Annotated in this window: 195 protein-coding genes, 1 tRNA gene and 3 pseudogenes (1 of these 199 only partly in view); 119 read left to right on the top strand and 80 right to left on the bottom strand. The window is 63.3% G+C overall.

Annotation, left to right across the window (positions count from 1 at the left end; genetic code table 11):
- On the bottom strand, positions 1-656 hold the start of the coding sequence (locus tag ACSQ20_RS13470; RefSeq protein ID WP_436020709.1) for a hypothetical protein. The gene continues 1,033 nt to the left of window position 1, outside the view; 656 of the gene's 1,689 nt are visible here — the first part of the coding sequence; the start codon lies at positions 654-656; the stop codon falls past the left edge of the window.
- A gap of 295 nt (positions 657-951) precedes the next feature.
- A complete protein-coding gene (locus ACSQ20_RS13465) occupies positions 952-3,069 on the bottom strand; it encodes a 3-hydroxyacyl-CoA dehydrogenase NAD-binding domain-containing protein (protein WP_436020707.1) in 2,118 nt (705 codons plus the stop codon).
- A 128-nt stretch (positions 3,070-3,197) separates the two neighbouring features.
- On the opposite strand from ACSQ20_RS13465, the gene ACSQ20_RS13460 reads away from it, so the two are divergent.
- Positions 3,198-4,142, top strand: coding sequence for a LysR family transcriptional regulator (locus tag ACSQ20_RS13460; RefSeq protein WP_436020705.1), 945 nt, complete (start codon positions 3,198-3,200; stop codon positions 4,140-4,142).
- Between the two features lie 66 nt (positions 4,143-4,208).
- Here ACSQ20_RS13460 and ACSQ20_RS13455 read toward each other — a convergent pair whose 3' ends face one another.
- Both ACSQ20_RS13455 and ACSQ20_RS13450 read right to left on the bottom strand, forming a co-directional pair.
- Entirely contained in the window at positions 4,209-4,394 is a 186-nt protein-coding gene (locus tag ACSQ20_RS13455) for a CsbD family protein (protein WP_436020703.1), read from the bottom strand.
- Positions 4,395-4,480: 86 nt separating this feature from the next.
- Positions 4,481-7,597, bottom strand: a complete 3,117-nt coding sequence (locus ACSQ20_RS13450; protein WP_436020701.1) for a transglycosylase domain-containing protein — start codon at positions 7,595-7,597, stop codon at positions 4,481-4,483.
- A gap of 645 nt (positions 7,598-8,242) precedes the next feature.
- On the opposite strand from ACSQ20_RS13450, the gene ACSQ20_RS13445 reads away from it, so the two are divergent.
- Positions 8,243-8,956, top strand: coding sequence for an autoinducer binding domain-containing protein (locus tag ACSQ20_RS13445; protein ID WP_436020699.1), 714 nt, complete (start codon positions 8,243-8,245; stop codon positions 8,954-8,956).
- A gap of 30 nt (positions 8,957-8,986) precedes the next feature.
- On the opposite strand, the gene ACSQ20_RS13440 is transcribed toward ACSQ20_RS13445, so the two are convergent.
- Positions 8,987-9,715, bottom strand: a complete 729-nt coding sequence (locus tag ACSQ20_RS13440; RefSeq protein WP_436020697.1) for an ABC transporter ATP-binding protein — start codon at positions 9,713-9,715, stop codon at positions 8,987-8,989.
- Between the two features lie 163 nt (positions 9,716-9,878).
- On the opposite strand from ACSQ20_RS13440, the gene ACSQ20_RS13435 reads away from it, so the two are divergent.
- Both ACSQ20_RS13435 and ACSQ20_RS13430 read left to right on the top strand, forming a co-directional pair.
- Entirely contained in the window at positions 9,879-10,940 is a 1,062-nt protein-coding gene (locus ACSQ20_RS13435) for an alpha/beta hydrolase family protein (RefSeq protein WP_436020695.1), read from the top strand.
- Complete coding sequence (locus tag ACSQ20_RS13430) at positions 10,937-11,746, top strand: 4'-phosphopantetheinyl transferase family protein (protein ID WP_436020693.1); 810 nt, start codon at positions 10,937-10,939, stop codon at positions 11,744-11,746. The genes ACSQ20_RS13435 and ACSQ20_RS13430 overlap by 4 nt, the downstream gene beginning before the upstream one ends.
- A gap of 50 nt (positions 11,747-11,796) precedes the next feature.
- Here ACSQ20_RS13430 and ACSQ20_RS13425 read toward each other — a convergent pair whose 3' ends face one another.
- Positions 11,797-11,967 carry a hypothetical protein gene (locus tag ACSQ20_RS13425; protein WP_436020691.1) on the bottom strand — a complete coding sequence of 57 codons (171 nt, stop codon included), beginning with the start codon at positions 11,965-11,967 and terminating at the stop codon, positions 11,797-11,799.
- A 524-nt stretch (positions 11,968-12,491) separates the two neighbouring features.
- On the opposite strand from ACSQ20_RS13425, the gene hutH reads away from it, so the two are divergent.
- The 8 genes from hutH (at position 12,492) to ACSQ20_RS13385 (ending at position 21,088) form a co-directional block, all read left to right on the top strand.
- Positions 12,492-14,048 carry a histidine ammonia-lyase gene (gene hutH / locus ACSQ20_RS13420; RefSeq protein ID WP_436020689.1) on the top strand — a complete coding sequence of 519 codons (1,557 nt, stop codon included), beginning with the start codon at positions 12,492-12,494 and terminating at the stop codon, positions 14,046-14,048.
- The gene (gene hutC, locus ACSQ20_RS13415) at positions 14,045-14,740 is read left to right on the top strand and encodes a histidine utilization repressor (RefSeq protein ID WP_436020687.1); all 696 of its coding nucleotides are present in this window, start codon (positions 14,045-14,047) and stop codon (positions 14,738-14,740) included. The genes hutH and hutC overlap by 4 nt, the downstream gene beginning before the upstream one ends.
- A gap of 74 nt (positions 14,741-14,814) precedes the next feature.
- Positions 14,815-16,503, top strand: coding sequence for a urocanate hydratase (hutU, locus tag ACSQ20_RS13410; protein WP_436020685.1), 1,689 nt, complete (start codon positions 14,815-14,817; stop codon positions 16,501-16,503).
- A gap of 5 nt (positions 16,504-16,508) precedes the next feature.
- Positions 16,509-17,141: a HutD/Ves family protein gene (locus ACSQ20_RS13405; protein WP_436020683.1), complete on the top strand. Its 633-nt coding sequence runs from the start codon at positions 16,509-16,511 to the stop codon at positions 17,139-17,141.
- Between the two features lie 43 nt (positions 17,142-17,184).
- The gene (gene hutI, locus ACSQ20_RS13400; protein WP_436020681.1) at positions 17,185-18,456 is read left to right on the top strand and encodes an imidazolonepropionase; all 1,272 of its coding nucleotides are present in this window, start codon (positions 17,185-17,187) and stop codon (positions 18,454-18,456) included.
- Positions 18,453-19,865 (top strand): formimidoylglutamate deiminase, encoded by a 1,413-nt coding sequence (locus ACSQ20_RS13395; RefSeq protein ID WP_436020679.1) that lies wholly within the window; start codon positions 18,453-18,455, stop codon positions 19,863-19,865. The genes hutI and ACSQ20_RS13395 overlap by 4 nt, the downstream gene beginning before the upstream one ends.
- Positions 19,866-19,901: 36 nt before the next feature.
- Entirely contained in the window at positions 19,902-20,717 is an 816-nt protein-coding gene (hutG, locus tag ACSQ20_RS13390; RefSeq protein WP_436020677.1) for an N-formylglutamate deformylase, read from the top strand.
- A gap of 65 nt (positions 20,718-20,782) precedes the next feature.
- A complete protein-coding gene (locus ACSQ20_RS13385; protein WP_436020675.1) occupies positions 20,783-21,088 on the top strand; it encodes a HigA family addiction module antitoxin in 306 nt (101 codons plus the stop codon).
- A gap of 17 nt (positions 21,089-21,105) precedes the next feature.
- Here the strand turns inward: ACSQ20_RS13385 and ACSQ20_RS13380 are convergent, their stop codons facing one another.
- Positions 21,106-21,957: a LysR substrate-binding domain-containing protein gene (locus tag ACSQ20_RS13380; RefSeq protein ID WP_436020673.1), complete on the bottom strand. Its 852-nt coding sequence runs from the start codon at positions 21,955-21,957 to the stop codon at positions 21,106-21,108.
- Between the two features lie 124 nt (positions 21,958-22,081).
- Between ACSQ20_RS13380 and ACSQ20_RS13375 the strand changes: the two genes are divergently transcribed.
- On the top strand, positions 22,082-23,302 hold the full coding sequence (locus ACSQ20_RS13375) for an aminotransferase class I/II-fold pyridoxal phosphate-dependent enzyme (RefSeq protein ID WP_436020671.1): 1,221 nt from the start codon (positions 22,082-22,084) through the stop codon (positions 23,300-23,302).
- Between the two features lie 383 nt (positions 23,303-23,685).
- On the opposite strand, the gene ACSQ20_RS13370 is transcribed toward ACSQ20_RS13375, so the two are convergent.
- From ACSQ20_RS13370 to ACSQ20_RS13360, 3 genes and pseudogenes are all read right to left on the bottom strand, one after another.
- Entirely contained in the window at positions 23,686-24,276 is a 591-nt protein-coding gene (locus tag ACSQ20_RS13370; protein WP_436020669.1) for a hypothetical protein, read from the bottom strand.
- A 245-nt stretch (positions 24,277-24,521) separates the two neighbouring features.
- Positions 24,522-24,653, bottom strand: a pseudogene (locus tag ACSQ20_RS13365) (IS3 family transposase); the annotation flags it as partial.
- A 174-nt stretch (positions 24,654-24,827) separates the two neighbouring features.
- Positions 24,828-25,397: a hypothetical protein gene (locus ACSQ20_RS13360; protein ID WP_436020667.1), complete on the bottom strand. Its 570-nt coding sequence runs from the start codon at positions 25,395-25,397 to the stop codon at positions 24,828-24,830.
- Positions 25,398-25,508: 111 nt separating this feature from the next.
- Between ACSQ20_RS13360 and ACSQ20_RS13355 the strand changes: the two genes are divergently transcribed.
- Genes ACSQ20_RS13355 through ACSQ20_RS13340 form a run of 4 tightly spaced genes read left to right on the top strand, consistent with a single transcriptional unit; the run spans position 25,509 to position 29,976 of the window.
- On the top strand, positions 25,509-26,402 hold the full coding sequence (locus tag ACSQ20_RS13355) for a helix-turn-helix domain-containing protein (protein WP_436020665.1): 894 nt from the start codon (positions 25,509-25,511) through the stop codon (positions 26,400-26,402).
- A 27-nt stretch (positions 26,403-26,429) separates the two neighbouring features.
- Positions 26,430-28,355: a DUF3857 domain-containing protein gene (locus tag ACSQ20_RS13350; RefSeq protein ID WP_436023093.1), complete on the top strand. Its 1,926-nt coding sequence runs from the start codon at positions 26,430-26,432 to the stop codon at positions 28,353-28,355.
- A gap of 9 nt (positions 28,356-28,364) precedes the next feature.
- The gene (locus ACSQ20_RS13345; RefSeq protein WP_436020663.1) at positions 28,365-29,012 is read left to right on the top strand and encodes a helix-turn-helix transcriptional regulator; all 648 of its coding nucleotides are present in this window, start codon (positions 28,365-28,367) and stop codon (positions 29,010-29,012) included.
- 7 nt (positions 29,013-29,019) lie between these two features.
- Complete coding sequence (locus ACSQ20_RS13340) at positions 29,020-29,976, top strand: threo-3-hydroxy-L-aspartate ammonia-lyase (protein WP_436020661.1); 957 nt, start codon at positions 29,020-29,022, stop codon at positions 29,974-29,976.
- Between the two features lie 21 nt (positions 29,977-29,997).
- Here ACSQ20_RS13340 and ACSQ20_RS13335 read toward each other — a convergent pair whose 3' ends face one another.
- Both ACSQ20_RS13335 and ACSQ20_RS13330 read right to left on the bottom strand, forming a co-directional pair.
- Positions 29,998-30,852 (bottom strand): cytochrome c oxidase assembly protein, encoded by an 855-nt coding sequence (locus ACSQ20_RS13335; RefSeq protein WP_436020659.1) that lies wholly within the window; start codon positions 30,850-30,852, stop codon positions 29,998-30,000.
- Positions 30,853-30,999: 147 nt separating this feature from the next.
- Complete coding sequence (locus ACSQ20_RS13330; RefSeq protein ID WP_436020657.1) at positions 31,000-32,085, bottom strand: zinc-binding dehydrogenase; 1,086 nt, start codon at positions 32,083-32,085, stop codon at positions 31,000-31,002.
- A gap of 111 nt (positions 32,086-32,196) precedes the next feature.
- Between ACSQ20_RS13330 and ACSQ20_RS13325 the strand changes: the two genes are divergently transcribed.
- A complete protein-coding gene (locus tag ACSQ20_RS13325; RefSeq protein ID WP_436020655.1) occupies positions 32,197-33,024 on the top strand; it encodes a helix-turn-helix transcriptional regulator in 828 nt (275 codons plus the stop codon).
- A gap of 32 nt (positions 33,025-33,056) precedes the next feature.
- On the opposite strand, the gene ACSQ20_RS13320 is transcribed toward ACSQ20_RS13325, so the two are convergent.
- Both ACSQ20_RS13320 and ACSQ20_RS13315 read right to left on the bottom strand, forming a co-directional pair.
- Positions 33,057-34,064, bottom strand: a complete 1,008-nt coding sequence (locus tag ACSQ20_RS13320) for an alpha/beta fold hydrolase (protein WP_436020653.1) — start codon at positions 34,062-34,064, stop codon at positions 33,057-33,059.
- 15 nt (positions 34,065-34,079) lie between these two features.
- Complete coding sequence (locus ACSQ20_RS13315) at positions 34,080-34,622, bottom strand: thioredoxin family protein (RefSeq protein WP_436020651.1); 543 nt, start codon at positions 34,620-34,622, stop codon at positions 34,080-34,082.
- A gap of 193 nt (positions 34,623-34,815) precedes the next feature.
- Between ACSQ20_RS13315 and ACSQ20_RS13310 the strand changes: the two genes are divergently transcribed.
- From ACSQ20_RS13310 to ACSQ20_RS13300, 3 genes are read left to right on the top strand one after another with little or no spacing between them, the layout of a single operon-like run.
- On the top strand, positions 34,816-35,196 hold the full coding sequence (locus ACSQ20_RS13310) for a GFA family protein (RefSeq protein WP_436020649.1): 381 nt from the start codon (positions 34,816-34,818) through the stop codon (positions 35,194-35,196).
- Positions 35,197-35,211: 15 nt separating this feature from the next.
- The gene (locus ACSQ20_RS13305; RefSeq protein WP_436023091.1) at positions 35,212-35,952 is read left to right on the top strand and encodes a response regulator; all 741 of its coding nucleotides are present in this window, start codon (positions 35,212-35,214) and stop codon (positions 35,950-35,952) included.
- A complete protein-coding gene (locus tag ACSQ20_RS13300; RefSeq protein ID WP_436020647.1) occupies positions 35,949-37,268 on the top strand; it encodes an ATP-binding protein in 1,320 nt (439 codons plus the stop codon). The genes ACSQ20_RS13305 and ACSQ20_RS13300 overlap by 4 nt, the downstream gene beginning before the upstream one ends.
- 45 nt (positions 37,269-37,313) lie before the next feature.
- On the opposite strand, the gene ACSQ20_RS13295 is transcribed toward ACSQ20_RS13300, so the two are convergent.
- From ACSQ20_RS13295 to ACSQ20_RS13280, 4 genes are all read right to left on the bottom strand, one after another.
- Entirely contained in the window at positions 37,314-38,849 is a 1,536-nt protein-coding gene (locus ACSQ20_RS13295) for an MFS transporter (protein ID WP_436023089.1), read from the bottom strand.
- A 126-nt stretch (positions 38,850-38,975) separates the two neighbouring features.
- Positions 38,976-39,389: a GFA family protein gene (locus ACSQ20_RS13290; protein WP_436020645.1), complete on the bottom strand. Its 414-nt coding sequence runs from the start codon at positions 39,387-39,389 to the stop codon at positions 38,976-38,978.
- Positions 39,390-39,402: 13 nt separating this feature from the next.
- Positions 39,403-39,885: an SRPBCC family protein gene (locus ACSQ20_RS13285; RefSeq protein ID WP_436020643.1), complete on the bottom strand. Its 483-nt coding sequence runs from the start codon at positions 39,883-39,885 to the stop codon at positions 39,403-39,405.
- Positions 39,882-40,208 carry an ArsR/SmtB family transcription factor gene (locus ACSQ20_RS13280; RefSeq protein WP_436020641.1) on the bottom strand — a complete coding sequence of 109 codons (327 nt, stop codon included), beginning with the start codon at positions 40,206-40,208 and terminating at the stop codon, positions 39,882-39,884. Before ACSQ20_RS13280 ends, ACSQ20_RS13285 begins: the two co-directional genes overlap by 4 nt.
- A 176-nt stretch (positions 40,209-40,384) precedes the next feature.
- Here ACSQ20_RS13280 and ACSQ20_RS13275 point away from each other — a divergent pair, with 176 nt between their 5' ends.
- Positions 40,385-41,245 (top strand): helix-turn-helix transcriptional regulator, encoded by an 861-nt coding sequence (locus tag ACSQ20_RS13275; RefSeq protein ID WP_436020639.1) that lies wholly within the window; start codon positions 40,385-40,387, stop codon positions 41,243-41,245.
- 80 nt (positions 41,246-41,325) lie between these two features.
- Positions 41,326-41,703: a cupin domain-containing protein gene (locus tag ACSQ20_RS13270; protein ID WP_436020637.1), complete on the top strand. Its 378-nt coding sequence runs from the start codon at positions 41,326-41,328 to the stop codon at positions 41,701-41,703.
- A gap of 28 nt (positions 41,704-41,731) precedes the next feature.
- On the opposite strand, the gene ACSQ20_RS13265 is transcribed toward ACSQ20_RS13270, so the two are convergent.
- Together ACSQ20_RS13265 and ACSQ20_RS13260 are read right to left on the bottom strand one after the other, a co-directional pair.
- The gene (locus tag ACSQ20_RS13265) at positions 41,732-42,385 is read right to left on the bottom strand and encodes a glutathione S-transferase family protein (protein ID WP_436020635.1); all 654 of its coding nucleotides are present in this window, start codon (positions 42,383-42,385) and stop codon (positions 41,732-41,734) included.
- Positions 42,386-42,514: 129 nt separating this feature from the next.
- Positions 42,515-43,672, bottom strand: a complete 1,158-nt coding sequence (locus ACSQ20_RS13260; RefSeq protein ID WP_436020633.1) for a pyridoxal phosphate-dependent aminotransferase — start codon at positions 43,670-43,672, stop codon at positions 42,515-42,517.
- 43 nt (positions 43,673-43,715) lie between these two features.
- On the opposite strand from ACSQ20_RS13260, the gene ACSQ20_RS13255 reads away from it, so the two are divergent.
- Together ACSQ20_RS13255 and ACSQ20_RS13250 are read left to right on the top strand one after the other, a co-directional pair.
- On the top strand, positions 43,716-44,357 hold the full coding sequence (locus ACSQ20_RS13255; RefSeq protein ID WP_436020631.1) for a GntR family transcriptional regulator: 642 nt from the start codon (positions 43,716-43,718) through the stop codon (positions 44,355-44,357).
- A complete protein-coding gene (locus tag ACSQ20_RS13250) occupies positions 44,354-45,298 on the top strand; it encodes a LysR substrate-binding domain-containing protein (RefSeq protein WP_436020629.1) in 945 nt (314 codons plus the stop codon). Before ACSQ20_RS13255 ends, ACSQ20_RS13250 begins: the two co-directional genes overlap by 4 nt.
- Before the next feature lie 32 nt (positions 45,299-45,330).
- Here ACSQ20_RS13250 and ACSQ20_RS13245 read toward each other — a convergent pair whose 3' ends face one another.
- Together ACSQ20_RS13245 and ACSQ20_RS13240 are read right to left on the bottom strand one after the other, a co-directional pair.
- The gene (locus ACSQ20_RS13245; protein ID WP_436020627.1) at positions 45,331-46,719 is read right to left on the bottom strand and encodes a hypothetical protein; all 1,389 of its coding nucleotides are present in this window, start codon (positions 46,717-46,719) and stop codon (positions 45,331-45,333) included.
- Positions 46,707-47,222: a hypothetical protein gene (locus ACSQ20_RS13240; RefSeq protein WP_436020625.1), complete on the bottom strand. Its 516-nt coding sequence runs from the start codon at positions 47,220-47,222 to the stop codon at positions 46,707-46,709. Before ACSQ20_RS13240 ends, ACSQ20_RS13245 begins: the two co-directional genes overlap by 13 nt.
- A gap of 476 nt (positions 47,223-47,698) precedes the next feature.
- Between ACSQ20_RS13240 and ACSQ20_RS13235 the strand changes: the two genes are divergently transcribed.
- The gene (locus ACSQ20_RS13235; protein ID WP_436020623.1) at positions 47,699-49,183 is read left to right on the top strand and encodes a coproporphyrinogen-III oxidase family protein; all 1,485 of its coding nucleotides are present in this window, start codon (positions 47,699-47,701) and stop codon (positions 49,181-49,183) included.
- A 15-nt stretch (positions 49,184-49,198) separates the two neighbouring features.
- Entirely contained in the window at positions 49,199-50,077 is an 879-nt protein-coding gene (locus ACSQ20_RS13230; protein WP_436020621.1) for an alpha/beta fold hydrolase, read from the top strand.
- A gap of 79 nt (positions 50,078-50,156) precedes the next feature.
- Here ACSQ20_RS13230 and ACSQ20_RS13225 read toward each other — a convergent pair whose 3' ends face one another.
- Both ACSQ20_RS13225 and ACSQ20_RS13220 read right to left on the bottom strand, forming a co-directional pair.
- A complete protein-coding gene (locus tag ACSQ20_RS13225; protein WP_436020619.1) occupies positions 50,157-51,305 on the bottom strand; it encodes a branched-chain amino acid ABC transporter substrate-binding protein in 1,149 nt (382 codons plus the stop codon).
- A gap of 305 nt (positions 51,306-51,610) precedes the next feature.
- Positions 51,611-52,084 (bottom strand): cupredoxin domain-containing protein, encoded by a 474-nt coding sequence (locus ACSQ20_RS13220; RefSeq protein ID WP_436020617.1) that lies wholly within the window; start codon positions 52,082-52,084, stop codon positions 51,611-51,613.
- Positions 52,085-52,400: 316 nt separating this feature from the next.
- Here ACSQ20_RS13220 and ACSQ20_RS13215 point away from each other — a divergent pair, with 316 nt between their 5' ends.
- A complete protein-coding gene (locus tag ACSQ20_RS13215) occupies positions 52,401-54,203 on the top strand; it encodes a methyl-accepting chemotaxis protein (RefSeq protein WP_436020615.1) in 1,803 nt (600 codons plus the stop codon).
- Between the two features lie 26 nt (positions 54,204-54,229).
- Here ACSQ20_RS13215 and pdxY read toward each other — a convergent pair whose 3' ends face one another.
- Positions 54,230-55,081: a pyridoxal kinase PdxY gene (pdxY, locus tag ACSQ20_RS13210; RefSeq protein ID WP_436020613.1), complete on the bottom strand. Its 852-nt coding sequence runs from the start codon at positions 55,079-55,081 to the stop codon at positions 54,230-54,232.
- A gap of 339 nt (positions 55,082-55,420) precedes the next feature.
- Between pdxY and hpnI the strand changes: the two genes are divergently transcribed.
- The 14 genes from hpnI (at position 55,421) to astE (ending at position 71,485) form a co-directional block, all read left to right on the top strand.
- The gene (gene hpnI / locus ACSQ20_RS13205) at positions 55,421-56,797 is read left to right on the top strand and encodes a bacteriohopanetetrol glucosamine biosynthesis glycosyltransferase HpnI (RefSeq protein WP_436020611.1); all 1,377 of its coding nucleotides are present in this window, start codon (positions 55,421-55,423) and stop codon (positions 56,795-56,797) included.
- Positions 56,798-56,880: 83 nt separating this feature from the next.
- Complete coding sequence (gene hpnJ / locus ACSQ20_RS13200; protein WP_436020609.1) at positions 56,881-58,302, top strand: hopanoid biosynthesis associated radical SAM protein HpnJ; 1,422 nt, start codon at positions 56,881-56,883, stop codon at positions 58,300-58,302.
- Positions 58,303-58,313: 11 nt separating this feature from the next.
- A complete protein-coding gene (gene hpnK / locus ACSQ20_RS13195) occupies positions 58,314-59,201 on the top strand; it encodes a hopanoid biosynthesis-associated protein HpnK (RefSeq protein ID WP_436023088.1) in 888 nt (295 codons plus the stop codon).
- Positions 59,198-60,295 (top strand): lysylphosphatidylglycerol synthase domain-containing protein, encoded by a 1,098-nt coding sequence (locus ACSQ20_RS13190; RefSeq protein WP_436020607.1) that lies wholly within the window; start codon positions 59,198-59,200, stop codon positions 60,293-60,295. The genes hpnK and ACSQ20_RS13190 overlap by 4 nt, the downstream gene beginning before the upstream one ends.
- 386 nt (positions 60,296-60,681) lie before the next feature.
- Complete coding sequence (locus ACSQ20_RS13185) at positions 60,682-61,371, top strand: ABC transporter permease (protein ID WP_436020605.1); 690 nt, start codon at positions 60,682-60,684, stop codon at positions 61,369-61,371.
- Positions 61,368-62,081, top strand: a complete 714-nt coding sequence (locus tag ACSQ20_RS13180; RefSeq protein ID WP_436020603.1) for an ABC transporter permease — start codon at positions 61,368-61,370, stop codon at positions 62,079-62,081. Before ACSQ20_RS13185 ends, ACSQ20_RS13180 begins: the two co-directional genes overlap by 4 nt.
- A gap of 19 nt (positions 62,082-62,100) precedes the next feature.
- A complete protein-coding gene (locus ACSQ20_RS13175; protein WP_436020601.1) occupies positions 62,101-62,895 on the top strand; it encodes an ABC transporter ATP-binding protein in 795 nt (264 codons plus the stop codon).
- A 55-nt stretch (positions 62,896-62,950) separates the two neighbouring features.
- Complete coding sequence (locus ACSQ20_RS13170) at positions 62,951-63,937, top strand: GlxA family transcriptional regulator (protein WP_436023086.1); 987 nt, start codon at positions 62,951-62,953, stop codon at positions 63,935-63,937.
- A gap of 96 nt (positions 63,938-64,033) precedes the next feature.
- Complete coding sequence (locus tag ACSQ20_RS13165) at positions 64,034-65,269, top strand: aspartate aminotransferase family protein (protein ID WP_436020599.1); 1,236 nt, start codon at positions 64,034-64,036, stop codon at positions 65,267-65,269.
- Between the two features lie 45 nt (positions 65,270-65,314).
- The gene (gene aruF, locus ACSQ20_RS13160) at positions 65,315-66,496 is read left to right on the top strand and encodes an arginine/ornithine succinyltransferase subunit alpha (RefSeq protein ID WP_436023084.1); all 1,182 of its coding nucleotides are present in this window, start codon (positions 65,315-65,317) and stop codon (positions 66,494-66,496) included.
- Complete coding sequence (astA, locus tag ACSQ20_RS13155; protein WP_436020597.1) at positions 66,493-67,533, top strand: arginine N-succinyltransferase; 1,041 nt, start codon at positions 66,493-66,495, stop codon at positions 67,531-67,533. The genes aruF and astA overlap by 4 nt, the downstream gene beginning before the upstream one ends.
- A 12-nt stretch (positions 67,534-67,545) precedes the next feature.
- Positions 67,546-69,027, top strand: a complete 1,482-nt coding sequence (gene astD, locus ACSQ20_RS13150; protein ID WP_436020595.1) for a succinylglutamate-semialdehyde dehydrogenase — start codon at positions 67,546-67,548, stop codon at positions 69,025-69,027.
- A 51-nt stretch (positions 69,028-69,078) separates the two neighbouring features.
- Positions 69,079-70,419: an N-succinylarginine dihydrolase gene (astB, locus tag ACSQ20_RS13145; protein ID WP_436023082.1), complete on the top strand. Its 1,341-nt coding sequence runs from the start codon at positions 69,079-69,081 to the stop codon at positions 70,417-70,419.
- On the top strand, positions 70,403-71,485 hold the full coding sequence (astE, locus tag ACSQ20_RS13140; protein WP_436020593.1) for a succinylglutamate desuccinylase: 1,083 nt from the start codon (positions 70,403-70,405) through the stop codon (positions 71,483-71,485). The genes astB and astE overlap by 17 nt, the downstream gene beginning before the upstream one ends.
- 17 nt (positions 71,486-71,502) lie before the next feature.
- Here astE and gstA read toward each other — a convergent pair whose 3' ends face one another.
- Both gstA and ACSQ20_RS13130 read right to left on the bottom strand, forming a co-directional pair.
- Complete coding sequence (gene gstA, locus ACSQ20_RS13135; RefSeq protein ID WP_436020591.1) at positions 71,503-72,120, bottom strand: glutathione transferase GstA; 618 nt, start codon at positions 72,118-72,120, stop codon at positions 71,503-71,505.
- 150 nt (positions 72,121-72,270) lie between these two features.
- The gene (locus ACSQ20_RS13130) at positions 72,271-72,984 is read right to left on the bottom strand and encodes a hypothetical protein (protein ID WP_436020589.1); all 714 of its coding nucleotides are present in this window, start codon (positions 72,982-72,984) and stop codon (positions 72,271-72,273) included.
- Between the two features lie 269 nt (positions 72,985-73,253).
- On the opposite strand from ACSQ20_RS13130, the gene ACSQ20_RS13125 reads away from it, so the two are divergent.
- A complete protein-coding gene (locus ACSQ20_RS13125; RefSeq protein ID WP_436020587.1) occupies positions 73,254-73,508 on the top strand; it encodes a hypothetical protein in 255 nt (84 codons plus the stop codon).
- A gap of 40 nt (positions 73,509-73,548) precedes the next feature.
- Here ACSQ20_RS13125 and ACSQ20_RS13120 read toward each other — a convergent pair whose 3' ends face one another.
- Complete coding sequence (locus ACSQ20_RS13120) at positions 73,549-74,391, bottom strand: LysR family transcriptional regulator (protein ID WP_436020585.1); 843 nt, start codon at positions 74,389-74,391, stop codon at positions 73,549-73,551.
- 131 nt (positions 74,392-74,522) lie between these two features.
- Between ACSQ20_RS13120 and ACSQ20_RS13115 the strand changes: the two genes are divergently transcribed.
- The 5 genes and pseudogenes from ACSQ20_RS13115 to ACSQ20_RS13095 all read left to right on the top strand — a co-directional run bounded on the left by ACSQ20_RS13115 (position 74,523) and on the right by ACSQ20_RS13095 (position 79,911).
- A complete protein-coding gene (locus tag ACSQ20_RS13115; protein ID WP_436020583.1) occupies positions 74,523-75,158 on the top strand; it encodes an FMN-dependent NADH-azoreductase in 636 nt (211 codons plus the stop codon).
- Between the two features lie 55 nt (positions 75,159-75,213).
- Positions 75,214-76,110: an autoinducer binding domain-containing protein gene (locus tag ACSQ20_RS13110; protein ID WP_436020581.1), complete on the top strand. Its 897-nt coding sequence runs from the start codon at positions 75,214-75,216 to the stop codon at positions 76,108-76,110.
- 259 nt (positions 76,111-76,369) lie between these two features.
- Positions 76,370-77,905 carry an IS1182 family transposase gene (locus ACSQ20_RS13105; RefSeq protein WP_436020579.1) on the top strand — a complete coding sequence of 512 codons (1,536 nt, stop codon included), beginning with the start codon at positions 76,370-76,372 and terminating at the stop codon, positions 77,903-77,905.
- A 117-nt stretch (positions 77,906-78,022) separates the two neighbouring features.
- Positions 78,023-78,454 (top strand): annotated as a pseudogene (locus ACSQ20_RS13100) (transporter substrate-binding domain-containing protein); the annotation flags it as partial.
- A 137-nt stretch (positions 78,455-78,591) separates the two neighbouring features.
- The gene (locus ACSQ20_RS13095; RefSeq protein WP_436020577.1) at positions 78,592-79,911 is read left to right on the top strand and encodes an EAL and HDOD domain-containing protein; all 1,320 of its coding nucleotides are present in this window, start codon (positions 78,592-78,594) and stop codon (positions 79,909-79,911) included.
- A 48-nt stretch (positions 79,912-79,959) separates the two neighbouring features.
- On the opposite strand, the gene ACSQ20_RS13090 is transcribed toward ACSQ20_RS13095, so the two are convergent.
- Positions 79,960-81,414: an HDOD domain-containing protein gene (locus ACSQ20_RS13090; RefSeq protein ID WP_436020575.1), complete on the bottom strand. Its 1,455-nt coding sequence runs from the start codon at positions 81,412-81,414 to the stop codon at positions 79,960-79,962.
- A 78-nt stretch (positions 81,415-81,492) separates the two neighbouring features.
- A complete protein-coding gene (locus tag ACSQ20_RS13085) occupies positions 81,493-83,340 on the bottom strand; it encodes a putative bifunctional diguanylate cyclase/phosphodiesterase (protein WP_436020573.1) in 1,848 nt (615 codons plus the stop codon).
- A 330-nt stretch (positions 83,341-83,670) separates the two neighbouring features.
- Between ACSQ20_RS13085 and ACSQ20_RS13080 the strand changes: the two genes are divergently transcribed.
- Complete coding sequence (locus ACSQ20_RS13080) at positions 83,671-84,981, top strand: EAL and HDOD domain-containing protein (RefSeq protein WP_436020571.1); 1,311 nt, start codon at positions 83,671-83,673, stop codon at positions 84,979-84,981.
- Between the two features lie 65 nt (positions 84,982-85,046).
- A pseudogene (locus ACSQ20_RS13075) lies at positions 85,047-85,678 on the top strand (peroxiredoxin).
- Here ACSQ20_RS13075 and ACSQ20_RS13070 read toward each other — a convergent pair.
- The 8 genes from ACSQ20_RS13070 to ACSQ20_RS13035 form a co-directional block, all read right to left on the bottom strand.
- Positions 85,672-86,187 carry a hypothetical protein gene (locus tag ACSQ20_RS13070; protein WP_436020568.1) on the bottom strand — a complete coding sequence of 172 codons (516 nt, stop codon included), beginning with the start codon at positions 86,185-86,187 and terminating at the stop codon, positions 85,672-85,674. The pseudogene ACSQ20_RS13075 and the gene ACSQ20_RS13070 sit on opposite strands and share 7 nt — an antisense overlap.
- 27 nt (positions 86,188-86,214) lie before the next feature.
- Complete coding sequence (locus ACSQ20_RS13065; RefSeq protein WP_436020566.1) at positions 86,215-86,661, bottom strand: hypothetical protein; 447 nt, start codon at positions 86,659-86,661, stop codon at positions 86,215-86,217.
- A 120-nt stretch (positions 86,662-86,781) separates the two neighbouring features.
- Positions 86,782-87,705, bottom strand: a complete 924-nt coding sequence (locus tag ACSQ20_RS13060; protein ID WP_436020564.1) for a hypothetical protein — start codon at positions 87,703-87,705, stop codon at positions 86,782-86,784.
- Positions 87,706-87,774: 69 nt separating this feature from the next.
- The gene (locus ACSQ20_RS13055; RefSeq protein WP_436020562.1) at positions 87,775-91,074 is read right to left on the bottom strand and encodes an efflux RND transporter permease subunit; all 3,300 of its coding nucleotides are present in this window, start codon (positions 91,072-91,074) and stop codon (positions 87,775-87,777) included.
- A gap of 22 nt (positions 91,075-91,096) precedes the next feature.
- On the bottom strand, positions 91,097-94,249 hold the full coding sequence (locus ACSQ20_RS13050) for an MdtB/MuxB family multidrug efflux RND transporter permease subunit (RefSeq protein ID WP_436020560.1): 3,153 nt from the start codon (positions 94,247-94,249) through the stop codon (positions 91,097-91,099).
- Between the two features lie 12 nt (positions 94,250-94,261).
- Complete coding sequence (locus tag ACSQ20_RS13045; protein WP_436020558.1) at positions 94,262-95,626, bottom strand: MdtA/MuxA family multidrug efflux RND transporter periplasmic adaptor subunit; 1,365 nt, start codon at positions 95,624-95,626, stop codon at positions 94,262-94,264.
- A 314-nt stretch (positions 95,627-95,940) separates the two neighbouring features.
- Positions 95,941-96,777: an IclR family transcriptional regulator gene (locus ACSQ20_RS13040; RefSeq protein WP_436020556.1), complete on the bottom strand. Its 837-nt coding sequence runs from the start codon at positions 96,775-96,777 to the stop codon at positions 95,941-95,943.
- 364 nt (positions 96,778-97,141) lie between these two features.
- Positions 97,142-98,494 carry an MFS transporter gene (locus tag ACSQ20_RS13035; protein ID WP_436020554.1) on the bottom strand — a complete coding sequence of 451 codons (1,353 nt, stop codon included), beginning with the start codon at positions 98,492-98,494 and terminating at the stop codon, positions 97,142-97,144.
- A 249-nt stretch (positions 98,495-98,743) separates the two neighbouring features.
- Here ACSQ20_RS13035 and ACSQ20_RS13030 point away from each other — a divergent pair, with 249 nt between their 5' ends.
- The 5 genes from ACSQ20_RS13030 (at position 98,744) to ACSQ20_RS13010 (ending at position 104,249) form a co-directional block, all read left to right on the top strand.
- Complete coding sequence (locus ACSQ20_RS13030; RefSeq protein ID WP_436020552.1) at positions 98,744-99,673, top strand: ABC transporter ATP-binding protein; 930 nt, start codon at positions 98,744-98,746, stop codon at positions 99,671-99,673.
- Positions 99,670-100,431 (top strand): ABC transporter permease, encoded by a 762-nt coding sequence (locus ACSQ20_RS13025; protein WP_436020550.1) that lies wholly within the window; start codon positions 99,670-99,672, stop codon positions 100,429-100,431. Before ACSQ20_RS13030 ends, ACSQ20_RS13025 begins: the two co-directional genes overlap by 4 nt.
- A 103-nt stretch (positions 100,432-100,534) precedes the next feature.
- Entirely contained in the window at positions 100,535-102,133 is a 1,599-nt protein-coding gene (locus ACSQ20_RS13020; protein ID WP_436020548.1) for a sensor histidine kinase, read from the top strand.
- Between the two features lie 17 nt (positions 102,134-102,150).
- Entirely contained in the window at positions 102,151-102,615 is a 465-nt protein-coding gene (locus tag ACSQ20_RS13015) for a response regulator (RefSeq protein WP_436020546.1), read from the top strand.
- The gene (locus tag ACSQ20_RS13010; protein WP_436020544.1) at positions 102,612-104,249 is read left to right on the top strand and encodes a response regulator; all 1,638 of its coding nucleotides are present in this window, start codon (positions 102,612-102,614) and stop codon (positions 104,247-104,249) included. Before ACSQ20_RS13015 ends, ACSQ20_RS13010 begins: the two co-directional genes overlap by 4 nt.
- 23 nt (positions 104,250-104,272) lie before the next feature.
- On the opposite strand, the gene ACSQ20_RS13005 is transcribed toward ACSQ20_RS13010, so the two are convergent.
- Entirely contained in the window at positions 104,273-104,854 is a 582-nt protein-coding gene (locus ACSQ20_RS13005) for a DJ-1/PfpI family protein (RefSeq protein WP_436020542.1), read from the bottom strand.
- Between the two features lie 164 nt (positions 104,855-105,018).
- Here ACSQ20_RS13005 and ACSQ20_RS13000 point away from each other — a divergent pair, with 164 nt between their 5' ends.
- Both ACSQ20_RS13000 and ACSQ20_RS12995 read left to right on the top strand, forming a co-directional pair.
- A complete protein-coding gene (locus ACSQ20_RS13000; RefSeq protein WP_436020540.1) occupies positions 105,019-105,471 on the top strand; it encodes an Rrf2 family transcriptional regulator in 453 nt (150 codons plus the stop codon).
- A gap of 68 nt (positions 105,472-105,539) precedes the next feature.
- Complete coding sequence (locus ACSQ20_RS12995; protein ID WP_436020538.1) at positions 105,540-106,184, top strand: NAD(P)-dependent oxidoreductase; 645 nt, start codon at positions 105,540-105,542, stop codon at positions 106,182-106,184.
- A 13-nt stretch (positions 106,185-106,197) separates the two neighbouring features.
- Here the strand turns inward: ACSQ20_RS12995 and ACSQ20_RS12990 are convergent, their stop codons facing one another.
- A complete protein-coding gene (locus ACSQ20_RS12990) occupies positions 106,198-106,848 on the bottom strand; it encodes a cysteine dioxygenase (protein ID WP_436020536.1) in 651 nt (216 codons plus the stop codon).
- A 225-nt stretch (positions 106,849-107,073) separates the two neighbouring features.
- Here ACSQ20_RS12990 and ACSQ20_RS12985 point away from each other — a divergent pair, with 225 nt between their 5' ends.
- Positions 107,074-107,265, top strand: a complete 192-nt coding sequence (locus ACSQ20_RS12985) for a hypothetical protein (protein ID WP_436020534.1) — start codon at positions 107,074-107,076, stop codon at positions 107,263-107,265.
- A gap of 49 nt (positions 107,266-107,314) precedes the next feature.
- On the opposite strand, the gene ACSQ20_RS12980 is transcribed toward ACSQ20_RS12985, so the two are convergent.
- Positions 107,315-109,579 carry an FUSC family protein gene (locus ACSQ20_RS12980; RefSeq protein WP_436020532.1) on the bottom strand — a complete coding sequence of 755 codons (2,265 nt, stop codon included), beginning with the start codon at positions 109,577-109,579 and terminating at the stop codon, positions 107,315-107,317.
- A gap of 194 nt (positions 109,580-109,773) precedes the next feature.
- On the opposite strand from ACSQ20_RS12980, the gene recC reads away from it, so the two are divergent.
- From recC to arfB, 4 genes are all read left to right on the top strand, one after another.
- Positions 109,774-113,250 carry an exodeoxyribonuclease V subunit gamma gene (gene recC / locus ACSQ20_RS12975; protein WP_436020530.1) on the top strand — a complete coding sequence of 1,159 codons (3,477 nt, stop codon included), beginning with the start codon at positions 109,774-109,776 and terminating at the stop codon, positions 113,248-113,250.
- Entirely contained in the window at positions 113,247-117,071 is a 3,825-nt protein-coding gene (recB, locus tag ACSQ20_RS12970) for an exodeoxyribonuclease V subunit beta (RefSeq protein WP_436020528.1), read from the top strand. Before recC ends, recB begins: the two co-directional genes overlap by 4 nt.
- A complete protein-coding gene (locus ACSQ20_RS12965; protein WP_436020526.1) occupies positions 117,068-119,191 on the top strand; it encodes an AAA family ATPase in 2,124 nt (707 codons plus the stop codon). The genes recB and ACSQ20_RS12965 overlap by 4 nt, the downstream gene beginning before the upstream one ends.
- A gap of 126 nt (positions 119,192-119,317) precedes the next feature.
- The gene (gene arfB / locus ACSQ20_RS12960) at positions 119,318-119,722 is read left to right on the top strand and encodes an alternative ribosome rescue aminoacyl-tRNA hydrolase ArfB (protein ID WP_436020524.1); all 405 of its coding nucleotides are present in this window, start codon (positions 119,318-119,320) and stop codon (positions 119,720-119,722) included.
- Between the two features lie 18 nt (positions 119,723-119,740).
- Here arfB and ACSQ20_RS12955 read toward each other — a convergent pair whose 3' ends face one another.
- The 3 genes from ACSQ20_RS12955 to thiC form a co-directional block, all read right to left on the bottom strand.
- Complete coding sequence (locus ACSQ20_RS12955; RefSeq protein WP_436020522.1) at positions 119,741-121,021, bottom strand: sensor domain-containing phosphodiesterase; 1,281 nt, start codon at positions 121,019-121,021, stop codon at positions 119,741-119,743.
- A 380-nt stretch (positions 121,022-121,401) separates the two neighbouring features.
- Complete coding sequence (locus ACSQ20_RS12950) at positions 121,402-122,331, bottom strand: DMT family transporter (protein WP_436020520.1); 930 nt, start codon at positions 122,329-122,331, stop codon at positions 121,402-121,404.
- 209 nt (positions 122,332-122,540) lie between these two features.
- Positions 122,541-124,472: a phosphomethylpyrimidine synthase ThiC gene (gene thiC / locus ACSQ20_RS12945; protein ID WP_436020518.1), complete on the bottom strand. Its 1,932-nt coding sequence runs from the start codon at positions 124,470-124,472 to the stop codon at positions 122,541-122,543.
- 523 nt (positions 124,473-124,995) lie between these two features.
- On the opposite strand from thiC, the gene ACSQ20_RS12940 reads away from it, so the two are divergent.
- Positions 124,996-125,913 carry an EamA family transporter gene (locus ACSQ20_RS12940; protein WP_436020516.1) on the top strand — a complete coding sequence of 306 codons (918 nt, stop codon included), beginning with the start codon at positions 124,996-124,998 and terminating at the stop codon, positions 125,911-125,913.
- Between the two features lie 177 nt (positions 125,914-126,090).
- Here the strand turns inward: ACSQ20_RS12940 and ACSQ20_RS12935 are convergent, their stop codons facing one another.
- The 7 genes from ACSQ20_RS12935 to ACSQ20_RS12905 form a co-directional block, all read right to left on the bottom strand.
- Positions 126,091-127,305: an MFS transporter gene (locus tag ACSQ20_RS12935; RefSeq protein WP_436020514.1), complete on the bottom strand. Its 1,215-nt coding sequence runs from the start codon at positions 127,303-127,305 to the stop codon at positions 126,091-126,093.
- The gene (locus ACSQ20_RS12930; protein ID WP_436020511.1) at positions 127,302-128,129 is read right to left on the bottom strand and encodes a phosphodiesterase; all 828 of its coding nucleotides are present in this window, start codon (positions 128,127-128,129) and stop codon (positions 127,302-127,304) included. The genes ACSQ20_RS12935 and ACSQ20_RS12930 overlap by 4 nt, the downstream gene beginning before the upstream one ends.
- Before the next feature lie 48 nt (positions 128,130-128,177).
- Entirely contained in the window at positions 128,178-129,248 is a 1,071-nt protein-coding gene (locus ACSQ20_RS12925) for an ABC transporter ATP-binding protein (protein WP_436020509.1), read from the bottom strand.
- Between the two features lie 25 nt (positions 129,249-129,273).
- Complete coding sequence (locus tag ACSQ20_RS12920; protein ID WP_436023080.1) at positions 129,274-130,122, bottom strand: ABC transporter permease; 849 nt, start codon at positions 130,120-130,122, stop codon at positions 129,274-129,276.
- A 53-nt stretch (positions 130,123-130,175) separates the two neighbouring features.
- Positions 130,176-131,000, bottom strand: a complete 825-nt coding sequence (locus ACSQ20_RS12915; protein WP_436020507.1) for an ABC transporter permease — start codon at positions 130,998-131,000, stop codon at positions 130,176-130,178.
- 58 nt (positions 131,001-131,058) lie between these two features.
- A complete protein-coding gene (locus ACSQ20_RS12910; RefSeq protein ID WP_436020505.1) occupies positions 131,059-132,105 on the bottom strand; it encodes an ABC transporter substrate-binding protein in 1,047 nt (348 codons plus the stop codon).
- 160 nt (positions 132,106-132,265) lie between these two features.
- Entirely contained in the window at positions 132,266-133,309 is a 1,044-nt protein-coding gene (locus tag ACSQ20_RS12905) for a substrate-binding domain-containing protein (RefSeq protein WP_436020503.1), read from the bottom strand.
- A gap of 251 nt (positions 133,310-133,560) precedes the next feature.
- Between ACSQ20_RS12905 and ACSQ20_RS12900 the strand changes: the two genes are divergently transcribed.
- The 5 genes from ACSQ20_RS12900 to ACSQ20_RS12880 all read left to right on the top strand — a co-directional run bounded on the left by ACSQ20_RS12900 (position 133,561) and on the right by ACSQ20_RS12880 (position 136,068).
- Complete coding sequence (locus tag ACSQ20_RS12900; RefSeq protein WP_436020501.1) at positions 133,561-134,391, top strand: undecaprenyl-diphosphate phosphatase; 831 nt, start codon at positions 133,561-133,563, stop codon at positions 134,389-134,391.
- Positions 134,392-134,470: 79 nt separating this feature from the next.
- A tRNA-Arg gene (locus tag ACSQ20_RS12895) sits at positions 134,471-134,545 on the top strand.
- Positions 134,546-135,078: 533 nt separating this feature from the next.
- Complete coding sequence (locus tag ACSQ20_RS12890; RefSeq protein ID WP_436020499.1) at positions 135,079-135,237, top strand: hypothetical protein; 159 nt, start codon at positions 135,079-135,081, stop codon at positions 135,235-135,237.
- 264 nt (positions 135,238-135,501) lie between these two features.
- Positions 135,502-135,681: a hypothetical protein gene (locus tag ACSQ20_RS12885; RefSeq protein ID WP_436020497.1), complete on the top strand. Its 180-nt coding sequence runs from the start codon at positions 135,502-135,504 to the stop codon at positions 135,679-135,681.
- The gene (locus ACSQ20_RS12880; RefSeq protein WP_436020495.1) at positions 135,682-136,068 is read left to right on the top strand and encodes a type II toxin-antitoxin system death-on-curing family toxin; all 387 of its coding nucleotides are present in this window, start codon (positions 135,682-135,684) and stop codon (positions 136,066-136,068) included. It begins immediately after the preceding gene.
- Between the two features lie 284 nt (positions 136,069-136,352).
- On the opposite strand, the gene ACSQ20_RS12875 is transcribed toward ACSQ20_RS12880, so the two are convergent.
- Positions 136,353-136,622 (bottom strand): transposase, encoded by a 270-nt coding sequence (locus ACSQ20_RS12875; protein ID WP_436023078.1) that lies wholly within the window; start codon positions 136,620-136,622, stop codon positions 136,353-136,355.
- Positions 136,623-137,028: 406 nt separating this feature from the next.
- Between ACSQ20_RS12875 and ACSQ20_RS12870 the strand changes: the two genes are divergently transcribed.
- From ACSQ20_RS12870 to ACSQ20_RS12770, 21 genes are all read left to right on the top strand, one after another.
- Positions 137,029-137,694, top strand: a complete 666-nt coding sequence (locus ACSQ20_RS12870) for a response regulator (RefSeq protein WP_436020493.1) — start codon at positions 137,029-137,031, stop codon at positions 137,692-137,694.
- An 18-nt stretch (positions 137,695-137,712) separates the two neighbouring features.
- On the top strand, positions 137,713-140,844 hold the full coding sequence (locus ACSQ20_RS12865; RefSeq protein ID WP_436020491.1) for an ATP-binding protein: 3,132 nt from the start codon (positions 137,713-137,715) through the stop codon (positions 140,842-140,844).
- On the top strand, positions 140,828-141,211 hold the full coding sequence (locus tag ACSQ20_RS12860; protein ID WP_436020489.1) for a hypothetical protein: 384 nt from the start codon (positions 140,828-140,830) through the stop codon (positions 141,209-141,211). The genes ACSQ20_RS12865 and ACSQ20_RS12860 overlap by 17 nt, the downstream gene beginning before the upstream one ends.
- Positions 141,212-141,323: 112 nt before the next feature.
- Positions 141,324-145,169 carry a PipA/GogA/GtgA family type III secretion system effector gene (locus ACSQ20_RS12855; RefSeq protein ID WP_436020487.1) on the top strand — a complete coding sequence of 1,282 codons (3,846 nt, stop codon included), beginning with the start codon at positions 141,324-141,326 and terminating at the stop codon, positions 145,167-145,169.
- Between the two features lie 95 nt (positions 145,170-145,264).
- On the top strand, positions 145,265-146,395 hold the full coding sequence (locus ACSQ20_RS12850; protein ID WP_436020485.1) for an anthrax toxin-like adenylyl cyclase domain-containing protein: 1,131 nt from the start codon (positions 145,265-145,267) through the stop codon (positions 146,393-146,395).
- A gap of 158 nt (positions 146,396-146,553) precedes the next feature.
- On the top strand, positions 146,554-147,579 hold the full coding sequence (gene tssA / locus ACSQ20_RS12845) for a type VI secretion system protein TssA (RefSeq protein WP_436020483.1): 1,026 nt from the start codon (positions 146,554-146,556) through the stop codon (positions 147,577-147,579).
- Positions 147,580-147,623: 44 nt separating this feature from the next.
- The gene (gene tssB / locus ACSQ20_RS12840) at positions 147,624-148,151 is read left to right on the top strand and encodes a type VI secretion system contractile sheath small subunit (RefSeq protein ID WP_436020481.1); all 528 of its coding nucleotides are present in this window, start codon (positions 147,624-147,626) and stop codon (positions 148,149-148,151) included.
- A gap of 25 nt (positions 148,152-148,176) precedes the next feature.
- The gene (gene tssC, locus ACSQ20_RS12835; RefSeq protein ID WP_436020479.1) at positions 148,177-149,691 is read left to right on the top strand and encodes a type VI secretion system contractile sheath large subunit; all 1,515 of its coding nucleotides are present in this window, start codon (positions 148,177-148,179) and stop codon (positions 149,689-149,691) included.
- A 102-nt stretch (positions 149,692-149,793) separates the two neighbouring features.
- Positions 149,794-150,285, top strand: coding sequence for a type VI secretion system tube protein Hcp (locus ACSQ20_RS12830; RefSeq protein ID WP_436020477.1), 492 nt, complete (start codon positions 149,794-149,796; stop codon positions 150,283-150,285).
- A gap of 163 nt (positions 150,286-150,448) precedes the next feature.
- A complete protein-coding gene (gene tssE / locus ACSQ20_RS12825) occupies positions 150,449-150,964 on the top strand; it encodes a type VI secretion system baseplate subunit TssE (RefSeq protein WP_436020475.1) in 516 nt (171 codons plus the stop codon).
- Positions 150,961-152,874, top strand: coding sequence for a type VI secretion system baseplate subunit TssF (gene tssF, locus ACSQ20_RS12820; RefSeq protein WP_436020473.1), 1,914 nt, complete (start codon positions 150,961-150,963; stop codon positions 152,872-152,874). The genes tssE and tssF overlap by 4 nt, the downstream gene beginning before the upstream one ends.
- Positions 152,859-153,905 (top strand): type VI secretion system baseplate subunit TssG, encoded by a 1,047-nt coding sequence (gene tssG / locus ACSQ20_RS12815; RefSeq protein WP_436020471.1) that lies wholly within the window; start codon positions 152,859-152,861, stop codon positions 153,903-153,905. Before tssF ends, tssG begins: the two co-directional genes overlap by 16 nt.
- A gap of 16 nt (positions 153,906-153,921) precedes the next feature.
- Positions 153,922-156,621 carry a type VI secretion system ATPase TssH gene (gene tssH / locus ACSQ20_RS12810; protein ID WP_436020469.1) on the top strand — a complete coding sequence of 900 codons (2,700 nt, stop codon included), beginning with the start codon at positions 153,922-153,924 and terminating at the stop codon, positions 156,619-156,621.
- 53 nt (positions 156,622-156,674) lie between these two features.
- Positions 156,675-157,064, top strand: coding sequence for a DUF4280 domain-containing protein (locus ACSQ20_RS12805; RefSeq protein WP_436020467.1), 390 nt, complete (start codon positions 156,675-156,677; stop codon positions 157,062-157,064).
- Between the two features lie 33 nt (positions 157,065-157,097).
- Positions 157,098-159,065: a type VI secretion system Vgr family protein gene (locus ACSQ20_RS12800; protein WP_436020465.1), complete on the top strand. Its 1,968-nt coding sequence runs from the start codon at positions 157,098-157,100 to the stop codon at positions 159,063-159,065.
- A 39-nt stretch (positions 159,066-159,104) separates the two neighbouring features.
- Positions 159,105-159,395 carry a hypothetical protein gene (locus ACSQ20_RS12795; protein ID WP_436020463.1) on the top strand — a complete coding sequence of 97 codons (291 nt, stop codon included), beginning with the start codon at positions 159,105-159,107 and terminating at the stop codon, positions 159,393-159,395.
- Positions 159,388-159,942 (top strand): type VI secretion system lipoprotein TssJ, encoded by a 555-nt coding sequence (gene tssJ, locus ACSQ20_RS12790; RefSeq protein ID WP_436020461.1) that lies wholly within the window; start codon positions 159,388-159,390, stop codon positions 159,940-159,942. Before ACSQ20_RS12795 ends, tssJ begins: the two co-directional genes overlap by 8 nt.
- Before the next feature lie 68 nt (positions 159,943-160,010).
- Positions 160,011-161,351, top strand: coding sequence for a type VI secretion system baseplate subunit TssK (gene tssK, locus ACSQ20_RS12785; RefSeq protein WP_436020459.1), 1,341 nt, complete (start codon positions 160,011-160,013; stop codon positions 161,349-161,351).
- Positions 161,333-162,622 carry a type IVB secretion system protein IcmH/DotU gene (gene icmH, locus ACSQ20_RS12780; protein WP_436020457.1) on the top strand — a complete coding sequence of 430 codons (1,290 nt, stop codon included), beginning with the start codon at positions 161,333-161,335 and terminating at the stop codon, positions 162,620-162,622. The genes tssK and icmH overlap by 19 nt, the downstream gene beginning before the upstream one ends.
- A gap of 49 nt (positions 162,623-162,671) precedes the next feature.
- A complete protein-coding gene (gene tssM, locus ACSQ20_RS12775; RefSeq protein ID WP_436020455.1) occupies positions 162,672-166,178 on the top strand; it encodes a type VI secretion system membrane subunit TssM in 3,507 nt (1,168 codons plus the stop codon).
- 37 nt (positions 166,179-166,215) lie between these two features.
- The gene (locus ACSQ20_RS12770; protein WP_436020453.1) at positions 166,216-168,285 is read left to right on the top strand and encodes an FHIPEP family type III secretion protein; all 2,070 of its coding nucleotides are present in this window, start codon (positions 166,216-166,218) and stop codon (positions 168,283-168,285) included.
- 7 nt (positions 168,286-168,292) lie between these two features.
- On the opposite strand, the gene ACSQ20_RS12765 is transcribed toward ACSQ20_RS12770, so the two are convergent.
- The 12 genes from ACSQ20_RS12765 to ACSQ20_RS12710 form a co-directional block, all read right to left on the bottom strand.
- Entirely contained in the window at positions 168,293-169,402 is a 1,110-nt protein-coding gene (locus tag ACSQ20_RS12765; protein ID WP_436020451.1) for an EscU/YscU/HrcU family type III secretion system export apparatus switch protein, read from the bottom strand.
- Positions 169,399-170,238 carry a type III secretion system export apparatus subunit SctT gene (gene sctT, locus ACSQ20_RS12760; RefSeq protein ID WP_436020449.1) on the bottom strand — a complete coding sequence of 280 codons (840 nt, stop codon included), beginning with the start codon at positions 170,236-170,238 and terminating at the stop codon, positions 169,399-169,401. The genes ACSQ20_RS12765 and sctT overlap by 4 nt, the downstream gene beginning before the upstream one ends.
- A complete protein-coding gene (locus tag ACSQ20_RS12755) occupies positions 170,238-170,501 on the bottom strand; it encodes a flagellar biosynthetic protein FliQ (RefSeq protein WP_436020447.1) in 264 nt (87 codons plus the stop codon). Before ACSQ20_RS12755 ends, sctT begins: the two co-directional genes overlap by 1 nt.
- 5 nt (positions 170,502-170,506) lie before the next feature.
- Entirely contained in the window at positions 170,507-171,175 is a 669-nt protein-coding gene (gene sctR, locus ACSQ20_RS12750) for a type III secretion system export apparatus subunit SctR (protein WP_436020445.1), read from the bottom strand.
- Complete coding sequence (gene sctQ, locus ACSQ20_RS12745; protein ID WP_436020443.1) at positions 171,172-172,260, bottom strand: type III secretion system cytoplasmic ring protein SctQ; 1,089 nt, start codon at positions 172,258-172,260, stop codon at positions 171,172-171,174. The genes sctR and sctQ overlap by 4 nt, the downstream gene beginning before the upstream one ends.
- Complete coding sequence (locus ACSQ20_RS12740; RefSeq protein WP_436020441.1) at positions 172,218-172,583, bottom strand: hypothetical protein; 366 nt, start codon at positions 172,581-172,583, stop codon at positions 172,218-172,220. The genes sctQ and ACSQ20_RS12740 overlap by 43 nt, the downstream gene beginning before the upstream one ends.
- On the bottom strand, positions 172,573-173,025 hold the full coding sequence (locus ACSQ20_RS12735; protein WP_436020439.1) for a hypothetical protein: 453 nt from the start codon (positions 173,023-173,025) through the stop codon (positions 172,573-172,575). Before ACSQ20_RS12735 ends, ACSQ20_RS12740 begins: the two co-directional genes overlap by 11 nt.
- Positions 173,006-174,382: a FliI/YscN family ATPase gene (locus ACSQ20_RS12730; protein WP_436020437.1), complete on the bottom strand. Its 1,377-nt coding sequence runs from the start codon at positions 174,380-174,382 to the stop codon at positions 173,006-173,008. Before ACSQ20_RS12730 ends, ACSQ20_RS12735 begins: the two co-directional genes overlap by 20 nt.
- Positions 174,376-175,053, bottom strand: coding sequence for an FHA domain-containing protein (locus ACSQ20_RS12725; RefSeq protein WP_436020435.1), 678 nt, complete (start codon positions 175,051-175,053; stop codon positions 174,376-174,378). The genes ACSQ20_RS12730 and ACSQ20_RS12725 overlap by 7 nt, the downstream gene beginning before the upstream one ends.
- A gap of 31 nt (positions 175,054-175,084) precedes the next feature.
- Positions 175,085-176,677, bottom strand: a complete 1,593-nt coding sequence (locus ACSQ20_RS12720) for a secretin N-terminal domain-containing protein (protein WP_436020433.1) — start codon at positions 176,675-176,677, stop codon at positions 175,085-175,087.
- An 11-nt stretch (positions 176,678-176,688) separates the two neighbouring features.
- Positions 176,689-176,895 (bottom strand): hypothetical protein, encoded by a 207-nt coding sequence (locus ACSQ20_RS12715; protein WP_436020431.1) that lies wholly within the window; start codon positions 176,893-176,895, stop codon positions 176,689-176,691.
- Between the two features lie 79 nt (positions 176,896-176,974).
- Positions 176,975-177,517, bottom strand: coding sequence for an RNA polymerase sigma factor (locus ACSQ20_RS12710; protein ID WP_436020429.1), 543 nt, complete (start codon positions 177,515-177,517; stop codon positions 176,975-176,977).
- A gap of 219 nt (positions 177,518-177,736) precedes the next feature.
- On the opposite strand from ACSQ20_RS12710, the gene ACSQ20_RS12705 reads away from it, so the two are divergent.
- From ACSQ20_RS12705 to ACSQ20_RS12670, 8 genes are all read left to right on the top strand, one after another.
- Positions 177,737-178,033 (top strand): hypothetical protein, encoded by a 297-nt coding sequence (locus tag ACSQ20_RS12705; RefSeq protein WP_436020427.1) that lies wholly within the window; start codon positions 177,737-177,739, stop codon positions 178,031-178,033.
- 18 nt (positions 178,034-178,051) lie between these two features.
- Positions 178,052-178,264, top strand: coding sequence for a hypothetical protein (locus ACSQ20_RS12700; RefSeq protein WP_436020425.1), 213 nt, complete (start codon positions 178,052-178,054; stop codon positions 178,262-178,264).
- A 33-nt stretch (positions 178,265-178,297) separates the two neighbouring features.
- Entirely contained in the window at positions 178,298-178,708 is a 411-nt protein-coding gene (locus tag ACSQ20_RS12695; RefSeq protein ID WP_436020423.1) for a hypothetical protein, read from the top strand.
- Complete coding sequence (gene sctJ / locus ACSQ20_RS12690; RefSeq protein ID WP_436020421.1) at positions 178,705-179,499, top strand: type III secretion system inner membrane ring lipoprotein SctJ; 795 nt, start codon at positions 178,705-178,707, stop codon at positions 179,497-179,499. The genes ACSQ20_RS12695 and sctJ overlap by 4 nt, the downstream gene beginning before the upstream one ends.
- Positions 179,480-180,088 carry a hypothetical protein gene (locus tag ACSQ20_RS12685; RefSeq protein ID WP_436020420.1) on the top strand — a complete coding sequence of 203 codons (609 nt, stop codon included), beginning with the start codon at positions 179,480-179,482 and terminating at the stop codon, positions 180,086-180,088. Before sctJ ends, ACSQ20_RS12685 begins: the two co-directional genes overlap by 20 nt.
- A gap of 23 nt (positions 180,089-180,111) precedes the next feature.
- The gene (locus ACSQ20_RS12680; RefSeq protein WP_436020419.1) at positions 180,112-180,687 is read left to right on the top strand and encodes an HrpE/YscL family type III secretion apparatus protein; all 576 of its coding nucleotides are present in this window, start codon (positions 180,112-180,114) and stop codon (positions 180,685-180,687) included.
- Positions 180,688-180,886: 199 nt separating this feature from the next.
- Positions 180,887-181,543, top strand: coding sequence for a response regulator (locus ACSQ20_RS12675; protein WP_436020417.1), 657 nt, complete (start codon positions 180,887-180,889; stop codon positions 181,541-181,543).
- Positions 181,540-184,455 carry an ATP-binding protein gene (locus tag ACSQ20_RS12670; protein WP_436020415.1) on the top strand — a complete coding sequence of 972 codons (2,916 nt, stop codon included), beginning with the start codon at positions 181,540-181,542 and terminating at the stop codon, positions 184,453-184,455. Before ACSQ20_RS12675 ends, ACSQ20_RS12670 begins: the two co-directional genes overlap by 4 nt.
- Before the next feature lie 24 nt (positions 184,456-184,479).
- On the opposite strand, the gene ACSQ20_RS12665 is transcribed toward ACSQ20_RS12670, so the two are convergent.
- A complete protein-coding gene (locus tag ACSQ20_RS12665; RefSeq protein ID WP_436020413.1) occupies positions 184,480-186,066 on the bottom strand; it encodes an acid phosphatase in 1,587 nt (528 codons plus the stop codon).
- Between the two features lie 54 nt (positions 186,067-186,120).
- On the opposite strand from ACSQ20_RS12665, the gene ACSQ20_RS12660 reads away from it, so the two are divergent.
- The 3 genes from ACSQ20_RS12660 to ACSQ20_RS12650 all read left to right on the top strand — a co-directional run bounded on the left by ACSQ20_RS12660 (position 186,121) and on the right by ACSQ20_RS12650 (position 188,832).
- Positions 186,121-187,491: a cytochrome-c peroxidase gene (locus tag ACSQ20_RS12660; RefSeq protein ID WP_436020411.1), complete on the top strand. Its 1,371-nt coding sequence runs from the start codon at positions 186,121-186,123 to the stop codon at positions 187,489-187,491.
- A 143-nt stretch (positions 187,492-187,634) separates the two neighbouring features.
- Entirely contained in the window at positions 187,635-188,366 is a 732-nt protein-coding gene (gene aqpZ / locus ACSQ20_RS12655; RefSeq protein ID WP_436020409.1) for an aquaporin Z, read from the top strand.
- Positions 188,367-188,382: 16 nt separating this feature from the next.
- Positions 188,383-188,832 (top strand): NUDIX hydrolase, encoded by a 450-nt coding sequence (locus ACSQ20_RS12650; protein ID WP_436020407.1) that lies wholly within the window; start codon positions 188,383-188,385, stop codon positions 188,830-188,832.
- Between the two features lie 29 nt (positions 188,833-188,861).
- Here the strand turns inward: ACSQ20_RS12650 and ACSQ20_RS12645 are convergent, their stop codons facing one another.
- Together ACSQ20_RS12645 and ACSQ20_RS12640 are read right to left on the bottom strand one after the other, a co-directional pair.
- Positions 188,862-190,583 carry a glutamine--tRNA ligase/YqeY domain fusion protein gene (locus ACSQ20_RS12645; protein ID WP_436020405.1) on the bottom strand — a complete coding sequence of 574 codons (1,722 nt, stop codon included), beginning with the start codon at positions 190,581-190,583 and terminating at the stop codon, positions 188,862-188,864.
- Positions 190,584-190,694: 111 nt separating this feature from the next.
- The gene (locus tag ACSQ20_RS12640) at positions 190,695-191,366 is read right to left on the bottom strand and encodes an O-methyltransferase (protein ID WP_436020403.1); all 672 of its coding nucleotides are present in this window, start codon (positions 191,364-191,366) and stop codon (positions 190,695-190,697) included.
- Positions 191,367-191,468: 102 nt separating this feature from the next.
- Here ACSQ20_RS12640 and ACSQ20_RS12635 point away from each other — a divergent pair, with 102 nt between their 5' ends.
- On the top strand, positions 191,469-192,026 hold the full coding sequence (locus ACSQ20_RS12635) for an RBBP9/YdeN family alpha/beta hydrolase (protein ID WP_436020401.1): 558 nt from the start codon (positions 191,469-191,471) through the stop codon (positions 192,024-192,026).
- A gap of 399 nt (positions 192,027-192,425) precedes the next feature.
- Complete coding sequence (locus tag ACSQ20_RS12630) at positions 192,426-194,609, top strand: glycosyl hydrolase 108 family protein (RefSeq protein ID WP_436020399.1); 2,184 nt, start codon at positions 192,426-192,428, stop codon at positions 194,607-194,609.
- 495 nt (positions 194,610-195,104) lie between these two features.
- Here ACSQ20_RS12630 and ACSQ20_RS12625 read toward each other — a convergent pair whose 3' ends face one another.
- A complete protein-coding gene (locus tag ACSQ20_RS12625; protein ID WP_436020397.1) occupies positions 195,105-196,325 on the bottom strand; it encodes a CaiB/BaiF CoA transferase family protein in 1,221 nt (406 codons plus the stop codon).
- A 317-nt stretch (positions 196,326-196,642) separates the two neighbouring features.
- On the opposite strand from ACSQ20_RS12625, the gene ACSQ20_RS12620 reads away from it, so the two are divergent.
- Both ACSQ20_RS12620 and alaS read left to right on the top strand, forming a co-directional pair.
- Positions 196,643-197,521 (top strand): hypothetical protein, encoded by an 879-nt coding sequence (locus ACSQ20_RS12620; protein ID WP_436020395.1) that lies wholly within the window; start codon positions 196,643-196,645, stop codon positions 197,519-197,521.
- A 115-nt stretch (positions 197,522-197,636) separates the two neighbouring features.
- The gene (alaS, locus tag ACSQ20_RS12615) at positions 197,637-200,261 is read left to right on the top strand and encodes an alanine--tRNA ligase (RefSeq protein ID WP_436020393.1); all 2,625 of its coding nucleotides are present in this window, start codon (positions 197,637-197,639) and stop codon (positions 200,259-200,261) included.
- Positions 200,262-200,377: 116 nt separating this feature from the next.
- Here the strand turns inward: alaS and ACSQ20_RS12610 are convergent, their stop codons facing one another.
- Complete coding sequence (locus ACSQ20_RS12610; protein ID WP_436023076.1) at positions 200,378-201,340, bottom strand: LysR family transcriptional regulator; 963 nt, start codon at positions 201,338-201,340, stop codon at positions 200,378-200,380.
- A gap of 113 nt (positions 201,341-201,453) precedes the next feature.
- Between ACSQ20_RS12610 and ACSQ20_RS12605 the strand changes: the two genes are divergently transcribed.
- The 8 genes from ACSQ20_RS12605 to ACSQ20_RS12570 all read left to right on the top strand — a co-directional run bounded on the left by ACSQ20_RS12605 (position 201,454) and on the right by ACSQ20_RS12570 (position 208,744).
- The gene (locus tag ACSQ20_RS12605; RefSeq protein WP_436023074.1) at positions 201,454-202,692 is read left to right on the top strand and encodes a YbfB/YjiJ family MFS transporter; all 1,239 of its coding nucleotides are present in this window, start codon (positions 201,454-201,456) and stop codon (positions 202,690-202,692) included.
- Positions 202,693-203,450: 758 nt separating this feature from the next.
- Positions 203,451-203,978 (top strand): NUDIX domain-containing protein, encoded by a 528-nt coding sequence (locus ACSQ20_RS12600; RefSeq protein WP_436020391.1) that lies wholly within the window; start codon positions 203,451-203,453, stop codon positions 203,976-203,978.
- A 3-nt stretch (positions 203,979-203,981) separates the two neighbouring features.
- The gene (locus ACSQ20_RS12595) at positions 203,982-204,464 is read left to right on the top strand and encodes an acyl-CoA thioesterase (protein WP_436020389.1); all 483 of its coding nucleotides are present in this window, start codon (positions 203,982-203,984) and stop codon (positions 204,462-204,464) included.
- A gap of 10 nt (positions 204,465-204,474) precedes the next feature.
- Positions 204,475-205,413 carry a branched-chain amino acid ABC transporter permease gene (locus ACSQ20_RS12590; protein ID WP_436020387.1) on the top strand — a complete coding sequence of 313 codons (939 nt, stop codon included), beginning with the start codon at positions 204,475-204,477 and terminating at the stop codon, positions 205,411-205,413.
- The gene (locus ACSQ20_RS12585; RefSeq protein WP_436023072.1) at positions 205,406-206,683 is read left to right on the top strand and encodes a branched-chain amino acid ABC transporter permease; all 1,278 of its coding nucleotides are present in this window, start codon (positions 205,406-205,408) and stop codon (positions 206,681-206,683) included. Before ACSQ20_RS12590 ends, ACSQ20_RS12585 begins: the two co-directional genes overlap by 8 nt.
- Positions 206,680-207,432, top strand: coding sequence for an ABC transporter ATP-binding protein (locus tag ACSQ20_RS12580; protein WP_436020385.1), 753 nt, complete (start codon positions 206,680-206,682; stop codon positions 207,430-207,432). Before ACSQ20_RS12585 ends, ACSQ20_RS12580 begins: the two co-directional genes overlap by 4 nt.
- Positions 207,433-207,440: 8 nt before the next feature.
- Positions 207,441-208,148, top strand: coding sequence for an ABC transporter ATP-binding protein (locus tag ACSQ20_RS12575; protein WP_436023070.1), 708 nt, complete (start codon positions 207,441-207,443; stop codon positions 208,146-208,148).
- A 185-nt stretch (positions 208,149-208,333) separates the two neighbouring features.
- A complete protein-coding gene (locus ACSQ20_RS12570; protein ID WP_436020383.1) occupies positions 208,334-208,744 on the top strand; it encodes a hypothetical protein in 411 nt (136 codons plus the stop codon).
- A 9-nt stretch (positions 208,745-208,753) separates the two neighbouring features.
- On the opposite strand, the gene iolB is transcribed toward ACSQ20_RS12570, so the two are convergent.
- From iolB to ACSQ20_RS12535, 7 genes are all read right to left on the bottom strand, one after another.
- Positions 208,754-209,554 (bottom strand): 5-deoxy-glucuronate isomerase, encoded by an 801-nt coding sequence (gene iolB / locus ACSQ20_RS12565; protein WP_436020381.1) that lies wholly within the window; start codon positions 209,552-209,554, stop codon positions 208,754-208,756.
- Positions 209,554-210,474, bottom strand: a complete 921-nt coding sequence (iolE, locus tag ACSQ20_RS12560; RefSeq protein ID WP_436020379.1) for a myo-inosose-2 dehydratase — start codon at positions 210,472-210,474, stop codon at positions 209,554-209,556. The genes iolB and iolE overlap by 1 nt, the downstream gene beginning before the upstream one ends.
- Before the next feature lie 55 nt (positions 210,475-210,529).
- The gene (gene iolD / locus ACSQ20_RS12555; RefSeq protein ID WP_436020377.1) at positions 210,530-212,458 is read right to left on the bottom strand and encodes a 3D-(3,5/4)-trihydroxycyclohexane-1,2-dione acylhydrolase (decyclizing); all 1,929 of its coding nucleotides are present in this window, start codon (positions 212,456-212,458) and stop codon (positions 210,530-210,532) included.
- Complete coding sequence (locus ACSQ20_RS12550) at positions 212,458-214,479, bottom strand: bifunctional 5-dehydro-2-deoxygluconokinase/5-dehydro-2-deoxyphosphogluconate aldolase (RefSeq protein ID WP_436020375.1); 2,022 nt, start codon at positions 214,477-214,479, stop codon at positions 212,458-212,460. The genes iolD and ACSQ20_RS12550 overlap by 1 nt, the downstream gene beginning before the upstream one ends.
- Before the next feature lie 48 nt (positions 214,480-214,527).
- Positions 214,528-215,358 (bottom strand): ATP-binding cassette domain-containing protein, encoded by an 831-nt coding sequence (locus tag ACSQ20_RS12545; RefSeq protein ID WP_436020373.1) that lies wholly within the window; start codon positions 215,356-215,358, stop codon positions 214,528-214,530.
- 15 nt (positions 215,359-215,373) lie between these two features.
- Complete coding sequence (locus ACSQ20_RS12540; protein ID WP_436020371.1) at positions 215,374-216,558, bottom strand: ABC transporter permease; 1,185 nt, start codon at positions 216,556-216,558, stop codon at positions 215,374-215,376.
- A gap of 160 nt (positions 216,559-216,718) precedes the next feature.
- On the bottom strand, positions 216,719-217,777 hold the full coding sequence (locus tag ACSQ20_RS12535) for a sugar ABC transporter substrate-binding protein (RefSeq protein ID WP_436020369.1): 1,059 nt from the start codon (positions 217,775-217,777) through the stop codon (positions 216,719-216,721).
- A 218-nt stretch (positions 217,778-217,995) separates the two neighbouring features.
- Here ACSQ20_RS12535 and ACSQ20_RS12530 point away from each other — a divergent pair, with 218 nt between their 5' ends.
- The 4 genes from ACSQ20_RS12530 to ACSQ20_RS12515 all read left to right on the top strand — a co-directional run bounded on the left by ACSQ20_RS12530 (position 217,996) and on the right by ACSQ20_RS12515 (position 221,267).
- Positions 217,996-218,877, top strand: coding sequence for a MurR/RpiR family transcriptional regulator (locus ACSQ20_RS12530; protein WP_436020367.1), 882 nt, complete (start codon positions 217,996-217,998; stop codon positions 218,875-218,877).
- Entirely contained in the window at positions 218,870-219,892 is a 1,023-nt protein-coding gene (iolG, locus tag ACSQ20_RS12525) for an inositol 2-dehydrogenase (protein ID WP_436020365.1), read from the top strand. The genes ACSQ20_RS12530 and iolG overlap by 8 nt, the downstream gene beginning before the upstream one ends.
- A gap of 14 nt (positions 219,893-219,906) precedes the next feature.
- A complete protein-coding gene (locus tag ACSQ20_RS12520; protein ID WP_436020363.1) occupies positions 219,907-220,965 on the top strand; it encodes a Gfo/Idh/MocA family oxidoreductase in 1,059 nt (352 codons plus the stop codon).
- 74 nt (positions 220,966-221,039) lie between these two features.
- The gene (locus ACSQ20_RS12515) at positions 221,040-221,267 is read left to right on the top strand and encodes a sulfurtransferase TusA family protein (RefSeq protein WP_173254743.1); all 228 of its coding nucleotides are present in this window, start codon (positions 221,040-221,042) and stop codon (positions 221,265-221,267) included.
- A gap of 24 nt (positions 221,268-221,291) precedes the next feature.
- Here ACSQ20_RS12515 and ACSQ20_RS12510 read toward each other — a convergent pair whose 3' ends face one another.
- The 4 genes from ACSQ20_RS12510 to ACSQ20_RS12495 form a co-directional block, all read right to left on the bottom strand.
- Positions 221,292-221,735 (bottom strand): lysozyme inhibitor LprI family protein, encoded by a 444-nt coding sequence (locus tag ACSQ20_RS12510; protein WP_436020361.1) that lies wholly within the window; start codon positions 221,733-221,735, stop codon positions 221,292-221,294.
- A complete protein-coding gene (locus tag ACSQ20_RS12505; RefSeq protein ID WP_436020359.1) occupies positions 221,723-222,463 on the bottom strand; it encodes a LysM peptidoglycan-binding domain-containing protein in 741 nt (246 codons plus the stop codon). The genes ACSQ20_RS12510 and ACSQ20_RS12505 overlap by 13 nt, the downstream gene beginning before the upstream one ends.
- Before the next feature lie 606 nt (positions 222,464-223,069).
- Positions 223,070-223,951 (bottom strand): UTP--glucose-1-phosphate uridylyltransferase GalU, encoded by an 882-nt coding sequence (galU, locus tag ACSQ20_RS12500; RefSeq protein WP_436020357.1) that lies wholly within the window; start codon positions 223,949-223,951, stop codon positions 223,070-223,072.
- Between the two features lie 68 nt (positions 223,952-224,019).
- Positions 224,020-226,887, bottom strand: a complete 2,868-nt coding sequence (locus tag ACSQ20_RS12495; protein WP_436020355.1) for a valine--tRNA ligase — start codon at positions 226,885-226,887, stop codon at positions 224,020-224,022.
- A gap of 183 nt (positions 226,888-227,070) precedes the next feature.
- Here ACSQ20_RS12495 and ACSQ20_RS12490 point away from each other — a divergent pair, with 183 nt between their 5' ends.
- The 3 genes from ACSQ20_RS12490 (at position 227,071) to ACSQ20_RS12480 (ending at position 230,598) form a co-directional block, all read left to right on the top strand.
- On the top strand, positions 227,071-229,431 hold the full coding sequence (locus tag ACSQ20_RS12490; protein ID WP_436020353.1) for a UvrD-helicase domain-containing protein: 2,361 nt from the start codon (positions 227,071-227,073) through the stop codon (positions 229,429-229,431).
- 2 nt (positions 229,432-229,433) lie between these two features.
- Positions 229,434-230,246: a 5'-methylthioadenosine/adenosylhomocysteine nucleosidase gene (locus tag ACSQ20_RS12485; protein WP_436020351.1), complete on the top strand. Its 813-nt coding sequence runs from the start codon at positions 229,434-229,436 to the stop codon at positions 230,244-230,246.
- A 211-nt stretch (positions 230,247-230,457) separates the two neighbouring features.
- Entirely contained in the window at positions 230,458-230,598 is a 141-nt protein-coding gene (locus ACSQ20_RS12480; RefSeq protein WP_436020349.1) for a hypothetical protein, read from the top strand.
- Positions 230,599-230,686: the final 88 nt, after the last annotated feature.

Genomic DNA, 230,686 nt, shown 5'->3' with positions numbered 1-230,686 from the left:
AAGCGTCCGGTCACCGTCATGCCGCCCTCGTCGCCGCCCGTTCTCATTGGAATGACTTGTGCGCCCAGGGCCGCCAGTTCTTGCGCGAGGATATTTGCGAAAACACGGTAATGAACGTTGGCTTTCTCGGTGCCGCAGGCGTTGTTGAGTCCGCCGAGGTTCGATACGTCCCACGAGATATAGAACACGTTGTCGCCGGTGCGGTCGGCGTGTTCTTGACCACGCGCGACAACCTCGCCTTTCATTCGGTCGAGGCGGGCATCGAAGGACCGCGTGACATGGTCGCGCGGCGCGAGCGGCGAGAGGTCGATGATTGCCGCCTCGGGCAGGTCAAAAGGTGCTGCACGCGCCGCGAATTTCCTGCGCTCGGCGGCGTCCGGGTCTTCGATGCCACTGCGCGGCGTCGCTCCCTTTCCGTAAAGGGTGGGAGAGGGCGGCTGTTCGACCGGGACCGCGCGCCAGTGAGTCTCGTACTGTTGATTCAGGTGCCGCGTGACAAGCGGACTCTGGATGGTCGGTAGCCCCGCAAGCAACGTGGATGCGGTTGGCGCGGCCTGCGACAAGTAGCTTTTGTCACGGCCGACGTTTGTCGGATCTGCATCTTTGCTGTTCGCCTGTTCCGCTTGCGATTCGCGCTGAACCTTGCCTACACCCATGATAGATGTCCCGAAGACCTCGCGCGCCAAATCGCCGGTGACCCTAAGCGGGCGTCGTGCTGTGGCTAAGCGAATAAAAAATGCGAAAAGCATAGCGTTCGGACTGCGCGGATTGCTCCGGCCACCCGAAAAAACTACGAATATTCCGAAGTGATGCACATTTTTTTGCGTTGAATCATCTCAAAACGCAATGGCGGACGTTAATGCGAAGTTCCGATGGATCGGCCGTTCGCGTCACGCACACGCATGCGCATTACCCCGACTTCCGTCATCGGCATCGGCGTGGACATCGGCATTAGCTCACGCCGCCATTCAAGCTCGAAAAGCCTGCGCCGCGAAGCACCAGTTCGATGATGAGCGGCGAGGGCTGCCAGAAGAGCGGGTCCTCCGCTTCGAACCGGCGCAGGTCGGCCAGGATCTGCTCGAGGCCCACCGTATCGGCATAGTGCATCGGGCCGCCGCGATAGCGCGGGAAACCGTAGCCGTGTACGAGCGCGACATCGACATCGAGCGGGCGCAGCGCGATGCGCTCGCGCACTACATTGGCCGCTTCGTTGATGATCGCGGCCAGAAGACGCCGCACGATCTCGTCGTCGCTAAAGTGGCGCGGCACAATCCCGTGGCGCTCGCGCTCCGCATCGATGATCGACTCCACTTCCGGGTCAGGGCTGCCCACGCGAGCGCCGTCGGCATAGCGGTAAAAGCCGCGTCCCGTCTTTTGCCCGAACCAGCCGCGCTCGCACAGGCGATCGGCGATCTCGACATAGCGCGCGCGCGGGTCGCGCGTCGGCGCTCGGCGCTTGCGCGCGGCCCAGCCGATGTCGCCGCCCGCCAGATCGACGACCTGATAAGGGCCCATCGGGTAGCCGAAATCGCGCATCGCGCGATCGATTTGATAAGGCGATGCGCCGTCTTCCATCAAATAGTCGGCCGCCGTGCGATAGACGGCGAGCAGCCGGTTGCCGATGAACCCGTCGCACACGCCCGCGCGCACCGGCACTTTGCCGAGCCGCTTGGCGAACTCGAATGCGGTCGCGACGACGTCCGGTGCGACGCGTGCCGGGACGACGATTTCGAGCAGCTTCATCACGTGGGCCGGCGAAAAGAAGTGCAGGCCGATCACATCCGATACCCGCGCAGTGCTTGCCGCGATTTCATCGATATCGAGGTAGGACGTGTTGGTGGCGAGTACGGCGCCGGGCTTGGCAACGCGATCCAGTTCGGCGAAGACGGCCTTTTTCACCGCCATATCCTCGAACACGGCCTCGATGACGAGCTCGGCTTGCGAGAGCGCCGCGTAATCGGTACCGCCCGTGAAGCGCGCGAGCGCGGCATCTTTGTGTTGCCCGTTCAGGCGGCCTTTGGCGACGAGCCCTTCGTAGACGCGTTCGATATGACCACGTCCACGCGCGAGCGCCGCTTCGTCGCGCTCGATCATGACGACTGGCAAGCCGGCCTGGAGGATCGCAACGGCGATGCCGGCCCCCATGGTGCCGCCGCCCACCACGCCGACGGAGTTGATCGGGCGGACCTTTGCCGCCTGCGTCTCAGGCGCCTTGGCGGCTTCGCGTTCTGCGAAAAACGCATGGACGAGCCCGCTGCGTTGGGGGCTGTCGAGACATTCGAGGAACGATTTGCGCTCGAAGGCGAGCCCTTCCTCGAAGGGCAGATCCAGTGCGGCTTGGACCGCGTCCACGATCTTTAACGGCGAAAAGAGGCCGCGCGAGCGAGCCGCCGTTTGCTCGCGTGCGGCCTCGACGGCGCGGCGAGCGGCGCTTGCGTCCGCAACGAGCGCGCGCGCGGCGCGCGTGGGGCGGGTGCCGGCGCGGGCGGCAAGCAGTTCGCGCGTATAGGCGAGCCCCTCGCCGAGGACGTCGTCGCTATGGCCCAGGCGGTCGACGAGTCCCAATGCAAGCGCCTCTTGCGCACCGACATGGCGGCCGGAGAGCATCAGGTCGAGCGCCGCGGCGGCGCCGATCAGACGCGGCGCGCGTTGCGTGCCGCCGGCGCCGGGCATCAGGCCCAGTTTCACTTCTGGCAGCCCGAGCTTGGCGAGCGCGACGGCAATGCGGTAGTGCGCGGCAAGCGCGATCTCGAGGCCGCCGCCGAGCGCGGCGCCGTGGATCGCCGCGACGACCGGTTTAGCGCAGGCCTCGATGCGGTTGCACACGGCCGGTAAAGAAGGCGGCGCGGGCGGCTTGCCGAACTCGCGAAGGTCTGCGCCTGCGATGAAATTGCGGCCCGCGCCGACAATCAGCACGGCCGCGACAGCCGCGTTTTCCTCAGCCGAATCGATCGCCGCGGTGAGCTCGCGGCGCACGTCGACGTTGAGAGCGTTCACAGGCGGGTGATCAATCGCGAGCACGAGAATGTTGCCGGCAAGGCTTGAGGTCACGACGGGCGTTGCGTTCATAAGCGGGGCTCGCAGAGGTTCGGCGCGTTGGCTCAGTACGTGATTGTCGAGCGGATAAGCAAAATTGACAATGGAAGGCAACATTGACAGACTGTCAAAATACATTTGACGAGCTTTGCTTTCGATCGATGTCTCTAGACCCCAATTCGCTGTCGCTGCTCGTCGATATTCTCGATGCCGGCAATTTGAGCGAAGCTGCGCGCAGGCTCAAGATGACGCGCGCCAACATGAGCTATCACCTGAATCAATTGGAGCGCACGCTCGGGCTGCAACTGGTGCGGCGCACGACGCGGCGCCTCGAGGCCACGGAGGCGGGGCTGCGGCTCGCTGAGCACGGGCGCGCCATTCGCAACGCACTGCGCGCGGCACAGGAATCGATGGAAACGCTCGGGCGGACCTTGCAAGGACGCGTGCGGCTGTCGGTGCCGAGCGGCTATGGGCAACTTGTGATGGCCGAATGGCTCATCGCGTTCAAGCGGCTGCATCCCGGCATCGTGCTCGATGTCATGTTCGAAAACCGCGTCGAAGATTTGCTGCGCGATGAAGTGGATATTGCTGTGCGTGTGATGTCCGAGCCGCCCCAGAATCTCATCGCACGCGATATGGGCGCCGTGCGCTATGTGGCGTGCGCATCGGCGCAGTACGCGCAAGCACATGGGCTGCCGACCACGCTCGACGCATTGGCTGCGACGCCGCTCGTGACAGCTGCGGTGGTGGGGCGACAATTGCGCGTCGCGGCATATCTCGACAACGAGCGTCAGGAGGTGCTGCTCGAGCCGACGATCGTTTCGGAGAATTTTCTGTTTCTGCGCCAAGCCGTGTTGGCGAGCCTCGGCGTCGGCATCGTGCCCGACTATGTGGTGCAAGCAGATATTCGGCGAGGTGAGGTAGTCACGACGCTCGATGCCTGGCGCTTGAGCATATTTGGCACGCGCATGTACCTGCTTTATATGCCCGATCGCCATCAAACACGTGCGGCCGCTGTGTTCATCGAGTTCGTTCTCGCGCAAGCGGCGAACGCGAACGCGAACGCGAACGAGAACGAGAACGAGAAAGTGAGGCGGTCCCGCTGAACATGCCGGGGCCGCGCTCGAAGAGCGAGCCGGCTCTACCTCAGCCGCCTCGCGAGTCTGCGAAGCCTAGTGAGGAGGATTGCTTTTTTTAACTTGCTCTTTGACGTCGCCGTAGCTCTTGCGGATCTCACCGGCGCCTTGCTGCAGATCGCCCTTCGCTTCGCGGGCGGGATTGTTGGTGGCCTTGCCGACGGCTTCGTTGACCTTGCCCTTGACCTTTTCCGCAGTACCCTTCACTTGATCCTTGTTCATGCGACCCTCCTTTGGATTCGCCGCACGTGCGGCAACAAGGATCCCGCAACATTCGTACCCGGCCGCCCCGGAGCGGGCGCCAGCCTTCAGGACGGACTCGAATCAAGCCGCGCAGCGCCCGCACGGGTGTGCGCAGGCGTCGGTGCGGCGAACAGCGGCGCAAGCACGGGGCTCATCGATTTGAGCAGTTGCACGGCCATCGCACTCGTGTAGGCGTAGCGCGCGGCGTAGGGCTCGTGCGCATAGGCCGTCAACGTGCCGAAAAAGCGATTGTCGATGACGAAGACGAACGTCGCGGTCCGATTGACCTTGCGCGATTCGATGAGCCGCGCGCCGGGAGCGTACACCTCGAAGCGCTGATCGCCGGTGCCCGTCTTGCCGTACACGTCGAGCGCACGGCCATTGGGCAGCGGCAGGCCGCTCGCGAGCCGCGCGCCCGTGCCCCCTTGTACGACATCATGCAAGAGCCGATGCACGACATCGACGATCTCGGGCGAGACGGCCGCATCGTTGCCGGCCGGCACATGGGCGAACTCGGTCTCGTAAGGTGTGCCCGCGGCGAACCTCAGCGAAGTGAGGCTGTGAGGCGGCAGCATCCTGCCATCGTTCGCGATCATGCCGATCAACTGCGCAAGCGCGTCGGGACGGTCGCCCGATGCGCCAACGGCTGCGGCATAGGAGGGCGTCACCGCGTCGAACGGATAGCCGAGCGCACGCCATGCCTTCGTGATTCGGACGTACGCCTCGAGCTCGACCATGTGCCGAATGCGCCGATCCTGCGCGCCGCGGCGCCGTGTTTTGAAAAGCCATGCGTACGACGTGAGCCGCGCATCCTTGCTCGCCGTTTTGAGTTCGCTCTCCGATGCCTTTGGATGCGCGCGCAAGTAGTTCAGCATCCACAACTCGACGGGATGGACGCGCGCGATATAGCCGCGATCATTCAAATTGAATTTGTCCGGCCCGTACTTCGTGTAAAGCGTGTCGAGCGCGTCATCGGAAAGCTTCGCGTTCACTGTGCCCTTCAACGCCGCACGCATGCGCGTGTCGAACCAACTGCGCGGTGCGTCGGGTGCGACGCTGCGAAGCGCAGTGGCGAGCTTGGGCGGCGTCTTGCTGCGCATGCTGCTGATCAACGTATCGAGTGCGGGCTCCGCGGTTTTGCCCTGGTATTTCGTATAGAAACGATGCAGGTAGACAAGGCTCTCCTGATCGGCGAAGCGCGTCAGATAGCGTTCGCGCAATTGTGGATCGTCGAGCCAATGCTGCGATGGGCCGGCCGCCTCGACCATCTCGTAGCGGACGATATCGCGCATGATCCGCACGAATACCAGGTTGACCGAATGCTGGAAGGCGTCGTGAACGGTGAGGATGCGGCCGTTATCCGACTTGTCGAAATTCGTGAAGGATTGCATGCCGCCGCCGGTCGAGAACAGTTCGCCCGGGCTTGCCGAATACTTGCGCGCGACGGCCGCATCGAGCATCGCGGGCAATGAGCGCTCGCTCGTGTGCGAGAGATAGTCGATGGCCCAACGCGTGAGCGCGTCGCTGGGATCGGGCACCACGCGTTTGAGTTCGGCGTTCGACATCGTGCCGTAGCGTGCATGCAGCGCCGACACGATCTGCAAGTAGGTGATCACTGTGCGCAGCTTGGCCGTGGAGCCGAGATTCAGACGGGCGCCGCGGTTGATATCGAATGGCTGATTCACGCTGTCGGTCTGCACGCGTACAAGATTCTGGCCGTCGCGGCGCTCGAACAGTGTGAAGCTGAATGCGATCTTCGACGGATCGTCGCCGGGGCGCAGCATTTCGAACCCGTATAGGCCCGCGGCTTTGGCGCCTTCGATGGTGCTCGCGCGCGCCAGGCGGTCACTGACGTCGGCTTGCACGGCCTTGTTCAATGTCGAGCGGGCGGTCAGGTCGAGGCGGTCGAGGTCATACACGTTCGAGACGCCGAGTGCGCTCATCAACTGTGCGCGCAGCGAGGTAACGGCTTTGCGCGCGACGTACGACGTGGCGGACGGCGGCGGTGCCGCGCGGTGCAGCTCCAACTGCTGCGCAAGCGCGGCATCGCGCAGCTTCGGCGAAATCACGCCGTTTGCCGCGATGACCCGCAAATAGCTGTCGGTCAGCCGCTCGAGCGCAGCGGGATGGCGCACGAGGAAATATGAAGGCGCACGCTGGGCGATCAACAGCGATAACGCCTGCTTGAGGGTCAGCGCTTCATCTGCGAGCGGGTCGGCATCGGCATCGGAATTGGCATCGGCGCGGCGCATGCTCGCTTGTGTGAGAAGCCGGTTCACGTCGGCGAAATCGCGGCCGTACCACGCAGCGAGACCGTCGCCGAGGCCTTCGATCTCTCCTGCGCCCGGCTGTGCGGCGAGTGGCACGGTGTTCAAGTAATGGACGACGACAGCCCGGCGCGCGGCCATCGTTTCTTCGCCGCCGAGGTAGGCGCGCACGGACGCCGACGCGACCTGACGCAGCTTTTCGGGTGGCGTGGCGGTGCGTCCGCCCGGCGAATGACGGAATTTTTCGATCTGTGTGGCGAGTGTGCTGCCGCCTGGTGTCGCCTGATGTCGGTTGACGAGCCGCAGCGCCTGGTCGGAGATCGCCCGCGACAGCCGGCCCCAGTCAACGGCGGGGTTGCGATAGGGCTCGCTTGGATCGAGCAGGTAGCGATCCTCGATGAACGTGAGCGCGCTGACGATGACAGGCGGAATCGAGTCGAAATCGCCATAGGCGAGGGCGGGGTATCGCGCGCTGAATAGCGGCTGGCCGTTCATATCGAACAGCTGCAGGCCGCCTTGGTCTTTTTCGGCGTAGGGCAGGAAAAGGCCGCGATCGGCGATCGAGATCATCGTCGATGAGTCGCGCGCCTGTTGCGTCACGGTGTAGCCACGCGCGGCGAGCCGCTTTTCGAAGTCAGGCAGGCGTGCATAGCCGAGGCGGATGTCGTAAGGGCCGCCCTGGGTCGGAAAGCGGATGCTGTCGCTGGCGCCTGGTGAGACGGAAAAAGAAACGTTGCGATCGAGCCGCGTCAGATAGCGTGCCTGCAGGCGCGAACTCTGCATTTCCAGCGACACGAAATAAGCGAGGACGCCCACCAAGGCCGCCGCTGCCAGCCCGAAAAACCACTTCCATCGCGCGCCCGGTGACAATGTGGCGATGGCGCGGAGCGGCATTCGGGCGAGCGGACGATTCATTTTGGCTCCTCATTCATTCTTAGGTGCCGCGCGTGACGGAGCCTCAAACGCCGCCACTGGGTACTCCTACGGTGTTCGGCCACAATCTGCGCCGGTTGCCGTCGAACACTGCACTAGTAGTTTAATCATGCGGGATGTTCTGCGCACCAGGTGTTGCATTCCGCACGAATCGCCAAGCTGGGCGCGATGTCTTGCAATTAGTAGGAATTAAGTGTTATGCAAACAGGATGCTCGCGCGGGGCGCGCGGCTGCCGTCTGACAAATTCGACGAACGAACTGCCTTTTTAATATTATCGGCACGGTTTGATGAAATCCTTACCGCGCTCTTTTTCAAAGAGTTGAAACCGATTCTTCCGGTAATTCTCGAACGTGGCAGCCGGCAATTCAGGATTAATACCGACCTGTCTGATCTCATACATCGCGCGCACGGTGGAGTAGCATACGGCCGCAGTCCGGTGCGTTTTTTTCACCGCGATAATCAACGTCGAAATAAAGAGCCTTTGGCGCGTTACCTCATTCGAGAGCCATGTCTGTGGTTTGCAGGCGTGGTGAGGCCGCGCCGGGATGTCGATACTTCGGTCGCTTTGTGCGGCCGTTTTATATCGCATACCGTTCGCGCGCCAGCGCGACGACATGGAGGCATAAATGACTAGTTGGGCCGAAGCATTGTTCGATGAATTGAGCGATGCGCATTCCGATCATGAAGTGTTTGGCAAGATCGAAGCGGCAGCGTCAAGCCTGGGCTTCGAGTATTGCGCTTACGGTTTGCGTGCGCCGTGGCCACTATCGAAACCGAAAACCCGCCTCGTCAACAATTATCCCGCGTGGTGGCAAAAGCGCTACGAAGAGGCGGGCTATATCGAAATCGATCCGACCATACGACATACGCGGCGCTCGCAATTGCCGGTTATCTGGAGCGATTCGTTTTTTGCCGACGTGCCGCAGCTGTGGCAAGAGGCGCGCGCCGCGGGCTTGCGCGTGGGCTGGACGCAATCGGCGTTCGACAGTTGCGGGGTGGGCGGCATGCTGACGCTCGCGCGCTCGAGCGAGCCGTTGAGCCCGGCCGAACTCGCGCACAAGGAAACGCGCATGCGTTGGCTCGTCAATACCGCGCACCTTGCGCTCAAGCGTGTGCTGATGCCGACGCTGATGGACGACCCCGTGCGTGGGCTGACCGAGCGCGAGGTCGAGGTGCTCAGGTGGGCGGCCGATGGCAAGACGTCCGGCGAGATATCGAAAATTCTCGTGATCTCGGTCGACACCGTCAATTTCCACGTCAAGAACGCGGTGACGAAGCTCAAGAGCGCCAACAAGACCGAGGCGGCCGTGCGCGCAGCCATGTTGGGGCTGCTGCACTAGCCGGGTTCGTCGGTTTGAGTTAAGGCTCGCTCAGGGTTGGGCTGTACTGCGACGGTGGGTTGACACTTTCTGCGCGTGCACGTGCGCCGGAGCGCCCGGTGCAATCCGCCCTTGTTCGAGCAAATACGCATGCCCGGCGACGCGCATGGCGTCCCGCCCGCTATCGTGCTGTGCCGCGATCAGTACGGCGAGCCCTTGCTCGTTCAACTGCGCAATCAGTTCGACGATGTCCTCCGCGATATCGGGCGGCAGCCCCGCGGTGGGTTCGTCGATCAGCAGCAGCGTCGGACGGAACATCAACGCGCGCGCGATGGCCAGCAGTTGCTGTTCGCCGCCGGACAGCTTGCCGGCACTTTGCGCGGCGAGCGACTTGAGGCGCGGAAAGCGTTCGAAGAGTTGCGAGGCGTCGGCTTCCACGCGCGGGCGATCCGGCTCACGCCACACGCCTGCGAGCAAGTTGTCGCGCACGGACAGATTGCGAAACAGCAGGCGGTTATGCGGCACGAACGCGATGCCGCGTGCGACGATCTCGTTGGCGCGCTTGCGCCTGATTTCTTCGCCCGCGAAACGGATCGAACCGCGCTTCGGACGCAAGATGCCGGCGACGGTCATCAGCAATGTGGTTTTGCCGGCGCCGGGCGGCCCGAGCACGCAAGCAGTCGAGCCTGCGGCGAGCGAGAGCGAGATGTCGTCCAGCACATCGTGTTTTCCGTGTGCGGCGCAGAGCGCTTCGATATGTAACAGCGGCGGGCAGATCAAGCGTCACCTCCAGTCAAGCGCGTCGTTCTTGGGATTCGGCAGCGCGCGGTAGCGGCGATTTCACCCGACGCAACGTTTCTTAACAACTACTAGAAATCGCTGGCTAGCGGCAAAAAAGCGTATCGTCCTCGCATTGGCGTGGGCGCAAGGTAAAGGAGAGTCGATGCGGGAGAGGGAGGAACTCAAGGAACTCGAGATGCCGGCTCGCGCGCAAGCGGCGCCGCTCGAGCCCGCGCCGTTGAGACTCGGCACGCAAGACGGCAGCACGATCGGCGGCTTTATTTGGCGCGGCAGGCAAACGGCGGGTGAGCGCTCGGTCGCGATCGTGAACCCTGCGACTTCCGTGCGCTGCCGTTATTACTTTCGGTTCGCGGCCTACCTTGCCGAGCGCGGCGTCGACGTTATTCTTTACGACTATCGCGGTATAGGCGAATCGCGGCCCGCTCAGCTTGCCGGCTTTCGCGCCACGTGGCTCGACTGGGGCCAGCTCGACTTCGAAGCGGTGTTGCAGTTCGCGCGCGGCGCATTTCCCGGCAGGCCCATCGATGTGGTCGCGCATAGCATCGGAGGCTTCGTGCTCGGGCTCGCCCCGTCCAATCATGTGATCCGGCGCGTGTTCACGATGGGAGCACAGTATGCCTACTGGCGCGACTACGCGGCCCGCGCTCGGCTTGCGATGTGGCTCAAATGGCATGTCGTCATGCCGGCGCTCGGTGCGCTGTTCGGCTACGTGCCCGCGGCGCGGCTTGGCTGGATGGAGGATACGCCACACGGCGTGGCGCTTTCGTGGAGCCGCAGCACGGCGCGCTTCGACGAAGCCTATCGTCGTGGGCCGCTCGCGCTGACCGAACAACAGCGCGCGCGTCACGTCCAGCAGTTCGCGCAATTGCGTGCGCCGCTGTTGGCGTTGAGCGTGACCGACGATCCGTTCGGAACCGTCCCGGCAATCGAACGGCTGCTGGCCTATTTCACCGGCAGCGCGGCCTGCACGCATATGCGATTGGCGCCCGAGCGCATAGGCGTCGATGACATCGGGCATTTCGCGTTCTTTCACCGTCGTTTCGAATCCGCGCTGTGGCCGCTCGCGCTGCAATGGTTGACAAACGGCTCGTTGAGCTCGGACTGGGCCGATACGATTGTTTCGCAGCGCGGCGATGCACTCGCTGCCAATCCTCACTCTGTGCACGACGCAAGCGATTGCGCCGTCTTGCTGGCTCGACCATGAAAGGCGTTCAATTTCGATCGGACCCAACCCGCGCTTACGAGACGGCGCTCGTCGATGTGCCGCGCGCCAATGCGGCCGGCGTCGAAGTGCTGTGCGTCGCGCTCGATCTGAGCGCGCCGCTCGACGCGCCGCAACTGGCCGCACTAGACGAGAGCGAACGCGCGCGTGCCGCGCGCTTCTTGCGTCATGAAGATGCAGTGCGCCATGCCGCGACGCGAGCGGCGTTGCGCGAAGCGCTGGCCGAGCGCCTTGCGCAGCCGGCGCATGCGTTGCAACTGGAACGCGACGAGGCGGGCCGGCCTCGGCTTGCCGGGCCGTTGGCGCAAGCGCTCGATTTCAACGTTTCGCACACAGGGCAATACGCGCTGATCGCGATTTCTGCCACGCGGCGTGTCGGTGTCGATATCGAGCTGCGGCGCGAGGCTTTCGACTGGCGTTCAGTAGCGCGCAGCGTCTTCACGTCGGCCGAGTCCCGCTATGTCGAGTCGCTGCCCGAAGCCTCGCGCCAGGCTGCGTTTTACGACGCTTGGGCCGCCAAGGAGGCGCTCCTCAAAGCGCTGGGCGTGGGCATTGCCATCGCGGGCGGGATGCCCGGGTTCTCGGTACTCGGCCCCGAGCATGGCGAAGGGTGTACGCCACAGGTGCGGGTCGGCGTGCGCGTAGCCGACGCGAATGCCGACGCCGCCCATGCCACTATTCACGCGGCCGAAGGAGTCGAGCGGTTTGACGCCGTCTGGTGCGCGGCGCCGCAGGGCTACGCGGCCTGCGTAGCGTGGTCGCACGTCGTGCGGGCCACCGCCGTTTGAACGCGGCGCCGCGCCGCGCGTGCGGTCGTGCCTGTGCTACCTACCGCTACCTACCTGTTGCCGTTGCCGGACTCATCAGCGGTTGGCGTGTTGCGCACGGCGTCGGCGAAGCGCTCCAGCGCGGCCAGCGAGCCACTTACGCTCACATATTCCTCGTGGCCGATTTTCGCCTCGAGCAGCACGGCCATGCCGGATTCCCTTGCCAATTCAATGAGGTCCATCTGTCGCTGTCCTTGCGTTTTCTTCATGAATGAGTGCATGAATGCGGTCGCTCGTCTTTCCAACTTTTCGTCCCGCCCTCGATTAAGCACACCTCGTACCCGCGACGCCCACGCGTTGGCATCGATGATCGATGCTCCGCGTCGGTGCGGCTTTTCGCATGGGAAGGCCCTGAGCGGGTGCATGAGTCGGCCGTCTGAAGCCGCTTCAAACGCGCCGAATCGGTGCATTCGTCCTACTTGAGGTGGGACCGGGGCCGCCGATTTGCTTATGCGACCGACCCGATCTTATCTAGACAACTATCGACCCAGCGGGTTGACCTAATTTACAGTCGATGAGCGAGGCGTTCGCAGGACATGAGATGGATAAAAACCAAAACCTCATATGGAAAGGGCAAGAAAGCGAAAGAGAAAAGTACGTTGCACCATCGTGGAAATCCCCGACGACGAATTTGTAAAAACGAGTTGTCTATACAAGATGGCGAGACTAGACTGCTACGTCATTGATAGATGCGACAGGATTTTTCATGATGATGCTCACGCCGGGCCACCTGAGCCTCGCACAATTGCGCCGCCTCGCCCGCGAACCCGTGACGCTCGCGCTCGACCCGGCGAGCCATGCCGCCATCGACGCGTGCGCGAACGCCGTGGCCGAAATTGCTGCCGAAGGTGCACCGGCCTATGGAATCAATACCGGGTTCGGCCGTCTTGCCAATACCCATATTCCTCACGATCAGCTCGAACTGCTCCAGCGTAATTTGGTGCTCTCGCATGCGGTTGGCGTAGGCGAGCCGATGCCAGCGCCGGTCGTGCGCCTTTTGATCGCGCTCAAACTATCGAGTCTCGGGCGCGCGCATTCAGGCATCCGGCGCGAAGTGATGGACGCGCTGATCGCCCTTTTCAACGCCGACGTGCTGCCTGTCATTCCCATGAAGGGCTCGGTCGGCGCCTCGGGCGATCTCGCACCGCTGGCGCATTTATCGGCCGCGCTGCTCGGCATCGGCGAAGTACATGTGCGCGGCGAGCGCATCAGCGCTTCGGCAGGCCTCGCGCTTGCCGGGCTCGCGCCGCTCACACTGCAGGCCAAGGAAGGGCTGGCGTTGCTCAACGGCACGCAGGCCTCCACCGCGCTTGCGCTTTACAACCTCTTCGCGATCGAAGATCTTTTTTGCACGGCGCTCGTCTCCGGCGCGCTGTCCGTCGATGCCGCGGCTGGTTCCGTCAAACCGTTCGACGCCCGCATTCATGCGTTGCGGGGCCATCGCGGCCAGATCGATGCGGCCGCCGCGTATCGCGCGATACTCGACGGCTCCGGCATCAACTTGTCGCATCGCGATTGCGGCAAGGTGCAAGATCCGTACAGTTTGCGTTGTCAGCCGCAGGTGATGGGTGCCTGTCTCGACCAGATGCGTCACGCGGCGGGTGTGCTGTTGATCGAAGCGAATGCGGTGTCCGACAACCCGCTGATTTTTCCGGACACGCACGAAGTGCTCTCGGGCGGCAACTTCCACGCGGAGCCGGTGGCGTTTGCCGCCGACAACCTGGCGCTGGCGGCGGCCGAGATCGGCGCGCTTGCCGAGCGTCGCATCGCGTTGCTGATCGATGCGACGCTGTCTGGCCTGCCGCCGTTTCTGGTGAGAGATGGCGGTGTGAACTCCGGCTTCATGATCGCGCATGTGACGGCCGCCGCGCTCGCCTCCGAGAACAAGACGTTGGCCCATCCAGCATCGGTCGATTCGCTGCCGACTTCGGCCAATCAGGAAGATCACGTATCGATGGCGACATTCGCCGCGCGCAAGCTCGCCGATATCGCCGACAACACCGCTCACATTCTCGCGATCGAATTGCTTGCGGCCGCGCAAGGGGTCGACTTGCGCGCGCCGAACCGCACGAGCCCGGCACTGCAGCGCGTGATGGAGGTCGTGCGCGCTGAAGTGCCGCATTACGAACTTGACCGCTACTTCGCCCCCGATATCGCGGCAATCGCGAAGCTCGTGCGAGACGGCGCGATTGGTGCCGCGTGTCCGTTTTCGTTCGAATCCACCGTGCAGGCCGAAGCCGACTGCGAAGCCGCATCGAGATGAATTCCCCCGCGTATCAAGGCATCAAGGACTTCATCCTTGCGCGCATTCATGCGGGCGAATGGGGCGAAGGCGACCAGGTGCCGTCGGAGAACGAGCTTGCTCGCGAATTCAAAGTCGCGCGCATGACGGTCAACCGCGCGTTGCGCGAGTTGACGGCTGAGCAGGTGCTCACGCGCGTGCAGGGGGCGGGTACCTTCGTCGCGCGGCCGAAGTATGAATCCACGCTCGTTGCCATTCGCAGTATTTCCGACGAAATCGCGGCGCGCGGGCATCGTCATCGCGCGAGCGTGCTCGCACTCGGCGCGACCGTGGCCGATGCCGCACTGGCTGAGGAGATCCAAGTGAAAGCGGGCAGCCCGATCTTTCATTCGCGGCTGCTGCATTTCGAAAATGATGAACCGGTGCAGCTCGAAGAGCGTTGGGTGAACCCGGCCACTGCACCCGATTACGCGCTGCAGGATTTCACGCAGATCACGCCGAATCAATATCTCGTGCGGGTGGCGCCGCTTTCGCGCGTCGAGTACCGCATCGAAGCGGCGCGGCCCGAACCCGAGACGCGCGCGCATCTGGCGATGGCAGACGGTGAACCGTGCCTCGTGCTGCATCGGCGTACATGGACGCGCAAGCTCGTGGCCTCCGTCGCCAATCTCTGGCACCCGGGTGAACGCTACCGTTTCACCGGCCATTTCTGAACTTGAACTTGAACTTGAACCTGAACTCGTACCGAACCGAACCCATCGAACGCTAAGCAAGGAGAGCGCCGCTCATGAACGATCAAGAATTCGCCGATCCGCGCTTCGACGCGTCGCGCACGGTGCGTGCGCCGCGCGGGCCGAACAAGACCTGCAAGAGCTGGCTGACCGAAGCGGCTTACCGGATGATCCAGAACAACCTCGACCCTGAAGTGGCCGAGCATCCGCATGCGCTCGTCGTCTATGGCGGGATCGGGCGCGCCGCGCGCAATTGGGCGTCGTTCGATCAGATCCTCGCCTCGCTTAAAACGCTGAACGATGACGAGACGCTGCTGATTCAATCGGGCAAGCCCGTTGGCGTATTTCGCACGCATGTCGATGCACCGCGCGTGTTGTTGGCCAATTCCAATCTCGTGCCGCATTGGGCGACCTGGGATCACTTTCATGAGCTCGATCGCAAGGGCTTGATGATGTACGGGCAGATGACGGCGGGCAGTTGGATCTACATCGGTTCTCAGGGCATCGTGCAAGGCACGTACGAGACGTTTTACGCGGTCGCTAATCAGCACTTCGGCGGCAACGCGAAAGGCCGTTGGATTCTGACGGGGGGGCTCGGCGGCATGGGCGGCGCGCAGCCGCTGGCCGCAACGATGGCGGGCTTTTCGATGATTGCGGTCGAGTGCGATGAAACGCGTATCGATATGCGGTTGAAGACGCGCTATGTCGATCGCAAAGCCAAGACACTCGACGAAGCGCTCTCGATGCTCGAAGCGGCAAAGGCGAGCGGCCAGCCGGTTTCGGTCGGTCTGCTCGGCAATGCCGCCGATGTGTTCGGCGAATGCGTGGCGCGGGGCATCACGCCCGATTGCGTCACGGATCAAACCAGCGCGCACGACCCGATCAACGGCTACCTGCCGCAGGGCTGGACGATCGAGCAATGGCGCGAGGCGCGCCATGCCGATCCGCAAAGCATTGTGACGCCGGCCAAGCAATCGATGGCTGCGCAGGTTCGCTCGATGCTTACGCTGCAAACGCGCGGGGCCGCGACGCTCGACTATGGCAACAACATTCGCCAGATGGCGCAGGACATGGGCGTCGAGAACGCGTTCGATTTTCCGGGGTTCGTGCCGGCCTACATTCGTCCGCTTTTCTGCGAGGGTAAGGGGCCGTTCCGGTGGGTCGCGCTGTCGGGCGACCCGGAGGATATCTACAAGACCGACGCCAAGGTGAAGGAGCTGATCGCCGACGACTCGCACCTGCATCGGTGGCTCGACATGGCGCGCGAGCGCATCGCGTTTCAAGGGCTGCCCGCGCGCATTTGCTGGGCGGGCGTCAAAGATCGCTACCGGCTCGGGCTGGCGTTCAATGAGATGGTCGCGCGCGGCGAACTGAAAGCGCCGATCGTCATCGGCCGCGATCACCTCGATACCGGCTCCGTCGCCAGCCCGAACCGCGAGACCGAAGCCATGCAAGACGGCTCCGACGCCGTGAGCGACTGGCCGCTGCTGAACGCGCTGCTCAATACGGCCGGTGGAGCGACGTGGGTGTCGCTGCATCATGGCGGTGGGGTGGGGATGGGGTTTAGCCAGCATGCGGGCGTTGTGATTGTCTGCGACGGCAGCGAGGCGGCCGCGCGCCGCATCGAGCGCGTACTGTTCAACGACCCGGCGACCGGCGTGATGCGCCATGCCGATGCGGGCTACGCGCTCGCGCAGCGCACCGCGCGCGAAGTCGGCCTGAATTTGCCGATGCTTGGGCGCTGACGAGCATGGCCGCCGTCATGCAAGCATGCGGAGCCTTTGCCGCGACTTCGCTCGCGCGCGGTGCGCAACTCGATGCCACGCCCTGGCGGAACGGCGGCGGCACCACACGGGAGCTCGCCGTTTTTCCGCCGGGCGCCGGCTTCGACGACTTCATCTGGCGCCTGAGCGTGGCCGATATCGAACGCTCGGGGCCGTTTTCCCGTTTTGCGGGTGTCGACCGGACGCTTGTGCTGTTACGCGGCGCCGGCATGCAACTCATCGATCGGCGCGGCGTGTCTCACGCGACGCTGCCCGCGCCCTATACCTACGCTCGCTTTCCGGGCGAACTCGAGTTGCAGGCCGAACTCACGGACGGCCCGACGCGCGACTTCAACCTGATGGTGCGACGCGGCCAGGCATGCAGCGCATGCGAGTTGTGGTACGGCGCGGGTGCCCACGTTCTCGACGCCGACGTTGCGTTGATCTTTTGCGCGCAAGGCACGCTCGACGTGACGATCTCGGGCATCGCACCGATGCGGCTCGATGCGATGGACATGCTGCGCATCGATGCGCCAACGGCTCTGCCGTGCTTGATAGCAGGCGAGGGAACAGCGATCGGCGTTGGCATCTGCGTCGAGCGCGCCGACGACGTTTCGTGATTTGGATACGCGCGTTGGCGCTTGTTTTTCTCGGGTCCTTACGATGAACGATCTGGTCTGGCAGCACCTCGATCTTTGCCCGCACGGCAACCCCGACGAGACGATTGCCGATGCGGCACTTGCCGTGCGCGACGGCACGCTCGCCTGGGTCGGCGCGCGCAGCGAGTTGCCGGCGGCGTTCGTCGCATGGCCGCGCGAGGACCTCGGCGGCGCGTGGGTGACGCCCAGTCTCGTCGATTGCCACACGCATCTGGTATTTGGCGGGCATCGTGCCGACGAGTTCGCGCAGCGGCTCGCGGGCGTCAGCTACGAAGCCATCGCGCGAAGCGGTGGGGGCATCATGTCGAGCGTGCGCGCCACGCGTGCTGCCGACGACGCTTCGCTGCTGCATGCCGCGGGCTCACGGCTTGAAGCGATGATCGCGCAAGGCGTTGGTGCCGTTGAGATCAAATCGGGCTATGGCCTCGATCTGGCCAGCGAGCGCAAGATGCTGCGCGTGGCGCGCGAGTTGGGCCGGGGCTATCCGGTGGCGGTCTATACGACGTTTCTCGGCGCGCATGCATTGCCGCCCGAATTCGCCGGGCGCGCTGATGACTACATCGATGAAGTCTGCGAACGCATGCTGCCGGCGCTCGCCGACGAGGGGCTCGTCGATGCTGTCGACGTGTTTTGCGACCGCATCGGTTTCACATCCGCGCAAAGCGATCGCGTGCTCGAAGCGGCGGTGCGTCGCGGCCTGCCTGTAAAAATGCATGCCGAGCAACTGAGCATGATGGGCGCCGCGGCGCTCGCCGCGCGTTATGGTGCGCTATCGGCCGATCATCTCGAGTATCTGGACGAAGCCGGCGTGGCGGCGATGAAAGCAGCCGGCACAGTCGCGGTGCTGTTGCCCGGGGCCTACTACTTCATTCGCGAAACGCAGTTGCCGCCCATCGATTTGCTGCGCCGTTACGGCGTACCGATCGCGCTTGCCACTGACTGCAACCCCGGCACGGCGCCCGTGACATCGCTCGTTGCCATGCTCGGCATGGCCTGCACGCTTTATCGCTTGACGGTGGCGGAGGTCTTGCAAGGCGTCACCTGTCACGCCGCGCGCGCGCTCGGACAGAGCGCGCGCCATGGTGCGCTCGAGGTTGGACGCCAGGCGGACTTCGTTGCGTGGTCTGTCGATACGCTGGCCGAGCTCGCCTACTGGATCGGCCGTCCGCTCGCGGCGCGCGTCGTACACGCCGGTGTGACCGTCCACACCGAGCGAAGCAGCTTCGATGCGACAGGGCAGCCGCAGCAACAGCGAGACGCCGGGAGCCGCGCATGAGCACGACCGAGGCATTGCATGGCAGCTCGCACGCACTTTTCGCGATGCATGCTTATCTGCCTGATGGCTGGCGGCGCAACGTGCTGTTGCGATGGAACGACGCGGGCGCATTGACGAGCGTGCTCGCCGACGCGATGCCACCGCCAGATGCTGCCCATGCGTCGGGGCCCATCATGCCGGGCATGCCGAACGTCCATTCGCACGCGTTTCAGCGCGCGATGGCCGGCTTGACCGAATATCGGGGCGACGCCCGCGATTCCTTCTGGAGTTGGCGCGATCTGATGTATCGCTTCGCCGCGCGCATCACGCCCGAGATGCTCGATGCGATCGCCTGCTGGCTTTATATCGAGATGCTGAAAGCGGGCTACACGTCGGTCTGCGAGTTTCATTATCTGCACCATGCGCCTGACGGTGCGCCTTACGCGAACCGGGCAGAGTTGGCCGAGCGCGTGACCGATGCGGCGGCGCGCGCGGGCATCGGGCTCACGATGCTGCCGGTGCTCTATCAACACAGCGGCTTCGGTGCGCGCGCGCCGCGCGCGGATCAGTGCCGTTTCGTGAACACGCCCGAGGCGTTGCTCGATCTGCTCGATGCATTGCGCCGCGCGCGGCCCGAACATGGCGGGCTGACCTATGGCGTCGCGCCGCATTCGCTGCGCGCGGTGTCGCCCGAGGGGCTACGTGCGTTGCTCGATGGATTCAGCGCGCGCTTGCCGCATGCGCCGATCCACATTCACATCGCCGAGCAAACGGGCGAGGTCGACGAATGCCTGACCGCCACGGGTGCGCGGCCTGTTGCGTGGCTTTTCGATCATGTCGATGTCGACGAGCGCTGGTGTCTTGTGCACGCCACGCATCTCGATGACGCGGAAACGGCGGCGCTTGCGCGCTCCGCGGCCGTGGCGGGGCTGTGCCCGACGACCGAGGCGAACCTTGGCGACGGCGTGTTCCCGGCGCAAGCGTATCTCGACGGTCACGGACGTATCGGCATCGGCTCGGACAGTCATGTTGCCGTTGATTGGCGAGCGGAACTGCGTCTTGCCGAATACGGTCAGCGCCTCGTGCGGCGCGTGCGCAACGTGCTGGCCAGTGAGCGCCGCAGACAAGTGGGCGAGCGGCTCGTCGATGCCGCGTTGGCTGGTGGCGCGCAGGCGACTGGGCGCGCAACGGGCGCGCTGCGCGCGGGCTGCCGTGCTGACTGGCTCGTGCTCGATGCGTATCATCCGAGTATCGACGGACGCCCGCCTGGGAGTTGGCTTTCCGGCATCGTCTTCGGCGAGCACGGCGAGACGCCGATCAGCGACGTCCATGTGGGAGGGCGCTGCGTGGTCCGGGCGCGCCGGCACGTGGATGAAGCGCAAGCCTATGCAGCCTACCGGGCGGCCGTCGCGGCATTAATGAACGACTGAGCATGCTGGGCGCTGCGCAACGCAACCGAGCCGACCATGAACACATTGACCGAACCAGCAATCTTCGCTTTGCGTCGCGGCAACCTGCCGCTTCTGATTTCGATGCCGCACGTGGGCACGCATATTCCTGGCGACGTCGCGGCCACGATGACCGATGTGGCGAACGCGCTCGACGACTGCGATTGGCACCTCGAACGTCTTTACGCTTTTGCCGCTAGCCGCGGCGCTTCGATGTTGGTGCCGACGCATGCGCGCTATGTGATCGATTTGAACCGGCCGCCCGATAACGCGAATCTCTATCCAGGGCAGGACACGACAGGCTTGCTGCCGGTCGACACGTTCGACAAAACGCCGCTTTACCATCCCGGAGGCGAACCGACGCCGGGCGAAATCGAACGGCGCCGCGCCCGCTACTGGCAACCCTATCACGATGCGTTGGCGCAGGAACTCGCGCGGCTCAAGGCCTTGCATGGCAAGGTGCTGCTGTGGGAGGCACACTCGATTCGCTCGACGGTGCCGCGTTTTTTCGAGGGCCGCCTGCCCGATTTCAACTTCGGCACCGCGAACGGCACGAGTGCCGCTGCGACACTCGCCGACGCGCTGGCGGCGACGGTGTTGCGCCACGGCGGTTATACCGCGGTGGCGAACGGGCGGTTCAAGGGGGGCTATATCACGCGCCAGTACGGCAGGCCGGGCGCCGGGGTACATGCGCTGCAGCTCGAACTGTCGCAGATTACCTACATGCATGAGACACGGCCGTATGCGTACGACGACGAACGCGCCGCGCGCATCGAGCCGCTGCTGGAAACACTGATCGAAGAGGCGCTCGTGCGGGTGGCGGATTCGGCATAGGCCATCGATGACAAGCAGCGATTGTCGCTTGACGATTTGAACGTTCCCCGATAATGTGTCGCCCCATGGCCGATTCCGATTTCAATCATCCTGGGGCGCTGGTGCGCCAGAACTGCCTTGAGCGCTTCAATCTGAGCGTGACCGAGGGGGCCGCCGTTTTGGGCGTGAGCCGGCAGGCGTTGACCAATTTGCTGAGCGGTAAGGCCGGCATTTCACCCGAAATGGCGCTGCGGCTCGACAAAGCGTTCGGCGGGGGCGCGGAGACCTGGTTGCAACGGCAATTGGTCCATGACCTGGCCAAGGCACGCGAGCGGCTCGACGAATTGAACGTGATGTCGATGGCTCAGCAGCGTCAACGCTCGCTGTTCTGAGTGAGGCGCTGCACTACTCACGCGCGCAGCTCGCTCAAAATTTGTCCGGCGAGAAATTCGCATTCCGGGCGCTTGGACCCCGCGCTGCGCGCGAGTACGATTTCGAGCGGCGGCAGTGCCGGCAACCCTTGCGCCCGGCCCAACTGCACCAGGCGTTCGGGCAGCGCGCACCGCGCGATCGGCGCGATAGCCAGCCCGGCCTCGACCATGCTCAGCAAACCCAGCAAGCTCGGGCTTTCATAGGATGTGCGATAGGCGATACGTGCGCGCTTGAGCGCGCGAATGGCGTTGGCGCGGGCCACGCTGCCCGTGGCGAACACGGCGATCGGCAACGGGCGCTCCTTCCATAAGGCGTCGCCGCGCGCGGCACCGGCCCAGACCGTTGGCTCGAGGCGAATGAATTCGCCGCGCACGCCTTTGACGCGTGTCATGCACGCAAGGTCGATCTTGTTTTCCTTCACGAGCGAAACGAGCGCATGGCTCGGCAGCCCGATCACCTGTATTTCCACCTTCGGATAGGTCGCGGAGAACTTGCGCAACACGCCCGGCAACAGTGACGACGCGTAGTCATCGGGCACGCCGATCACGACGCGCCCTTTGACGTCGGGATGTACGAGCGCGGCCCATGCCTCGTCGCGCAAGGCGAGCATACGCCGTGCGTATTCGACTAGCACTTGCCCCTCCTGAGTCGGCACGACGCTACGCGCGCGCCGCACGAAAAGCGATTTGCCGAGCGCCGCTTCGAGCGATTTCACCTGCATGCTGAGCGCCGATTGCGAGCGATGCACGAGCACTGCGCCGCGCACGAAGCTTCCTGCATCGGCCACGGCAACCACCATCGAAAGAACGTCGAGATCGAGTGTTTTCATCGTTAAATGACCCATCAGAAAAGCTGATTGATTGAATCAATATAACGCGTTTGTCTGAATGGACGTCGGTGGGCATACTAAAAATCGGCAAACCCCGAGACCTACTAATCTACCTACCATGCCAATGACGCAATCTGCACGCTACGACGCGTTTGTCGCGAAGCGCGTTTCGATCGACATGACCCGAGGCAAGCCCGCACCCGACCAGCTCGATCTTTCGCAAGCGCTGATCGACGAGGCCGGCACAGCCGGATACCGCTCGCGCGATGGCATCGATTGCCGTAATTACGGGCATTTGCTCGGGCTACCCGAGGCGCGCGAATTGGGCGGAGTGCTGCTCGGGTTGCCGGCATCGCAGGTGGTGGTGGCCGGCAATTCGAGTCTCGAGCTGATGCACGACGCAATGGCGTTCGCCATGTTGTTTGGCGTGCCCGATGGCGAACCGTGGCGCAAGCTTGATGACGTCGCCTTTCTTTGCTCGGTGCCCGGCTACGATCGGCACTTTGCAATTTGCGAAGCGCTCGGCATTCGCATGATCGCGGTGCCGATGCGCGAGGACGGCCCCGATATGGATTTCGTGGCCGCGCAAGCCGCGTCGGACGCTGCGATCAAGGGCATCTGGTGCACGCCGCTTTACAGCAATCCCACCGGGACGATTTATTCGGACGCCGTCATCAACCGATTGGCGTCGATGCCGACTGCCGCGCCCGACTTCCGCGTGTTCTGTGACGATGCGTACCGCTTCCATCATTTGACGGAACGCCGCCATGCGAGCGCCGATGTCGTCGCCGCGTGCGTGGCGGCAGGCCACCCCGAACGTGCATTGGTGTTTGCTTCGCTGTCGAAGGCGACGTTTGCCGGGGGTGGAATCGCTTTTCTCGCCGCGTCGCCGCGCAACATCGATTGGTGGCAGCGTCATTTGTCGGTTCGTACGATTGGGCCGGACAAGCTCAATCAACTCAGACACGTGCGCTTTATACGCGATCAGGCGAATCTCGCGCGGTTGATGGACCGGCACCGCGCGTTGCTGCGTCCGAAGTTCGAAGCGGTGCTGACGACCTTCGATGCACTGCTGGGCGGTGTGCCCGATGTCTGGTGGACCCGGCCCGCAGGCGGCTATTTCATCAGTCTTTACACACCCAAGGGGTTGGCGCGGCGCACCGTCGCGCTGGCGCAGCTTGCCGGCATCGTTTTGACGCCGGCAGGTGCGGCGTTTCCGTATCGTGTCGACCCCGAGGACAGCCATTTGCGCATTGCGCCGAGTTTTCCGACCTTGGCGGAAATCGAACTCGCTGCTGAGGGTATCGCGCTCGCGTTGCTGCGGGCGATTGAAACGCGTGAATAACGCTTTCGTGGAGATGGCGTGCCACAACGCGACAGACGTTGAGCGAAGTCAAAAACGTGACACGCGCTGCCGCAAGCAGTCGGTTTTGATTTTGGGTCTGGAGTAAACCGCTGTCGAAGCTGCTGCAAGTTAGAACTGTGCCGCAGTGGCAACACTTGTTCGAAGGCGCCAAGCGACGCCCGAAGCTCGTCACATTCGCTCGAGCGCGGCAGCTCCACCGGGGTGAAGCAGCTGCTCATCTGCAAATCGGCCTGCAATTCGGCATGAATGCGATAGCGTCGCGAAAAGCGATGCGAAACCCGAGCCTCACGAGCGAAACACTGGCACAGTGAGACGATGAAATCGCGCGGGCAACTCAAAGGCCACTGCCCGACTGCTGGTCGCTATGTGCCGTTTTGCTTACGCCTTGCGTCTAGCCATATTCGCGTATCCGGTGGCAGTCTCAGGGCGCTTCCTCCGAGTTCCTCGTCGACGTTGATCTGGGTGAGCAATTCGCGCGCGGCTGCTTGCTCGCCCTCGGGAAGCGTCCCAATCTGCGCGGACAGCGCGGCGTGAACATTGGCAAGGTCCATCACATGATCACAGAACGCCTTTTCGGGGCAAAGCCAGTAAAAGTCGATTACGCCCCGGGCCGCTTCCGCAGTTTTCTCAAACATAAAAAAGCGACCCCCCGCGTTCATCCTCCCGACTTGGTTCGCCAAGGCGGCGAGCGGTCTGCTACGCAGCTCGGCGTCGATTGAACCCGGGAACGGCGCATCAGGATCGGCCAGTTTGGTGAAGACTTCCTCGATTTTTGAGCGTTGAGCCTTGTCCGGGAGGCGGGGCATCGTGTTGGCGAATTGCGCGATTGCTTCCGCGCGTGCGTACTTCAACCTATCACCCATGGTTTTATCGAATCGACGCACCGCTGAGCTTGTTCGCAAGCCCACCAGGAAGTCTCCCAGCCCTCCCACGATATGTCGCTTCGTCGGCATCGCAGCGTTCGCTGGCGTTCCGGCGCCGGCTTGCTCGGAACCACCAGACGCTGCGCGGCCGGCGTCCCCGCTACCGGACACGAATGGGTTTTTCATGCGAGCTCCGTCAGTTCGACACGTGTAAGCCTGCAATTTGGCATGGACGAGATAGTGCCGGAATGAGCGATGCGAACCCCGCGCTTGACGAGCGAAACAGCGTTGCACCGCACGAATTGATGCGCTTCGAGTTCGAATTGATGCGGTGGCGCTATCGCCGCGGCAGGAGGGATATAGCCCAGCGGTCCCATGAGCCGATGATGGTTGAACCAAGTGACCCATTCCAGCGTCGCCAATTCGACCGACTCACGCGTTTTCCACGGCGCACGACGATGAATGACGAATACCCGCCGTGATGCTCTTGCATCATGCGCACAGCACGTTCGCGGACTTCGAGGTCGCTAAGTGCGAGGCGCCCATTTCTGCGCGCTTACGATCATTCGTCATAAGTGCTGCGAGCAATACGACTGCTGCGGGCGATTGAAACGCCTGACACGTTCGGCGCTTGAACCCCTTCAACGCGCAACACGCGTGGCGAGGAATTCGCCTTCAACCCGCCACGTGTCTCCATCGATATCGAGCGCTTCACCGATCCAATGAAAGCGATCCTGTTCGATTTCGGTAAAGCGCCAGCGCGTTGCCTGTCCGTTGGGGCGCGCGCCCGTTTGAACGATATCGGTGCCCACGCGCCGGCCGATCTGTGTCTCGCGATGATCTCTTGCCGGATTGCACCACTCGATGCGCCACGCTCGTAATTGCGGGTCCCAGTGGCGCAGCGTGATGCCGTACATGTTCATCGCTGGATCTTGCGGAGGCCGCGCGCCGCGTGCAGGCATGATCCAGACGTCGCCGATCGCGCGGCCTTCGAGAATCCAGCTAAAGTGTGTCTCGGCCGTCATGCCCTGGCCGGCCAAATCGACACCGCGATAACGCAACACCTCCAGCGACCAACTGCCGACGAGCCAGCCATAGACGTCATCGGCCTCGTCGATATCGGCCGCGCGGCCCGGCGCGGCCAGCGCGCTCAGAAATGCGTGCGATGCTTCGTTTGACGCATGAAATGGCTCGGATTCGATACGATGCATGAGATTGCTCCTATTCGTTGACTCATTGATTCATTGGCTCATCGTTTGACCGACGCGCTGCCTGGCGGCGCATGTTCTATAACGATGTTATGCAAGCGCCGGAGGCAAATCTTGGTAAAAATTGCGGTCGATCTCGATGTGGCATTGATTCGGCGGCGCGAGGCGGGGGAGCCTTCCGGCACGGCCCCGCGCAGGCTTGCTGCCGGTGGCGGCTGGGAAGCGGCCGACGTGCTATGCACGCACGGCCCGGGCGATGCGCCGTTCGAGGAGCGGCACGCGCGGGTGGTGATTGCGCTTGTCGTGGCCGGCGCGTTCGAATACCGGACGTCGACGGGCCGCGGCCTGATGACGCCCGGCTCGCTGATGCTCGGCAATGCGCACGATTGCTTCGAATGTGGCCACCGGCACCGTGAGGGCGATCGCTGCATCGCCTTCCGTTTTACCCCTGAGTTTTTCGAGCGCACTGCCGCGGACGCCGGTGTCCGCACGCAAGGCGCGCGTTTTCGACTGGCGCGTGTTGCACCGTCGCGCGCGCTCGCACCGTTTGTTGCCAGCGCTTGTGCGCGTGTCGCGCGCGAGAGCACGCAGGGCTGGGACACGTTCGCGTTGGCGTTAGCGGCGCATATGCTGCGTCAGGCGAGTGGGCTGCCCGCGCACGATATGCGCGCTATTCCCGCTGCGATGCTCGCGCGCGTGGTCGATGTGCTCCGCGTGATCGACGACGCGCCCGATGCGGCACTCGACCTCGAACGATTGGCCAGACTGGCGGGCCTGAGCCCTTACCATTTTCTGCGCACGTTCGAACGCGCCACCGGCACCACGCCGCATCAATACATCGTGCGTGCGCGACTAAGGGCCGCGGCGCAACGTCTGGTCGAGCACCCGGCGAAAATCATCGATGTCGCGCTCGAAAGCGGCTTCGACGATGTATCGAACTTCAATCGGGCGTTCCGCGCGGAATTCGGCACGAGCCCCCGCGCCTACCGTGCACGGCTGCTGAGCTGATCGACCGTGACGGTGACTGTGACTTTGATGCGTGGATTAAAACGGAGCGCCGGCCGAATCACTGCGCTTGCTTTCGTCCTGTTCATACTGCTGCCATCGATTGCCGTGCGCGCGCATGCCGAGCAACCGCTGGAGGCCCCGGCGACAATCGAATCCGACGTCCATCGCTTCATCGTCCAGCGCGATGGCACCGTCGAGGAATACGACGACACGACATTGCGCGCGAACACTGCGAGCGGCGTCGATGCCATCGCGCAGCACTACGTCTGGTTTGATAAGGACTCCGAAAAGTTAGTAGTCCTGAAAGCTGAATCGATCGACCCCGAAGGCGGCGTGCATCCGGTGGGGCCTGAGGCCATTCGCGACGTTCAGCAGCCGCGTGCGGCCGGCGCACCGATGTTTGAGGACGGCGTGCTTCGCACGCTGATCTTTCCTGGCGTCGAACCGGGTTGGCGCATCCACGTCGTGTTTCATAAGGTGCGTGCCGTGCCCGTTCAACGGGACATGTTCAGTTACTACGTCGAGCCCACCCGCGAGCCTGTCGAGCATCAATCGCTCGTTTTCGATCTGCCCGCCGACATGCCGCTGGCGGCCGACGCCCGCGGCTACGAGGGCGAGCCGCCCGTTACGGAGGGCGGCCGCACGCGCTATGTGTTCGACTATCGCCATGGCCCTTACCCACCGATCGAGCACGGTGCCGTTGGCTACGCGCAGGATGGCGATCGGCTGATGGTGACCACCGTGTCGAGCTTTGCCGCTTTCGCGAAACGCTATCGCGACGGTGCGCGTGACGCGAGCGCAAGCGACCCGGCGGTCATCGCGCTCGCGCGCACGTTGACCGCCGCGGCGCCGGACGCATCATCGAAAGCGCGCGTGTTGTACGACTGGATGCGCATGAACATTCGCTACGTGGCGCTGTTTGTCGGCGAAACAGCGGCACGGCCGCACCGCGTGATTGACGTGCTGCGCAACCGCTACGGCGATTGCAAGGACCACGTCGCGCTCTTCGCGGCGCTGCTCGCGGCCGTCGGCATTCGCAGCGAGCCCGCGTTGATCGGGCTCGGTGCCGTCTATAACTTGCCTGAGGTGCCCGGCTATGGCGCGAGCGCGATTAATCACGTGATCGTCTGGATTCCCGAGCTCAAGCGGTTTGCCGATACGACGGCAGGCGGCATCGCATTCGGATACTTGCCACCGGGTGTGATGGATCGCCCCGCATTGCTCGTCGACGAAGGGGTGCTGACGCGCACGCCGGCCGTCGAGCCGCGCGAACGGGCCGCGCGTCTGCAGATCGACGTCGACGCCGACGGGGCAGGGCACTACGCTTATCGCGTGGAAGACAGCGGTTGGCCAGCAGAGATCGAGCGCAATGTATTTCGCCGCGCAACGCGCGAGCGCGTGCAGCAAATCGCCTACGAGCGGCTGCGCAACAGCGGCATGCGTGGCACCGCGACGATTGCGACGGACGACGTGCGGCTGACTCAGGGGCCGTTTGCCGTATCGACGACAGGCACGTTCGATCACCTCACGTGGCCTGACGGAATGACGGGGGTCCCCGCCATATCGAGTCTTGCGGGCGGCATTGCGACGCAAGTACAGGACTGGCTCGCGGCGGGGGTACGCACGCAACCGTTCGTCTGCATCGGTGGCCGCTTCGACGAAGCAGGCGAGATTGCATTGCCGGCCACGCTGCGTGTGGCTTTCGTACCAAGCGGGATCACGCTCGACGCCAGCGGCGTGCATTACGTGTCGCACTATGTATTCGATCCCGTTACGCACGTGGTGCAAGTTGAACGATCGTTGCGCGCGACGTTCGGCAAACAAGTTTGCAGTCCTAAGGAATTTGCGGCGATGCGCGGCGCGCTTGAACGGATTGAACGCGACGCGCTCGCGCAGATCATCGTGCAAGGCATGTCGCGATCCGAAATTGACGAAATGTCTAAGGCTAGATAATATGTGTAAATGGCAAATCTGAGGCAAGAGCACAAAACGCTGATCGCGCATTTGAAGCAGATCGCAGGCGCGTTGGGCGAGACGTTCGCGCCGTTTTGCGAAGTCGTCGTGCACGATTTGCGCGATCCCGAACACACGGTCGTTGCGATTCACAACAATCTTTCAGCGCGCGAGTTGGGCGACCCGCCAACGGAAGTTGGGCTGGCCCGCATCGACGATGCGCACTTCCCCGAGATCGTCGCCAACTACGCGAACCGTTTGCCCGACGGCAGGCAGGCAAAAAGCACTTCAATCGGGCTGCGCGATTCGAAAGGCCATTACGTTGCTGCACTGTGCCTGAACATCGACTTGACGCTTTTTAGCGCGCTCGAAAACGTGTTGCATCAGTTTGGCGCGACGAATGCCGGGGCGAACATCAGCGAGTCGCTGGAGGGCGGCGGCGCCAGTGCCCTTCGTGCACGCATCGACGCATTCGCCGCGCGCCTTGCCACCACGCCGCGCGCACTGAAAGCCGAGGACCGCCGTGCGCTGATGCGCGAGCTCAAGGAGTCGGGAAGCATGGAGATACGCCGCGCGATGGAAGTCGCCGCTTTGCATCTCGGCGTCTCGCGCGCAACGGTCTATAACGACGCGAAATTCGATTCACCGAATGGATGATGATCCGATGCTGACACTTCCTGTTTATGCCGACGTTGCCGCGGCGGCCGGGCGCATTGCCACAGTTGCCCATAAGACGCCCGTGCTGCGCTCGCGTACCGTCGACGAAGCAACGGGTGCGCAGGTGTTCTTCAAGTGCGAGAACTTTCAGCGCATGGGTGCGTTCAAGTTTCGCGGTGCGTTCAATGCGCTTTCGCAATTCGATGAACGGCAACGCCAAGCGGGCGTCGTCACGTTTTCCTCGGGCAATCACGCTCAGGCTGTGGCACTGTCCGCGCGGCTGCTCGGCATCCCGGCCACTATCGTCATGCCACTGGATGCGCCGGCCGCGAAGGTCGCGGCAACCAGGGGCTACGGTGCCACTATCGTCACCTACGACCGCTATCGTGAAGACCGTGAGCAAATCGGCCGCGAACTGGCACAACAGCGGGGCCTCACGCTGATTCCGCCTTACGATCATCCGCATGTCATCGCCGGGCAGGGCACTGCGGCGAAAGAACTGATCGAGGAAGTGGGCGAGCTCGATGCACTTTATGTCTGTCTCGGCGGCGGCGGGCTACTGTCCGGCTCCGCGCTCGCGGCGCGTGCGCTTGCGCCCGCGTGCAAGGTCTACGGTGTCGAGCCGGAAGCGGGCAACGACGGGCAGCGCTCGCTGCGTTCAGGCACGCTCGTCAGCATCGACACCCCGGCGACGATCGCCGACGGCGCACAGACGCAGCACCTCGGGCAATACACGTTCGAAATCATTCGCCGCGATGTCGACGACATCGTGACCGCGTCCGATGACGAACTCATCGAATGCATGCGCTTCTTTGCAGAGCGGATGAAGATGGTCGTGGAGCCTACCGGCTGCTTGTCGTTCGCGGCGGCGCGCCGTGCCGACATCGCAGGCAAACGTGTGGGCATCATCGTGAGCGGCGGCAATGTCGATCTGGCGCGCTATGGGGCATGGCTTGCTGGTTGAGCCCGACTTCCGACTTCCGACCTACACCGTTGCGGAGCCGGTGCTCGCGGTAACGGCAACTACATTGCGACGCGGAGCGCTTGCCGATAGCCTCATCATGTGACGCAGCGCCATCATCGCGCCAATCGCCTCGAGCACGGCCGCGGGCACCCACATGATCAGCCCGCCGAGACTTTGATCGAGCACCGGCGGTATCGATGTAAATGCGCGGCCGCAAAGCGTGAAGATCGGATAGAGGTCTTGCGACGAAAACGCGATGATGGCGCCGACCAGAATTTGCGGGGTCATCGTGATCACCGGCGAGAGCACGCGCACGCCGGGCCGCGTGCGGCTAGGCGGGCTGCGGCGGTGATCGAGCAACATCCACCAATAGAGCAGGCCGCTCGCGGCCACCGTCCAATTCATCAGCGTATAGAGACGCCAGTCGAGCATCGCCACGAATTGTACTGACGGAATGAGCCAGAACACGACCGAGACGACGAACGCGAGCGAGATCACGCTCGGGTTGAGCAAGACCGCTGCGGCTATACGCGCGGCTCGCGTGCGCTGTTGACGCCGCAATACGCGGCGCGCGTTGAGCCCGAGGCCGGCGCGCAAGACGTTACCGGGATACGACGACATCAGTACGAGCGGCGCGAGATGGTGCAGTACCAAGTGCTGCAGCCGGTGGATGAAGAATTGATGCTCGGCGTAGTAATCGAGGCGTGTGTGCAGCGCGGCGTAAAACAACACGAGCCCGGTCCAGAACGCGGCTTGTCGTGCAAACGTCACCGGAATGCGGCGCGCGCCGCGCGCATAGAGCAGTGCCGTTGCGACGAAAAGGGCGACGAGTACGGGAGACGGCTCCCATGGTTCGAGCAGACTGATGAAATACATGACGATCGTGATCCGGCGTTCGATGAGCGTTGCGAGCCTCTGCGCGTGCGATATTAACAGGCCTCGCGCGCAGCGGCGGCTCGTGAACGGATGAACGGCGGGCGAACGTCCCGCAGGCGAGACGTTCGAAGGGTCAGCACTACTCGATCAAGTCGATGCGATCGATGAAGGCGTCACAACGGTCAACCGAAACGGGCCGCTGTTATCCGCCGCATGGGCGATGGCTGCGTCGATGTCATCGAGCGCGAACCGCACTGGTTCGAAATGATCGAGCGACAGCATGCCCGACCGAATCAGCGCGGCGAGCCGCGCCGGCGCGTTGCGCGGATACATGAACTGACCGCGCACGGTGATGCAGTTGCGCATCAGGTGGTCGTAGGGCAGCTCGAGCCCCACGCGCAGCCCGCCCATCAGTACCACGGTGCCATGCGCGCGCACTGCCATGGCCGCAGCACGCACCGCTCGCGAATCGGGCAGCGGCGGCAGCAGGTCGAGCACGACGTCGATCGGCGCGCCGGCCGCCGCGCGCATGCGTGCCGTGTTTTCGCTGTCATCTTCTCCGAGCGCCACGGTGACGATGCGGGACCCGAAACGGTGTTCGAGCGCCGCCAGCGCCGCGCGATTGCGGCCCGGTGCCACCACGCGGCTGGCGCCCATCGCGAGCGCGACGGCTACGCCCGCGCTGCCAAAATTCCCGGTGGCGCCGCTGATGAGCGCCGTTTGTCCCGGCTGCAGCCCAGCCGCGAGCAAACCGCCATAGGGCACGAGCAGCGTACTGAGCGCACACCATCGCGCGGCTTGCGCTTCGTCGAGCTCGCCGAGGCGCACGGCGTTTTCGAGCGGCATCAACATACGTTCGGCGAACGAGCCATGCCGAAAATGCGCTTGCAGCCGCTGCGCACCCTCGCTCGGTGCCGTCAACCCTTGCAACATGATGTCGGGCGAGTCGGCATCGTCACGCGAGCGGACGGTCGGATCGCAAAACACCCAGTCGCCGGGCGCGATACGCGTGGCGTCGGGGCCGATCGAGCGAACGCGGCCAATCGCGCCGACGCCCGGGGCGAGCGGCAAGTTCAGCGAATATTGCCGCGCGCCGCTGATGACTTCGTTCATATAGGGCAGCACGCGCGTCGCGATCACATCGACCACAATTTCTCCTGCGCCCGGCTGCGGATCAGGCAACGTCTGGATGACGAGCGGCGAGCCGAACGAATGCATGACAGCGGCTTTCATACGCGTTCCTCTTCGAGGGTTGTGGGATCAGAAGCGCATCATAAGGCAGCCGCGCATCGATATTCAGGGCTGGTATTATCCTGGGATCGAAAAAGCCTACCCAGCGTGCCGATGAGCGCACTGATGAACACGCCGACGCGCAAGCCCGTTCACGCAAGCCGAGCCGAACTGGGCAATTTTTTGCGCGCACGCCGCGAGCGGCTCGAACCCGCCGCGCTTGGTATCGAGACGATACGACGGCGCCGCACATCCGGCTTGCGGCGCGAGGAGGTGGCCGAGCGGGCCGGTATCGGGGTCGACTGGTATATCCGGCTCGAGCAGGGGCGCGATGTCAATCCGTCTTCCGCGACCATCGATGCATTGGCCCGTGCGTTGTGTCTTTCATCGGTCGAGCATGCGCATCTACGGGCGCTCGCGCGCGTGGATCTGCGCGAGCCGTTCGTGCGGGAGACCGTTCCGGACAGCGTGCGCCGCGTCGTGGAGAATCTCGCCCAGCCAGCCTACGTGACAGGCCGTCGATGGGATGTGCTGGCCTGGAACGCGGCGGCCGTCGAGCTGTTCACCGATTTCGGCGCGATGCCGAAAGCCGATCGAAACATCCTGGTCTATGCACTCACCCATCCCGACGCGCGGCGCTTGTTTGGCACGGGCTGGGCGCGCGAGGCGCAGCGGCTGGTCGCGCAATTTCGTGCGGCCCACGACCTCTGGGCGGGCGACCCGGCCTTCGTGAGTTTGCTCGCGCGCTTGTCGAGCGGCTGCCCCGAGTTCGACGGATGGTGGCAAACCCACGACGTCGGCCGCTCGGCCGCGGGCCGCAAGCTGCTTAGACATCCGCGCTTCGGCACGGTCAGTGTCGACTTCGCGACGTTCCAGGCAAATGACGATCCGCGGCTCAAGCTGATGCTCTACAACGTCAAGCGCGCGAGGGCACGGCGTTAGAGTGGCGAACTCACGGCCGTGTCCAAGTGCGATCACAACCGAGTGACATCGACGATCGCATTCGCAAAAGCCTTCGGCGCTTCCTGCGGCAGATTGTGTCCGACGCCGCCGGTGATCGTCCTATGAAGATACTTGCCCGTAAACTTGCGTGCATAGGCGGACGGCTCCGGGTGCGGGGCGCCATTGGCGTCGCCTTCGAGCGTAATGGTCGGTACATCGATCGGCGGCGCAGCGGCCAGGCGCGTCTCGAGGGTGTCGAATTGCGGCTCTCCCTGCGTCAAGCCCAATCGCCAGCGGTAGTTGTGAATCGTGATCGCGACGTGATCGGGGTTCAACAAGGATTGCGCGGAGCGATCGAAAGTAGCGTCGTCGAAATTCCATTTCGGCGAGGCCGTGCGCCAAATGAGCTTGGCGAAATCATGTACGTTCGTTTGATACCCGCGTTGGCCGCGCTCGGTGGCGAAATAAAACTGATACCACCACGCGAGTTCGGCCTGAGGTGGCAACGGCGTGCGATTGGCCTGTTGGCTGCCGATCAGATAGCCGCTCACGGAGACGAGTGCACGACATCGCTGTGGCCACAGCGCGGCGACGATATTCGCCGTTCTCGCGCCCCAGTCGAATCCGCCGATGACGGCCGACGCAATGCCGAGGGCATCCATGAATGCGATGACGTCGGCTGCGAGCGCGGCTTGCTGTGCGTTTCTGGCGGTGTTGCTCGACAGGAATCGTGTAGTGCCATAGCCCCGCAGATGCGGGATCAGCACGCGCATTCCGCTCGACGCCAATAGTGGCGCAACGTCGACGAAACTATGGATGTCGTAGGGCCAGCCATGCAGCAGAACGACCGGCGGCCCGTCGAGCGGGCCGATGTCCGCGTAGCCTATGTCGAGCACGCCTGCATGAACTTGTTTCAGTGCGCCAAATGAGGCGTGCGATTGTGCGAAGGTGTGCTTCGTGAGGCCAAGCTCGATTGCCGCGATTGCCGCAGCGGTTGCACCGAGCAGCTTTCGGCGTCCGGGGTTCGTCATATCAGACAAGATGCGTACTCCTTTTCAGTTGGATGATGTCGGGTTCTTCCCGAGCGCGCGTTGAATCTGCGCTTCGGTTTCGGCGTAACTGCCTTCGCCAAAATGGCGATAGACGACATGCCCGCGCTTGTCGACCAGATAGAACGCGGGCCAATAGCGGTTCTGATAAGCGTTCCAGGTGGCATAGTCGTTGTCTTGGGCCACGGGGTAGCGAAGGCCGAAACGCCGAATGGCCGCCTCAACGTTTTCGGTGCTGCGCTCGAATGGATACTCGGGCGTATGCACGCCGATTACGACGAGCCCCTGGTCCTTGTACTGCTCATGCCAACGTTCCACATACGGCAACGTATGAATACAGTTGATACAGGTATAGGTCCAAAAATCGATCAATACGACTTTCCCGCGCAGCGCGTGTAGCGTAAGCGGTTGGCTGTTCAACCATTTATCGAGGTGGGTGAATTCCGGTGCGAGAGGCGGCGCAACCGGCGCTTCGGCAAAGGTTATGCGGCTCGTGGCAGCAGCGGCGCACAACAGCGATGCGGCGAGCGTTTTCGATGCGTAGGACATGCGGTACCCTCCGGGTTCAGTAGATGAGCGGCGTCTGGGCGAATTGGAACGCCTGCGCGTATCTGGCTTGTGTCTGATGAAGCGCTCGAACGCAATGTTTTGTATCCGCTGCAAAGGCAGATACATTGCGACACAATTCTTGCTCCGCTATGCGTTACAAAGGCACCATCCGTTCATCACCAAGGAGAACCACATGGTTACCAATGTGTTTCATGGGTCCTGCCACTGCGGGGCTGTGAAGTTCACGGTGCGTACCGCCGTCGAGCCCGCTTTGCGATGTAATTGCAGCCTGTGTCGCCGAAAGGGCGCGTTGATGTCCCAGGGCTTTGCGCGCGAAGACCTCACCATCCTGTCAGGCGAGCAAGACCTGACGCTCTATCAATTCAATGCGCGCGTGGCGAAACACTATTTCTGCCGACATTGCGGTATCTATCCGTTTCATCAAACCCGCATGGATCCGACGCGGTGGCGTGTCAACATCGGCTGCCTCGAAGGTGTCGATCCGTACTCGCTCGAAGCATCGGTTGGGGACGGCGCCAGCCTGTCCGTGACTGGCGCCAACGAAATGCCATGAGGTGACGCGTCTATGGTGGATAAGATCGATCATGTTCTGATCGTCGACGACGACCGCGGCATTCGCGAGTTGGTCGGGACGTATCTCGAGAAACAAGGCATGCGGGTGTCGCTTGCAGCCAATGGCCGTGAGATGCGGGCGAGGCTCGATTCGGGCGCGCCGGATCTGATCGTGCTCGATTTGATGCTGCCCGGCGAGGACGGGCTCACGTTATGCCGCGAATTGCGAGCCGGAAAGTTCCACGCGGTGCCGGTTGTCATGTTGACCGCGCGCGACGAGGAAGCGGATCGGATCCTCGGGCTGGAAATGGGCGCTGACGATTACCTGCCCAAGCCGTTCGCCGTGCGTGAGTTGCTGGCGCGGGTTCGCTCGGTATTGCGCCGAACGCGGATGCTGCCGCCCGGCATGCAAATTACCGAAGGCGCACAGATCCTCGCTTTTGGAGATTGGCGGCTCGATACCACAGCGCGTCATTTGCTCGATGGGGACGGTACGATGGTGGCATTGAGCGGTGCCGAATATCGATTGTTGCGCGTGTTTCTCGACCATCCGCAACGCGTGTTGACGCGCGATCAACTGCTCAATTTGACGCAAAGACGGCAGGCCGATCCGTTCGATCGCTCGATCGATCTGCTTGTGAGCCGTTTGCGCCAGCGCTTGCGCGACGTTGCGCGCGAGCCGAGATACATCAAGACGCTGCGCAGCGAAGGTTACGTGTTTTCGGCATCGGTAGCCGTAGTGGGTGACGCGCGATGAAGCGGTGGCGCGCCTGGGGGTGGCCGCGCACCTTGTTCGCAAGGCTCGCGTTGATACTGTGCGTTGGCATTGCGGTCGCACAGGTCCTGTCGTTCTGGCTGACCATGACCGAGCGCGATCAAGCGACGACGAACCTGATGATGGGCTATATCGAGCGCGAAGTCGCGAGCTCGGTTGCGCTGCTCGATCATTTGCGGGCCGATGAACGGGCGCAATGGTTGCCGCGGCTCGCGCGGCGCAGCTATCAGTTCGAGCTGAGCTCCGGCGTGGCAGGTGGCCCTGTTGACGCTCGGCTTTCCGCGCGAATCGAACGGTCGATTGCGCAAGGAGTCGGCCACGCCTATCCCGTTTCGGCGAACGCAGTACCGGGCGATGGCGAGCATTTGCAGGTTCACTTGAGGCTCACCGATGGCACCCCACTGACGATCGATATTCATCCGATGTCGGGGGTGCCGCTTTCGGGTTGGCTACCCGTGGTGCTCGCGTTACAGCTCGCCGTGCTGGCGGGATGCTGCTGGTTTGCGGTGCGGCTTGCCACTCGGCCGCTTCATTTGCTCGCGCGCGCAGCCGATACGCTCGGTCCCGATCTGCGGGCGAGCCGATTGCCGGAGGACGGACCATCGGAGGTTGCACGCGCCGCGCGGGCCTTCAACGCGATGCAAGACCGAATTGCCACTTATACGACCGAGCGCATGCAGATTCTCGCCTCTATCTCGCATGACCTGCAAACGCCGATCACGCGTATGCGCTTGCGCCTCGATGTGATGGACGAACGTGCCGAATCCGGCAAGCTGAGACAGGACCTCGCGGAGATGGAGGCACTCGTGAAAGAAGGCGTGGCCTACGCGCGCACGCTGCACAGCGCGAGTGAGCCAGTCTGCCGCGTCGATCTCGACGCATTGCTCGATAGCCTCGTTTGCGACTATGTCGATGCCGGCAAGGATGTGGCATTTGCGCGTCGGCTAGCCGCGTCGGTTGTGACGCGGCCGCAGGCGCTGCGACGCGTCGTTGGCAACCTCGTCGACAATGCTTTGAAGTTTGCCGGGTCTGCCCAGATCGATGTCGCCATGCGTGCCGATGGCGGCGTGGTGATTTCGGTGTTGGACCGCGGTCCCGGTATTCCCGATGAATTGCTCGACGCGGTGTTCGAGCCGTTTTACCGGCTCGAGACGTCGCGCAACCGAGGCACCGGGGGCACGGGTCTGGGCCTTGCGATCGCGCGGCAACTCGCGCGGGCGATGGATGCGACGCTTGTGTTGAGCAACCGAAACGGCGGCGGATTGGATGCGGCGATCACCTTTGACGCGACGCGCTGAGTAAAGTGAGCTATCGGCGCGTTATCGCGTTCGATCCGTAAGCCTTCAAGCAGACCGATGACCAGGCACCGCCCCCGCTCCGCGGAACCGGATATCAGCAATGCGTCTCACGAGATAGGTCGCGCATAACGCAGCGCAGCCGGCGATCGCAATGCCGATGTGGATGGCATCCACGAGCACGCGGCGTGCGGCGTCGACAATCGCGTGGCCGTTCAGCCCGGCCGCGCGCAACTCGCCGAGCATTGTGTTTCGCAGGCTTTCGTCGACGAGGATGCGTGGGTCCGCGAGACGCGGCAGCCACTGCGACGCGAGTTTTGGGGCAAGCGTTTGCAGTGCGTCGCCGACACCGGACGCATAGCGGTGATTGACGATCGTCGCCAGCATGCTCGTGCCAAGCATGCCGCCTACCATGCGCGTCGATTGCAGCAGCGCGGTCGTGATGCCGAAACGCTCGCGTCCGGCGATTTCCTGAGCAAAGATGTTCAGGTTGTTCAGAATGAACCCGAGCCCGATGCCGACGGCCGACATCGCGATCTCGAGCAACAGATGCGGCGTGCTCAGCGTGGCGAACGCGAGTGCGGCGGACGCCGCCACCAGCAGGCCGAACCCGATCGACAACACGAGCGTCGGGCGCGGCAGACGGATGACGATCCGCGTATTGATCACACTTCCGATCGCGATGCACGCGGCAATTGGCGTGGCCAATAGCCCTGCTTCCTGCGGCGAGAGCCCGAACCCGCCTTGCAGCAGCAGCGGCGCGAAAAAGATCAACGAGAACATCACGAAGCCCGAAAGCGTCGACAGCGCGAACAACGTGACCAGTTGCGGATCGCGAAAGAGATCGAGCGGCACGATGGGATGGGTCGCACGACGTTCGCAAAGAAAGAGCGCTGCCGCGAGCACGATTACCGCGGCGCTCAACGCGAGATTGCCCGTTGTCATCCCATGCGCTGGAAGGGCTTCGATCAGCGTCTGGAAACCGCCGAGCACCAGCGCTACGAGCAGCGCGCCGCTCCAGTCGAGCTTGACTGCGCCTTGGCGCTCGCGGCGATAGTAGGGCAGGTGACGCCAGATAAAGTACAGCGCCAATGCGCCGACCGGAAGATTGACGAAGAACGTCGAACGCCAGCCGAAATGCTGACTGAGCCAGCCGCCGAGCGATGGGCCGGCAGCGGTGCCGATGCCGTATGCGGCTGCCATGATTACCTGCCACCGCACCCGCGAGCGCGGATCGGGAAACAGATCGGGGATGGAGGCGAACGCGGTGCCGACCATCATGCCGCCGCCGACGCCTTGCAGCGCGCGGGCAGCGGCGAGCATCCGCATGCTGGTGGCGAGGCCGCAGAGCACGGAGGCGCCGGTGAATACGATGACTGCCGCGATCACGAAACGCTTGCGGCCGAAATAATCGCCCAACCGACCAAACACAGGGACGGTAACAACCGATGCGAGCAGATAGGCGCTGGCGATCCAGGCATAAAACTCGAAGCCCTGGAGCTCGGCGACGATCGACGGCAAGGCTGTGCTGACCACGGTCTGATCAAGTGCGACCAGCATGTTCACGAGGCCGATGCCAAGCATCGCAAACAGTGCGTGGCGAAAAGGCAAGGGGGCGTTGGAAGCGTGCAAGGCAGTGACCTGCGGCCGCGGGCTATGTTCGGGAGCCGTCACGATAGCCCTATGGCATCACCTGCGCAACCGGTTCCATTATCCCGGCGGCATTTTGTCGACTGTCGGCAGTTCGGGGGCGAGATGGTCCCACGCCAGGGCTCGCGCGTGATAAGTCGTGATCTGCGGTTTAAAGCGGCTCGGGTCGTCCAAGCTCGCTGCGTGGATCGTAAAAATCTGCGGCATGGCCGCAAAGCGCAGGTAGACCGGCGAACCGCAGCGCGGACAAAAACCGCGTGTCTTTACGTTGCCGCTGTCGGCGACCATGTCCCACTGCGTTGCGTCGCCGGTAAGTGTGACGCCGGCGGCGGCGAAAGTCAGATAGGAGCCGTGCCCAGTACCGCTTTTGCGCTGGCAATCGCGGCACTGACAGTGGTTCATGAAAAACGGCTCGCCGGGGATCTCGTATCGGATCGCGCCGCAGGCGCATCCGCCGGTGTAGGTCTCGCTCATGTTATTTCCTCCCTCAGTGCGGCCCATTGGCAAAACTGCCCAAGCCATGGATGACCTTGTGCCAACCGTCGCTCATATTCTGGAACGCGGTGTCGTTGGTCGGTGTCACGAAGCCTGAATGCACAAGCTTCAATCGCGTGCCTTCCGGCACTTGGGTCAGCGTGAACGTCACGACTGTATTCAGTCGCGAACCGTATCCGTCGTTGCTCTCGTGGCCGCCTTGCCACGCGTAGACAAAGCGCTCGTTCGGCACGACTTCGAGCACTTCGCAATGGATGGTGCCGTCCCATGCGCCGGCAGGCTTCGTCTGGTAAGTGAAGCGCGTGCCCTCGACGGGCGCAAAGCCGCGTGGCTCCATCAGCCAGCGAGCGATCAACGCGCCGGTGGTGAGGATTTTCCAGATCGTCTCGGGCGCGTGGGGAAAGACTTCTTCAACGACGATGTCTTGTGTGGCGGCGGTAGCCGATGTAGCGGCTGTCGTGGCTGTGGCGGTCATGGGTCGATTTCCTTCAAGAGGGTTCGGAGGTCGGCAAAGCGCTCGCGCCAGAACACGCCGTAGTGGTTCATCCAATCGGCAAGCGGCGCGAGACCTTTCGGGTCGGCACGGTAGAAGACGTTGCGGCCCTGCGCGCGGTCGATGACCAAGCCCGCGCGTTTGAGCGAGCCCAAGTGCTGCGAGACGGCCGACTGCGTGACGCCGCTGCCTTCGGTCAACTCCGCGACGCTGATTTCGTGCGCGTGCACGATGCGTTCGAAAACGGCGCGCCGCGTGGGGTCGGCGAGCGTACGCATGACGGTGTCGAGAGCGGTGGTGTGCATGATGGGCTTATATTAGCCACGACTAATTAATTAGTCAACGCTAATTTGTCGATTGGAACCAAGCCCGTTCGATCTGACCGGCGTGAGGCCTCGCGCGTAGAATTCGACATGGTCGCAGCTGATTGCACGGGGTACCGCCTGCAACCTCTGCAGCCACGCAAAAAGGAGCGAAGACCATGCTCAAAGTGCTCGAACCCGGTGACTATTTTGGCAACACGGTTGCACGCTATACAGGCGCGGGGCTCGCGATTGCCGAAACCAACTTCGTCGCCGATCTCGTCATTCCGCGTCACGAGCATGTCAATGCGTTTTTCTGTTACGTGCTCGGCGGACGCGGCACGCGTGCGTGGCCCGGGCGGGCAGCAGGCGAGGGCGGCGAGGCGCCGATGTCACTGACATTTTTCCCTGCCGCGATGCCGCATCAGAACTGCTGGTACGGCGCGGGCGGGCGCGTCATGCATGTCGAGTTCGACAGTGCATGGCTTGAACGGTTGCGTGATCGCACTGCGGTGTTGCATCGTGCGGCCGATTTTTCGGGCGGTGCACCGATGTCGGTGATGCGGCGGCTCGTTCACGAATGCGCGGTGCACGACTGTGCAACGCCGCTCGCCATCGAGGGGCTTGTGCTCGAATTGCTGGCGGCATGCGAGCGGAGTTCGATCGAAGCATCGATCCGCACATCAGGCAACGGCGCGCACCGTTGGCTCGAGCGCGCTGAGGCGATACTGCGCGAGCACTGCTGCGAACCGTTGTCGCTCGCCGATATCGCAGCCGAATGCCATGTTTCGGCCGACCATCTCGCGCGCGCATTTCGCAAGCGCTACAGCTGCACGATCGGTGCGCGCCTGCGCGCATTGCGACTCGAGTTCGCGCGCGAGCAATTGGAGCGCGCGGACATGCCGATCGCGGCTGTTGCCGAGGCGGCTGGCTTCGCCGATCAAAGCCATTTCACACGCTTGTTCAGACGCAGGTTCGGACTCACGCCCGGCGCTTATCGCTTACTTGGGGACGCAGGCCGCTTGCGTTCCAACGATTGACGTTTCCGTTCAAGACGACGCGTGCACGCTGCTCCTATAGTGGCGTGACACACCGACCTTGATCGGAAGCGGAGAACATCGTGAGCACCGAAGGCTACCCTTACCTGACCAAGCTCGATATTGCGCATGCCGCAGGCGAAGTCATCGACATTCCTTCGCTCGTCGCAGCGAACCGTCACCCCTGGTTCAACCAGACGTTGTGCCGGGTCAACGACTCGGTGGTGCGGCTGGGCGTGGTCGAGGGTGAATATCACTGGCACAAGCACGACGCGCTCGACGAATTCTTCTACGTCGTCAGTGGCCGTTTTTTGATCGATTTGGAAGATCGTCTCGTCGAGCTCGGCGAGGGGCAAGCGTTTGTCGTGCCAAACGGCGTGCTGCATCGTCCGCGCGCGCCGCGCAAGACCGTCATTCTGATGGTGGAGGGCGTCGGGATCGTACCTACCGGCGACGCGTGAGCGCGGTTTTCGGTTCCCTTGTCAACGGTCAACGGTCGATGCGCACCTGTTCGCTTGCCATCGCGCGCTGAACTGCCGGGCGTTTGAGCATGCGTTCGGTGAGTGCGGTCCATGCGGGATAGTCCAGCTGCATCGGCAGCCCGATCCGGTTGCCCCACCGGTAGAGCACGAGCAGGAACGGATCGACGATCGAATAACCGCTTGCCAGTGCCCATTCGCGTGGTGCATCGGCGAGCTTCGCTTCGATCGATACATAGGACTCGATGATCGTGTGCCTGCCGTGGGCGCTGATCGCCTCATGCAACGCCGTATCGGCGGCAAAGCGTGCGGGGCGCCAGAGCGCACCGTAACCTGTGCCGTGTACCGAGCCCGCGAGCCACGCGAGCCATTCATGGCAGCGAGCCTCCTCGAGTGCATTCGACGCGGGCAGCAAGCGGGCTTCGGGATGCTGCCGAGCAAGGAACGTGACGATCGCGGGCAGCTCGGTCAACACGTGCGTCTCGCCGGGGACGCCGAGCGCGGGCACGCGCGCTTTCGGGTTGATCGCGACAAAGGCAGCCGCAAGGTTCTCGCCGCGCGCGACGGAGACTTCATGCCGTTCGAACGGCACGCCGATCTCTTCGAGCACGATGTGAACGGCCAGCGAGCACGCGCCGGGAGAGTAATAGAGCCGGTAACTCATATCGCTAGATCTCGTGAAGCTAAGTTTAGGAAAAGCTTAGGACTGCTGACGAGTCTAGCGAAGTGGATTGCGCGCCACAAACGAAGACGAATGCATGAATGGCATTAGCCAAATTAATGCCTATCCTCGTCACAACTGCAATGCGTGACGCACACGCTCGCGTACATCGCGAAGCCGCGCCACGGGCTCATTCGCAAATACAAAACGCAAATAGCGCTCGGCGCCCGGTCCCCAGTTCGTCATCGGGGTAGCCGCGATCTTGCCGTGTGCGAGCAGCCGCTGCGACGCCTCTGGCGGCTCGATGCCGAGCGAACGCGTATCGATCAGCAGCGACCAGCCGCCGTGCGGGCGCACGACCGGCAAATCTGCCAACTCGCTGAGCAGGAAGTCGCGCCGGCGCTGCCATTCGGCGACGGCTTCGGCCACGCCGTCGTCGCCACTGCTCAGCGCCGCGGCGGCCCCCGGCATCGCAATGCCGACCTGACACACGACGTTGGACAAGCTCGCCAAGCGGACGTCGTTCATGATCTCGGCGGGGCCGACGATCCACCCGACGCGCCAGCCGATCATGCGATATTCCTTCGACACGGCGCCGACCGTGATGGTGCGCTCGCGCATGCCGGGCAGGCTCGCCGGGTGCACGACCTTGCGATCGTCGAACAAAATTCGCTCCATGGCGGCGTCATACACGAGCCAGGCACCAATCCGTTCGCAATGTGCGGCCACGGCGCGCCATTCGTCGACAGAGGCGACGTAGCCGCTCGGCATCGACGGCGACATCATCAGAAACGCCTTCGTGCGGGGGCCGATGGCGTCGGCGAGACTGTCGAGATCGAGGCGCCAGCCGTCGGCACCGGGAATCAACCGTGCGAACTTCGGCACACCGCCGGCCAGACGAACCCGGTTGATAAGCCCGGCATAAGTTGGGGAAGTCAGCACCACTTCGTCGCCCGGTTCGAGGATCGACAGCAACACGTTGAGGATGCCCGCGAGCCCACCCGCCGAGACGATGCACTCGCTAGCGGCGTCGTACACACAGCCGGCCGCGCGGCCGACACGTTCCACCGCGGCTTGCCGCAGCGCCGGCAGCCCGAGAAACGGCAGATAGCTGTTTGCGGCGTCGTCATCGATCGCCTGGTGCGTGGCGCGCAGCGCCGCAGCCGGGGGCCGCAGATCGGTATCCAGATTCTCGAGCCGTAAAATGTCTGCATCGCGCATCGAATCTGCTGCGTCGCCCACCCGGTCGACGCCGATGCCTGGAATACTTGCCAATCGAGTAACGGTCATATGGGCCTCCTATCAGTTTTAATATATTAAAATGAAAAGATCGGTGGATGCAACGGTTTCTTCGGCGTCGATGGCCGAGCGCATTCGCGAGCGCATCGCGAGCGGCGAGCTGGCGCCGGGCACGCAATTGAGGCAGGAGCGCATCGCGACGGAATTCGGCACGAGCCATATTCCGGTGCGCGAGGCGTTTGCCCAACTGCAGGCCAGCGGCTTCGTCACGATCGTGCCGAACCGTGGGGCGTTCGTCTCCGCCATGACGGCGGCCGAAGCCGAGGAACTCCAGCAAATGCGCGTCGCGCTCGAACTGCTCGCGCTGGATGCCGCGATCGACGGGTTCAGTGCGGACGACGAGCGCGCCGCGCGTGAAATGCTCGCGCGCGACAGACGCGCGCGCGATGTCGACGAATGGTCGAAAGACAACTGGGCGTTTCATCGGGCTATCTACCGCGCCGGGGGCAAGCGTCATCTGCTCGATACGCTGGAAGGTTTGTGGCTCAAGGCTGATCGCTACCTGCGGTTGGTCTGGCAGATCGAGCAGTACCAGGACACGTCGCTGGCCGAACATGGAGCGATTCTCGAGGCGGTGATCGCGCGCGATCGCCGCGTTGCCAAACGGCTGACCAAAGCGCACATCGCAGCGGCCGGCGCCGTGATGCAACAAGCGCTGCGCGCGCGCCAACCATGATTGGCCCGCATGTGCCGTCGTTGCCGCCGTTGCAAACGTTGCGCGCATTCGAAGCCGCGGTGCGCTTGGGCAGCTTCACGCTGGCGGGCAACGAACTCGCGCTGACGCAAGGCGCCATCAGCCAGCACGTGCGCGCGCTGGAGGCGCGCGTTGGCACAACACTGTTCGTGCGTGAGCGCTTGGGCGTCGTGCCGACTCTGGAGGCGCACGCGCTTGCGTTGCAAGTCAGGCAAGGGCTCGAAGTGCTCGCACGCGCTTTCGCGGGTCCTGTCGCACGCGGCTTGGGCGGTGCGCGTTCTGTGCGGCGACGTCCGCGCACGACGCTCGCGTTGAGCGTGCTGCCGGCATTTTCGGCGCGCTGGCTGGCGCCTCGGCTCGGTGCGTTTGCGCGTCGGCACCCCGACATCGCGCTCGTACTGCGCCCCGAGGTTGCGCTCGCGCGTCTCGATCGGCGCGATGGAGTAGATGTCGCATTGCGCTACGGTCCCGGTGGATGGCCGGGGCTGCAATCGGAATGGATGATGGACGAAGAAGTGTTTCCGGTGGCAAGCCCGAATTACCGGGCGGGTCGCTTGCCTCGGCGTTTTGCCGACCTAGCTCGATGCACGCTGTTGCGCCACGCGTCGCAGCCATGGGAGCCGTGGTTCCAGGCGGCGAGGGTCGATCTGACGGAGCCGCGCGACGGGCCGCTTTTCAAGGAGGCGGGCGCGCTGCTCGAAGCAGCGGCCAACGGGCAGGGCATTGCGCTCGGGAGGGCAACGCTCGTCGAGGCCGATCTTGCGGCCGGCCGACTGGTTCGCCTATGGCGCAAAAGCGTCAAGGATATTTACGCGCACTTCGTTGTATGGCGCCCTGACAGCGGCAAACGCGAAGCCATCGATGCGCTGCGCCGATGGCTTCACGACGAGGCGGCCGCGGCCAACGCGGCAAGGTCACGCTAGGGCCAGCGCAAGCCTGTAATTAGCGTGAGGCCCTAATTCACTTTGGCCCATTCCGCGCGGATCAGTGCGCGGAACTCCAGGAATTCCCAGTCCGAATTCGGCGTGAACCGCTTGGTCTCGTCCCCGTCGATATAGTCGAAGTACTCCCAGTGAACGGTGTCGTTATCGGGGTACCGGTAGCACTGAATGGTCGCCGTCATGTTGCCCGGCGGGTTGCGGTTCACGAGCTTATGCACCTGATAGTACTCGGGCGTCAGGTACGTCACTTCGCCCTTGTGGAACACTGCTTCGGTGAAATACTGCGTGATGGCGGGACTCAGTTCCGGGTACAGCTCCACCCAAATGTCGCCGTGCAGTACCTTGATTACCGCGCATGCTTCGCCGTGGTCGTGGATCGGCGAGTAGTGGTTGCCGGGCCAGATTTCGAGGACATAAGGCGAGCCAGGCGAGTCTCCCTGGTTCGGGCCGATCGTGATCCGCAGATAGGTTTCGTCCGGCTCGCTCTTGCCGAATTCGTTCGCTTTTTGCTTCAGCTTCTCGTAGCAGATGCAGCCTGGCGTGACGATGCTGTGGTTGATCGCCGTCGAGAAATCGGGAAACTCGGGCGTATCGAGTGCAATCGCCGGCCCCGCGACGTTGCCGTACAGCACTTTGCATGCGTCGGGCAGGCTGGCTACGACCGTCGCCTCGTTGCGCGCGATCATGTCGAGCGTGATGCGCTCGCTCGACACCAGCACCGGGGGCGGCGCGAGTACAACGGGCGCAGGCCATAGCAGATGGCTTAGCGCGACCGGCAGCGGGGTGCCCGCTTGCGTCGCAAGCCCGATGTAGCGCAGGTTTTTATAGTCGCCAGCGGCTTCGGTTGCAGCCTGCTTGTGCGCCTCGCGACGTGCCTTTGCCGTCGCACCGACGGGCAGCGCCGCGGGTGGTGTGGGCGTGACGGGCAAAGGCGCTTCGAACGCGACGAGTTGGGGCAGCATCTCCCCCTTGCCGAAGCGCACGCGCGCATTCAGATAGTCGAGGCTCACCCAGTATGAGATCGCGGCGTCGGGTTCGAGCAGCGCCTTCTTCGCTGTGGTCTGCGCGATCACGCCGCTTGGGTCGTTGCCGTTATCGCGGCGTAACGCCGTTTTTTCCAGCCCGACTTCGAGCACCAATAGCGTGCCCTCCACATTCTTTTGCGAGCCCAACACAATGCGAAAGGGTTGAGCGGTCTTGAACGTGAACGAGATGGTGCCTTGGCCGTGCACCGGGAATTCGTAGTTGGTGAACGCGACGAGCCAACCTGTGCCGGGCCGGACGTCGGTGAACGTCGACGTCAGGGCCGGAAACAAGTGTCGCAGCGGTGCACGTGTTTGCGGGACGAGCTTCATCGCATTCTCCAGGTAGCGGGTAGCGGGCGCCTGCGTTACTGCGGCCATGAGGCGTTATGCAGGCAATCGTGTACGCCGGCTTTGCCAGCGGGAGTGGAATCGTTGGCAATGTAGACCTGAGTTGCCGCGGACGGCGGATAGCTCAGATCATCATCGCCTCCGGTGCATTGCGCGCTTTGCCCTGGCCCGATGACGATCTCGGTGCCGACTTTCAAGTGACATTGCGTGACTCGGTTAAGCCGGCTCCAGCTCGTGCAAATCTCGTGCTTGGCGCGATAGGCATCGACGGGCCCCGCGGGCGGCTCGAACGACCACCAGCGGCCGTATTGCGCACGCGGCTTGGTTGAATCCCAGACGCGGTACACGGTGAGCGGCTGCTTCACCTTGAACACTTTTGCCTTGCAAAGGCCGCCTTTTCCCGGTTGTCCTAACGCAGCGTTCAATAACGCTGGATCGTTCACTTCCACGAGACCGTAAGGCGCCTCGATCGAACCCGGACACGCGGCCTCCGGCGCATTCGGCGAGGGGGTGCTGCTGGTGCGCGGCTGCATTGGGGTGCAGGCCACGGTAACGAAGGCTGTCAATGCCGATGTCAACGTTAATGTTAATGAAAGCCGCCGTGGGAATAACGGCTTGCGCCGTGCAGCGGAAATGGGAAAGGGCATGTCATCCACCATGACAATGGTTATAGATCGGCAGTTCCGGTCGCGCATGTGCGCAAACCGCATGTGCGCAAACCAAGCGAGAGCCAGTACATTTTCAGCCATGGTAGGAAGAAATATTGGCAAACGAAAGTGCGTCGAGTGAAAAAACCATTTTGCATAAACGAGAGATCGGCCGAAACAATCGCTATGAACTACGGGATGCAGTATCGTGAAAGTGCTGAAAAGAGAATTAGACTAAGGCCACTCGACCGAAGCAGCGAAAATCGGCGAAACAAATCACTGCACTACCGCAATCATCCGACGCTGGCACATCGCTCGTCCAGCGCGCACAGCTACGACCGTAGCCAACACGGAGAATCCCCATGGCAGAAATCGCTATGACGCGCGCCGAAGTTGCCGCGTTCATCGAGCGCGAGTACGCGCGGCCGCAAAGCAACAAAGTGCTGCATACCCATCCGAGTCCGATGTACTGGCGTGCTAATGACGGTCATACCGAGAAGCGCTGGAAAAAGCGTGCCGAACTCGCAAAACAAAACAAATTCAGCGATAACCTTTATTTAGGCGTGCCATTTTGTATTCCCACCGATCCGGCGCACTGCGGGTTTTGTCTTTTTCCTACGCAGGATTATCGGGGCAGGTCGCAGATTACCGATTACCTCGATTATCTCGAGCGCGAAGCCGATATGTTCGACGGCATGCTGGCGCATGATAGGCTGGCATCGATTTATGTCGGCGGCGGCACGCCCAACCTGTTGCGCGATGGCGAATATGCGCGGTTAATTTCGATAGCCGCCAAGCTCTACGGCGACGTCGCGCCGACGATCGAAAAGACGCTCGAGGGTATCCCACAGCTTTTCACGCGCGACAAGGTTGATGCGATTAGCCGCGCCGGGTTCAACCGCGTCAGCATGGGCGTGCAGCAACTGAGCGACCGGTTGATCCGTTACAGCGGCCGCAAGCAGACGCGCCAACAGGTCATGGATGCGCTGTCGTTCTTCAACGAAGCGCAACTGGCCTGCAATGTCGATCTGATCTACGGCTGGCCGGAGCAGACGGTCGACGACATGCTCTTCGATCTCGGCGAACTCGTGCGCTCTGGCGTGCGCCACATTACCCACTATCAGTTGAACATCGCCGGTCGCAGCGACTTTAGCAAGTCGCAACGCGATGTACTGCCGTCGCTCGATGAGACGATCGACATGTATCGCGAATCGGTGCGTTTTCTGACGGCAAATGGCTTTCGGCAGGCGACCGTCTACGATTGGGAACGCGTCGAACCCGATACGAATGGCCGGTTCCGGTTCGAAGGCGCGGAGCAATATCAATACGAAACGCATTTGCGCCGGCTATTGGAGGCCGGCGACGACGGCATGGTGCTGCAGCATATGATCGGCGTAGGCTACGCGGCGATCAGCCTGCCGCCGTCGACGTGGGCCGGCGACGATGGACTGAACTGGATGCAAATGAACCATCGTTCGCTCGGCGGCTACTATGGCGCAATCGACAGCGGTGTCTTCCCGGTCGAGAAGCAGTTCGTCCAGGCGCTGCCGGATATGAAGCTCGCATGGCTCTTCCAGCAGATGCAGGCGATGACGATCGATCTCGAAGCCTATCGGATGGTGTTCGAAAGCGATGCGCTCGTCGAATTCGCGCCTGTGTGGGAAGAACTTGCCGCGCGCGAATGGATCGAACTCGCGAACGGGTCTATACGTTTTGTCGATATCGGCGCTTTTCATATTCCGATGCTGCAAGCGTTGCTGAGCCAGACGAGATTGCGCGAACTGCGCGAAGAGCCGGCAGGCGCGCCGGGCTCGCGCCGCATCGTTCCTATTCATGAGATGACGTAATCTCACGTTCGTGACATGACCGACCTGGCCGATTGCATCACTACGCGCGATGGCGTGCGGCTTGCCTTGATTCGCGTGGGCAATGGCCGCGGGGCACCGGTCGTGCTCACGCATGGCACGTTTTCGAATCACCGCAGTTGCATGGCGCTTGCAGCGTTTCTCGCGGCCCGCGGGCTCGCGTGCTGGGTGTTCGATTGGCGCGGGCACGGTCGCAGCGCGCAGCCTCGCGCACCCTATACGTTCGATACCGTGGCCATGGAGGATGTGCCTGCTGTGATCGACGCCGTGCGCGCACGCAGCGCCGGCCAGCGAATCTTCTGGGTCGGCCACAGCGGAGGCGGGCTCGTGGCCGCGATGTGGATGGCGCGCAACCCGGCACACGCAGCGCGGGCACTGAGCGGCGTCGTGCTGCTGGCGAGCCAGGCGACGGCGGCGGCGGTGTCCTGGCGCAATCGCTTACGCGTGCGTGCGATGGCCTGTTGGATCGCCTGTGGCGGGCGGTTGCCCGGGCCGCTGTTAGGCGTCGGCCCGGAGTCGGAAGCGGGCGGGGTGATGCGCCAGTGGTGCCAGTGGAATCTGCGTGGCGCGTTTGTCGGTATCGACACCTTCGACTATATGCGTGCGCTGCGCTCGGTCGAGGTGCCCGTACTTGCGCTTGCGGGCGTGGGCGACACGTTCATCGCACCGGAGCAAGGGTGCGAGGCGCTTGCTTCGGCATTCGGCAGTGCGGACCGCACGTTTCGTCTATGCGGGCGTCTGCATGGCTTTCGCGAGGACTACACGCACGAGCGCTTGATTCTCTCGCGCAATGCCGCGCGCGAGACGTGGCCGCTGATTGAACATTGGCTTGCGACGCATGGCGCCGCGATGGCGCAAGGCGCATTGGCCGGCTGACGTTCTCACGTTCAAAGAAACACGGCGCCCCTGCCAACGGGGGCGCCGTATTCACGAGAGAACGCGTTCTGCGCGCTTTTTAGAGACCCGCTTTCGTGGTGACCGTTACCCACTGACCATTTTTGACCTGGTACATCGTCGACGAGCCGTGCTTGAGCGAGCCGTTCGCGTTGAACGCGATATGGCCGGTGATGCCGTCAAACTCGATCGCCTTCAGCTTCGGGCGGTAGGTCTCGGGCGATGTCGAGTTGGCCGCCTGCATCGCCTTGATCGCCGCCCACGCAGCGTCGTAGCCGAACGGTGCATAAGACAGCACGTCCACGCCGAACTTTGCTTTGAATTTGCCCGCAAAGTCCTTGCCGACGGGCGTGCTCTCGAGCGGGCGCCCATACTCCCAAGCCATTGCGCCTTCGGCTGAATCGCCGGCCAGCTTGACGAAGTCGACATCCTTCACACCGCCGCCGCCCACGAACTGCGCATTGATGCCTAGCTGACGCATCTGCTTCATGATGCCGGCTGCCTGCGGATTGAGCGCGGCGACGAAGATCAGATCGGGGTTGCTGCCCTTCATCTTCGTGAGCTGCGTCTTGAAGTCAGTCGCTTGGTTCGTCGTGTACTCGCGTTCGATGATTTTGCCGCCAGCTGCTTTCACCGCCTTGTCGAATTCGTCGGCTTCGCCCTGGCCGAAGGCCGTGCGGTCGTCGATGATCGCAATGCGTTTCGCCTTGGTCACTTGAACCGCATAGGTGCCTGCCGTGCCTGCGTTTTGCGCGTCGCTCGAAATCACCATGAAGATGTTGGCGAAGCCGCGGCTGCTGATGGTCGGGTTCGTCGCAGCAGGGTCGATATCGGGAATGCCGGCTTTCTCGTACAGCTGCGAGGCGGGGATCGTCGTGCCCGAATTGAAGTGGCCGACGACGACGTTCACATTCTCATCAACGAGCTTTTGCGCGACTTGCACGCCCGTGCGCGGGTCGGCGCCGTCATCTTCGGCGATCAGCTTGAACGTTGCGGCCTGACCGTTGATCTTGATGCCTTGGGCTTTGGCGTCATCGAGCGCCATTTGCACGCCGTACTGCAAATCCTTCCCGTAGCTCGCATTCGGCCCCGTTAGCGGCGCGGCAAAGCCGACTTTGACTTCGACATCCGCGGACGCGGAAAACGGTGCGAGGGCGAGAAGCGTTCCAACAGCAACTGCGATCGGGGTGATGGTTTTCGCAAAATGCATGTTCTTTCCTTTGAGCGGCAAACATAGGAAAACGGCGATGGCGTGCGTGCCGGTTGCCGGCGCACGATTCTTGTTCGATGAAACGGCGTGTAGCGAGAGGCCTCCTGGTATTCGTAGTTGTCGTTAATGGGCCGGCGGCGTCTTGGCGCCACGGCATCGATTCGATGGGAATATAGAAAGCCAATATGTGAGCGTCTTGGCCTTTCGCGTCATTCCGCATGCGGATTTCGGCATAGCTTGGCAAGCTGCGCAATCAGGGCAAACGCGTGAACAGGCCCTGACGGCGCCGCGCTCGGAATGCCTCGCTATTTCAGCGTCAGCCGCGTGGCCATGCCGGCTTCATAGTGGCCCGGCACATTGCAGGAGAATACGAGCTTTTCGCCGCGTGGGCCCGAAAACCGCCAGATCAACGTTTTCGTTTCGCCCGGTGCGAGACTGATCACGTTCGGGTCATCGTGTTTCATGTCGGGCATGGCCGCCATTTCTTGCCGATGGGCGGCGGCGCCCGCCTCGTCGGCAATGCCAAATTCATGCGGTGCCGCGCCGCTGTTCATGACGACGAATTTAACGACGTCGCCACGGTGAATGTCTTCGCTATCGAACACAAGCCGCATCTGATCGGTGGCCTGCACGTGAATCGTCTTCGTTACCTGCGCCGCATTAGCCGGGGCACCGAATGCAAAACGATGGCCGGTGTCCGCGCGAACCGCGCAGGGTGTGGTCAGGACGGCGAGCGCGAGGGCCGCCGCAACAAGTTGCACATTCACATTCATATTCATACGGATTCCTGAGTTTTCTGATTCGCGTGACGAGTATAGAGCCGCCCTTGTCGGGTTTTCCCTGGGCGTGGCGTCACCGCTTTGATCGAATCGCAACGTTCTTCTCGCTGGAACCGGTCTTCGTGGAAGGATTCATCCTGCAAGCCCATTTTTATGGCGGATCGAACGCGCCTCGATCGATTGCGCCGACGAATTATTCAGGACACCTGATTATCCGCGGTCAAGCGCGGGCGGCGAAATGCCGTATACGCGAATGAGGGCGTATGCCCTTGCTGCTTTTGCAAAACGCTCATTCGTCGGAAAGGAATTGTTTTCAATGTTTGCGTCAATCCGCGCGCGCGTTGTCGCCGCTTGCATCGCCATCGTCGTTTGTGCTCTCGCTGTCAACGCCACACTCAACTACTTCGTCGTCGATTCACATGAAAACGACGCCATCAACAATAATCTGATCGCGCTCGCCAACGGCCACGACGCGGGCATCGCGGATTGGGTTGCCTCCAAGACGGCCGCCATCGCTTCGCTGCAGGACGTGGCGCTTGCGAGCGGCGACCCTGTGCCCGTGTTCAAGCAGATCATGGCCGCGGGCGGTTTCGTCAATGTCTATGTCGGCTACGCGGACAAGTCCGCCAAGTTTGGTGACCCCACAGGCGTTCCGCCCACCTACGATCCCATCGTTCGCCCGTGGTACAAGCAGGCGGCCGCGGCGGGTAAGCCCGTCGTTACGCCGCCTTACGTCGATGTCGGCACGGGCAAGCTCGTCGTGGCGTTCGCGGTGCCGATCGTACGCGATGGTGTTCTCAAAGCGGTCGTGTCGGGCGACGTCAGCATGGACAGCGTGATCAACAATGTGAAGTCGATTCACCCCACGCCGGCCAGCTTCGGCATGCTGGTGGACGGCGCCGGCGATATCGTCGCGCACCCCGATGCGAAGCTCACGCTCAAACCTGTTTCGTCGATCGCCCCAACGTTAAGCGCCGCGCGCGTCGCATCGCTGGCCGGCGCAGAGAAGCCGCTCGAAGCCGCCATCGGCGGCCGTACGGCGCTGCTGCGCGGCGTGAATGTGCCCGGCACAGACTGGACGGTGATCGTTGCGCTCGATGAAAACGAAGCCAAGGCGGGGATACGTTCGTTCGTGACGACGTCTGCGCTGGCGCTGCTCGTGATCGTCGCGCTTGCCGCGGCGGTCGTCTCGGCCATCACGGCGCACGCGTTCAAGCGGCTTTCGCTCGTGCGCGACGCGATGGACGCGATCGGCTCCGGTGCCGGCGACCTGACGACACGTCTGCCGGCCGATGGCCGCGACGAAGTCGCGCAGATCGCCCGCGCATTCAACACGTTTGTGGACAAACTGCGCGACGTCATGCTGCAGATCCGCGCCACGAGCGACTCCGTGCGCACCGCGGCCGACGAGATCGCAGCCGGCAACCTCGATTTGTCGGGGCGCACCGAATCCGCGGCGGCGAGCCTGCAGCAAACGGCGGCTTCCATGGAAGAGATCACGTCGACCGTCACGCAATCGGCCAGTGCAGCGCGCCAGGCCAACGAGATGGCGGCATCGGCCTCGAGCGTTGCGTCGCGTGGCGGCGAAGTCGTGGCCGAGGTCGTCAGCACGATGGGCACGATCGAGACGGCGTCGGGCAAAGTGGGCGACATCATCGGCGTCATCGACGGCATCGCGTTCCAGACCAATATTCTGGCGCTCAATGCGGCCGTCGAGGCGGCGCGCGCGGGCGAGCAGGGGCGCGGTTTCGCGGTCGTCGCGGGCGAGGTCCGCTCGCTGGCGCAGCGCAGCGCGCAAGCGGCCAAGGAGATCAAGTCGCTCATCGAATCGACTATCTCGAGCGTATCGTCGGGCTCGACGCAAGTGCGCTGTGCGGGCGAAACGATGACGGAGATCGTCGGCAATGTGTCGAGCGTGACGACGATCATGGCCGAGATCACCCATGCGGCCGACGAGCAGACGCGCGGCATTCAGGAGGTCAATCGCGCGGTGACGCAGCTCGATGAGATGGTTCAGCAAAACGCGGCACTCGTCGAAGAGTCCGCGGCGGCGGCCTCGGCGTTGCAGACGCAGGCGCTGCAACTGGCAAGTACGGTGGCGCGCTTTAAGCTGGATTGAATCCGCACGGAACCGGCGGCCGCCGCTTACGCCACGTCGACGAACCACGCGCCGAGCCACTCGCGCGGGCGTGCGATGTCGTCTTGTGCGGCGATCAGTTCGAGCTCGTAGCGGCCTGCCTCGTAGGTCGCCTTCAGCACGGCGTGCACGGCGGCGACGGTATGCTCGAGCGCCATGCGCACCGACTCGCCGGCCAGCCGCCGCGCGACGAACACCGCGCCCGTCAACTCGGCGACGCCCACGGGCTGGCGCGCAAACGGATAACGCGGGTACTGGCTCATCCACGCTTCGCTCGCGGTGACGGCAAGCAAATTGATGCGATCGGCGGGGCTGTTGCGGTCGCGCAACTGTTTGACGAGCATCACCTTCGGGCCGCGTCGGATCACCTCACGGCAAGCGAGCACCGCTTCGTCCACCGTCTCGATCGAACGGCCAACGAGCTTTTGCAACGCGTCATGCGCCGGCGCGAGCCCATCGGCCGCTTCGGGAATCGTCGCAAGCAGGTAGTCGTCCACCTGGGCGCCCGCGCCCGCGCCGATCACCGGCGTGGCGAAGTGCCATGCATCGGGGTTGGTGGCCTTGATCGCCCGGACGATTTCGACGACGGCCTGTATCTGCGAAGTGGAGCCCAGATAGCCGGATAGCACGGCGTCGCAGCGCCTTAGCATGCCGATCGTGCCGATGCCTTCTACGAGTTCGGTCATTTGCGGCGCATCGATCGCGCTGCCGGCCCAGTGACCGTACTGCATGTGGTTCGAAAACTGCATCGTGTTGAGCGACCACACGTTCACACCGAGCCGCTGCATCGGAAATACCGCCGCACTGTTGCCCGCATGGCCGAAGACGACATGCGGCTGGATGCTGAGGACGTTTTTCATGATGGCTTCGCTTCGCGCGGCAAGCGCGTTTCGAGGTCGACGGAACAACCGGCCGGGCGCAGTCAGTAGATGGCCGTTATGGCCTGTAAAACGGCGTCCGATCGGACACGATACAACAGTTGCTGCGTCGCGTCATCGTCCGAAACGCACGTAGCGTGCGCTCACTCTCTGTTTATCGTATTCCTTCGGACGGGCATTCCGACCGATACCCCGCCGCGTCCGTACTCCTCGCGCCACGAAAGCCGTCGGTTCTCGCCGTATCACAAGGGTTCGGGCTTGCGCGCTGCTACAATTACGAGTTTGCGATAACGTGTTTTCGACTCCTCGCGCGTGCGCAAAATGAGTCAGGCAGGCTCACGCGGGGTCAGCAGTCTCAGACAGCCCTGGCGCGGCAAAGCGCGCCCGGCGGCCATTACAACAAGGCACCAAGGAGCTACGCAACGTGCGAGCGAGCGTTTTTTCACCCGGGCGATCGGCGGCGTGCCCGGCAGCGCATGGCGCCCCGGCGTTGGCTCACACCAAGCGGTGAATGCAGTGACGGTATCGTTTCTGTCCGATTGGGTTGTCGTGGCGCTCAGTTGCGCCGCCGTGGTCTATGTGCTGATGGCGGCGCTGGCCATGCCTTCTGCGCGCGCGCAGCCGCGCCGCCCGGCGCGCGGTTTCGGCATGGCGCCGCCGACCGTCAGCGTGCTCAAACCGCTGTGCGGCGCTGAGCCACGGCTCTTCGAAAATCTGTCGACTTTTTGCGAACAAACGCACCCGCGCTACCAGTTGCTGTTCGGCGTTTCTTCGCCAAACGACCCGGCCATCGGCGTGGTGCGGCGGCTGCAAGCCGCGTATCCGCGGCATCACATCGAGCTCGTCGTCGATTCACGCGTGCATGGCCGCAACCTCAAAGTCAGCAATCTGATCAATCTGGCCTCGCACGCGGTGCACCCGCTCATCGTGGTTGCCGATAGCGACATCGCGGTCGAACCCGGCTATTTGCAGGCCATCATCGCGCCGCTTGCCGATCCCGGCGTTGGCATCGTCACCTGTCTTTATCACGCGAGCAGCGTCGGTGGGTTCTGGACCCGTGTCGGCGCGCTCTTCATCAACGAATGGTTTGTGCCGTCGGTGCACATCGCCCATGGAGCCGGCTCGCGTCGCTTCGGCTTCGGCGCGACGCTGGCGCTGCGCGCCGCGACACTCGAAGCGACGGGCGGCTTCGAGGCGCTCAAAGACTGCTTGGCCGACGATTACTGGCTCGCCGAACGCACGCGCGCACTCGGCTTGAAGACGGTTCTTTCCGACGTCGTGGTGGCAACAGACGTCATCGAGCCCGATTTCGCCTCCCTATGGCTGCGCGAGACGCGCTGGCTGCGCACGATCCGCTCGATCAATCCGGTTGGCTTCGCGTTCCTTTTCGTCACATTCACGACGCCGTGGCTGATGGCGGCCGCGCTGCGAGCCTACGGTTTGTCGGGCCACGAGGCGCACGCGAGCGCGGCGGCGCTGGGCGCTGCCGCAGCGTTCGGCGTGCTCGCGCGCCTCGGCGTGCATGCGCGCGGTTCGCGCGATGTCCGCACGTTCTGGCGCGATCTGCCGCTGGTGCCATTGCGCGATACGTTGCTCGTTTTGCAGTGGCTTGCCGCCGCGTTCGGCTCGCATGTCACGTGGCGCGGCGCGCGTGTGCGCGTCGTCGCACGCGTGGCGGAGGGTTCCGACAGCCCTTGAGCGCGCGCAGTATTTCCGAAGCGGTATTTCCCTTCGAGCTTTTTTCTTTGTCATCCGTATTCACGCAGGTTGCCGGAGCATTCATGAAAACCCTGTTCTTGCAGGCCCCGTCCTACGACGGCTTCGACGGCGGAGCCGGTTCGCGCTATCAGGCGAAGCGCGAAATTCGCTCGTTCTGGTATCCCACGTGGCTCGCGCAGCCCGCGGCGCTAGTGCCCGACAGCCGCGTGCTCGACGCACCGGCCGATGGCCTGTCGGTTCAAGCGACGCTCGATATCGCGGCCGGCTACGATCTCGTCATCATTCACACGAGCACCCCGTCGTTCCCGACGGACGCGCATTTCGCCGAGGACCTGAAAAAGCGCAAGCCGTCGGTACTCGTCGGCATGGTGGGCGCGAAGGTCGCCGTCGATCCTCACAATTCGTTGGCGGCGACAGAAGCGATCGATTTCGTGTGCCGCGAGGAATTCGACTTCACCTGCCAGGAAGTGGCGCAAGGCAAGCCGTTTGCGGAGATCCTCGGCCTGTCGTATCGGTTGCCCGACGGCTCGATCGAGCACAACGAAGCGCGGCCGATTCTCGAGAACATGGACGAGCTGCCGTTCGTCGCGCCGGTCTACAAGCGCGATCTGAAGATCGAGAATTACTTCATCGGCTATCTGAACTACCCGTACGTGTCGATTTACACGGGCCGTGGCTGCCGTTCGCGCTGCACGTTCTGCTTGTGGCCGCAAACGGTCGGCGGGCATCGTTATCGCACCCGCTCGGTCGAGAACGTGCTCGAAGAAGTGAAGTGGATTCGCGACAACATGCCCGAGGTCAAGGAGATCATGTTCGACGACGACACCTTCACCGACTTCAAACCGCGCGTCGAGGAAATTGCGCGCGGGCTCGGCAAGCTCGGCGTCACCTGGTCGTGCAACGCGAAGGCGAACGTGCCGTACGCGACGCTCAAGGTCATGAAGGAAAACGGGCTGCGGCTTTTGCTGGTCGGCTATGAATCAGGCGACGATCAGATCTTGTTGAACATCAAGAAGGGCTTGCGTACCGACATCGCGCGCCGCTTCAACGAGGATTGCCGCAAGCTCGGCATCAAGATTCACGGCACGTTCATTCTCGGGCTGCCCGGCGAAACGCAAGAGACGATCCGCAAGACGATCGACTACGCGAAAGAAATCAACCCGCATACGATCCAGGTGTCGCTCGCCGCGCCTTATCCGGGCACGACGCTTTACAACCAGGCGATCGAAAACGGCTGGCTCGAAGAGAACAAGGTCATCAATCTCGTCAGCTCGGCAGGTGTGCAACTGGCGGCCATCGGCTACCCGCATCTGGGGCGCGAGGAGATTTATCACCACCTCGAAAAGTTTTACAAGGAGTTCTATTTCCGCCCGTCGAAGATCTGGGAAATCGTGCGCGAAATGCTGACGAGCTGGGAGATGATGAAGCGGCGTCTGCGCGAAGGCGTCGAGTTCTTCCGATTCCTGCGCGCGCACGAGGCCTGAGCAGCGTGAGCGTGCCTCGCTCGGCCGATCGCGCGCTGATCGTCACAGCCGACGACTTCGGTCTCGACGTGCGCGTGAATGCGGCCGTCGAGCGCGCCCATCGCGAGGGCGTGCTCACCAGCGCAAGCCTGATGGTCAGCGCACCGGCCGCCGCCGATGCCGTCGAGCGCGCGCGGCGCTTGCCGACCTTGCGAGTGGGCTTGCATCTGGTGCTCGCCGACGGTGCGTCGACGCTTTCGTCAGCCGAAATTCCGGCGCTCGTCGGCACCGACGGCCGCTTCGGCGATGCGATGGTGCGCGACGGATTTCGTTTCTTTTTTCTGCCCGCGGTGCGCGCGCAGCTTGCGCGCGAAATCCGCGCGCAGTTCGCCGCGTTTGCCGCAACCGGGCTGCCGCTCGATCACGTCAACGCGCACAAGCACTTTCATCTGCATCCGAGTGTGCTTTCGCTGATGCTCTCCATTGGCCGCGAGTATGGCCTGCGTGCGATCCGGCTGCCGTTCGAGGCGAACGCGCCCTGGTGGCTCGCACCGTGGATCGCGCTGATGCGCTGGCGTCTTGCACGTGCGGGTGTCGTCCATAACGACTATGTCGTCGGCATCGCGCAAAGCGGCGCGATGGACGAGGCGGCCGTGCTCGCGGCGCTTGCCGCGCTGCCGCCCGGTCTGGGCGAGCTCTATTGCCATCCTGCTGAGCCTGCCGCGCCCGGTCAGGGGCCGCTCACGGCTTCCATGCACGCCTATCGCCATGCCGACGAGTTGGCCGCGCTGCTCTCGCCGCGCGTGGCGGCTGCCATGGCCGGCATTCCAACGGGCGGCTTCGCGGATTTCGCCGGCACGCGCGTTGCGCGACAAAGCGACGTTCGGGACGAGGTTTCACGGGAGGCCGGCCCGCGATGACGAAATGGCTGAAGTGGGCCGGCTGGCCCATCGGCATTGCGATTCTGATCGCGCTCGTCGTGCACGATGGCGCGGGCGACGTCGTACACGTCATCGGCCAGGCCGGCTTTGCGTTGCTTTGGCTCGTGCCGTTTCACGCGTTGCCGCTGCTGCTCGACGCCTATGCCTGGCATCTGCTGCTGCTTAAGCGCGCGCCGCTCGCCTTCCTCTGGTGGGTCGCGGCCGTGCGCGAGGCGGTGAGCCGCCTGCTGCCCGTCGTGGCGGTAGGTGGGGAGATCATCGGCATCCGCCTCGCGCGCTGGCGTGTGAACGACGCCAGTCGCGTGAGCGCTTCGGTCATCGTGGAAGTGCTCGTTACCATTGCCGTCCAGTACGCCTTTTCGGCGCTCGGCCTCGTGTTGATTCTGGCTTCTTCCGATAACGGCGGCGGCAGGACGATCGCGCTGGCGCTGGCCGTCTCGCTGCCGCTGCCGATCATCACCGTGGCGCTGCTGCGCCGCGGCGGCGTTTTTCATGCCATCGAGCGGTTCGCCGCGCGCGCGCTCGGCAGTGAGCACCGGCTGCTGCAGGGCATCGACGGCAAGCGTCTCGACGCGGAAATCGACGCGTTGATGCGACGCACCGGCTTGTTGGTACGCGCTTTCGCGTGGCAGTTGGGCGGTTACATGCTCGGCGCGCTCGAGACCTATTGGGCGCTGAAGCTGCTTGGTCACCCTGTCTCGGTGGGCGGCGCGCTCGCGATCGAAGCACTCACACAGGCCGTGCGGCATGCGGCGTTCATGGTGCCGGCGGGCCTCGGCGTGCAGGAAGCGGCAGTCGTGCTGCTCGCGCAGATGTTCGGCGTCGATCGCAACGTCGCGCTCTCGCTCGCGCTCGTCAAACGGATGCGCGAGGTCATCTTTGGCTGTATCGCGCTGGCCTCCTGGCAATGGGCCGAGCTTGCGCGCGCGCGCCTACGCCCGCCCGTGAACGAGCCGGCAGCCGCGCCTGCGGCAAAGGCAGGGGCAGGGGCAGGGGCAGGGGCAAGCGCACAGACCCGCAAACGCGGCGTTGCCGTGTCCGAAAGCGCTCACGAGCCACGCCGTTACCGTTAGGCAAAGCCCTCCGCGCGCTCGTTCTTCGGCCGTTTTCGTGGGCCGCGACTGGGCGTTCGTCTGATTTTGTCTGCCTAATCAACCGGCTTTCGCCTCCCACCCGACTATCGCAAAAGCGACGCAAAATTTTCGCAATCGCGTGGTATCGCCGCGACGGCCGCGCTGGGCGTACCGCCCGGCAACGGCCGCACAGCACGTCAGCGGGTCGATGCGCGCCTTGTGTTGCGATGCGGCAAACGTGCGTCGGCGCATTGCCGAATCGTGCTCGGCTTGCGACGATGCGTCCCGAGCGATGCCGCCCGACCCGCTCGGCAGAAGCGGGCAAGCGGCCAACGCTACCCCGAAGCAGGCAATCATCGCAGTCATTCATTCTGACGGAGACGCCCGTGTTTCTTTACGGTTTCGGCCCGGTTCTGCTTGCGGGCGCGATACGGACGATCGAATTGTCGGTGCTCTCGCTCGTCGTATCGGTATTACTCGGACTCGCCGGCGCGTTGGCAAAACTCTCGCGCAACCGGGTCACAGCGGGGCTTGCCACTGCCTATACGACGTTGATTCGCTCGGTGCCCGATCTCGTACTGATGCTGCTGCTTTTTTACAGCATTCAGATCGGCGTGAACCAGCTCACCGATGCGCTTGGCCTGTCGCAGATCGATATCGATCCATTCGCGGCCGGTGTGCTGACGCTCGGCTTTATCTACGGCGCGTATTTCACCGAGACGTTCCGCGGCGCATTTTTAGCGGTGCCCCGCGGCCAGTTGGAGGCCGGCATGGCGTACGGCATGAGCGGTGCCCGCGTTTTCGCGCGCATTCTTTTTCCGCAGATGATGCGTTTCGCGCTGCCCGGTATCGGCAATAACTGGCAGGTGCTCGTGAAGGCCACCGCGCTCGTATCGATCATCGGCCTTGCCGATGTCGTCAAAGCCGCGCAGGACGCCGGCAAGAGCACCTTCAACATGTTCTTCTTCATCCTGGTGGCGGCGCTCATTTATCTGGCGATCACGTCGGTGTCGAATCTCGTGCTGATCTGGCTCGACAAGCGCTATTCCATTGGCGTGCGGCAGGCGGAACTATGATCGAAATCCTGTCTGAATTCGGCCGGGCGTTCCTATATTGGGACGGGCATAACGTGTCGGGCTTGGCGATGACGCTGTGGCTGCTGGTCGTTTCGCTTGCGATGGGCTTCGTGATGGCCGTGCCGCTTGCGGTGGCGCGCGTGTCGCCGAATCGATGGCTGTCGATGCCCGTGCGCTGCTATACCTATGTCTTTCGCGGCACGCCGCTTTACGTGCAACTGCTGCTGATTTACACCGGCATCTACAGTCTCGAAGCCGTGCGGGCGCATCCGATGTTCAACGATTTTTTCCGCAGCGGCCTCAATTGCGCGATTCTTGCGTTTGGCCTGAATACGGGCGCCTATACCACCGAGATTTTTGCCGGCGCCATTCGCTCGATCAGCCATGGCGAAGTCGAGGCGGCGCGCGCCTATGGCATGAGCCGCTTCACGATGTACTGGCGCGTGATTTTGCCGTCAGCCTTGCGCCGCGCACTGCCGCTTTACAGCAACGAGGTCATCCTGATGCTGCATGCGACAACCGTAGCGTTCACCGCGACGGTGCCCGACATACTCAAGGTTGCACGCGATGCGAATTCGGCCACCTACATGTCGTTTCAGGCGTTCGGCATCGCCGCGCTGATTTATCTTGCGGTATCGTTCGCACTCGTCGCGGTGTTTCGACGGGCGGAACGGCACTGGTTGGCCCATCTGGCTGTCAGCCGCCACTGATTCATTCGAGGAGAGCACGGTGCTCCAAGCGACTTCCCCTTCCACCGCCGTCAAGCTCGCGGCGCTCGATATCCATAAGCGCTACGGCGACAACGAGGTCTTGAAGGGCGTCACGCTCCAAGCCAAGGCTGGCGACGTCATCAGCATCATCGGGGCGAGCGGCTCGGGCAAGAGCACGTTCTTGCGCTGCATCAACTTTCTCGAGCGGCCGAATGCCGGCCAGATCGTCGTCGACGGCGAAGCCGTGCGGACCCAGGCCGATCGCGCCGGCAACCTGGAAGTGGCCGACCACAAGCAGTTGCAGCGCATGCGCACCAAGCTCGCGATGGTGTTTCAGCACTTCAATCTTTGGGCGCACATGACCGCGCTCGAGAACGTCGTCGAGGCGCCGCGGCATGTGCTCGGGCTCTCTCGTCGCGAAGCCGAGGAGCGCGCGCGGATGTACCTTGAAAAGGTGGGCCTCGCGCCGCGCCTCGAGAAGCAATATCCGTCGCATCTGTCGGGTGGCCAGCAGCAGCGCGTCGCGATTGCCCGTGCACTCGCAATGGACCCCGACGTCATGCTGTTCGACGAGCCGACTTCCGCGCTCGATCCGGAGCTTGTCGGCGAAGTGCTGAAGGTGATGCAAAAGCTCGCCGAGGAAGGCCGCACGATGGTCGTGGTGACGCACGAGATGGGCTTTGCGCGCAACGTATCAAATCACGTGATGTTCCTGCATCAGGGGCGCACCGAAGAAGAGGGCGATCCGTCGATTGTGCTGGCCCAACCGCAAAGCGAACGGCTGCGGCAGTTTCTGTCGGGCAGCCTCAAGTAACGCCGGCATCGTGCGCGCCACCGAAGTCGCGATCGTCGCGCTGCCGCCTGTTTCGATGTCGGGCGTCGGTCCGATCGTCGATGCGCTGAGGCTTGCGAACGAGATTGACGGACGGCTGCTCTACCGGTGGCGGATCTGCTCGTGGGATGGCCGGGCCGTACCGCTCGCGGGGGGGGCCGCGCTGCCGGCGGACGCAGCATTCGGTGACGGCATCGCGTGCGATTGGCTCATCGTCCTCACCGAGCGCTATCAGCAATTCGCCGACTATCGGCTCTTTCTCGCCTCGCTTGCACGAGTGGGGCAGCGTACGCCGCTCGTCACCGGTATTCATCATGGCGTGTGGTGGCTCGCGATGGCAGGGCAGCTTTCGGGTTATCGCGTGAGCGTCAATTGGGAGGCTTACCAGCAATTCGCCGAACAGTTCGAACGCTCGATCGTCACGCAGCAAATTTTCGAGATCGACCGCGATCGCGCGACCTGCTCGGGCGGACAGGCCAGCGCGGAGTTCATGCTGGCCATGATCGCGCGCGAGCACGGCGCACAGCTTGCCGAGCGCATTGCCGATGCGCTCGGCCTCGGCAAGCTGCGCGCGGGCGAGGAGCGTCAGCGCATTCCGTATGTTACGGCGCCGGGCGAGCGTCATCCGCGTCTGAACAATGCGCTGCAGTTGATGGAAGCGAACGTCGAAGATCCGCTCACGACCGATGAAATCGCCGAACTGATCGGGCTCTCGCGGCGGCAGCTCGAACGCCTTTTCCGGCAATATCTCGGCGCGATGCCGTCGAAGTACTACCTCGGTTTGCGACTATCGAAAGCACGCGTGCAGTTGCAGCGCACCAGCAAGTCGATCGTGCAGGTCAGTCTGGCGTGCGGGTTTTCATCGGCGGCGCATTTTTCGAACGCTTATCGCGAGCGTTTTGGCGTGACGCCGCGCGAGGAACGCCGCAACTGGATCGCCAAGCAGCATGGCGCAGGCGCGCCGTTTGCGGGCGAGCCTCGTGTGGGCGCGCTGATCGAGCCCCCCGAGGCCGAACCCCGATAAATCGCGTCGCTCGTACGCAAGACGGCGGCGCGAACGTTTCCTACACTACCTAGTGTTATCAGTTATCGGTTCGAATCAGCTCAACGAGGATCTGTCATGAACGAATTCGCTGTGAACCGCCAGACGTTCGACGACGTCATGGTGCCCGTGTTCTCGCCCGCTCCCTTCGTGCCTGTGCGCGGCCGCGGCTCGCGCGTGTGGGACGCCGACGGGCGCGAATACATCGATTTCACGGGTGGCATCGCGGTGACAGCGCTCGGCCATGCGCATCCCGAGCTTGTGCGCGTATTGCGCGAGCAGGGCGAGACGCTTTGGCATGTCAGCAATGCCTACACGAATGAGCCGGTGCTGCGTCTGGCGAAACGTCTGGAAGCGCTGACGTTCGCCGATCGCGCGTTCTTCGCGAACTCGGGCGCCGAGGCCAACGAAGCCGCGTTGAAGCTGGCGCGCCGCGCGGCGCTGGAACGCCACGGCACCGACAAGATCGAGATTGTTTCGTTTGCTCAGTCGTTCCATGGGCGCACGTTGTTTACAGTCAGTGTCGGCGGCCAGCCGAAATACGCGGAAGGCTTCGGCCCCGTGCCGGCCGGCATCGTCCATCTGCCCTACAACGATATCGACGCCGCGCGGCGTACCATCGGGCCGAAAACCTGCGCCGTCATCGTCGAGCCGATCCAGGGCGAGGGCGGTGTCATTCCCGCGGACCCCGCGTTCCTGCGGGCGCTGCGCGAAGCGTGCGACGCTCACGATGCTTTGCTTATTTTCGATGAAGTCCAAACGGGGGTCGGCCGCACCGGCCATCTCTACGCTTACATGGATACCGGCGTCACGCCCGATATCCTCACGTCGGCCAAAGCGCTCGGCAACGGCTTTCCGATCGGCGCGATGCTGACGACGAGCGACATCGCCGCGCATTTCAAAGTGGGCGTGCATGGTACGACGTACGGCGGCAATCCGCTCGGCGCCGCGATTGCTGACAAAGTGATCGAACTCATCAGCGCGCCGGCGCTGCTCGACGGCGTCAAGCGCCGCAGCGCGACGCTTTGCGCTCGCCTCGAATCGATTGGTCAGCGCTTTGGCCTCTTCAAGGAGATTCGCGGCAAAGGGCTTTTGATCGGCGCCGAACTCATTACCGGCTTCGAGGGCCGGGCCAAGGATTTCGTCAACGCAGCCGCGAAAGCCGGGCTGATGCTGCTGATCGCTGGGCCGAATGTGCTGCGCTTTGCTCCTTCGCTCGTGATCGACGATGCCGAGTTCGAGGAAGGCCTCGCGCGTTTAGAGAAAGCCATCGAGGAAGTGGTGACGGCGGCCGCTGGCGCTCAGGCCCGTTGAGTAGATAAAACTCCATAACGCTTCGCCACCCATACTGGAACGATGATGCTCTTCGTACGCCCAGGCAGACTGTCGGACCTCGATGCGCTCGAGCAAATGGCCCGCAGCGCGCAGCCGGTGCTGCATTCGCTGCCGCACGATCGGCACGCGCTCGAGGCGCGCATCGCGCTGTCGGAGGATTCGTTTCGCGCCGAAGTCGATTTCCCGGGCGAAGAGTTCTATTTGTTCGTGCTGGAGGACGGCTCAAGCGGCACACTGCTCGGCACGTCGAGCGTCGTCGCGTCGGCAGGCTATGCCGAACCTTTTTACGTCTTTCGCAACGACGCGCTGATCCACGCCTCGCGCGAACTGCATGTGAACCGCAAGATCCACGCGCTGACGATGTCGCACGAGTTGACGGGCCTGACCCGGCTCGCCGGCTTCTACATCGACCCGTCGCTGCCGGGCGACGCCGCGGCACACATGCTGTCGCGTGCGCGGATGATGTACATCGCAGCGAACCGCGCACGCTTTACACCCGAGGTGTTTTCGTTGCTGCTCGGCGTGACGGACGAGGTGGGCACGTCGCCGTTCTGGGAGGCCGTCGGACGCAAATTTTTCGGGCGCGATTTCGCCGAAGTCGAGAAGGTCTCGGGCGGACGCAGCCGCACGTTCATCGCCGAAGTCATGCCGAGCTATCCGCTTTACGTTCCGCTGCTGCCGGAAGCCGCGCAGCGCGTACTCGGCGAGCCCAACGCGAAAAGCCTGCTGGCTTACGACATCCATCTCGAAGAAGGCTTCGAGCCGGACCGTTTCGTCGATATCTTCGATGCCGGCCCGGTGCTGACGGCGCAGATCGACCGCAGTGCCTGTGTCGTGCATAACGAGATACGCACGGTGCATGAAACGTCGACGGAAGCGCTGCCGCATGACGACGATACGACGACCTACCTCGTCGCCAGCAATCGGGCCGGCGAGTTTCGTTGTACGCTGGCCGAGCTTCCCCGTGAGCGCGAACGTGAGCGCGAACAGCTGGCGCCATTGACATCGTCGACGCGAGCGGTGCTGGGCGTCGTTGCCGGTGACCTGGTGCGTTGCGTGCCGCTACATCGTCCGCCGGCCGCTGTGCCAGGTGGTGCGCTCGACGACGAAGCCAAACGCGGGGGCGTTAGCCCATATGCGAATCGAAATGCAAGCAAAAGCGGCGCGCACACGTTCGGCGCCGATCACTCGGGAGCTCCGCGATGATCGTCGTTCGTGCCGTCAAGACGCAGGACATCGATGCCCTCGTTGCGCTCGCGCAAGAGACGGGGCCGGGCCTGACCACCTTCAAGCCAGATGTCGATGCACTCACTGCGCGCATCGAACGGGCCAAGCGCACGATCGATGGGCGCGCTGCGCCTCATGAGGCGGGCTATTTCTTCGTGATGGAAGACACGGCGACGAACGACATCGCCGGTGTATGCGGCATCGAGGTGCAGGTGGGCCTCGAGCAGCCGTTTTACAACTACCGTGTCAGCACGGTCGTGCATGCGAGCCAGGAGTTCGACGTGTGGACGAAGATGTCGCTGCTGAACATCGCACACGATCTGACCGGTTACGCCGAGGTCTGTTCGCTGTTTCTTTCGCCGCGTTATCGCGCGCATGGCGTGGGCGGCTTGTTGTCGCGCTCGCGCTTCATGTTCATCGCGCAGTTTCGCGACCATTTCCCGGAGCGTTTGTGTGCCGAATTGCGTGGCCATTTCGACGCCGACGGCACCTCGCCGTTCTGGCGAGCGGTCGGGTCGCATTTTTATCAGATCGATTTCAACGCGGCCGATTATTTGAGCTCGCACGGCCGCAAGTCGTTTCTCGCCGAACTGATGCCGCGCTATCCCGTCTATGCCGATTTGCTGCCCGAAGAGGCGCAGGCTGTCATCGGCAAGACCCATCACGACACGGCGCCGGCTCGCAAGATGCTCGAAGCCGAGGGGCTGCGCTATGAGAACCATGTCGATATCTTTGATGCTGGCCCGGTGCTCGAGTGCCATATCAAGGACTTGCGCACCGTGCGCGAAAGCGTGGTGATGCCGGTCGTCGTCGATGCCGCCGCGGCGCAGGCGGACGAGGACACGCGGCGCCTGCTCGTCGCGAACACGCATTTGGCCGATTTCCGCGTGGGCATGCCGCAGGGCTTCGTCGCTAATGGCGCGATGCACTTGGCACCCGATCACGCAGCCGCGTTGCTCGTGAGCGAAGGCGACCCGGTGCGCGTGCTCGCCGCCGTTCGCACCCATCCGAGTTGAATGACAACCGATATGACCGAACTTTTTATCGAAGGCGAATGGGCCACGGCAAGCGGGTCTCGCTTCACATCGCATAACCCCGGCACGGGGGCTGTCGTATGGCAGGGAAAGGGTGCCTCGCCTGGTGATGTCGATCGGGCGGTGGCCAGCGCGCGACGCGCGTTCGCTTCGTGGTCGGCGCTGCCGTTCGATGAGCGTTGCCAGATCATGCGCCGCTTCGCCGCATGCTTGAACGAGCGCAAAGAGGCGCTAGCGGACGCCATCGGCCGCGAGACCGGCAAGCCGCTTTGGGAAGCGCGCACGGAAGTGGCTGCGATGGCTGCCAAGATCGACATCTCGATTACGGCCTATCAAGAACGTACCGGCGAAAAGCGCATGCCGATGGCCGACGGCGTCGCGGTGCTACGGCATCGCCCGCATGGCGTAGTGGCCGTCTTCGGGCCTTATAATTTTCCGGGGCATTTGCCGAACGGCCATATCGTGCCGGCGTTGATCGCGGGCAACACTGTCGTCTTTAAACCCTCGGAGTTAGCACCTGCGGTGGCGCAGGCCACGGTCGAGATCTGGCAAGCGGCCGGGCTGCCGGCCGGCGTACTCAATCTCGTGCAAGGCGAAAAGGAAACGGGCATCGCGCTCGCGAATCATCGCCAAATCGACGGGCTGTTTTTCACTGGCAGCTCCGACACCGGCACGCTGCTGCACCAACAGTTCGGCGGGCGGCCCGAGATCGTCCTCGCGCTCGAAATGGGCGGCAACAATCCGCTCGTCGTGGCCGAGGTTGACGATCTCGATGCGGCGGTTCACCACACGATTCAATCGGCCTATCTGTCGGCGGGCCAGCGCTGCACTTGTGCGCGCCGTATCTTCGTGCCGCATGGCGCATTCGGCGAACGCTTTATCGCGCGTTTCGCCGAGGTGACGTCGCAGATCGTCTACGGGCTTTACGACGCCGATCCGCAGCCGTTCATGGGCGCCGTCGTCTCGGCGCGCGCGGCGGCACGGCTCGTCGCGGCCCAAACGCGGCTCGTGGCCGCCGGCGCGAAACCGGTCGTCGCGATGACGCAGCGCGACCCCGCGCTCGGGTTCGTGAGCCCCGCGATACTCGATGTGACCGACGTGCTCGATCTGCCCGACGAGGAGCATTTCGGCCCGCTGGCGCAGATCATCCGTTATACGAGTCTCAACGACGCGATCGAGCGCGCGAACGACACCGTCTATGGTTTATCGGCTGGCCTGCTCGCCGACGACGAGGCGGCCTGGGCGCACTTTAGCCGGACCATTCGCGCCGGCATTGTGAACTGGAACCGGCCGACCAACGGCGCGTCGTCGGCAGCGCCTTTCGGCGGCACTGGACGCTCGGGCAATCATCGGCCGAGCGCGTATTACGCGGCCGATTACTGCGCGTATCCGATGGCCTCCGTTGAAAGCGCGCAACTGCGGATGCCGGCAAGCGTGTCGCCGGGCCTGCATTTCCCGGCGCCCGGGAAAAGCTGAGCGACTGAAACACTGAACGAGACGTATGACCGAATGAAGAAGGGATCGACGATGCAAGCACGGGAAGCCAATTTCGACGGACTCGTGGGTCCGACGCATAACTACGCGGGGCTGTCGTTCGGCAACGTGGCGTCGCAAACGAACGAAAAGTCGATCGCCAATCCGCTCGCGGCCGCCAAGCAAGGGCTGCGCAAGATGAAGCAACTCGCCGATCTCGGCTTTCTTCAGGCCGTGCTGCCGCCGCAGGAACGGCCGTCGTTGCGGCTGTTGCGCGAACTCGGCTTCACGGGCTCGGACGCGCGCGTGATGGAGCGTGCCGCCAAGGAGGCGCCGGAGCTGCTTGCCGCCGCGAGTTCGGCTTCGGCGATGTGGACGGCCAATGCGGCGACGGTCAGCCCGTCTGCCGATACGGCCGATGCACGCGTGCATTTCACGCCGGCCAATCTGACGAGCAAGCTGCATCGCGCGATCGAACACGAGGCGACGCGCCGCACGCTCAGCGCGATCTTTGCCGACGAGCGGCGCTTCGTCGTGCATGAGGCGTTGCCCGGTACGCCGGCGCTCGGCGACGAAGGCGCCGCAAACCATACGCGGTTTTGCAATGACTACGCGCGCCGCGGCGTGGAGTTTTTCGTCTATGGGCGCAGCGAATATCGACGCGGGCAGGAGCCCGTGCGCTACCCGGCGCGGCAGACGTTCGAGGCGAGCCGCGCCGTGGCCCAGCGTCACGGCTTAGCCGACGAGGCGACGGTCTACGCGCAGCAGAACCCCGAGGTCATCGACGCCGGCGTGTTCCACAACGATGTGATTGCGGTCGGTAACCGCGAGACGCTTTTTTGTCACGAGCGTGCGTTTGTCGATCAGTCGGCCGTTTATGACCGGTTGAAGGCACAACTATCGGTGCTCGGCGCGGGGTTGAACGTGATCGAAGTGCCGGATGCGCGCGTGAGCGTCGGCGATGCCGTCTCGTCCTATCTGTTCAACAGCCAACTGCTGACGAAGCCCGATGGGCACGACGTGCTCGTGGTGCCGCGCGAGTGTCGCGAGAATCCGAGCGTGGCGGCGTATCTCGACGATCTGGTGAGTGCGGGCGGGCCGATCGAGGAAATGCTCGTATTCGATTTGCGCGAAAGCATGAAGAACGGTGGCGGGCCGGCGTGCTTGCGCTTGCGTGTCGTGCTCAACGAAGCCGAACAAGCGGCCGTTGCGCGCGGTGTGTGGATCGACGATGCGCTTTTTAAGCGGCTCGATGCATGGATCGGCAAGCACTATCGCGACCGTCTCACGCCGGCTGATCTGGCCGATCCGGCGTTGCTAGCTCAGTCGCACGCAGCGCTCGACGAACTCACACAGATTCTCGGCCTTGGTTCGCTCTATGACTTCCAACGCTGAGCGGTACTTGCCGCCGATGCTGGCCGATTTCCTGGCGTTCACGCTGGCGGGCGACCCGCCTGCCGTGGCGCAGGCGCGCGGCGAGCTTGCGAACGGCGTGTGCTATACGTGGCTCGAGCTTGGGGTGTTGCAATTGGAGCCAGCCGCAGCGGGCGAAGCGCCAACTGAGGCTTCGGCTTCGGTGGCGAGCGTGCTGCTTTCGGCCGGCGTGCACGGTGACGAGACAGCCCCAATCGAGCTGCTTTCGCGGTTGGTGGCTGACATCGCGCAAGGGACGCTGCGGCTAGCGTGCCGCGTGCTCGTCGTGCTCGGGAATCCTGCGGCGATGCGCGCCGCGCAGCGCTATGTGGATGACGATTTGAACCGGCTCTTTTGCGGCAGACATGCACAACTAGCCGGTGGGCGCGAAAAAGCCCGCGCCGAGCGGCTCGAAGCGCTCACGGCGCAATTTTTTGCGCAGGCCGCGACGCTTGGCGCGGCGGCCCGCTGGCACGTCGATATGCACACGGCCATTCGATCATCGGTCTTCGAACAGTTCGCGTTGTTGCCGCATACGGCAGCGGGGCCATCGCGCGCAATGTTCGACTGGCTGGCCTTCGCGCATATCGCCGCCGTATTGCTGCATACCGCGAAGGGCACGACTTACACGCAATTCACGGCCGAAACGTTCGGCGCTTTGGCTTGCACGCTCGAACTGGGCAAAGTGCGGCCCTTTGGCGATAACGATTTATCGCGGTTCACCGCCGCGGACAACGCCGCGCGCGCGCTGGTTGCCGGCGCATTGCCGCCGCGCGACGGCGCCGCGATGCCACGCGTGTTTACGGTCGTCGATCAAATCACCAAACACAGCGACGCATTCGAACTATTGGCCATGGGGGCCGATGTACCGAACTTCACGCCGTTTGCGAAGGGCACGATGCTGGCGCGCGACGGCACCTATCGCTACGTGGTTGAGCGCGACGAAGAGCGCATCGTCTTTCCGAACCCGGCGGTAAAGCCGGGCTTGCGTGCGGCCCTTTTGGTCATCGAGACAACGAGCGAGACGCTCGCCGCGCTGGGTGCCTGACGGCTCGGCTGGTTCGGCTAAAGTGTTTTGACGAGCCCTTCCGCGATCAGCGTTTCGCGCACCTTGGGCCGCTTCGAGATCCGCGTCATATAAGCCTTGAGCTGAGGGTATGCCGCGAGGTCGATCTTCAACGGGCGGCTCCAGTTGACGACCGTGTAGCAATACGCGTCCGCCACCGTGAACAGGCCGCCACTCAGATAGTCACGTGAAGCGAGCGTGTCGTCGAGTTCCGCGAACCGCTTGGCGAGGCGTTCGCGCGCAAGCTGGCGCGCTGATTCGTGAATGTCGTCGTGAAAGAGCCACGGGCTGAACGTCTTATGCAGCTCGGTGCCCACGAACGCGAGCCATTCGACGACGCGCAAGCGTTCGAGCGTGCCCGCCGGCGCAATGAGCCTGCCGTTGGGGGCGAGATCGCCGACGTACTGCAGCAGCGCGGCGACCTCGGTGTGACGCGAGCCGTCATCGAGTTCGATGAGCGGGACGTAGCCGCGCGGCGAGATACGCTGAAAGTCGTCCCCATTGGTCAGCGTGTGCGTCTTGAGGTCGACTTTGATCGCTTCGAAATCGACTCCCGCCTCGATGAGCGCGATATGCACGGCCATCGAGCAGGCGCCCGGCGCGTAGTAGAACTTCATGCGATTCTTTCTCCAAATAGATCGAGCTTCGCAACGATAGCACTGCCGCCGCGCGCGTTCTGAGCGCGTTGCGAAAGTGGGGATGCGGCATACGTATCGTTGATGCGCAAGGCGTCATGCGCTCGAGCTTTGCATAACATGTCCCATCGCCTAAGGCTGCGCAGGGACCGCCTGCCAGCCGCCGGGGCACGTCGCGACATAAGGGTAGTACTGCTGATAAGAAGGGCAGTAGTACCAATAGTCAGTGCCAGCCGGGGCGGGTTCTGCAAGCGGCGGTGCAAATGGGTCGGGGTACGGATAGACGGGGGCGGGATAGAAGTACCAGAGCCCACCGATCACCCACCACCAGCCCATGCGGCCATCGTGATGGCCGTGTCGCCAGTGGCCTGTTTGCCAGATGCGGATATCGTGGTCCCGAAAGCGTCCGATGTCGCCGTGCCACAGCGGCGCTGCGCGGCGCTCGACCGGTGTCTGCGGTTGCGCGCCAGGCGCAGCCGGTGCGGGACCTTGCGCGCGCGTTGCCGGCGGCGCCGCACCGGGCGCGTGCGGCTGACCGGGAGGGTGCGGCGCGGCGCCCATTTGAGGGCCGCCCGCGCGCGGCAGTTGTCCACTCGGTGCGATAGCGGTGGCCGGCGCACGTGGCGCTGGGCCGCCCTGCTGCGTCACTGGCCCGGCGCCGGGCGCCATCGCCGGCCCGTGCGGCCCCGGGCTGCCTTGCCCTTGCCGAAGCGCGGGCTCGGCGCCGGGCGCCACGGCTGCCCCATGCTCCGGACTGTGTGGCTGCGCCGACACTGCAGTGAAGCAGCCGGCGACCAGTGCTCCGGCCCCGGCAAGCGCCGCGATTCGTTTGATTGAAACCGACATGGCACACCTCCCAACTCGCCGCGTGGCTAGGCCTCATTAGTGCCAGCATAGGCCTGCGAGCGGCCTCCCGTATGCGCTAAGTCAATACGTTCGCCGTCCTTCGCCCGTATGCGTTGTCATCCGTTACTGACAAGCGCCGGTGGCGCTTGACGCGAATCTCGGCGCGCGCTGATTTCGATCGGCAGCCTTATTGCCGATACTGTTGTCAAGGGCGTCGGTCACCGATAACAGCTGGCGCCAGCGACAGACAGTCGAAGGAACTGGAAGCCATGATGAACACCGAGAAGATTTCCCTGCACGCGCTGGTGGACAAGTGGCTCGCCCCGACCAAAGATGCGCCGGCACGCGTCACCCGCATCGGCCGCGTGCCCGTGACAGGACGCCGCTACGTCTGCGTCGAAACGCGCGTTGCACGCGGCCCGCTCTCGATCTTCCTGTTCCGCCACGACGACGGCTGCTGGCGCGTCTTCCCCCCGACCGACGCCCGTCCGGCAATGCACTGGGCGTTCGCCGCCGCGCGCTGAGCGCGCGTGAAGGCGCCGCCTTCGAACTTTCAGACTCGTCTCACGCAGCAAGATCGCGCCGGGCTTCGGCGCACAACTCCTCGACGAGGGCGCTGACGGAGGCGTGACCGAACAACGCGAATTCCACATCCGGTAACCTGGGCAACTCCGTCTCCAGCTTGACTGGGCGCAGACCGCCTTCGAGCCGGCTTTCCAGCATCGGTGTGACGGCGAGCCCGGCGCGCACCGCTGCGAGCACGCCACCGCTGCTCGAGCAGACCACCGCGATCCGGCTTTCGATGCCCGCCTGGGCCAGCGCGGCCAGCGCGGCTTCGCGGTAAGGGCAGGGCTCGGGAAATACGGCGATCGGCAACGGCAGCGCCGCATCGATCGTCATCCATTCCGCCGCGGCCCATACGAGCGGTTCGCGCCAGAGCGGCCGGCCCGGGCGGTCGTCGTGACAGCGTCCGCCGAGCACGAAATCGAGTTCGCCTCGATCCATCGCCTGTAAGAGGTTGCCCGGCACGCCGATGGTGAGGTCGAACGTGACGCCGGGGTTGCGCAGCCCGAATGCATGGAGTCGTTCCATGATGCGAGCGTGCGCGAAATCTTCCGACATGCCGATGCGCAGCATCCCGTCTGTCGACGCATGACGCAGTCGCGCCCGCGCGTCGCGGTTTAGCGCGAGGATGGCGCGCGCATAGCCCAACAGCAGTTCGCCATCGGGCGTGAGCGAAACCGAGCGCGTCGTGCGCAGAAAAAGCGGCTTGGCGGCTTGCTCTTCGAGTCGCCGCAAATGCGCGCTGATGGCCGATTGCGTCAGATGCAGCCGCGCCGCGGCCCGCGTAAAGCTGCCCTCTTGCGCCACGGTGACGAACGAGCGCAGCAGCACAGTATCGAACATGGCAATTTAGTGCGATTCGTGTTGAATTGCTAAAGAATACTTTGTTTTCATTTGGATTTGCAATGTGGTCAGATGGTGTTGCGCGCCATGACCGGCATCGGCGCATGCCCGCCTTCCCTGGAGACCACTAGATGGCCAGACTCTTACATATCGAATCCTCCCCGCGCAAAACGCGCTCGGCCTCGCTGGAAGTGGCGCAGGCTTTCGTCGAAACCTATCGGCAGGCACACCCGAATGCGTCGATCGACACGCTCGATCTATGGCAAACGCCGTTGCCCGAGTTCGACGGTGCGGCGCTCGACGCGAAGTACGCCGGCTTGTCGGGCGCACCGCTGACCGAGGCTCAGCGTGAAGCGTGGGACGCCATCCGCGCGCTGGCGAGGCCGCTGCACGAAGCCGATACGCTGCTGCTGTCCGTGCCGCTTTGGAACTTCTCGATCCCCTACAAGCTGAAGCACTTCATCGACGCCGTGTCGCAGAAGGACGTGTTGTTCTCGTTCGACGACACCGGCTTCGGCGGGCTGCTGCGCGGCAAGCGGGCCGTGGTCGTCTATGCGCGCGGGCTCGATTACAGCGCGCAATCGATCACGCCCGCCGAACGGTTCGATTTCCAAAAGCCGTTTATCGAAGCATGGCTACGCTTTGTCGGCATTGACGATGTCGAAACGGTCATCGTCGAAAAGACGCTCTTCGGGTCCGAGGTCGATGCGGCGGCGCGCCGCGAAGCGTGTGCCACTGCCGAGGCGTTGGCCCGCATCCGGCCATGAAATGCGTTTGCGCGTGCGGCGTGGCCGCGAGCCGATTCATTCGTCGAGAGAGCTTATGTCCTCCTATTCGCCGCATGTTGGTCGCGACACCAGGCAACTCGTCTATCGCATCGTCACGGATGCCGAGTTCGGCATGGCCGACGGCTGCGACGACGCGCACGATAGCGCCGCGCCGTCGCCTACGCGCCTGGCGACGCTGTCGGATTTTCTCGTCGTGCATGCGGGCGACGCCGCGAGCCGCGCGCTGATCCGCGCGTGTCTGGCCGAAGCCGGGTTTGATTGGCTTTGCTATTGCCGGATCATGCGCGTGGGGGGCGGGGTGAGTCGCGCCGTGTGGTATGCCGAATACTCGCCGCTCGGGTGGGCGCAAGCGTACTGTGCCGCTGAGAGTTTCGACAGCGATATACGGATTACAAGCGCGTGCGAGCTCGGCTGGGCGTTTGCATGGGAAGCCGACGATTTGACCCGTGGTGCGAGCAAAGGCAACTTGGTTGCCGGCGCCGAGCGGCTGGCTGCGCTTGCAGCCGACGCGGGCGTGCGCTCGGGCGTGAGCGTCGGCTTTCCTGCTGATCGTGCGCTCGAGCGCACGGTCGTCACTTTCTCGAGTGCCCGTGCCGGCCGCGCATGGATCTCGGACGCGACGCTCGGCCACGCGTATGCACTTGCCGGAGCATTACACGCCGCGCTCGAGCTGCGCCTCGGCGCGCTGATGCCGGTGATTGGCGCCCACACGTTGACCGACCAGCAAAAGCGCATGCTCGACTTGATGACGCAAGGCCTGTCCGATCGGGAGATCGGCGCGCAGCTTTCGCTATCGGCGGACCGGGTCTGCTACCAACTCGCAGGCATCGAGCGGTCTCTCGGCGTGCGCAATCGTGCCCAGCTCGCGTATCTGGCCGGTGTGTTTGCCCGGTTGCCGGGGCGCAGCGACACCGCGCACGAGCCGGCTTAGCCGGCGCCACCGCCGTTATCCAGACTGCATTTGCCGCGCGGCGACATCGAATTGCATCTTCGCCCGCGGGCTTGCTTCTTCCATCGTGTTCGCAAGCGGCCCACCGTGCCGCATGCGCTTCTTGTGCAATGCATTAGATCGACGAGCGGCATTTGAAAAGGGTGATCGGAAGCGCGGCAAACCCCGTCCTTCCGAGGCTGTCGCGAAAGCCCATTGCCGATAAAATCCGGTAACGCAACCCTTGATGAAGAGATGAGCGATGAGCACGGCTCGCAAAGTACCGTCACCGGACAGTAAGCAACACGATCTGTTTGGTGGAGTGCCGGCTCAAGATGCCAGACCCAGGCCAAAGGCGTCGGATACGGGGCGCCGGTTTGTAACAGGCAACCCGCACGAGATTGTCCTGGGCACGACACGCCTGGAGGACTATCTGAAGCAGGCCGGTCAACAAGCACCATTTGTCATAGCGCATTTGCTCGCGCAGCAGGACTGGCTACCTTTCGAGCAGCGCTATGCTGCCACCGGGCGCGCGCCTTACGCGCCGCGCCTGATGATGGGTCTGATCCTGTATGGCGTCATGCAGGGTGTTCATTCGCTACGTGAGCTGGAGCGGCTGGCGCGACTCGATTTGGGGTGTATGTGGGTGACAGGCGGCATTGCGCCGGATCATGCCAATATCGGCCGCTTCATCGTATTGCACGAGGACTCGCTGACCCAGGATTTTTTTGAATCGCTCACGCGCACGATATTGAAAGCCAGTGGTTCGAACAGCACGCGTTTAGCCGGTGACGGCACCGTCATTGAAGCGGCTTGCTCGCACTACAATCTGCTCAAGGAAGAGGCCGTCAAAGCGCGCGCAGAAGCTGCTATCAAGGCGGTTGAGCGGACGCCTGATGATCTGGCGGCGCAACAGGAGCAGCAACGCAGCACGCAATGCCAGGCGATCTTCGAGGCGCGTCAAGCCGCTCGCCACAGCCATGGCAAGAGCAGTGAAACCTTGCGCATCAGCGGCAGCGAGCCGGAGGCAATGGTACAGCGCCTCAAGCGCGCACGGGGGTTTGCGGCATCGTACAAACCGTCGGTTCTGGCCAACGAAGATCGGATCATCACGGCCCTCGCGCTGGACGCGTCGAGTGAAACAGAGGTCATCGCGCCAATGCTGGATCAAAGCGCACGAGTGACGGAGGCACACGCAGAAGAAGTGTTGCTCGATGCAGGATACTTCGACGATGAGGTGATCGAAGCGACGCTTGCGCGCGATGTCAGCCTGTTATGCCCGGAAGGACAGTGGCCTGCAAAGACCCGGGAAGAAGGACTGTTTCATAAAAGCGCCTTTGACTATCACCCGCAAACTGACACCTATCATTGCCCGGCCGGTCAAACCCTGATTCTGCTGGCCAGAAGCGCAGCAACGCTGCGCACACGAGAGCATCGCGTGTATGGGGCCACGACCTGTGGGGATTGTCATCTGCGCGCGAACTGTACGAAAGCGGCGCAAGGACGACGCATCAAACGCTACCCCGAGGATGAACAGCGTGAGGCGCTTCGTCTCGTGATGCAGCATCCTCAGGCGCGCCGCATTTTCAGCCATCGCAAGGCGATCGTCGAACCGGTGTTCGGCAGCTTGCGTTCCCAGCAGGGGCTTAACCGTTTTCGGCGCCGTGGGCTGCAGGCGGTCAAACGCGAATTCGCCTTGCATGTCCTGGCGCACAACCTGTCCAGAGCAGTGGCCCTGTCGAGGGCGTTACTTACCCTCTTGTACGCGGCTTCCATGAGGTTGCGCACCGTTTTTTGAACAGATTCCTCGATTTGTTGGTTCGCGCCAAAGCAATCACATCCACGCCAGGGCTTCAATTGGACGCGCTGCAGAAACGTTTTGCGACAGCCTCTTTAGGGCGGGGTGGATGTCAATGCGAAAAAGGGCAGCGGCTTGCTGCCGACGGCCGCCTAGCTCAACGGCAAGCATGTCGGTGTGCTGCAAGGCACGATCCAAGAGGCCTATGCGAAGGCGAAATGGACGGCCGCAGGTGTCGATGTCGTCTCCTACCAGACGCAAGATCAGGTCTATGCCGACTTGGCGGCGGGCCGACTCGACGCTGCGTTCCAGGATTCGGAGGCGGCATCGAAGGGCTTTTTGAAACGCGCGCAAGGGGCGGGTTTCGCGTTCGCCGGGCCGGCGGTCGCTGACGAGAAACTGCTCGGCTCGGGTGTCGGCTATGGCGTACGCAAAGGCGACAAGGCGTTGAAAAGTGCGCTGGACGCGGCGCTCGACGCACTGAAGGCCGATGGCACGATCGATCGGATCGCCGCGAAGTATTTCGACGTCGATGTCGTGCTGAAATAGTGCTATCGGCTGCCGGCCTATCGCCCGTTTCGACCCCATCGTATAATTCGCGCAGTTTTGCCAGGGGCCGGTGCTTTCGAAGCGAAGCGCTGGAAAAGGCAACAAACAGCAGACAAAAAGAACAGGGGCGCACGGGCATGACCCACGAAACGGCGGACATGATGCAATTCGCACGACAGCCGCTCGTCGATGCCGACGGCCTCCTATGCGGCTTCGAACTGGTGGTGCGCGAGGCTCCCGAACCCCCGGCGCCCGACCCGGATGCCGATGACGCGCAAGCGCCGGACGCGGCCGCCGTTCGACAGCAAGCGGACGCGGCGTTGCACCGGATGTTGGCCATGCTCGGCACGAGCGGCATGCATGCGGCGCTGGGCGGTCACCGAGGTTATTTGAACGTCGAGCGCGCGTTGCTGTTTGCCGATGATCTCGCGCGCATCTCGCCCGAACGTTTTTTCTTCGAGTTGCCGCCCGACATCATCGTCGATCTCGACCTGATCGCACGCCTCGTCGCGCTGCACGCGAAACGTTATCGTTTCGTGCTTGATCATGTAAGCGTGCCCGATGCCACGTTTGCCAAGCTGCTGCCTTACGCCTATGCGGTAAAAATTGAGGTCGGCCGCGTGGCACCCGAGGTGCTCGTCAAGCTTGCCGACGCGCTCAAGTCGGCCGGCAAGATCTTGATCGCGCTCGGCGTCGATTCGCACCAGATGTTCGAACGAGCAAAGGCGGCGCGCTTCGATGTATTCCAGGGCTATTTCTTTGCGCGCGGCCAGCAAGAGACGACGCGTCGCGCCAGTGCGCCCCGTCAAGCACTGTTGAACCTGCTGCGTCTGCTCGCGTCCGACCCGAGCGTGGCGCAGCTCGAAGGCGAACTGAAGCTGAACCCGGTGCTCGTCATGCATCTGATGCGGCTCGCCAATTCCGGCGAGGCGAGTATTGGCCGCAAGGTAGCAACGTTGCGCGACGCGATCAACGCGACGGGCACGAATCGCATCGCACGTTGGACGCAGTTGCTGCTTTACGCCGACGCTCGCAAGGTCCGTCTCGAGGACGACCCGCTCGTGCAGCTTGTCGCTACGCGTGCGCGCTTCATGGAGATGGCGGCGACGCGTCTGCCGCATGCCAATCGGAAGATTGTCGATGCGGCGTTCCTGACTGGCGTTTTTTCGCTCGTCGATGCCGTGTTCGGTGACACGCTGGAAGCGACGCTCGACGCGTTGACGCTGGCCAGCCATATTCGCGCGGCGATCTTGCGTCGAGAGGGCGAGCTGGGGACACTGCTCGATGTGATCGAGGCGCTGGAGCGCGGCGATTGGGCCGCACTGGATCGAACGAGTGCGACGCTGGCGCCGCTCGCGCCGGCCGAACTGGCCGAGTTAGCCATCACGGCGGCGGCCTGGGCGAGTTCGGCGGACGAACAAGACGACAACGCCGGCCTCGCGCGCATCGAGGAATAGGGGTGAGGGTGCGAAGCTAATGCCCCGCCGCTTCCACCGCCCATCCGCTCAGAGCGTTTCGACTTCCCGGGACGGCGCGTTGGCGAAGAAGCGGCCGAGCTCTCGCGCCAGCTCGTTCAGTGCGCTCATCTCGGCCTGCGAGATCTTGCGCGGCGCTTGCTCATCCGACCAATCGCCATAAAGCAGCGCGACCGTCGATCGGTCGGTGAGCACCGGCAGCAACACGAACGAACGCGCATCGGCGAAGGCATCGCGAAACCATGCCGGTAGGCGCGCGATCATTTTTGCGTCGCGTGCGTTCTCGATAAAGATGCCGACCGAATTGGCGATGGCCAGATGAAAAACATCGGGCTCGAATGCCTCGTCAAAGCGCAGCGTCGGCAAGATGCGCTCGATGTCGCGCCCGAAACCCAGCCGCGCCTTGAAAACGCCTGACGTCTGACGCACGAACACGGCCGTATGGGCGAAGCCGAGCCCGGCGAGCACGGTCTCCGAGGCCAGCGCGAGCACAGGGGCCAACGCGCTTTCCGACGGCAGCGCGCGAAGATCTTCCAGCCCGGCCGCGATTCGCGTCTCGGCCGACACGCTCGAGCGTGCCATTGCATCGGCGCTTGCGCGCAACTCGACGATCTCGCGCATCACGCCTTCGCCGGCTTCCTCGCGGGCAAGCGTGGTGCTCATCTCTACCAGTGCGTCGGCGTCAGTGGCGAGCGCGTGGCAGTAGTGCTGGGCAAGTTCGGCGAGCTTGGCATCGGTGGCCGGCCCGGGCGTGCCCGGGGCACTGAGCACGTCCGCCACTTCGGTCGAGAAGTTAGTGACGGCCCGCAGCCATTGCACGTGCTGGGGCTCGCTGGCCTCGGGCGCATAAGTGGCCATGCCGGCGCGAATCGTCTCGGGCAAGCGCCAACGCGCGGCGGCCTCGAGGCCGATTTCCTCGAAGTTCACGCCGAGCACCTTGATGCTGGCCGTTGCCTCGTCCACGCCGTCCCGCTCGATTTGCGCGCAAATGGCTTGCCATTCGGCCTCAAGGTAACAGACGACCAGCAGCTTGCCCACTTGTCGCATCAGCGTACAGACGACAGCTTCTTCGCCCGCGCCGAAGTCAGCGTGCGCGGTCAGCTTGCGCGCGACCGAGCCCGACAACAGCGTACGGCTCAATTCGAGCTTGGCGTCGATTCGATGCGGTGCGCTCTGGTGGAAGTGATCGACGAGCTTGAGGCCGACGACGAGATGGCCGACGGCGTCCATGCCGAGCACCATCAGCGCCCGCGTGACCGTGGTGATATTGCCGCCGAACGCCATGTACATCGCCGAGTTCGCGAGCCGCAGCACTTTTTGCGTCAGCGCGAAGTCCGACAGCACGATCTGCACGAGCGCCGTGAAATCGAGATCGTCGTTTTTCATCGCTGCCACGGTGGTTCGCAGCGATTGCGAGAGCATCGGAAAGTCGCCGCGCTCGCTCATTTGCGTCCAAAGCTTGTCGAGCAGCGCGCCCTTTACCATGTGAATCTCGTCAAAACCATATGCATGTCAACAATATTGTGGGGCGTCGTTTTGCAGCCAGCGCTCGCGCGCTCACATTCAGGCAACCGGTTCTATTTCGTGTAAGCGAAGAGTGCGGGCCGCGAAGCGCTGCGCAAGCTCTTCGCAAGGGAGTGCCTTGCAAATCAGCCAGCCTTGGATATGGTTGCAGCCCATTTTCGTCAGCAGTTGCCGTTGCGCTTCGGTTTCGACGCCTTCGGCAACGAGTTCGAGGTCGAGCGTTTGCGCCAGCCCGACCACGGCCGATACGATCGCCTGATCGTTGCGAGAGGTTAGCAGGTTCTCGACGAAACTGCGGTCGATCTTGAGCTTGGCAAGCGGAAACCGTTGCAAGTACGCAAGACTCGAATAGCCTGTGCCGAAATCGTCTATTGCGAAGCGGATACCGAGCGAGGTCAATTCCTCGAGCAGCGCTTTGGCATGCAGCGGGTCCTGCATCAGCAGGCTTTCGGTGATTTCGAGCACGAGCCGGCGCGCGTCGAGCCCGGTCAGCGTCAGCGCGTCGCGCACATTTCGGGTGAAGCGCGGGTCGCGGAATTGCTGCGGCGAGACGTTGACGGCCACGTATTGCAGCCCGATACCCTGCGCGTCCCATTGCATCAATTGCATGCACGCGATCTTCAACACCCAGTTGCCGAGGTAATTGATGAGCCCGATCGATTCGGCAAGCGGAACGAACGTCGATGGCGGCACGAGCCCGTGTACCGGGTGATGCCAGCGGATCAGCGCCTCGACGCCGACGACGCCGCCCGTGTGGCTGCTCGTGATGGGCTGAAAGTGCAGCGCGAACTCGCCGTTGCGCACGCCATCGTACAAGTCCGCCTCGAGTTTCAGGCGCTCGGCGTCGGACGGGTCGGCGTTCGGCGTATGAAAAGCAATCGTATTGCTGCCCGATGCCTTCGCCTGGACAAGTGCGTGATCGGCACGCCGCAGGAATTGTTCGTGATGGCCGGGCCGCGCACCGTCCTCGCCCGGGTCCGGATAGAGGGCAATGCCAACGCTTGCTGACAGGTGCACTGGCTGCCCGTCGAACGCGTAGGGCTGGTGCACGGCCGTCATGCAGCGCCGTGCGAGCGCTTCGGCCGCCGCCGCTGCCTGGTCGCGCGTGCGGGCGCGCACCAGCACGGCGAATTCGTCGCTCGTCACACGCGCGAGCGTCTCGTCGGGCGAGACCAGGCTCGACAGGCGCTGCGCCGTTTCGCGCAAGAGGGCGTCGCCTGCATCGTAGCCGAGTGCGCGGTTCACGCGTTGGTAGTCGTCGAGGTCGATCAGCAGCAGGGCGGCGCCCGTGCCGTCGGCATCGACGCCTTCTTGCGTGTGCCGCAGGGCCGCGACGAGTGCGGCAGCGTTGGCGAGCCCCGTCAGGTGGTCGTTGTGCAGCGCGTACGCAAGCTGCTTTTCGGTTTCGCGCCAACCGGTGATGTCGAACGCCGAGATCGCGAAGCCCGCTGTGCCTTCGTGGGTGCTCGGCACGGCGCGCATTTCGACCGGAATCGGGTAGGTGAGCGACTTCATCAAATGCAGCGTGGCGCATTCGACGCCCCCGCTCGCCGCTGCGCGAGCGATCAGCGTATCGAGCGCGGCCGTTTCGTGCGCCGTGACGAGTTCGTGCAAGCTGATCGCTTGCAGATATTCGCGCCGGCAGCCGACGAACTGCAGGCTGGCATCCGAGACGTAGAGAAAGCGCAGATTGGCGTCGACGTGAGCCAGAAAGTCGACCGTGCCTACGAGCCGCTCGAGCTGCGCGGTTAGCGCATGGCGGTCGCTGTCGTTGCCGGTGGGCGTGTCGGTTACGCTGCCGTTCGCATCGCCGGTGCGGCGCCAGAGCCAGTCGATCGCGGCATGCCAGGTGCGCCGACGCGGTGCGCTGAATGATTTTGCTTCCATTGTTTCTCGTTGACGACCGGGTGCCGGGCAGCCGCGAACGGCACCCGATAAAGGACACGGCATGCAGTTTGCGTCCGCATGCTATACCTCCCATCAGGCTGATTATCGGCATCGGAACCGATTTCTTTAGCGGATTTTGAGCGATTTATCATCGAACGAGGGGATCCAAGTCAATTTGCGTCGTTTTTGAGAGAATGCGGCAAAGTGCGCCGATAATGTCTGACCGATGGGCGGTGTTGCGGACCGAGCGAATCGGCCGGCACCGGCTGCGCGCGCCGATTCAAGCAGCACATCAGCACAACAGAAGCTAGAAGCGAGCCAAAGGAAGCCATGGCTGACAACTCAACCGCTTGCGCAAAAGGGCGCTTGGAGGGCGCCGCGCAAGACCGGTGCGACGCCGCATGCGTGTATCTCGGGCGACAGCCGATCGTGGGGGGTAACGGGGCGCTGAAGGCTTACGAGCTTTTGTTTCGCAGCAGCGGGCACAATCAAGCGTTGGTTACCGACGACGCGCAAGCAACCGCGCACGTCGTGGCCCATACCATCGGCAGCGTCGGCGTGGCCGCGGCGCTTGGCGTGCATCAGGGGTACGTCAATGTGGGGGCGACGCTTCTTTTTGACGATGCCCTGCTGCTTCTGCCGCCTGAGCGCTTCGTGCTCGAGGTGCTCGAGACGGTGACGATCGACGACGCGCTGCTTGCTCGCGTGGACGCATTGCGCCGGGCCGGCTTTCGCATTGCGCTCGACGACATAGGCGATGTCAGCGAGCCGTTTTGCGCCGCGTTACCGCATATCGACATCGTCAAAGTCGATTTCGTGCAGGCCCGCCGCGCCAGCCTTGGCGCGCTTGCCGAGTTGGTGCGCGCGCGCGGCAAGACGCTTGTCGCGGAGAAAATCGAGACGCGCGAGGACTTCGCGCTCGCGCGCGAATTGGGCTTCGAGCTGTTTCAAGGCTACTTTTTCGCGCGGCCGCAAGTGCTGAGCGCGCGTCGCGCCGAACCGTCGCGGCAGTCGCTGTTGCGCGTGCTGGCGCTGATCGCGGCCGATGCGGCGCTTGTCGAGCTCGAAAGCGAACTCAAGCGCAACCCCGAGGTCGTGGTGCAACTGCTGCGGCTCGTGAATTCGAGCGCTTACGGGCTGGGGCGTCGCATTGCGTCGGTGCGTGAGGCGATCATCGCCACCGGTACGCGGCAAGTCGCGCGCTGGGTGCAGTTGTTGCTGTACGCGTCCGATTCCGGCCTGCCGTGGCAATCCGATCCGCTCGTGCAACTGGCCGGTACGCGTTCGCGCTTCATGGAACTCGCGGCAAGCCACGTGCGGCCCCGTGACGAACGCTTCGTCGACACGGCCTTCATGACCGGCATTTTTTCGCTCGTGCCGGCGCTGCTGGGCGACGCCGCGTCGGCCGACGTGCTGATGCGCCTTGGGCTCGTTGCCGAGATTGCCGATGCGATCACGCACGGCGCAGGCCCGCTCGGCGCCTTGCTCGCCGTGGCAAAAGCCGCCGAATGCGGCAGCGCGGAGGCGGCGGTGCGTACTGCGGCCGCTGTTCACGGCGAGCTTGCGGTGCTCGAGCCAGCGCTGCTGGCCGAGCTCAATCTCAGTGCTGCCACGTGGTTCAGTGCGCGCGCCGTTTCGTAGAATTTGGGCGCACGCATGAGCGAAGCGCGCGCCGCAACGCAACGCAACGCAACGGAGGAAGCGATATGAAAGCAAGCCTGTCCCGCGTGGCTACGGCTTTGGCCGTCACGCTTGCAACCGGCGTATGGTCGGCCGATGCAGCGGCTGTTCTCAAGCCCGGCGACAAAGCCCCGGATTTTACGACGCAAGCTTCGCTTGCCGGTGCGAGCTACCGATACTCGCTGGCCGATGCGTTAAAACATGGCCCAGTCGTACTGTATTTTTATCCGGCAGCGTTCACGAAGGGCTGCACGATCGAGGCGCACGAGTTTGCCGACGCGGTCGACGAATACAGGCGCGCTGCGTGGGACCGGAGTAAGCGCTGAAGCGCTAACTCCGGCCGCAATATGGTGCAGCCGTGATCGGCGTTTCGCACGACGACATCGCCACCCTCAAGCGTTTTTCGGTCAGCGAATGCCGCAGCAAGTTTCCGGTTGCGGCCGACGAGAGCGGCCACATCATCGATGCCTATGACGCCGCCATGCCGCTCGTCAAAAAGATGGCCATGCGCGTGTCGTACGTAATCGCACCGGACGGCAGGATCATCTATGAGTACACCTCGTTGTCACCCGATCAGCACGTGCAAAACACGCTCAATGCGCTGAAGCGGTGGGCGGCGGAGCACCGCGCGAACGGTGCTGCCGCGACCGCTCAATAGCGCGGCGGTGGTGGTGGTGGTGCGTTCTCGCGCGGCGCCGGTGCATCGTATTGCTGGCGAAAGGCGTTGACCATGCTGGCCGGCACGGGCACGCGCTCGCCGGCCGCGTACATGCATTGAATGTACGCGTAGTCGTAGCGTTGCTGTACGCCGTAGCCCGAAGTCTGCGCCGTGCCCGCGCCCACAACTCCGCCCGCCAGCAAGCCGGCGCCGGCGCCGATGGCGGCGCCCTGTCCGCCGCCGAAAGCGGCACCCGCCGCGGCGCCTACTGCCGTGCCCAGCGCGGCACTGCCGATGGCGCTGGTGTTGGCGGCCTGGCCAGCGTTGACGCCGCCCACTTGGACGAACGCGTATTGGCGGCACGAGGCGTCGTCAGCGCGGAACTGGTCGAACGACTTGCCGGTTCCGGGCAGCGCCATCACGCTTGGGCCCGACGGCATGACAACGCAGCCGCCGAGCGCCGCGAGTACGACGCCGGCCGCCGCAGTGCGCACATGCAACGCTTTCATTTCAATCTCTCCGTGAGCGTTGTTCCATCACCGGTTCCGCCCGGGCGGCGCAGAGGGCACCTCCCGCCATCCGCTCGAGCAGTCTTTCGCATACGGGTAGTACGATTTCGATGCGTCGCAATACCACCAGGTGCCGCCCGAAGACGACTTCTGCGCGGGTGCCGCTGCTTGCCCTTGCCCCGGCGTGACTTGCGAGCGTTCGATATAAACGTCGGGCTCGGCCGGCTGGATCACGACTGGCGGCGGGGCATAGTAAGCCGGTGGATAATAGGGCTGCACGACGGGGGGCGGATAAGGCGCGTAGTAGTAGGGCGGGTACGGCGAATACGGCACGTATGGCGCCGGCGCAGCGGGGTAGTAATAGGGCTGCGGCCCCAGGAATACGCCGACGTTCCAATGCGCCGCGTGTGCCGTACTGCTCAGGCAGACGGCCGTTACGGCAAAGAGCGCGAACCCAGTCTTTTGCCATCGCACGATGTTTCTCCTTCGTCGAAATAAGCGGCCGCAGCCGCAACCGGCGCCTAACAACAGGCTATGCCATACGTCATGCGTGCGCCAGAACGGCGCGCAACATTGATGGTCAGCGCCGACTGATCACCGGCTCATAAACATGCTTGCGTTTCCTGTACCTTTATTCGCCCATGCCCAACTCAACGCAGTGGTAAGACCGAGTACCACTGCCTCCAACGAGAATTGACCCATACTGCTCAATGCGGTCCAGAACGGCAGATCTGCATAAGCTGCGTAAAAGAACGCTGCGAAGAGCTGTTTCTTGAGGGCGAGCGCAAGCAGCATGAAGACCGATATCTTTATCCAGAAACCTCGTGGAATACATTTCCAACTCAATGCAACGGAGAACCCGCAAGCGAGAACCGGTTCAATGAAAGTCAGATACGCGGGCACCAGCACATTCGGACCATAAGGCAGCTTGCACCAGCCTTGCGAAGGGGCAAGATCAATGAAATATGCCGCAACTGCCTGCTGAGCTGCCGATACCAATGGCGCAACAGCGAACGTCAATAAGAGTCCGAGCAACAGAGCACCGACACCTTGCTGCCATCGCGTGCGCATGTAGGGTGCTGCAAGCGCAATTAGCACAGCGGCAGCGGCAGGAGACAAAGCGCCGGACAGCGCAATCAAGCCGAAGAAAATCGAGGATTTCAACGGCGGTAATGTGCAGTAAGCATTCATGACCCATGCGCGCAAGGTCTCATCAAAACCGCACATCAAAACAAAAAGAACGAGGGCCGGAAATGCTCGCGCGCGCCGCCCGAGACTCGCGCGGATGCAGCCATACAGCCAGATCGCTGCCGCAACCAAGGCTACATTGGTAAAAACCTGGAAGGGAATCCAGGTTTTTACTTGCGCGGACGGAAACGGAACATGCAAAACCTGCAGCATGACTGCATGAACACTGAGCGACAGAATAACCGTCAGGATAAGCCCGATCAGCAGGCGGCCCCAATGCACGCCATCGAAAATGCCGATGTTGACTTCCTGATTCGCCGAATTAAGCATGAGTTAAAAATCGTTTTACGTTACCGATCATTCTTGCGTCCGCTTACAGCGGGCGACAGGCGAACTTTCTTATTGTTCGCGTGGCCTCAATGCCGGCCCCGCCCGTCGCTTTTCCCATCTCACGCGCAACCGGTCCATACACAGATAAACGACCGGCGTCGTGTAAAGCGTCAGCACTTGGCTGACGATGAGCCCGCCCACAATCGAAATACCGAGCGGCGAACGCAACTCCGCGCCTTCGCCTGTGCCGAACGCGAGCGGCAGCGCGCCGAGCAGGGCCGCGCAAGTGGTCATCAGAATCGGGCGGAAGCGCAACGCACAGGCGCGCCGGATTGCCTCGGTCGACGACATGCCCTGGCGCGACGCCTCGATCGCGAAATCGACCATCATGATTGCGTTCTTCTTGACGATGCCGATCAGCAAGATGACGCCGATGAACGCCATGATGGTGAACTCGGTACGAAACAAGATGAGCGCCAACAGCGCGCCGACACCGGCCGACGGCAGCGTGGAGAGAATCGTGATCGGATGGATATAGCTCTCGTAAAGCACCCCGAGCACGATATAGACGGCCGCCAGCGCTGCAAGCGTCAAGAGCGGCAACGTGGTGGTCGATTGTTGGAACGCTTGCGCGGTACCCGAGAAGCTGCCGTGAATCGTTCCCGGCATGCCGATTTGCGCCATCGTTTCGTTGATGGCCTTCGTTGCATCGGAAAGCGACCGGCCCGGCGGCAGGTTGAACGAAATCGTGGACGAGACGAACGAGCCCTGGTGATTGACCGAGAGCGGCGTGTTGCCCGGGCCGAACGAGGCGATGGCCGACAGTGGAATCATCGTCTCGCGTGCGATGGAGACGGCCGAACCGGTTGACGCGCTCGACTTGCCGCTCGCGGCGATCGCGTTATTGGCGAGATTGCGAGCCGCGTCGGTCGCGACCGATGTGGCAGTGCTCGTGCCGGTGCTGGTGTTCGTGCTCGTACGCGCACTGGTCGACGTGGTGACAGTCCCGGCCACCGCGTTGGTCGACTGCGAACCGCCGGCGCTGCCGCCAGCCGTGCTGATGTAGATCTGCTCGAGCATCTCAGGGCTTTGCCAATACCGCGGCGCGACCTCCATCACGACGTGATATTGGTTGAGCGGATTGTAGATCGTCGATACCTGGCGCTGCCCGAACGCGTCGTAAAGCGTGTTGTCGATCTGCGAGGGCGTGATCTTGAAGCGCGCCGCGCTCGCCCGGTCGATCGTCACCATCGATTGAAGCCCGCCTTGCTGCTGATCGGAGTTGACGTCGGCCAGTTCCGGGCGGTGCTTGAGTGCCTCGGTCAGCTTGGGCCCCCATTCGAAGAGATCGGGTGTCGAATCGGCGAGCAGCGTGAACTGATACTGCGCATTCGACATGCGCCCACCCACCCGAATGTCCTGCATCGCCTGCAAGAATGTCTGCGCGCCCGCCACGTGCGAGAGCGGGCCGCGCAACTGCGCGATGACCTGATCGGCCGAGAGCTTGCGCTCGCTTTTCGGTTTCAGCGAAATGAACATGAAGCCCGAGTTCGTCTGCCGGCCACCCGTGAAGCCCGTGGCGGTATCGACGGCCGGGTTCTTTTGCACGATTTCCATCATCTCCGCGAACTTCGTTTTCATCAGCTGAAACGACGTGCTTTGATCGGCCATGATGCCGCCCACCAAGCGGCCCGTGTCTTGCTGCGGGAAAAAGCCCTTCGGCACGACCACGTAGAGATAGACGTTGAGCGTCACCGTGGCGGCGAGCGTGAGCAACACGAGCGTGGGATGCGCGAGCGCCCAGCCGAGCGTGCGCGCGTAGCCGTTCGCAAGCCGCTCGAAGCCGCTTCCGAGTGTGCGCGCCAGGCGCCCCGGCGCCTTTTGCTTGCTCGCAGGACGCAACAGGCGCGAGCACATCATTGGCGTGACCGTCAGCGAGACCGCGAGCGATACACCGATCGCAAGCGAGAGCGTGACGGCGAACTCGCGAAAGATCCGGCCGACGATGCCGCCCATCAGCAGGATCGGCAGGAACACGGCCACGAGCGAGACGCTGATCGACATCACCGTGAAGCCCACTTCGCGCGCCCCGCGATAGGCGGCGCGCATCGGCGGCACGCCCTCCTCGATATGGCGCGAGATGTTTTCGAGCACGACGATCGCGTCGTCGACGACGAAGCCGGTCGCGACGATCAGCGCCATCAGCGAGAGGTTGTCGATCGAATAGCCGAGCAGATACATGGCCGAGAACGTGCCGATAACCGAAATCGGCACGGCGACGCTTGGAATCAGCGTCGCGCGCCAATTTCGCAAAAACAGGAACACGACGGTCACGACGAGCGTCATCGCGATCAGCAGCGTGCGCTCGGTGTCTTTGAGCGAGGCGCGGATCGTCGTCGCGCGGTCGACGACAGGGGTCAAGTCGACAGCGGCCGGCAATGACATCTTCAACTGCGGAATCATGCCGATCACGCGGTCTACCGTCTCGACGATATTGGCTCCTGGCTGCCGGTAAAGAATCACGAGCACCGAGCGCTTGCCGTTCGACAACGCGAGATTGCGCAGATCCTCAACCGAATCGACGACTTGCGCGATGTCCGAGAGTTTGACGGCCGCGCCGTTGCGATAGGCGATGACCAGGTCCTTGTATTGCGCGGCCTTTGTCGCCTGATCGTTGGTGTAAAGCTGGATGGTGTGCGCGCCGAAGTCGATCGAACCTTTGGGGCTGTGCGCGTTGGCCGCCGCCAGCGCCGCGCGCACGTCTTCGAGCCCGATGCCGTAGTGAAAGAGCGCCTGCGGCTCCAGTTCGACGCGCACGGCCGGGTTGGCCGAGCCGCTGACGTCGACTTCGCCCACGCCGTCGACTTGCGACAGCGCCTGTTGCAAGACCGTCGACGCGGCATCGTAGAGCTGCCCCGGCGGCATGGTCGGCGAATTCAGCGCGAGCACGAGAATCGGCGCATCGGACGGGTTGTACTTGTGATAGGTCGGGTTGCTGCGCAGGCTCGTCGGCAAATCGGCGCGTGCCGCGTTGATCGCCGCCTGCACGTCGCGCGCAGCGCCATCGATGTCGCGGTTCAAGCCGAACTGCAGCGTGATGCGCGTATAGCCGAGCGAGCTTTGCGACGTCATTTCGCTGACATCGGCGATTTGCCCGAGATGGCGCTCGAGCGGGCTGGCCACGCTCGTGGCCATCGTGTCCGGGCTCGCCCCCGCCATTTGCGCCATCACGGTGATGGTCGGAAAGTCGATTTGCGGCAGCGGCGCCACCGGCAGCTTGACGAACGCGAAGCATCCCGCCAGCGCGATGCCAATGGCAAGCAGCGTCGTAGCGACAGGGCGGGCGATGAATGGACGCGAGAGGTTCATGAGCGGCTCATTTCATCTGTCTTTAGCTTGCGTCATCGCCGCCGGCACCGGCCGCGCCCGCATCCGCGCCGCGCGCGCCTGCGCCAAAGCGTGCGCGCACGCGCCGCGCGAGCGCATCGAAGCCGAGATAGATCACAGGCGTCGTAAAGAGCGTGAGCAACTGGCTCACGAGCAGCCCGCCCGCGATGGCAATGCCCAGCGGATGGCGCAGCTCCGAGCCGACCCCCGTCCCGAGCATCAGCGGCAGCGCACCGAGCAAGGCCGCCAGCGTGGTCATCAGAATCGGCCTGAAACGCAGCAAGCAAGCTTGATAGATCGCATCGCGCGGTGATTTGCCCTCTTCGCGCTCGGCTTCGAGTGCGAAGTCGATCATCATGATCGCGTTCTTTTTGACGATGCCGATCAGCAGCACGATGCCGATGATGCCGATGATGTCGAGGTCGTGCCCGGAGATCATCAGCGCCAGCAGCGCGCCGACGCCGGCCGAGGGCAGCGTCGACAAAATCGTGATCGGGTGGATGAAGCTCTCGTAAAGCACGCCGAGCACGATATACATCGTGACGATGGCGGCGAGAATCAGAAACAGCTCGTTCGCAAGCGACGCCTGGAATGCGAGCGCCGCGCCTTGAAACCGCGTCTGGAACGATGCCGGCAGCCCGACATCCCGCTCGGCCGCGCGAATGGCGTTGACGGCTGCGCCAAGCGAGGCGCCCGGCGCAAGGTTGAACGAGACGGTCGTGGCCGGAAACTGGCCGAGGTGCGTGATCAGCAATGGCGCTTCGCGCTCGGTGAAGGTGGCAATTGCCGTCAGCGGCACTTGTCCGCCCGAGGCCGTCGACGAGGGCAGGTAGATCGATTTGAGCGAGTCGATATAGTGCTGCATTTGTGGCTCGGCCTCGAGGATCACGCGGTACTGGTTCGACTGCGTGAAGATCGTCGAAATGATGCGCTGGCCGAACGCGTCGTAAAGCGCGTTATCGACGGTGGCCGGTGTGATGCCGAAGCGCGCGGCACTCGCGCGATCGATTTCGACGTAGACCGAGCGGCCGCTTTGTTGCAGATCGGTAGCGACATCGGCAAGTTCCGGCGCGCGCTTCAAGCGCTCGACGAGCTTCGGCACCCAGGTGGCGAACTCGTCCGGGTTCGGGTCCGTGAGCATGAACTGATACTGCGTGGGGCTGACCGTCGAGTCGATCGCCAGATCCTGCACCGGCTGCATGTAGAGCGAGATGTCGGGCACGTTGGACACGGCGGACGAAATGTCGCGGATGATGCTGCTTGCATTGTCGCTACGCTCGCTGGCCGGCTTCAAGTTGATCAGCATGCGCCCGCTGTTGAGCGTCACGTTCGTGCCGTCCACGCCGATGAACGACGTCAGGCTTTCGACATTCGGGTTGCGCAGAATTTCGGTGGCAAGCGCGCGCTGCCGCTCGGCCATCGAGCCGTACGAGACCGATTGCGGCGCTTGCGTGATGGCCTGGATCACGCCCGTATCTTGCACCGGAAAGAAGCCCTTCGGGATAACCACATAGAGCACGCCCGTCAGCACCAGCGTGAGCACCGCCACCACGAGCGTGGCACTTTGCCGTTCGAGCACCCAATCGAGCGCGACGCCGTAGCGCGCGATGACTGCGTCGATTGTCGCGTGGGCCTTCGCCTCGAAGCGATGGCTCGCGAGCGGCGGCGTATGGCGCAAGAATTTGGCGCACATCATCGGCACGAGCGTGAGCGAGACGATGGCCGATATGACGATGGTGACTGCCAGCGTAATGGCGAACTCGTGAAAAAGCCGTCCGACGACATCGCCCATGAAGAGCAGAGGAATCAGGACGGCGATCAACGAGACCGTCAGCGAAATGATCGTGAAGCCGATCTGCTTCGAGCCTTTGAGCGCCGCTTCGAGCGGCGTATCGCCGGCCTCGACATAGCGCGCGATGTTTTCGATCATGACGATGGCGTCGTCGACGACGAAGCCCGTTGCGATCGTCAGCGCCATCAGCGAGAGATTGTCGAGCGAAAACCCGCACAAATACATGACGGCGAGCGTGCCGATCAGCGAGAGGGGCACCGACAAGCTCGGAATAATGGTGGCGTAGACGTTCGCCAAAAAGAGGTACATCACGAGCACGACGAGTGCGACCGAGGCGGCAAGCTCGTACTGTACGTCGCGCACCGAAGCGCGGATGGTCGTGGTTCGATCAGTCACGATGGCCACGTCGAGCGCGGCCGGCAGCGACTGGCGCAACTGCGGCAGGATCGCTTTCACGCTGTCCACTACCTGAATCACGTTCGCGCCCGGCTGCCGCTGCACGTTGAGCAAGATCGCCGGCGTCACGCCCTGCTGCGTGCCCACCCAGGCGCCGAGCCGCGTGTTCTCGGCTCCGTCGACGATTTTCGCGACGTCGGTCAGCATCACGGGGCGGCCGCTCTTATAAGCGACCACCGCGCTTTGGTAGGCGTTCGCGTCGGTAAGCTGATCGTTGGCGTTGATCGCGTAATTGCGTGTCGGGCCGTCGAAGTTGCCCTTGGGCGTATTGACGTTCAGGTTGGCGATCGTCGTGCGCAGGTCGTCGAGATTGAGCCCGTACGACGCGAGCGCACGCGGGTTCGCTTGAATGCGCACCGCTGGCCGCTGGCCGCCCGCGAGGCTCACGAGCCCCACGCCCGCCACCTGCGAAATCTTTTGCGCGAGCCGCGTGTCAGCGATGTTCTGCACGCCGGTGAGCGGCATCGTCTTCGAGGTGATGGCCAGCGTCAGGATCGGCGCATCGGCCGGATTGACCTTGGCGTAGATCGGGGGCGCCGGCAGGTCGGACGGCAGCAGGTTGCCGGCCGCGTTGATGGCGGCCTGCACTTCCTGCTCGGCCACATCGAGCGGCAAGTCGAGGCTGAACTGCAGCGTGATGATCGACGAGCCCGCCGAGCTTTGCGAGGCCATCTGGTTCAGCGACGGCATCTGCCCGAATTGACGCTCGAGCGGCGCCGTAACCGAGGACGTCATGACATCCGGGCTCGCGCCAGGGTAGAACGTTTGCACCTGGATGGTCGGATAGTCGACTTCGGGCAGCGCCGAAATGGGCAGAAAGCGCAGCGCCACGAGGCCGACGAGCAAGATCGCTGCCATCAGGAGCGCCGTGCCGACAGGGCGCAAAATAAAAGCGCGGGATGGGTTCATGCGGTCGGAACGTTATCGCGGCGCGGCCGAGGACGCCGCCTCGGGGGACGATGCCGGGCGGCGCCGATGTGCGCCTGCGGGCGTTGCCGCGACGCCCGAGCCAGCATGTGCGCTGGCCGGCGGCGCCTCGGCCGGAATCGTGATTTTCGCGCCTTCGCGCAAGCGATCGGAGCCGTCGATCACGACCCGCTCGCCGACGGCCAGCCCCGACGCGATGCTCGTGCGTTCGCCGTCGACGGGGCCTATCTTCACGTTGCGCACGGTCACCGTGTTGTCGGGCTTGACGACATAGACGAATTGGCCGGATGCGCCGTTGAGCACCGCCGCGGTTGGCACGATCACGGCGTTTCGAATGGTATCGATCAGCAGCCTTGCGTTGACGAATTGATTCGGAAACAACAGTTGCTCGTCGTTTTGAAAGAGCGCGCGCAGCTTGATGGTGCCGGTTGCTGTGTCGATCTGGTTGTCCACCGTATCGAGATGCCCTCCTTCGAGCGGCGTGGCGTTGTTGCGGTCGTAGGCCGTCGTCGACAGCTTCGCACCCGCGTGCAAGCGCTTCATGATCGCGGGCAGGTTATCTTCCGATGTCGTGAACATGACGCTGATCGGCTGCAGTTGCGTGATGACGACGATGCCGTTGGTGTCTGACGGCGTCACATAGTTGCCTGGGTCGACTTGCCGCAAGCCGACGCGGCCTGACACCGGCGCCGTGATCCGCGCATAGACGAGATCCAGCTTGTAGGTGTCGACGTTGGCCTGATCGGAGCGCACTTGCCCTTCGTATTGCTTGACGAGCGACGCTTGCGTGTCGACCTGCTGGCGTGCGATGGAGTCTTGCGCGAGCAGTGTCCGGTAGCGTTCGAGGTCGAGCCGGGCCGTTTGCAGCAGCGCGGTATCTTTAGCCAACACGCCTTGCGCGTTTTCGAGCGAGATCTGATAAGGTCGCGGGTCGATCTGCGCGAGCAGCTCGCCTTGTTTGACCATCTGCCCCTCGCGAAACGCGACGCTTTGCAAAATGCCCGCCAGTTGCGTCTTGACGGTGACGGTCGCAAGCGGGGTCACTGTGCCGAGCGCGGTCAACACGATCGGCATATCGCCGTGCACCGCTGTTGCCACATGCACCGGCTGCGGCATGTTGGCCGCTGCCCGCCCTGCGCCGCGATGGCTGCCCGGCACCCCGCTGGCCGCTGCCGGTCCCTTGCTGGAAGGGCTCGGCCGGCTCCATGGGTGCCACCAGGCAAGCACGAGCGCGACGACGAGCAGTACGGCGGCCGCCACGCCCACGCGGCGCCGCCGTGCCCGGGGCGGCGCTTGGCGGGCGGGTTCGGCGTTCGGATGCGGTTCGGGCGAATCGGGTTTATTTTCTTGTTCGGCCATCGGTATTGAGCAAAGCGTTGTAAAGCGAAAGACGTCTTGCGCAAAAAAGAGCGCGAGCCGATGCGCGAAACGAGACCAGCCGCATTGCGGCATAGCGTAGCGTAGTAGCGTGGCGTCGCTCGCGCAGGCGAAAATGGGCGCGAAGGCGCCACGGCGGATGAATGATGCTACGTTGCGTGCTCGTTGATCGTCCAGTTGTGTATTTTTCACCCGATTACCGTCGTTACACCTCGACCGATCGGCTAACGAAAGCAAACGTGCAGCTTAGGGCCTGTAATTAGCGTGAACAGGCCCTAAGACAACCGGGGCTCCCGTCAATCGTGCAGCCGCAACCGGGGAGAGCCGCCGATCTCGCGCACGATTTTCTCGACGCATGCGATGAGCGCAGGCGCCGCATGCTCGATCAGCCATTCGCGCGGGCACAAATGGGCGGCGCCGCCGCAGTTCACAGCGTAGCGCTCGCCCGATGGGGCGACAAAGCCGGCCGCAATGGCGTTGAGGCCTTCGTACCATTCGCCGGTGGCAATCGCGTAACCGTTGGCGCGCGTATCGGCGAGCGCATTCGCAAGACGCGCGTGCAGATGTGGCCAATCGTCGCCCGTGGCCACGCGCAACCCTGCTTCGACGGCTTGTCGTTCCGCGTCGGCGAGCACGGCGAGATAGGCGCGCCCCACGGCGGTGCGGGTCAGATCCATGCGCGAGCCGATTTCGAGCCTCGAAACAAGGACGGCCGAGCTCGGACGGATTGTTTCGATGACCACCATCTCGAGCCGGTCGCGCGTCGCGAGGTGCACCGACAGCGAGGTTCGCTCCGCCAGTTCGACGAGAAACGGCCGCGCGCGACCCCGAATGTCGAAATTACGCAGGAAGCCGTTCGACAGTTCGAGCACGGACGCCGTCAGCACGAAGCGCTCGCTATCCGGCAACTGAAACAGGAAGCCGGCGCTCACGAGCGTGGCGGTAATGCGCGAGACGCTCGGCTTTGGGATGCCCGTCAGTTCGGCTAATTCCCGATTGCTGACCGGCGCATCGGCCATCGCCACGCGCCGCAGGACGGTCAGGCCGCGAGCGAGGGCGGCAACTTCCTCCGGCGAGCTGTCTTTTTGAGACGCCGTGCGCTCCGGTATGGGTTTTGACGTGAAGTTAGCCACAATCGTCTTCCGATGATATTTTTCGAAACTTTATTTCATGTTTCGATTTCATAGCTTGCAAGTGCGCATATCGTTTGCCATTTAACCGGTAAAAAATACGCCATATGGATGATGTAATCGTTTTCCATTAGGGGTTACCTGTCAATAATTCGGAAATAATTATCTTGACTTCGTCGTCCGAAAGAGAAAAAATGGAACCTCATTTCGGAACGAGGTAGCCGAGGCATCGCCCGGTTCGGTCCGCAATACCGTCTCTCAGGTTCTAGCACGGCCCTCGGAATGGCTAGAACTTATTTGTGGCGCCACGGTCTCCGTGGCGCCCTTTTTTTTGCGCCCGGTAAATGCATCGGCCCGAGGCTGGGGGCTACGATCCGACGCGCCACGGCGTCTTTCCCATCGCTCGCGCGGCACTGATGGCCAGCATCGCGGCGGAAACACCGTTGAAGACGAACAACCCGCTCGGCCCGATGACGCTCATCAATAGCGACGCAACAACGGGTCCCACCATTCCGCCAAAAGAAAACATCAGTAAAAGCGTTGCTGTGATGGCGACGCGGTGATGCGGCTCGGTCCGGTCGTTGACGTGGGAGACGATGAGTCCATATTGCGTGAAGGTAACGGCCACGTACGCCAGTGTTGCGACCCACACGAAACTTCGCGCGTGAAAGACCGCGAGTGCGGCGCTCAGGCAGGTTGAAATCAATGCGATGTGATAGACCAATCGCCGCCGGTCGATCGTGTCGGAAAGGCGACCCATTGGCCATTGCGGTAACAACGCACCAAAGAGGGCTGTGCCCATCAGTGCCGACAGATCAGCCGTTGAAAAGCCCGTGCGGGCGAGATAAACCGGGGTCATCGAATAAAAGCAGCTATAGAGAAAGCCTGCAAGAACGCATCCCGGGATCGCAAGCGGTGTGGATGCCTTCATGGCCTGGACGCCTTCCCACCACGTTCGGGAAGGCATTCGGTCGAGCGCGGCATCGGAGACCCTGAGCGGCCACCCTTCGAGCAGCGTCACGGGCAATATCGCGGCAGTGAACAGTGCGGCCACGATGGATAACTGTGCGTTGCCGGAGGCGTCACCGGCGTTGAGCAAGAATTGGCCCGAGCCGACGGCGAGATAGTTGATCGCGGCATATGAGCCGAAGACCCGGCCGCGCCGCTCGTTTCGGACCACGCCATTCAGCCAGCTTTCGATCGACGTATATAAGCCCATGAAAGCGAAGCCCGTCATGAACCGTATCAGCGCGAGCGCCGATAGTGACTCGAAGCGGCCGAAGGCCAGCGCGAGAATGGCGACGACCGACGAGAACGCGACGAACGTTCGATGCTGTCCGATACGGTCGATGAGCCGGCGGTTGAAGACGGCGCCGAATATGAACCCCGCGTAGTAGCAGGATTGAATCATGCCGACGGCAAATGTCGTGGCGCCGGCATTGAGCATACGCAGTGGTATCAGTGTTTGAAACAACCCATTGCCGACGATCAACAGCGCATAGCCCCCAAGCAGGCCGGCTAACGCCTGATATTCGCTGGGCGCCGGCACGCCTGTCGAGACGGCCATGTCGGACGCCGCAGCGGGCGTTTTTCTTCCGAGGAGCGCCGCCTCCGATAGTGGGCCGGTGCGCGCGTTGTCCGAACTCGCCGGTTCCGCTGGTTCCGCTGGTTCATCAGCGGCGTGGCTTTTCAGCGCGGACGCTTCATCGGTTTCTGACATCACATTTTCTGAATCAAGGCGGCAATATCGTTGTCATCCTTGTGCAAAGGATCATTCGACGGTGCGTGCAATTGGTTTGGATAACGGCATTTTGTGAAGATGGTACCGGTCACCGATCGTGCCGTGAACGTCCTTTTGCCGTTCCGCTATGACCGTCGTTGATGGTGCGGCGCACCATGAGGCTGTTTTCGACAACCCCTCGCGTGAGCTCGCGGCGGTTTTTTCGCAGTTCTGCTATCGTCGCGCATCATGCAACCTATCCTCACTATCACCCAACTGTCGAAGACCTACGCTTCGGGCTTCGTGGCGCTTAAAAACGTCAGCCTGGAAGTGCAGCGCGGCGAGATTTTCGCGCTGCTCGGGCCGAATGGCGCCGGCAAAACGACGCTGATCGGCATTGTCTGCGGCATCGTCAACGCCACCGGCGGCACCGTCGTCGTGGACGGCCACGATATCGTGCGCGACTACCGCCGCGCACGACAGATGATCGGCCTCGTGCCGCAGGAACTGACGACCAACGCGTTCGAGTCGGTCTGGGACACGGTCTCCTTCACCCGCGGGCTGTACGGCAAGCCGGCCAACCCGGCGCACATCGAGCTGGTGCTGCGCGCGTTGTCGCTCTGGGACAAAAAGGACAGCCGCATCATGACGCTGTCGGGCGGCATGAAACGGCGCGTGCTGATCGCCAAGGCGCTCGCGCACGAGCCCACGCTGCTGTTTCTCGACGAACCGACTGCCGGCGTCGACGTCGAGCTGCGGCGCGACATGTGGCAACTGATGCGCGGGCTCAAGGAAAAGGGCGTCACGATCATCCTCACCACGCACTATATCGACGAGGCCGAGGAGATGGCCGATCGCATCGGTGTCATCAATCGCGGCGAAATCATCCTTGTCGAAGAGAAAGCGCATTTGCTGCGCAAGCTCGGCAAAAAGCAACTGACGCTCGATCTCGATGCACCGCTCACGGCCGTGCCGCCCGCGCTGGCGGATTACGGGCTCGAACTCTCGCGCAATGGTTGCGCGCTCACCTATACCTACGACGACACGCAATCCGAGCGGGCCGGCATTGTCCGGCTGCTCGGCGCCTTGGCCGATGCGCAGATTCGCTTCAAGGATCTGCAGACATCGCAAAGCTCGCTCGAAGACATCTTCGTCGACCTCGTCCGGGAGACTTCATGAATTTTTACGCAATCCGCGCGATTTACCTCTTCGAGATGGCGCGGACCTGGCGCACGTTGATGCAAAGCATCATTTCGCCCGTCATTTCCACCTCGCTGTACTTCGTGGTCTTTGGCGCGGCGATCGGCTCGCGCATCCGCGAGATCGACGGCATCAGCTACGGCGCGTTTATCGTGCCGGGCCTCGTCATGCTCTCGCTGCTGACGCAAAGCATCACGAACGCGTCGTTCGGCATCTACTTCCCGAAGTTCACGGGCACCGTCTACGAGTTGCTCGCGGCGCCTGTCTCCTATTTCGAACTGGTGATTAGCTTCGTCGGCGCCGCGGCGACGAAGTCGATCATGCTCGGGCTCATCATCATGGCGACCGCGGCGTTGTTCGTGCCGCTCAGAATCGAACATCCAGCCTGGATGCTGCTTTTTCTGGTGCTGACGGCGATCACCTTTAGCCTGTTCGGTTTTATCATCGGCATCTGGGCGGACGGTTTCGAAAAGCTGCAAGTGATACCGTTGTTGATCGTGACACCGCTCACATTTCTCGGGGGCAGTTTTTACTCAATCGGCATTTTGCCCCCGCTTTGGCGCACGATTGCACTCGCCAATCCAGTCGTCTATCTGATCAGCGGGTTTCGCTGGAGCTTCTACGGTGTGGCCGACGTCCATGTCGGCGTGAGCATTGCGATGACAGCGGTGTTTCTCGCGGTATTCATGGCGATCATCGCGTGGATCTTCAAGACCGGCTATCGGCTCAAGAACTGACCCGTGTGGCCCGTACGGCGCTTTGTCATTTGGCCAAACGTCGACATAATGCTCGAATTGCCAAGCGCAACGGCGTTCGGCTCGCGACCCCATTTCATCGAGCATGAGACTGACGACCAAAGGGCTGTTGCTGATTGCAATCCCGACACTGTTCGAACTCGTGCTGCTGTCGGGGCTCGTCAAGGCGCAGGCCAATGCCGAGCAGGCGGAGCAATGGGCGCTCCACGGCAAGGACGTACTGCGTCAGACGAACGCCATCCTCGAGCCTGTGTTGATCGAGGCGGTTCGGATGCGCGGTGCCGTGCTCCGGAACGATCGCACATCGGTCACGCCGGTGTCGCTTTGGATCGCGCTCGATCGTAATATCGACAGACTGGTCGATCTGATTGCCGACAATCCGATGCAAGTCGAGCGCGCGGCGCGAATTCGGCAGACGGTGCAGGCGTATCGCCAGTGGTCGGATCGCGTGCAGGATTTATTGCGCAACGGCCGCACCGACGACGTGCTGCAGCGGTTCAAGAGTCAGTCGAACGTCGACGTGATCGATCGGTTTCGCGCGCAAGTGTCGGTTTTTCAGGCCGAGGAACTCAGGCTCGACTCGCGTCGCTCGGAGGAGGCCGCCGCGGCGCTCGCTCAGCAGCAACGGCTGACGACGGTGGCGGTCGTCGGCTCCTTGGTGCTTGCCGTGCTGGCCATGTTTCTGTTCACGCGCGGCTTGCGCGGGCGTGTGGCGCAGCTTTCGGACAATGCCTCGCGGCTGGCCGAGAACGCGCCGCTCGGGCTCCCGGCCCCGGGCGACGACGAAATGGCCCACCTCGATGCGATCTTGCACGAGACGAGCCGCCGTCTGCGTGAATCCGAACGGCTGCAAGCGCGTGGCCAGCATGACCTCTCGCGCCGCGCCGAAGAACTCGCCCGCACGAACGAGACGCTGCATCAGCAGACGCAGGAAAACGAAATGTTCATCTACAGCGTGTCGCATGACCTGCGCGCGCCGCTCGTCAATCTGCAAGGCTTTTCGAAGGAACTCACGCACGCGTGCGACGACCTGCGCGTGGCCGTGGGGGCGTCGTCGCTCGCACCCGCCGAACGCGCGCGGGTCGAGCGGCTCATCGACGAGGATATCGGCGAGGCGCTGCGCTTCTTGCAAAGCGCGGTGCTGCGCGCCGCGCATATCATCGATTCGCTGCTGCGCCTCTCGCGTGTGGGACGGGTGGAATATCGCCGCCAGGTGGTCGATGTCGCGGCGCTCGTGCGCCATGTGCTCGATGCGATGCAGGCGTCGATCAAGGCGTGCGGTGTCGAGATGATGGTCGAGGACCTGCCTGGCGTCTGGGGAGACCCGACTGCGCTTGAGCAGATCTTCGCCAATTTGATCGGAAATGCGGTGAACTACCTCGACTCCACGCGTGTGGGGCGCATCAAGATCGGTGTGCTGCCGGCGCCCGCCGGCGAGCATACGTTGCGCATTTTTTATGTGAAGGACAATGGCCTAGGGATACCGGCGGTCGCGATGCCGCGTCTTTTCAATGCTTTTCAGCGGCTGCATGGCAATGTCGCGACAGGCGAAGGTATCGGGCTTGCGCTGGTGCGCCGCATGGTCGAGCGCCACGGCGGACGCGTGTGGGCCGAATCGCAGGAAGGCGAGGGCACGACGTTTTATTTATCGCTACCGGAGGCGACCGAGCAGGTTGCCGCTTGATTTACGAGGGTTCCACCATGCATAACGCACAAGGACCAGCAACGGGGCAGTCAGTCAGCATCATCCTGATCGAGGACGATGACGGCCATGCCACGCTAATCGAACGCAATCTGCGCCGCGCGGGCCTCACCAACGGCTTCACGCGTTTATCGGACGGCCAGGAGGCGCTCGATTTTTTCTTTGGCGAATCCGCGCCTTTCATGCGCGATCCGACGCCGGCCTCCGTCATCCTGCTCGATCTGAAAATGCCGCGCATCGACGGTCTGGAAGTGCTGCGACGGCTCAAAGCCGACAAGCGCACGGCTTCGCTGCCGGTCATCGTGCTGACGACGACCGATGATCCGCGCGAAATCGAGCGCTGCTATGAGCTTGGCTGTAACGTCTATGTGACGAAGCCGGTGGAATACGACGCGTTCATCGAGGCCGTGCGTCGGCTCGGCTTCTTCTTGCAGGTGGTGAAGCTGCCGGCGTGCGGGCGATGAATTCGCAGGTGCTGTTCGTCGATGACGATGCGGGGCTGCTGCACCTCGCGGCGCGCTCGCTCGGGCGTGCGGGCTACCGTGTCAGCACCGCGTCGACCACGGCGGCCGCGCGCGTTGAAATGGCGCACGCGTTGCCCGATGTGCTGATCGTCGACTACGCGCTCGGCGGCCCTGAAAACGGCCTCGAGTTCCTGCGCGCGCTGCGTGCGGACGGGCTCGTGTTACCGGCCATTCTCTGCACGGGTTTTGCCGATGAAGCGCGCGTCATCGAGGCGCTGCGCTCGGGTGTGGCCGATGTCGTGCCAAAAAGCGAAAACTATCTGGCATATTTGCCCGAAGCCATTGAACGCGTGCTGCGCGAGCGGCGCATCGAACGCGAACTGGTCGAGGCGCAGCGCTCGCACGAGCGCGAAGCGCATTTTCGCGCGCTGGCCGAGGAACGCGAGGCGCTGCTCGCCTCCGAACGGGCCGCGCGTGCCGAAGCCGAGCGGGTCTCGCGTATGAAGGACGAGTTCGTGGCCACGCTCTCGCACGAGTTGCGCACGCCGCTCAACGCGATCGTCGGCTGGACGCAGTTTCTGCTGCGCGACACGAGCGCATCCGAATCGATCCGCAAGGGGCTCGAAGTCATCGATCGCAATGCGCGCGCGCAAACCCGCATGGTCGACGATCTGCTCGACTTTTCGCGCATCCTCGCCGGCAAGCTGAGGCTCGATGCCGAGCGCGTCGATCTCGTCGATATCGTCGAATACGTGATTCGCTCCGTGAGCCCCGCGGCGCTGGCAAAAGAGATCGTCATCGAGCCGGCGCTCGAGCCCGGTGGCGTGATCCTGGCCGATCCGTCCCGGTTGCAGCAAATCGTCTGGAATCTGCTTGCGAACGCTGTCAAGTTCACGGGCAAGGGCGGCACCGTCACGGTTGCATTGCGCCGCGGCAGCGCCGACGTCGAGTTGACCGTCGCCGATAACGGGCAGGGCATCAAGCCGGACTTCCTGCCGCACGTGTTCGAACGCTTTTGCCAGGAAGATGGCGGCATTGCGCGCCAACATGGCGGACTGGGCCTGGGGCTCTCGATTGCTCGCCAACTCGTCGAAATGCACGGCGGACATATCGAGGCACGCAGCGAAGGCTCCGGCAAAGGCGCCGCGTTTATCGTGCGATTGCCGGCCATGGTCGGGGCTGCGGCGTTGCCATCCACCTCGCCCGACGAGCCGCTTGTGCAGGTCCTGCCGCCTGCGCTCGCCGGCTTGCATGTGGTCATCGTCGAGGACGAGCCCGATGCGCGCGAACTCGTGCGCAGCGTGCTCGAAGAGCGTGGCGCCACGGCGCGCGTGTTCGGGAATGCGTTCGAGGCGCTCGAATCATGCATGAGCCTGCCGCCCGACGTGATCGTCAGCGACATCGGCATGCCGGGCGTGGACGGCTACGAGTTCATTCGACGGCTACGCACGTTCGAAGCGGCGCATGGCCGCGCGACGCCGGCCGCCGCGCTGAGCGCATTCGCGCGCAGCGAGGATCGTCGCCGCGCGCTGCTGGCCGGTTTCCAAACACACCTGGCCAAACCCGTTGACCCGCTCGAACTCGTGGTGGTGGTGGCGGCGCTGGCCGGGCGCACCGCCACGTTTGCGCGCTAAAGGCCGCGGCCACGTCTCAAAGCTTAAAGTTCGATGCGCGTGCCGAGCAGAACGAGAAACTGGCGCAGCCATTCGGGATGGGCGGGCCACGCCGGAGCGGTCACGAACGGCGCATCGGTGACGGCTGCGTCGACCGGGATGTCCGCATATTCGCCGCCGGCCATACGCACTTCGGGGGCGCAGGCCGGATAAGCCGAAATCCGCTTGCCGCGAATTACATCGGCCGCTGCCAGCAGTTGCGCGGCGTGGCAAATGGCGGCGATCGGTTTGTTTGCTTCGGCGAAGGTCCGCACGAGCGCGATCACCTTGGCGTTCAGTCGCAAATATTCGGGCGCACGGCCGCCTGCGATGGCCAGTGCATCGTATCGGCTGGCGTCGATATCGTCGAAGGTCGCATTGAGCGCGAACTGATGGCCGGGCTTTTCGGTGTAGGTCTGATCGCCCTCGAAGTCATGAATGGCCGTCTTCACCTTTTCGCCGGCCTTCTTGCCGGGGCACACCGCATCGACCGTATGGCCGATGGCCTGCAGTGCCTGGAACGGCACCATCGTTTCGTAGTCCTCAGCGAAATCGCCAGTCAAAAAAAGAATTTTTTTTGCTGCCATGTCCTTCTCCTGTATCAGGGACGCACGGTTGAACGGTTCAGGCAGTGTACTCCCGATGTTTGACGAATCAGAGACGAACGAACGCTTGTGCCTCGTCCGAAATGTAATTACACTGGTTACACATTGGGGCAGACGCCTAGCCTATCGAAACATCGAAACAAGGAATGAACACAAGCAGTCGTTTTGCCTACGCCGTCCATATCCTGGCATTGTTGTCGCTGCAAGAGGGCGTGCCGCTTTCGTCGGAAATCATCGCGGGCAGCGTCAATACGAATCCCGCGTTGATCAGGCGGTTGTTGTCGATGCTGGCCGCAGCGGGCTTGACGAGCGCTCAGCTCGGCGCGGGTGGCGGGGCATTGCTCGCTCGGGAGCCGAAGGCCATTGCGCTGGTCGATGTCTATCGCGCCGTTGACGATGGGCAACTCTTCGGTTTGCATCGCGATACACCCAACCCGGCCTGCGTGGTCGGGCGGCATATTCAGGCAGTGCTGGAGGAAGTCGTCGATGATGCTGCGCGCGCGATGGAGGCGTCATTGGGTTCCCGTTCGCTTGCCGATGTGACCGACGGCGTACTGAGGGCCGAGCGCCAGCGTTCGCGCAAGCCCCGCAAAGGATGAGGCGATAAGCAGGCGTTTTTTTGCAGTTATATGTAACTATTATGGTTACAAAAATCGGAGAAATTCAAATGCAAACAGTTTTAAAAATCGCGCTTTTTGGCGCAACCGGCATGATCGGTTCGCGCATTGCAGCAGAAGCCGCGGCGCGCGGTCATCGGGTCAGCGCGTTCGCGCGCCGTCCTGAACGTATCGAAAGTGCGGCGAACGTCGTGGCCCACTCGGGCGATATTTTCGACGAAACGGCGATGGCAGCAGCGGTCGCCGGGCACGATGTCATCGCCAGTGCCTACGCGCCGCCGCACGATGACGCAGCGAAAGTGATCGATGCATCGCGTGCACTGGTGGCCATCGCGCGCGCGGCGGGCGTGAAGCGGCTGGTGGTCGTGGGCGGGGCCGGTTCGCTTGAAGTGGCGCCGGGCAAGCAACTCGTCGATACCGAAGGGTTTCCCGCCGCATACAAGGCTTATGCGCTCGCGCATCGCGACGCACTCGGGTTTTATCGCACGGTAACCGACCTCGATTGGACGTTCTTTGCGCCGGCCGCGATGATCTCGCCCGGGACGAAGACGGGCCAGTTTCGCACCGGTGCGGACACGTTGATTACCGACGCGAGCGGCAACAGCGCGATTTCAGCGGAAGACTACGCGGTTGCGTTTGTCGACGAACTCGAAGCCGGGCGGTTCGTGCACCGGGTTGCGACGGTGGCTTACTGAACGGCGGCCCGCTCTAGGCGGCCACGTCGACGAGATCGTTGACGTGCGTGGCGATCCGCTCGCCGGGGACGCCGTAAAGGTGAAGCGAGACGGCCGGCCCCGCTGCGGTATTGGATAGCCGGTGAATGGCGGTGCGGCCCGCGCGCACGTACGAGACGGCGCCGGGCTCGCGCGCGTGTGTACGAACCGGCAACGCGCATGCGTGCGCGTCGCTCCATTCATAGAGCGTTTCCGTCAGCACCCCGTCGACCACCGCATAGCCGCACCACGTGCGATGACCGTGCACGGGGCTCGTCTGCCCCGGGCGCCAGACCAGCGACACGAGCGCATAGCGGCCGCGCGGGTCGGCCGCGATCAAATGGCGGCAGTAGCTGTCGTGCGCGCCTTCGCGCTGTGCCGGGCCGAGCAGCTCAGGGTTCGCGGCTGCTTGCACGAGCGCCGCTCGCACGCGCCGGGCGAACTCGGCTTGTTGGGCGGTTTGATCCCGACTGACGCCGGCAACGGCTTCATACGCGGCATCCAGCGCGTCGGTGAACTGTCTGATGGCGTCGGCCGTGGGCGTAGGCCTTGCAAGCCGGGCGTCGGCATCGGCATCGGTTGTGAAGCGTCGCTCGAGCGGCGCATGCACGGACTTGAAGAGGCTCGATTCGGGATTTGACTGCATGACCAAAATGGGCGTGGGGCCGTGACGTCGGAGCCTTCATTTGTATCAGGTTGCGCCGAAAAAGAGCTTGCAAAGATTTGCGCGAATGCCGCCTGGCGTGCAAAAAATTTCTAACGGCGCGGCCGCGACTGCGTATTGGCATCGGGGCAGACGGCTAAAGCGCGTAAAATGCGACCTTCGCCACACCATCCGGAGCCCTGCGCGGCTTCGCAAACTGCCCGCACCATGAACGATCCTCGCAAGAAGTCGAACCCCACTACGCGCGTCGCCGTGGTGATCGTCGTCGCCATGCTGATCGTGATTGGAACGCTTGTCTATAACGCCATCAAGGGCAAGCGGGAATACGACGAGCAAGCCGGCGCGATCAACCCGAGCCGTTCGGCCGCGGCCGTGGCCGCGTCAGCGGCTTCGCACTAACAACCGCAATGCTGTTGTCGTAAGCCTCGGAATGATGCAAGCGGCGCAACTACTGTGGCAGATGGATCGCCCCGGCGTCTTTGTTGATCAGAAACGACGCGGCCAACAACTGTTTGCACTGGTGCACCAGCAGCTTCATCTCCTGCACGAATTCAACTGAACGCGCGTCCGAACGTTCGATCTCGACCACCATCGCGTCGAGTTCGCGCGTGAGTTGCTTTGTCGTTTCCGTTTGCTCGGCGGGCGGCGGCTCGCCGGCCTGCGCGCGGGTCAGGTTCGCGCGCACCGTTGACAACGCGCGCTGCAGCGGCTGCATCCCTTCGATCCCCTGTTCGGCGACGCTGCGCATGAGCGGCGCCGCCACCGCGATTTGCGCAGCCAGCACATGGCTTTGCACCAGCAGGTCGTTTAATTCCGGCACAAACTTTTGTTGCGATTTCGGTTCGATCATCATGCGCCGGAATGCTTGCCCCAAATTGGCGAATGCGACGTGGACGTCCTTGCGGGCCAGCCGATAACGGAAATCGCGGTCGGCAGCCGTGCCGGCTTCGGGCGCAGTGGCCACGGCCGGGCCTGCGTTTGCCGCCGCGGCGGCCGGGTTGCTGCCCCACCACCATGCGGTATCGAGATACTGGCGGGAGGTCGAGAGCATCTCGGTGACGAGCTTGCCGATGGCCCGATATTCCCAGTACGGAAAGAGCCGGCTTGCCCCAATGCCGAGCGCACAGCCAATGATGGTATCGATGGCGCGCTCGCCGATGATATGCAGGCTGCCCGGTGCCAGCAGATGAAAAAGCAGCAGCACGTATGACGACGTGAAAACGACGCTCGCGCCGTAATTGAACAGCAGCAGGCTGTAGCTCATGACCATCGACGCGAACATGATGGCCAGCAGCAGATGCGGCGAATGGACCGTCAGAATCAGCGCGATGCTGAGCGCACAGCCGATCGCCGTGCCGACGATACGCTGCGTGTTGCGTTGCTTCGTCAGCGAGTAGCCGGGCTTCATGATGATCAGCGTCGTCATCACGATCCAGTATGCGTTCGTCAGCGGCAACAGGCGCCCGAGCCAGAAGCCGACCGCCACCGCTACCGTCACGCGCGACGCGTGGCGAAAGCTCGGAGACGCTATCGTCAAATTCGAAAAAATTTGGCGCAGCGGCACCTGCCGGTTCGAGAGAAAGCGGGTGAGGCTGGCGTCGGGGCGAACTTCAGCATGCACGGCTGGCGCCTCGTCGGCCAGGCTTTTCTTCATTTTGTCGATGAGCCGAATGCCGCTCCAGATGCGTCGGAACGAAGCCGATGCCGCGGCGTACGCTTCGGCCTGCGTCTGCGGCAGCGCTTGCCTGCGCATCAATTCGAGCTCGTATTCGATGGCGCGCAGCTCCGCTTTCACGTTCACGCGCGAGTCGGCGCGCCGGTCCTGCAGCACGGCAAGGCCGATCGCTTCGAGGTTGCGCGCCGCTTTGCGGATCAGGTCGCGGTAGAACATCATCACATCGGCGTTGCCGAACGTGCGCCGCAGCAGCGGGTAGTCGGTATGCGCACCGACGAACAGTTCGTGCAGATCGACTGAATTGATGAACAGGTTGAAAAGCATCACGCGGCGCGCTTCGAGCTTGTTGCGCCGCAGTTTGCGCAGGTTGCGCAAGACGATGGCCCGCGCGGCGTCTTGCATTTCGACGGCGGCAATTTGCTTTTCGACGAGCGTGCGATAGCAGGCGTCGAGATCGGCATCGACATCGTAAAAATCCGCTCGTGCGAGCAGATACTCGGCGCACGCAAAGACGCTCTCGGCCAGCGCCTGTTTTTCGACACGGTACGCCTGCCATTGCAGCAACAGCGTGGCCCAGTAGGTGTACCAAAGGCCGCCGGCGAGAATCCACGCGGCGTTTTGCAGTGCTTGCAGCGGCGCGAGCTGGTCTTCGAGCGTGACGACCATCATGAAAAGCGTGGCAAAGCCGATTTGCGGCCAGCGGTTGCCATACACGACGGCCAGCGACAGCACGAACGTCAGCGTGACCACGGTGGCCCACAGCGCCAACACATTGAACGTCGCCAGGCCCGTGGCCAGCGCCGATAACGCGCCGAGCACGCTGCAAATCAGCATCTCCTTGTGTTTGTACTTGAGCGGCCCCGGCATATCGACGACACAGGCGCCGAGCGCGCCGGTCGCAATCGTGAAGCCCAAATCGGCCTTGTGAAAGACGATTAGGCAGAGCACGGCCGGCAGCGATACGCCGATCGCCATGCGCATGCCACCGAAGAAATATTGGCTGTAGAGAAACTTCTTGATTTCTATCGAATAGCGCATCGATGTTGAGGCTGTCAGCCGGGACGGGCCGGTTAGCGGGGTGCGGCGTCGAGTCTAACGTATTTGTCCTTGCCGCCGTCGTCAAACAGGGCGCCGCGCGTTGCGGCGCGCGGGCACGGCCGGGCACGTTTGTTATGCTGGCGGTTTTCGCCGAACGCGCTTGGCCGACAAGCGCGACGCCGCCATCGAGCCTCATGCTTCAGCTCCTTTATTCGAACCGCCACGAGACGCTCGTCGACGCCATGTGCGACGACCTGTCGGCCATGCCTGCCGACCCTTGGTCGAGCGAGGAGATCGTCGTGCCGAGCGCTGCGGTGCGGCGGCACATCGAACTCGAACTGGCGCGGCGGCGAGGAATTTGCGCGAATGTCAATTTCGCTTATCTGGCGCAATGGCTGTGGGCGCAGATCGGCGGCGTGCTTGCCGTGCCGGCGCATTCCCCGCTCGCGCTCGAACGCTTGCAGTGGCGCTGCTATCGTCTCTTTGGCGAGCCCGATGGGGATGGCGCTGCACGGGAAATGGCCAACGCGTGGCGCGCGTCGCCTCGGCTGGCGAGCTATCTGGCGGCAGCGGACGCGCCGATGCGCTACGAGCTGGCCCGGCGCGTGGCGACGCTTTTCGATCACTATCTGGCTTACCGGCCCGAGTGGCTGCGTCGCTGGCAGCAAGGGCAATCGATTTTCGACACCGCCGGGGCCGACGGCTCCGCTCTCGCGCCACCGGTGCTGCGCGAGGACGAGCACTGGCAGGCCGTGCTGTGGCGCGCGGTGCTGGCCGAGTTGGCAGGCTCCAATGACCCGCATGCGCTAGCCGATGCGACACCGCCCGCGCACCGGTTTCTCGATGTCGTGCGCACGCTCGATCTCGATGCCGTGATGCGCGCGCGTTGGCCTGCGTCGGTCAGTGTGTTCGCGCTGCCGACCATCGCGCCGCTTCACATCGCCCTGTTGCGCGAGCTTTCGCGCTGGATCGACGTGCGCCTTTACGTGATGAATCCGTGTCGCCAATTCTGGTTCGACATCGTAAGCGAAGGGACGGCGCTCGCGCTCGATGCGGCCGGTACGCTCGACTTCCATGAGGTCGGTCATCCGCTGCTTGCGGACTGGGGGCGTCAGACGCAGGCGCAGCTCCATTTGCTGCACGAACTGACGGAGGGTGCCGCCTCGGCCGAGGCCACGCGCTACCTCGAAAATCCGGGTTCGACCTGGCTCGCGAAGCTGCAAAACGCGATGCTCGATCTCGAGCCGGAAAAGGCGGCGATGCCGAGCGCGCTCGATCAACGGGCGCTGGCCGACACGCTCGGTATCGAAGTGCACGTTTGCCATAGCCTTTCTCGTCAACTGGAGGTATTGCATGATCGGCTGCTCGGCTGGCTCGACGCGCACGCGCGTGCGCACGGCGACGGCGGCGGTGGGGTGCACGCGCCGCTGACACCGTCGGATGTGCTCGTCGTCTGCCCGGACTTGGCCACGGCCGCACCGCTGATCGATGCCGTATTCGGTACGATGCCGAGTGATGATCGTCGCCGCATTCCGTACCGTGTGACGGGCTTACCGGCGTCGCAGGCCAACCCGATTGCGCGTGTGCTGCTCGAATGGCTCGCGCTGGCCGATCGCAGCGTGGGCGCGCCGGAGCTTGTCGAGTGGCTGCGCGTGGACGCCATCGCGGCGCGTTATGGCATCGACGCGGCCGCGCTCGACACCGCGCAAAGCTGGCTCGCGGCGGCTGGCGCTCGCCGGGGGCTCGCACCACGGGTGCCAGCGAATGATGCGGATCATGCAAACGAAGCGGGCGAAGCCGAGCAGGCGGTGCCGCTGGCTCGCAACACGTTTTCTGATGCGCTGACGCGGCTTTTCCTTGGCTACGCGATGCCTGACGACAGCGAGCCTGTCGATGCGTGGCTGCCGGTGGCCGGCCCGCTCGGCGCCGAAGGCGAGCTGCTGGGACGCCTCGCGCGGTTTATCGACGATCTCGAAAATTTCGTCGCGCGTCTCGGCGAGACGCTGACCTGCGAAGCGTGGACGGTGCTGCTCGGCGACGCGCTGCAGCGCTTTTTCGACGCAGGGCCGGCGTTTGCCGATGCGGTCTCGAACGTGCGCGACACGCTCGATGCGATGCTCGATGCGATGCGTGAGAGCGTCGGTGCGGCCGAGGTGCCGGCCGACGTGCTGCGCGCGGCGCTGGCGGCGGCGTTCGACGACAGCGCGAAAGGCGGCGTGCCGTGGGGCGGCGTGACGTTCTCCTCGCTGACGAGCTTGAGGGGCTTGCCGTATCGCGTCATCTGTCTGATCGGCATGGACGACGGCGCACTGCCCACGCTTGCGCGCGCCGACGAGTTCGATTTGATGAGCGCGCGACCGATGCTCGGCGACCGCCAGCGGCGCGCCGACGAGCGCAACCTCTTTCTCGATTTGCTGCTGGCGGCGCGCGAGCGCTTCGTCATCGCTTACACGGGGCGCAGCATCCGCGACAACGCGCCGTTGCCGCCAGCCGCGCTCGTCGACGAGTTGCTCGACCATCTTGCCCGTGCTTCGGCCGGGCCGGACGCCAGCCCGGCCGAAGTGGAGTCGGCGCGGCGGGCGTTCATCGTCGAACATCCGCTGCAGCCGTTCTCGGGCGCCTACTTCGAACCTTCGACGAGACTTTTCACCTACGATGCCGAGCGCGCGCAACTGGCCGAGCGGCTGGCAGCGGACGAAACACAGGTGCCTAGGCCGTTTTTCAGAGAACCGCTGCCGCCCGAACCGCCTGCACCGATTGCGTTTGCCGACTTTGCGCGTTTTTGGCGGCATCCGGCTCGCGAGCTTTTGCGCGAGCGGCTTGGCGTCGTGCTTGACGGCGCGGCAGGCGAGTTGATCGACACCGAGCCGTTCGAGCTCGACTACGCGGCGCGCGATGCACTGGCCGCGCGTTTGCTGCCGCGTCTCGTGGCTGAAGGCGGTGCAGCCGCGGCCAGCGCCGCGCGTATCGCGCAGGCGAGTCCCGAGCTGCCGATAGGGGCAACCGGCGATGTGCTCAAGCGCCACGAGGTCGCCGCGCTGACGCGCTTGGCCGACGAGGTGCGCGCCGATCTCGCGCTCGGCGCGACGCGTCTGTCATTCGCATTGCCGCTTGCGCCGCGCTGGCCCGACACAGGCGGCGTGGCGCTCTTCGGCGAATATGACGCGGCGCTTGCGCGCGCGCTGGCCGATGCGCCGTCGCTCGAGTTGCATGGCTCGCTCGCCAATGTCACGCCGAACGGGCTCGTGCTTTATCGCTATGCGCGGCCGGGCGCGCGCGACTACTTGAGCGCGTGGCTCGCCCATCTCGTTTATTGCGCGGCGCAGCCCGACGGTGCGCGGCACACGGTCTGGCACGGCGGCGGCGAACGTTTTGCCTTTGCGCCCGTGGCGGCACCGCACGAGGCGCTTGCGCCGCTCGTTGCGCTTTTCATTGCGGGGCGCCGTCTTCCGTTGCGGTTTTTTCCGAAGAGCGCATGGGCGAAGATGAACGGCAGCGACGCCGACGCACTCGGCGTCTGGATCAGCGAGCGCGTGCGCGGCGAAGCGGAGGACCCGGCACTCGAGATTGCCTGGCGCGGCGCGAGCCTCGCGCTCGACGAGCCGTTTGCCGTGCTTGCCCGCATCGTGTTTGGTCCGCTGCTGCAGCATCTCGAAGCGGGGCCGGCATGAGCGAAACGCATGCCTTCGACCGCACCGCGTTGCCGGCGTCCGACGAACTCGACGTCTTCACGTGTGCCCTCGGCGGCGTCAACCAGATCGAAGCGTCAGCGGGCACTGGCAAGACCTGGAATATTTGTGCGCTTTACGTGCGTCTTCTGCTCGAACGCGATCTGCGCGCCGACCAGATACTCGTTGTGACGTTCACGAAAGCGGCGACGGCTGAGCTGCACGAGCGGATCCGCACGCGTCTCGCCGAACTGGCGCGTGCGATCGAAACCGGCGACGACGGTGGTGACCCGTTCGTCGCGCGGCTGTCCGAAACGGTATTGGCGCAGGCAGATGAAGCAACGCTTGCGCTGGCCGCCAAACGCATCCGGCGCGCGTTGTCGACGTTCGATCAGGCGGCGATCCACACGATTCACGCGTTTTGCCAGCGGGCGTTGCAAGAGGCACCTTTCGCCGCGGCGATGCCGTTCGCATTCGCGATGGAAGCAGACGATGCCAGTCTGCGATTCCAGCTCGCAGCCGATTTTTGGCGCACGCGCGTCGAGCCGCTCGCGGCTGCGGACCCGGCCTTTGCGGCCTGGCTGGTGGCGCATGCGGCGGGCCCTGCGGCGCTCGATGCGGAGCTTGCGCGTCGGCTCAAGAAGCCGCTCGCGCTGCTGCGCTGGGGGGCCGGCGGGGCTGGCATGCCGCCGATGCGAACGCTGGCCGGGCCGGCGGGGCTGACCGAACTGGTGGGCGACGCCGACGCGCGCCAGCGCTTTCGTGAAGCCTGTGCGCTTTGGCACGAGGAACGCGAGCGGATCGCGCAATTGCTCGACGACGCGCAGGCAGGCCTTAACCGAACGACGCACAAGCCCGAGGCTGTCGCCGCGGCGCTCGCCGCCTGGCGTCGCTATTTTGCGGAGGACGATTGCCACGCGCCGCCGCCGCGCGCAGCGCTGAAGCTGACGGCCGCGGCGCTCGCGAAGGCCACGAAGGCGAAGTTTGTGCCGCCTGCTCATCCTTTTTTCACGCTGGCCGGAATGCTCGCGGCCGCGAGCGATGCGGCCGAGGCGGCGAATCGCTCGCGCTGGCTTGCGGTGCTCGCGCGTTGGCTGGACGAGGGGCCGGCGACGCTCGCGGCCGCCAAGCGTGCGCGTCGCATCGCGTCGTTCGACGATTTGCTATCGAACCTGTATGGCGCACTCGTCGCGCATCCATGGCTCGCACAAGTGCTGCGCGCGCGTTATCCGGCTGCGTTGATCGACGAATTCCAGGATACCGACCCGCTGCAGTTTGCAATCTTCGAGCGGATTTTCGCGCGCAGCGGAAGTGGAAGCGGGAACGACGGCGAGCCGGGGCCACTTTTTCTCGTCGGTGATCCGAAGCAGGCCATCTACAGTTTTCGCGCGGCCGATCTGCATACCTATCTGGCCGCGCGCCATGCCGCAAACGCGCGCTATACATTGGCGGTCAATCAGCGTTCGACGGGCGCGCTGGTCGAGGCGTGCAATCGCATATTTAGCGCGAACCCGCGGGCTTTCGTGCTCGATGGGCTCGACTATTTGCCCGTGCGCGCCGGCACGCGCGAACGGCCGCCGTTCATCGATGAATCGACGTCGACATCGACATCGACGTCGACAGACAATCCCGGCGACTTTCGCATGTGGATGCTGCCTTCGGGCGAAGGTGTCCTTGCCAAACGCGACGCTCAACGGCAGGCGGCCGAAGCGTGTGCCGCCGAAATCGCGCGGCTTTTGCGCGGCGCGCGTGATGGCGCCGTCAGGCTCGCCGAGACACCGCTCGCGCCTGCCGACATCGCTGTGCTCGTGCGCACGCACAGGCAGGGCAGCCTCATCAAACGTGTACTGGCCGCCTGGGGCGTGGGCAGCGTCGAGCTTGCGCAGGCGTCGGTGTTCGCGACACGCGATGCCGAGCAGCTCGAACGCGTGCTGGTGGCCATCGACACGCCTGGCGATCTGCGCCGTTTGCGTGCAGCGTTGGCAGCGGATTGGTTCGGCTTCGATGCGGCGGCGCTAGCACGCTTGGAGGCTCTTGCGGACGCGCAAGGCACGAGCCATTCGGATCCAGCGGACCGTTCGGACGACGCCACGGCCTGGGTCGAGCGCTTTTCGCGCTATCGCGCGCTGTGGCACGAACGCGGGTTCGCGGCCATGTGGCGCACGCTGATGCGCGAGCTTGGCGTGGGTTTGCGCTTGATCGTGGGCGCACAGGGCGAGCGACGGCTGACCGACGTCAATCACTTGGCCGAACTCGTCGCCTCGCGCACCGCGCTTTATCCCGGCATTGCGCCGACGCTGCGCTGGCTCGCGGCGCAACGCGAGCAAGGCGGCGACGACGAGGCGCAGTTGCGGCTCGAGTCCGATCGCGATCTCGTGCAGATCGTCACCGTGCACAAGGCGAAGGGGCTCGAGTATGCCGTCGTCTTCTGTCCGTTCTTGAACGACGGTGCGCGCCAGCCGAGCGCCAGCGCCGCGCTGCCTCGCGCGTGCGAGTACCACGAGGCACAAGACGGCGGCGCGGTGGCGGTGCTGCATTACGGCTGCGAGGGCGAGGATGCCGAGCGAGCCGAGCGCGAAGCGTTGCGCGAGGAGGCGGCCGAGCGCGCACGGCTTGTCTATGTCGCGCTTACGCGCGCGGTGCACCGCTGCTATGTCGTGGCCGGCCCTTATTTGTCGTCGCGCTCGACCAAGGAGTCGCGCCGCAGCGTGCTGAACTGGCTGGTGGCTGGCGACGGCGAATTCGGTGCCTGGTATGACGAGCCGCCCGACGACGCCGTGCTGATGAAGCGATGGCGCTCGCTTGCTGTCGCTCCGCTGTCGTTCGAGCCGCTGCCGGCGCCGGGACGGCGCATGCCGCTCGAGCGCGAGCGGCGGCAGGGCAGCGGGCTCGCCGCGCGCACGGCTCGTCGCGGGCTGAGCGAAACGTGGCGTATCGCGAGTTTCAGCTCGCTTGCGTCGGCAGCGTTGCGCAGGGCGCAAGCGCTCGTCGAAGACGAACCGCGGCCGGACCACGATGCGCTGGCTGCGCTGTCGGCGCAGACATCGGAAACGCCGGGCGTGCCGGAGGCGCCGCCACGGATTGACGTCGCTGACGACGACATCCTCGGTTTTCCGCGCGGGGCGGCGGCTGGCGAGTGTTTGCATCGGCTGTTGGAACTGGCCGACTTCACGGCCCCGGCCACGTGGCCGCAGGCGATTACGCGTGCGCGCGCCGAGCGGCCGGTGCCGGGCGATGCGGATACGGCCCGTCGAATGCCGGCGATGATGGCGCGGATGCTGGCGGACGTTACGGCCACCGAGCTGGCGCCGGGTTTCACGCTGAGCGCGGTCGATCCGCAGCGCAAGCTTGTCGAGTGGCCGTTTCTTTTCGCTGCGCCGTCGCTTGATTTGCCGGCGTTGCGGCGGCTGCTCGTGCGCGAAGGATATGCGGATGTCGCGCTCGATCCAGGCACGCTGAGCGGGTTCGTGAAAGGATTTGTCGACATGCTCATCGAACATGATGGCCGCTATTGGATCATCGATTGGAAATCGAACCATCTCGGCATGCAGGCGGGCGATTACCACGCAGCCTCGCTCGATGCTGCCATGACGGCGCACGCTTACCATCTGCAGGCGCTGCTTTATACGGTTGCGCTGCATCGCTACTTGCGCACGCGCAAGCGTGGTTATGACTACGACGCCCACATGGGTGGTTACCTCTACGTATTCCTGCGTGGCGTTCGTCCGGATTGGCGCGACGGCGACGGCCCCGCGGGCGTTCACCGACGGAGGCCGGCGCGCGCGTTGGTGCAAGCGCTCGACGAGTTGATTGGAGCGGTATGAAACAGCTGAGCGCAATCTCGAACGCGACGCCCTCTAACGATTTCGCGACCGTGCTCGCCGAGGGTTTCGCTCGCCGCATCGGCATGCTGGCCGAGCAGCTCGGTGCCAATTCGACTTGCGTCAGCTGGGCGCGCCGCGCCGCGTTCGCCGCGAGCCGCGCGACGAACGCAGGCCATGTATGCGTGCCGATCGCGCGACTCGCGCATCGCTACGGTGCGGAGCCGACATCGGTGCGCAGGGCGCTTGCGGCAAGCGGCGTGGTCTCCGACGGCAGCGAGCATGCGGCGGCGTTGCGGCCGCTCGTCGTCGACACCGCCGGGCGGCTCTATCTCGCGCGATATTTCGACTACGAGCGCCGGCTCGCGGCCGCCATCGTCGCCCATGCTTCGCACGCGAGCGTTGGCGTCGGGGCCGACGTCGGCATCGACGAAACCGCGCTCGACGCGCGCCTGATGCGCTATTTCGGCCCGCCGCCGGCCGATGCCATCGACTGGCAGCGCGCGGCCGCGGCGCTCGCGCTCGCGGGCCGGCTGACCATCGTGAGCGGCGGTCCGGGCACGGGCAAAACGACAACGGTCGTGGGTATGCTCGCTTGTCTCGTCGATGCCGATCCGACGCTCTCGATTGCACTGGCTGCTCCGACGGGCAAGGCAGCGCAGCGCATGCAAGAGGCGCTGGCGGCGCGCGCGGCCGCACTGCCGCCCGATATCGCGGCACGGCTGCCTACGCGCGCGCTGACCCTGCATCGGCTGCTCGGCGCGGGGCAGGGCGGCCGGATGCGCTATCACCGTGACAACCCGCTGCCGTTCGATGTGCTCGTCATCGATGAAGCGTCGATGATCGACGTCGCGATGGCGGCTCAGTTGTTCGACGCACTCGCGCCCGAGACGAGGCTCGTGATGCTCGGCGACAAAGACCAGCTTGCCGCCGTCGAAGCGGGAGCGGTATTTGCCGAATTGAGCGCCGTGCCTGCTTTCAGCGCGCGGGGCATCGCGCGGATCGCCCGGGCGGCTGGCGTCTCCGATGCGCAGGTGGCGAGCGCGTTGCCTGATGCGTCGACCCGCGGCACATTGATGCCCGGGGACGGCGCGCTATTCGATACACCGTTCGACGACGATGCGTTTCTGTCGAGCGCGACCGAGATCGAACGCGAGTGGACGATGCAGGAGGACGCATCGCTGTCTGCTTCGCTCGCCACTGCCCCGGTGTTAGAAAGCATGACGGCTGAGCAGCCGATCGAAGAACGTGACGCGGTGCACGCAGCTGCGCTGGTCGATTGCGTCGTTTGGCTCGAACGTAACTATCGGTTTGGGCTCGAATCGCCGATCGGCCGCTTGTCGCTTGCCATCCGGGGCGCCGATATCGACGCGGCGCTGGCCGCGCTTACCGTGACGCACGACGAAGCGGCCGACTATGCGGCAACGACAGCCGGTGCATGGCTCGACGAAGACATAGGGCCGGCCCTTGGCGCGCGCACGGTCGAGCGTCTTGCTCAAGGGTTCGCGCACTACGGCGCACTGCTCGAAGCGGCTTTGATGCAGCCACTGCCCGATCCGCAGCCGCTCTTCGAGGCGCTCAATGCCTACCGGATACTGTGCGCGACACGAGTTGGGGCGCGCGGCGCCGATACGCTCAACGGGCTGATGGCAGCGCATGTGCGGCACGCTGCACATGTGCCGCTCGCGCCCGGCGCGACCTGGTTCCCTGGCCGCCCGGTCATGATTGCGCGCAATGACTATGCGCTTGGACTCTTCAACGGGGATGTTGGCATCGCGTTACCAGGCGCCGGAGGGGCACTGCGCGTCTATTTTCGGACCGCTGAGGGGGGCGTGCGCGCCGTGGCGCCTGCCGCACTGCCGCCGCACGACACGGCGTTCGCGCTGACGGTGCACAAGTCGCAGGGCTCCGAATTCGACGCGGCCGCGCTGGTGCTGCCGGCGTCAGCCAGCCGCGTGATGTCGCGCGAGCTGGTCTATACAGCCGTCACGCGGGCTCGCGCCGCCGTGCGGATCGTGGGTGCGCGCGCCGTGCTCGCCGATGCGATCTCGGCGCCGACGCGCCGCGATTCGGGCCTCGCCGCGCGCATGCAGGCGGCGTTTGCGGCCGCGCGCGATGGATGACGCCCGTGGCCCGACTTATGCCACACTGACAGCGAAGTGAGCGGCGTTTGCTGCGTTTTGTCTGTGTCGGGTATCGCATCGCCCTGTATCGCCCTGTATCGCCCTGTATCACCGTTATCGTTTGCCATGACTATTCGCCATACTGTGTCCCCTGCCGAAGTCGAGCTCACGGCCGTGCGCGCCCAAGGCGCCGGTGGCCAGAACGTCAACAAGGTGTCGAGCGCGATCCACCTTCGTTTCGACATTCGTGCGTCGTCGCTGCCCGAGCCGATCAAGCTGCGCCTGCTCGCGCTGTCGGATCATCGCGTGACGCGTGACGGCATCGTCGTCATCAAAGCGCAGGAGTATCGGACGCAGGAGATGAACCGCGCGGCGGCGCTTGCGCGATTGAACGAACTCGTTGCGAGCGTGTGCATGACACGGCGCGCGCGAATTCCGACGAAGCCCACGCGCGCATCGAAGATGCGACGGCTCGACAGCAAGGCGCATCGCGCCGACATCAAAGCGGCGCGCTCGCGCGTGGCCGATTGAGCGTGGGCAGCGAAGCACTCAGTCGATCCGTTCGCCGTCGTCGGGGTGTGGCACGTCGAGTATGAAATCAACGCAAAAGACGTGCAATTGCGAGCCGGCTTCGACGGCGACGGCGGCCGTGTAGCAATCCTTGCCCTCGGTCAACGAATAGTGTGGACCCATGAGCGCCACCCGTCCTGGTGCGGCCACCGCTTGCTTGAAGTAAGCGCGGCGTGACCAATTGCTGTGCGTATCGGGGAACAGCGGCGAGAGCCGTTCGGCTTCGGTGGCGGTATCGGCCGCAATCGAATGCTGATGCTGATTGCCTTCGGCATCGACGACAAACACGCGGCGCGCAAACGGTCTTGCCAACGTCGGCTGCGCCGCCATCGCGAGATCGCCCGTTGCCCGAAAGATTCGCGCGCCGGCCAGCACCGCCTCTTCGAACTCGCTGAAGTCGACCGGCAGACCGGGCGTGCCGCTCGCGCGTGTGCGATACCGTGCCCACATCGCATCGATCAGCGCGGGAGCGGCCGCGGCCGCCGTGCGCGGCGACGCATGCGGCTGGCCCAACCAGAAGCCTTGCACGAAGTCCACGTCGGCTTGCATCAGCATCAACAGCTCGTCATCGGTTTCAACCCCTTCGCCGAGGACCATGGTGCCGGCTTGATGCAGCATCGTCACGAGTTGCGTCGCGAATTGATGGTCGGCGCCCGGTATCGCCATGCGCGCCACCAGCGAGCGGTCGAGTTTGACGATGTCGGGCCGCACGCGCCAGATGCGATCGAAGTTCGAAAAACCGGTGCCGAAGTCATCGATCGCGATCAGCAGTTCCCGCTCGCGCAGTGCCGCGACTGTGCGTTCAAAGAGCGCCTCGTCGGTCGCGGGCTCCTCGAGCAGTTCGATGACCACGCGCCGGTGCGGCAGCTCGAAATGGGCGCACAGCTCGTCGATGAACGTGCCATAGGGCCAGCCGCTGCGAAAAAGGCGCGGCAACGCGTTGACGAAGAGCCAGCCCTGGTCGAGCCCGGCCTGCGCGAAATTGGCGAAATGCACGCAACGCGTGAGCCGTTCGAGTGCGAGCGCAATGTTTTTGCCCGGCGCACTGGCGAACAGGGTATGCGGGTGAATCGGTTGCCCGATGCTGTCCGTGGCGCGCAAGAGCGCCTCATAGCCGACCACGCGCTTATGCGTAATCGACACCACGGGCTGAAACGCGCTGCGCAGCGTGACGCCTTGATAGTCGATGTACCAGCCTGTGTCATCGAGCTTCAAGTGGGGGAGGATGTCGGAGAGCGTCAGTTCGCGTTTCGATGCCATGGCCAGCGCGCGTTCGGCGCGAAAGAGCGTGGCCGAACCGGCCCGGCGGCGCGCGAGGCGCGGGAAAGGGTCGGAAGCGTCACGCGTGTCACGCGCCGGCAGTCGAGCCGGGTGAGGTGAACCAGAAAACCGACCATGCCGGACTGTGCCCATATGAGGAAAAGCCAGTGTAACAAACGAACGCATTAACGATGAGGTCAGCGTAAGTCCGTCGGCGTCGCGGGCTATGTTCGATCGGGTACGGTGGGTGGAAAGTCGTTGTGCTTCCGGCGGCGTTCGGTGTAGGCCGCCGAACATTGGCGGCCGTTCTCAGCGCGTATTGGCGGGTCTTGGCAGGGCTTGGCGCGTATCCACTTGTATCGGGGCTATGTCGACGCTTGTCAGGTCTGTTCGGCCCGCCGGCCGAAGCCGGGCAACCGCTTGACGGCGCCGGTGGCAAGCGCCGTACCGACCAGCACGATCGCGCAGCCAAGCAGCATCGGCGTCGAGACCTGCTCCCCGAGAAACAGCGCGCCCCACAGAATGCCGAAAACCGGAATGACGAACGTAACCGACATGGCGCGCGCAGGGCCGGCGACATTGAGCAGATGAAAATAGATGAAGTAGGCGACGCCCGTGCAGGCCACGCCGAGGCTCAGCACTGCGCCCCACGCGCTGGCCGACACATAATGGGCGGGCCAGTAGGCAAGCGCGAACGGAATGAGCGCGATGCTCGATCCGAGCATGCTGCCCGTGGCGACTGTCAACGCATCGACGCCGTTTAACCGCTGCTTCGTGTAGCTCGCTGCAATACCGTAGAGCAACGCCGCGCCCATTGCCGCAGCGGCGGCGAGTACGGTTGCCGCCGGTGCCGGCGCGCTCGCGCCGTGTGCCGACGCAACTTGGTCCCATACCAGCGTCACCACGCCGGCAAAGCCGATGGCCATTCCCAGCGTGCGCAGCCACGTGAGGCGGTCGCGCAGCCAGAGGTAAGCGACGAGTGCGCCCCACAGCGGGGTCGTCGCGTTGATGACCGAGGTCGTGCCGGCCGACAGCGTCAGTTCAGCGAACGCGAAAAGACAAAACGGCACCGCCGAGTTGAGTGCACCGACGATGAAAAGCGGCACGGCCTGTGCGCGCAGCGTTGCGAGCGCCTCGCGCGGCGCGCCGCGCGCGAACATCATTGCCACGAGGAACAGCGCGCCGATCGACACGCGCAGCGCCATCAGCGGCGTCACGCCGAATTCCGCGACGCCGACGCGAATAAATAGAAACGACGCGCCCCAAAGGGCAGCGAGTACGATGAGTTGGATTAGATGACGGGTTTTCATCGATAGAGAAGACGCTTGTGGCGTACGCGTTCACACAGAAGTTGCGCATGGTACACCCGGCGCGCAAGACAGTGTTTCGGCGTGCGATGAAATGACAAGAAACGACAAGAAACGACAAGAAACGATAAAAACCGGTGCAGCGCACCCATGCGAAGGGGGCGCGAACGCCCCCTTTTCGTCAGAATTTACCGAAGTGCGGCGTGCAGTACTTATTGCCGCTGATAAATCTCGGCGCCGTTTTTCACGAACTCGACCGCCTTCACTTCCATGCCTTTTTGCAACGCCGCTTGCTCGGATACACCTTGGGCCGCCGCGAACTCGCGCACGTCTTGCGTGATTTTCATCGAGCAGAAGTGCGGCCCGCACATCGAGCAAAAATGCGCGACCTTGGCCGAATCCTTCGGCAGCGTTTCGTCGTGGAATTCGCGCGCCTTGTCCGGGTCGAGGCCAAGATTGAACTGATCTTCCCAGCGAAACTCGAAGCGTGCTTTCGACAGTGCGTTATCGCGCACCTGGGCACCCGGATGGCCCTTGGCCAAGTCCGCCGCATGCGCCGCGAGCTTGTACGTGATGATGCCTTCCTTGACGTCGTCCTTGTTCGGCAAGCCGAGATGCTCCTTCGGCGTCACGTAGCAGAGCATCGCCGTGCCGAACCAGCCGATCATCGCCGCGCCGATACCCGAGGTGATGTGATCGTAGCCCGGCGCGATGTCGGTCGTCAGCGGTCCGAGCGTATAAAACGGGGCTTCGTCGCACCATTGCAACTGCAAGTCCATGTTTTCCTTGATCAACTGCATCGGCACATGGCCCGGGCCTTCGATCATCACTTGGACGTCATGCTTCCACGCTATTTGCGTGAGCTCGCCCAGCGTCTTGAGTTCGCCGAGCTGCGCTTCGTCGTTGGCGTCATAGATCGAGCCGGGGCGCAGGCCGTCGCCGAGCGAGAAGCTCACGTCGTAGGCCTTCATGATTTCGCAGATGTCTTCGAAGTGCTCGTAAAGGAAGCTTTCCTTGTGATGGGCGAGACACCATTTCGCCATGATCGAGCCGCCGCGCGAGACGATGCCCGTCATCCGGTTCGCCGTCATCGGCACGTAGCGCAGCAGCACGCCCGCATGGATCGTGAAGTAGTCGACGCCTTGTTCGGCTTGCTCGATCAACGTGTCGCGGAAAATTTCCCAGGTCAGGTCTTCGGCTTTGCCGTTGACCTTCTCGAGCGCTTGATAGATCGGCACCGTGCCGATCGGCACCGGGCTGTTGCGAATGATCCACTCGCGCGTTTCATGGATGTGCTTGCCGGTCGACAGATCCATGACCGTGTCGCCGCCCCAGCGGATGGCCCACGTCATTTTGTCGACTTCCTCGCCGATCGACGACGTCACGGCCGAATTGCCGATATTCGCGTTGATCTTCACGAGGAAATTACGGCCGATGATCATCGGCTCGCTTTCCGGGTGGTTGATGTTCGCGGGAATGATCGCGCGGCCGCGAGCCACTTCGTCACGCACGAATTCGGGGGTGATCTCCCGCAATGCGTTCGCGCCGAAGGCGGCAGCGCCGAACGCCTGTCCCGGGTGCTGACGGCCCATCATGTCGGCCAGCTTGGCGCCGGTCGGGCCGCTCGTGCGCAGGCTTTCGAGATACTCGGCGCGGCGCTGATTCTCGCGGATCGCGATGTACTCCATCTCCGGCGTAATGACGCCGCGGCGTGCATAGTGCATCTGCGTCACGTTCGCGCCGGCCTTGGCCCGACGCGGATGGCGGTGCAAACCCGGAAAGCGCAGTTGCGCGGTGGCCGGATCGGCCGCGCGCTCGCGCCCGAATTCGCTCGTGAGCGCAGCCAGTTGTTCGGTGTCGCCGCGCGCCTCGATCCAGCGCTGACGCGGCGCCGGCAGGCCCTGACGAATATCGATGTTGGCGTCGGGGTCGGTGTACGGGCCCGACGTATCGTAGACATAGATCGGCGGGTTTTTCTCGCCGCCGAAACCGCTAGGGGTGTCGGCCTGCGTGATTTCGCGCATCGGCACGCGGATATCGGGCTGCGAGCCGCTCACATAGACTTTGCGCGAATTCGGCAGCGGGGCGACGGCGGCGGCGTCGACGCGCGCGTCCGCTGAAATAAATTTGGGATTGGCGTTCATGCATATCTCCTGAGCGAGCATGGGGGCGCTAAGGCAGGAGCAGGAGACGGAAGGGAGGTCGGGCATGCAAGGCGGCGTAAAGCGTGAACTGGTGGTGCCGGTGCCTATGCCATCAAACCCGTACGCTTCCCTGCGCTGGCATTATCCAGATCAGGTTCAAAGGGTGTTTCTCACCCACGCAGCGCCACTTATCACCCAATTACCGTCAATCGGTCGATTCGAGGCGCAACGCAGGACCCCCGCGTTAGCAGGGCAGAAGATACAACGGGACGCCGGGCTTTGCAACCTGCGCGACACCGTGCCTGTGGCGATATGCCGGCTTCGCAGCACCGGTACGGGCGTGGCGCGCATAATGCAGTCGACCTGCTGCTGACGCCGTTGCGCATAAGCGTCGCCGCCGGCATTCGCCTCGCCGTCGTTTCATTTCCGCCCCTGTCGCTATGCCGTTTGGTCTTGTTCCGCACGTTTGCCGCGTGCCCGTTTGGGCTGGGCGCCGCCATGGCCCATACACAACGGCCAACGCATGAGTGAAACTCGCATAAGCGAAAGTCCGCCGATGCTGCGACCGCGCAGTGCGCGCATCGTGCTCGCGCTGGCGGTGGTTTATTTCGCGTGGGGTTCGGCCTATCTCGCGCTGCATGTCGCGCTCGAATCTTTTCCGCCGCTGTTGCTTTCCGGTTTGCGCAACCTGCTGGCCGGGATCGGCCTCTTCGTCTTCGCCGCGCGTTCGGCACATCGCCTGTCCGCGTGGCCGACGCCGGCTGAGGTCCGCAATGCGGGTATCGTCGGGGCCATGCTGGTGGGTTTGTCGAGCGGGCTGCTCGTCTCTGGCATGCGCAGCGTCAGCACGGGGGCGGCCGCGATCATCATCGCCACGGTGCCGCTTTTCGCCACGATGATTTCGGCCGTGGCCGGGTATCGCGTCGCGAGGGGCGAGTGGGTGGCAGTCGGGCTGGGCTTGGCCGGTATCGTCGTGTTGAATTACGGCCACGCATCGGCCGCGTCGGTGAGCGGCAGTATCGTCATCGTCGTCGCCGCGTTGTGCTGGGCGGCCGGCGCGCATCTCGCGAGTCGCCTCGTGTTGCCGGCCGATCTGTTCATGTCGACTGCTTTGCAAATCGGGCTCGGCGGGGCCATTTCGACATGCGTTGCCTGGCTTGGCGGCGAACGAATAACCCACGTGGAGCTGCTGCCGATCGTGGCGTTCATCTATCTGACGGTAGTGGCGACGATGGCCGCTTACGTGGCCTATGCGTTCTTGATTCGGCACACGAGCCCTATCGTTGCGAGCAGTTGCATGTACGTGAATCCGATCGTCGCCGTTTCGCTTGGCGCGCTGATGCTGGGGGAACCGGTGACCATCGGGACGGTTGCCGCTACGGTCGCGATCCTGGCGAGCGTAGCGCTGTCGTTCTGGTTCGACAGGCGGCGTGTTGGGTGATGGACGTCGCTGCGCACGCCAATTTGTCTGCTGAATTCCCGTATGCCATCGCTGCGGGGCATGTCGTTAGCTTCTTCCAAGTACCTCCGGCCTAAGTAACGACATGGCCAACAACGCCGACTGGCTGATTACCACCGCTCACCGTTGCCGCAAGCGTATCGGACAGCGCTTGACGCGTCAGCTCGCAGCGGTGCGCCACGGCATGTGCCGAACCGCCGCCGCGAGCGTGAACGCAAGGCCCGCTGCGCACACGCCACTCCAACCGAAGTGGCGCCAGGCCAGCGCGCCGACGGCGGATCCGGTTGCGCCGCCGATGAAATAGCAGACCATGAATACCGTATTCACGCGGCTGCGCGCTTCGGGCTTCAACGCATAGATACGCGATTGATTGGAGATCTGCGCGGCCTGCACGCCGACATCGAGCAAAATCACGCCCAATACGAGCCCCGCGAGATGCGTCGCCGACAAACCGAATACCACGAAGGACAGCGCAATGAGACCGATCGATAGCGAGATCACGGCGCGCGGTCCGCGCTTGTCCGCTGAGCGGCCGGCGACCGGTGCGGCCAGCGCGCCGGCTGCGCCCACGATGCCGAAAAGGCCCGCGGCCTGCGGTCCGAGGTCAAACGGCGCGCCTGCGAGCAGCAGCGTAAGCACCGACCAGAACGCGCTGAAAGCCGCGAAGAGCGCGGCGCCCGTCAATGACGCCTCGCGTAGGCCGGGCAGGTCGCACGCAAGATGCCACATCGAGCCCAGCAGCTTGCCGTAGCGCAAAGTCGACGTGGGCCGACTGTTCGGCAAGCGCGTCGCGACGACGATGGCGAGCGCGACGAGTGCCGCCACCGAAGCGGCGAACACGGCGCGCCAGCCGAAGTACTGGGCGATGAATCCCGCCGCGGTGCGCGCGAGCAAAATGCCCAGCAACAGCCCGCTCATGACCGTGCCGACCGCGTGACCGCGCTCGGCCGGCGGTGCAAGCTCCGCGGCGAACGGCACGGCCTGTTGGGCGATCGTGGCAAGCACGCCGATCACGAGGCTGGCCACGGCGAGGACGGCGAGGCTAGGCGCGAGGGCGGCGACGCACAGCGCGAGCCCGAGGCCGGCGATTTGCAGCAGGATGAGACGGCGACGATCGAAGCGATCGCCGAGCGGCGCGAGCAGCAGCATGCCGACGGCATAGCCGAGTTGCGTGGCCGCCGGCACCACGCCAACCCAGGCTGCGTCGTGCTTATAAGAGACGCGCAAGCTCTCGAGCAGCGGTTGGTTGTAATAGATGTTGGCGACCGACACGCCGGCAATCGTCGCCAGCAGTAACAAAAGCCCGCGCGAATACGGTGAAGAGGGCAATGCGGACGGAGCGGCGCCAGCCGAATCGGACACAGGGGAGGTCATTCGATGAGCTTGCCATCGGGCTCGTAAAACGGATACGGGCCTTCGCTTGCATCGATATACGCATGATGTGTGACGAGGCCGGTCGCCGGATGGAACTGATGTAACGCGAATGCGGGCGGCTCCAGCCGAAACGCGGGCGGCGCGTTCTCACGCAAGTCGAGTTCGACCTGATGAGCGGGCGACGGCGCAGAAGATGCAATCGTGCCGGCAAAACGCGTGAAGATCGGTCGATGCACGTGCCCGCAGATCACGCGCTCGATGTTATCGAAGCGGCGCACGATGGCGGCGAGCCGCTCGGTCGAGCCCGAGTCGAGTCCCTGCCGGTCCATATGGCCGATGCCCGAGGCAAACGGCGGATGATGCAAGGCGATGACCACCGGCATGCCGCGCGCCGCTTCCAACTGCACTTCGAGCCACACAAGGCGAGCCTCGCAAAGCGTGCCGCCGCTTTGCCCTGGCGTTTGCGAGTCGAGCGCGACGAGCCGCAGCGGCCCCACGTCGACGGTGTACTGCACGAACGGGGCATTTTGCTGCAAGTAAGCGTACTCGGGAAATACCTGGCGCAGCGCATTGCGCTCGTCGTGATTACCGACGAGCAGATAAAACGGCAGCTCAAGTGAGGCTAGCCGCGCGTGCAGATGCTGGTATTCCTCGACGCTGCCGACGTCCACGAGATCGCCTGTGATGACCACTGCGTCGGGCCGTGGAGCGAGCGCATTGAGCCGCTCGATGCAGCGCGTGAGCGCCGCGCCGGTGTCCACGCGCCGGTAGGCCAGGGCGCCCGGTCGCTTGACGTGCAGATCGCTGATTTGAGCCAACAGCATATGAGGTCCGAATTCCGTGGTCGAAAAAAATGGTGAGCGGCGGCGCGCTCACGCGAGCGCGATGAGCCCTTCGGCCGCGATCTCGACACCGATCGCGTCGCCGGGCGAAAGCGCGACGCGCCCGGGGGCATCGATTACGAGCGGATCGGGAGCGGCGCCCGTCACCGTGATGCGCGTGCGTTCACCGAGGAATGCCACCGCTTCGACGATGCCGCGAAGCGGTGCGCTCGCGGCATCGACCAAGCGGGCATCTTCTGGGCGAAAGAAAAGTTCCGTCTCACCGGCCGGCGACACGCCGCGCACGTGGCCGAACTGTGCCGCAGACACCGCAAGCTTGCCGCCCGCGGTCGTGAACGTATCGCCATCGCCATCGTAGTGGCCCGCGACGCGGTTGATGGTGCCGACGAACTGCGCCACATGACGGTTCGCGGGGCGGTAGTAGATCTCGCGCGGCGAGCCGATCTGTTCGATGCGCCCGGCACTCATCACGACGATGCGGTCGCCCAGCTCCATCGCCTCGGCCTGATCGTGAGTCACGTAGATCGTCGTGACGCCGAGCCCGCGCAACAGCGCATTCATCTCGCGGCGCAACGTATCGCGCAGCCGTGCGTCGAGCGCGGTCAGCGGCTCGTCGAGCAGCAGAACGCGCGGCTCGCGCGCGAGCGCACGGGCCAGCGCGACGCGCTGACGCTGGCCGCCCGAGAGCTGGTCGATCGGCTTGGCTGCGTGCGCTTCGAGCCGCATCATCGCGAGCAACTCGTCGACGCGCCGCCGCGCCTGCGCGGGTTCGACCTTCGCGATCCGCAGGCCGTAGCCGACGTTTTCTCTTACATTCAGATTCGGAAACAGCGCATAGCTCTGAAAGACCATGCCAACTTGCCGACGCTCGATTGGCAAACGGGTGACGTCCTCGTCGCCGAATGCGACAGTGCCGCCCGCGTCGGGCATCTCGAGACCGGCGACGATGCGCAGCGTCGTCGTCTTGCCGCATCCCGACGGCCCGAGCAGCACTACGGTCTCGCCGGCAGCGACCGTCAGGTCGATCGGCTCGAGCACGCGCGTGACTTGAAACGTTTTCGCACACTGCTTCAGCGTGATCGGGACCGGATTGAGTTTCATTGGCGGGGAGCGAAAAAAGGACGGACTAACGGGGCGAACGGGCGCGATCGCGCAGGGCGCGCTGACCGGTGACATCTACGCCGAGCCACTGCATTGCGATGAGCAACGGCATCGTCATCGCGAAAAAGAGGATCGTGTAGGCGCTGCCTATTTCGATGCGCAGCGACGCATACGTATCGGCCAAGCCGACCGGCAGCGTCTTCGTGGCGGGCGTGTGCAGCATCCACGTGAGGTTGAATTCGCCAATCGACAGCGTGAGCACGGCGAGTGCGCCTGCGATGATGCCAGGGCGCAGGTTGGGCAGTACGATCGTGACGAAGCGCTGCCGGAAACCGGCGCCGAGGCTCGCGGCGCCTTCTTCGAGCGTACGAAGATCGACGCTCGCGGCGACGGCGGCGACGGCGCGCACCATGAACGGCAACGTGAAGACGACATGGCCCGCGACGATGAACGCGGCACTCGTGCGAAACGCCGAGAAGCCGCCGTACACGATGATCAGCGCGAGTGCCGAGGCCAGGCCGGGCAGCGCGATCGGCAAGACGAGCAGTTCCTCGACGAAGCGAGCCGCGCGCGTTTTGCTGCGTGCGATTGCGTAGCCTGCCGGCACGCCGGTGACGAGCGTGATCGCCAGCGTGGCGGCGGCGATGCCGAGCGAGAGAAAGACCGACCCGTGATATTGCGTCCATACCTCGACGAGCCAGCGCAGCGTGAGCCCGCTCGAGATCCCGCGAAAATAGTTGACCGTCAGGCCCGCCATGATCGACATGCCGACGGGCACGATCAGAAAGGCGCACAGCGCGAGCGTGACGGCCCATTGTCCGAAGGCAATGAGACGCCGCGCCGCATGCCGGTGCGAGGGGGACGGCCGCGGCACGTGACGTACGCTCGGTGCTTTGTCGTCGATGATGACGTTGTTCACCGTGAGCCTCACGCCGTCGCCGCGACGGCCGAGCCGGTCATGCTGCGCGCGAGCGCGAGCACGAGCCAAGTCACGAGGCCGAGGATGATGGACAAGCCCGCCGCCGTCACCATGTTGGCGTTGAGCGTGAACTCGGTATAGATCGTCATGGGCAGCACGTCGATGTCGGTGGCCAGCGTGAATGCTGTACCGAAGGCGCCCATCGCCGTCGCGAAGCAGATCGCGCCGGCCGCCACGAGCCCGGGCGCAAGGCCCGGCAACACGACATCGCGCATGATTTGCCACGGCGAAGCGCCGAGCGAGCGCGCCGCTTCTTCGAGCAGTGGGTCGAGCTTGGTCGCCGATGCCATGACGGTGACGATCACGCGCGGAATCGAGAAATAGAGATATCCGCAAAAAAGGCCCGCCATCGAATAAGCGAAGACCCATTTATCGCCGGTGAGCTTTTCGGTGATGGCGCCGATCAGCCCTTGCCGGCCGGCCAGCATGATCACCATGAAGCCCACCACCACGCCCGGGAATGCGAGCGGAAAGGTCAGTAGCGCGACGAGCGCGCGTTTGCCCGCGAAGCTGCGCCGTGCGAGAAAGAGTCCGGCGATGACCGATAGCACGAGCGTGGTGAGCGTGACAGCCGCCGACAGCGCTACTGTCGCGCCGAGACTGCCCATATAGCGCGCGTTCGTGACGAGCGCACGATAGGTGTCGAAGGCGCGACCGTTGGCGCTGACTTGAACAAGCACGCCCATCGGCAGCAGCCAGAATGCGGCGAAGATGGCGAGCGCCGGGGCCATCAGCGCGAGCCGCCAGCGCAGAGGGAAAGTAATGTCATGCATGGTGAAAGCCGCGAAGCGCGCTGTTGATGCAGCTACCGCTGCCGCATCAACAGGCACGTCAATGCATGCGCTTCAAATAATCCTGTCCGAATTGCTGCTGTTTTTCGGCCATCGCAGCGAAATCCACCGGTTTCGCTCGTGCGTATTCGCTCGCGGGCAGAAACTTGGCGGCGGCCTCCTGGCTCATTGCGCTTGCGCGTACCGGACGCAAGTAAGCGTTAGCCCACAGCTTTTGCCCTTCGTCGGACAGGACAAAATCCAGCACTTTTTTGCCGTTTGCCTCATGGGGTGCGCCTTTTACGAGGCTCATGACATACGGCACCGTGATCGTGCCTTCTTTCGGAATCACGAATGCCACATTTGCGTGATCTTTATACTCCGCGCGATAGGAATCGAAATCGTAATCGATGAGAATCGGAATTTCGCCCGCGAGCACGCGTGCATAGGCCGTTTGCTTCGGCACGATCGGATTATTTTTCTTTAACTTCTCGAACCATTTCAGCCCCGGCTCGAAATTATCGAGTGTGCCGCCAAGGGCTTGATTGACGGCAACGGCGCCGGCGTAACCGACGAACGCGCTGGACGGATCGAGATAGCCGACCATTCCCTTGTACTCGGGCTTGAGCAAATCGGCCCACGAGGTGGGAACGGGTTTTCCTTCAAGCGCGTCTTTATTGACGAAAAAGCCGAGCGTGCCCGAATGAATCGCGAACCAGTAGCCTTGCGGGTCTTTGAGCCCGGCAGGGATGTCATCCCAATGCTCCGGCTTGTAGGGTTGCACGACGCCCTTGTCCTTCGCCTGAAACGCCGACGACACGCCGAGATAGACGACATCGGCGACGGGGCTCGCTTTTTCGGCCATGAGTTGCGCAATGGCTTGGCCCGAATTCTTGTTGTCGGTCGGCACCTGAATGCCGGTTTTCTCTTGAATCGCTTGCAACTGGCTTTTCCAATCGGCCCATTCCGGCGGGCAGTTGTAGCAGATGGCGGTTTGTTCAGCGTGTGCCGCGCCGGCGAGCGGCAACGCAAAAGCACCGACGAGCGCGAGACTTGCCAAGGTTGAACGCGCGAGCCGCTGGCGAATGAAAGAGAAACGACGTGTCACGTGTGGTCTCCTTGCAGGCTAAGGGGAAGGGGGCCGCCGATAGAAAGCGCCTTTCGCACTAGGTGCGACGGGCGCGCCGCTGCTGCCGAGGGCCGATGTCGGTGGCCGATGGTTAAGCGTCAGCTACCGACTAACGATTATCGGCTACCGAAGCGTACGATCAGGCGATCGGTTGGGCAGAATGAGCCGAGCCGGCCGCGCCCGAAAGCGCGTGCACCGTTGCGCCTTTGCGCAGCGTGTGCGGCAGCGTGAGCGACAGCGAATCGCCGTCGTCCGCGCCTGCGATGCGCGCCATCAGGCGCTCCCACGCGGCGCAGCCGATTCCGCGGTTTGGCGTGCAGATGCTTGCAAGCGGTGGTGAAAGCAGCTCACCAATCGGAAGCCCGTCGAAACCGAGAATGGACATGTACTCGGGCACCATATATGACGCCCGGCGCAGCCCGCGCATGACGACCATCGCCAGCAGGTCGTTGCTGCAAAAAAGCGCGGTCGGGCGGGCAGGGCCGGATGTGAGATGCGCGAGGACCGAGGGTGCGAGCTCGTCCGCGTTGAAGTCGACTTCGAGCGCCGGTGCCGGCGTGAGACCCGCTTGGCGCATCGCGTCTTCGTAGCCGCGGTAGCGCAGCCGTGCTCGATCTGATTCGGCGAGCGTGCCGGCCAGCATGACGACGTGCTCGTGACCATGCTCGATCAGCATGCGCACGCCGTCGAACGCGGCACGGCGGTTGTCGACGGACACCGACGGCCGCCGCACCGTGTCGTTGTGCATCAGCACGTAGAGCGTGCCATCGCGGTCGAGGTCATCAAGCAACGGATGGGTGTCCGCATCGGCCACGGTCAGAATCAGCCCTTCGACGCGCTGTGCGAGCAACGTCTCGATCGCGTGGCGCTCGCGCGCTGCGTCGTATTGGGTTGTCATCAGCATGAGCCGATAACCTTGATTCGACGCTAGCTCGTCGATGCCCTGCAGACATTCGGCGAAGACGGGGTTCGCGAGCGTCGGCAGCACGACGCCGATCAGCCGCGTGCGCTCGCCGCGCAACTGGCGCCCGAGCGGGCTCGGGCTAAACTGCAGTGCGTCGATCGCTTCGCGTATTTTTGCCAGCGTCACGCGGTTGACCGTGTGCGGCGCGTTGATGGCGCGCGACACCGTGGCGATCGAAAAGCCCGCGTAAGCGGCCACATCTTTGATGGTATGTCTCATCGCAGTCGGTACAGTCCCGGTATCAGAGGCCAAAAAAACACTGAAAACGTTTTTGGTCAGACCATTATCGGGGTCGATTATGACTGACACGTGACGTTTTTGCTCGCATTTTGATCGTAAAAAATCGAGGTTGAAGCTTGGCGTGGTTTTACCTGATTGGCATAATCGCTTCCGCCCCGGCGGGGCCGCCTGACGGCCAAGGCGCGGCCCGCTACTATCGAATCGGTATTTAAGAAAAAAAGGAATGACGCGTGACTCTTGGCTTTTTGATTTTTTTGAGCGTCCTGCAGGGCGTGACCGAACTTTTTCCTGTCAGCAGCCTTGGCCATACGCTGCTTGCCCCCGCGCTTGTCGGCATGCATATCGATAAGCATGCGTCGCAGCTGATTCCATTTCTGGTCGCGCTGCACCTTGGCACGGCGTTCGCGTTGCTCTGGTACTTCCGGGCACGTTGGGTGGCGCTCGTGAAGGGCTGGTTCGGCTCGCTTGCGGGCCGGCGCAGTGATGACGGCCATATGATGTGGGCTGTCATCATCGGCACGATTCCGGCGGGGCTGGTCGGGCTGGTGCTCGAAAAGCGGCTCGAGCGGGTATTTCACGATTTGCGCATCGTCGCACTCGCGTTGGTTGTCAATGGTTTGCTTTTGTGGCTGGGCGACAGGCTGCAGCGCACGCGGGCGCATCGTCCGCCCGAGAAGCTGATGTTCAGGCACGCATTTCTTGTGGGGCTCGCGCAGATCGGTGCGCTCGTGCCTGGTTTTTCGCGCAGCGGTCTCACGATGATCGCAGGCAATGCTGCGGGGCTGACGGCTGAAAGCGCCGCCGAGTTTTCGTTTCTGCTTGGCACGCCGATTATTTTTGCGGCCGGCATTCTCGAATTGCCGAAGCTTTTTCATGCACCCGGGCAGCTTGCGGACGCATTACTGGGTGGCGTGCTGACGGCGATTGCGGCTTATTTGAGCGTGCGTTTTTTAATGCGCTACTTTGAGGGACGGGGCCGGCTCGCGGCGTTCGGTGTTTATTGCGTCGCGGCGGGTGTGCTGTGCTTTGCCTGGTTCATGACTCATCCACAGCCGCTGTGAGTGCGACGGGGCGTGTCGGTTATAATGCGGCCCCCGGTGCAAGAGGTCTTGCGTTCGGTGCAGTAACATGGCTTGCCCCCTCCCCATAGTTCAACGGATAGAACACGGGTCTTCTAAACCTGAAATCGAGGTTCGATTCCTCGTGGGGGGGCCATTTGGGCGCCTAACGTTTTTCTTCGCCTACCAAAATCCCCGGCTCGTCAAGGGTTTGCGGCAGTTTATGTTCCGTTCTTGCCTGAGTTCCCAGCAGAGGGTGCATGCCGTTGGTGTCTATCCAACCGTGTCACTGCTGGCACCGCGAAGGCGCGGGACGCCATCAAGGCCAGATCCGCGCCGGCCTCTGGACCCGTCGCATGACGAGCGCCGCGTGAAGCTCGAAGCGGGGCTGCGTCGGACGAATTCCTTTGAGCCAATTGCGCGCGAACGGCACGGCGCCAAACGTAGAAGTCCGCGTATGCGGACGGCGTGATAGGCCTGCTCGAGAAGGAACTGCTTCCGGTGCGCGGGCGATCGCGGATCCGGGCCGAGAAGATGAAAAATGCCGAGCTCAGACATTGTTCCGCTATCCACGCAGGCACTCGACGTCATTCGCAAGCTTAGGGAACTCAACGCCCGGCGGACGTGGGTCTTCGTGAGCCAGTCCAACATGCAGAAGCCGATCAGCGAAAACACGGTGCTGTTCGCCCTATGTCGGACGGATTACCACTCTGGGTGACGGGGCATGGCTTCTGCGGGCTGGTGTCGACGATCCTCAACGAAAAGGGCTTTGCGACCGACTGGATCGAGCGGCAGTCGGCGCACAGCGAGCGCAACGACGTGCGCGCTGCGTATAACCGCGCGCAATAATATTTGGACAAGGCGTCGGCGACTCCAGCGTCAAAAGGGGCGTCTGCTGGTAGTGGCCAATCAGGAGGTACCGACAGTGCAGGGCGTTCGGCAGCGCACGTTACCGTAGTTTCCAAAGGCCTACTATCTTCAGTTAGAATGGTCTTTATCGTTAGTAACGGTCTGGCCCTCAGCTTTCCAGGGATTCTGCCGTCAAAGCATAGATAGTTGAGCTGCGGTTTGATAGTCACGTAGTCGCCGCAACGAGTTGACCGGAGGTATCCCGTGAACCAGAAAGAGCGCATCACCAAGCTGTACGGCGTCGAACTGAAGCCGCGTGTGATCGTTCGTCCGAAGGGTTCGGTCAGCGTCGCTACGCCCGCCCAAAAATCCGAAGTTCTGAAAGCGATCCGCGCGGTTATTGCCGAGCATCGCGACGTAATGGTTGCGCTGAAGGATCGGTGAGTGCTGGATCTTGATTACGTCATCACGACGCATGACGAGATCCTTTTGGAGCTTGGTGGCTTGGCGGGCTTCGCTAGCGGCGGTCGAGGTGGCGTAGATTCCGCACTTGCTCGCGTCGACAATCACGCTCACTACAATGGCATCGATGACGTCTTCGGTATCGCCGCGATGTACACCGTGGCGATCGCTCGCGGGCACGTCTTCAACGATGCGAACAAGCGGACCGGCCTTGCTTGCGCCTTGGCGTATCTAAAACAGGAAGGTTTCACAATCCCTCGCACGGCTGAGTTGGAGCACGTGGTGGTGAAAGTGGCGCGCGGCACTGTAGATCACGAAATGTTCGCGAGCTATCTGAGCGCGCTGTGGCTCAGCACAGAGTCAATCTAGTCCCCCGGCCTGAACATCGAGCCTCGCGCGGGCTTTCTCACATCTGCACCGCCGGCACGATCGGCACCCGGATCGTTTCCCCGATCCATAGCACCGGCCAGTTGACGAGCCGTCGAAGCCGACGAAATTCCACAGCATCTGCCCCGCGGCGTTCAAGTCGTCGAAGCGCCTGCTGGATTTCGTCTTGCCATCCCTGGTCCGGCTCCTGCCCTCGACTTGTCGGCAGCTGACCAAACATCGCCGCCCAAGTTGCCCCGTGCGGGCTTTTAATATTTGCGCTTTCGCTAACCGTGGCATCGGCAAGCCCGGCGCACCAACGCTAGCTTCACATCACGCCATCGGTCCTTCAGAGCGGAGTTGTCGAGCATCGATTCGGCGAGCCGGCGTTTGAGCTCCAACTCTTTCAAACGCTTCGCGTCCAAAACAGTCATGCCACCAAACTTCTCCTTCGAGTTGTAGGACGCGGCTTCCGAGATGCCGTGCTCGCGGCATTCGACCACAGCCGCACATCTCAATTTTCTAGGTGCTGAGCCTTTCAACACCACTCCCCACATATTGATATAAGCTCCCCTTCGTGACTTTATCGATTTAAAAATCGCCACCACACTCCAAACAATAAATATCGATGACGGCAATATTTTCAGACAAACGGAAGGCACTCATCTCGCCGCTATTATTGAGATAATAAAATCTCACCCGAATCGGTTGTTTGACGAAATGACATCGGCTAGAATCGATCGCCCATCGCGGCATTACAGCGGCAGCATCGTAAAAAAACAAGCTAAATCAGAAATTTCTCAAGCACGTATCGCGATTAATCTGCCATATACCTGTATATCGGCTGTTTCAGCGATTCACGATCTAGATATCGATTCGGCTAGTTATGAAACGATGGGCGACTGAATTCAGGCAGATCACTTATTCCAATAAACGAATAGAAGCTACCGAGGGCGCAAGGGCATGAATTCCCGGAAAATCCTGTTGTTATCCCGACCGAAGCATCGCATTAATGTCGTGCTGCTCGACGATCATCCGATTGTCGCGCTCGGGGTCGCCACTTATTTGCACGACTATGCGGATTTCGAGGTGGGTGCGACCGTCAGCACGGCAGATGACCTGCTAGCCGAACTCGAGCGCAATACCTACGACGTCGCATTGGTCGACTACTATTTGCCCGACGATCGCGTGGACGGTGCTGCTTTTATTCGGCGTTTGCGTACCTGCGCGCCATCGCTCGTCATCGTCGTACTGTCGGCCGCGCGTGCCGCCGATGCCGAATGCATTTGCCATCGCGCAGGCGCCAATGCGTTTCTCGAAAAGGCGACGCCGCTCTCGCTGATCGCCGACACGATTCGCGAAGCCGTCGGCTCGCCACGCAAGTTCTTCGCAGTGCGTGACGGCTGCATCGATTGCCTGGTGCCGATCCCCCGCGAAGACGCGCTTTCGTCAGCCGAAGTCGAAATCCTCCGGTACATCGCCGAAGGTCTGTCGGTCTCGCAGACGGCCGCGCGCCTGCGTCGCAGCAAAAAGACGGTCAGCACCCATAAACGCAGTGCGATGCGCAAGCTGCAAGTGGCGGACGACCTCGGGCTCGCGTTATATCTGAAAGAAAAGTTTCGTGGCTGAACGCAAGGCGAAGCGCCGATGATTTGCGCGAGCGTCCGGGCTGCAATCTGCTGCGCAGCACTCGTGTGTGTGCCGGCTGGCGCAGTGCATGCCGGCGACGCGCCCAAGCCCGCGTCCACGCCGGCCCCAACGGCTACCGGCGCGATGGCGAACCTGCGCGTGGGTGTCTATCCGCAGGGAGTGGGTACCGTCGATTACGTCGACTATTCGGGTACGCGGCACGGATACGGCGCGAGCGCGCTGCATGCAATCACCGCTCCTCTCGGCCTTGCGCTCGTGCATCGGCGCTTTCCCTCCATGGCCGCGGCGGGCGCCGCGCTCGACGCGCGTGCAATCGATGTGCTATCGGTGCCCTGTTCGCAGCGCAATGCGGATGGGCGCCACTGGGTCTCGGAGCCCTATGCCGTTCCATCAGCCGGCGCCGTTACGAGGCGCGGCAGCCGAAAGCCGCATCAGCTAAATGACCTGAGCGCGCGGCGCATCGCGCTCGAACGGGCGCGAGAAGGCGGGGGCGTGTTGCGGACCTGGCTGCCCGCCGCGCACTTCATCGAGGTGGACGACGTGCGCTCGGGGCTCGACGCCGTCGCGCGAGGCAAGGCGGACGTCTTCGTCGGCTTGCAAGACGGCAATGCCGCGGCCATCGACATGCTCGGCTTCGGCTCGCTCGAGTCCCGGCCATTGCCGCTGGCGGTTCCCCTTTGCCTGGCGGCGAACGCGCGCGACACGGCAACCATCGGCATGATCGAAAAAGGCCTGGCTCGTCTTTCGGCGCCGCGTCGCCGGGAGCTGGCGCTGCAGCCGTTGCCCAATGCCGCGCGCGACGCGCTGCCTGAACGATTCGCGTTGACCGACGAAGAGCGGCGTTGGGCAAGCAGACATCCGACCGTTCGCGTCGGCATCGAGCGGCTCAACCGGCCTTACGATTTTCTGGACGATCAAGGCCAATGGCAGGGGGTGGGCGCGTCGCTGCTGCGGCAATTCGCGTCGCTGGCGCAAATCGATTTCGAGCCCGTTTTGATCGACGATGCCCGCACGCTTGCCGATGCAGTCCTGAGCGGTAGCGTCGATCTCGCGACTTCCTACCCGGTTCCCTCCACGCGCGCGCACGAAAACCTGCTGCTCACGCGGCCCTACGACAGCTTCCCCTGGGCCTTTGTCAATGCCGGCGACGGTGCGTCGCGCGCAAACCTCGTCGCGGCGAATGCGTGGCGCGCAGGGCGGCTACAGCCTCCGGCCGATTTGCGCGGCGCCACCCTCGTGCCGCGCGAACTGGCCGCCGACGCGCTGCGCGCGGTGCTGGCCGGCAACGCCGACGCGGCGCTCGTCAACACGCTGGCGGCCGAGGAACTGGGCGAACGCTATGCCCACGGTCGATTGCGGGTCGATGCGAGCGTCGCGGGCATCGAGCGGATCGGCTTTGCCGCGGCACGCGAGAATGCGATGCTCATATCGATGCTCGACCGCTATCTCGCCGCGTACGACCCGCGTGAGCTCGCGCGGCTGGCAAGCCGCTCGCGGCCGGTGTCGGTGCTGCTCGGATACGACAAGGCAACCGTCATCGGGCTCGCGCTCGGCGCGGCCGCGATGGTGATCGCCATTGTTTCGGTACTGCTGCTGGCCTACTGGAGAACCCGTTCGGCACGGCGTGCAGCCGATTCGGCGCGCCTCGAAGCCATCGCTTCGCGCGAGCGCGCCGAGGCGGCCGATCGCGCCAAATCGACGTTCGTCGCAATGATGAGTCACGAAATTCGAACGCCGATGAACGGCATCATCGGCGTGCTTGATCTCTTCGATACGATGCCGTTCACGCCGGAACAGCGACGCTATCTCGACATCGCTCAGCGTTCCGGACGTCTTACACTGCGCGTGATCGACGACACACTCGACTATCTGAAAATGGCGCAAGGTGCGCTGACGCTCGAAGCTGTGCCATTCGACATCCACTGCCTCGCCGCATCGGCTATCGAGCTTAACGCGCCGCTCGCGAACCGCAAGGGCTTGCCGCTTTTTCTAGCGGCGATGCCGCATTTCGACCGGCCGCTCGTCGGCGACGAAGCGCGTATCAACCAAGTGCTCGGCAACTTGCTCAGCAACGCCATTCGCTTTACACAATGCGGCTACGTGCTGCTCGAAGTGCGGCACCGAATCGAATATGGGCGAAGCAAACTGCAGCTCGTGGTGACTGATACCGGCACAGGCATCTCAGACGAATATCGGCCACGCCTTTTCACGCCATTCACGCAGCAGGACAACTCGACCACGCGGCGCTATGGCGGCACGGGTCTCGGGCTGTCGATCGTCAAGCATCTCGTCGATTCGATGGGCGGCACGATCGATGTGCGCAGCGCGATCGGCGCGGGTACGCGCGTGAGCGTGCTGCTGCCGCTCGTTTGGGGCGAGCCGCGCGCGTGCTGGCCCGATCTTTCGCCGATGTGCGCACGCGTGCGCGTGCCGGTGCACGCAGTGGCGGCGTCGGTGCGCGCCGTGCTGATGAAACTGCGTGTGCGGCGCGCTGTGGGGGAGAACGAGCCGGCCGACGTGGATATCGCAGTCGACGCGACGGGTGCGCTAGTCGTGACCTGCGGTGTATTGCCGGGCGAGCGCGTGCGCGCAATGAGCGAGTTGGTCGGCACGCTGACGCGTGCAGCGCGCCCACGTGCGAACGCGGCGCGAACCTCGCCAACAACACCAACAACTAGCACCGTTGAAGTGCCAGCCCCGCACGCGCTGGCGCCGCCATTACCTGCCGCTTCCCCCCGCGGTGCGATCCTCGTGGTAGAGGACAACGACATCAATCGCGACATCATCGTGCGGCAGTTAGCAGCGCTCGGGGCGAGCGCGCATCAAGCCGTCGATGGCCTCGAAGGCTACGCATGCTGGGCGCGGCTGCGCCCGAGCTTCCTGTTGCTCGATTGTCATATGCCGGGCATGGACGGCTACACGCTCGCGCGGCGCATACGCGCAAGCGAGGCAGCCGACGCGGGCGCGCGCACGACGATCGTTGCGATCAGCGCGAATGCCACGCACGACGACATCGAGGCGTGTCTTGCCGCGGGGATGGATGACTACCTGTCGAAGCCGATTACGCGCGCGAAGCTCCAGGCGATCTTCGAGAAATGGAAGGAGGATACCCATGCCGATCGGCTCTGATGACCAAGCATGGGCGCGTGCACTCGCACTGACCGAACTCGAGGTGATATACGAAGCCAGCGCGCTGCGCGAACTGATTGCGCGCGCGCTCCTTCAGCTCGAGCAAGACGAAGCCGAATTCGAGACCCGTATTGCGGCCGGCGCGTGCTGCGAGGCGGCGCACACGCTGCATCGGATCAAGGGCACGGCCGCTTTTTTCTGCGGCGATGAACCGATGCTCGATACGCTGCATCGCGCCGAGTGCGCGTTGCGTCTGAATCCGCCGTGCGCCGAACTCGTCGTGGCGACGCTGCCCCAGGCGCGGCGCATGCTCGCGGCGCTGATTCGCGCGCTGCAACGCAAGCGCACCGAGTTGCCCGAGCCGTAAGCGGTAACGTGGTCCGACATTCGGGGCGCCGGCCCCATATCGAGACCATTTGAAAACAGTGTTGCCTCTTTTTCGATACCGCTTATGCGGATCTAATTGGAGGCCCACTGTCATGCCGTACCCCGTGACCCGACAACCCGCGCTCGCATTGCCGTCCGACACGATGGCGCCGACGCATCTTGCCGCCGGTTATCACGCACCACCGCTCGCACTTTCACCTGAACTGTCACCCGCTCCGCCGCCTGAGCCGCCTGAGCCGCTTGAGCCGCTTGAGCCGCCAGCGGCGCCAGCCGAGACTTCGACACCGCGTTTTGACGAGGCCGCGGCGCGACACCGCGTGCGGCGCGCGATTGCCTCGCTGGCGGATCAGGATGGCGTTGCATTATCGGCCGCCAAGCAGGCGCGGCCGCTCGCGTCAGCGTCAGCGGCGACGAACGATGCATTGGAGTTCGCGCAGATCGACGCCGCGTTGTGCGATTGGGTCGATTTCGATAAAGCCAAGCACTATGCGAACAGCCCGAGCCGGCTGTTGCAGGCGGTAGCGGACCATCAGCGGCGAACAATCCCGTTCGACTTCGAAACCTGGCCCGACGTTGCGCTGCTCGAAGACGAAGGCGTGCTCGACGCGGCGGCCGTCTTGCATCGCCGGCTAATCGGCGATGCTGCCTCGAACGAGGCGCAGCCGGCAGATCCAGAGCAAACGTTATCGACGGCGCTGTCGGAACTGCGCCCGGCGTTTCTTGCGGCGCTTCGCGAAGATTACGCAAAAGAGGCGGCGCTCGATGCGCTTTTTGCGCCGTCGGGCGAGCGCGGGCAAAGTGCGCCGTACTTCGACGGCTTTGCGCTTCGCAATGTGCGGGGCAGGTCGTTCGAAGACCTGCTTACATCACCCGACGTATGGCGCGACAGTCGGCTTGCGTCGGCCGACCCGCAGCGCAGGCGTGCATTGCTCGAAGCGAAATTCGAGCAGATGAGCGAAAGTACGATCTATCCGTTCGGCACGCCCGAGCACTCGCTCGCCACGACGCTGATGCGCATTCAAAGCTACCGCGGGTTGACGCCAACGCAGCCGCGCAACGGCGAGGCACTGATCGCGACATTTCAACAGGTCGAGCAAAGCTGGGCCGACGAGGGCGGGTATCCGTACCATCCGCATCTTGCGTTCGCGGCACATTTGGCGCGAACCGATGGCATCCAGCTGCTGAGTCCCGAAGATGTGATGCTGATCTTTCAAAATCGGGTGGCGGACCCCGCCCGTGCGGCGTTGGCCCAGGGTAATGCGCTGCCGCTCGAATGGATCACGGCGCATCTTGCGAAATTTCAGGTGGGCGGCAAGGCTTGGCACGCGCAATCTGTCGAAGTCAGCACGTTGGCCGTCGAATCGCTGTTCGACGCGTTGCGAGATGCCGCCAAAGGCAACGAGCCGATCTCCGAATTCGCGAGATCGCTGCGCGACCAGGGCGCACTGATCGAAAATCGGATCGTCGGCACCAGCCGCGCGGCCCGCATGGACGCGCTGTTGACATACGCGAACGAACGGTTGATCGCGAGATTCGGCGAGCCGCCTCGCTTCGACCGCTACGATGCCGCAACTGCCATTTTGCGCGGCTACGGGTTAAGCGACGACGACCTCGAAAACGAGCGTGCCTATGTGATTGCTGGAGACAACCCGAATCTATCGAAGAGCGATTTCGGAACGCGCGTCGACGAGTTTCTGCAACGTGCCGATTGGAGCGGGCTCGCCGGTGCGCGCATGACGCTTGCGGGCCAGCGCCAGATCATTCCGCGCGACGAACTGCAGCGAGTCGAGCAGCGCTTTAACGAAAGTCTCGCCACGCATCCATGGGTCGTGGCGACGGCGAAGGAGAAGTTGCGCACGCGCTCGGCGCCACTGACGAAAGAGGCGTTGCGCACCGAGGTCGCGACTTTGGCGGCGGGGCTGGCAACCGAGACCGAAAAGCATCGCTCCGCGGTGGGCGGGTTCGAAACCTGGATCGGCACGGTGCCCGTCGCCGGACCGCTCTATAACATCGAAGAAGGTGTGCGCCATCACGACGCTTCACGTGCCGCGTTTGGATTGCTCTTTCTCGGGCTTGACTGCTTCGACATTTCGATGAGCGGCGGCGGTGGCGCTACGCGCGCCACGCATCCTGTCGCCGTGCGTTTTCGACGTGTTGCCTTGCGTCTCGATCCGTCGCTGGGCGACATCGCTGTGCATCCGGACATGGTGCATGCCGCGGCCGACGACGTGCGCATCGGCAAGCGCGACAGCAACGTGCCCAGCCCCTATCGCACGCTTGCCGAGCGCGTGCGAGCGGGGGAGAAGCATGTCCGATGGCGCGATTATGACCTCGTGCATCTGGACAACGAGGACCGGGTCGTGCCCGTCGCCCACGCCAACAGTGGCGACTACTACTTCGAGGTGGACTGGCGTTCCGGCCGCCGACTGCGCAGTGCGTCGCCGATCGAGCGTGATCCGCTCACCGGCAGCTTTCACACGAGCGATAGCCTCAGCCCGCCTGCGGTTGCGGATAGTCGCGACGTCCGGGGCATGGACGTTGAATCGCGCTTTACCGTCGCCGAGGTGAAGCGGCTTCTCGCGAGTGCCAACGATACGTCGTTGCGCGACATCGACACGATTCTCGCATCGGCGTTCGATTTGACGAAGGCGGGCGGCGCCGCATCGGCGTTCGACGCCTCGGCCTTTTTCAAGAAGCTCTACCGAAACAGCCATACCTTCCGGCGTGTCGTGAACCAGTTCGACGATGTGGAGGGGCGCGCGATCAACAGCACGGCGAATGGTCAGGGAAAATGGAAGCTGCATGTCGGAGAGACCGGCCCGCTCGGCTCCCCGCGCATCGCCTATACGGATTTCGACTTCAAGCGCATTTATATTCCGAACGATGTGGACCTCGATGCGATGACGTACATGACTGCGCAAGGCCAGCAAACCTACATGTCCGAGCAGGTCTATTTGCACGAGATGATTCATGCGCTGACGGGCGCGAGAGATCCGGCTCGCAACGTCGATATGCTCAACCGCGGCCCCGTGGTCTACTTGACCGACAAGATCTTGAGCGAGGGTGGATATCGCGTGTCGGAGCAGGTCATGTACCGGCGCGCAGATGTAGGCACCGATACGCCGGAGTTCGAGACGGTTGCTTACCGCAGGGAAGAAGCCGCGCGTGTGGCGCAGGCAGAAAACCGCTATCTGGATCGACTCGTCGATATCAGGCGCGGCGACATAGCTGATACCACGCTCATCGAAAACACGCCGGTGGCGTCGCGGGTCACTGTGCGCGATGCGAAGGACATCGTGATCGACGCGCAAAGCATCGAGGACGATGTTTTCCTGTCGTGGCGCGATTTCGAGACCAAGTTCAACGATAACTTCGGCTTTTTCGTGGGCGAGGGCGGGTTGACGGAACTCGTCGCCGCGGACGCGAAGGTCGTTGCCAACTTTTATCGACGCCTTTACGCCAAGAGCCCCATTTTTCGGCGGTTGTTCGACCAGATGCCGGCGGGCGAGCCGGCATGGCGGTTCGTGCTCGATAAAAGCCCGCCCGCGGGCGCCGTGCCGCAAGGCGCAGGTTTGCACGGCACACGCGCCGACGCACGGGAGATTTATTTGCTCGACGAAGGCACGCGCTATTTGACCGAGTATGGTCTGCGCGATATCGAGTACGAGCGCAATCTGACCTATGAAATGGTTCGCGCGACGAAGCATTTCGATACGCTCGACGCGCAAGACGTCTATGCCAATCGCGGAGCTGCCGTTTATCTGACGGACGCCATCCTTGTTGAAGCGGGCTTCCACTATCCGAAGCAATTGGCGGCGGCATTGGCGCCATCGACCGATGTCGACGCGCAAGCGCAGTTGCTGTCGTATCAAACCGCGGCGCAGCGCAGCGCTGCCGTGGAGGACCGCTACCTCGGCTATCTCGGCTACCTGAGGTAGCTAGCGCGCCGGCTGTAGCCGAGTCGAGAACTTTCCTATCGACGATGTAACTCCGTCTGATTGTAATTCGTACTTTTCAATCGGACGGAGAAGTCATGTTATCGGCGAGAGCCTTCAATGAATACGAGCCGACGGCGGGGTTTCATGCCCGACACGTCGCGGCCTTCAAGGACGTCTGCATGGACACGCGCATGGTCATTGCCTCGCGTGAGCTGAACCCGTTTTGCACGGACCTGATGATGGACGGGTACGCGGCCAAAGGGCTTCACATCAAAGCCAAGACGTGTGACTGGGGGCCGATGGCCGGCTTTGTGCTGCTCGATCCACGCTTTACCAAAGCCCGCCAGAGCTTCGCCAAGCAACAAGCCGCGGTGGCCGCCGCAATCGCTGCGGGGGCCGGCGCAGTGCCGCTCGTCATCTCCGACAGCCGGGTTCGCGCGTTGATGGTGCGCGGCATGATGGCGCGCACCGCTTCGTCTGTCGATGTGGGGCGCAGGGGGGTCGAGGTTGTCGCGCATTCGAGCGATACCGGTGAGGCGCATCGGTTTTTGCTGCTTCGATCGGCAGCGAGCGAACATTGGGCGATCTGGTATAAGCCTCGCGGCAGCGCTGGGGCGCCGCGGCCGGCTGCGCGCCCCGATACGTTTGGCCAGCGTATCGTCGCTGCCGGATGGCGGCCGCTATGCGGCCTCACCAACCCTGGCGCCGCCGCAACGGGTGCCGGGTTCAAAGCAGCCGTTTGCGGCGACTACGATCTGTGGTGCCTGTTCGCTCACACAAGCGAGCAAGGTGCAGGCATTCACGATCGCGCGATGCCGCGGGGGAGCTTCGTCGTCCCGAAAGTCGGTGCGGGCGTCGCACGCCGCGCGCATCAAGCGGGCCTTGTCTACGCCGATGCCCGGGAACGTGAGCACGCGGCGAAAACCATGGGCAACAAACAGCTCGGCAACATCTCGTGGGCGGTTGATCGCGTGCGCCGACAGTTGAACCGCGCCTGCCGCCCCGGCAACGATGTCGTGCTGCATGGCGATTACGGCGGGTTTGCGCTTGGCGAAATCGACTATCCGCTGATCTTCTTTATTCCGCTTCCCGAACGCGGCTTTCGCGCGGCCGAAACCGCGCTCGTGCGAAACGTGACCGAACTGACGGACACGCTGCGACTGATTCGAAAGCTGGGTTTCATCGTCGAGGTCAATCCGTCGTGGGCTATTTCCCTTTGGAAGTGAGCCTCGCGAATCGATGAACGACAGTCTCATTATTGAGAAGTTTCATGGGGCATCAGTGCGGCGATAGAACGACAATTTCCTCACTCGCAGCACAGTGATATTCGACGCACAAGACGCAATTCGAATAGCACCCGTGCTCCACCTTTACGGGGACCCCCATGCCCATTTTCGACGTCGAAGCGATGTTGTCGGTAGTTTCCACGGACGTACCCTGCGGCCCGGAACTCGAATATTCGCAGGACTACGTCGAACTCGCGCGGCTCGTGGAAGGTTCGCCGGAAGTGCAGTACGGCCAGACCTGCGTGGCCGCTGTCGAGCCCGATTGGAAGGCAATCAACGCACTGGCGCCGAAGCTCTTTGCGCAAAGTCATGATTTGCGTCTGGCGGTGTGGCTCACGCGTGCATGGCAGGCGTTGCACGGCTTTGCCGGGCTCGCCGATGGGCTGGCCCTGATCGAAGGCTTGCTCGCGCGCTATTGGGAGCCGCTGCATCCGCAACTCGACGCCGCCGACGACAACGATCCCACCGCGCGGATCAACATCCTCGCCGGCCTCGACGAGCAAGCGGGGCTGGTTCGCCAAGTCCATACCGCTTGGCTCGTGCAGTCCCCGCTACATGGCGCGTTTTCATTGCGCGATCTCGATATCGTCGCCGGGGAATGGGCCGCACTGCCCGGTGCCGCCGAACCCGATGCCGCCGCGATCGATGCGGCCTTCGCATCCTGCGCGTTCGGCGAACTCGACGCACGCGCGCAATTGATCGAAGCCGCTTGCGAGCATATGGCCCGCATCGACGCCATGCTGACCGAATTCGCCGGGCACAGCCGCGCGATCAGCCTGACGGCACTGCATCAATTGCTGCGCCGGGCCGCCACCCTGTTGCGCGAACGACTCGAACGGCACCCGGGGCGCCCGATGCTGGTCGCCGCGTCCGCCGAAGGCGAGCGCACCGGTTCCGCTTCGCACGCCGAAACGCACGACATCGTCAATCGCGTCGATGTCGTGCGCGAGATCGATCGTCTTTGCGCCTATTACGAGCGTCATGAACCGGGCAGCCCGGTGCCGTTGCTGCTGCAACGTGCCCGTCGTCTGGTGAACCTGAGTTTCATCGAAATCGTAAGCGACCTTTCACCGGGAAGTCTCGGGGAGGTCAAGCATATAGCCGGCATCGAGCCGGCTCAATGAGGACTCATTGCCTGCCTCACCTTTTCTTTATGGAGATCGCTTCAATGGCCAACGAAAGCAGTCAAAAGTTTATTGGACGTACTCGCGCGCCGCGCGTGCAAATCGAATACGACGTCGAGGTCAATGGCGCCGAAAAGAAGGTCAACCTGCCGTTTGTCATGGGCGTGTTGGCTGATTTGTCGGGGCATGCGCTCGAGCCGCTGCCGTCGCTGGCCGAGCGCGAGTTTCTCGAGTTCGATCACGACAATTTCGACGATCGCATGAAGGCGATTGGCCCGCGCGTCGCCGCGAGCATACCGAATACGTTGACCGGCGAAGGACAGCTCGGCATCGATCTGACCTTTCAATCGATGGATGACTTCACGCCCGAGGCGCTGGCCCGCAACGTCGAGCCGCTGCAACGCCTGCTCGAAGCACGTGCTCACCTGGCGAACTTGCTGCGCTACATGGACGGCAAGGTCGGCGCCGAGGATCTGGTGGGCAAGCTGCTGGCCGATCCGAGCTTGATGCGCTCGCTTGCCGCGACATCCGAAGAGGCCAAGCCGGAAGGCGACGCCGCCGCGGCCGAATAACCGAATCATTGAAAGGAATTCAGTCATGACAGACGTCAGCACCGCGGCGGACCACGCCGCAGCCGAGGCCGTCGGCGAAACGCTCGAGACGCTGGAAGCAGGCGATTTTTCCCGCTTGCTGCAGCAAGAGTTCAAGCCGAAGACCGACAAGGCACAGGAAGCCATCGACAACGCCGTGCGTACGCTCGCTGAGCAAGCGCTCGCCGATACCGCGTTGGTTTCCTCGGATGTGCTTGCAACGATCGAGTCGCTCATTGCGGCGATCGACAAGAAGCTGTCCGAGCAGATCAACGAGATTCTTCACTGCGAAGCGTTTCAGAAAGTCGAAAGCGCATGGCGCGGCTTGCATTACCTGATCAGCAACACCGAAAGCGACGAACAGCTCAAGGTGCGCGTGATGAACGTGAACAAGACTGACCTGTACCGGACCTTGCGCAAGTTCAAGGGCTCGGCATGGGATCAAAGCCCGCTCTTCAAGAAACTGTACGAGGAGGAATACGGGCAGTTCGGCGGTCAACCGTACGGCGCCATCGTTGCTGATTACTACTTCGACAACAGCGGCCCCGATGTGGACCTGCTGAATCAGATGGCGAAGATCTGCGCTGCTGCACATGCACCGTTCATCTCGGCAGCCTCGCCGTCGGTGATGTTGATGGAATCGTGGCGTGAACTCGCCAATCCGCGCGACATCGCGAAGCTGTTCGAGACGCCCGAGCATGCTGCGTGGCGCGCGTTGCGCGAGTCGGAGGATTCGCGCTACATCGGGCTTACGTTGCCGCGCTTTCTCGCACGTGCACCGTATGGTGCGAAGTCGAACCCGGTCGAAGCGTTCGATTTCGAGGAAGACATGGCCGAGGGCGACAGCGAACGCTACGTGTGGGCCAATTCCGCCTATGCGATGGCCGTCAACATCAACCGCTCGTTCAAGCAGTACGGCTGGTGTTCGCAGATTCGCGGCATCGAGTCCGGTGGTGCGGTAGACAACCTTCCCGTGCACATCTTTCCGTCGGACGACGGTGGCATCGCCGCCACGTGCCCGACCGAAATCGCGATCAGCGATCGACGTGAAGCGGAGTTGTCGAGAGCCGGCTTTTTGCCGCTCGTGCATATGAAGAACTCGGGGACGGCTGCCTTTATCGGCGCCCAGGCGCTTCATAAGCCCACCGAATTCGACGACCCCGTCGCAACGGCCAATGCAAGTCTTGCCGCGCGCCTGCCGTATCTGTTCGCCTGCAATCGCTTTGCGCACTACCTCAAGTGCATCGTGCGCGACAAGATCGGCTCGTTCAAGAGCAAGGAGGATATGGAGCGCTGGCTGTGGGATTGGATCGTCCACTACATCGACGGTGCACCCGAACATTCGACGACCGAGACCAAGGCGCGCCGGCCGCTGGCCGAAGCGAGCGTGGTCGTGGATGAAGTGGAAGGCAATGCCGGGTACTACAACGCAAAGTTCTATTTGCGTCCGCATTACCAGCTCGAGGGTTTGACCGTCTCGTTGCGATTGGTCAGCAAGCTGCCTTCGGTGGAAGGCGCTTGATCAGGCGTGCGGCATCTGCCGCATGCCCTTTCGTGGCGCCCGCGTGTTCGGATCGGCGGGCGTTGGATAACTGGTCGCAAGACCTATAGGAGTTGAATCGATATGGATAACGGCATCACGATTAGCCTGAAAGGCATCGACGGTGAAGCGGGCGTCGAGAAGGCAGCGCTCAACGTCATGAACTGGAACTGGGGGATGAGCAACTACCCGCAGGACCGTTCCGGCGGCGGCCTGTCCGCAGGCACGGCCCAGATCAGCGGCATCAACTTCCAGAAGCAATTCTGCAAGGGCTCGCCGATCATCATGAAGTACCTGACGACGGGCCAGCATTTCGGCACGGCGGTACTGGAAATGCGCAAGTCGACCGGCAAGCCCAACCCCGAAGTGTTCTTGACTGCGACGCTGACGAATGTGTACGTGGCAACTTACACGACGGGCAGCGAGTCCGCCACTGACGAGATGGTCGAAAACGTCTCGCTCGTATTCGAAGCGCTCAAGTTCGATTACCGCCCGCAGCAAACGGCCAACGGCGCACTCGATCCCGCTATCGAGTTCGAGTACAACCGCACGACCAAAACCACCACCGGCAAGTAACAACGGGAATCCTCCTGCTGTGTGCGGCGTGCAGGCATGCGCGCATGCAGCGGGCGTATTTCCTCCGCCACCCGGGACGCGCGGCTCGCGTGCGAGCCGCGCTTGATCGTCCCCTCACTCGTTTTACTCACTTCATTCACCTCTCGGTGCGGAGCGCGACGTCATGGCTGAACTTACTTCGAAAGATCGTCTGCAGCCGGCATTGCTGGATCGTCTCAGCGACGACGCACCGTCGAGCCGATACGAAGCACGCGAACGACGCGTGGTATCGGCGCAGCAATTGCGCCGCAGTGTCTTGCGCGACCTGAGCAATCTGCTCAATGCGACCGGCCGATTCAGCTATGACGAAGCGCGGCCTGTTTCCGCCGTCGAACACTCCGTATTGAACTACGGCCTGCCTGACTTCACGGGCAAGCCGCTTTCCACGCTCGACCCGCGACGCATGTCCGAATGGATCGCGCGCGCGATTCGGAGCTTCGAGCCGCGCATCGTCAGCGAAACCGTCCGCGTGAGCGTGTTGCCGGCCGGGCAACGGCGTAATGCGACGTCGATCGCATTTCTGATCGAAGGCGACCTGTGGATGCAGCCCTACCCGGAGCGGCTCTATTTCAGAACCGATTTGGACCTGGAAGCCGGCGACGTCAGTGTCAGCGGGCTCGACTATCCGAGCGTGCAATGAATCCCGCGTTCGTCAAATACTACAGCCAGGAGCTCTCGCATCTGCGTGAAATGGGCGCTGAGTTTGCCGCGGCATTTCCGAAGATCGCGGGCCGGCTCGGCTTGGAGAAATTCGAATGTGCGGACCCGTACGTCGAACGCTTGCTCGAAGGATTCAGTTTTTTGGCGGCACGCGTGCAGATGCAGCTCGACGCGCAATTCCCGCGCTTTACGCAGCATTTGACGGAGATCGTTTTCCCGCACTTGCTTGCGCCTATTCCGTCGATGGTGGTGGCGCGCTTTATGCCGGACTTCACGCATCCGCGTCTGGCCAAGGGCGTGGATGTGCCGCGCCAGACAGCGCTCGTCGGGCATCTCGACAAGGCCGATACCACACGCTGCGAATATCGCACCGGGCATCAATTGACGTTATGGCCGCTCGAACTCGTCGAGGCGCGCTACAGCGCGTTTAGTGGCGCGATTGGCGATGTCGCTGTGCCGTTGCCGTTGTCGTTGCCGCGGCCCGCGCGTGCGACGCTGCGCTTGCGCTTCGAGACACATGGCATCGACACGGTGGGTGCGTTGGCGCTTGATAGGCTGCCTGTGTACCTGCCCGGCAGCGGCAATGCGCCCGTGCGCTTGTATGAGCACCTGACGACGCATGTGGTGGGCGCGCTCGTCGTATCGGGTGACGGCGTCCCGCTTCACCATGCCGTGTTGCCGGCCGATTGCATCGCGCCGATCGGCTTTGCCGACGATGAAGCGCTGCTGCCAAATGCAACCCAGTCGTTCGAAGGGTTTCGTTTGATTCAGGAGTACTTCGCGTTTTCAGAGCGTTATCTGTTTGTCGAACTGCGCGGTTTGCGCCGCGCGCTGCAAGCATGCAACGCGCGCTCGTTCGACGTCGTGCTGCTGCTCGACAATCACGATACCGCGCTCGAGTCGAGCGTCGATGCGACGCAGTTTGCGCTCTATTGCACGCCGGCCATCAACCTGTTTCCGAAGCGAGCGGACCGCATTGCCGTGACCGACAAGCGGTTCGAATATCACGTCGTTGCGGACCGGACACGTCCGCTCGATTTCGAAATTCACTCGATACTCGGCGTTGACGGCTATCGAAGCGGCGAGCGCGAGCCGCGACAATTCGCGCCGTTTTACCGCGTGCGCGATGGCGAAGCGGGTGCCGGCACGGCGTTTTTTCAGATGCGCCGTGACACGCGTCTTTTGTCCGAGCGCGAACGCCGAGTGGGTGCGCGCTCGCGCTACGTCGGCAGCGAAGCGTTTATCGCACTCGTCGATTCGGCGGAACTGCCGGTGTCGGCCGATATTCACCAATTGGGCGTGAGTGCGCTTTGCACCAACCGCGATTTGCCGCTGCGCATGCGCGTGGGCGGCGGCGCGACCGATTTCACGTTCGCGGCGGAGTTGCCGGTTGCAGGCGTGCGGTGCGTGGCTGGCCCGAGCGAGCCAAGGCCGCCGCTCGCGCAAGGCGGCGATTCGGCGTGGCGACTGATCGATGGGCTTTCGCGCAATTTTCTGCCGCTCACCGAAGGCATGAGCGGCGACGGTGCCGCGGCGCAATCGGATGCGAGCGCGCGCGCGTTGCGCAGCTTGTTGAGTTCGTACTGTGCACAAAACGACGACGTCGCGCTACGGCAGATCGCCGCGTTGCAGGGTCTGCGGGCGCGGCCGGTTACGCGCCGCTTGCCGCTGCCGGGCCCGGTGTGTTTCGGCCGCGGCCTCGAAGTCACGCTCGAATTCGCCGATGCGGCGTTCACGTACGAAGGCGGATTTTTGCTGGGCGCGGTGTTGCAAGCGTTTTTTTCGGCTTACGTCGCGATCAATCACTTTACCGAGACGGCGATACGCACCCCGGTGCGCGGCGAAGTCGCACGGTGGCAACCGAGGATCGGGCAATGCGCGATCCTCTGACACTCGAACGGCGCATGGTTGCCGACGCGGCCCGCTTCGATCTGGTCGCGGCGATGCGGCTGATCGAATCTGCGCACCGCGATAAACCGCGCATCGGTCGCGCGCTGCGACCCGACGACGAGCCCGTGCGGCTCGGGCAAAACGCGGAGCTCGCGTTTCGGGGCAGGCAGATCGCCGGCTACACCGCATCGTCGACGGGCGGCCCGCCGCGCCTTGCCGTGAACGACGGCCTGCTCGGGCCGCAAGGTGCGATGCCGCTGCACTTCACTGAATACGTGCGCGAGCGCTGGATGCGCGTTGCCGACGCCACGTGGGGCACGTTTCTCGATTTGTTCCATCACCGCATGTTGAGCCTGCTGTACCGCGCGCGTGTTGCCGGCGAGCCGGTTGTTGCGCGCGAGCGCCCCGATGACGACAGCTTCGCGCGCTGGCTCGGCAGTCTGGGCGGCATCGGACACACCGCGCGCCGCAATGGAGGCGCCGTCGACGGCACGTCGAGGCTTCACTTCGCGGCGCTTGCGGGCGGCAAAACGCGGCATGCAAGCGGGCTTCGTACGCTGCTGTGCGCCTCGTTCGGCGTGCCAGTCACCATCGAGCCGTTCGTTGGCCGGTGGCTAGCCGTGCCCGACGACGCGTGCACGCGCTTGGGCGCAATGCATTGCGCGCCGCTCGGGCAAGGACGCACGTTGGGCCGGCGCATCTGGGACCGCTCGCACGCATTTCGGATCGTCATCGGTCCGCTCGACGCAGCCGACAGCCGGCGCTTGCAGCCTGGCACGTTGGCGTTTCGGCGCTTGGGCGAGTGGGTGCGCGCCTATACGGGCGGCATGCTGGAGTGGGAAATCGAACTCCGTTTGACACAGGCAGCGGCAAGCCCCATGCGCCTCGGTGCGAACACGCGTCTCGCGCGCGACACGTGGCTGGGCGAGGGGCGTGCCGTATCACCGAACACCGCACCTTCACTGCGTTTTCGCGGTGATGCGGGCGACGCCGGCAGCGTCGGTGTCGCCGGTGTTGGGCAGCCACACTGAAAAAGGATATATCGAAATGGCAGACATTCGTCGGGTGACGCTCTTTGGAAAACTCAGTGAGATCGGCTATCGAACGATCGAAAGCGGCACCGTGTTTTGCAAATTGCGGGGCAACCCCAAGGTGGAACTCGCGCACTGGCTGCATCAGATCTTGCAGGGCCAGGATTCCGATTTACACCGCATCGTGCGTCACTTCGAACTCGATGCGGCCGCGTTGGCGCGCGATGTGACCGACGCACTGGAAGCACTGCCGCGCGGTGCCGATGGTGCCATCGACTTTTCGATGTACGTGGAAGAGGCGGTCGAGCGCGGTTGGGTTTATGCGTCGCTGCTTTATGGGGCGAGCGAGGTGCGTACCGGCCATCTGTTGATCGGTCTACTCAAAACGCCATCGCTGCATCGTCAGGTAGCCGGCATTTCGCGGCAGTTTCTGCGAATCGAGCATGACGCGTTCGCCGAAGACTTCGACGCGATCGTCGGTCATTCGCCCGAGGCGCGCAGCGGCGTGCGCCCAAGTAGTTGCGACGCGGCCGTGCCCGGCGAAGCGAGCGGGGCGATGGCGCCTGCGTTGCTCGGCAAACAGGAGGCGCTCGTACGCTACACGATCGATTTCACCGAGCTTGCGCGTGAAGGCAAGCTCGATCCAATCGTCGGGCGCAGCGACGAGATTCGCCAGGTCATCGATATCTTGATGCGGCGCCGGCAGAACAATCCGATTTTGACAGGCGAGGCCGGCGTGGGGAAAACCGCCGTTGTCGAAGGTCTCGCGCAACGGATCGTGGCGGGGCAGGTGCCGCCGTCGCTGCGCGACGTCAGCTTGCGCTCACTCGATGTTGGCCTGCTGCAGGCGGGTGCCAGCATGAAAGGCGAATTCGAACAGCGTCTGAGGCAGGTGATCGAAGAAGCGCAAACGGCTGAACGGCCGGTGATTCTGTTCATCGACGAAGCCCATACGCTGATCGGCGCAGGCGGTGCGGCCGGCACCGGCGACGCCGCCAATCTGCTCAAGCCCGCACTGGCGCGCGGCACGCTGCGCACGGTGGCCGCGACGACCTGGGCCGAATACAAACGATATATCGAAAAGGACCCGGCGCTGGTGCGCCGCTTCCAACCGGTCGTCGTACGCGAGCCGGATGAGGCTCGCGCGTTGCGCATGCTGCGCGGGCTCGTGCCCGCGATGGAGGCGCATCACGGCGTGCTGGTGCTCGAAGAGGCGCTCGATGCGGCCGTGGCGCTTAGCCATCGATATATCGCGGAGCGCCAGTTGCCCGACAAGGCCGTGAGCCTGCTGGACACGGTGTGTGCGCGCGTCGCGGCGAGCCAGCATGCGACGCCGCCCGCACTCGAGCTGGCGCGCGAGTCGATCGGCGCGCTCGAAGCGGAGCTTGCGTTGATCGAACGCGAGACGGCGCTTGGTCTCGATACGAAGGATCGGGCGAGCGGGGTCGCCGAGCAATTGGCCACCGAGCGTGCGCGCGCCGCGGCGCTCGAGGCGCAATGGACGACGGAAACCGAAATCGTCGAAGCGATGCGCGTGCTGCGCCGACGCCTATGCGAGCCGAGCGTGGAGGATGCCACCGACGCCACCGACGCCACCGACGCCACCGCCATCACCATCAAGCAGAGCGACGAAGCCATCCTTGCCGAGCTGGCAATGCTCGAACGCGACCTGCGCGCATCGCAGAATGACACCCCGCTTGTCATCGCGAGCGTCGATCGGCATGCCATCGCTTCGGTCGTGCAGGATTGGACCGGCATTCCCGTCGGCAAAATGGTGAGCGACGAGTTGGACACGTTGCTGAGCCTCGCGCAGCGGCTCGATGCGCGCATCGTTGGGCAACCGCACGCGACGGCGCGCATCGCCAGGTGCATCCAGACCGCGCGCTCGGGCCTCAACCGGCCGGGGCGTCCACTCGGCGTCTTCCTGCTGGCGGGGCCTTCGGGCGTTGGCAAGACCGAGACGGCGCTCGCCCTGGCCAACGAGCTCTACGGCGGCGAGCAGAACCTGATCACCATCAACATGAGCGAGTACCAGGAGTCGCACTCGGTCTCGACGCTCAAGGGTGCGCCGCCGGGCTATGTCGGATACGGCGAAGGCGGCGTGCTGACCGAGGCCGTGCGCCGCCGGCCGCACAGCGTCGTGTTGCTCGACGAGGTCGAGAAAGCGCACCGCGACGTGCACGAGCTCTTCTATCAGGTCTTCGACAAAGGTTGGATGGAAGACGGTGAGGGTCGCGTGATCGACTTTCGCAACACGCTGATTCTGCTGACCACCAACGTCGGCGGCGAGCTCGTCGCGCGCGCATGTGGCGACGCGGCGCGTATGCCGTCGGCCGACGAACTGTCGGCCGCGCTACATGAGCCGTTGCTGCGCGTATTCGCGCCGGCCTTGCTCGGCCGCATGACGCCCATTCCGTATTGCCCGCTCAACGACGAGACGCTGCGTGCGATCGTGCATTTGCAGCTCGCACGCGTGCAGGACCAAATGCGCGAGCAGCACGACATGGCACTGATATTCAACGAGCCCGTTATCACGTGGATCGTTGGCCGATGCGACGAAAGAGACAGTGGTGCGCGACTCGTCGATGCCGTCATTGCGCAGCGCCTGCTGCCCGAAATCGGACAGGCGCTGCTTGAGCGGCAAAAGGCGGGCGCGCGCATCGAGCGCGTCGAAGTCAGTATCGAAGACGACCTGATTCGTTGCGCCTTTCATTGAAACGCGTAACGAACGTGCATCGTTCCATTAACGTTGTTAAAGGAGTTCGTGTTATGCCACAGCAAGTCGTCGCAGGCGCTCTATTGCAATGTTCGTTCGGTGTTGCGCCCACCGCGCTCGTCGTATTGCCCGAGGCACGTGTGATGGTCGAGGGCCGCCCGGCCGCGTCGATCATGGACCACGAGCCGATCGTCAACATCCCCACCTTCGGCATGTGCACGTCGCTGGCCAACCCAGAGGTGGAGGCGGCCACGGCGGCGGCGCTGGGCGTGCCGACGCCAGCGGCCTGCATTCCGATGACGATGACGCCGTGGGAACCCGGTGCACCCAACGTGCTCGTCGGCGGATTTCCCGCGTTGTCCAATGCCTCGGCCTGCATGTGTGATTGGCTCGGCGTCATCACTATCGACCTCGCCGGCAGCGCGCGAACGATGGTCCCTTAACCGCCACTGCCACCACTTAACGCACCGATCGATATGGGAACGGCCAAGCCAACGGAGATTCAAGTCACGCTCGAACACGGCGTGGGCGGCGGCGCGCTGCGCTTTCGCCGTATGCGCGGACGCGAGAGGCTGGCGCAGCCGTTCGAGTTCACGCTCGATTTGCTGAGCGACGCGACGAGCATCAGTACGAAAGACCTGCTCGGCGCCGGTGTTTCCGTGTCGCTCGAGGCCGCGGGTGGCCAGCGCGAGTTCAACGGCATCGTCACGCGTGTGAAGATCGACGACTACGGGCTGAACGACGGCGGTGTGAAGCGAGTCACCTACCGCGCCATCGTTCGACCGCGGCTTTGGCTGCTCACGCGCGGCTCGCATTGCCGGTTCTTTCATGACCGTACGGTGTTGGAGATCGTCGAGAAGCTGTTGAACGATTACAGCGTCGACTATCGCAGCGAATGCACGGCCCACTACGAGAGACTCGATCACTGCGCGCAGTATCGCGAGGCCGATTTCGATTTTTTCAGCCGGTTGCTCGAGCGCGAGGGCATCTACTATTTCTTCGAACACACAGGCGGCAAGGATGTACTGGTACTGACCGACTCGCCGACCGCGCACAAGCCGCTGCCGAATTACGGCGCAATTTCGTTTCAGCCGTGGTTGACTGACGACGCGCCGCTGATCGAATCGATCGGCGAGTGGACTTTCGAAGACGAACTCGTCGCGGGCACGAGCGAGGTCAATGCGTTCGACTTCAAGAACGTCAGTTCGAGTGAGCATCAGGGCTTGCTCGCGCGCGCCACATCAGACGATGGCCGTCGCGCCTACGTGCTCTCCGATTACTCGCTCGATTACCACGCGCAAGGCGACGGACACCGTTACGCGCAGGTGCATATCGAAGCACACCAGGCGTTGGCGGCGTGCGCCGAAGGGCGGGCCTCGGCACGCGGCATGCGTGCCGGCGGCACCTTCGCCCTGAGGGGCCATCCGCGACGCGATCAGAACCGCGAGTATCTCGTGGTCGACGCCGACTACACGCTCGGGCGCGCCGACGACCCCGCCAGCGGCGACACCCAGAGCGCTGCGGAGCCAGTCTTCGAATGCCGCTTCACCGTCATTCCAAAGAGCCGCGCATACCGCTCGCGGCGGTGCACGCCGCGTCCGCGTGCGGGTCTGCAAACGGCGCTCGTCATTGCGCCCGACAGCGATGAATTGGCCGTCAGCGCGTACTTGCAAGTCAAGGTGCAGTTTCATTGGGAGCAGTTCAATCCGCCTTCGTCAAGCGAGCGTATGCAGCGCTCATGGGTGCGCGTGGCACAGAACTGGGCAGGCAAGAACTGGGGCGCGGTGTTCGTGCCGCGCGCAGGGCAAGAGGTGGTCGTTGCGTTCCTCGACGGCGACCCAGACCGTCCGATCATCGTCGGCAGCGTCTACAACAGCGCGAACGAGACGCCTTATGCGTTGCCGGCACACGGTGCCGTTGCAGCGATTCGCACGAAGGCCATCGAGGGCAGCGAGCACAACGAGCTGCGGTTCAATGACAAGGATTTGCAACTGCTGCTTTATACGGGCGGGCGGCACGACACCTATGTGAAGAAAAAAGAGCTGACGTGGATCGGCGAGGATCAGCACACGATCGTTCAGGGCAAGCAGCTCATGAAGGTCGGCGCACAGCATCTGACGATCTCCGGAGCGCAGAACATCAAGGTCGATGCGAGTGCATCGCTGCACGCTCAGGCGAACGTCATTCATCGCGCCGGCATGACTTACGCGCTCGGTGCGGAAATCGTCCACATCAAGGGCGATGCCCAAGTTGTCATTGAGGCGAGCGCGATGTTGACGCTCAAAGTCGGCGACAGCTTCGTCACGATCAACGCGGCCGGTGTGCAGATTTCTGGCCCGATAGTCGCGATCAACAGCGGCGGCGCGGCCGGCGCGGGGCCGGGGGGCTCGCCCGCGTCGCCCAGCGAGCCCGAGAAAGCAGACGATGGCTCGTCTATCAAGTGAGGTCCAAAAATGGCACGGCAACCAAGTAACGCAATGACGATGACGAAGCAAGAAACGATCGCGGTCGCGCGAGGCGCTGTCTCGCCGCTGTTATCGGGGTCGCCGGTGCTCGCGCCAGGGGTACCGGTCGTAGGCGAGCCGGACCCGCTCGGGCTGGGCGCGAGTGTCATTCACCGCGACGTTCGCTTTGCTGCCTCCACGGGCGAGGCGCAACACGATCACGCCTTACCGCAACGGGCGGCGTTTCGCCTGCCAGTTCCCATTGCGAATCAGCTTCCGATTTACGCACCGCCCGCGCGTTTCGCCGACGAGGAGACCGATCGTGTTTAAGCGGATATTGCATGCGGCGATTCTGGCGGCGCTGTTGCCGCTCGTTGCTGGCTGTGCGAGCGAAGTGCGGCAGCCGCCGCGCGAGCTTACATTGACGATCGATGCGGCGCCTACGCTGAACGTCGACGCGAAGGGCCGTTCGACGCCCGTCGTGATGCGCATTTACGAATTGCAGGCACGCGATGCGTTCGGCCGCGCGACGTTTTTTGAACTCTACGACCACGATGGCCGCACGCTCGGCAAAGCTGCACTCGCGCGTGCGGAACTGATTGTTCACCCCGGCGAGCAACTGCGTGTGAATCGTCCGCTTGATCCGATGACACGCGTGGTGGCTGTCATGGCCGCCTACCAAAACATCGATGCGGCGAAATGGCGTGCGTCGATCGATATACCTGCTGCCGGCCCGACGTATTTGCGCGCCACGCTCGATGCATCGACGATCGCGCTCGCGCGTGCCGACGTCCCCGAGGAGCACGCGCATCAAGGGCTGCTGATGCGTTGGATCAAGCCCGCGTGGACCTTGCTGAAGGGAGCATTAGGAAAGTAAGTCTCAATCGTTGAAGTAGCCGAATTTGTTCGTGCAGTACGCACCGTGCCACGCCTGTGGGAGTCGCCATGCTTTGGAATAATCGAGTGATCTGGTCGGAGGGAATGCTGTTGCAACAGCAGCATTTGCAGCAGCAAGACCGCTATTGGATGAGCCAACTCGACGCGCGCTATGGCGCGCAGCGCAATTACGGATGGGGCTTCTCGAAGCTCGTGATCGACGAGAAGCTGTTGGCGCTGGGCAAGCTCGGTTTGCTGGCATGCGAAGGCATCATGCCTGACGGCACGCCGTTCGTCTTGCCGGCCGACGATGCGTTACCGCTGCCGCTCGATATTGCCGAAACCGTGCGCGACGGCTTGGTCGTGCTGGCGTTGCCGCTGCGGCGCCCTGGCGTGTCCGAAATGGCGAGCGCTACTTGCGTGCGCGAGGACAGCTACGCACGCTATGGCCGCGCGCAAAGCACCGTGTTCGATGCAAACGAGGACGCGAGCGACAGCGCAGTCATGGAGCTCGGCCAGCTTCGCTTGAAGCTGGCGTTGGCACAGGATGTCGCGCAAGGCTATGCGACGCTTGGCGTGGCGTGTGTCGTCGAGCGCAATGTTGGCGGTGCGCTCGTGCTCGAGCGCAGATATTCGCCCCCGTGCCTCGATTATCGCGTGGCGCCGAGGCTTGCCGGATTGGTGGCCGAGTTGGCCGGCCTGCTCGAGCAGCGCGGCGATGTGCTCGCCGCACGGCTTGGGTTGCCGGGTGTGACAGGTACCGCCGAGATAGCCGATTTTTTGCTGCTGCAGGCGATCAATCGCGCGGAGCCGCTCATCAAGCATTTCTCGACCGTCGACGGCTTGCACCCCGAGCTGCTCTATCGCGAGCTGCTGCAGTTGTCGGGCGAGTTGGCCGGGTTCGTCAAGTCCGCAAGGCGGCCCGCCGCGGCTGAGCCGTATCGCCACGACGCGTTGGCGAGCTGCTTCGAGCCGCTTGCCGACGAGCTGCGTCGTGCCTTGAGCATGGTAATGGACCCGCAGGCGGTGGCCATCATGCTCGAGCAATCTTCATTCGGCGTGCGCGTTGGGCGTGTGCCTGATGCGGGCCTTTTCAGCGCCGCCGATTTCGTGCTGGCCGTCAAAGCCGACATGCCGGCCGAGACGCTGTTCGCGAGCTTGCCGGCCCAAATGAAAGTAGGGCCTGTCGAAAAGATTCACGACCTCGTGAATCTGCAACTGCCGGGCCTTGCGCTGCGCAGGCTACCGGTTGCCCCGCGGCAGTTGCCGTTTCACGCGGGCTACTGCTACTTCGCACTTGATGCCGGCGACGAACTGTGGATGCAGATCGCTGCCTCAGCCGGCGTCGCATTGCACGTCGCGGGTGAATTCCCCGGACTGGAGATGGAATTATGGGCGATTCGTCATTGAGTGAGAGCGTGACCGACGCCGAGCGCGCGGCGCATGAGAAGGCCGATTTCGATGCGCGAATGCAGGCGCTGCCTTGGCGTCGTCGTGCGGGCGCACGCGGATATGGCGCCAATGTGCTGGTCGGCGCCGCGCAGCCGCTGCTGGAGATCGGCGTGGCGCTGCGAGGCATGTCGGCGGCGTTGCCGCTCGAACCGCTGCGTCGCCATCTGCGCACGATGATCGAAGCGTTTGTCGATGATGCCACGCGCGGCGGCGTCGATGCGCAAACCGTGGCGCTCGCGCGCTACTGCCTTTGCACGTTCGTCGACGAGACCGTCGGTGCGACGGCTTGGGGCGGCGGTGCGTGGGCGGCCAAGAGCTTGCTGGTGATTTTTCATGAGGAGGCCTCGGGCGGTGCACGGTTTTTTACGATCCTGCATGGGCTCTCGCAAGAGCCGCGAGGCCATCTCGACGCACTCGAGCTGCTTTACCTGATTCTCTCGCTGGGCATGGCAGGCCGTTATCGGCTGATCGAAGGCGGCAGCATGGAGCTCGAACGAGTGCGCGAAAAACTGCGGCAACTGATCCGCTCGGAGCGCGGCGCACCGCCGAGCGAGTTGTCGATGAATTGGCAAGTGCCGCCCGCATCGCAGCGGCCATGGTGGCGCGGCAAAGTGCTCGGCGCAACGTTACTGGTCGCGTTGTTGACGCTCGCATCGCTTTTCATCGTGCTCGATTACCGCTTGCGCACGGATGCCGATGCGGCAATGAACGCGCTCGCCGCGGTGCATTTGCCGGCGGCCGATGGCGGTGGTGCGTCCGCGGTATCGCCCGACGAAACCGCGGGCGCGCTGCAGCATCGGATGGCGTCACTGCTCGCGCGCGAAGTCGAGGAGGGCCTCGTCAGTATCGGCGGCACGGCGGATCAGGCCGTCATCACCTTGCGCACCGATGGCGTGTTCGCGTCGGGCAGCGCCACGGTGCGGCCCGCCGACGTGGCGCTGATCCGGCGCATCGGTGCGGCGCTTGCAAGCACGTCGGGCAACGTGATTGTCGTCGGGCATACGGACGATCAACCGCCGCTGCGCGCCGCGACGTCGAACTGGCAACTGTCGCTCGCCCGTGCAACGAGCGTCGTGGGCCTCCTGCGCGAAGAGGCCGGCCAGTCCGAACGCTTCCTCGCACAAGGGCGCGGCGCGCTCGACCCGATCGCACCGAACGATTCGCCCGCCAATCGGGCCCGCAATCGGCGTGTCGTGATTACGGTGCGGGAATCGAGTGTGCCGCTATGACCGATGACCGTAGCGCGCAGCCGTTCTTATTTTCCTGGAGGTACGTAAAGTGAACCGACGCATATTTGGACGCGTGACCTGGCGTGCTTTCTTGACGGCGCTCGCCTTGCTTCTTGGGCTCACGCTGATTTGGCATCAAGCACCGCGCCTGAGCTACGACGGACACTCGCTATTTGCGAGCCCGTGGGCGCGCGCATGGCTCGTCATTGCGCTATTCGCAGCGTGGGCGCTGTTTTTTGTCGTTCGCTGGCTCGTGCGCACGTCGCGTGGCGTCCGCATCGTGTGGCAGCCGTCGCAGGCCGAGCAAGACGACGCGGCTCAGAACCCGCAGCGCGCGATGGAGGCCGATGCGAACGAGCAGGCCCGGCGCGAGCGCGTTGCACTGGCGCACGGCTTCAAAACGGCGCTCGGCCTGATTCGGGGCCGCGGCTGGTTCGGACGATGGACACGCCGCGTGCGCGCGCTGCCGTGGTATCTCGTGCTGGGCGCGCCTGGCACTGGCAAGAGCGCGTTGCTCCAAGCGAGCGGGCTCGGGTTTTCGCACGAAAAGGCGCTGGCGGCGATCGCGAGCAGCACGGCTCAGCCGCATCGCTGGTGGTTGGCCGACGAAGGCGTTCTCGTCGAGGCATCGGTGAACGGCGACGGCCCGCGCGAGCCTTGGTGGGACTTTTTGCGCAGGCTGCGGCGCGCGCGCGGGCGAACCATCCAAGGCGCAGTGGTAGTCGTCGACGTCGACTTGCTGAGCGACGCGAATGCTGCCGCGCGCGCATCGTATGCCGCCACGATACGCGAGCGGCTCGACGCGCTGCATGACGTGTTTGGCGTGCGCGTGCCTGTCTATGTCGCTGTCACGCGCTGTGACCGCCTGCCGGGCTTCGAGCGCTTCTTCGAAGGATGCAGCGAGCACGCGAAGGCGCAGGTGTGGGGCATGACGTTTCCCGTCGATGCGCGCTCGCCCGACGGCATCATCGCGTCGTTTCCGACCGAGTTCGACGCACTGTGCGCTCGAGTGCAGGCGCGCGTAGTCGAGCAGATGCCGACATTCGAGGATGCGGCGCGCAGCGCGGCGATCTGCCGTTTTCCGATCGAATTCGCAGCGGTGGGCGATCCGTTGCAGGCATTTTTGCAAGCTGCCCTCGGCACGTCGCCGTATCTACCGGATACGTTCGTGCGGGGCGTCTATTTCACCGCCGCCACGCCTGCCGGTCCGGACAATGTGCCGTCATCGCGCAGCTATTTCATTGCTCGCCTACTGCGCGAGGTGATCTTCAAGGAGTCGGCGTTGGCCGGCACGCGCTTCGCTTCGCCGCGGCGACGCGCCCTCATGAGGCGCATCGGATGGGGCGCCGCCGTGCTCCTGACGCTGGCTGCAGCGGCATGCTTCATCATCAGCTATCAAAACAACCTCGCATCGATCGCGGCCGTGCGGCATGCGAGCATCCAACTGGACGATTTGGCGCGCGCCGGCGTTCGCCGCAGCGAGCCCGTGTCGATGCTGGCCGTGCTCGATGCCGCGCGCGACGTGCCGTACGGTTACGCGCAGCGCAGTGTCGGCACGCCGTTGCTGTTGCGCTTTGGCTTGTCTCAGGATGAGCGTCTCGGCGCGGCCGCCCGCGCGCAATATCAACTGCTATTGCGCCGGACAATCGAGCCTTTCATCGTCGCGCGGGCCGCAACGGAGCTCGCCGAACCCGGCGCGAACGCGGCCGCGCGTTATGCGTTGCTGCGTGTCTATCTGATGCTGACGGAACACTCGCACTACGATGCCGCCACTGTCCTCGATTGGGTCACGCGCGACGCGCACGCGCTGCCGCTGACGGCGGCGCAACGGGCGGACTGGCTGAGCCATGCCGACGCGTTGTTGAACGGCGCGGCCCCTGATGCGGACAAGCCCGATGCCGATGCCAATGCCGACGCCGATGCCGAACCCGACGCTGCGCTGGTCGAGCGCGCGCGCGCGAGTATCGCGGCCACGCCGCGCGCCGAGCGGATCTTCGAGTCGATCGAGCCTGCGCTAGCGTCGGCGTGTCCCGAACCGCTTTCCGTGGCCGGCATGGCCGGGGACGATGCAGCGCTCGTGCTGCTGCGCAAGAGCGGCAAGCCGCTGACGGGCGGCGTGCCGGGCAGCTACACACTCAACGGCTATCGGCACTATCTCGCGCTGCGCGATGCTGCGCTGCGCCCGCTCAACGACGAGCGTTGGGTCATGAACGTGTCCGAACGCCCCGACGGTCCGGTCGAACGCAGCGCGCTGGCGGCCGATGTCGACCGCTATTACTTCGACCATTACATTGCGGCATGGAATGCGTTGCTGGACGATGTCACGCTGCGTCCGTTGCCGAAGACTGCTGACGGCGCGGCGATCGTCAAGCTGCTGGCGCGGCCGGACTCGCCGATGCGGATGTTTCTGCTCGCGGCGGCCAAGCAGACGACGCTCGCGGGCGTCGCCATAGCGCCGCCGTCTGCGCATGCGGCGCCCACGTGGCTCGGTGCATTTCTGGCGCGCATGCGCGGGGCGGGTGGCAAGGCATCATCGCAGCACGCGTCGACGGCGACGTCGTCGGAGACGACCCCAGTCGACCGACGCTTCGAAGCGCTGCATCGGTTCGTCGAGCCGGAGGGTGCGGGCAAGCCGACATCGCTTGACCAGGTGCAGCAGACGTTGATCGCGGCGGGGAGTTTCCTCGATGCGGTCAATACGGCGCACGCGAACGGATTGCCGGCGCCGGCAGGTGACGCCCTGACTCAATTGAAGCAGGCTGCACTCGGGCAGCCGGAGCCGGTTGCCGGCATGCTGCAGGGATTGTCCGCGAGCGGCATGGCGGCGACGCTCAGCGGCGAGCATCAGCGTTTGAATGCATTATGGCGTGCCGATGTCGCCTCGTTTTTTCGCGCTGCGACAGCGGGCCGCTATCCGTTCGTCAAGACGTCGAATGAAGACGTCACACTTGACGACTTCGCTCGCCTTTTTGCACCCAACGGTTTGTTCGACCAGTTCTTCAAACAGAACCTTCAGCAATATGTCGATACCTCGACGACGCCGTGGCAATGGCGGCCCGACGCCGCGGGGCTCGGTATGTCGAAGGCCACGCTCACGATGTTCAGACAGGCGGCGGCGATTCGCGACGCCTACTTCGAGTCGGACAGCAGCGGCGCGAGCAGCAAGCCGAGCGTGCACTTCACGCTGACGCCCGAATCGATGGACCCGAAGTTGACGCGCTTTGTCCTCACACGCGGCGACACAACGCTCGAATACGCGCATGATCCGCGCCGCACGGTGACATTCGACTGGCCGGGCAACCCGTCGGACGAACTCGCGCGAATCGGCTACGCGCCCGCGGGCCCCGATGGCCGTAGCGCATTCCAGGCTCGCGGTCCGTGGCGGATTTTCCGCTTGCTGGGTCAAGGCAAGCTGACGCCGGACAGTTCGACGACCTTTCAACTGACGTTCGAATTAGGCGGACGGGCAATCACGTTGAAACTCGACGCGGCCAGCGTCGTCAATCCGTTCGCGCTCGATGCGCTTGCGCATTTCCGATGCGTCCAGACGTTGTAGTGCGGAACTGTCAGCCGCCATACGTTACTCATGCGGTATGAATTCATCTGCGATATTGCTCCAACGGTTCGTCACGCACGCGCTTCGATGGCTGCGGTGCGTCGGCGAGCGCAGCGATGCTGCGGCGGCCGTCCTGATTGCGCTCGTGGTCTTCATGATGGTGCTGCCGTTGCCCACGCTCGCCATCGACATCCTGATCGCCGTCAATATCAGCATCGCCGTGTTGCTGATCGCGTTGGCGGTCTACTTGCCGAACGCGACCGCCTTTTCGAGTTTCCCGGTCGTGCTGCTGTTCACCACGTTGTTTCGCCTCGGCATCGAAATCAGCACGAGCCGATCGATTCTGATGCATGCCGACGCGGGCGCCATCGTCGATACGTTCGGCCGGTTCGTGGCCGGCGACAACGTGGTGGTCGGCGGAATTGTCTTTTTCATCGTCGCGGTCGTGCAGTTTCTCGTGATTACGAAGGGGGCCGAGCGCGTGGCCGAGGTCGCCGCACGGTTTTCGCTCGATTCGATGCCGGGACGGCAAATGGCAATCGACGCCGATTTGCGTGCCGGTCTCGCACGTCCCGAAACGGTCCAGTATCAGCGAGGGGAACTGGCGCGGGAAAGCAAAATGCACGGCGCGATGGACGGTGCAATGAAATTCGTGAAGGGCGATGCGATCGCCGGGTTCGTGATCGTCCTCGTCAATCTAACGGCCGGCATGGCCATCGGTGTCGTGCAAAACGATATGGCGTTCGCCGACGCGTTGCAACGTTATGCGGTGCTCACGATCGGCAATGGTCTGATCGCGCAAATCCCGGCACTGTTGATCTCGATTGCCGCGGCCGTGCTGATTACGCGCGGCAGCGACGATGGCGCGTCGCGCGATGTAACGGTGGGCAAGGAAATCATAGGCCAACTGCGTGCGGCACCGGCGGCATGGCTCGTTGCCGGAGCAGTCGCCGCGAGCTTCGCCGCGGTGCCGGGCATGCCATGGCCGGCGTTCCTCGTGCTCGCCGGCTTGATGCTGGCGTTCGGCGTCTACCGCTTGCGAGGCGACGCGTCGGCCGCGCGTGGGCGTACGTTGCCGGCGCTCGGCCCGGAACTGCCCGTGCCCGACGATTGCGATGTGCGTCAGATCGTGCCAATACGGCCAATCGTTGTATTGGTGTCGCAAGACACGATAAGCGAGCCCCGCTTCGCCGATCTGATGCGCGCCGTGCGGCGAGTGCGTAACGAAATTGTGCTGCGTTACGGCGTGACGGTGCCGAACATCGACATGCAGGGCACGAATCGGCTCGATGGCGATGCCTACGAAGTAGCGTTTCACGAAGTGGTGGTCGCCGTGGGGCATTTTCACTGGGATTGCTTGTGCGTGCCGCCTGGGCCGCAACCGGATCACGGCTTGGGCGACGACGTTCAGCCGCAATCCTATGCGCCTATCGACTATTTCGCACAGCTCTTCGCGCAACTGCTGCATCGTCACGCGGAGCAATTTGTCGGCATTCACGAAGCGCAGTTGTTGTTCGGCTGGCTGCAACGCGAGATGCCGGCCACGGCGAAGGAACTCGCGCAAGTGGTGCCGCTACCGCGTTTCGCCGAAGTGCTGCGGTTGCTGGTTGGCGAACGGGTGTCGATTCGGAATGTGCGGCGGATCGTCGAGGCGCTCGTGACGTGGGCGCCGCGCGAGAAGGAAACCACGATGTTGGCGGACCAGGTTCGCCTTGCGCTGCAGGCGCAGATTTGCCAGGAGTTTTCGCAAGACGGCGTGCTCCATGCTGTGTTGCTCGAGCGCGATCTAGAAGACAAGCTGCGTGCTTCGCTGCAACAAACGCACTTCGGCTGGTCGCTCGCACTCGACCATGAAACGATGCAAGCGACGCTGGCGCAAGCAAAAACGCTTTGTGCGCGTCGTGGCGAAAACGTTGCGTCGGCCGTCGTGTTGACGGCTCAGGATCTGCGTCGGCCATTGAGGCTGCTATTGCGCGACGAATGCTTCGATCTGCACGTGCTTTCCTTTATGGAGTTGACGGTGAGCCAGCGCGTTCGCGCGATCGGCAGCCTTTCGCTTCAAGCCTGCGCCGAGCAACGTAATGGGCGCGAGCCGGCCACAGTGTGACCAACGATTAGTCGAAGAACGTGTCGTCGATGTTGATGGGCGCCGAGTGTCGCGCGCCCAACGCCTGCATTTCTTCGACGAGACGGTACACGATGGCCACGGCCCGATAGCAATCGGGTGGGATCGGAGCGTGTGGTTGGCCCTCGGCGAATAGACGCCGCGCAAGCTTGCGAAACCGGAACACCGGAACGTCGCCGAGCTGAGCGTCGTCGCTCATTTGCCAGGCCAGCTCGTCGGCACCTTTGGCGAGAATGATTGGCGCCTGGTTCGCCTCGCCGTCGTAGTAAAGCAGGACAGCAAAATGCTCCGGGTTGGTGACGAGCACGCGCGTAGCCGGGCGCTGCTGAGCGGCTGTAGCGGGTGCAAGCGGTGTCAGGGCCGCCTCCAACAGCGCGGCACGTTGTCGGGCGCGCACGAACGGGTCGCCGGTGCTCTGTTTGGTTTCATCTTTCGCTTCACGATGCGACATGCGAAGCTTCTGCCGATATTGTCGCTTGGCAATCACAACGCTGAGCACGGCCGGCGCGATAAGCGCCGCAAGCAGCGCGCGCAACGCGAAATGCAGCGTATCGATGCATGCCTGCCACGTCAGTTCGAGCGATTGCAGCCTGAGCAGCTCGACGACGACGGGCAGCCGCTGCACGAATATGCCCACACCGGCCACGCCGATGACACAGGCAGTCAAGATTGCAATGGCTGTCACGAGAAGGTTTTGCGCTGATACGCGCTGTTTCAACTGCGCGAATGGGTCGAGGCGTTTGAGCGACGGCGCGAGCGCTTTTGGCGCGAAGCATAGCGTGCCCGATATCCATGAGCCGAAGATGGCGGCTGCAACGGCTGTCGCGCTGACGCACGCGAGCACGCCGAGCGCGAGCGATAACGACGCCTGCGCAACACTGATCGCCGCAACCAGTAGCGGTTTGGATTCGATTGCCGTCACGGCATGCTCCAGAATGTCGAGCCATACACCGCATACGGTGCCGCCACCCCAGAACACAAGCTCGACGCAGGCAGCCATGACGACCAGCGCGACGAGCTGCTCGCTACGCGGGACTTCACCTCGCGCACGCGCGTCGCGTAAGCGCTTGGCAGTGGGAGGAAGAGCCTTCTCAGTCATCGCTGGGGCTGGGCCGCGTCGATCGCGTGGCGCATCCATTGCGTCGCCGTGTCGACGTGCGTGAGGACGACCGTGTGCATCGCTTCGAGCAACGCCGGCAGGCTCAGCGCGACGACCAGCAACGCCACGATGCTTTTGAAAGGCAAGGCCGCGACATAGGCCGGCAGCCGTGGGCTGGCCTTCGAAAGCACGGCAAAGCACGCCTCGATCAAACCGAGTGCCAGCATGAAGGGCAGCGCCAGCAGCGCCGTGAAGCGCATCAATGCGGCGAGCAGCGGGACGATCGCTTCGCCGGCGCGCGCATTGGTCAGCGGTAGCCATTCCAGTACGGGCCAGATCGTGAAGCTCGTGTAGATTACGGCGCACAGCGCATGCAGCGCGCCCGCGTGCATCAGATAGACACATGACGCTTGGCGCAGCATCGTGCCGAAGACGGATGCGTCGGCCGAGGCTGCCGGATCGAGCGCTTGCGGATTGGCGCCGCGCTGGTAGTCGATGCAGGTGCCGGCCGCTTCGACGGCCCAGAACGGTATGGCGAGCAGGAGGGCTACGACGAAGCCCGCTGCCAGTTCTTTACCCGCGAGCCCGATGATCGCGGTCAGGCTCGGGGGAGCGGTTTGCAGCACCGGCAGCAGCGACGGCGCGATCGGCAGCGCAAGCGCGAGCGCCACAGCCGCGCGGGCCATGCCCGATAGCGCATGGGCGCCGAAAAGCGGCACGAGCATCAGCGTGGGTGCCCAACGTATCGCAGCGAGGCCAAGCGCGAGGACGGACGGCAGCAATGGCAACAATGGGGCGGCAACAATCTGCGCTTGCGTGGACATGTCAATCGTCATCAAACGCCGGCGCGTGCCGTCAGGGCCAACACCTGATCGACGATGCCGAGCAGCTCGACGGCGATCGAGCGCGCGTAGGCGACGAGCGCCGCGCAGACCACGACGAGCTTGATGGCGAAAGGCAATGCCTGGTCCTGGATCTGAAACGCGGACAGCACGATTGACGTTGCTACGCCCGCGCAGGCGGCGACGAGCGCCAGTACCAGCGAGGTCTTGAACGCGAGCAGCAGCGCATACTGAAGCAAGCCGAGCGATTCGGGCATCGAAATCATCCCTGATAGGAGAGGACTAGCGCGTGCAGCAATCGACCCCATCCGTTCGCCGCGACGACGAGCAGCAGCTTGAGCGGAAGGGAGACCATCGTTGGCGGCACCATTTGCATGCCAAGCGCGAGCAGAATGTTGGAGACGAGCAGATCGATGACGAGAAACGGAATGAAAAGCAGCAGGCCGATTTCAAATGCCGCTTGCAGTTCCGAGACGACGAAGGCAGGCACGACGATGCGCCAATCGTCGGTGGCCACTGGCGCGCGTTGCTGTTCGGGCCAGCCCTGCCGCGCCGCGTCGACAAAACGCTCGCGCTCGGCGGGCCGGCTGTTGCGAAGCATGAACTGCCGCAGCGGCTCGGCAATGGCGAGCGCCCGCTCGATTTGGATTGCCCCTGGTGTGGCGTCGAACGTGGCGGAGGACTGGGAGTGGCGTTGAGCTTCGTCGATGCACGCGCTCAATGTCGGCGCCATAACAAACATCGTTGCCGCGAGCGCGATCGCGTTCAGCGCGATTGTCGGAGGGGCCTGTTGCACACCGAGTGCGTTGCGCAACAGCACGAGTACGACCGAGATTTTCAGGTACGACGTCGTCGTAATCGCCACGAGCGGCAGCAACGAGACGAGGCCCAGCAGCACGAGCATGCCGAGCGGATGTTGATCGAGCATCATAGGCCGGTGGTGCCCGACATGTCGCCGGGCCATTGCGTGATCTCGACGGCCAGCCGGCCGTCGCAGTCGATCAGCTCGCCGTAGCCTACATGCACACCGTTGGCTTCAACTCGCACCGTTGGGGGCATGCCTTCGGTGAGGCGTATCAGCGAGCCGGTGCGGATGGCCGCAACGTCGCCCAATGGCATCGTCAACGTTCCGATCACGAACGACAGCGTGACAGGCAAACGCCTATGCTCGATGGGGCCGACGGCCTCCGACTGCTGAGTAGCCGAGGCGTTGGGGTGTTGAAACGTAGGGGTAGGATCGGTCGACACGTGTTGAACCTCGAAACATGAAAGCGCATCGTCCCAGCGCAGCGTGAGCTGTTGCCGTTCGACGACGAAGCGGCCAATGCCGGTGACATCGAACGCAGGAGCAGGCAGGCGGATCATGTCGCCGGGCGCGAACCTGCCGATCTCGGCGGGTGACATCAGAAGGCAGCCGGCGACGAGGCGATGTCGGCTCGGCAACGCCAGCAGCCACGGTGCCACGGCAACGGGCATGCGCTGCCAGTCGCCGCGCGAGAGCAGTGCTGCTAGCGCGGTGTGCGGCATCGCGCAATACATGGCCACGCGAAGCGCGGGCAACTCGAGCGAGATGCGCACGGCGACAGACGTGCCGGCATCGGCGAAGCCGGTATCCGCGATTGCAGCGGGGGCCGGCTCGCCCAGCACGATGCGCAGCGCACGCGGCAGCGCCGCCAGGGCGTAACGCACGAATGCGTCACGCGCAGAGGACGTCGATGCGTGCGAGCAATCGATGCCGGTACACGTCAACAACAGTGTTTCGTAATCGAACCACCGCGCGGGCCCGAATTCGGTCGAAACCGGCAGGCCTTCGCAGCCGGCGAGGTTGGCCGGCGCGGCATGCTGCAAGCGCAGCGTTGCGGGCGTGCCGTCGGCAAACGCGAGGGCCGTGCAGCGTGCATCGCCAAGTCGGCTCGTCATATCGTCGACGATGCTTGCAGCTCTGAGTACGAGCGGTTTGCGCGGATCGGCCGTCATCGAGCGAATACGGACAATCGAACGGGTAGCCCGATCCATCGTGCGATGCGTGTTTCGAGCGCCAACTGCTGTCGGTCGAGCCAGCGTTGACCATGCGGGGTGTGGCAATGCGCATAGACATCGATTGCGTCGTCGCGTGCATGAATGGCGATATCGATGCAGCCGAGGCCCGGCAATTCGACCGTGACATCGAGCGTGGTCGCGTGCGTGGACAGCGCACTTTTGATGTCGGTCAGCAAGCGGCCCGCAAGCGATGCCTGCGTGGCTGCGTCTGCGTAGGGGCAAGCGCCGGCGATGTCGTCGACGCGTACGGTTCCCGGTGCAAAAGGGAACAAGAGCGACAAGGCTTTGTCAGCAATCATCTTTGTCGTCAGAATGACTCGCGGCGGTAGCAGCCGCAAACCGATATTTTTCGCGTTGGCGTATCAGCGATGCATGCGCGCGGCGCGCCGCCAACACCGCGCGCTTTGTTTCATCATGCTGCCGGACCGCCGCGGTGACCGCGGCGATCGCCGTTGCGTGTAGTCTCGCAAGACGCGTTTCATCGAAGCGCAATTGCTCGATGTCGTAGCGCCGCAGTTCATGCTCAACCAGCGTCCTTGTGCGCAGGTGCAACGCGTCGTGACCCTCGCGCACCGCGCATTCGACCGTGCGCAGCCGGGCGTGAGCGTCGTCGAGCGTGACCAATGCGCGATGCTCCGCGCGCACCGCTTCGGTGAGCGTCACTTGTGTGCGCGCTAGACGCGCCTCGGCGCGCGCTATCAGCGCACGCCATTGGCATGCGTCATTCGAAACAGACGGCATGCAGGCGCTCCAATGTGTTGTGCCATGAGCACGGTGTGCGCAGGTCTTGACGCAGGAACGCCATTAGACCCGGATAGCGGGCAACGGCGTCATCGTTGTGCGCATCGTGCCCAGGCTCGTATTCGCCGAGCGTCAGCAGTAATTGCAGATCGCGATAGCGCGACAGGAGTGCGCGAACCTGCGCGGCATCGCTTCGGTGCGGGGGCGCGACGGTTGCGTCCATCGTGCGGCTCAAGCTTGCGAGCAGGTCGATAGCCGGGAAATGGCCTCGCTGCGCGAGTTCGTCCGACAGCACGATGTGGCCGTCGAGCAGCGAGCGCGCCTCTTCGGCGATTGCGTCGCCCGGGCCCGCTTCTGTCAGCACGGTATAGACGGCGGTGATCGAGCCGCGAGGCAGCGCTCCGGCTCGTTCAGTCAGGCGTGGCAGCATGGCATAAACAGAAGGTGGAAAGCCGCCGCGGCTGGGCGGCTCGCCGTTGGCAAAACCGATCTCGCGCTGCGCGCGCGCCACACGCGTGAGGGAATCGACGAGCAACAACACGTGTTTGCCGTCCTCGCATAGCCCCTCGGCGATCGCGGTGGCGGTGAAGGCGGCGCGCACACGTTCCATGGCGGGCCGCTCGGCGCCTGCACTTACAACGACAGCCCTCGCCGCGAGTGCAGGATCGAACTCGCGTTCGAGAAACTCGTTGAGCTCGCGGCCGCGTTCGCCGACGAGTGCGAGCACGACCGCATCGGCCGCCACGCTGCGGGCGAGCGCGCCGAGCAGTGTCGTCTTTCCGCAGCCCGGCCCGGCGAAGATGCCAACGCGCTGACCGAGGCCGAGCGTCAGTAATGCATCGATCGCGCGCACACCGGTTGGCACCGCTTCGACGATGCGAGGCCGCGACAGCGCGACAGGCGGACCGCCCAACACGGCGAAGCGTTTGCAATCATGGTCTGGTTTAGCGGGTGCCGCGCTCAGCGGTCGCCCGAGACCGTCGAGCACTTGACCGAATAGATGCTCGCTCACTGCGATGTCATGCGCGCGGCCCAGCGAGCGGACCAGCGTGCCGGGCGCGAGCCCGCCGGTCGGCCCGAGCGGCGCGAGCACGAAGTGCATGCGCTCGAAGCCGATTGCCTCCGCCAGCAAGGGTTTGCGCTCGTTGTCGAGACATTGCAACTCGCAAAGGTCGCCGATCTGACAGCGTGGTACGGCGGCGGTGATCAGCGAGGCGCCGACCTGCTCGACGCGCCCATAGAGCAGCACGGCATCTGCGATTGCGGCCGCGGCGCGGGTCTGCGCCGCGCTGGCCCATGTCGTGAGGCGTGCCGTTACCTCGTCGGGGCACCCGAACCGGGTCGCGGACATTACCATGACAGTTCGGCCTGAACCGGCCCGGAGAACACGATTCGACCCGGCTCGATGCGCTCGAGCGTGTACGCGCGCCATTGCATTCCCGGCATCAGGGTTTGGCCGTCGCTTGTGACGACGAAGCCATGTGCGCCGGCGCGCACGCTCCGAAGCGAAAACGGTGGCGACACCCGGTTTGCCGGCGCGGGATATACGACTGCTGTCAACGGCACGGCAATGCGTGGGGCGTCCGCGGCCTGCTTGCCTTCGGTTGCCGGCGCCTTCGCTGATGCGCGTGTCGACACTTGCACCAACAACATCAGCGCGCAAACTGCCGCGAGGGCACAACTGCCGATCACCCATGCACGCGGGGTGCGCCCCATCCGCGGTGCCGCGCCTGAGGCTCGCTGCGCAGTGTCGTCTTGCCATGCTTCGGCCTCATCCGCCACGCACATATGGATCGGGCCGACCTCGATGCGTGCGCCGACGACCATCGCAATCTGACCGCCGCTTGCGTTCGTGCGGCATACCCAGGCGCCGTGCTCGTCTTTTGTCAGCATGGCCCCGTGCGCCGGCATGCCGGCATCGGACAGAACGAAGTCGTTGTCGGGGGCGTTACCCAGACGTATTGGATGGGTATCAAGCGGAAAAGCCGCGCCGCGGTGCAAGCCGTTCAGAATGCGAAGTTCAAGCATGGGCGGCTCGCTTCGTTCGGCGTCCGTTGGTTCAAAGCGCATCGGCATCGGCATCGGCGTGGGTATCGGCGCTAAGCAGAATGGCGCGTTGGTGATCGCGCGACGTGGCCACCGCGTAGATGGCGACTAGCTGTGGCGCGGCCCCCGCTTCGAGCGCGACGCCACTCGTTAGCTCGACGCTGCTTGTGGACGCCCACGCTTGGCCCGGCAGGCCCGTGGGTTGTGCCATCGCCAGCCCGACATCGACGGCGATGACAGCGCGCCCCGTAGCGCGTGCGGGCAGCACGCGTGCGACCAGGTCCAGCGCATCGCCGCGCCGCCCGGCGCGGCCGGCATCGTTGTCGGCGCTTGGCTCGGATGATGCGGCCGCAACGTTCGCCGTTTGGGCACCAATCGTCAATGTCAGATGCCGATTCGCAAAGCCGACGATGCGCTGGCGGTTCAACAGACGCACCCGCCGTTCGCCTAACGCTTGCAGCCATTCAGAAGCGGGGTCACGCGCGGCGAGATCGGGGGCGTCGCGTGGGGCGACCTGAGTTAGCGCTGCATCGTCCGATTCGAGCACCAGTACCTCGAGCGACACCATCGGCTGCTGCTGGTCGAGCGCGGCGATGATGCGCGCGAGCGGCGCACGCAGCGCCGGATCGCCCCAAACGAGGATGCTGTTGGTGCGCTCGTCGCCGACGATAACGACGTCGCCCTTGTGATGCACGGGCAGCGCACCAGCGTCGACGCCCCAATCCGACAGCGTCGGGGGGAGTGTGTTCGGCAGCGGGGGTGCGTCATGACGAACCCCGAGCCAACTCGTCGGCCCCGTGGCCGGCAAAGGCGAGGGAAGCGACGACGTGCCGCGAACGCTGCCTGCCAACTGCGCGGCCGACGGCAGGACGAAGCGCTGCGCCTCGTTGGCCCGCTGCTGCCCGATCAACTCGCGCAGCAGCGATGCGACGCCGCGGCGCACAGGACCGCGTGGCCCGAACGGACCGCCGTCGGCAGCTTGTGCATGACGCAACGCAAAGATCATCGGCTCGCGCGATGCGTCGCCGGAGCGTGCCACCACTGCCGCCGGCTGCTTGGCCAGGAACCGGCGAACCAGCGAAACATACTCGCGCGGTGCGCTGACGAGCACGGCATCCTGCCCCGGCAACACGCCCCATCCGAAACGCGCCTCGTAGAGCCTGATGGCTGACAGTGCGGTGCGGGCAGCCTCGGCGTCGACGCCGTTCAGACCGATGCGTGCGATCGTCGATTCGCTGCGCGAGCTGATATGCAGGATCCGATTCGCGACGAACCAATCGAAATGGTGCGTACTGGCGAGCTGATCGAGAAAGTCGCGCCCGGTCTGTGCGCGCAGCCATCCGGTCAATCGCGCCGTGCGCCACGTCTTGGGGCTACGATTGACACCGGAGGGCGCGACGCGAAGGCGCAGACCGTGGTCGTCGGCAAAAAGCGCGAGCACGTCGAGCGGGGATCGATCGGCGGCCTGGCAGGCGTAGGGCGCCGCGAGTTCGTCGCGCTGCGGCTCGCTTGCCCGCGCGGTGCTTTGCATCGCGCAGGGCACAAGCGCAACACACAGCAACAGCAGGCATAACCCGCGACGCCAACGTATAACCTGGTTTGTCATTCGCCGTGCCGTCAACGTACTTCGTTCAGCACGGTTCGCAACAGCGCGAATTTCATTTGCAGATCGGTGGTGGCGCTCCAGTTGGCGAGCGAGACGCTGCGCAGCGCTTCGACGTAGCGCTGCCATTGAGCCGGGTCGGCCGCCGGCAATGTATCGCGCACGCGGTCGGCGTGTTCGATCGCGTGCATCAATCGGGCTTCGGTGATGTTCGTGTTCATGTTCGTATTCATAGCAATGCAATAACGGTCAGGTTCGTATCGAAGAGATCGAGATGGGGGCCAACATCGACAAACGCAGCTATGCGCAATACTTTTCGAGCTTGGCGCGCAACCGAGAAAGCCGGGAGCGCACGGTGCCGACCGGTATGCCCAACGCGAGCGCGACATCCACATAGCTGATGTTGTCGACAAACAGCAGCTCGATCATGCGTTGCTGATCCTCCGGCAGCGAGTTCGCGAATTCGACGAACTGGGCGAAATGCTGTTTGACCGACAGACAGCGCTCGGGCGCGAGCGTATCGACGAGCGCTTCTTCGTGATCGTCGATGCGCTCGACGATGAACCGGTAATCGGAGGCGCGGCTGACGTGATTGCGGACGACATTGAGTGCGATGGCGGTCAGCCAGGTTTTGGGGTGCGCCGTGCCGCGATAGGAAGCACGGTTTTCCCATGCGCCTAAATAGGTTGCCTGAAGGATGTCTTCGGCATCGTCGGCGCTGCGCACGCGGCGCATGATGAACCGTTGGATAGCTTGAGCATGGGCGCGATACCAGTCGTCGAATACGACGGACACGTCAGCGTCGGCGTAAGGCGCCATCAAGTCCGAAGGCCTCGAATTCATAACGTTGTTATTTCTTGCTTGGACCGGAATTCGAAATGATTGCGCAGCGGGTTTGGCGTCAGCGATTTCGATACAAAAATCGGACGACATTACGCGCAACGCGTATCCGATCCATTGCCTTGCCTCCAACATCGTGAAATAGCCGTGACGTATGCGGAACCGGTAGGGTCATTTCCGTTACTAAGGTCCACTCACGTTGACATTAATGGAGGCTTCGTCATGAGCATTGCAGCGGTTATCCCGGCACTCGGCGCGCTGGGGTCGTTAGCCACGTTTGCATCGTCTGCGTTCTCGGGCACGTCTGGTCCGGCCGGCGGCTCGGGCAACTTCGATCAGATGCAGGGCGTGTTGAAGCGGCAGGAAGCAACGCAGCTCACGACGATGCAAATGCAAACGGAGGCCAATATTCAAAAGATGCTGGCCGACACGGCGAACAGCATTGCGAGCGGACATCTCGATTCAGGCAACAAGTTGCAAAACGCTGCGCATAAAGCGGCGCAAGGCATCCATTTCTAGCAAGCCCTGAGTCTTTCGATGATCGATCCGTCAATTGATTTTTCGGCTGCGGCAACGGCGCTGATGCACGAGCAAGTCCTTGTCGCGCAAACGACTTCCGATGCTGCAGCCGCTTTTGCGGCCGCAAAGCACCGCGTCGACGCGCAAACCGCGTTGCACGCCGCTCACACGCGCATGGAGACCGAGCTGATCAATTCACTCCGTCAATTGACGCTCCAGCTCAAGCCTTAGTCTTAGTGTTAGCCATACGAATAAAGAGGCGGCGTGGACACACTGCACATTTTTGCTTCACAGGCGGCCCAGGTGCCTTCGCGGCTCGCGGGTAACGAAGCTGCCGGGGGGGCTGCCTTTGCGCAGCTGCTCGCATCGACCGCGGTGCCGCCAACGGCGCTCGAAACCGTTGCGCCATCGACGCCCGTCGCGTCCCAGGCATTGCCGGCGCTGCGCGATCTGGCGCGCCGTCTCGACGACATCGAACGCAATCGCATCGAGGCGACGCTGCTGCCCGGCCAGATCGCCCATGCACATCAAAGCGGCGTTGGCGGGGCGGCCATTGCGCTCGCGATGCATCGCCAGGCGCGTGTCACGGCGGCCTACAACCTCGATGTGTTGTGGAGCGCGAGGCTCGTGGGCGTGGCGGGTGCCGCGCTCAAGCAACTTGTCACGGCGACATGATCGCTCGGGCTGCGCCGGCAGCATCCCGGCGCATTATGGCCGGGCTTGGCGCGGCGCTTATGTTGCTGCTGTTGCTGGCCGGCTGCGGCACGCGCATCGAGTTGTATCGCGCATCCGACGCGCAAAGCGCCAACGAAATCGAGTCAGTGTTGCGACAACGCGGCATCGGCGTGCAACGCGTTGGTGGGAAAGACGGTGTCGTGCTGTCCGTTGCCGACGGTGATTTCTCCCGCGCGATATCCGCATTGCACGCTGCAGGCTTGCCAAGGCAAGCGCGCGCTCGCGTAGGCGATGCATTCGGCAAGAAGGGCATGCTGCCCACACCGACCGAGGAGCGTGCCCGCTACGCACAGGCACTCGAGCAAGCCATCGAGAGCACCCTGCTCGAGATCGACGGCGTGGTATCGGTGCGCTCGCGGGTGGTTGCGCAAGAGCGCGCTGCGCCGGGCGCACCGTCGATTCCCGCCTCGGCTTCGCTATTGATCAAGCATCGGCGCGACGTCGATCTTTCGCCGCTCGTGCCGGGCATCGTGCAACTCGTCAAAAACGGCGTGCCGGGGCTCGCCGGCGAAGACGATCGGCGCGTCGCGGTGGTGGTGGTGCCCGAGCAGGAAATCAATGCGGCCGCGATGCCATTGGCACCGACCGATTCGCGGGGCGGCCTCTTCGCGGCAGCGACTATTGCGTTGGTACTGGTGGCGTCGGGCGTCGGGGCTTGCGCCGGATGGCACGCCCGAACGGCTCTGGCGCGCATAAATGGAGGCAGGCCCGATGGGCAGCAGCATCGATGACAATTGGCCAACGTTCTGGCTCGAACCATGGCGATGGGCCGATCCGGCATGGCATCGACAGTACGGTGTGCTGGCGAACGTCACTGATCGGCACGCGCAACGGCTGCTTTTTGCCGGCTGGTTTGACGCCTTCGGTCTTTCTTCGAGTTGGGCGCAGCCTGCCGACAGGCGTTGGCAGCAGTTGCTTGCGGCGTCGCCTACGGCGCTGCAAGACGCCGCCGCATTGATGGGATGGCTCGCGATCGTGCGAGCACCGGGCGGCATCGCCCAGACGCGCGGTCATCGCGACGATCGTCGATTGGCGCGTGCGCTTCGTTACCGCGACGTCAACTGTTTCGACGCGCAGTTTGCCGCGCCGGCCGGCCAATGTGCTGACGCGCGGGCGTGCGGCCTCGATCTGCTGCAACGGATGGCGCTCGCCGATTGGCGCGATGTTGCCGGGCGCATCGCGATGATGGCGCCGCCGCGGGCATCCGCAGCGAGCGCATGCGTCGCGTTTGAGCGTATCGACGTTGCGCGCTGCCTGAGCGTCTGGCTGGCCGCGACGCGTTGGTTATCGGCTGCGCGCACGCTGCCAACAGCATCATGAGTTTTGTTTCGCGGCGGTTTGTCATGCCCCCGGCAGATGCGCAGCCGTCCACCAAACTCATCTATCGGGCCGACGAGCTCGGTTGCCTGCGCGATGCCGCAGCCTACGTGCAAGCCGCGCGCGAGACGGCTAACGCCGTGCTGCAACATGCCCGCAGCGAAGCCGCTGCGCTTGACGAGCGGGTAGTGGGCGAATACGCGCGCCGTCTGCGCGATGCGGACACCGCGCTGTTGAAACGCGCGATAGCGTTGGAGTCCGCGTATCGCAACGGACGCGAGACACTGGTGGGCCGGCTCGAAACGGTGCTCGATGCTGCACTGGACGCCGCGTTGCGCCGGCTGGCTGCCGCATTGTCGCCCGCGGAGCGTATGCGTGCGGTCGTCGCCGAGTTGGAAAGACAGGTCGGCATTGTCCCGAGCGGCTGCTTGCACCTGCATGCGGCCGATGAAGCGGCGCTGCGTTCGAATGGCGTCGCGCTGCCATGGGTCGTGCAAGTCGACGGCTCGTTGGAGCCCGGCGCATGCCGGCTGACGGTCGGAGAGGCCGAGTGGACAACGTCGTTTGATTCCATTTTGCAATGCTTGCTCGGCGGCGCATAAATACGAAAACAGGCGCTTATTCCCACATGTTGGCCTTTCCGCGGTTACTTGACCAAACGCATTTAGGAACCCGCTCCGACCACTTCAATTTGCACGATATTTCGTATTATCGAGTCACGCCAAACTGCTTACTATTCCAGATTTTATCGCGCACAAAGCCGATTTTTAAACCACGGCGAGCGCCGGATGCGAGGACACCATGAGCTTTCAGTTGCGCATCATTTTGGGCGATGATCACACGATCGTTCGCTACGGGATCCGGCTCGCCGTCGAGGCGAATCACGTGGCCGAGGTGGTCGCCGAGGCATCGAACTCAGACGAGTTGATTGCCGCGGTGCAGGCGCAAACGTGCGATGCGATCGTGACGGACTATTCGATGCCGGGTGAGCAAACGCAAGACGGCCTCGCGTTGATCGACCGCCTGATGCGAATGCGCCCCGGCGTGCCTATCATTGTCGTGACGGCAATGCGCAATGCCGCCATCATCAACAAACTGATCGCCAAAGGGGTGAAGGGCGTCGTCGAAAAAGCGGGCAGCGTGCAGGAGCTGCAAGTCGCGTTGCACGCCATTGCGCAAGGCCGCTCTTACCTGAGCCCGGGGCTCGAATCGATGCTCGCCAGCGCGAGCATCGTTGGATCGAAGGTTGGAAAGGAAGTCACGCTGACAACGGCCGAGCTCGAAGTCATTCGGCTATTTGCATACGGCGGCCTCACGCCGAATCAGATTTCGCAGCGGCTCAACCGCAGCGTCAAGACGATCAGCCGCCATAAGATGAACGCGCAACGCAAACTTGGGGTCGGCACCAACCAGGAATTGCTCGAGTATTGCCGCAAGAACGATTTATCGTCCGCATGAACGCATCGCTGAGCAGTGGCGGGCGCGTCGTGCGCGTGCGCCGAGCCTTTTTGCTCGGCGTTTGCGGCGCGCTTTTGATCGCTTCAACCATCTTGGCCGGATGCCGCAACAGACACGCGGAGGCGCAACCGCCACACATCTCCTGGGATTTGCACATCCCGCTGTCGGCCGAGGACCGCGCTTATCTCGATTCGTTGCCGGTGCTGCGGATCGGCACCGACCCGGGATGGGCGCCGATGGCCTTCGTCCAGAAAGAAACCGGCGAAGTGGGCGGTATCTCGGCCGACTACCTCGGCTTCATCCATCAGACGCTGGGCGTGCGGTTTCGTGTCGTGCCGACGCATTCCTGGGCTGAAACGATACAAGTGGCCAACAATGGCGGCCTCGATGTCGTCGTCGCCGCTTCACCGCTTGATGGTCTTAACCAGGCATTTCAATACTCGCGGCCGTATGTGAGCTACCCGCTCGTCGTCGTCACGCGCGAAACGGCGCCGTTCATCGGCGGGGCGGAAGATATTTCGGGTTCCGAAATTGCTATCGTCAAGGACTCCGAAATGTTGCGCGCGCAACTACCCGGAATGCACAACACCCACACGATGGTCGTATCGTCGGCCGAGGAGGGTCTCGATGCCGTGGCAAGCGGCAGAGCGTTCGCGTATATCGGCAACCTTGGGGTCGTCGATCGGCTTGTCAGAGAAAAATACACCGGCATCTTGCGTGTCGCGGCGCCCGCGGGACACATCGAAGATCTTTCATTTGCGATCTCGCCCCAATACGCGCGGTTGCTTTCGCTGATCGACCGTGTGCTGGCCGCCATTCCCGAAAGCGAACGCGAGCACATCCAGAACAGCTGGCTGTCCACACGGTTCACGTTCGGCATTGCGGAGCGCACGCTGTGGATTGTCCTGACTCCTGTCATTGCGATCACGCTGCTGTTTCTGACGGTGCTTTGCATTTACATGCTTCGCCTTCGCAAGGAGGTGCGCCAGCGGCGCTCGACCGAGCAGCAACTGGTGGAGCTGACACGGGCGCTGCCTGCAGTTGTCTTTCAGTTGCGGCTCGTGCGTGGCGACGGCCATGCGCCGTTCGCGCTCGTGTTCGTCAACCGGTGCGCATATGACTGGCTTGGCGTGCGCGCCGACGCCACGCGCGAAATGTTCGATCGCTTTCTCGCGGCGCTCGACGGCGACGCTCGCTTTGGTCTGACACGCCGGTTTTTGCGCTCGGTGCGCTCGCGCGAGACGGTACGTGCCGGATTTGCGCTGTCGCTCGGGGGAGCGCGTCGCGCCTGGGCCAATCTCGAAGCGGCGCCGCAGTTGCGCGATGGCGGCGATATCGTTTGGACCGGCTACGTTTACGACGTGACGCAGGCCCAACAGATCCAGACGGCGCTCGTGACCGCGAAGCATGATGCCGAGGAGGCCGCCCGCGCACGCGACGCTTTTCTGGCGACCGTGAGCCACGAGATTCGCACGCCGATGAGCGGCGTCGTCGGCATTTTGCAGTTGCTCGATCATGGGCGCTTGCCGGCCGACGACCAGCATTTGCTCGATATGGCGCGCAATGCCGCAGAAATCCTGCTGCGCGTACTGAACGACATCCTCGACTTCGCCAAAAGCGAAAACGGCGATCTGACGCTCGAATCGGCGCCGATGAGCGTGGCGGATCTGGTCGACAGGACGGCGGGCATCGTCAGGCCGGAAATCGAGCGAAAAGGTTTGCGTTTCGACGTCGAGACTTCGCGCGAACTCGCGCCGCGCTATCTCGGTGACGCGCAACGGATTGGGCAGGTGCTGCTGAATCTGCTCGGCAATGCCACCAAGTTCACCGACTATGGCGTGGTGTCGTTATCGGTGGGCGTGAAAGCGCGTGAGGCGCACGGCGACATCAATATCGAGCGCATCGTCATTGCTGTCTCCGATACGGGCATCGGCATAGCGGGCGACGATCAGGCGCGGCTCTTCTCGCCGTTCGTACAGGCGCGCTCGCACGCTGTCGCGCGCCCCGGCGGCACGGGGCTCGGGCTTGTCATCTGCAAACGGCTCGTGGAATCGATGGGCGGCGTCATCGCGCTCGAGAGCGAGCCGGGTTGCGGCACCACGATTACGATCGAGCTGCCGTTGCCTGTCGATCGCGACGCGAGCGTTCGCCGGCGCGGAGAAGGTCGGAGTTCAGCGGCGGAATCGTCAAACGTATCTGGAGCGAGTGCCCCCGAGCGCCAGATCTTGCTCGTCGAAGATCAGGACATCAATCGCGAGGTGCTCAAGCGGCAGTTGGCGACGCTGCGCATCACCGAATGCGATACGGCCGCGAACGGCGCGCAGGCGCTCAAGCTGATCGAGCGTCGCGAGTACGCCATGGTGATTACCGATTGTGCGATGCCGGTGATGGATGGCGTCACACTGATCAAACGCGTTCGCGCACACGAGCGCGATGCCGGCGCGCCGCGCACGGTGATCGTTGCGCTCACGGCAAATGCCATGGTGCAGCAAAAGGAGGCATGCCTCGCAGCCGGTGCCAACGAGGTGTTCGTGAAGCCTGTGAGCGTCGAGCAACTTCAGAAATTGCTTGAGCGCCACGGCATCACTGCACCGCCGATCGTCGAGCTCGAAAAAGCCGGCATTCCGTCGGATCGGCATACCGATCTATGGGAAAAGTTGCGGCGCACGCTGGCGGCGGAACTCGCGGCGCTGTTATCGCTGCCGCTCGAAGAAGACGTGGCGCGGGCGCGAGAGATCGTGCATCGCATCGTCGGTGCGGCGTCGTGGTTTCATTTGAACGAGGTCGCGCAGACGGCCGCGCGGCTCGAAGCCTGCTTCGAAAGCGCCGAGCCGCCGCATGCTGCACTGTTCGATCTGCAGGCCGCCATCGCGCGCGCGACGGCGGAGATGACCGACAGCGCCGACGGCTAAGTCGGCGCTCACCGACTACCGCGGCTACTGATCCGCCGACAGGTCAAGCGCGTTTGTCAGATCGCCCATTGGCGTATTGCCGTGCGCAATGAGCCCGTCGTTACGCGTTTTGAGCCCGGGCAGCGTTTCGAGTTCAAAGCGGTGTGTGATGAACCGCAGAATCGACGTTGTATCGTATTGCGTGTGATCGACGTAGCCTTTTTTGGCGAACGGGGAGACGATCAACGCGGGGATGCGTGTACCCGGCCCGAAGCGGTCGCCCTTCGGCGGCGCGACGTGATCCCAGAAACCGCCGTTTTCGTCGTAGGCGACGACAACAACCATATGCGGCCACTGCGGGCTCCGTTCCAAATGGTTGATGACCTCGGCAATGTGGCGGTCTCCCGATTCGACGTCGGTATAGCCCGGGTGCTCGTTCAAATTGCCCTGCGGCTTGTAGAACGCGACTTGCGGCAGCTTGCCGGCATCGATTGCCTCGATGAACTTCTTGCCATCCACCCCGCCGTCGAGCAGATGTTGCGCGCGTTTTTCGGTACCGGGCGCGAGGTCGGCGAAGTAGTTGAACGGCTGATGATGCGGCTGAAAGTTCGGCGCAGAACGCTCGGGGCCATAGATGACGGCCTTGCGGTTCATCGCCGCAAGCGCCGCGTCCCATGCGCCGCTGTACCAGGCCCACGAGACATGCGCGTCGTCGAGCGCGTCGCCGATGTGACGTTGCGTCTGCGGCGGCAGCGTCGTCGGATTCGATGGGTCGGCCAAGCGCGGGTCGCCTTGCGCGGCCGATGCGTTGCCGCTTGGCTGATAGGGCGGCTGCATCGTGTTCACTGCGTAAAAGTCGGGTGTGAGGTTGCTCGAGTTGACGAACTTCGGCGGCCCCGCGAGCGCCGAGCGTGGCGAGTTCGCGGCCACTTTCAGCGTGACACCGTCGGGCTCGACAGCCGAAACGAGGCCGGCCGCGGGGCTTTGGTCAGCATGCGGATAAACGGGGGTGCAGGCGCACGCAAGCCATTGGTGATTGAGGAACGAGCCGCCGAATGCGCTCATGAAAAAGTTATCGGCAAGGGTATAGCGTTGCGCGACATGCCAAAGCGGCAACGTCGAAGTATCGGCCGCGTAGTGGCCCATGGTCAGGCCGCCGGAGTCGGCCCAGGCAGCGAACTTGTCGTTCTTGCCACCGTCGATCTGCATCTGGTTCTCGTAGAACCTGTGCCAGAGGTCGCGCGTGGCCACTTGGCGCGACGTATTGAAACCGTCGGGGTCGTCGATGGCGAACGGGGCATTCGGCAAGGCCGTCGTCATGGCTTGCGTGACAGCCGGCGTGACGCCGCGCTGCGTCAGTCCGTTCCAGATCGGCGGCAACGTTGGTAACACGGTGCCGTCGCGATCGAGCTGTCGCGCCTGTTGCGCCGGCAGGTTTTGCAAGCCGTTCGCACCGGGGAAGTGACCGTACAGGTTATCGAAACTGCGGTTCTCGGCGTAGATCACGACGATGTTGCGCACCGCCGACAGGTTCGGCTTGCCGTCGCCGGCGCTGCTTGCGCAGCCGACGACCGTCAGAAAAGCGGCCAGCGAGAGCGGCACAGCCAGGAATTTTCTCGTATTCTTGCGCATCTTTATTCTCCTCTTGGCCGCGCGGTTCGCATTTCGATGCTTCGATAGCCCGATATGTCGCAGCGCTGGCGGGAGCAGTTTATCGCGACAATGAGTCGTTTTGCTGACATAGACACGGGAGGGCCGCACGTGGCCGCCACTCGAGGTACGCGCGCCCCTTTGCTGCTGGGCCGATGGTACGACCGATGCGCGGCCGCGCTCGCGGCCTGTCTGCTGATTGCGTGCTCGCCGCCTGCGGTCGACGCGCCTCGCCCGCTGGCCACCGCCGCGGCCGAGCAGGGCGGTGTGACGCGCGCCGCGGTTTATGCCTCGGTGCGCAAGCAAGCGGCTGTTGGCGAGCGGCTCTTTTCCGACCCTTCGCTATCCGGCTCCGGCAAACTCGCATGCGCGTCGTGCCATAGTCCGGCACATGCGTTCGGGCCGCCCAACGCATTGCCGGTTCAACTGGGCGGGCGCGATCTGCATCAGCCTGGCTACCGCGCCGTGCCCTCGCTGATGTACTTGCAGTCGGTGCCTGCCTTTACCGAGCACTATCACGATTCGGACGACGAAGGCGACGAAAGCGTCGACGCCGGGCCGACGGGCGGCCTCACGTGGGACGGACGAGTCGATGCGCGCGGTGCGCAGGCCGCGATTCCGCTGTTGTCGTCGTTCGAGATGGACAGCACGCCGGCACGCGTTGCCGCGGCGGTGCGGGCGGCGCCTTATGCCGATGCGTTCCATGCTGCGTTCGGCGCGCGCAAGCTGGACGACGATCAAGCCGTATTCGATGCGGTGCTCGAAGCGCTTGCCGCTTTTCAGGAAGAGCCGGCGCGCTTTTCGCCTTACACGAGCAAGTACGACGCTTACCTCGCCGGCCGCGCTTCGCTCACCGCAGCGGAGTTACGGGGCTTGCGGCTTTTCGAGGACGAACGAAAGGGCAACTGCGCAAGCTGCCATCCAAGCGCGCGCGCAAAAGACGGCTCGCCGCCTTTACTGACCGATTTCGGTTTAATCGCGCTCGGCGTGCCGCGCAATCGTGTACTCGCGGCCAACCGCGACCCGCGCTTTTTCGATCTCGGCGCCTGTGGGCCGTGGCGCACCGATCTGGCAGGGCGCGATACCTTCTGCGGTCTGTTTCGCACGCCCACGCTGCGTAATGTTGCGACGCGCCACGCGTTTTTTCACAACGGCATCTATCGCTCGCTCGAGGACGTACTGCGTTTTTACGTCGAACGCGATATTCACCCCGAGCGCTTTTATCGTGTCGCCGCTGGCCGGGCGCGCAAGTTCGACGATCTGCCGGCTCGTTACCGGGATAACGTCAACACGGAGCCGCCTTTCGATCGTGGCCCGGGCGACAAGCCCGCGCTCAATGAAGCCGAGATTCGCGACGTGATTGCCTTTTTACAGACGTTGACTGATGGCTACGAATCACATAAATGATCACCTTTCGGTATTCGCATTCGATGCATGCTGCGTTCAAATATCAAATATTGTCAAAATGACGTCTATTAACCTTGATACGCTTGAGTTGCCTATTTGCCTGGCCTAGTATTCACACACCTGATCACCGTAGCGAGGCTCTAATGATCAAGCGGCTCGCAGCAGAAACGTTGGGCACATTTTGGCTCGTTTTGGGCGGTTGCGGCAGCGCCGTACTCGCGGCAGCTTTTCCGCAATTAGGCATAGGCTTTGTCGGCGTGGCATTGGCATTCGGCCTCTCCGTGTTGACCATGGCTTTCGCGCTCGGCCACGTTTCCGGGGCGCACTTCAATCCGGCTGTGACGGTTGGGCTCTTTGCCGGCGGGCGTTTCCCGGCGCGTGAGGTGGTGCAGTACATCGTAGCGCAGGTGATTGGCGCGATTGCGGCCGCAGCCGTGCTTTATTGCATTGCGAGCGGCAAACCCGGTTTCGATGCCGCGGCGAGCGGGTTCGCTTCCAACGGCTATGGCGAGCATTCGCCGGGCGGATATTCGCTGACGGCCGCTATTGTCACGGAGTTCGTATTGACGGCGTTTTTCGTGATCATCATTCTCGGCGCGACCGACAAGCGGGCAGTCGCCGGCTTTGCGCCAATCGCCATTGGCCTTGCATTGACGCTCATTCACCTCATCAGTATTCCGGTTACCAATACATCGGTTAATCCGGCCCGCAGCACCGGCGTGGCTTTATTTCAGGGCGGTTGGGCAATAGCGCAATTGTGGGTTTTCTGGGTTGTGCCATTGATCGGCGGGTTGGCGGGGGGTGCCGTTTATCGATGGTTGCTGGACGAGCGGCGAGCGGCAATGGCGGCGGGCGGGAGGGCTGCTACGACATGATCGGTCCGGGGCAGGGATGAGCAAGCGCACGGTATCTTGTGGCGTGGTCTTGCTTGATCCGCAAGGCCGCGTGCTGCTCGCTCACGCGACCGATACGTCGCATTGGGACATTCCAAAAGGACAAGGCGAAACGGGAGAGGCGCCGATCGATGCGGCGCTGCGCGAACTGCGCGAGGAGACCAACATTGTGCTTGCGCCCGAGCGTCTGAAAGACCTCGGGCGTTTTGTTTATCGACGCGACAAGGACCTGCATTTATTTGCGGCGCGCATCGACGAGGGAGAAGTCGACTTGGCGAGCTGCACCTGCACGTCGATGTTTCCGAGCCGCCGGGACGGCTCGATGATCCCCGAGATGGATGCCTTTTGCTGGGTGGCGCCCGCCGAACTTGAACGTTACGCGAGCCGCTCGCTCGCGCGTCTGTTCGACACGACGCTCTCGCTTGGCGAACTGCATCGCACGCTTTAGTTCGTCGTGCTTGTGGCTAAGGTACGTTCTTAGCCCGGCTTGCCCCAGCTGTCGCGCAGGCTCACGATGCGATTGAATACCGGCTTGCCGGGCTTCGAATCGTAGTGATCGACCACGAAGTAGCCGTGGCGCTCGAACTGGTAGCGGTCTTCCGGTTGCAGCGCGTGCGCGCCGGGCTCCAGATAGGCATTCACGACGCGCTTCGATTCGGGGTTCAGGGCTTCGAGGAAATCGCGGCCGCCCGCGTCGGGCTGGGCTTCCTTGAAGAGGCGATCGTAAAGACGCACCTCGGCCGGCACGGCGTGCGCCGCGCTCAGCCAGTGAATATTGCCCTTCACCTTGTAAGTGTTCGCGCCTTCCGTGCCCGACTTGCTGTCCGGATAGTAATTGCAGTGAACGGCGACGACATTGCCGTGCTCGTCTTTGTCCGCCCCGGTGCATTCGACGACGTAGCCATAGCGCAGCCGCACCTTGTTGCCGGGATAGAGCCGGAAATAGCCCTTCGGCGGCGTTTCGACGAAATCGTCGCGTTCGATCCACAGCTCGCGCGAGATCGGAAACGTTCGCACGCCGCGCTCGGGATGATGCGGATGGACTGGCGCCGTGCAGTGCTCGATCAGATCGGCGGGGAAATTGTCGATGATGAGCTTGAGCGGGTCGAGCACCGCTGCCGTACGTGGCGCTTTATCGTCGAGGTCGTCGCGAAGCGCACCTTCGAACACGCTCATGTCGATCCACGAATCGACCTTCGTCACGCCGATGCGTTCGCAAAAAAGCCGAATACCTTCGGGCGTGAAACCGCGCCGGCGCAGGCCGACGATCGTCGGCATCCGCGGGTCGTCCCAGCCGTCGACATGACCTTCGGTCACGAGTTGCAGCAGCTTGCGCTTGCTCGTGATCGCATAGGTGAGATTGAGCCGCGAGAACTCGATTTGCTGCGGCAGCGGACGCGTGAAGACGCCGGCGTCGGCCAGTTCGTTCAGGATCCAGTCGTAAAGCGGGCGATGGTCTTCGAATTCGAGCGTGCACAGCGAATGCGTGATCTGCTCGAGTGCGTCCGAAATGCAATGCGTGTAGTCGTACATCGGATAGATGCACCACTGATCGGCCGTGCGGTAATGGTGTGCAAACCGGATGCGATAAAGCACCGGGTCGCGCATGTTGACGTTCGGCGAACTCATGTCGATCTTCGCGCGCAGCACATGCTCGCCTTCCTTGAATTCGCCCGCCTTCATGCGGCGAAAGAGCGCGAGGTTTTCCTCGGGCGAGCGTTCACGGTAGGGCGACGGCTTGCCCGGTTCAGTGAGCGAGCCGCGCGCAAGCCGCATTTCCTCGGCGGACTGGCTGTCCACGTAGGCTTTACCGCGTTCGATCAGCAGTTCGGCGAACCGGTACAGGTCGTCGTAGTAGTCGCTCGCGTAATAGCGGTGCGCCTTGCCGTCTTTTTCCCAATCGAAGCCGAGCCAGCGCACGGCGTCGACGATCGAGTCGACATATTCGACGCTTTCCTTTTCGGGGTTGGTATCGTCAAAGCGCAAGTGGCACACGCCGCTGTAATCGCGTGCGATGCCGAAGTTCAGGCAAATGCTCTTGGCGTGGCCGACATGCAGATAGCCGTTCGGCTCGGGCGGGAAGCGCGTCTCGACGCGTCCGCCCCATTTGGCCGTGCGGTTGTCTTCGTCGATGATGTGGCGGATGAAGTTGGACGGTGCTGCCGCCCCGGCATCGTTGTCGTTGCGTTCGGTAGTCATGCGGAAAGTGGAAGTCGGCTTAAACGAGGCGGGCTGCGCCCGCGTGATCCGGCCATTCTACTCTGAGCGGCACAAGCGCTGTGCTGTTGCCGGCCTCCGCTTTCGACGCGCTCAGCGTTCGACGCGCGAAATCGCGAAGCCGTCCCACCCTTTGCTGCCGACTGTCTGTATCGCGGTGCTCGACAAGCGCGGGTTGCCCGCGACGAGTTCGAAGTAGCGGCGCACGCCCTGCACGTCGGGGTCGTCCGTTGCCGAATCCGTCACGCGCCCGCCGCGGATGACGTTGTCGCAGACAATGATCGTGCCGGGCCGCGAGAGTGCGAGCACGCCTTCCAGATACTGCGGGTTGTACTCCTTCTTCGCATCGATGAAGACGAAATCGAATGGTCCGGCGCGTTCCTCTGCGAGCCGCCGCAGTGTGTGGACGGCGTCGCCCACGCGCACTGTCGCGGTTGCGGCCAGCCCGGCGCGCTCGATGTTTTCACCGGCGAGCCGCGCGTAATCGGGGTTGATTTCGAGCGTGGTCAACGAACCGCCTGGCGGCAGCGCGCGGGCGAGCCAGATCGTGCTGTAGCCGCCGAGCGTGCCGATCTCGAGTACCGTTCGCGCCTCCTGCATGCGGGCAAGCAAGTGCAGCAACTTGCCCTGGTTCGGGGAGACGTTGATGTTCGGCAGACCTGCGCGTGCGCTGGCTTCGAGGGCTGCGTCGAGCGCTGTGTCGCTGGGCACGAGGGTGTCGCACAGGTAGGCGTCGACGGCGGACCATTGGGCTTCCTCATTCATCACGTAGGCTCCGGTGCGCGTTGGATTTTTCGCCACTTATACTAACGCGCGATGAGCGGATGGCGTTCGCCATTCAGCAACGGTTCAATAAGTGCCCCGATCATGTCTTTGACGAAAACATTAGTCTTGCCCGGTTACGGAAATTCCGGCGACGGTCATTGGCAAACGCGCTGGGAAGCGCGCGATGCCGCGTTCGAGCGTGTGGCGATGCCCGACTGGGATCATCCCGTGTGCGCCGACTGGCGCGATGCGCTCGACCGAACTGTGGCCGCGCATGGCACGTCGCCGCTGCTGCTCGCCGCGCACAGCCTCGGCAGCCTGACTGCGGTCATGTGGGCCGCGACCGCGCAACGCGCCGGGCAGGACGTGCGGGCGAAGGTGGCGGGCGCATTGCTGGTCGCGGTGCCCGATCCGCGGGGGCCGGGCTTTCCTGCCGATGCGAGCGGATACGATGAGGTGCCGATGGAGCCGTTGCCGTTTCCGGCCATCGTTGTGGCCAGCAGCGACGACCCCTACGGCAGCCTCGATTTCACTCAACGCTGCGCGCAGGCATGGGGGGCGCGTTTCACCAACATCGGCCCGCGCGGGCATATCAACGCCGAGAGCGGGTTGGGCGATTGGGATGAAGGGCGTGACTGGCTTGCGTCGCTGGTGCCGTAGCGGCACGGCACCTACTCGACGTCGTGTATGGGGCGTCGTCGCTCAAGATGGGCCGGCGTTTCGTCGTCAAACTCTACTGCGAGCACGGTCGCGGCGGACTCCCGCCGTGTGAGGCCTGTCCGCATTCTTGCCGCTGCTGTTGGATGCGTTTTTCTCTATCTTGCATTTTTCGGTTGTATCTATCGGTTGCATTTATCTTCGCGAGAACTGGGTTCGAACATGCTGAACCGATAGGCTCTTAATTTTAAGATAAATCCGCGGGCGCGTCAGTCTATGTCCGATATCGAGCGTTGATGATGGCTGCGCAAAAAATCAGATCAAATTGACAATGCATGCGGTGCTTTAGAAAACGTTTTCTTCGTTAAAATGTGATTATATTCAATCAGTTACTGTTCTGATTTGCGCCTCGAAAATCAGGCGGGCGCGGGTCAGGCGTTCGACCTCGAAGCGGGCGTGCGCTGCATCGCTGACGGGTACGTGATTGCATATCGACTTGAGCGGACGCATTCGGTTAGCGATGGTCCGACGGGAGCCCAAGCGCCGTACAGCACAAGCTTCGCGCTGGTGCGCCATTCGATGGAGTTCCCGAAAGGCACGACGCTGACCTTTTATAGCCTCTATATGCATCTCTTGGCGTACGACGATTATAAGAAAGCGCCGGCGCGGAAAAGACCGGCATATTGGTCGACGCGCTGGCAGGTGAGCGAGTTCGCAAAGGACAAACCGAACGCTGGCCGCAATGGCCAAAAGCCCGACGCTGGACAACAAGGGTTGCGGGTTCGCCGAAGTCCTCGCGATGGCGGGATCATCGGCATCTTGCCGCAGGGCTCAACGGTGAGCCTCGATCAGCGACAGAATGGCTGGGGGCGGATCGAGAAACTGCATGGGGCGTCTCTATACCCGCCGGCCGCCGGCGTGTTTATCGATCCGTCGGCGGCGATGGGGGGATGGATCTCGCTTGGCCAGGAAAACGGCGCCCTGCTCGTGCGTGAAGTCATGCCGGAATCGGCCTTTGACCGGGTGGTGATCACGGCATCGGACGCGCCCGACGCGGGCATCCCAATCAAGGCCGGCGAGCTGATCGGTCATCTGGGCCGCTACGACTCGTTGAATCAGGGCACCGCGGGCACGCGGATGGTTCACATCGAGGTCTTTTGCGATAGCGGCATCCAGTCCTTTATCGAGCAGGGACGCGCGTGGGTTGAAGAGCACGGCCCGCACAAAGAGGCCCGGGCGGCCTTGGGTTTGCCGGCTGAGCCGACGATGCTGCGCGTCGGCGCAAAAACGAAGCTGTACCGCGGGCCGAATGAAGAGGGCGCCGATGCGTCGATGACCGATGTCGTTCAGCGCTATTCGCTCGCGGAGCTGTCGCGCGATAAGAGCCGGCAATTCACGGAGGCGCAGCCGGACCGAAGCGGTCGCAAGGTGAGCTGGTGGCACGTCGAGAGTGCGAACGCGCAGGGCAACCCGATTCACGGTTGGGTGCGCGAGGAAAACTTCGCGGGCGGGCGGGTGACGCGCGAATTTGCGCAGAAGTGGGAGGACTTTCAGTGTTTGGAGAGCGCGCACGACCCGGCCCATACGATATTCGCGAGTGCGAAGGCATGGGTGGACTACGCCACTCGAGCCGATGTGCCGGAGGCTGCCGCGCTTGCCAAGCTGGGCCCCTTGATGCAGCAACGCGTTTATCGGGCGCTGTTCGCGAAGGGCGATGGCCGTCGTGCGGCGGACGATCTATGCAATATCGGCAAGGCCCGGCCGGGATGTTACCCGTGGCGGATGCAGGCAGCGTCGCGGCTGATCGTAAAGCATGAAAGCGAGTGGGCGAATCCGGGCAAGTGGAAGCAGCTGATCGACGCGCTTGAAAAGCAGACGGAAGTGAAGCCGCAGCATGCGCAGGAGCTAAAGCGAATCGAGAAGCTGGCGTGGTGGGAGGAGGTCAAGGCTGGCGTGCCGGGGTTTCCTGGGCCCGAGGTTTTTCATATTCATCCGATCGCGATGGTGGGGAATTTCGCCATCGACTGCGACTGCAAAGCACGGTTTGAAAAGGTGTCCGAGATCGTTCTATGCAATGAAGGAGGATTTGTAAACGACCCGAGCGATTCCGGAGGGGCTACAAATCATGGAATCGCGTGGCCGACATGGCAGGCATATGCTGCAGAGGATCTTGGGGTAGAGCCAACGTTAGAAAATCTAAAGGCTTTGTCCAGCGAGCAAGCAAAGATAATTTACTTCAAGCGATACTGGGAGTCTCGCGGATTTTGCGGGATAGTAAATGAAAAAACCGCTCTCAATATATATGATTGGACGATAACATCCGGACGTGCTATTGCAAAAATTCAGGAAATGCTTGCGCAGGAATTTTCCATGGAAATTGTTATTGATAACAGAATATCAAAAAATTTAATCGATCAAATAAACTCCATCACTGATCAAGGCGAATTTGCAAGAAAAATTGGAGAGAGGCGAAAAAAATATTATGAGTCGATTGCCATAAACTTGGATGGAACACCAAATAAAAATAGCAAATTTTTAAAAGGGTGGTTGAGCCGAGTCGATCGATGCTTGAGTTATATGACATAAAATGATCATGATAAAAGAGAGAGCCTGCATACTTCTTTGCAAGATTATTTTTGCTCTGACTTCCAGCGGTGTCGCCGCTGCGCATTCTCTCGCCGGTTCGTGGGAGTGGAACGAATCTCCGGGTACGAGAACGTTTTCGATTGACATTGAGCAGAGCGAGCAGAGACTTAGTGGCCAGTATTGCGCTGTCGCCCAAAATGGAAATAAGATTGACTGCGACGATGAACGGAATAGAAACATAACCGGCGTTACTAACGAGTCGGGGCGATCCGCAGTCGTTGGGTTTTCGTCTTTTTTTGGAGGGCATGGCGGAAAAGCAATATTGGGAATGAGTGGCGATCGCCTGATCTGGCACATCGTCGAGAGCCCGGTGGGCGGGGCGTTTTATGCACCCGAAAATGCAGTCTTGGATCGTCACTGATTGACGCAATGATGCGTTACCGGAAAAAAGACCATGGCAAGTGCCACTGGCTCTTCTAATTCCGAAGCTCCCCGCTAAATAATCGAACGCGCGCGCAGGTCGGCGATCATCGCGTCGTCATAGCCGAGCAACTCACGCAACACCGCATCTGTATGCTCCCCAAGCATCGGCGGAGCGGCGCGCAGTTGCGGCGGCGTTTCGCTCATGACGATCGGGTTGCGCACGAGCGCAGCCGTCGCGCCGCTCGAATGGGGCACCTCGACGCGCATGCCGCGCGCGCGCACCTGTTCGTGCTCGAATACTTCGCCGAGGTCGTTGATCGGCCCGCACGGCACGCCGGCCGCTTCCAGTGCGTCGATCCACGCATGTTTGCTGCGCGTGCTCACCATCTCAGCCAGCATTGGCACGAGGGTTTCGCGATGCCGCACGCGCTCGGGGTTCGTCGCAAAGCGCGGATCGTCGGCCAACTCGCTCCGCCCGCCCGTTTCAACGAACTTGCGGAACTGCGCGTCGTTGCCGACGGCGACGATAATCCATCCATCCGCTGTCTGAAACGTCTGATAAGGCACGATGTTCTGATGCGCGTTACCCCAGCGCACCGGCGGCTTGCCGCTCGCCAGATAGTTGCCGCCCATATTCGCGAGCATCGCAACCTGCACGTCGAGTAAGGCCATATCGATGCATTGGCCGATGCCCGTGCGGTCCCGGTGCGCCAGTGCCGCGAGCACGGCCACGCTCGCGTACATCCCCGTCATCAGATCGGCGATGGCCACGCCGGCCTTTTGCGGCCCGCCGCCCGGCAGGCCGTCGCGCTCGCCTGTCACGCTCATGAAGCCCCCCATGCCCTGCACGATGAAGTCGTAACCGGCGCGCTCGGCCAACGGCCCCGTCTGCCCGAAGCCCGTGACGGAGCAGTAGACGAGATCGGGCTTCACCTGCGCCAGCGACGCGTAATCGAGCCCGTATTTCTTCAGCTGGCCCACCTTGTAGTTTTCGAGCACGACATCGCTTGCGGCGGCGAGCGAGCGCACGATCTGCTGCCCCGCTGGCGTGCCGATATCGACCGTGACCGAGCGCTTGTTGCGGTTCGCGCAAAGGTAGTAGGCAGCCTCGTGCGTGTCGGTGCCGTCGGCGGCCTTCAGGTAGGGCGGCCCCCAATGACGGGTGTCGTCGCCGGCGCCCGGGCGTTCGATCTTGATGACGTCGGCGCCCAGGTCGGCGAGCGTCTGCGCGCACCAAGGGCCGGCGAGCACGCGGGTGAGATCCAGCACGCGGATATGACTGAGCGCTCCCATATTGGTCGATGTCTCCTCGAATCAGCCGCCGGGCGAACGGCCGGTGTCGCGAGCATCTTAAGCGCTTTTTGGTACATCAGGTCGAGCAAGCGGCGCGCTCTGCCACGAGATTCAATACCACTTTCGCGGACGGACAGGGGCGGGAGGAGTGCAGTGCGAGCCGGTGCCCGCTCATGCGAAGTCTGCGCGATTTTGCATGTCGCTCCAGCCCAATGGGTACGTGTGACGTGCATCTGCTTCGCATGCAATTGCAAAGCCCTCCTTGATTTGCCATAGATTCGAGCCTTCTCGTTACGTCAGATGGGAGCGTGGTGATCATGAGCGGCATCATTCAAGGACCTACTTCGGGCTCGGGCGATCCGACGAGCACGGGCAACACGACTGGCGCGTCGTCAGGCGCGAGCGGCGGCCCACCTGTAAGACCGGCCACGCCGTCGTCGCACCCCGCGCTCGATGCGCTTCCCGGAAAGCAGGGCCTCCAGGGCTACGTGGGATCCAGCTGGAAACGGTCGGATAGTAGCGAGTGGGGGGCATTCGGGGCGAGCGGAGCGGAGGCGGCCGACGCTATGCCGAAAGCTCAACAACACCTTGTGCAAATGGGCTTCTCATCTGACCAACTCGCCGAAATTATCAGCGCCCGCAGCCGAACAGGGGATGCCGGCCGCGTCTTTAGCATGCTGCCGTTTCTCTGCGACGATTTTGGTCTTAACACACAGTATGACGATCCAGAGGTAGGCAAGGAGCAAGACGCAGTCCGCGCGCAACTCGTAAGCTTCGCAAAAGCGGCCGGCGCCGACGGTCTGATCTTGTTGGACGTTGCATTCTCTTACGAACCGCCTGCACGCCCTGAGGAGTTCGCCGAGCTGTGCGAGCTTTTGCAAAGGCTCGGCGCGACTTTCGGCCATCCGTACAGACAATTGACGAGCATCGCCCGCAGCAACTTCGGGGTATTGCGGGAGCTACGCGATACCCATGAGCTGTTGATTGCGCTCGTGGGCGAAGAGAGCCAGCGGCGTCGCGTCCCTCCGTTGGGCGTACTGGCCCACCGTGGGGGCGTTGACGCACTGAGAGCTTTCATGCGCGTCATCTTGGCGTCGCCCGATTCGTACTCGATTGGTCAGTTTGACGATACGCTCAAGGCGGCGCTGCATGAGAGCGGATTGACGGAGGGTGAGGTCAATCGCCTCTTTCGTTAGCGCGTCGATGTGGCCGCGTTCGGGCGACATTTCCGTATAATTGGTCGTTTAAGCGAAATTTACCGCCCGCGCGTCGCGCGTGCCGGATTCCAGTCGAGACCGTCCCCAGTCCTTTATGAAAGCCGCCGAAATCCGCGAGAAGTTCCTCAAATTCTTCGAATCGAAGGGCCATACGATCGTCCGTTCGTCGAGCCTCGTGCCCGGTAACGACCCGACGCTGCTCTTCACCAATTCGGGCATGGTGCAGTTCAAAGACGTATTTCTCGGTGCGGAATCGCGCCCCTACACGCGGGCCACGACAGCCCAACGCAGCGTGCGTGCGGGCGGCAAGCACAACGATCTGGAGAACGTCGGCTACACGGCGCGGCATCATACGTTCTTCGAAATGCTCGGCAACTTTTCGTTCGGCGATTATTTCAAGCGCGACGCCATCCGCTACGCCTGGGAATTGCTGACGGCCGTCTATCAGTTGCCAAAGGACAAGCTCTGGGTCACCGTCTATCACGACGATGACGAGGCTTACGGCATCTGGGCCAACGAAGTGGGCGTGCCGACCGAGCGCATCATTCGCATCGGCGACAACAAAGGTGCACGCTACGCGTCGGACAACTTCTGGCAGATGGGCGATACAGGGCCGTGCGGCCCGTGCTCGGAAATCTTCTACGACCACGGTCCGGACGTATGGGGCGGCCCGCCGGGCTCCCCTGAGGAAGACGGCGACCGCTACATCGAAATTTGGAACCTCGTGTTCATGCAGTTCAACCGCGATGCGCAGGGCAACATGACGCCGTTGCCCAAGCCGTGCGTGGACACCGGCATGGGCCTCGAGCGCATCGCTGCCGTCTTGCAGCACGTGCACAGCAACTACGAGATCGACTTGTTCCAGACGCTGATTCGAGCGGCCGCGCGCGAGACGGGCATCGCCGACCTCGCGAACAACTCGCTCAAGGTCATCGCTGATCACATCCGCGCCTGCTCGTTCCTGATCGTCGACGGCATCATTCCCGGCAACGAAGGGCGCGGCTATGTCCTGCGCCGCATCGTTCGCCGCGCGATCCGTCACGGTTACAAGCTCGGCTGCAAGCGGCCGTTTTTCCATAAGCTCGTAGCCGATCTCGTGGCGGAAATGGGCGGCGCATATTCCGAACTGGCCGATGCGAAGACGCGTGTCACCGACATCCTGCGTCAGGAGGAGGAGCGCTTTTTCGAGACCATCGAGCACGGCATGTCGATTCTCGAATCGGCGTTGACGGATCTTGCGCGTCGCGGCGGCAAGATGCTCGACGGCGAAGTCGCTTTCAAGCTGCATGACACCTATGGCTTTCCGCTCGATTTGACGGCCGACGTTTGCCGCGAGCGCGAGGTGGCGGTCGACGAACCCGCGTTCGACGAAGCGATGTCGCGCCAGCGCGAACAGGCTCGCGCAGCAGGCAAGTTCAAGATGGCGCACGGGCTCGAATACTCGGGTGCGAAGACGACTTTCCACGGCTACGACGAGCAGATTTTCGACGACGCCAAGGTGATTGCGCTTTATGTCGACGGCGCGGCCGTCGTGCAAGTGGAGAAAGGGCAGCAGGCAGTCGTCGTACTCGATCACACACCGTTTTATGCGGAGTCGGGCGGTCAGGTCGGCGATATCGGCGTGCTCGCCAACGCGAGCGTGCGCTTCGCCGTGCTCGACACGGTGAAGGTGCAGGCCGACGTGATCGGCCACCATGGTGCGCTCGAGCAAGGCACGCTGAAAATCGGCGACGTGGTGAAGGCCGAGATCGACGCTGTGCGCCGTGCCCGCACGGCCCGCAACCATTCGGCTACGCACTTGATGCACAAGGCGCTGCGCGAGGTGCTGGGCGCGCACGTTCAGCAAAAGGGCTCGCTCGTCGACGCCGACAAGACGCGCTTCGACTTCGTGCACAACGCGCCGATGTCGGACGACGAGATTCGGCGTGTCGAGGCCATCGTCAATGCGGAGGTGCTCGCGAATTCACCGGGCATCGTGCGCGTGATGCCGTTCGACGAGGCCGTCAAGGTGGGCGCGATGGCGCTCTTCGGCGAGAAGTACGGCGACGAAGTGCGTGTGCTCGATCTCGGCTTCTCGCGCGAGCTTTGCGGCGGCACGCATGTGCATCGCACCGGGGACATCGGACTTTTCAAGATCGTTGGGGAAACGGGCGTGGCGGCCGGCATTCGACGCGTCGAGGCCATTACCGGCGATAACGCGGTGCGTTACGTGCAGGGGCTCGAAAGCCAATTGAACGCGGCGGCGACGGCGCTCAAGACACCGCCGGCGGAACTGGGACAGCGTATTGGTCAGGTGCAGGAGCAGGTGAAATCGCTCGAAAAGGAATTGGCGGCGCTAAAGTCGAAGCTCGCTTCGAGCCAGGGCGACGAGTTGGCGGCGCAGGCAGTCGACGTGGCCGGCGTGCGGGTGCTTGCGGCGACGCTCGACGGCGCCGACGTCAAGACGCTGCGCGAGACCGTGGACAAGCTGAAGAACAAGTTCGGGCACGCCGCCATCGTGCTCGCTGCGGTGGAAGGCGGCAAGGTGAGTCTGATTGCTGGCGTGACGCCCGAGGCGAGCAAGAAGGTGAAGGCGGGCGAACTCGTCAATTTCGTTGCGCAGCAAGTCGGCGGCAAAGGCGGCGGTCGGCCCGATATGGCACAGGCTGGCGGAACGGAACCGGGCAAACTGCCGGGCGCGTTGGCCGCTGTGACGGAATGGGTGCGGGGGCAGTTGTAAGCCGCACTGGTTGGCTGACGAGAAACCCCGCCGCGAATGTAACGATGGCGGGGTTGCTTATCTGAAGCCTGAGCATCTTCAACGGTGCGCTCGGCCCGCAAAATCACGTCGCGTTTTTAATTGGGTGTGGGAGCGGGCGCTTGCCGCCGCGAAGGACCACCGGCGTCGGATTTGTCCGCGATCAATGCGCCGGATGCATCCGGTGCATCCGGCGCCTCGACCAGCATACCGCCCAGTGCGCGCAGCGCCGCCGAGCACTGCCCGCGGCGCCAGACTAGCAGCGTATCGATTAAGCCCAGTTCCTTGAGCGGGTGCAGTGCCACATCGGTTGCACCGCGCGGCAGTACCTCGAACACGGAGCGCGGCGCCACGGCCACGCCGGCCCCCGCCGCGACGCAAGCGACCATCGCATGATAAGAACCTAGCTCGAGCACACGTGCCGGGCGAATGCCGTGCGCGGTATACCACTGCTCGATATGTGCCCGGTACGTGCAGCCGCGCTCAAAGGCCACGAGCGTGTCGAGTGCGATATCACTGGCGACGCGGATCGGACGATGATCGCGCGGCGTCAGCATGACCAGTTCTTCGCGAAAAACCGTCATCGTTTCGAATGCTTCTTCGAGCGAATCGGCCTCAGGCGGTCGCGCGACTAATGCGGCATCAATCTCGAACTTGCGCAGCCGTTCGATCAGGCAACCCGTCGTGCCCGTCGTGAGTTCGAGCGCCACCTCGGGCCATCGCCGGTGATAGCGGGCGAGCCGCGCGGGCAGCCGGCTGGCCGCGGTGCTCTCCATTGTGCCGAGCGCGAGCCGGCCATGCGGACGATCGTCGCAAAGTGCCTGCCTCGCTTCGTCGGCCAGCGCTAAAAGCCGTTCGGCATAAGGCAGCAACGTTTCGCCGGCCGGCGTGAGCACAAGCCGGCGCCCGTCTCGGACGAAAAGCGGCGTGCCGAGCTGCGCTTCGAGTTGCTTGATGCGTGTCGTCACGTTCGACTGCACGCGGTTCAGTTTCGCCGCCGCCCGTGTCACGCCATTTTCGCGGACGACGGCTCTGAATACGGTCAACGCGGCCAAGTCCATAGTTCTCTTCATGTGATGGATTGAATCACTATTATTCATTTTCCAAGAATTGTCGGTCAAGCTACTATGCTTTCGGTGTTCGACTTCCATCCGAACGATTCGGGACCCTGATGATGAGCGATGCGATGCGCCGTGCTTTCGCCACTTTCGCCTTACCCGCGCCGAGCCCTGCGCGGGCGGCGGTGGCTTGCATGATTGCGTTGGCGGCCGCACTCGGTATCGGACGTTTCGCATTCACGCCGCTGCTGCCGTTGATGCTCCACGCCGGAGGGCTCGATTTGCGCGGTGGCGGCTGGCTCGCGTCCGCCAACTACGCCGGTTATTTTGTCGGCGCAATGACTTGCGCGGCATTGCGCGTGTCGCCCGGGCGCGTGGTGCGCGTCGGCCTCGCGGCGACGATCGTGCTGACGCTGGCAATGGGTGTTGTTCACGCGTTTTGGGCCTGGGTCGTCATTCGCTTCGCTGCGGGCGTCGTCAGTGCCTGGACGTTCGTCTTCGCGTCACAGTGGGGGCTGGCCGCGCTCGCGCGGCAACGCGCGCATGCGTGGGGCGGTGTGATTTATACCGGTCCCGGCATAGGTATCGTCGTGACCGGGTTGCTCGCCAGCGTGCTTGCGCGGCACGGCCCCGCATTTGGCTGGCTCGGCTTCGGCGTGCTTGCCACGTTGCTTACCGCGCTCGTTTGGCGGACTTTCGCGCCGCCGAGCGCACCGTTGCACGGGGGCACTCAGACGGCCGCGTCAGCGTCCGCGTCTGGAGATCACCGCAGTGCAAGCATGCCGCCCGGGGTGGCCGATGCAGCGCATCGATTACAAGGCGCTTGGCTCGTGCTGCTCTACGGTTTTCCGGGTTTCGGCTACATCATTACGGCAACCTTCTTGCCGGTCATCGCGCGGCAGGCGCTGCCAGGTTCCGCGTGGCCCGATCTCTTTTGGCCGATGTTCGGCGCCGCGCTGATCCCGGGAGCGCTCTTCGCCGCGCGCTTGCCGACCAACTGGGACAACCGCATGCTGTTAGCCGGCTGCTATTTGCTGCAGGCATTCGGCATCGCGCTCGGCATTGTGTTTCCCAATGCGCTCGGGTTTGCGTTCGGCAGCGTGCTGATCGGGCTGCCGTTTACGGCCATCACGTTGTTTGCGATGCGCGAGGCACGCCGGCTGCGCGGCGAGCGTGCCGCCGGGTTGATGGGCTATGCGACGGCCGCGTACGGTGTCGGACAAATCGCGGGGCCGCTCGTGGCGGCGCCGATCGCAGCGCACGTCGGCTCGTTCGGGCCGGCGCTGTGGCTCGCGGCGGCGGTGCTGGTTCTCGGCGCGGTCGGCCTGATTGCGCTGGCGGCGCGCGTGCGCTGATGCGTGGTCTCTAGCCAATCAGCGTCGACGCATGTTGAGTGCCGTCCGATTTGTCGTTTCGCGCACCCGGAGCGTTGGATAGTGGCAATCAGGCCGCGGTCGCAGTAATCTCCCGGACCATACGATTAATGGTCAACGGGGTGCCTCCAATGTCGAAATTGAAGTTCGATGGTATGGCGCATCAGCCGATGGGCTGCATCCGCACGTTAACGACCGTTGCTGCGCAGTCGCCGCGCTTGCTCTGACGTGGACGCCCTTCGCACAAGGCACGACCTGCTCGGAGCGCGATGCAATCGCAGCCGATGCGATGATCGATCGTGTAGATAGCTGGTCCAAGGTGAATACTGCGTTTACCCGCTACGGACACTGTGATGACGGCGGGATCGCAGAGGGCAACTCCGAGGTCATCGCCCGGTTGTTGGTCGACCATTGGCAGACCTTAGCGCAACTTGAGGCGCTGGTTCGGCGTCATCCCTCGCTGAAGGCATTCGTCCTGCGCCATATCGACACCACGCTCGACACGGGCGATCTGTCCAAAATCGAGACACTGTCCATCTCGTCTTGCCCGACTGGCATGGGCTCGCTGGCCGTGAGTTGGGAGCCGCCGCGTCACACGCCAAGCAGTCGGGGCAATAGGGCGGGTGCTCCGACGAGCGCTGCGTGCCAGCGCACCGGCCCGCGGCCACAATTGGCCAAAGCCGCTAGAATGTGCGCGTTCAGGCCTCGGACGGCAACGCTTCGCCCCCCACTCATCACCTATGAGCGACTATCAATACTGTCCGCATTGCGCGGCGCCGCTCGTCGAGCGCGCCGATCCGGCCGCCGACGGCCGCTTGCGGCGGCTTTGCCCCGACGACGGCTGCGGTTTCGTGCATTGGAACAACCCCATTCCGGTGGTGGCAGCCATCGTCGAATACGAAGGCAAGATTTTGCTGGCCCGTAACGCGGCGTGGGCCGAAGGCGTGTTCGCGCTGATCACAGGCTTCCTCGAGCATGGCGAGACACCCGAAGAAGGTATCGCGCGCGAAGTGCTCGAGGAGACTTCGCTGCACGCTGAAACGACCGAACTGATCGGCGTGTACGAGTTCATCCGCAAGAACGAGCTGATCATTGCCTATCATGTGCGCGCGCATGGGGCCATTTCGCTTTCGCCCGAATTGCTCGAATACCGGCTTGTCGAGCCAGCCAAACTGCGGCCTTGGCGTGCGGGCACCGGCCAAGCGCTCGGCGAATGGATGCGTCGGCGTGGCCTGCCGTTCGAATTCGTCGACAAGCCAGGACAGTGACGCATGAGCAAGCCCCGCACCTTGCTGCGCCAAGCCTACGCGCACTTCCTGCCGATTACCACGCGTTGGATGGACAACGACGCCTACGGTCACGTCAATAACGTCGTCTACTACAGCTACTTCGACACGGTCGTCAACGAGTACCTGATTCGCTGCGGTGCGCTCGACATCGAACACGGTGCGACGATCGGTCTCGTCGTCGAGACGCAGTGCCACTACTTTTCGCCGCTGGCTTTTCCCGAGCGTGTCGATGCGGGGCTGCGTGTGGCACGCGTCGGGTCGTCGAGCGTGCGCTATGAAGTAGGGCTCTTCAAGGAAGGCTGCGATACGCCGTCGGCGCAGGGCCATTTCGTGCACGTGTACGTCGATCGTGCGACGCGCAGGCCTGCGGTACTCAATGAAGCGTTGCGGGCCGCGCTGGCACCGCTCGTCGTCGTTGAGGCAGAGGCCAATCGTGACAACGATAACGATGTCGACGCGCAGTAGGACCTAGCGAATGCAGACGTTTGTCGTCGAGCTGCTGAACGGCCTCAGCTATGGCCTTCTCCTTTTCATGCTGTCGGCAGGGCTGACGTTGATCTTCAGCTTTCTCGGCGTGCTCAATTTCGCGCATGCGAGTTTTTACATGCTCGGCGCGTATGTCGGTTTGGCCGTGGCGGCGCGCGCTGGGTTCTGGGCCGCGCTGTTCGTAGCGCCCGTGGTGCTCGGCGCGAGCGGAGCTGTCGTCGAGCGCGTGCTGCTGCGGCGTGTGCGGCCGCACGGGCCGTTGCACGAATTGCTGCTGACGTTCGGGTTGGCCTATCTGATCGCCGAGATCGCCAAGCTCGTGTGGGGCCTCGGTTCGTTATCCGCGCCCGTTCCCGCGTTGCTGGATGGTCCACTGCTCGTGTTGCACGACGCCGCGTTCTCGCGCTATCGCGCGTTTATGGCCGCGATCGCAATTGCAACGCTCGCGCTGATGTTCGTTGTGCTGCGCGTCTCGCGAACGGGCCTTGTATTGCGCGCGGCGCTGACGCAGCGCTCGGCCGTCGAAGCGCTGGGCCACGATGTGCCGCGCATCGGTACGCTTATCTTCGGCGTCGGCACCGCGCTCGCGGCACTCGCGGGCGTGATCGGCGCACCGCTGGCCGTCGTCGAGCCCGGCATGGCCGAGGCGCTCGGCTCGATCGTTTTCGTCGTGGTCATCGTCGGCGGCCTGGGCTCGCTTGCCGGGGCGTTCGCGGCGTCGCTGCTGATCGGTTGCGCCCAGACCTTTGCCGTTGGCAGCACGCTTTCGCTCGGTGGTGTTGCCGCGGCAATGGGCGTGCCGCTTGCGCCAGCGTGGGGCCGGATCACGATCGCACAACTCGCGCCGTTGCTGCCTTATGTGCTGCTGATCGCGATGCTGGCGTGCCGCCCCGAGGGGCTGCTCGGCGTGCGTGACGACGATGCTTGACGAGCGCGGCGTTGCCCTTGCGTCACCGCGCGGCACGCGCACGGCAACCGCCATCGCGGCGCTGCCGTGGCTTGCAATGGCGCTCTTTTTCGCGGCACCGCTCGTGGTCGTGCGCGACAGTTGGCTGTTTACCTTCGTGGCTCAAACGGCGGTCATGGCCGTCTTCGCGCTGTCGTACAACCTGCTGCTCGGCGAAACCGGCCTGCTCTCGTTCGGTCATGCGGCCTACGCGGGAGGCGCCGCTTTCGTCGCCGCGCACGTGTTCAATCGCGGCGGTTTTCCGTTGCCGTTGCTGCCGCTCGTGGGCGCGGCGGCGGGGGCGGTGCTCGGTGCGTTGTTCGGTATCGTGGCCACCCAGCGAAGCAAAACGGCGTTTGCGATGATCACGCTCGGCATTGGAGAACTCGCCGCCGCAGCCGCATGGGCGTTGCCCGAAGGCCTCGGCGGTGCGAGCGGTATCGCGATCGATCGGGCCGCTGGCCCGCCGTTGCTGTGGTGGACGTTCGGCCCGGTTCGCGAGGCCTATCTGGTGATCGTCGTCTGGGCGCTGCTATCTATTGCGGCCATGTTCGTGCTCACGCGCACGCCGCTCGCGCGGTTGGCGAATGCGGTGCGCGACAACGCGCCGCGTGTCGCATCGCTTGGCATGGACCCGCGGCGCATTCGCTATGCGATGTTCGTGGCGTCCGCCTGCTTCGCGGGCGTGGCAGGTACGTTGGGCCTGATCAACGTCGAGGTGGCGTCGGCGGAGGGCGTCGGCATGGCCCGCTCCGGCGCTGCGCTGATCGCAACGGTGATCGGCGGCGCGGCGACGTTCTTTGGGCCGGTGACGGGTGCCGTCCTGCTGACGTTCCTCAGCACGGCAGTGGCCGGCGTGAGCCGTGCTTGGCCGTTGTATCTTGGGCTGATCTTCGTCGGCGTCGTGATGTTCGCGCCGGATGGTATCGCTGGTGCGCTCGCGCGCCGTCTGTCGCGGCCTGCATATCGCGGCGGACAGCGACGACGTGGATGGCGCGCTTGGCGCGAAAATATGCTCGCGGGCATCGCCGCGCTTGCTCTGGGGCTCGCGCTGATCATCTCGATCGAGTCGCTCTACGCGCGCCAGTTTTCCGGCGATGCGGGTGGCATCTGGCATCTCGGCCTGCTGACTATCGGCGCGTCGGCGCCTTCTACTTGGATTGCGGTCGTTGCGCTGGGCTGCATCGGGATCGGCGCAGTCTACCGGCGGCGGCGCACGCAGGCCCGCGACGAGGAGGCCGCCCAGCGATGACCACTCCCGCACTCGAGTTGCGCGGTGTCGCGCGGCGTTTCGGTTCGACGCAGGTGCTGGCGGGCATCGATCTATCGATTGCAACCGGCGAGCGTCATGCGCTGATCGGCCCGAACGGTGCCGGCAAGTCGACGCTCTTTAACCTGATCGGCGGTGCGATGCGTCCTGATGCGGGACGCATCTTGCTCGCGGGCGTCGATATCACCGGGCGCGCGCCTTATGCGCTGGCTCGGCTCGGGCTCGGTCGCAGCTACCAGACCACGCGGGTTTTCGCTCGCCTGAGCGTGCTCGACAACCTGCGCTGCGCCGCACTGTGCGGCAGTGCGCATCCGCGCGGATGGCGGTGTTTCTTGCGCCGGACGTCGCGGACCGAAGACCAGGTAAGGCGCATTGCCGAAGCGCTGGGGCTCGCACAGTGCATCGCTTCACCCGCGGACTGGCTTGGGTATGGCGAACAACGTGCGCTCGATCTTGGCATGGCGCTGGCGAGCGGTGCGCAGATGCTGCTCGTCGACGAGCCGACCGCCGGCATGAACCGCGAGGAAGCCGGCCGTGCCATTGCGCTGCTGGGTGAGTTGAGCGAAGGCAAAACGCTTTTGATGATCGAGCACGACATGGATGTGGTGTTTCGGTTCGCCGATCGCATTTCGGTGCTCGTGCAAGGGCGCATCCTCGCCACGGGCACGCCAGCCGAGATTCGCGTGCATCAGGCGGTTCGCACCGCTTATCTCGGCGAGGCCGGCACATGACGATGAAGATGCCCTTGCTTGTCGCGAGCGGCCTATGCGCTGGATACGATGAAGCCCAAGTGCTGCACGACGTGGATTTGCGGATCGACGCGGGCGAGATCGTTGCGCTCGCCGGACGCAACGGCTCGGGGCGCTCGACGCTGGCCAAGGCGCTGATCGGGCTGGTATCGCGCGCAGGCTCGGTGCGCTTCGCCGGCGAGGAAACGCTAGGCCGGCCGACGTTCGCGATCGCGCGGCTGGGAATCGGCTATGTGGCCGAGACGCGCGATGTGTTTCCCGCGCTGACGGTCGAGCAGAACCTGCGGCTCGGTTTGAAGCGGGGGTTAGGACGCCGCTCCTCGTCGCGCGCCATCGACGCGATGCTCGCGCGCTTTCCGCTTCTGGCGGCGCGGCGAAAGACGCGTGCCGGCGTGCTGTCGGGCGGCGAGCGGCAAATCCTCGCGCTCGCGCGCGCGTTGATGGGCGAGCCACGCTTGCTGATCGTCGACGAGCCGACCGAGGGGCTCGCCCCGCTGGCTATCGCGCAAGTGACACAGTGCTTGCGCGAGCTGCGCGATGAAGGGCGGGCGGTGCTGTTGATTGAACAGCGTCTCGCGATGGCGCGCTCGCTGGTTAGCCGCGTCGCAGTGATGGGGCACGGGCGGATCGTCTACGACGGTGCCTTGGCCGATCTCGACGCGCAAACGATCGACGATTGGCTGTCCATCGGCAACTGACCGAACTGAATTTAACCGAACTCAGCTCTGCTTCGCTTGACGGACGTATTTCCGTCGGTCCGAACTCTGATGCATGCCACGCGCGGCCAGGCGTGCGCGCTCTACGATCTCCGAGCTTGTTACAGGCAACAGGCACATTCATTTTGGCGGCGCGTCGCCGCCTTCACATCAAGGAGAACCGCACCATGGATAGCCCGGTCATTCGTGTCACCAACGGCGCGAGCCGCGACATCTTCATCGATCGAGATCCGAATTGGGACGATCAAGTATTGACAGTCAACGGCAAGCGCCTTAATGGCATGCATCGTCTTGCGCCCAATAAATCTGCCGAGGTGAGCGTGCCGAGCGGGTCATACGATGCAGCGGACGAAAACATGATGGGCGTGATCTTCGCCGAAGGCCGGCGCTACGAGTACGGGCCAGCCGGTGGCTATCAAACGACGATCGGCCAAAGCGCCGAGACGGGGCTTCTCAATGTGACGAGCGAAAGCACACTCAGACAACCGGTGATTTGCTACGCGATTTCCCACGAGACCCCGACGTCGATGACGATGTATTTCGCCGATATTCCGCCCGCCGGCGCTGCTTCTTACTGAACGTATACGCTAGGCATCCCGCGTCATGATCCATTCGTGCGCGGGATCATTTTTGAAGTGCCACACGCGCTGCGGTCCGGCCATCACATTCAGGTAATACGAGTCGTAGCCGTACGGCACGACGACCGGGTGATAGCCGCGCGGTACCATCACCACATCGTGGTCCTCGACGGCCATCGATTCGTCGATGTCGCGCGAATCGGTATAAACGCGCTGAAACGCAAAGCCTTGCGGCGGATTCAGCCGATGGTAGTACGTCTCTTCGAGCGCGCTTTCGAGTGGAATATTATCGGCGTCATGCTTGTGCGGCGGATAGCTCGACGCATGCCCGCCCGGCGTTCTGACTTCGACCACAAGCAATGATTCGGCCGGCTCGGTCTGCGGAAGAATATCGCAGACGTAGCGCGTGTTGAGTCCTTTGCCACGCACCGATCGTTTCATCTGGGACGGCTCGATGAGCCGCATGCCGTAGCGTCCGTTGGCAGGCGCGCTCGCCACGCCGATTTCCGCATCGCGCTCGGCGTGAACGGTGGCGCGTAAATTCGGCGGCAGATAGAGCGCGTAGGGAGCGGCATCTTCGAAGACGCTGTTGCGCGCGCCGATGCTCGAAAAACGCTGGCCGCCGACCTCGATCGATACCACGCCCGTCAGCACGACGATGCACGATTCGCGCGCCGCATCGTGAACGTGCAGGACCTGGTCGCGCGCCAGCCGGTGCGCTGAAAAACCGACATGGCGCCAGCCGGCCGACTCGGGCGTCACGCGCGCGATCGTCGAGCCCTCGCGTTGGGCTTTCACAAGCAGGCTCATCAGCTCACCTCCTGAGCGGGTTGTTCGATGAGCGGCGCATCGACGAGCGTACGCAGCGTTCGATAGCCTTTTTGCGCGTATTCGAAGCTTGGCGCGACGGCTGGGTCCTGCTCGGCTTCCACGACGAGCCAGCCGCGATAACCGACGCGCTTGAGCTTATCGATGACTGCGGCAAAATCGACCGCACCATCGCCGGGCACCGTGAACGCGCCATTGATCACCGCTTCCAAAAAGCTCCAATCGCCGTTGCGCGCGAGTTTGATGATAGCGGGCCGCACATCCTTGCAATGGACATGGCAAATGCGCGACGCGTATTGATCGATCAGCGCGAGCGGGTCACCGCCGGCAAACGTGATGTGTCCGGTATCGAGCAGCAGGCCGACCGCCTCGCTCGTGCGCCGCATCAACTCGTCGACGTCCGTCGGCGTTTCGACGTAAGCGCCCATATGGTGGTGATAAGCCACGCGCACACCTTTCGACAATGTGTAGCGGGCGAAGCGGTCGAGCCGCTCGGCATAGGCGTCCCATTGCGCGTCGCTAAAAAACCGAGGCCGTTGAAAGAGCGGCAGCGGCGCACCCTGAATCGTGCCGGCAACTTCGCCGTACACCATCGCCGTGGCGCCGTTGCGTGCGAGCAGTTCCAAATGCGGCCCGACGGCCTCGATTTCCTCCTCGGCGCTGCGCTCGGCAAGCCGGCCCGAATACCAGCCGGAGACGAGCGCGAGATCGTATTGAGCCAGCAAGGCTTTCAATGCCTGCGGCTCACGCGGAAATTTGTTGCCGAGTTCGAACCCCTGATAGCCGATCTGACGCCCTTCGGTAAGGGCGACTTCGAGCGGCGTCTCGCCACCGAGCGAGGGCAGATCGTCGTTCATCCACGACAGCGGGTTGATGCCGATGCGCACTTCGAAAGCGGTCATGCTTGTCCTCTATGGCTTGATATTGTGGTATAGCGCACGTTAATAGCATCAGCGGTTAATCGAGCTTATCGAACTTGTCGCGCGCGGCGACCTGCGCCTCGTAGTCGACACGTGCGTTGCGCACCGCTTCGCGTGTCGATACAGCCGGCACGGCCACCTCCCACCACCAGCCGCCGTCGTCGGTCGTGCGTGCCGGGTCCGTATCGATGACGAGCACCGACGTGCGATCGGCCGCCCGCGCGCGGGTGAGCGCGGTTTCGAGTTCGGCGATGTTCGCGACATGCTCCGCATCAGCGCCGAGCGAACGCGCGTGCGCGGCGAAGTCGATGGCCGGCGCGCCATGCGGCCCTTGCAGGCAGTCTTCGAGCATGTTGTTGAACGGCGCACCGCCGCACGCTTGCTGCAGCCGGTTGATACAGCCGTAGCCGCGATTGTCGAGTACGACGATGATCAGCTTGGCGCCGAGCATGACCGACGTCGCGATCTCGCTGTTCATCATCAGATAGCTGCCGTCACCGACAAACACGATCACTTCGCGCTGCGGCTTGGCGAGCTTTACACCGAGGCCACCGGCGATTTCGTATCCCATGCATGAATAGCCGTATTCGACGTGATACGCACCGGGGCGCGCTGCGCGCCAGAGCTTGTGCAGCTCGGCCGGCAGCGTGCCGGCTGCGCACACGGCGATGTCGTCTTCGGCCGAGCGCGCGGCCGTGCGTTGGACGGCGCCAATGACGTCGGCATCGTATGGCATGCCGGCGTCTTGCGCCGCATGTGTGCGCCGCGTGACGATATCGCGCCAACCGACCGCGAGGGTGCGCGCGCGCTCGGTCCACGCGTCGCTGGCCTGCCAATCGCCGAGGCACGCGCCAAGCGCGTCGAGCGCGGAGCAGGTATCGGCGACCACGGGTGTCGCGCGGTGCTTGATGCCGTCGAATAGATTCGCATTGACGCAGACCACGTCGGCTTGTGTGAAAAGCGTGTTCGAGCCGGTCGTGAAATCCTGCAGGCGTGTACCCAGGGCCAGCACGCAATCGGCGTCGTGCGCGAGTGCATTCGCTGCACTTGACCCTGTAACACCGATGGCGCCCACATTGAGCGGATGGTCCCATGGCAGCGCACCTTTGCCGGCCTGCGTCTCGCTGACAGGGATGCCATGACGTTCGGCGAAGGTACGCAGCGCGGCTGCGGCGCCGTGGCTGTAGAGCACCCCGCCGCCGGCAACGATGATCGGCCGTGTGGCGTGCTGCAAGCAGGTGAGCGCGGCGTCGAGCTCGATCGGGCTCGGCGGCGAAGCATGAAACGTCGCGACGCGCGGTGCAAAAAATTCGATCGGAAAATCATAGGCCATCGCCTGCACGTCTTGCGGCATCGCGAGCGTGACGGGGCCGCACAGCGCGCCATCGGTCAGCACGCGCAGCGCGCGCGGCAACGCGACGAGCAATTGCGCAGGGTGGACGATGCGATCGAAATAGCGCGACACAGGCTTGAGCGTGTCGTTTGCCGAGATGCCGCCGTCGTGAAAATCTTCGAGCTGCTGCAAGACCGGATCGGGCGCGCGCGAGACGAAGATGTCGCCCGGAAGCAGCAGCACCGGCAGACGATTCACGTGCGCGAGCGCGGCCGCCGTGACGAGGTTCGTAGCACCGGGCCCAATCGATGTCGTAACGGCCATCATGCGTCGCCGGAAGTGCGCCTTGGCGTAAGCGATGGCGCTCAACGCCATCGCCTGTTCGTTATGGGCTCGATAAGTCGGCAGCGCCTCGCGATGCTGATAGAGCGCTTCGCCGATGCCGGCGACATTGCCGTGGCCGAAGATCGCGAATACGCCGCCGAACAATGGTACGGTTTCGGGCCGGCCGTTGTCATCTTCGATCACGACACGCTGCGCGGCCAAAAAGCGCACGAGCGCTTGCGCCGCGGTAAGACGCACAGTCGTGGCCGTGCCGGATTGAACCGCTGTGGTGGTGTCGGGTGCGTTCATCAGGCAGCCTCCCGCCTTGTGTTCGACGGCTGCGGTGCCACGCCTTCGCGTGCCGCTCGCCATGCGCCGATCAACGTCTCGAACGTGCTGCGTACGCCGGTAATCAATTGATCGTCGTCGATTTCGCCGGCCAGCCATGCGCGGCTCGGCTCATGAAAGATGGTTCGCCCAACGGTGAAGCCTTTGCAAGTCGTCGAAGCTGCCGCGGCGCGAAAGCCGTCGATGAGCAACTCCACTGTCGCCGATAGGCCCAGCAATACCACCCCTCGGCAGTACGGATCACGCTCGGCGATCAGCGCATCGATCGCCTTCCATTGCTGCGCCGTAAGCGGCGCAAGCTTCCACCATTCGGGCTGAATGCCGAGGTTGTAAAGACGCTTCAGTGCGCGATGAACGGTGTCGGGCGCGTCGGGCAGCGACGCTCGCTTGGGCGGTATCACTTCGAGCAGCAGTTCGTGACCGCTCGCCTGCGTGGCATCGTAAAGCGCGCGCAATTGCGCTTCTTGCTCGACGCGCTCTTCTATCGGCGCGTCGGGATGGTAATGAACGAGGCACTTGACGACATGCTCGCGCGGCCAGCTCGCGAGCGTGGTGCCGATCGAACGACCATGCTCGAACACGAGCGGCATTGAGCCAGGCAATTCGACCGGGCGGCCGATCCACCAGCCGCGACCGGTGGCGGCATTGAGCGCGTCCTGGCCGTAGCGGTCGTCGATCAACACGCCGATGCGGCCGGACAAACCAAGCTCGCGCTCCGTGACGGACACTGCGTCGACGAAGCGCTGCTTCAGTTGGGCGATGCGTGCCTCGCTTGCGCCCGTTTGCTGCGCAAGCTCGAAGAACTGATTGCGGTGATCGAAGGCGAAGCCCAGCACCTCGTCGCGAGGTGTGCGTTTGACGCTGACGCGATGCAAGCGCGCCAGGGCCGCATCGCGATCGGGCCGGCGCATGGAGGCCGGATCGCGTTTGGCTGCCGCGCGGAAGTAATCGAGCTCGGCGGGTGTCGGCATCGCCGGCGCGCACGCGTGGCGCGAAACGACGAGTGCGCCGCAGATATTGGCCGTGTTCACGCAGCGCTCGAGCGGCGCATCGCGCAGCCATTCCGAGAGGAAGCCCGAAGCGAATGCGTCGCCGGCACCGAGCACGTTCAACACTTCGACTTCAACGCCACGGTAAGTCGGCGCATCGTCGATGGATGCCGGCACCGTGCCGTCGATTACCGTCGCGCCAAGCGCGCCGCGTTTGACGACGAGCGTCGCGCTGGTAACGGCGCGCACCATGGCCAACGCGTCGATAAGCTCGTGCTTGCCGCCTGCAATGCGGAATTCTTCTTCCGTGCCGATGACGAGATCGAACAACGGCAAGATCCGTTGCAAGTGCGCTGTCACGCTTTCATCGGCAATGAAACGCGTCTCGCCGTCAGCCTTGCCGGTGAGGCCCCACAGCACGGGCCGATAGTCGATGTCGAGCACCGTGCGCACTTGATTGCGGCGTGCGTAATCGAGTGCACGCCGGCTCGCGCGGTTCACGCGCTCGGTCGAGAAGTGCGTTCCCGTGATCAGCAGCGCCTTGCTCGACGCGATGAACGCCTCGTCGAAGTCGTTTTCGTCGAGCGCCATGTCCGCGCAGTTTTCGCGGTAGAAGATCAGCGGAAACGTATCGCGGTCTTTGATGCCGAGCAGCACGAGCGCGGTCAGGCGCTCCATGTCGACGCGCGTGTGACTGGTGTCGCAGCCTTCTTGCACGAGCGTTTCAGTCAGAAAGCGGCCCATGTGATCGTTTCCCACGCGCGAGAGCATCGCTGAGGCGAGGCCCAGCCGCGCGCAGCCGAAGGCGATATTGGCGGACGAGCCACCCAGATACCGAGCGAAGCTCGAGACGTCTTCGAGCCGTGCGCCGATCTGCTGTGCGTAGAGATCCACGGCGAGCCGGCCGAGGCAGATGATATCGCGCGCGCGGCCCAGTGCGAAGCGGCTCGGATCGGCGAGCGCGTCGCCGGAAGTATTGTCAGAAGCAGCCATGAAAAGTCCTGGAATGGTGCTGGAATCGTCTTGGAATGCGAGCGCGCGTCAGATCGTGGCGCCGTCGAGTTCAGCGATCATTTTTTGCATTTCGGCCCCACCGGCCATCATGTCGAGCACGGCCTCCTTGCTGATCGTGTCCTTCGTGAATGTGCCCATCGAGCGGCCGCGATTGAGCAGCGTGAACGAATCTCCGATCGGGTAGGCGTGATGCACGTTATGCGTGATGAAAATAACGGAGATGCCGCGCTCGCGCGCCTTGTGAATCAACCGCAGCACGTTGAAGCTTTGCTTGACGCCGAGTGCGGCCGTCGGCTCGTCGAGAATCAACACGCGTGCGCCGAAATGAATCGCGCGCGCGATGGCGAGGCATTGCCGCTCGCCGCCCGACATCGTGCCGATAGGCTGATTCGCATCGCGCACGTGAATGCCCATTTCGGCGAGCTTGTTGCGCGCCGTCGTCGCCGCGGTCTCGATATCCATCACGTTGACAAGGCCGAACAACTTGCGCTGCGGCTCGCGTCCCATGAAGAAGTTGCGCGCAACCGAAAGCAGCGGTACGAGTGCGAGATCCTGATACACCGTTGCTATGCCGAGATCGAGCGCGTCTTTGGGCGACGTAAAATGCACGGGGTTGCCGTCGACGCGATAAACGCCGTCGCTCGGCGCATGCACGCCGGCGAGCGTTTTGATCAGCGTGGATTTACCGGCACCGTTGTCGCCGAGCAGGCAGTGCACTTCGCCGCGTCGGAGCTTGAGCGTCACATCCTTGAGCGCGATCACATTGCCGAAGTAACGGCTGACGTTTTCGAGCGCGAGGATGAAGTCGTCGTCGCGTGCTTGGGCCTGAGATTGTGCTTGAGATTCGATGGTGTCCATCTTGTTCTCCGTTGATCAGCGCGAATTCGCGACGCGGCTGCGCACGTAGTGATTGAAGAGCACCGCGAAGAGCAACATGATGCCGAGGAATACGCGGAACCAGTCGGAATCGATGTTGGTGTAGCTGATGCCGATTTGCACGACGCCGAAGATCAACGCGCCGAATGCCGCGCCCACCACCGAGCCGTAGCCGCCCGTGAGCAGCGAGCCGCCGATCACGGCCGCGATGATGGCTTCGAATTCCTTTTGTAGGCCGCGGTCAGCGGCGGCCGAGCCGATGTCGCAGACTTGCAGTACCGCGAACAGGCAGGCGCAAAAGGCGGTCAGCACGAACAGGCGAATTTTCACGCGCCGAACGGGCACGCCGACATTCTTGGCCGCGTTCGCATCGCCGCCGACGGCGAAGATCCAGTTGCCGAAACGCGTCTTGGCCAACGTGAACGCGCCGAGCGCGGTCAGCGCGAGCCACCAGACGATCACTTTCGGTACGCCCGGCACGAGCGGCTCGCCGTTATCGAGCAGACGCACGATGCCGATGTGAGCAAGCCAGCGGAAGAAGTCGTGGAATGCAACGCCCTGAAAGAGGGTATGGGCGAGCGCACTATGCGCGGCGACATCGCCCACGCCCGAAATAATCGTGCGATCGGCGAACATCACCGAGAGCGCGAGCGTCAAGCCGCGCAGGATGAACAGGAATGCAAGCGTGACGATGAACGACGGCAGACGCGTACGCATCACGAGATAGCCGTTGAGCGCGCCCAGCGCCATCGAACCGACGAATGCGAACACGATCGACAATTCGATCGGCCAATGAAAGTACATGGTCGGCAGCGCAACCATCATCCCCGCGAAGCCGATCATCGAGCCGATCGACAAATCGAACTCGCCGGCAATCATCAGCAGACATGCACCGACGGACAGAATGCCGAGATAGGCCGCGACTTGCGACCAGTTCATGATCCCATCCAGATTGAACATGCCTGAATCGCCCGCGCCGACCGCGAAGACGATGAACACCATCACGGTGCCTGCCAGCGCTGCGAACTCGGGGCGGCTCAGCAGATGCTTGAGCCATGATTCGCCGCGTAAGCGTTCATCGCCGGCCGCGGCTGCGGCTGTTGTTGCGGCAGATGGCGAGGCCGTGCCGGGCTCTTCGGGTTTGTTGGGGAGGTTACCGTGGAATTGATCGACGACGCCCATCGAATATCTCCTTGACGCGTGCGGGAAGGGCGCCCCCCCAAGGCGAGCCCTTCGCGCTGCGCGATTAAACCTGGTTCAGGTGCAAACCGCGCTGTACAGCGGGTGTTTGCACGGCGTGCGCTTGCGCGGCGGGTAGCCTTGCCAAGCGTGCGTGCCCGCGTCAGCGGAATTGGCCTGCGTATTTCTTGACCTTGTCGAGATTCGCTTTCGTGATGAATCCCGGGCCCGAGCGGATCGTCTTCGGATCGTAGACTGGTTGCAGCCCATAGGCCTTGAGCCGCGCCTGGAACTTGGGATTCTCCTGCAGGATCTTTTCGATCTTGGCCGGATCGGTCACGTGATCTTTTTTGGCGATCGCAAGCACCGCCACAGGGATATAGCCTTGCAGATACGGCTGTTGATCGATCGCGAACTGGATCGTGCCGTCATCGATTGCTTTGGCGATATCGTCCGAGAAATCAAACGTCGCAAACCAGATCTTGCCGGCGAGCCCCATCTGTTGCAGCGCCTTGATCGTCGGTGCGGCCGAGTCCGGGCCGAGAGCCAACACCCCCCCGGTATTCGGATGGTTGCGCAAATACGCGCTTACTTTCGTCTGAATGCCAGTGGGGTCTTGCCCCGCGTCGAGCGTCGAGGTCTTGAAGTCGACACCGATTGCCTCTGCAAAGCCGCGGCAGCGCTCGAACGAAGCCGGGTTCGTGGCGTAGTGGTTCACGCAGAGGAACGATTTGACGCCGGCGGCCTTCGCCTTTTTGCCGGCGGCCTTGCCGGCCTCGTATTCGGGCTGGCCGATATGCATGATCGCGCCCAGTTCCTCGCTTTGCTTTTCCGTGCCGGAATTGATCGTCACGAGCGGAATGTGCTTTTCGGTGACTTTCTTCAGCGACCCTTTGAGCACGTCGTAATCGGCAATCGTCGCGATCACGCCGTCATAGTTGCGCGCGGCGGCCTGCTCGACGAGTCGTGCCATGTCCGACAATTCCCCGTTCGGCGGATTGCGGTAATCCGTCTTAACGTTGAAGTCCTCGTCGGCCTGCTTGATCGCGTTTTTGATCGTGTTCCACCAGGAGTCCGAATCGGGCGCGTGGCTGATCAGCACGAACTTCGCATCGGCCGCGTGCGCAGTGGGTATGGCAAGCGGCGTGAACGCGAACGCGAGCCCCGATGCGAGCGTCGCGGCGAGCGTCTTTAACGCAGCCTTGCGGTTGCCTTGTCTCATTTGTCTCCACCTGTTCGAAGTTATATGGTCTCGAGCGAAGCCACCAACGGGCGCTAACCCGGCGCTAACGGATCGTGTCGCTCACCGAAAAGAGTAGGCCAACTCGCGACCGATTGCAAAGAAAATTTCATTGTTGATGAAAATGGAAAATATGTTCCATTTCCAATTCGGCCCGCCTATAATCCGCATCGACGGCAATTGCAAAAGGAAACCACGGCATGTCCGAACCGAGCGCAGACGAACTGCCCAGCGTCGATGAGTTGATGCAGCGCGTGGCTGATTCGTATGATTCGCTGCCGCGTCAATTGAAAAGCGTGGCGACTTACCTGGAGCAGCATCGCTCGAGCGTGATGGTGGACCGCACGAGCGACATTGCCGCGAGTTGCGGCGTGCATCCGTCGGCGGTTGTGCGCTTTGCGCAGCGCTTTGGCTTTTCGGGGTTTTCCGATCTGCAAGAAGTCTTCAAGCAGGCCTATACGAACCAAAGCCCCTCGGGGCAGACGTACAAACAGCGCATTCGCAAGCTGATCGACGACAAGCCGGGGCGCTTGTCCGGTCGCGCCGTGGCGCGCGAGTTCATCGTGGCGTGCCGCAATGGGTTGGACGAGCTCGACACCGCGCTCGATGACGAGCAGTTCGACGCTGCGGTCACGATGCTCGAGCGCGCCGAAAACATTTATGTGGTGGGCGTGAGGCGCTCGTTCGCCGTGGCTACCTACATCGTCTATGCGTTGCAGCATACGGCCAAGCGCGTGCATTTGATCTCGGGTTTCGGCGGCATGTATCGAGAGCAGATCCGCAGCGTGAAAAAGGGCGACGTGGTGGTGGCGATCAGCTTCGAGCCGTATGGGCGGGAAACGCAGTACTGCTTGCGTCTTGCCCATCATCATCAGGCGCAGACGCTTGTCATCACCGACAGCCGTATGTCACCGCTCGCGCGTTATGCGAGCGCACAACTATTTGTGAAGGAAGGCAGCGCGTTCGCATTTCGCGCGCTGACGAGCACGATTTGCTTATGCCAGGCGCTCTTTGTCGCGCTGGCATACAGGCTGGAATTGAAAGTCGAAGAATCGAAAGACACTGGAGGATACGATGACTGATCACTCGCGCGATGAAATCGATGTCGCGGTATTGGGGGCGGGCCGCATCGGCCGCATTCATGCGGCCAATCTCGCGCGTCAGCCCGGCGTGCGGTTGAAGTATGTGGTCGATGTCAATCGCGAGGCGGCCGCCGCGCTGGCCAGCGAGCATGGCGCGCAGGCTGTCGATCTCGACGCGGCGTTTGCCGATCGGTCGATTGGTGCCACGGTAATCTGTTCGAGCACCGATACGCATGCGGACCTGATCGAGCGTTCGGTTGCCGAGGGCAAGCATGTGTTTTGCGAAAAGCCTGTCGATCTGGCGCTCGAACGTGCGCGTGTGTGTGCGCAGGCTGTCGAACGAGCCGGCGTCATCTGCATGATCGGTTTTCAGCGGCGCTTCGATCCGACCTTCGCTGCCGTCAAGGCGCGGCTCGATGCCGGCGAGATCGGCATACCCGAAATGTTGGTGGTGACGAGCCGCGACCCGGGTGCGCCGCCCGTCGATTACATCCGGCGCTCGGGCGGCATCTTCAAGGACATGCTGATTCACGACTTCGATATCTTTCGCTGGTTGCTGGACGACGAGGCTGAGACGTTGCACGCAACGGGCAGTTGCCTGACCGACCCGGCCATCGCCGAGGCCGGCGACGTCGATTCGACGGCGGTCACAATTCGCACGAAACGGGGCCGGCTGTGCCAGATCAACACGACGCGGCGTGCCGCGTACGGATACGACCAGCGCTTCGAGGTACTGGGTAGCCAGGGCATGCTGCAAGCCGGGAACGTGCGGCCAACCGAGGTTGCGGCCTACACGGCCCGCGCTGTGTCGACCGACGTGCCCGAAGCGTTTTTTCTCGAACGCTACCGCGCCGCGTATGCGAGCGAGATCGCGCATTTCTTCGACGCGCTCACGCGCGGCACGCCCGTGCGCACGACGATCGCCGACGGCGTGAAAGCGCTCGAGTTGGCGCACGCGGCCACGCTTTCGTGGCGCGAGGGTCGCGCCGTGCGGATCGATGAAGTCAGCGCCTGACGGGGAGCAAAACGATGACGATTTCCGCCAAGCGCGCGCCGGTCAGGGTTGGCGTCGTAGGGCTCGGCCGCCTTGGCAAGCGGCATGCGACGAATTTGGCTTACCGCGTACCGGGGGCTGCGCTGCTGGCTGTTTGCAGTCCGCTCGACGACGAATTGGCCTGGGCGCGCGACGCGTTGCCCGAGCCGCGCCTTTATGCCGAGTACGACGCGATGCTGGCCGATGGCGACATCGACGCGATCTGGCTTGTCACGCCATCGTCGTTGCATGCCGAGCAGATCGTGGCCGCGTTGGCTGCGGGCAAGCATGTATTCTGCGAGAAGCCTTTGTCGCTCGACGTTGCACAATGCGAGCATGTGCTCGCATTCGCGCGCGAGCATCCTGAACTGCAAGCGACGATCGGCTTCATGAGGCGTTTCGATCCGAGCTATCGAGATGCTTACGAGAAGGTGATGGCAGGCAAGATCGGCCGTCCGTTCATGATTCGTTCGCAAACGACCGACAAGAACGACCCTGAGGGCTTTTTCGTGCGATTTGCACCGAACTCGGGCGGCATCTTTCTCGACTGCACGGTGCACGACATCGATATTGCGCGATGGTTTTTCGGTCATGCGCGTGCGACGCGTGCCTATGCTGCGGGCACGGTCGCTTTGCACGAGGGTTTGCGCGAATGCGGCGATGTGGATAACGGTGTGGGCGTCGTCGAATTCGAAGGCGGTCGGCTCGCCGTTTTCTATGCTTCGCGCACGATGGCGCATGGTAACGATACGCACAGCGAAATCATAGGAACGGCGGGTGCGTTGTCGGTCGGGCATAACCCGCGTGCGAGTCGCGTCGAGATTTACGACGAGAGCGGCGTGCGCAACGAATGCACGCCGACGTTCTTCGATCGCTTCGAAGAGGCGTTCTTGCACGAGGCGCAGGCGTTTGCTGCGTCGATCGGCGCTCGAGGAGAGCGGGGGGCATCGGGATCGGAATCGGCTGGTGCGACGCTTGCCGATGCGCTCGAGGCCACGCGTATCGGTCTGGCGTTGCGCGAAGCGCTGGAGACGGGGACGCCGGTGGTGCTTTAGCCGGAAAAGCGCCAAGCGGCAAATGGGTGTCGTGCGGTAAAATTCGGCGTTCTCGCAACGAAGGTCGATTACCGATGGAAATTCACAAGGAAGTCGATGCCCGGGGGCTGAATTGCCCGCTGCCGATTTTGCGCGCAAAAAAGGCATTGGCCGATATGCAAAGCGGCCAGATCTTGAAGGTGCTCGCGACAGACCCGGGCTCGCAGCGCGATTTCGCAGCGTTTGCCAAACAGACGGGCAACGAAATCGTCGAAAGCAGTGCGCAGGATAAAACCTTCGTTTTCCTGATGCGCCGTCGCTGACGCGCAGCGGCGCGAAGGACGCGCCTACCGTTGAGGTAGGTTGCCGGCTGCGGAGCGCAATTGCTCGGCTCTGCGATTGTTCAGCTCGGCCACGCATGCGGCGCGCCGCATGTCGAGGGCATTGCCGATAGCGCCGCCGCCCAGCGATGCCGCAAATGCGCATTGCGCCGCGCGATACTCGGTAAAAGCTTTGCCCGAAGATCGCAGTTTATTTTTGGCGAGTCCGATGAACTTGGCATCTTCATCCCACTTGGAAATCGCGTCGAGCGTTTTTCGTTCGGCGTCATTCAGTGCCTTTTCGCTTTCCCGGACGCTTTTGTCGAGGCAGTCGCGCATGCCTGCTTCAGCGTATTCGCTGCATTGCTCGCGAATGGCACGCTCATCTTGAAGCGTAGCCGCGCGCGACGAATTGGCCGCGGCCGAAAAAGACAGCGCCGCGAATAGCACGAGCCATTTTATTGCGTGCATGCGACGTCCTTAGTTTTTTGAATGAGACTTAAAGCGTAATCGAGCTTCTTTGCGTAGTTAGGATCGCCGCCGCCGTTGTACCGCTGGGCGATCGATGCCGTTGAAATAGTGCGCCATCCAGTGATCACGCGCTGTATCGACGCCTTCTGATATTTCAGCAGTTGACCCGGTCTGAGCACGTTTGCGGCCGGATTGAGCTTTTTCAGTAGTTCAATAGTTGTACCTTTTACCTTGGCGATTCTGTCCAGGTTATCGCCCGCTTTGACCGTGACTTCATAGGCTTTCGTGTCTGCGGCGAGGACGCTCTTGTATCCGAAGTCGGCCATGCGCATCAACAGATAACCAATGCCAGCGCGGATGTTCTGGCTCGGCATGGTTTGCGCCGACACTGCGCTTAGGCGGCCTTTCCATCGCGGTGGCAAGATCAATTCACCACCCTCCGTCCCGGACAGGAGCGAAGCGAGCCCCGGGTCGCCGGGCACGCCGATTTGCATCGGCTTCGTCTTCCATTCCTTGCGTTCTGCACCGGTTTCAGTCCATAGCATCGCTTTGACGAGTCGCCAGTCCAATGGCAAATAGCCGGCGGAACCGGCGAGGTGGGTATTGAATTCGCCAACCGCTGTTCGGATCTCGCAGTCATACTCGTTCCACTTTGCATCGCTCACGGCTTTGTCGAGCGCGGCTTTCCACCTTGTCAAACCGGTTTGTTCAGGTGTCTCGTCAGTCATGATCGATCCTGTTGTTGAAGCCTCGCAAACAGCGCGGGCATATCGCCACATTTTGGAGCTCGGTGATGAAATCGCGTTAAATAGTACGGGTTTCGCAATGACGTTTCAACAATAGCGATAGAGCAGAACAGTCATTATCGGTCCGCTCGTCGATTCGAATGAATCAACGTATTTCTTGATCAATTTCTCAAGCCGCACGCAGACTCATTTCAGATGCCGACCAAATTGGTCAGCAGCGCAAGTATTCAGCGATCTGTTCGACTAGCTTTTGATTGCACAAGCCATGTGTGAACCGACGTACCCGGCGCTCGGCCAGCAAATTTATGCGAAGGCGACCTATCCGGCGCTGCGGCCCTATGTCGGCATCGGCTTTGGCCATTCGCCGCGTGCAACCAAAGGGTGGGGGCTTTTTTTCGACGCGGGCGTCGCCTATGGACGCCCGCATCTGGACTTCGACGTTCCGCCCGCCATCGTGGCAGAGGCGGGGGCAGGCCAACGTCAACGCGGAGGAGCAGCAGCAGCTGCGCGACAAAATCGACCGATATCGCTTTTATCTGATCATCAAAATCGGTGCGACCTACCTACCGCTTTTGATTGTCAGCGCGCTTAGCTATCCATCACAGGCGAGCGCGTGCGCAAGTAGCGCTCGAAATCTTCGGCCACTTCCGGGTGGCGCAGCGCGAACTCGACCGTCGCTTTCAGATAACCGAGCTTGCTGCCGCAATCGAAACGCGTGCCGTGGTACTTGTAGGCGAGCACTTGCTCGTCGGCGAGCAGCGACTGAATAGCATCGGTCAGTTGAATTTCGCCGCCCGTACCCGGTTTGATTGCACGCAAGTGCTCGAAGATGCGCGGCTTGAGCACATAGCGGCCCACGACGCCGAGATTCGACGGTGCGACTTCGGGCGCCGGCTTTTCGACGATGCCCGACATTTTGATGATCGCGTCTTCCCATTCCTTGCCGTCGACGATCCCGTACGACTTCGTCTCCTGCGGAGGGATTTCCTCGACCCCGATGACCGAGCTGTGATAGTGGTCGAACACGTCGACCATCTGCTTCATCACGCTCGGCACGGCGTAGAGCAAGTCGTCGGCGAGGATGACGGCGAACGGATTTTCGCCTACGAGCTTCTCGGCGCACAACACGGCGTGGCCCAAGCCGAGCGCCTCGGGTTGGCGCACGTAGAAGCAATCGACATGGCTCGGCTTGATGCTGCGCACGAGCTCGAGCAGATGTTGCTTGCCGCGCGCTTCGAGCTCGGCTTCGATCTCGTACGATTTATCGAAGTGGTCCTCGATGGCGCGCTTGCTGCGGCCCGTGACGAAAATCATTTCGGTGATGCCGGCTGACATCGCCTCTTCAACCGCGTATTGGATCAGCGGTTTATCGACGATCGGCAGCATCTCCTTGGGGCTCGCCTTCGTGGCGGGGAGAAACCGTGTGCCGAGACCGGCGACCGGAAAGACTGCCTTGGTGACTTTTAGCATGGCATTACCCTGGTTTTATCGATTGGCTGTGTCGAAACGACTCGTCCAGCACGCGTCGCCTTGGTGCGTCATAGAGGCAGCCGTGCCAGCTGCGCGCTCAGCTTGGCTACGGTGTCACGGTATTGTGACAGCCTTTTCTGCTCTTGCTCCACGACGGCTGCTGGTGCTTTTGCGACAAAAGATTCGTTGCCGAGTTTCGCAGCGCACTTGGCAATTTCACCATCGAGCCGAGCAATTTCCTTGCCGAGCCGCTCCCGCTCTGCCGCAACGTCGATTTCCACCTTCAGCACCAGCTTGTCACCCCCGACGATTGCGATCGGTGCGCCGTGCGCTTCGCGATCGAGCGTGGCTTCGTCCGGCATGATTCGCACTTCCGACAAGCGTGCGAGCGCCTGGGCGTAGCCGGCGAAGCTTTCCCATTGCGCGACACTGCCCTGCACGAGCAGCGGCACTTTCGTGGCCGGCGACAAGTTCATTTCGCCCCGCAGGTTGCGGCAAGCATCGACGGCGGCTTTCAAATCGCTCGCCCAGCGTTCGGCGGCTTCGTCGAGCTTCGCTTCGCGCGCGCGCGGATACGGCTGCACCATGATGGACGCTGCACCGGCGGCCACGCCTTCCGGATAGCTGTCGGTGAGCGGTGCGACCTTTTGCCAGAGCGCTTCGGTAATGAACGGAATGATCGGATGCGCAAGACGCAGGACGGTCTCCAGCACGCGCAACAGCGTGCGGCGCGTGGCGCGTTGCTGCGCCGGCGTACCGGTTTGAATCTGCACCTTCGCGAGTTCGAGATACCAGTCGCAGTATTCGTCCCAGACGAACTTGTAGATCGTGTTGGCGACGTTATCGAACCGGTAATCGGCAAAACCCTTTTCGACTTCCGATTCGACACGCTGCAGCAGCGAAACGATCCAGCGGTCGGCCTGCGAATAGTCCGTATAGCCGCCCGCGCCGCAGTCGCCGGGCGCGCAGGGTTTGGGCTTCGCAAAGCCGCAGTCGTTGCCTTCGCAATTCATCAGCACGAAGCGTGTGGCGTTCCAAAGCTTGTTGCAGAAGTTTCGGTAGCCCTCGCAGCGGGCCAGATCGAAGTTGACGTTGCGCCCGAGCGTGGCCATCGATGCCATCGTGAAGCGCAGCGCATCGGTGCCGAAGGCCTGAATGCCTTCCGGGAACTCCTTGCGCGTTTTCTTTTCGATCGAGCTGGCCTGCTTCGGGTTCATCAGGCCCGTTGTACGCTTGGCGACCAGTGTTTCGATATCGATGCCGTCGACGATATCGATCGGGTCGAGCGTGTTGCCCTTGCTCTTGGACATCTTCTGGCCTTCGTGATCGCGCACGAGGCCGTGGACGTAGACGGTTTCGAACGGCACCTTCCCCGTGAAGTGGGTCGTCATCATGATCATGCGCGCGACCCAGAAGAAGATGATGTCGAAGCCGGTCACGAGTACGGAAGACGGCAAGAAGCACTGCAGCTCCTTCGTCTCGTTCGGCCAGCCCAGCGACGAGAACGGCACGAGCGCCGACGAGAACCAGGTGTCGAGCACGTCTTCATCGCGCTTCAAGGCGCCCGCGTAACCGCGCACGGCCGCCTGGGCGCGTGCTTCGTCCTCGCTGCGAGCGACGAAAATCTCGCCGTTGTCGCCGTACCAGGCTGGAATTTGGTGTCCCCACCAGAGTTGGCGCGAGATGCACCAATCCTGGATGTTTTCGAGCCACTGATAGTAAGTGCTCGTCCAATTCTCAGGGACGAATTTGATCTGGCCGCCGCGCACGACGTCGAGCGCCGCGTGGGCGATCGATTTGCCCGGATGGAACGTGCCTTCGGGTGCCGGCTTGCTCATCGCGACGAACCACTGGTCCGTCAGCATCGGCTCGAGCACGACGCCGGTGCGGTCGCCGCGCGGCACCATCAGCTTGTGCGGCTTCACTGAATCGAGCAGGCCCGCGGCGTCCAGGTCGGCAACGACCTGTTTTCTCGCTTCGAAGCGTTCGAGGCCGCGATAGGCGGCGGGCGCGTTGTCGTTGATCTTCGCGTCGAGCGTGAGGATCTCGATTTGCGGCAGGCCGTGGCGCTGGCCTACTTGATAATCGTTGAAATCGTGCGCCGGCGTGACTTTCACGACGCCGGTGCCGAATTCGCGATCGACGTAATCGTCGGCAATGATCGGAATCTCGCGCTCGGTCAACGGCAGCTTCACGTGTTTGCCGATCAGCGCGGCGTAGCGCTCGTCTTCCGGGTGCACCATCAGCGCGACGTCGCCGAGCATCGTCTCGGGGCGCGTGGTGGCGACGCACAGATGGCCGCTGCCGTCGGCCAGCGGATAGCGGATGTGCCAAAGATGGCCGTTTTCCTCTTCGCTTGCCACTTCCAGATCGGATACGGCCGTCATCAACACCGGGTCCCAGTTCACGAGGCGCTTGCCGCGGTAAATCAGCCCTTGTTCATGAAGGCGCACGAATACTTCGGAGACGACTTTCGACATCTTGTCGTCCATCGTGAAGTATTCGCGCGACCAGTCGATCGAGGCGCCCAGGCGGCGCACTTGCTGCGTGATGGTCGAGCCCGATTGCCGTTTCCAGGCCCATACGCGTTCGACGAATTGCTCGCGCCCGAGATCGTGGCGCGACACGCCTTGCTGATCGAGCTGGCGCTCGACCACGATCTGCGTGGCGATGCCCGCGTGATCGGTGCCCGGCAGCCAGAGCGTGTTATGACCGAGCATGCGGTGATAGCGCGTCAAGCCATCCATGATGGTCTGATTGAACGCGTGCCCCATATGCAAGGTGCCCGTGACGTTCGGCGGCGGCAACTGAATCGAAAAATTGGGGCGGCCGGGCTCGAACGACGGCGCGGCATAGCCGCGTCTTTCCCATTCGGGGCCCCATTGGGCCTCGATCGTCTGGGGCTCGAAACTCTTCGCCAGCGTGGTGTCGCTCATGGTTGGAAATCCGCCGAAAAATGCGTGAAAAGATCGTTGCAAACCTTGAATTATAAAGGCTTGACCGATCGGACGACCGCTTTGAGCCGGCTTGCCGTCTTATTCGCACCTTATAATGGACGCCGCACCACATCCGCCGCCCGTTTCCTCGTTGCTTTCCTCGCTGTCTTGACCGCTTCTTCCATGCCCGATCTGCTTGCCAACCTGAACCCCGAACAACTTGCGGCCGTCACGCTGCCGAACGAGCCGGCGCTGATTTTGGCCGGCGCCGGCAGCGGCAAGACGCGGGTGCTGATTACGCGTATCGCCTGGCTCATCCAGCAAGGACTCGCCTCGCCCGCAACCGTGCTGGCCGTCACGTTCACGAACAAGGCGGCGCGCGAAATGACGGCGCGTCTGACGGCGCTGTTGCCGATCAATACGCGCGGCATGTGGATCGGCACCTTCCACGGCCTGTGCAACCGGATGCTGCGCGCACACCATCGCGATGCCGGGTTGCCCGCGACGTTCCAGATTCTCGATACGGCCGATCAACTTTCGGCCATCAAGCGGCTCATGAAGGGCCTGAACGTCGATGACGAGAAGTATCCGCCGAAGAATCTGCAGTACTTCATCAACAACGCAAAAGAGCAAGGGCTGCGTCCGGATCAGGTGGATGCCACCGACAACTTCAATCTGAAATTCGTCGAACTCTACCGCGCTTATGAACAGCAATGTCAGCGCGAAGGTGTCGTCGATTTTCCCGAGCTGCTGTTGCGCTGCTATGAGTTGCTCGCGCATCACGCTCCGCTGCGCGCGCACTATCAGGCGCGTTTTCGGCACATTCTCGTCGACGAATTCCAGGATACGAACAAGCTCCAATACGCGTGGCTCAAGCTGCTCGCGGGGCAGTCGAGCGCGATTTTCGCGGTTGGCGACGACGACCAATCGATTTACGCATTCCGCGGTGCGAACGTCGGCAACATGCGCGATTTCGAGCGCGAATTCAACGTTCGGCATTTGATCAAGCTCGAGCAGAACTATCGTTCGCACGGACATATTCTCGATGCCGCCAACGAGCTGATTGCCAATAACGCACGCCGGCTCGGCAAGAACCTGCGTACGGACGCGGGTCATGGCGAACCGGTGCGCGTCTACGAGGCGGCAACCGATATGCAGGAAGCCGCCTGGATCGTCGAAGAAATCCGGGCGCTGATGAACAATGGGCTCGCGCGCAGCGAGATTGCCGTGCTTTATCGCAGCAATGCCCAGTCGCGTACGATCGAACATTCGCTCGTCAACGCGAGCGTGCCGTATCGCGTCTACGGCGGGCTGCGCTTTTTCGAGCGGCAGGAAATCAAGCATGCGCTGGCTTACCTGCGGCTCATCGACAACCCGAACGACGACACCGCTTTCGCACGCGTCGTCAATTTTCCGACGCGAGGCATCGGCGCGCGGTCGATCGAGCAATTGGCCGACGCGGCGCGGCTTTACGACGTATCGATGGCCGCGGCGATCCCCTATGTGGCGGGCAAGGCCGGCTCGAGTCTCGCGGCGTTCGCCAATCTGATTGCAAAAATGCGTGGGCAAACCGAACGCATGAGTCTGCCCGAGACCGTCGAGCACGTCGTGCGCACGAGCGGCCTGGCCGACTTCTACGAAGGTGAGCGCGAAGGGCAGGATCGGCTCGAGAACTTGCAGGAACTCGTCAACGCGGCCACGGCGTTCGTCAGCGAAGAGGGCTATGGCCTCGACACGCCAGCGCGTTCGATACCGCTGGCGCCGGGCGCAAGCGCCGCGACAGGCCTTGCTTTCGACGCCGGTGACGGTGTCACCACGGTGCTCGATGCGCCGGGGCTGGCCGAGCCGGCACAAAACCCCGACACGATGACGCCGCTTGCCGGCTTTCTCTCGCACGCGTCGCTCGAAGCCGGCGACAGCCAGGCGCAAGCGGGCCAGGACGCCGTGCAGCTGATGACGGTGCACGCGGCCAAAGGTCTCGAGTTCACGGCCGTTTTCATCACGGGACTCGAAGAGGGTCTGTTTCCGCACGAGAACAGCGCGGTGGACCCGGACGGGCTCGAGGAAGAGCGTCGCCTGATGTATGTGGCCATTACGCGTGCGAAAGAGCGGCTGTATCTGTCGTTGGCGCAAAGCCGCATGCTGCATGGCCAGACGCGTTACAACGTGCGTTCGCGCTTTTTCGACGAACTGCCGCAGGCAACGCTCAAATGGCTGACGCCGAAGGCGGAGCCCGGCTCGCGCTGGGGCGGGCGCTCGGACAATGCGGCCTGGGGGCGCGACTGGTTCGCGCGCCCCGATCGCCAGGCGGGCTATGCGGGCGGGGCGGCGGCGCCGACGCCGTTGCCGGCGTTCGCCAATGAGCAGCGGGCCGCGGACACGGGTTTCCGTGTCGGCCAGCAAGTGTTTCACACGAAATTCGGCGAGGGGGCTATTACCGCGCTCGAGGGCAGTGGTGCCGATGCGCGAGCGCAGGTTCGGTTCAAGCGGCATGGCGAGAAATGGCTCGCGCTGGCCGTGGCTAAACTGCAATTGGTCGATTGAGCATGTACGACGATAAAAACAATCACGACAAGCGCGAGCGCGCGTTGCGTATGCCCGGTGCGCTCGGTGTACTGGCCGCTTTGCCGCAAGAGCTTGGCGATCTCGTCGATGCGATGCGCGCACAAGGCACGATGCGCACCGTGACGCTCGGTCGGCGCGATTACCACACAGGCAGCGTGCACGGCGTGCGCTGTGTCGTGACGCTGGCGCGCGTCGGCAAGGTGGCGGCTGCCGCCAGCGCCAGTGCGTTGATCCATGCGTTCGGCGTCGAAAAAATGGTGTTTACCGGCGTGGCGGGTGGTGTGGGCCGGCAAGTCCGCGTGGGTGACATCGTGGTGGCCGATGCGCTGATCCAACACGATCTCGACGCGTCTCCGCTATTTCCGCGCTATGAAGTGCCGTTGCTCGAACGGTCGCGCTTCGAAGCCGATACCGCGCTGACCGACCGGCTGGCGGCCGCTTGCGAGCGGTTTGTCGCCGACGAGGGCGCAGCGCTTGCAGAGCGCTTTGGCCTTGCCGGCATATGCGTGCACCGCGGGCTGGTTGCGAGCGGTGACCGGTTCGTGTCGAGCGCCGCCGAAGTGCGCGCGCTTGCCGAGGCGCTGCCGGACGCGCTTGCGGTTGAAATGGAGGGCGCGGCCATTGCGCAGGTCTGCTACGAGCACGACGTGGCTTGCGCGATCGTCAGAACGATTTCCGATACGGCCGATGACCACGCAACTGCGTCGTTCACCTCGTTTCTGACAGATATTGCCGGCGCTTATTCGTCGGGAGTGTTGCGGCGCTTTCTGGAGGCATACGCCGCCGTCGCGTAGCCGGGCCACCGCCACCGGAGGGCGCGGGGCTCACACAGAAAGGCAGCGCGTTCGAGCTAAGCGTCAAGCGCCGAGTCGACTTCGATGGTGAGACGGTCGAATACCTCGCGGCAGACAGCCTACAGAGCTATGTCACCAGTCTGTACCGCGCAGCAGGCCTCAGTGCCGGTCATAGCAGCCATAGTGGCCGCCGAACCTTTGCGAGCTCGCCTTGTCGCGCAAGGACTCGCTGGACACCGTTCAATTATTGCTCGGGCATTCGCACCTGGATCACGTCTCACCCAATCTGGACGTCACGGTGCGCGAGCAACTAGACGCGCTATCCGACTTCAATCACTTGGAATGGGACTGAAAAAAACTCCGCAATGAGCCGATATCAGTTAAGAACCGCATTGCGTATTCGATGATATCAATGCTTGCATTCCTCCGTCCTATTGCTA

It is taken from the genome of Trinickia sp. LjRoot230 (assembly GCF_964253315.1).
Lineage (GTDB): Bacteria > Pseudomonadota > Gammaproteobacteria > Burkholderiales > Burkholderiaceae > Trinickia.
Note: the sequence above shows the minus strand (reverse complement) of the source record. Positions and strands in the feature narration are given on the sequence as shown.

Coding starts and splice junctions, on each gene's coding strand:
- ACSQ20_RS13465 (WP_436020707.1), bottom strand. CDS start 3,069: ATGAACGCAACGCCCGTCGTGACCTCAAGCCTTGCCGGCAACATTCTC.
- ACSQ20_RS13460 (WP_436020705.1), top strand. CDS start 3,198: ATGTCTCTAGACCCCAATTCGCTGTCGCTGCTCGTCGATATTCTCGAT.
- ACSQ20_RS13455 (WP_436020703.1), bottom strand. CDS start 4,394: ATGAACAAGGATCAAGTGAAGGGTACTGCGGAAAAGGTCAAGGGCAAG.
- ACSQ20_RS13450 (WP_436020701.1), bottom strand. CDS start 7,597: ATGAATCGTCCGCTCGCCCGAATGCCGCTCCGCGCCATCGCCACATTG.
- ACSQ20_RS13445 (WP_436020699.1), top strand. CDS start 8,243: ATGACTAGTTGGGCCGAAGCATTGTTCGATGAATTGAGCGATGCGCAT.
- ACSQ20_RS13435 (WP_436020695.1), top strand. CDS start 9,879: ATGCGGGAGAGGGAGGAACTCAAGGAACTCGAGATGCCGGCTCGCGCG.
- ACSQ20_RS13430 (WP_436020693.1), top strand. CDS start 10,937: ATGAAAGGCGTTCAATTTCGATCGGACCCAACCCGCGCTTACGAGACG.
- ACSQ20_RS13425 (WP_436020691.1), bottom strand. CDS start 11,967: ATGGACCTCATTGAATTGGCAAGGGAATCCGGCATGGCCGTGCTGCTC.
- hutH (WP_436020689.1), top strand. CDS start 12,492: ATGATGATGCTCACGCCGGGCCACCTGAGCCTCGCACAATTGCGCCGC.
- hutC (WP_436020687.1), top strand. CDS start 14,045: ATGAATTCCCCCGCGTATCAAGGCATCAAGGACTTCATCCTTGCGCGC.
- hutU (WP_436020685.1), top strand. CDS start 14,815: ATGAACGATCAAGAATTCGCCGATCCGCGCTTCGACGCGTCGCGCACG.
- ACSQ20_RS13405 (WP_436020683.1), top strand. CDS start 16,509: ATGGCCGCCGTCATGCAAGCATGCGGAGCCTTTGCCGCGACTTCGCTC.
- hutI (WP_436020681.1), top strand. CDS start 17,185: ATGAACGATCTGGTCTGGCAGCACCTCGATCTTTGCCCGCACGGCAAC.
- ACSQ20_RS13395 (WP_436020679.1), top strand. CDS start 18,453: ATGAGCACGACCGAGGCATTGCATGGCAGCTCGCACGCACTTTTCGCG.
- hutG (WP_436020677.1), top strand. CDS start 19,902: ATGAACACATTGACCGAACCAGCAATCTTCGCTTTGCGTCGCGGCAAC.
- ACSQ20_RS13385 (WP_436020675.1), top strand. CDS start 20,783: ATGGCCGATTCCGATTTCAATCATCCTGGGGCGCTGGTGCGCCAGAAC.
- ACSQ20_RS13380 (WP_436020673.1), bottom strand. CDS start 21,957: ATGAAAACACTCGATCTCGACGTTCTTTCGATGGTGGTTGCCGTGGCC.
- ACSQ20_RS13375 (WP_436020671.1), top strand. CDS start 22,082: ATGACGCAATCTGCACGCTACGACGCGTTTGTCGCGAAGCGCGTTTCG.
- ACSQ20_RS13370 (WP_436020669.1), bottom strand. CDS start 24,276: ATGCCGACGAAGCGACATATCGTGGGAGGGCTGGGAGACTTCCTGGTG.
- ACSQ20_RS13360 (WP_436020667.1), bottom strand. CDS start 25,397: ATGCATCGTATCGAATCCGAGCCATTTCATGCGTCAAACGAAGCATCG.
- ACSQ20_RS13350 (WP_436023093.1), top strand. CDS start 26,430: ATGCGTGGATTAAAACGGAGCGCCGGCCGAATCACTGCGCTTGCTTTC.
- ACSQ20_RS13345 (WP_436020663.1), top strand. CDS start 28,365: ATGGCAAATCTGAGGCAAGAGCACAAAACGCTGATCGCGCATTTGAAG.
- ACSQ20_RS13340 (WP_436020661.1), top strand. CDS start 29,020: ATGCTGACACTTCCTGTTTATGCCGACGTTGCCGCGGCGGCCGGGCGC.
- ACSQ20_RS13335 (WP_436020659.1), bottom strand. CDS start 30,852: ATGTATTTCATCAGTCTGCTCGAACCATGGGAGCCGTCTCCCGTACTC.
- ACSQ20_RS13330 (WP_436020657.1), bottom strand. CDS start 32,085: ATGAAAGCCGCTGTCATGCATTCGTTCGGCTCGCCGCTCGTCATCCAG.
- ACSQ20_RS13325 (WP_436020655.1), top strand. CDS start 32,197: ATGAGCGCACTGATGAACACGCCGACGCGCAAGCCCGTTCACGCAAGC.
- ACSQ20_RS13315 (WP_436020651.1), bottom strand. CDS start 34,622: ATGTCCTACGCATCGAAAACGCTCGCCGCATCGCTGTTGTGCGCCGCT.
- ACSQ20_RS13310 (WP_436020649.1), top strand. CDS start 34,816: ATGGTTACCAATGTGTTTCATGGGTCCTGCCACTGCGGGGCTGTGAAG.
- ACSQ20_RS13300 (WP_436020647.1), top strand. CDS start 35,949: ATGAAGCGGTGGCGCGCCTGGGGGTGGCCGCGCACCTTGTTCGCAAGG.
- ACSQ20_RS13295 (WP_436023089.1), bottom strand. CDS start 38,849: ATGCTTGGCATCGGCCTCGTGAACATGCTGGTCGCACTTGATCAGACC.
- ACSQ20_RS13290 (WP_436020645.1), bottom strand. CDS start 39,389: ATGAGCGAGACCTACACCGGCGGATGCGCCTGCGGCGCGATCCGATAC.
- ACSQ20_RS13285 (WP_436020643.1), bottom strand. CDS start 39,885: ATGACCGCCACAGCCACGACAGCCGCTACATCGGCTACCGCCGCCACA.
- ACSQ20_RS13280 (WP_436020641.1), bottom strand. CDS start 40,208: ATGCACACCACCGCTCTCGACACCGTCATGCGTACGCTCGCCGACCCC.
- ACSQ20_RS13275 (WP_436020639.1), top strand. CDS start 40,385: ATGCTCAAAGTGCTCGAACCCGGTGACTATTTTGGCAACACGGTTGCA.
- ACSQ20_RS13265 (WP_436020635.1), bottom strand. CDS start 42,385: ATGAGTTACCGGCTCTATTACTCTCCCGGCGCGTGCTCGCTGGCCGTT.
- ACSQ20_RS13260 (WP_436020633.1), bottom strand. CDS start 43,672: ATGACCGTTACTCGATTGGCAAGTATTCCAGGCATCGGCGTCGACCGG.
- ACSQ20_RS13250 (WP_436020629.1), top strand. CDS start 44,354: ATGATTGGCCCGCATGTGCCGTCGTTGCCGCCGTTGCAAACGTTGCGC.
- ACSQ20_RS13245 (WP_436020627.1), bottom strand. CDS start 46,719: ATGGCCGCAGTAACGCAGGCGCCCGCTACCCGCTACCTGGAGAATGCG.
- ACSQ20_RS13240 (WP_436020625.1), bottom strand. CDS start 47,222: ATGCAGCCGCGCACCAGCAGCACCCCCTCGCCGAATGCGCCGGAGGCC.
- ACSQ20_RS13235 (WP_436020623.1), top strand. CDS start 47,699: ATGGCAGAAATCGCTATGACGCGCGCCGAAGTTGCCGCGTTCATCGAG.
- ACSQ20_RS13230 (WP_436020621.1), top strand. CDS start 49,199: ATGACCGACCTGGCCGATTGCATCACTACGCGCGATGGCGTGCGGCTT.
- ACSQ20_RS13225 (WP_436020619.1), bottom strand. CDS start 51,305: ATGCATTTTGCGAAAACCATCACCCCGATCGCAGTTGCTGTTGGAACG.
- ACSQ20_RS13220 (WP_436020617.1), bottom strand. CDS start 52,084: ATGAATATGAATGTGAATGTGCAACTTGTTGCGGCGGCCCTCGCGCTC.
- ACSQ20_RS13215 (WP_436020615.1), top strand. CDS start 52,401: ATGTTTGCGTCAATCCGCGCGCGCGTTGTCGCCGCTTGCATCGCCATC.
- pdxY (WP_436020613.1), bottom strand. CDS start 55,081: ATGAAAAACGTCCTCAGCATCCAGCCGCATGTCGTCTTCGGCCATGCG.
- hpnI (WP_436020611.1), top strand. CDS start 55,421: ATGAGTCAGGCAGGCTCACGCGGGGTCAGCAGTCTCAGACAGCCCTGG.
- hpnJ (WP_436020609.1), top strand. CDS start 56,881: ATGAAAACCCTGTTCTTGCAGGCCCCGTCCTACGACGGCTTCGACGGC.
- ACSQ20_RS13190 (WP_436020607.1), top strand. CDS start 59,198: ATGACGAAATGGCTGAAGTGGGCCGGCTGGCCCATCGGCATTGCGATT.
- ACSQ20_RS13180 (WP_436020603.1), top strand. CDS start 61,368: ATGATCGAAATCCTGTCTGAATTCGGCCGGGCGTTCCTATATTGGGAC.
- ACSQ20_RS13170 (WP_436023086.1), top strand. CDS start 62,951: ATGTCGGGCGTCGGTCCGATCGTCGATGCGCTGAGGCTTGCGAACGAG.
- ACSQ20_RS13165 (WP_436020599.1), top strand. CDS start 64,034: ATGAACGAATTCGCTGTGAACCGCCAGACGTTCGACGACGTCATGGTG.
- aruF (WP_436023084.1), top strand. CDS start 65,315: ATGCTCTTCGTACGCCCAGGCAGACTGTCGGACCTCGATGCGCTCGAG.
- astA (WP_436020597.1), top strand. CDS start 66,493: ATGATCGTCGTTCGTGCCGTCAAGACGCAGGACATCGATGCCCTCGTT.
- astD (WP_436020595.1), top strand. CDS start 67,546: ATGACCGAACTTTTTATCGAAGGCGAATGGGCCACGGCAAGCGGGTCT.
- astB (WP_436023082.1), top strand. CDS start 69,079: ATGCAAGCACGGGAAGCCAATTTCGACGGACTCGTGGGTCCGACGCAT.
- astE (WP_436020593.1), top strand. CDS start 70,403: ATGACTTCCAACGCTGAGCGGTACTTGCCGCCGATGCTGGCCGATTTC.
- gstA (WP_436020591.1), bottom strand. CDS start 72,120: ATGAAGTTCTACTACGCGCCGGGCGCCTGCTCGATGGCCGTGCATATC.
- ACSQ20_RS13130 (WP_436020589.1), bottom strand. CDS start 72,984: ATGTCGGTTTCAATCAAACGAATCGCGGCGCTTGCCGGGGCCGGAGCA.
- ACSQ20_RS13125 (WP_436020587.1), top strand. CDS start 73,254: ATGATGAACACCGAGAAGATTTCCCTGCACGCGCTGGTGGACAAGTGG.
- ACSQ20_RS13120 (WP_436020585.1), bottom strand. CDS start 74,391: ATGTTCGATACTGTGCTGCTGCGCTCGTTCGTCACCGTGGCGCAAGAG.
- ACSQ20_RS13115 (WP_436020583.1), top strand. CDS start 74,523: ATGGCCAGACTCTTACATATCGAATCCTCCCCGCGCAAAACGCGCTCG.
- ACSQ20_RS13110 (WP_436020581.1), top strand. CDS start 75,214: ATGTCCTCCTATTCGCCGCATGTTGGTCGCGACACCAGGCAACTCGTC.
- ACSQ20_RS13105 (WP_436020579.1), top strand. CDS start 76,370: ATGAGCACGGCTCGCAAAGTACCGTCACCGGACAGTAAGCAACACGAT.
- ACSQ20_RS13095 (WP_436020577.1), top strand. CDS start 78,592: ATGACCCACGAAACGGCGGACATGATGCAATTCGCACGACAGCCGCTC.
- ACSQ20_RS13090 (WP_436020575.1), bottom strand. CDS start 81,414: ATGGTAAAGGGCGCGCTGCTCGACAAGCTTTGGACGCAAATGAGCGAG.
- ACSQ20_RS13085 (WP_436020573.1), bottom strand. CDS start 83,340: ATGGAAGCAAAATCATTCAGCGCACCGCGTCGGCGCACCTGGCATGCC.
- ACSQ20_RS13080 (WP_436020571.1), top strand. CDS start 83,671: ATGGCTGACAACTCAACCGCTTGCGCAAAAGGGCGCTTGGAGGGCGCC.
- ACSQ20_RS13070 (WP_436020568.1), bottom strand. CDS start 86,187: ATGAAAGCGTTGCATGTGCGCACTGCGGCGGCCGGCGTCGTACTCGCG.
- ACSQ20_RS13060 (WP_436020564.1), bottom strand. CDS start 87,705: ATGCTTAATTCGGCGAATCAGGAAGTCAACATCGGCATTTTCGATGGC.
- ACSQ20_RS13055 (WP_436020562.1), bottom strand. CDS start 91,074: ATGAACCTCTCGCGTCCATTCATCGCCCGCCCTGTCGCTACGACGCTG.
- ACSQ20_RS13050 (WP_436020560.1), bottom strand. CDS start 94,249: ATGAACCCATCCCGCGCTTTTATTTTGCGCCCTGTCGGCACGGCGCTC.
- ACSQ20_RS13045 (WP_436020558.1), bottom strand. CDS start 95,626: ATGGCCGAACAAGAAAATAAACCCGATTCGCCCGAACCGCATCCGAAC.
- ACSQ20_RS13035 (WP_436020554.1), bottom strand. CDS start 98,494: ATGTCAGAAACCGATGAAGCGTCCGCGCTGAAAAGCCACGCCGCTGAT.
- ACSQ20_RS13030 (WP_436020552.1), top strand. CDS start 98,744: ATGCAACCTATCCTCACTATCACCCAACTGTCGAAGACCTACGCTTCG.
- ACSQ20_RS13025 (WP_436020550.1), top strand. CDS start 99,670: ATGAATTTTTACGCAATCCGCGCGATTTACCTCTTCGAGATGGCGCGG.
- ACSQ20_RS13020 (WP_436020548.1), top strand. CDS start 100,535: ATGAGACTGACGACCAAAGGGCTGTTGCTGATTGCAATCCCGACACTG.
- ACSQ20_RS13015 (WP_436020546.1), top strand. CDS start 102,151: ATGCATAACGCACAAGGACCAGCAACGGGGCAGTCAGTCAGCATCATC.
- ACSQ20_RS13010 (WP_436020544.1), top strand. CDS start 102,612: ATGAATTCGCAGGTGCTGTTCGTCGATGACGATGCGGGGCTGCTGCAC.
- ACSQ20_RS13005 (WP_436020542.1), bottom strand. CDS start 104,854: ATGGCAGCAAAAAAAATTCTTTTTTTGACTGGCGATTTCGCTGAGGAC.
- ACSQ20_RS13000 (WP_436020540.1), top strand. CDS start 105,019: ATGAACACAAGCAGTCGTTTTGCCTACGCCGTCCATATCCTGGCATTG.
- ACSQ20_RS12995 (WP_436020538.1), top strand. CDS start 105,540: ATGCAAACAGTTTTAAAAATCGCGCTTTTTGGCGCAACCGGCATGATC.
- ACSQ20_RS12990 (WP_436020536.1), bottom strand. CDS start 106,848: ATGCAGTCAAATCCCGAATCGAGCCTCTTCAAGTCCGTGCATGCGCCG.
- ACSQ20_RS12985 (WP_436020534.1), top strand. CDS start 107,074: ATGAACGATCCTCGCAAGAAGTCGAACCCCACTACGCGCGTCGCCGTG.
- ACSQ20_RS12980 (WP_436020532.1), bottom strand. CDS start 109,579: ATGCGCTATTCGATAGAAATCAAGAAGTTTCTCTACAGCCAATATTTC.
- recC (WP_436020530.1), top strand. CDS start 109,774: ATGCTTCAGCTCCTTTATTCGAACCGCCACGAGACGCTCGTCGACGCC.
- recB (WP_436020528.1), top strand. CDS start 113,247: ATGAGCGAAACGCATGCCTTCGACCGCACCGCGTTGCCGGCGTCCGAC.
- ACSQ20_RS12965 (WP_436020526.1), top strand. CDS start 117,068: ATGAAACAGCTGAGCGCAATCTCGAACGCGACGCCCTCTAACGATTTC.
- arfB (WP_436020524.1), top strand. CDS start 119,318: ATGACTATTCGCCATACTGTGTCCCCTGCCGAAGTCGAGCTCACGGCC.
- ACSQ20_RS12955 (WP_436020522.1), bottom strand. CDS start 121,021: ATGGCATCGAAACGCGAACTGACGCTCTCCGACATCCTCCCCCACTTG.
- ACSQ20_RS12950 (WP_436020520.1), bottom strand. CDS start 122,331: ATGAAAACCCGTCATCTAATCCAACTCATCGTACTCGCTGCCCTTTGG.
- thiC (WP_436020518.1), bottom strand. CDS start 124,472: ATGAACGCCAATCCCAAATTTATTTCAGCGGACGCGCGCGTCGACGCC.
- ACSQ20_RS12940 (WP_436020516.1), top strand. CDS start 124,996: ATGAGTGAAACTCGCATAAGCGAAAGTCCGCCGATGCTGCGACCGCGC.
- ACSQ20_RS12935 (WP_436020514.1), bottom strand. CDS start 127,305: ATGACCTCCCCTGTGTCCGATTCGGCTGGCGCCGCTCCGTCCGCATTG.
- ACSQ20_RS12930 (WP_436020511.1), bottom strand. CDS start 128,129: ATGCTGTTGGCTCAAATCAGCGATCTGCACGTCAAGCGACCGGGCGCC.
- ACSQ20_RS12925 (WP_436020509.1), bottom strand. CDS start 129,248: ATGAAACTCAATCCGGTCCCGATCACGCTGAAGCAGTGTGCGAAAACG.
- ACSQ20_RS12915 (WP_436020507.1), bottom strand. CDS start 131,000: ATGCATGACATTACTTTCCCTCTGCGCTGGCGGCTCGCGCTGATGGCC.
- ACSQ20_RS12905 (WP_436020503.1), bottom strand. CDS start 133,309: ATGAGACATACCATCAAAGATGTGGCCGCTTACGCGGGCTTTTCGATC.
- ACSQ20_RS12890 (WP_436020499.1), top strand. CDS start 135,079: ATGTCGGACGGATTACCACTCTGGGTGACGGGGCATGGCTTCTGCGGG.
- ACSQ20_RS12875 (WP_436023078.1), bottom strand. CDS start 136,622: ATGTGGGGAGTGGTGTTGAAAGGCTCAGCACCTAGAAAATTGAGATGT.
- ACSQ20_RS12870 (WP_436020493.1), top strand. CDS start 137,029: ATGAATTCCCGGAAAATCCTGTTGTTATCCCGACCGAAGCATCGCATT.
- ACSQ20_RS12865 (WP_436020491.1), top strand. CDS start 137,713: ATGATTTGCGCGAGCGTCCGGGCTGCAATCTGCTGCGCAGCACTCGTG.
- ACSQ20_RS12860 (WP_436020489.1), top strand. CDS start 140,828: ATGCCGATCGGCTCTGATGACCAAGCATGGGCGCGTGCACTCGCACTG.
- ACSQ20_RS12855 (WP_436020487.1), top strand. CDS start 141,324: ATGCCGTACCCCGTGACCCGACAACCCGCGCTCGCATTGCCGTCCGAC.
- ACSQ20_RS12850 (WP_436020485.1), top strand. CDS start 145,265: ATGTTATCGGCGAGAGCCTTCAATGAATACGAGCCGACGGCGGGGTTT.
- tssA (WP_436020483.1), top strand. CDS start 146,554: ATGCCCATTTTCGACGTCGAAGCGATGTTGTCGGTAGTTTCCACGGAC.
- tssB (WP_436020481.1), top strand. CDS start 147,624: ATGGCCAACGAAAGCAGTCAAAAGTTTATTGGACGTACTCGCGCGCCG.
- tssC (WP_436020479.1), top strand. CDS start 148,177: ATGACAGACGTCAGCACCGCGGCGGACCACGCCGCAGCCGAGGCCGTC.
- ACSQ20_RS12830 (WP_436020477.1), top strand. CDS start 149,794: ATGGATAACGGCATCACGATTAGCCTGAAAGGCATCGACGGTGAAGCG.
- tssE (WP_436020475.1), top strand. CDS start 150,449: ATGGCTGAACTTACTTCGAAAGATCGTCTGCAGCCGGCATTGCTGGAT.
- tssF (WP_436020473.1), top strand. CDS start 150,961: ATGAATCCCGCGTTCGTCAAATACTACAGCCAGGAGCTCTCGCATCTG.
- tssG (WP_436020471.1), top strand. CDS start 152,859: ATGCGCGATCCTCTGACACTCGAACGGCGCATGGTTGCCGACGCGGCC.
- tssH (WP_436020469.1), top strand. CDS start 153,922: ATGGCAGACATTCGTCGGGTGACGCTCTTTGGAAAACTCAGTGAGATC.
- ACSQ20_RS12805 (WP_436020467.1), top strand. CDS start 156,675: ATGCCACAGCAAGTCGTCGCAGGCGCTCTATTGCAATGTTCGTTCGGT.
- ACSQ20_RS12800 (WP_436020465.1), top strand. CDS start 157,098: ATGGGAACGGCCAAGCCAACGGAGATTCAAGTCACGCTCGAACACGGC.
- ACSQ20_RS12795 (WP_436020463.1), top strand. CDS start 159,105: ATGACGAAGCAAGAAACGATCGCGGTCGCGCGAGGCGCTGTCTCGCCG.
- tssK (WP_436020459.1), top strand. CDS start 160,011: ATGCTTTGGAATAATCGAGTGATCTGGTCGGAGGGAATGCTGTTGCAA.
- icmH (WP_436020457.1), top strand. CDS start 161,333: ATGGGCGATTCGTCATTGAGTGAGAGCGTGACCGACGCCGAGCGCGCG.
- ACSQ20_RS12770 (WP_436020453.1), top strand. CDS start 166,216: ATGAATTCATCTGCGATATTGCTCCAACGGTTCGTCACGCACGCGCTT.
- ACSQ20_RS12765 (WP_436020451.1), bottom strand. CDS start 169,402: ATGACTGAGAAGGCTCTTCCTCCCACTGCCAAGCGCTTACGCGACGCG.
- sctT (WP_436020449.1), bottom strand. CDS start 170,238: ATGACGATTGACATGTCCACGCAAGCGCAGATTGTTGCCGCCCCATTG.
- ACSQ20_RS12755 (WP_436020447.1), bottom strand. CDS start 170,501: ATGCCCGAATCGCTCGGCTTGCTTCAGTATGCGCTGCTGCTCGCGTTC.
- sctR (WP_436020445.1), bottom strand. CDS start 171,175: ATGATGCTCGATCAACATCCGCTCGGCATGCTCGTGCTGCTGGGCCTC.
- sctQ (WP_436020443.1), bottom strand. CDS start 172,260: ATGGATCGGGCTACCCGTTCGATTGTCCGTATTCGCTCGATGACGGCC.
- ACSQ20_RS12740 (WP_436020441.1), bottom strand. CDS start 172,583: ATGATTGCTGACAAAGCCTTGTCGCTCTTGTTCCCTTTTGCACCGGGA.
- ACSQ20_RS12735 (WP_436020439.1), bottom strand. CDS start 173,025: ATGCCGTCTGTTTCGAATGACGCATGCCAATGGCGTGCGCTGATAGCG.
- ACSQ20_RS12730 (WP_436020437.1), bottom strand. CDS start 174,382: ATGGTAATGTCCGCGACCCGGTTCGGGTGCCCCGACGAGGTAACGGCA.
- ACSQ20_RS12725 (WP_436020435.1), bottom strand. CDS start 175,053: ATGCTTGAACTTCGCATTCTGAACGGCTTGCACCGCGGCGCGGCTTTT.
- ACSQ20_RS12720 (WP_436020433.1), bottom strand. CDS start 176,677: ATGACAAACCAGGTTATACGTTGGCGTCGCGGGTTATGCCTGCTGTTG.
- ACSQ20_RS12715 (WP_436020431.1), bottom strand. CDS start 176,895: ATGAACACGAACATCACCGAAGCCCGATTGATGCACGCGATCGAACAC.
- ACSQ20_RS12710 (WP_436020429.1), bottom strand. CDS start 177,517: ATGAATTCGAGGCCTTCGGACTTGATGGCGCCTTACGCCGACGCTGAC.
- ACSQ20_RS12705 (WP_436020427.1), top strand. CDS start 177,737: ATGAGCATTGCAGCGGTTATCCCGGCACTCGGCGCGCTGGGGTCGTTA.
- ACSQ20_RS12700 (WP_436020425.1), top strand. CDS start 178,052: ATGATCGATCCGTCAATTGATTTTTCGGCTGCGGCAACGGCGCTGATG.
- sctJ (WP_436020421.1), top strand. CDS start 178,705: ATGATCGCTCGGGCTGCGCCGGCAGCATCCCGGCGCATTATGGCCGGG.
- ACSQ20_RS12685 (WP_436020420.1), top strand. CDS start 179,480: ATGGGCAGCAGCATCGATGACAATTGGCCAACGTTCTGGCTCGAACCA.
- ACSQ20_RS12680 (WP_436020419.1), top strand. CDS start 180,112: ATGCCCCCGGCAGATGCGCAGCCGTCCACCAAACTCATCTATCGGGCC.
- ACSQ20_RS12675 (WP_436020417.1), top strand. CDS start 180,887: ATGAGCTTTCAGTTGCGCATCATTTTGGGCGATGATCACACGATCGTT.
- ACSQ20_RS12670 (WP_436020415.1), top strand. CDS start 181,540: ATGAACGCATCGCTGAGCAGTGGCGGGCGCGTCGTGCGCGTGCGCCGA.
- ACSQ20_RS12665 (WP_436020413.1), bottom strand. CDS start 186,066: ATGCGCAAGAATACGAGAAAATTCCTGGCTGTGCCGCTCTCGCTGGCC.
- ACSQ20_RS12660 (WP_436020411.1), top strand. CDS start 186,121: ATGTCGCAGCGCTGGCGGGAGCAGTTTATCGCGACAATGAGTCGTTTT.
- aqpZ (WP_436020409.1), top strand. CDS start 187,635: ATGATCAAGCGGCTCGCAGCAGAAACGTTGGGCACATTTTGGCTCGTT.
- ACSQ20_RS12650 (WP_436020407.1), top strand. CDS start 188,383: ATGAGCAAGCGCACGGTATCTTGTGGCGTGGTCTTGCTTGATCCGCAA.
- ACSQ20_RS12645 (WP_436020405.1), bottom strand. CDS start 190,583: ATGACTACCGAACGCAACGACAACGATGCCGGGGCGGCAGCACCGTCC.
- ACSQ20_RS12640 (WP_436020403.1), bottom strand. CDS start 191,366: ATGAATGAGGAAGCCCAATGGTCCGCCGTCGACGCCTACCTGTGCGAC.
- ACSQ20_RS12635 (WP_436020401.1), top strand. CDS start 191,469: ATGTCTTTGACGAAAACATTAGTCTTGCCCGGTTACGGAAATTCCGGC.
- ACSQ20_RS12625 (WP_436020397.1), bottom strand. CDS start 196,325: ATGGGAGCGCTCAGTCATATCCGCGTGCTGGATCTCACCCGCGTGCTC.
- ACSQ20_RS12620 (WP_436020395.1), top strand. CDS start 196,643: ATGAGCGGCATCATTCAAGGACCTACTTCGGGCTCGGGCGATCCGACG.
- alaS (WP_436020393.1), top strand. CDS start 197,637: ATGAAAGCCGCCGAAATCCGCGAGAAGTTCCTCAAATTCTTCGAATCG.
- ACSQ20_RS12610 (WP_436023076.1), bottom strand. CDS start 201,340: ATGGACTTGGCCGCGTTGACCGTATTCAGAGCCGTCGTCCGCGAAAAT.
- ACSQ20_RS12605 (WP_436023074.1), top strand. CDS start 201,454: ATGAGCGATGCGATGCGCCGTGCTTTCGCCACTTTCGCCTTACCCGCG.
- ACSQ20_RS12600 (WP_436020391.1), top strand. CDS start 203,451: ATGAGCGACTATCAATACTGTCCGCATTGCGCGGCGCCGCTCGTCGAG.
- ACSQ20_RS12595 (WP_436020389.1), top strand. CDS start 203,982: ATGAGCAAGCCCCGCACCTTGCTGCGCCAAGCCTACGCGCACTTCCTG.
- ACSQ20_RS12590 (WP_436020387.1), top strand. CDS start 204,475: ATGCAGACGTTTGTCGTCGAGCTGCTGAACGGCCTCAGCTATGGCCTT.
- ACSQ20_RS12585 (WP_436023072.1), top strand. CDS start 205,406: ATGCTTGACGAGCGCGGCGTTGCCCTTGCGTCACCGCGCGGCACGCGC.
- ACSQ20_RS12580 (WP_436020385.1), top strand. CDS start 206,680: ATGACCACTCCCGCACTCGAGTTGCGCGGTGTCGCGCGGCGTTTCGGT.
- ACSQ20_RS12575 (WP_436023070.1), top strand. CDS start 207,441: ATGCCCTTGCTTGTCGCGAGCGGCCTATGCGCTGGATACGATGAAGCC.
- ACSQ20_RS12570 (WP_436020383.1), top strand. CDS start 208,334: ATGGATAGCCCGGTCATTCGTGTCACCAACGGCGCGAGCCGCGACATC.
- iolB (WP_436020381.1), bottom strand. CDS start 209,554: ATGAGCCTGCTTGTGAAAGCCCAACGCGAGGGCTCGACGATCGCGCGC.
- iolE (WP_436020379.1), bottom strand. CDS start 210,474: ATGACCGCTTTCGAAGTGCGCATCGGCATCAACCCGCTGTCGTGGATG.
- iolD (WP_436020377.1), bottom strand. CDS start 212,458: ATGAACGCACCCGACACCACCACAGCGGTTCAATCCGGCACGGCCACG.
- ACSQ20_RS12550 (WP_436020375.1), bottom strand. CDS start 214,479: ATGGCTGCTTCTGACAATACTTCCGGCGACGCGCTCGCCGATCCGAGC.
- ACSQ20_RS12545 (WP_436020373.1), bottom strand. CDS start 215,358: ATGGACACCATCGAATCTCAAGCACAATCTCAGGCCCAAGCACGCGAC.
- ACSQ20_RS12540 (WP_436020371.1), bottom strand. CDS start 216,558: ATGGGCGTCGTCGATCAATTCCACGGTAACCTCCCCAACAAACCCGAA.
- ACSQ20_RS12535 (WP_436020369.1), bottom strand. CDS start 217,777: ATGAGACAAGGCAACCGCAAGGCTGCGTTAAAGACGCTCGCCGCGACG.
- ACSQ20_RS12530 (WP_436020367.1), top strand. CDS start 217,996: ATGTCCGAACCGAGCGCAGACGAACTGCCCAGCGTCGATGAGTTGATG.
- iolG (WP_436020365.1), top strand. CDS start 218,870: ATGACTGATCACTCGCGCGATGAAATCGATGTCGCGGTATTGGGGGCG.
- ACSQ20_RS12520 (WP_436020363.1), top strand. CDS start 219,907: ATGACGATTTCCGCCAAGCGCGCGCCGGTCAGGGTTGGCGTCGTAGGG.
- ACSQ20_RS12515 (WP_173254743.1), top strand. CDS start 221,040: ATGGAAATTCACAAGGAAGTCGATGCCCGGGGGCTGAATTGCCCGCTG.
- ACSQ20_RS12510 (WP_436020361.1), bottom strand. CDS start 221,735: ATGCACGCAATAAAATGGCTCGTGCTATTCGCGGCGCTGTCTTTTTCG.
- ACSQ20_RS12505 (WP_436020359.1), bottom strand. CDS start 222,463: ATGACTGACGAGACACCTGAACAAACCGGTTTGACAAGGTGGAAAGCC.
- galU (WP_436020357.1), bottom strand. CDS start 223,951: ATGCTAAAAGTCACCAAGGCAGTCTTTCCGGTCGCCGGTCTCGGCACA.
- ACSQ20_RS12495 (WP_436020355.1), bottom strand. CDS start 226,887: ATGAGCGACACCACGCTGGCGAAGAGTTTCGAGCCCCAGACGATCGAG.
- ACSQ20_RS12490 (WP_436020353.1), top strand. CDS start 227,071: ATGCCCGATCTGCTTGCCAACCTGAACCCCGAACAACTTGCGGCCGTC.
- ACSQ20_RS12485 (WP_436020351.1), top strand. CDS start 229,434: ATGTACGACGATAAAAACAATCACGACAAGCGCGAGCGCGCGTTGCGT.